The 226,199-nt window shown below is 63.7% G+C and carries 207 protein-coding genes, 7 tRNA genes and 4 pseudogenes (2 of these 218 only partly in view); 102 read left to right on the forward strand and 116 right to left on the reverse strand.

Annotated features, from left to right (window positions below; translation table 11 throughout):
• Window positions 1–181 carry the beginning of a response regulator transcription factor gene (locus tag HU825_RS15900; RefSeq protein WP_054093132.1) on the reverse strand. It extends 425 nt beyond the left edge of the window, so 181 of the gene's 606 nt are visible here — the first part of the coding sequence; it begins with the start codon at window positions 179–181; the stop codon falls past the left edge of the window.
• Between the two features lie 384 nt (window positions 182–565).
• On the reverse strand, window positions 566–1,402 hold the full coding sequence (locus HU825_RS15905) for an aminotransferase class IV family protein (protein ID WP_234302444.1): 837 nt from the start codon (window positions 1,400–1,402) through the stop codon (window positions 566–568).
• A gap of 75 nt (window positions 1,403–1,477) precedes the next feature.
• Here HU825_RS15905 and HU825_RS15910 point away from each other — a divergent pair, with 75 nt between their 5' ends.
• Window positions 1,478–1,825 carry a MerR family transcriptional regulator gene (locus HU825_RS15910; protein WP_054093394.1) on the forward strand — a complete coding sequence of 116 codons (348 nt, stop codon included), beginning with the start codon at window positions 1,478–1,480 and terminating at the stop codon, window positions 1,823–1,825.
• 119 nt (window positions 1,826–1,944) lie between these two features.
• On the opposite strand, the gene HU825_RS15915 is transcribed toward HU825_RS15910, so the two are convergent.
• Together HU825_RS15915 and HU825_RS15920 are read right to left on the reverse strand one after the other, a co-directional pair.
• On the reverse strand, window positions 1,945–2,739 hold the full coding sequence (locus tag HU825_RS15915) for an APH(3')-II family aminoglycoside O-phosphotransferase (protein WP_234302445.1): 795 nt from the start codon (window positions 2,737–2,739) through the stop codon (window positions 1,945–1,947).
• 74 nt (window positions 2,740–2,813) lie between these two features.
• Window positions 2,814–4,388 (reverse strand): MFS transporter, encoded by a 1,575-nt coding sequence (locus HU825_RS15920; RefSeq protein ID WP_234302446.1) that lies wholly within the window; start codon window positions 4,386–4,388, stop codon window positions 2,814–2,816.
• Window positions 4,389–4,484: 96 nt separating this feature from the next.
• Between HU825_RS15920 and HU825_RS15925 the strand changes: the two genes are divergently transcribed.
• Window positions 4,485–5,273 carry a helix-turn-helix transcriptional regulator gene (locus HU825_RS15925; RefSeq protein WP_054093135.1) on the forward strand — a complete coding sequence of 263 codons (789 nt, stop codon included), beginning with the start codon at window positions 4,485–4,487 and terminating at the stop codon, window positions 5,271–5,273.
• A gap of 545 nt (window positions 5,274–5,818) precedes the next feature.
• Here the strand turns inward: HU825_RS15925 and HU825_RS15930 are convergent.
• Window positions 5,819–6,448: a LysE family translocator gene (locus HU825_RS15930; RefSeq protein ID WP_234302447.1), complete on the reverse strand. Its 630-nt coding sequence runs from the start codon at window positions 6,446–6,448 to the stop codon at window positions 5,819–5,821.
• A gap of 63 nt (window positions 6,449–6,511) precedes the next feature.
• Here HU825_RS15930 and HU825_RS15935 point away from each other — a divergent pair, with 63 nt between their 5' ends.
• On the forward strand, window positions 6,512–7,432 hold the full coding sequence (locus HU825_RS15935; protein ID WP_234302448.1) for a LysR family transcriptional regulator: 921 nt from the start codon (window positions 6,512–6,514) through the stop codon (window positions 7,430–7,432).
• A 487-nt stretch (window positions 7,433–7,919) separates the two neighbouring features.
• Here the strand turns inward: HU825_RS15935 and HU825_RS15940 are convergent.
• The 10 genes from HU825_RS15940 to HU825_RS15985 all read right to left on the reverse strand — a co-directional run bounded on the left by HU825_RS15940 (window position 7,920) and on the right by HU825_RS15985 (window position 15,748).
• Window positions 7,920–7,996 (reverse strand) — tRNA-Pro (locus HU825_RS15940).
• Between the two features lie 89 nt (window positions 7,997–8,085).
• A complete protein-coding gene (locus HU825_RS15945; protein ID WP_043296997.1) occupies window positions 8,086–8,442 on the reverse strand; it encodes a MerR family transcriptional regulator in 357 nt (118 codons plus the stop codon).
• Window positions 8,423–8,725: an integration host factor subunit alpha gene (gene ihfA, locus HU825_RS15950; RefSeq protein WP_003282572.1), complete on the reverse strand. Its 303-nt coding sequence runs from the start codon at window positions 8,723–8,725 to the stop codon at window positions 8,423–8,425. Before ihfA ends, HU825_RS15945 begins: the two co-directional genes overlap by 20 nt.
• Window positions 8,726–8,728: 3 nt before the next feature.
• A complete protein-coding gene (gene pheT / locus HU825_RS15955) occupies window positions 8,729–11,107 on the reverse strand; it encodes a phenylalanine--tRNA ligase subunit beta (protein ID WP_156714790.1) in 2,379 nt (792 codons plus the stop codon).
• A 33-nt stretch (window positions 11,108–11,140) separates the two neighbouring features.
• Window positions 11,141–12,157: a phenylalanine--tRNA ligase subunit alpha gene (gene pheS / locus HU825_RS15960; protein ID WP_054093147.1), complete on the reverse strand. Its 1,017-nt coding sequence runs from the start codon at window positions 12,155–12,157 to the stop codon at window positions 11,141–11,143.
• 175 nt (window positions 12,158–12,332) lie between these two features.
• On the reverse strand, window positions 12,333–12,689 hold the full coding sequence (gene rplT / locus HU825_RS15965; RefSeq protein ID WP_003289524.1) for a 50S ribosomal protein L20: 357 nt from the start codon (window positions 12,687–12,689) through the stop codon (window positions 12,333–12,335).
• Window positions 12,690–12,716: 27 nt separating this feature from the next.
• Window positions 12,717–12,911 carry a 50S ribosomal protein L35 gene (gene rpmI / locus HU825_RS15970; protein WP_003298367.1) on the reverse strand — a complete coding sequence of 65 codons (195 nt, stop codon included), beginning with the start codon at window positions 12,909–12,911 and terminating at the stop codon, window positions 12,717–12,719.
• 62 nt (window positions 12,912–12,973) lie between these two features.
• On the reverse strand, window positions 12,974–13,525 hold the full coding sequence (infC, locus tag HU825_RS15975; RefSeq protein ID WP_175415090.1) for a translation initiation factor IF-3: 552 nt from the start codon (window positions 13,523–13,525) through the stop codon (window positions 12,974–12,976).
• Window positions 13,525–15,447: a threonine--tRNA ligase gene (gene thrS / locus HU825_RS15980; protein WP_043297005.1), complete on the reverse strand. Its 1,923-nt coding sequence runs from the start codon at window positions 15,445–15,447 to the stop codon at window positions 13,525–13,527. Before thrS ends, infC begins: the two co-directional genes overlap by 1 nt.
• Window positions 15,448–15,671: 224 nt before the next feature.
• Window positions 15,672–15,748: transfer RNA gene (locus HU825_RS15985), tRNA-Val, on the reverse strand.
• Between the two features lie 171 nt (window positions 15,749–15,919).
• Here HU825_RS15985 and HU825_RS15990 point away from each other — a divergent pair.
• Complete coding sequence (locus HU825_RS15990) at window positions 15,920–17,203, forward strand: NAD(P)/FAD-dependent oxidoreductase (protein WP_234302449.1); 1,284 nt, start codon at window positions 15,920–15,922, stop codon at window positions 17,201–17,203.
• A gap of 5 nt (window positions 17,204–17,208) precedes the next feature.
• Here HU825_RS15990 and HU825_RS15995 read toward each other — a convergent pair whose 3' ends face one another.
• Together HU825_RS15995 and HU825_RS16000 are read right to left on the reverse strand one after the other, a co-directional pair.
• On the reverse strand, window positions 17,209–18,156 hold the full coding sequence (locus tag HU825_RS15995; protein WP_234302450.1) for a PA2778 family cysteine peptidase: 948 nt from the start codon (window positions 18,154–18,156) through the stop codon (window positions 17,209–17,211).
• Window positions 18,153–18,554 carry a PA2779 family protein gene (locus HU825_RS16000; protein WP_043297011.1) on the reverse strand — a complete coding sequence of 134 codons (402 nt, stop codon included), beginning with the start codon at window positions 18,552–18,554 and terminating at the stop codon, window positions 18,153–18,155. The genes HU825_RS15995 and HU825_RS16000 overlap by 4 nt, the downstream gene beginning before the upstream one ends.
• 197 nt (window positions 18,555–18,751) lie before the next feature.
• On the opposite strand from HU825_RS16000, the gene HU825_RS16005 reads away from it, so the two are divergent.
• A complete protein-coding gene (locus HU825_RS16005) occupies window positions 18,752–19,045 on the forward strand; it encodes an I78 family peptidase inhibitor (RefSeq protein WP_234302451.1) in 294 nt (97 codons plus the stop codon).
• Between the two features lie 52 nt (window positions 19,046–19,097).
• Here the strand turns inward: HU825_RS16005 and HU825_RS16010 are convergent, their stop codons facing one another.
• Window positions 19,098–20,129 carry an acyltransferase family protein gene (locus HU825_RS16010; RefSeq protein WP_054093150.1) on the reverse strand — a complete coding sequence of 344 codons (1,032 nt, stop codon included), beginning with the start codon at window positions 20,127–20,129 and terminating at the stop codon, window positions 19,098–19,100.
• Window positions 20,130–20,465: 336 nt separating this feature from the next.
• Between HU825_RS16010 and mobA the strand changes: the two genes are divergently transcribed.
• From mobA to HU825_RS16025, 3 genes are all read left to right on the forward strand, one after another.
• Window positions 20,466–21,047: a molybdenum cofactor guanylyltransferase MobA gene (mobA, locus tag HU825_RS16015; RefSeq protein ID WP_234302452.1), complete on the forward strand. Its 582-nt coding sequence runs from the start codon at window positions 20,466–20,468 to the stop codon at window positions 21,045–21,047.
• A 66-nt stretch (window positions 21,048–21,113) separates the two neighbouring features.
• Window positions 21,114–21,335, forward strand: coding sequence for a YgdI/YgdR family lipoprotein (locus tag HU825_RS16020; RefSeq protein ID WP_043297018.1), 222 nt, complete (start codon window positions 21,114–21,116; stop codon window positions 21,333–21,335).
• Between the two features lie 149 nt (window positions 21,336–21,484).
• A tRNA-Pro gene (locus tag HU825_RS16025) sits at window positions 21,485–21,561 on the forward strand.
• 105 nt (window positions 21,562–21,666) lie between these two features.
• On the opposite strand, the gene HU825_RS16030 is transcribed toward HU825_RS16025, so the two are convergent.
• Window positions 21,667–21,906: a glutaredoxin family protein gene (locus tag HU825_RS16030; protein WP_043297411.1), complete on the reverse strand. Its 240-nt coding sequence runs from the start codon at window positions 21,904–21,906 to the stop codon at window positions 21,667–21,669.
• 413 nt (window positions 21,907–22,319) lie between these two features.
• Between HU825_RS16030 and HU825_RS16035 the strand changes: the two genes are divergently transcribed.
• The 6 genes from HU825_RS16035 to HU825_RS16060 all read left to right on the forward strand — a co-directional run bounded on the left by HU825_RS16035 (window position 22,320) and on the right by HU825_RS16060 (window position 27,525).
• Window positions 22,320–23,645, forward strand: a complete 1,326-nt coding sequence (locus HU825_RS16035) for an OprD family porin (protein ID WP_234302453.1) — start codon at window positions 22,320–22,322, stop codon at window positions 23,643–23,645.
• 197 nt (window positions 23,646–23,842) lie between these two features.
• A complete protein-coding gene (locus HU825_RS16040) occupies window positions 23,843–24,247 on the forward strand; it encodes an ElaB/YgaM/YqjD family protein (protein ID WP_234302454.1) in 405 nt (134 codons plus the stop codon).
• A gap of 13 nt (window positions 24,248–24,260) precedes the next feature.
• Window positions 24,261–24,641: a phage holin family protein gene (locus HU825_RS16045; RefSeq protein WP_234302455.1), complete on the forward strand. Its 381-nt coding sequence runs from the start codon at window positions 24,261–24,263 to the stop codon at window positions 24,639–24,641.
• Window positions 24,638–24,958, forward strand: coding sequence for a hypothetical protein (locus HU825_RS16050; protein ID WP_234302456.1), 321 nt, complete (start codon window positions 24,638–24,640; stop codon window positions 24,956–24,958). The genes HU825_RS16045 and HU825_RS16050 overlap by 4 nt, the downstream gene beginning before the upstream one ends.
• 135 nt (window positions 24,959–25,093) lie before the next feature.
• The gene (locus tag HU825_RS16055) at window positions 25,094–26,425 is read left to right on the forward strand and encodes a deoxyguanosinetriphosphate triphosphohydrolase (RefSeq protein WP_043297027.1); all 1,332 of its coding nucleotides are present in this window, start codon (window positions 25,094–25,096) and stop codon (window positions 26,423–26,425) included.
• 2 nt (window positions 26,426–26,427) lie between these two features.
• Window positions 26,428–27,525, forward strand: coding sequence for an FUSC family protein (locus HU825_RS16060; protein WP_156714800.1), 1,098 nt, complete (start codon window positions 26,428–26,430; stop codon window positions 27,523–27,525).
• Here HU825_RS16060 and HU825_RS16065 read toward each other — a convergent pair.
• Window positions 27,509–27,853: a YggL 50S ribosome-binding family protein gene (locus HU825_RS16065; RefSeq protein WP_054093157.1), complete on the reverse strand. Its 345-nt coding sequence runs from the start codon at window positions 27,851–27,853 to the stop codon at window positions 27,509–27,511. The genes HU825_RS16060 and HU825_RS16065 overlap by 17 nt on opposite strands.
• 271 nt (window positions 27,854–28,124) lie before the next feature.
• On the opposite strand from HU825_RS16065, the gene dacB reads away from it, so the two are divergent.
• Entirely contained in the window at window positions 28,125–29,582 is a 1,458-nt protein-coding gene (dacB, locus tag HU825_RS16070; RefSeq protein WP_234302457.1) for a D-alanyl-D-alanine carboxypeptidase/D-alanyl-D-alanine endopeptidase, read from the forward strand.
• Window positions 29,583–29,650: 68 nt separating this feature from the next.
• Here the strand turns inward: dacB and rlmKL are convergent, their stop codons facing one another.
• Window positions 29,651–31,828 (reverse strand): bifunctional 23S rRNA (guanine(2069)-N(7))-methyltransferase RlmK/23S rRNA (guanine(2445)-N(2))-methyltransferase RlmL, encoded by a 2,178-nt coding sequence (rlmKL, locus tag HU825_RS16075; RefSeq protein ID WP_234302458.1) that lies wholly within the window; start codon window positions 31,826–31,828, stop codon window positions 29,651–29,653.
• Between the two features lie 357 nt (window positions 31,829–32,185).
• Between rlmKL and rmf the strand changes: the two genes are divergently transcribed.
• A complete protein-coding gene (gene rmf / locus HU825_RS16080; protein ID WP_043297034.1) occupies window positions 32,186–32,401 on the forward strand; it encodes a ribosome modulation factor in 216 nt (71 codons plus the stop codon).
• A 119-nt stretch (window positions 32,402–32,520) separates the two neighbouring features.
• On the opposite strand, the gene HU825_RS16085 is transcribed toward rmf, so the two are convergent.
• Window positions 32,521–33,552 carry a quinone-dependent dihydroorotate dehydrogenase gene (locus HU825_RS16085; RefSeq protein WP_043297037.1) on the reverse strand — a complete coding sequence of 344 codons (1,032 nt, stop codon included), beginning with the start codon at window positions 33,550–33,552 and terminating at the stop codon, window positions 32,521–32,523.
• Window positions 33,553–33,642: 90 nt separating this feature from the next.
• A complete protein-coding gene (locus HU825_RS16090) occupies window positions 33,643–33,864 on the reverse strand; it encodes a DUF2835 domain-containing protein (RefSeq protein WP_234302459.1) in 222 nt (73 codons plus the stop codon).
• A gap of 187 nt (window positions 33,865–34,051) precedes the next feature.
• On the opposite strand from HU825_RS16090, the gene HU825_RS16095 reads away from it, so the two are divergent.
• Complete coding sequence (locus HU825_RS16095) at window positions 34,052–34,948, forward strand: DUF6685 family protein (protein WP_234302460.1); 897 nt, start codon at window positions 34,052–34,054, stop codon at window positions 34,946–34,948.
• Between the two features lie 44 nt (window positions 34,949–34,992).
• On the opposite strand, the gene HU825_RS16100 is transcribed toward HU825_RS16095, so the two are convergent.
• The gene (locus tag HU825_RS16100) at window positions 34,993–39,855 is read right to left on the reverse strand and encodes an NAD-glutamate dehydrogenase (RefSeq protein WP_234302461.1); all 4,863 of its coding nucleotides are present in this window, start codon (window positions 39,853–39,855) and stop codon (window positions 34,993–34,995) included.
• A 186-nt stretch (window positions 39,856–40,041) separates the two neighbouring features.
• On the opposite strand from HU825_RS16100, the gene HU825_RS16105 reads away from it, so the two are divergent.
• From HU825_RS16105 to HU825_RS16140, 8 genes are all read left to right on the forward strand, one after another.
• A complete protein-coding gene (locus HU825_RS16105) occupies window positions 40,042–41,001 on the forward strand; it encodes an AAA family ATPase (protein ID WP_003289560.1) in 960 nt (319 codons plus the stop codon).
• A 1-nt stretch (window position 41,002) separates the two neighbouring features.
• Window positions 41,003–41,962 carry a DUF58 domain-containing protein gene (locus tag HU825_RS16110; protein WP_054093164.1) on the forward strand — a complete coding sequence of 320 codons (960 nt, stop codon included), beginning with the start codon at window positions 41,003–41,005 and terminating at the stop codon, window positions 41,960–41,962.
• The gene (locus tag HU825_RS16115) at window positions 41,959–42,459 is read left to right on the forward strand and encodes a DUF4381 domain-containing protein (protein WP_054093165.1); all 501 of its coding nucleotides are present in this window, start codon (window positions 41,959–41,961) and stop codon (window positions 42,457–42,459) included. Before HU825_RS16110 ends, HU825_RS16115 begins: the two co-directional genes overlap by 4 nt.
• Window positions 42,452–43,471 (forward strand): vWA domain-containing protein, encoded by a 1,020-nt coding sequence (locus HU825_RS16120; RefSeq protein ID WP_234302462.1) that lies wholly within the window; start codon window positions 42,452–42,454, stop codon window positions 43,469–43,471. Before HU825_RS16115 ends, HU825_RS16120 begins: the two co-directional genes overlap by 8 nt.
• A complete protein-coding gene (locus HU825_RS16125) occupies window positions 43,468–45,189 on the forward strand; it encodes a VWA domain-containing protein (RefSeq protein WP_234302463.1) in 1,722 nt (573 codons plus the stop codon). The genes HU825_RS16120 and HU825_RS16125 overlap by 4 nt, the downstream gene beginning before the upstream one ends.
• On the forward strand, window positions 45,186–46,808 hold the full coding sequence (locus HU825_RS16130) for a BatD family protein (RefSeq protein ID WP_234302464.1): 1,623 nt from the start codon (window positions 45,186–45,188) through the stop codon (window positions 46,806–46,808). The genes HU825_RS16125 and HU825_RS16130 overlap by 4 nt, the downstream gene beginning before the upstream one ends.
• A 108-nt stretch (window positions 46,809–46,916) precedes the next feature.
• Window positions 46,917–48,137, forward strand: a complete 1,221-nt coding sequence (locus HU825_RS16135; protein ID WP_234302465.1) for a CmpA/NrtA family ABC transporter substrate-binding protein — start codon at window positions 46,917–46,919, stop codon at window positions 48,135–48,137.
• Window positions 48,137–48,727, forward strand: a complete 591-nt coding sequence (locus HU825_RS16140) for an ANTAR domain-containing response regulator (protein WP_054093169.1) — start codon at window positions 48,137–48,139, stop codon at window positions 48,725–48,727. The genes HU825_RS16135 and HU825_RS16140 overlap by 1 nt, the downstream gene beginning before the upstream one ends.
• Before the next feature lie 16 nt (window positions 48,728–48,743).
• Here HU825_RS16140 and HU825_RS16145 read toward each other — a convergent pair whose 3' ends face one another.
• Window positions 48,744–49,688 carry a 1-phosphofructokinase family hexose kinase gene (locus HU825_RS16145; protein ID WP_234302466.1) on the reverse strand — a complete coding sequence of 315 codons (945 nt, stop codon included), beginning with the start codon at window positions 49,686–49,688 and terminating at the stop codon, window positions 48,744–48,746.
• A 360-nt stretch (window positions 49,689–50,048) separates the two neighbouring features.
• On the opposite strand from HU825_RS16145, the gene HU825_RS16150 reads away from it, so the two are divergent.
• Together HU825_RS16150 and HU825_RS16155 are read left to right on the forward strand one after the other, a co-directional pair.
• Window positions 50,049–51,260 carry an MFS transporter gene (locus HU825_RS16150; RefSeq protein WP_054093171.1) on the forward strand — a complete coding sequence of 404 codons (1,212 nt, stop codon included), beginning with the start codon at window positions 50,049–50,051 and terminating at the stop codon, window positions 51,258–51,260.
• Window positions 51,261–51,279: 19 nt separating this feature from the next.
• Window positions 51,280–52,953, forward strand: coding sequence for a bifunctional protein-serine/threonine kinase/phosphatase (locus HU825_RS16155; RefSeq protein ID WP_077683061.1), 1,674 nt, complete (start codon window positions 51,280–51,282; stop codon window positions 52,951–52,953).
• Here the strand turns inward: HU825_RS16155 and HU825_RS16160 are convergent.
• A complete protein-coding gene (locus tag HU825_RS16160; RefSeq protein WP_043297061.1) occupies window positions 52,940–53,248 on the reverse strand; it encodes a class I SAM-dependent methyltransferase in 309 nt (102 codons plus the stop codon). The genes HU825_RS16155 and HU825_RS16160 overlap by 14 nt on opposite strands.
• 482 nt (window positions 53,249–53,730) lie before the next feature.
• Here HU825_RS16160 and nirB point away from each other — a divergent pair, with 482 nt between their 5' ends.
• From nirB to nuoN, 17 genes are all read left to right on the forward strand, one after another.
• Window positions 53,731–56,196, forward strand: coding sequence for a nitrite reductase large subunit NirB (gene nirB, locus HU825_RS16165; RefSeq protein WP_234302467.1), 2,466 nt, complete (start codon window positions 53,731–53,733; stop codon window positions 56,194–56,196).
• Between the two features lie 23 nt (window positions 56,197–56,219).
• Window positions 56,220–56,549 (forward strand): nitrite reductase small subunit NirD, encoded by a 330-nt coding sequence (gene nirD / locus HU825_RS16170; protein ID WP_138300052.1) that lies wholly within the window; start codon window positions 56,220–56,222, stop codon window positions 56,547–56,549.
• 44 nt (window positions 56,550–56,593) lie between these two features.
• Window positions 56,594–59,299, forward strand: a complete 2,706-nt coding sequence (locus tag HU825_RS16175) for a nitrate reductase (RefSeq protein ID WP_234302468.1) — start codon at window positions 56,594–56,596, stop codon at window positions 59,297–59,299.
• 25 nt (window positions 59,300–59,324) lie between these two features.
• Window positions 59,325–60,101, forward strand: a complete 777-nt coding sequence (gene cobA / locus HU825_RS16180; protein WP_234302469.1) for a uroporphyrinogen-III C-methyltransferase — start codon at window positions 59,325–59,327, stop codon at window positions 60,099–60,101.
• A gap of 159 nt (window positions 60,102–60,260) precedes the next feature.
• Complete coding sequence (locus tag HU825_RS16185) at window positions 60,261–60,668, forward strand: NADH-quinone oxidoreductase subunit A (protein ID WP_003289584.1); 408 nt, start codon at window positions 60,261–60,263, stop codon at window positions 60,666–60,668.
• A 10-nt stretch (window positions 60,669–60,678) separates the two neighbouring features.
• Entirely contained in the window at window positions 60,679–61,353 is a 675-nt protein-coding gene (locus HU825_RS16190; RefSeq protein ID WP_043297070.1) for a NuoB/complex I 20 kDa subunit family protein, read from the forward strand.
• Between the two features lie 69 nt (window positions 61,354–61,422).
• Entirely contained in the window at window positions 61,423–63,204 is a 1,782-nt protein-coding gene (gene nuoC, locus HU825_RS16195; RefSeq protein ID WP_054093176.1) for an NADH-quinone oxidoreductase subunit C/D, read from the forward strand.
• Window position 63,205: 1 nt separating this feature from the next.
• Window positions 63,206–63,700, forward strand: coding sequence for an NADH-quinone oxidoreductase subunit NuoE (nuoE, locus tag HU825_RS16200; protein WP_043297073.1), 495 nt, complete (start codon window positions 63,206–63,208; stop codon window positions 63,698–63,700).
• Complete coding sequence (gene nuoF / locus HU825_RS16205) at window positions 63,697–65,049, forward strand: NADH-quinone oxidoreductase subunit NuoF (protein ID WP_043297074.1); 1,353 nt, start codon at window positions 63,697–63,699, stop codon at window positions 65,047–65,049. Before nuoE ends, nuoF begins: the two co-directional genes overlap by 4 nt.
• Window positions 65,050–65,177: 128 nt before the next feature.
• The gene (gene nuoG, locus HU825_RS16210) at window positions 65,178–67,907 is read left to right on the forward strand and encodes an NADH-quinone oxidoreductase subunit NuoG (RefSeq protein ID WP_234302470.1); all 2,730 of its coding nucleotides are present in this window, start codon (window positions 65,178–65,180) and stop codon (window positions 67,905–67,907) included.
• Entirely contained in the window at window positions 67,904–68,896 is a 993-nt protein-coding gene (nuoH, locus tag HU825_RS16215) for an NADH-quinone oxidoreductase subunit NuoH (RefSeq protein ID WP_008570156.1), read from the forward strand. The genes nuoG and nuoH overlap by 4 nt, the downstream gene beginning before the upstream one ends.
• An 11-nt stretch (window positions 68,897–68,907) precedes the next feature.
• A complete protein-coding gene (nuoI, locus tag HU825_RS16220) occupies window positions 68,908–69,456 on the forward strand; it encodes an NADH-quinone oxidoreductase subunit NuoI (protein WP_003289595.1) in 549 nt (182 codons plus the stop codon).
• A 78-nt stretch (window positions 69,457–69,534) separates the two neighbouring features.
• Complete coding sequence (gene nuoJ, locus HU825_RS16225; protein ID WP_043297076.1) at window positions 69,535–70,035, forward strand: NADH-quinone oxidoreductase subunit J; 501 nt, start codon at window positions 69,535–69,537, stop codon at window positions 70,033–70,035.
• Between the two features lie 3 nt (window positions 70,036–70,038).
• A complete protein-coding gene (nuoK, locus tag HU825_RS16230; RefSeq protein ID WP_008570159.1) occupies window positions 70,039–70,347 on the forward strand; it encodes an NADH-quinone oxidoreductase subunit NuoK in 309 nt (102 codons plus the stop codon).
• Window positions 70,344–72,188, forward strand: coding sequence for an NADH-quinone oxidoreductase subunit L (gene nuoL, locus HU825_RS16235; protein ID WP_234302471.1), 1,845 nt, complete (start codon window positions 70,344–70,346; stop codon window positions 72,186–72,188). The genes nuoK and nuoL overlap by 4 nt, the downstream gene beginning before the upstream one ends.
• Before the next feature lie 21 nt (window positions 72,189–72,209).
• Complete coding sequence (gene nuoM, locus HU825_RS16240) at window positions 72,210–73,739, forward strand: NADH-quinone oxidoreductase subunit M (protein WP_043297078.1); 1,530 nt, start codon at window positions 72,210–72,212, stop codon at window positions 73,737–73,739.
• Window positions 73,740–73,746: 7 nt separating this feature from the next.
• Entirely contained in the window at window positions 73,747–75,216 is a 1,470-nt protein-coding gene (gene nuoN, locus HU825_RS16245; protein WP_234302472.1) for an NADH-quinone oxidoreductase subunit NuoN, read from the forward strand.
• Between the two features lie 93 nt (window positions 75,217–75,309).
• On the opposite strand, the gene HU825_RS16250 is transcribed toward nuoN, so the two are convergent.
• Together HU825_RS16250 and HU825_RS16255 are read right to left on the reverse strand one after the other, a co-directional pair.
• Window positions 75,310–76,488, reverse strand: coding sequence for a cytochrome P450 (locus HU825_RS16250; protein WP_234302473.1), 1,179 nt, complete (start codon window positions 76,486–76,488; stop codon window positions 75,310–75,312).
• An 8-nt stretch (window positions 76,489–76,496) separates the two neighbouring features.
• Entirely contained in the window at window positions 76,497–76,940 is a 444-nt protein-coding gene (locus HU825_RS16255) for a MarR family winged helix-turn-helix transcriptional regulator (RefSeq protein ID WP_234302474.1), read from the reverse strand.
• Between the two features lie 114 nt (window positions 76,941–77,054).
• Here HU825_RS16255 and HU825_RS16260 point away from each other — a divergent pair, with 114 nt between their 5' ends.
• Both HU825_RS16260 and HU825_RS16265 read left to right on the forward strand, forming a co-directional pair.
• Window positions 77,055–77,615, forward strand: a complete 561-nt coding sequence (locus HU825_RS16260; protein ID WP_043297082.1) for a YIP1 family protein — start codon at window positions 77,055–77,057, stop codon at window positions 77,613–77,615.
• 205 nt (window positions 77,616–77,820) lie between these two features.
• Window positions 77,821–77,952: pseudogene (locus HU825_RS16265) on the forward strand (AraC family transcriptional regulator); the annotation flags it as partial.
• 153 nt (window positions 77,953–78,105) lie between these two features.
• On the opposite strand, the gene HU825_RS16270 reads toward HU825_RS16265, so the two are convergent.
• From HU825_RS16270 to HU825_RS16280, 3 genes are all read right to left on the reverse strand, one after another.
• Window positions 78,106–78,190, reverse strand: a tRNA-Leu gene (locus HU825_RS16270).
• Between the two features lie 52 nt (window positions 78,191–78,242).
• Window positions 78,243–78,318 (reverse strand) — tRNA-His (locus HU825_RS16275).
• A 33-nt stretch (window positions 78,319–78,351) separates the two neighbouring features.
• Window positions 78,352–78,428: transfer RNA gene (locus HU825_RS16280), tRNA-Arg, on the reverse strand.
• 274 nt (window positions 78,429–78,702) lie between these two features.
• Between HU825_RS16280 and folD the strand changes: the two genes are divergently transcribed.
• Window positions 78,703–79,557, forward strand: coding sequence for a bifunctional methylenetetrahydrofolate dehydrogenase/methenyltetrahydrofolate cyclohydrolase FolD (gene folD / locus HU825_RS16285; protein ID WP_054093184.1), 855 nt, complete (start codon window positions 78,703–78,705; stop codon window positions 79,555–79,557).
• Between the two features lie 57 nt (window positions 79,558–79,614).
• Here folD and cysS read toward each other — a convergent pair whose 3' ends face one another.
• On the reverse strand, window positions 79,615–81,000 hold the full coding sequence (cysS, locus tag HU825_RS16290) for a cysteine--tRNA ligase (protein ID WP_234302475.1): 1,386 nt from the start codon (window positions 80,998–81,000) through the stop codon (window positions 79,615–79,617).
• Window positions 81,000–82,670, reverse strand: a complete 1,671-nt coding sequence (locus HU825_RS16295; protein ID WP_234302476.1) for a glutamine--tRNA ligase/YqeY domain fusion protein — start codon at window positions 82,668–82,670, stop codon at window positions 81,000–81,002. The genes cysS and HU825_RS16295 overlap by 1 nt, the downstream gene beginning before the upstream one ends.
• 187 nt (window positions 82,671–82,857) lie before the next feature.
• Between HU825_RS16295 and HU825_RS16300 the strand changes: the two genes are divergently transcribed.
• Both HU825_RS16300 and lpxH read left to right on the forward strand, forming a co-directional pair.
• Entirely contained in the window at window positions 82,858–83,352 is a 495-nt protein-coding gene (locus tag HU825_RS16300) for a peptidylprolyl isomerase (RefSeq protein WP_043297086.1), read from the forward strand.
• 6 nt (window positions 83,353–83,358) lie between these two features.
• Window positions 83,359–84,081, forward strand: coding sequence for a UDP-2,3-diacylglucosamine diphosphatase (gene lpxH, locus HU825_RS16305; RefSeq protein WP_043297087.1), 723 nt, complete (start codon window positions 83,359–83,361; stop codon window positions 84,079–84,081).
• Between the two features lie 4 nt (window positions 84,082–84,085).
• On the opposite strand, the gene HU825_RS16310 is transcribed toward lpxH, so the two are convergent.
• Window positions 84,086–84,691 (reverse strand): MiaE family protein, encoded by a 606-nt coding sequence (locus tag HU825_RS16310; RefSeq protein WP_043297088.1) that lies wholly within the window; start codon window positions 84,689–84,691, stop codon window positions 84,086–84,088.
• 208 nt (window positions 84,692–84,899) lie between these two features.
• On the opposite strand from HU825_RS16310, the gene HU825_RS16315 reads away from it, so the two are divergent.
• Entirely contained in the window at window positions 84,900–85,760 is an 861-nt protein-coding gene (locus HU825_RS16315; protein ID WP_138300064.1) for a universal stress protein, read from the forward strand.
• Between the two features lie 34 nt (window positions 85,761–85,794).
• On the opposite strand, the gene HU825_RS16320 is transcribed toward HU825_RS16315, so the two are convergent.
• The gene (locus HU825_RS16320; protein WP_234302477.1) at window positions 85,795–86,271 is read right to left on the reverse strand and encodes a DUF1289 domain-containing protein; all 477 of its coding nucleotides are present in this window, start codon (window positions 86,269–86,271) and stop codon (window positions 85,795–85,797) included.
• 402 nt (window positions 86,272–86,673) lie between these two features.
• Between HU825_RS16320 and acnB the strand changes: the two genes are divergently transcribed.
• Window positions 86,674–89,283, forward strand: coding sequence for a bifunctional aconitate hydratase 2/2-methylisocitrate dehydratase (gene acnB, locus HU825_RS16325; protein ID WP_054093190.1), 2,610 nt, complete (start codon window positions 86,674–86,676; stop codon window positions 89,281–89,283).
• A 228-nt stretch (window positions 89,284–89,511) separates the two neighbouring features.
• On the opposite strand, the gene HU825_RS16330 is transcribed toward acnB, so the two are convergent.
• From HU825_RS16330 to ppsA, 7 genes are all read right to left on the reverse strand, one after another.
• A complete protein-coding gene (locus tag HU825_RS16330; RefSeq protein WP_054093191.1) occupies window positions 89,512–90,498 on the reverse strand; it encodes an OmpA family protein in 987 nt (328 codons plus the stop codon).
• Window positions 90,499–90,596: 98 nt separating this feature from the next.
• On the reverse strand, window positions 90,597–91,187 hold the full coding sequence (gene sigX / locus HU825_RS16335) for an RNA polymerase sigma factor SigX (RefSeq protein ID WP_008570187.1): 591 nt from the start codon (window positions 91,185–91,187) through the stop codon (window positions 90,597–90,599).
• Window positions 91,188–91,269: 82 nt separating this feature from the next.
• Entirely contained in the window at window positions 91,270–92,094 is an 825-nt protein-coding gene (locus tag HU825_RS16340; RefSeq protein ID WP_054093192.1) for a mechanosensitive ion channel family protein, read from the reverse strand.
• Window positions 92,095–92,096: 2 nt separating this feature from the next.
• Complete coding sequence (locus HU825_RS16345) at window positions 92,097–92,339, reverse strand: CrfX protein (protein ID WP_077683196.1); 243 nt, start codon at window positions 92,337–92,339, stop codon at window positions 92,097–92,099.
• Between the two features lie 55 nt (window positions 92,340–92,394).
• On the reverse strand, window positions 92,395–93,390 hold the full coding sequence (locus HU825_RS16350) for a zinc transporter ZntB (protein WP_156714839.1): 996 nt from the start codon (window positions 93,388–93,390) through the stop codon (window positions 92,395–92,397).
• A 75-nt stretch (window positions 93,391–93,465) separates the two neighbouring features.
• Entirely contained in the window at window positions 93,466–93,954 is a 489-nt protein-coding gene (rraA, locus tag HU825_RS16355) for a ribonuclease E activity regulator RraA (RefSeq protein WP_043297096.1), read from the reverse strand.
• A 194-nt stretch (window positions 93,955–94,148) separates the two neighbouring features.
• On the reverse strand, window positions 94,149–96,518 hold the full coding sequence (gene ppsA, locus HU825_RS16360) for a phosphoenolpyruvate synthase (protein ID WP_054093196.1): 2,370 nt from the start codon (window positions 96,516–96,518) through the stop codon (window positions 94,149–94,151).
• Between the two features lie 152 nt (window positions 96,519–96,670).
• Between ppsA and ppsR the strand changes: the two genes are divergently transcribed.
• The gene (ppsR, locus tag HU825_RS16365) at window positions 96,671–97,489 is read left to right on the forward strand and encodes a posphoenolpyruvate synthetase regulatory kinase/phosphorylase PpsR (protein ID WP_043297098.1); all 819 of its coding nucleotides are present in this window, start codon (window positions 96,671–96,673) and stop codon (window positions 97,487–97,489) included.
• A gap of 84 nt (window positions 97,490–97,573) precedes the next feature.
• Here ppsR and prpF read toward each other — a convergent pair whose 3' ends face one another.
• From prpF to HU825_RS16390, 5 genes are all read right to left on the reverse strand, one after another.
• Entirely contained in the window at window positions 97,574–98,761 is a 1,188-nt protein-coding gene (gene prpF / locus HU825_RS16370; protein WP_234302478.1) for a 2-methylaconitate cis-trans isomerase PrpF, read from the reverse strand.
• Window positions 98,762–98,868: 107 nt separating this feature from the next.
• Complete coding sequence (acnD, locus tag HU825_RS16375; protein ID WP_234302479.1) at window positions 98,869–101,478, reverse strand: Fe/S-dependent 2-methylisocitrate dehydratase AcnD; 2,610 nt, start codon at window positions 101,476–101,478, stop codon at window positions 98,869–98,871.
• A 75-nt stretch (window positions 101,479–101,553) separates the two neighbouring features.
• Window positions 101,554–102,681, reverse strand: a complete 1,128-nt coding sequence (gene prpC / locus HU825_RS16380; RefSeq protein ID WP_054093198.1) for a bifunctional 2-methylcitrate synthase/citrate synthase — start codon at window positions 102,679–102,681, stop codon at window positions 101,554–101,556.
• A gap of 83 nt (window positions 102,682–102,764) precedes the next feature.
• Window positions 102,765–103,652 carry a methylisocitrate lyase gene (gene prpB / locus HU825_RS16385; protein ID WP_043297102.1) on the reverse strand — a complete coding sequence of 296 codons (888 nt, stop codon included), beginning with the start codon at window positions 103,650–103,652 and terminating at the stop codon, window positions 102,765–102,767.
• Window positions 103,649–104,368, reverse strand: coding sequence for a GntR family transcriptional regulator (locus HU825_RS16390; protein ID WP_043297103.1), 720 nt, complete (start codon window positions 104,366–104,368; stop codon window positions 103,649–103,651). The genes prpB and HU825_RS16390 overlap by 4 nt, the downstream gene beginning before the upstream one ends.
• Before the next feature lie 284 nt (window positions 104,369–104,652).
• Here HU825_RS16390 and HU825_RS16395 point away from each other — a divergent pair, with 284 nt between their 5' ends.
• Genes HU825_RS16395 through pabB form a run of 4 tightly spaced genes read left to right on the forward strand, consistent with a single transcriptional unit; the run spans window position 104,653 to window position 109,112 of the window.
• Complete coding sequence (locus tag HU825_RS16395) at window positions 104,653–105,189, forward strand: retropepsin-like aspartic peptidase RloA (RefSeq protein ID WP_008570199.1); 537 nt, start codon at window positions 104,653–104,655, stop codon at window positions 105,187–105,189.
• A 5-nt stretch (window positions 105,190–105,194) separates the two neighbouring features.
• Window positions 105,195–106,721, forward strand: coding sequence for an osmotic stress tolerance membrane protein RloB (locus tag HU825_RS16400; RefSeq protein ID WP_043297104.1), 1,527 nt, complete (start codon window positions 105,195–105,197; stop codon window positions 106,719–106,721).
• A gap of 4 nt (window positions 106,722–106,725) precedes the next feature.
• A complete protein-coding gene (locus HU825_RS16405) occupies window positions 106,726–107,709 on the forward strand; it encodes an alpha-L-glutamate ligase-like protein (RefSeq protein WP_008570201.1) in 984 nt (327 codons plus the stop codon).
• A gap of 59 nt (window positions 107,710–107,768) precedes the next feature.
• Window positions 107,769–109,112, forward strand: a complete 1,344-nt coding sequence (pabB, locus tag HU825_RS16410) for an aminodeoxychorismate synthase component I (RefSeq protein ID WP_234302480.1) — start codon at window positions 107,769–107,771, stop codon at window positions 109,110–109,112.
• Window positions 109,113–109,163: 51 nt separating this feature from the next.
• Here the strand turns inward: pabB and thrH are convergent, their stop codons facing one another.
• On the reverse strand, window positions 109,164–109,781 hold the full coding sequence (gene thrH / locus HU825_RS16415; RefSeq protein ID WP_043297106.1) for a bifunctional phosphoserine phosphatase/homoserine phosphotransferase ThrH: 618 nt from the start codon (window positions 109,779–109,781) through the stop codon (window positions 109,164–109,166).
• 187 nt (window positions 109,782–109,968) lie between these two features.
• Between thrH and HU825_RS16420 the strand changes: the two genes are divergently transcribed.
• On the forward strand, window positions 109,969–110,703 hold the full coding sequence (locus HU825_RS16420) for a phosphoadenylyl-sulfate reductase (protein WP_043297107.1): 735 nt from the start codon (window positions 109,969–109,971) through the stop codon (window positions 110,701–110,703).
• A gap of 48 nt (window positions 110,704–110,751) precedes the next feature.
• On the opposite strand, the gene cysB is transcribed toward HU825_RS16420, so the two are convergent.
• Together cysB and HU825_RS16430 are read right to left on the reverse strand one after the other, a co-directional pair.
• A complete protein-coding gene (cysB, locus tag HU825_RS16425) occupies window positions 110,752–111,726 on the reverse strand; it encodes an HTH-type transcriptional regulator CysB (RefSeq protein WP_043297108.1) in 975 nt (324 codons plus the stop codon).
• 253 nt (window positions 111,727–111,979) lie between these two features.
• Window positions 111,980–112,939 carry a putative 2-dehydropantoate 2-reductase gene (locus HU825_RS16430; RefSeq protein WP_234302481.1) on the reverse strand — a complete coding sequence of 320 codons (960 nt, stop codon included), beginning with the start codon at window positions 112,937–112,939 and terminating at the stop codon, window positions 111,980–111,982.
• Between the two features lie 246 nt (window positions 112,940–113,185).
• On the opposite strand from HU825_RS16430, the gene HU825_RS16435 reads away from it, so the two are divergent.
• On the forward strand, window positions 113,186–114,262 hold the full coding sequence (locus HU825_RS16435; protein ID WP_054093200.1) for a 3-deoxy-7-phosphoheptulonate synthase: 1,077 nt from the start codon (window positions 113,186–113,188) through the stop codon (window positions 114,260–114,262).
• A gap of 37 nt (window positions 114,263–114,299) precedes the next feature.
• On the opposite strand, the gene HU825_RS16440 is transcribed toward HU825_RS16435, so the two are convergent.
• Window positions 114,300–114,593: a GNAT family N-acetyltransferase gene (locus tag HU825_RS16440; RefSeq protein WP_234302482.1), complete on the reverse strand. Its 294-nt coding sequence runs from the start codon at window positions 114,591–114,593 to the stop codon at window positions 114,300–114,302.
• Between the two features lie 398 nt (window positions 114,594–114,991).
• On the opposite strand from HU825_RS16440, the gene HU825_RS16445 reads away from it, so the two are divergent.
• Entirely contained in the window at window positions 114,992–115,246 is a 255-nt protein-coding gene (locus tag HU825_RS16445; RefSeq protein ID WP_008570211.1) for an Lpp/OprI family alanine-zipper lipoprotein, read from the forward strand.
• 90 nt (window positions 115,247–115,336) lie between these two features.
• Here HU825_RS16445 and HU825_RS16450 read toward each other — a convergent pair whose 3' ends face one another.
• From HU825_RS16450 to HU825_RS16460, 3 genes are all read right to left on the reverse strand, one after another.
• Window positions 115,337–116,302 carry a L,D-transpeptidase family protein gene (locus tag HU825_RS16450; RefSeq protein WP_043297112.1) on the reverse strand — a complete coding sequence of 322 codons (966 nt, stop codon included), beginning with the start codon at window positions 116,300–116,302 and terminating at the stop codon, window positions 115,337–115,339.
• A 66-nt stretch (window positions 116,303–116,368) separates the two neighbouring features.
• Window positions 116,369–116,650 (reverse strand): hypothetical protein, encoded by a 282-nt coding sequence (locus HU825_RS16455; RefSeq protein WP_054093201.1) that lies wholly within the window; start codon window positions 116,648–116,650, stop codon window positions 116,369–116,371.
• Window positions 116,651–116,740: 90 nt separating this feature from the next.
• On the reverse strand, window positions 116,741–117,352 hold the full coding sequence (locus tag HU825_RS16460; protein ID WP_054093202.1) for an arylesterase: 612 nt from the start codon (window positions 117,350–117,352) through the stop codon (window positions 116,741–116,743).
• 10 nt (window positions 117,353–117,362) lie between these two features.
• Here HU825_RS16460 and HU825_RS16465 point away from each other — a divergent pair, with 10 nt between their 5' ends.
• The 5 genes from HU825_RS16465 (at window position 117,363) to HU825_RS16485 (ending at window position 123,389) form a co-directional block, all read left to right on the forward strand.
• A complete protein-coding gene (locus HU825_RS16465; RefSeq protein ID WP_043297115.1) occupies window positions 117,363–118,049 on the forward strand; it encodes an ABC transporter ATP-binding protein in 687 nt (228 codons plus the stop codon).
• Window positions 118,046–120,550: an ABC transporter permease gene (locus tag HU825_RS16470; RefSeq protein WP_234302483.1), complete on the forward strand. Its 2,505-nt coding sequence runs from the start codon at window positions 118,046–118,048 to the stop codon at window positions 120,548–120,550. The genes HU825_RS16465 and HU825_RS16470 overlap by 4 nt, the downstream gene beginning before the upstream one ends.
• Before the next feature lie 63 nt (window positions 120,551–120,613).
• Window positions 120,614–121,111, forward strand: a complete 498-nt coding sequence (greB, locus tag HU825_RS16475; protein ID WP_008570218.1) for a transcription elongation factor GreB — start codon at window positions 120,614–120,616, stop codon at window positions 121,109–121,111.
• A gap of 301 nt (window positions 121,112–121,412) precedes the next feature.
• Complete coding sequence (locus HU825_RS16480; protein ID WP_234302484.1) at window positions 121,413–122,339, forward strand: triacylglycerol lipase; 927 nt, start codon at window positions 121,413–121,415, stop codon at window positions 122,337–122,339.
• A gap of 48 nt (window positions 122,340–122,387) precedes the next feature.
• Window positions 122,388–123,389, forward strand: a complete 1,002-nt coding sequence (locus tag HU825_RS16485; protein WP_234302485.1) for a lipase secretion chaperone — start codon at window positions 122,388–122,390, stop codon at window positions 123,387–123,389.
• A 114-nt stretch (window positions 123,390–123,503) separates the two neighbouring features.
• Here HU825_RS16485 and HU825_RS16490 read toward each other — a convergent pair whose 3' ends face one another.
• Complete coding sequence (locus HU825_RS16490; protein WP_043297119.1) at window positions 123,504–124,913, reverse strand: MltF family protein; 1,410 nt, start codon at window positions 124,911–124,913, stop codon at window positions 123,504–123,506.
• A 158-nt stretch (window positions 124,914–125,071) separates the two neighbouring features.
• On the opposite strand from HU825_RS16490, the gene HU825_RS16495 reads away from it, so the two are divergent.
• Together HU825_RS16495 and HU825_RS18950 are read left to right on the forward strand one after the other, a co-directional pair.
• Window positions 125,072–125,887 (forward strand): TatD family hydrolase, encoded by an 816-nt coding sequence (locus tag HU825_RS16495; protein WP_077683034.1) that lies wholly within the window; start codon window positions 125,072–125,074, stop codon window positions 125,885–125,887.
• A gap of 831 nt (window positions 125,888–126,718) precedes the next feature.
• A complete protein-coding gene (locus HU825_RS18950; protein ID WP_431978476.1) occupies window positions 126,719–127,423 on the forward strand; it encodes a methyl-accepting chemotaxis protein in 705 nt (234 codons plus the stop codon).
• A 39-nt stretch (window positions 127,424–127,462) separates the two neighbouring features.
• Here the strand turns inward: HU825_RS18950 and HU825_RS16505 are convergent, their stop codons facing one another.
• The 4 genes from HU825_RS16505 to HU825_RS16520 form a co-directional block, all read right to left on the reverse strand.
• Entirely contained in the window at window positions 127,463–128,260 is a 798-nt protein-coding gene (locus HU825_RS16505; protein ID WP_234302486.1) for an acyl-CoA thioesterase, read from the reverse strand.
• A gap of 130 nt (window positions 128,261–128,390) precedes the next feature.
• Window positions 128,391–130,379 (reverse strand): transglutaminase TgpA family protein, encoded by a 1,989-nt coding sequence (locus HU825_RS16510; protein ID WP_234302487.1) that lies wholly within the window; start codon window positions 130,377–130,379, stop codon window positions 128,391–128,393.
• Window positions 130,376–131,338, reverse strand: a complete 963-nt coding sequence (locus tag HU825_RS16515) for a DUF58 domain-containing protein (RefSeq protein ID WP_234302488.1) — start codon at window positions 131,336–131,338, stop codon at window positions 130,376–130,378. Before HU825_RS16515 ends, HU825_RS16510 begins: the two co-directional genes overlap by 4 nt.
• A 40-nt stretch (window positions 131,339–131,378) precedes the next feature.
• Complete coding sequence (locus HU825_RS16520) at window positions 131,379–132,296, reverse strand: AAA family ATPase (protein WP_234302489.1); 918 nt, start codon at window positions 132,294–132,296, stop codon at window positions 131,379–131,381.
• Between the two features lie 166 nt (window positions 132,297–132,462).
• On the opposite strand from HU825_RS16520, the gene HU825_RS16525 reads away from it, so the two are divergent.
• Window positions 132,463–135,147 (forward strand): HAD-IC family P-type ATPase, encoded by a 2,685-nt coding sequence (locus HU825_RS16525; protein WP_234302490.1) that lies wholly within the window; start codon window positions 132,463–132,465, stop codon window positions 135,145–135,147.
• A 99-nt stretch (window positions 135,148–135,246) separates the two neighbouring features.
• On the opposite strand, the gene HU825_RS16530 is transcribed toward HU825_RS16525, so the two are convergent.
• The 3 genes from HU825_RS16530 to selD are packed head-to-tail and all read right to left on the reverse strand — an operon-like array spanning window position 135,247 to window position 137,694.
• A complete protein-coding gene (locus tag HU825_RS16530) occupies window positions 135,247–135,525 on the reverse strand; it encodes a hypothetical protein (protein WP_008570229.1) in 279 nt (92 codons plus the stop codon).
• Window positions 135,526–135,550: 25 nt separating this feature from the next.
• The gene (gene mnmH, locus HU825_RS16535) at window positions 135,551–136,660 is read right to left on the reverse strand and encodes a tRNA 2-selenouridine(34) synthase MnmH (protein ID WP_054093211.1); all 1,110 of its coding nucleotides are present in this window, start codon (window positions 136,658–136,660) and stop codon (window positions 135,551–135,553) included.
• Entirely contained in the window at window positions 136,660–137,694 is a 1,035-nt protein-coding gene (gene selD, locus HU825_RS16540; protein ID WP_156714864.1) for a selenide, water dikinase SelD, read from the reverse strand. Before selD ends, mnmH begins: the two co-directional genes overlap by 1 nt.
• Before the next feature lie 159 nt (window positions 137,695–137,853).
• Between selD and HU825_RS16545 the strand changes: the two genes are divergently transcribed.
• On the forward strand, window positions 137,854–138,846 hold the full coding sequence (locus HU825_RS16545; protein ID WP_043297129.1) for a patatin-like phospholipase family protein: 993 nt from the start codon (window positions 137,854–137,856) through the stop codon (window positions 138,844–138,846).
• A gap of 16 nt (window positions 138,847–138,862) precedes the next feature.
• On the opposite strand, the gene HU825_RS16550 is transcribed toward HU825_RS16545, so the two are convergent.
• The 8 genes from HU825_RS16550 to HU825_RS16585 all read right to left on the reverse strand — a co-directional run bounded on the left by HU825_RS16550 (window position 138,863) and on the right by HU825_RS16585 (window position 145,084).
• Window positions 138,863–139,951, reverse strand: coding sequence for an AI-2E family transporter (locus tag HU825_RS16550; protein ID WP_077683027.1), 1,089 nt, complete (start codon window positions 139,949–139,951; stop codon window positions 138,863–138,865).
• Between the two features lie 49 nt (window positions 139,952–140,000).
• Window positions 140,001–140,804, reverse strand: coding sequence for a DUF4892 domain-containing protein (locus tag HU825_RS16555; RefSeq protein ID WP_081002724.1), 804 nt, complete (start codon window positions 140,802–140,804; stop codon window positions 140,001–140,003).
• Window positions 140,805–140,960: 156 nt separating this feature from the next.
• Window positions 140,961–141,815, reverse strand: coding sequence for an alpha/beta hydrolase (locus HU825_RS16560; RefSeq protein ID WP_234302491.1), 855 nt, complete (start codon window positions 141,813–141,815; stop codon window positions 140,961–140,963).
• Complete coding sequence (locus HU825_RS16565) at window positions 141,812–142,621, reverse strand: alpha/beta fold hydrolase (protein ID WP_054093214.1); 810 nt, start codon at window positions 142,619–142,621, stop codon at window positions 141,812–141,814. The genes HU825_RS16560 and HU825_RS16565 overlap by 4 nt, the downstream gene beginning before the upstream one ends.
• Window positions 142,622–142,742: 121 nt before the next feature.
• The gene (locus HU825_RS16570; RefSeq protein WP_234302492.1) at window positions 142,743–143,171 is read right to left on the reverse strand and encodes a hotdog fold thioesterase; all 429 of its coding nucleotides are present in this window, start codon (window positions 143,169–143,171) and stop codon (window positions 142,743–142,745) included.
• A 75-nt stretch (window positions 143,172–143,246) separates the two neighbouring features.
• On the reverse strand, window positions 143,247–143,705 hold the full coding sequence (gene sixA, locus HU825_RS16575) for a phosphohistidine phosphatase SixA (protein ID WP_043297133.1): 459 nt from the start codon (window positions 143,703–143,705) through the stop codon (window positions 143,247–143,249).
• On the reverse strand, window positions 143,702–144,043 hold the full coding sequence (locus HU825_RS16580; RefSeq protein WP_043297134.1) for a DUF4389 domain-containing protein: 342 nt from the start codon (window positions 144,041–144,043) through the stop codon (window positions 143,702–143,704). The genes sixA and HU825_RS16580 overlap by 4 nt, the downstream gene beginning before the upstream one ends.
• Before the next feature lie 18 nt (window positions 144,044–144,061).
• Complete coding sequence (locus HU825_RS16585) at window positions 144,062–145,084, reverse strand: NAD(P)H-dependent glycerol-3-phosphate dehydrogenase (protein WP_077683022.1); 1,023 nt, start codon at window positions 145,082–145,084, stop codon at window positions 144,062–144,064.
• A gap of 386 nt (window positions 145,085–145,470) precedes the next feature.
• On the opposite strand from HU825_RS16585, the gene fabA reads away from it, so the two are divergent.
• Window positions 145,471–145,986: a 3-hydroxyacyl-[acyl-carrier-protein] dehydratase FabA gene (fabA, locus tag HU825_RS16590; RefSeq protein WP_003285418.1), complete on the forward strand. Its 516-nt coding sequence runs from the start codon at window positions 145,471–145,473 to the stop codon at window positions 145,984–145,986.
• 11 nt (window positions 145,987–145,997) lie between these two features.
• Window positions 145,998–147,215: a beta-ketoacyl-ACP synthase I gene (gene fabB, locus HU825_RS16595; RefSeq protein WP_043297136.1), complete on the forward strand. Its 1,218-nt coding sequence runs from the start codon at window positions 145,998–146,000 to the stop codon at window positions 147,213–147,215.
• A 111-nt stretch (window positions 147,216–147,326) separates the two neighbouring features.
• Here the strand turns inward: fabB and sstT are convergent, their stop codons facing one another.
• The 5 genes and pseudogenes from sstT to HU825_RS16615 form a co-directional block, all read right to left on the reverse strand.
• The gene (sstT, locus tag HU825_RS16600; RefSeq protein WP_138300087.1) at window positions 147,327–148,571 is read right to left on the reverse strand and encodes a serine/threonine transporter SstT; all 1,245 of its coding nucleotides are present in this window, start codon (window positions 148,569–148,571) and stop codon (window positions 147,327–147,329) included.
• A gap of 237 nt (window positions 148,572–148,808) precedes the next feature.
• On the reverse strand, window positions 148,809–149,861 hold the full coding sequence (locus HU825_RS16605) for a methyl-accepting chemotaxis protein (protein ID WP_431978477.1): 1,053 nt from the start codon (window positions 149,859–149,861) through the stop codon (window positions 148,809–148,811).
• Window positions 149,862–149,945: 84 nt separating this feature from the next.
• Window positions 149,946–150,446, reverse strand: a pseudogene (locus HU825_RS18955) (MCP four helix bundle domain-containing protein); the annotation flags it as partial.
• Window positions 150,447–150,561: 115 nt separating this feature from the next.
• Window positions 150,562–151,026, reverse strand: a complete 465-nt coding sequence (locus HU825_RS16610) for a DUF3859 domain-containing protein (RefSeq protein ID WP_138300089.1) — start codon at window positions 151,024–151,026, stop codon at window positions 150,562–150,564.
• 50 nt (window positions 151,027–151,076) lie between these two features.
• Window positions 151,077–152,105, reverse strand: a complete 1,029-nt coding sequence (locus HU825_RS16615) for an amidohydrolase family protein (protein WP_234303415.1) — start codon at window positions 152,103–152,105, stop codon at window positions 151,077–151,079.
• Window positions 152,106–152,355: 250 nt separating this feature from the next.
• Between HU825_RS16615 and HU825_RS16620 the strand changes: the two genes are divergently transcribed.
• On the forward strand, window positions 152,356–152,790 hold the full coding sequence (locus tag HU825_RS16620) for an OsmC family protein (protein ID WP_043297140.1): 435 nt from the start codon (window positions 152,356–152,358) through the stop codon (window positions 152,788–152,790).
• Window positions 152,791–152,883: 93 nt separating this feature from the next.
• Complete coding sequence (locus tag HU825_RS16625; RefSeq protein WP_043297141.1) at window positions 152,884–153,258, forward strand: YgaP-like transmembrane domain; 375 nt, start codon at window positions 152,884–152,886, stop codon at window positions 153,256–153,258.
• A 115-nt stretch (window positions 153,259–153,373) separates the two neighbouring features.
• Here HU825_RS16625 and HU825_RS16630 read toward each other — a convergent pair whose 3' ends face one another.
• The 4 genes from HU825_RS16630 to HU825_RS16645 all read right to left on the reverse strand — a co-directional run bounded on the left by HU825_RS16630 (window position 153,374) and on the right by HU825_RS16645 (window position 157,222).
• Window positions 153,374–153,655: a hypothetical protein gene (locus tag HU825_RS16630; RefSeq protein WP_043297142.1), complete on the reverse strand. Its 282-nt coding sequence runs from the start codon at window positions 153,653–153,655 to the stop codon at window positions 153,374–153,376.
• Between the two features lie 135 nt (window positions 153,656–153,790).
• Window positions 153,791–155,011, reverse strand: a complete 1,221-nt coding sequence (locus tag HU825_RS16635) for an aspartate aminotransferase family protein (protein ID WP_043297143.1) — start codon at window positions 155,009–155,011, stop codon at window positions 153,791–153,793.
• A 138-nt stretch (window positions 155,012–155,149) separates the two neighbouring features.
• On the reverse strand, window positions 155,150–155,842 hold the full coding sequence (locus HU825_RS16640) for a crotonase/enoyl-CoA hydratase family protein (protein ID WP_043297144.1): 693 nt from the start codon (window positions 155,840–155,842) through the stop codon (window positions 155,150–155,152).
• A gap of 93 nt (window positions 155,843–155,935) precedes the next feature.
• Entirely contained in the window at window positions 155,936–157,222 is a 1,287-nt protein-coding gene (locus HU825_RS16645; RefSeq protein ID WP_234302494.1) for an HD-GYP domain-containing protein, read from the reverse strand.
• Window positions 157,223–157,436: 214 nt separating this feature from the next.
• Between HU825_RS16645 and HU825_RS16650 the strand changes: the two genes are divergently transcribed.
• Window positions 157,437–157,526: transfer RNA gene (locus HU825_RS16650), tRNA-Ser, on the forward strand.
• A 70-nt stretch (window positions 157,527–157,596) separates the two neighbouring features.
• Here the strand turns inward: HU825_RS16650 and HU825_RS16655 are convergent.
• A complete protein-coding gene (locus HU825_RS16655) occupies window positions 157,597–157,920 on the reverse strand; it encodes an AzlD family protein (protein WP_234302495.1) in 324 nt (107 codons plus the stop codon).
• Window positions 157,910–158,626 carry an AzlC family ABC transporter permease gene (locus HU825_RS16660; RefSeq protein WP_234302496.1) on the reverse strand — a complete coding sequence of 239 codons (717 nt, stop codon included), beginning with the start codon at window positions 158,624–158,626 and terminating at the stop codon, window positions 157,910–157,912. Before HU825_RS16660 ends, HU825_RS16655 begins: the two co-directional genes overlap by 11 nt.
• A gap of 126 nt (window positions 158,627–158,752) precedes the next feature.
• Between HU825_RS16660 and HU825_RS16665 the strand changes: the two genes are divergently transcribed.
• Entirely contained in the window at window positions 158,753–159,619 is an 867-nt protein-coding gene (locus tag HU825_RS16665) for a LysR family transcriptional regulator (RefSeq protein ID WP_043297147.1), read from the forward strand.
• Window positions 159,620–159,635: 16 nt separating this feature from the next.
• Here the strand turns inward: HU825_RS16665 and HU825_RS16670 are convergent, their stop codons facing one another.
• On the reverse strand, window positions 159,636–161,420 hold the full coding sequence (locus tag HU825_RS16670; protein WP_054093225.1) for a bifunctional diguanylate cyclase/phosphodiesterase: 1,785 nt from the start codon (window positions 161,418–161,420) through the stop codon (window positions 159,636–159,638).
• A 128-nt stretch (window positions 161,421–161,548) separates the two neighbouring features.
• A complete protein-coding gene (locus tag HU825_RS16675; RefSeq protein ID WP_234302497.1) occupies window positions 161,549–161,989 on the reverse strand; it encodes a hypothetical protein in 441 nt (146 codons plus the stop codon).
• Window positions 161,990–162,173: 184 nt separating this feature from the next.
• Between HU825_RS16675 and HU825_RS16680 the strand changes: the two genes are divergently transcribed.
• The 3 genes from HU825_RS16680 to HU825_RS16690 all read left to right on the forward strand — a co-directional run bounded on the left by HU825_RS16680 (window position 162,174) and on the right by HU825_RS16690 (window position 164,031).
• Window positions 162,174–162,368, forward strand: coding sequence for a hypothetical protein (locus HU825_RS16680; RefSeq protein WP_234303434.1), 195 nt, complete (start codon window positions 162,174–162,176; stop codon window positions 162,366–162,368).
• A gap of 35 nt (window positions 162,369–162,403) precedes the next feature.
• A complete protein-coding gene (locus tag HU825_RS16685; protein ID WP_234302498.1) occupies window positions 162,404–162,760 on the forward strand; it encodes a rhodanese-like domain-containing protein in 357 nt (118 codons plus the stop codon).
• 137 nt (window positions 162,761–162,897) lie between these two features.
• Window positions 162,898–164,031 (forward strand): mechanosensitive ion channel family protein, encoded by a 1,134-nt coding sequence (locus HU825_RS16690; RefSeq protein WP_138300102.1) that lies wholly within the window; start codon window positions 162,898–162,900, stop codon window positions 164,029–164,031.
• A 10-nt stretch (window positions 164,032–164,041) separates the two neighbouring features.
• On the opposite strand, the gene acs is transcribed toward HU825_RS16690, so the two are convergent.
• The 3 genes from acs to HU825_RS16705 form a co-directional block, all read right to left on the reverse strand.
• Entirely contained in the window at window positions 164,042–165,997 is a 1,956-nt protein-coding gene (acs, locus tag HU825_RS16695; RefSeq protein ID WP_234302499.1) for an acetate--CoA ligase, read from the reverse strand.
• Between the two features lie 499 nt (window positions 165,998–166,496).
• Entirely contained in the window at window positions 166,497–167,495 is a 999-nt protein-coding gene (locus tag HU825_RS16700) for a TRAP transporter substrate-binding protein (protein WP_234302500.1), read from the reverse strand.
• Between the two features lie 145 nt (window positions 167,496–167,640).
• Complete coding sequence (locus tag HU825_RS16705) at window positions 167,641–168,540, reverse strand: LysR family transcriptional regulator (RefSeq protein ID WP_234302501.1); 900 nt, start codon at window positions 168,538–168,540, stop codon at window positions 167,641–167,643.
• Window positions 168,541–168,716: 176 nt separating this feature from the next.
• On the opposite strand from HU825_RS16705, the gene HU825_RS16710 reads away from it, so the two are divergent.
• Complete coding sequence (locus HU825_RS16710; RefSeq protein ID WP_104098189.1) at window positions 168,717–169,919, forward strand: CaiB/BaiF CoA transferase family protein; 1,203 nt, start codon at window positions 168,717–168,719, stop codon at window positions 169,917–169,919.
• A 146-nt stretch (window positions 169,920–170,065) separates the two neighbouring features.
• Window positions 170,066–171,001 (forward strand): hydroxymethylglutaryl-CoA lyase, encoded by a 936-nt coding sequence (locus tag HU825_RS16715; protein ID WP_234302502.1) that lies wholly within the window; start codon window positions 170,066–170,068, stop codon window positions 170,999–171,001.
• A 224-nt stretch (window positions 171,002–171,225) separates the two neighbouring features.
• Here the strand turns inward: HU825_RS16715 and HU825_RS16720 are convergent, their stop codons facing one another.
• The 10 genes from HU825_RS16720 to HU825_RS16765 form a co-directional block, all read right to left on the reverse strand.
• Window positions 171,226–171,726 carry a hypothetical protein gene (locus tag HU825_RS16720; RefSeq protein WP_234302503.1) on the reverse strand — a complete coding sequence of 167 codons (501 nt, stop codon included), beginning with the start codon at window positions 171,724–171,726 and terminating at the stop codon, window positions 171,226–171,228.
• Between the two features lie 106 nt (window positions 171,727–171,832).
• Window positions 171,833–172,213 carry a hypothetical protein gene (locus HU825_RS16725; protein ID WP_224109948.1) on the reverse strand — a complete coding sequence of 127 codons (381 nt, stop codon included), beginning with the start codon at window positions 172,211–172,213 and terminating at the stop codon, window positions 171,833–171,835.
• Between the two features lie 369 nt (window positions 172,214–172,582).
• Window positions 172,583–173,473: an alpha/beta fold hydrolase gene (locus tag HU825_RS16730; RefSeq protein WP_234302504.1), complete on the reverse strand. Its 891-nt coding sequence runs from the start codon at window positions 173,471–173,473 to the stop codon at window positions 172,583–172,585.
• A 115-nt stretch (window positions 173,474–173,588) separates the two neighbouring features.
• Window positions 173,589–174,593, reverse strand: a complete 1,005-nt coding sequence (locus tag HU825_RS16735; RefSeq protein WP_234302505.1) for a TRAP transporter substrate-binding protein — start codon at window positions 174,591–174,593, stop codon at window positions 173,589–173,591.
• 53 nt (window positions 174,594–174,646) lie between these two features.
• Complete coding sequence (locus HU825_RS16740; RefSeq protein ID WP_234302506.1) at window positions 174,647–175,474, reverse strand: HpcH/HpaI aldolase/citrate lyase family protein; 828 nt, start codon at window positions 175,472–175,474, stop codon at window positions 174,647–174,649.
• A 20-nt stretch (window positions 175,475–175,494) separates the two neighbouring features.
• Window positions 175,495–176,700, reverse strand: coding sequence for a CaiB/BaiF CoA transferase family protein (locus HU825_RS16745; protein ID WP_234302507.1), 1,206 nt, complete (start codon window positions 176,698–176,700; stop codon window positions 175,495–175,497).
• 144 nt (window positions 176,701–176,844) lie between these two features.
• Window positions 176,845–178,197: an MmgE/PrpD family protein gene (locus tag HU825_RS16750; protein ID WP_234302508.1), complete on the reverse strand. Its 1,353-nt coding sequence runs from the start codon at window positions 178,195–178,197 to the stop codon at window positions 176,845–176,847.
• Window positions 178,194–178,586 carry a VOC family protein gene (locus HU825_RS16755; RefSeq protein ID WP_234302509.1) on the reverse strand — a complete coding sequence of 131 codons (393 nt, stop codon included), beginning with the start codon at window positions 178,584–178,586 and terminating at the stop codon, window positions 178,194–178,196. The genes HU825_RS16750 and HU825_RS16755 overlap by 4 nt, the downstream gene beginning before the upstream one ends.
• A gap of 111 nt (window positions 178,587–178,697) precedes the next feature.
• On the reverse strand, window positions 178,698–179,861 hold the full coding sequence (locus HU825_RS16760) for an acyl-CoA dehydrogenase family protein (RefSeq protein ID WP_234302510.1): 1,164 nt from the start codon (window positions 179,859–179,861) through the stop codon (window positions 178,698–178,700).
• Window positions 179,862–179,931: 70 nt separating this feature from the next.
• Entirely contained in the window at window positions 179,932–180,753 is an 822-nt protein-coding gene (locus tag HU825_RS16765; protein ID WP_234302511.1) for an HTD2 family dehydratase, read from the reverse strand.
• A 124-nt stretch (window positions 180,754–180,877) separates the two neighbouring features.
• On the opposite strand from HU825_RS16765, the gene HU825_RS16770 reads away from it, so the two are divergent.
• The 3 genes from HU825_RS16770 to HU825_RS16780 all read left to right on the forward strand — a co-directional run bounded on the left by HU825_RS16770 (window position 180,878) and on the right by HU825_RS16780 (window position 184,638).
• Window positions 180,878–181,810 carry a LysR family transcriptional regulator gene (locus HU825_RS16770; RefSeq protein ID WP_008570279.1) on the forward strand — a complete coding sequence of 311 codons (933 nt, stop codon included), beginning with the start codon at window positions 180,878–180,880 and terminating at the stop codon, window positions 181,808–181,810.
• Between the two features lie 33 nt (window positions 181,811–181,843).
• A complete protein-coding gene (locus tag HU825_RS16775) occupies window positions 181,844–183,169 on the forward strand; it encodes a DUF2254 domain-containing protein (protein WP_234302512.1) in 1,326 nt (441 codons plus the stop codon).
• Between the two features lie 164 nt (window positions 183,170–183,333).
• The gene (locus tag HU825_RS16780; RefSeq protein WP_234302513.1) at window positions 183,334–184,638 is read left to right on the forward strand and encodes an MFS transporter; all 1,305 of its coding nucleotides are present in this window, start codon (window positions 183,334–183,336) and stop codon (window positions 184,636–184,638) included.
• A gap of 7 nt (window positions 184,639–184,645) precedes the next feature.
• On the opposite strand, the gene arfB is transcribed toward HU825_RS16780, so the two are convergent.
• The gene (gene arfB / locus HU825_RS16785) at window positions 184,646–185,059 is read right to left on the reverse strand and encodes an alternative ribosome rescue aminoacyl-tRNA hydrolase ArfB (protein ID WP_234302514.1); all 414 of its coding nucleotides are present in this window, start codon (window positions 185,057–185,059) and stop codon (window positions 184,646–184,648) included.
• 135 nt (window positions 185,060–185,194) lie between these two features.
• On the opposite strand from arfB, the gene HU825_RS16790 reads away from it, so the two are divergent.
• The gene (locus tag HU825_RS16790) at window positions 185,195–186,235 is read left to right on the forward strand and encodes a metal-dependent hydrolase (protein ID WP_234302515.1); all 1,041 of its coding nucleotides are present in this window, start codon (window positions 185,195–185,197) and stop codon (window positions 186,233–186,235) included.
• Between the two features lie 63 nt (window positions 186,236–186,298).
• Here HU825_RS16790 and HU825_RS18960 read toward each other — a convergent pair whose 3' ends face one another.
• From HU825_RS18960 to HU825_RS16820, 7 genes and pseudogenes are all read right to left on the reverse strand, one after another.
• Window positions 186,299–187,171, reverse strand: coding sequence for a methyl-accepting chemotaxis protein (locus tag HU825_RS18960; RefSeq protein ID WP_431978478.1), 873 nt, complete (start codon window positions 187,169–187,171; stop codon window positions 186,299–186,301).
• 33 nt (window positions 187,172–187,204) lie between these two features.
• Window positions 187,205–188,251 (reverse strand): annotated as a pseudogene (locus tag HU825_RS18965) (methyl-accepting chemotaxis protein); the annotation flags it as partial.
• Between the two features lie 127 nt (window positions 188,252–188,378).
• Window positions 188,379–190,157, reverse strand: a complete 1,779-nt coding sequence (locus tag HU825_RS16800; RefSeq protein WP_043297172.1) for an ABC transporter ATP-binding protein — start codon at window positions 190,155–190,157, stop codon at window positions 188,379–188,381.
• Window positions 190,150–190,782 (reverse strand): DsbA family protein, encoded by a 633-nt coding sequence (locus HU825_RS16805; RefSeq protein ID WP_054093246.1) that lies wholly within the window; start codon window positions 190,780–190,782, stop codon window positions 190,150–190,152. The genes HU825_RS16800 and HU825_RS16805 overlap by 8 nt, the downstream gene beginning before the upstream one ends.
• An 84-nt stretch (window positions 190,783–190,866) precedes the next feature.
• Window positions 190,867–191,802: an oxygen-dependent tRNA uridine(34) hydroxylase TrhO gene (locus HU825_RS16810; protein ID WP_234302516.1), complete on the reverse strand. Its 936-nt coding sequence runs from the start codon at window positions 191,800–191,802 to the stop codon at window positions 190,867–190,869.
• Window positions 191,803–191,946: 144 nt separating this feature from the next.
• The gene (locus tag HU825_RS16815) at window positions 191,947–192,243 is read right to left on the reverse strand and encodes a BolA family protein (protein WP_043297175.1); all 297 of its coding nucleotides are present in this window, start codon (window positions 192,241–192,243) and stop codon (window positions 191,947–191,949) included.
• A 10-nt stretch (window positions 192,244–192,253) separates the two neighbouring features.
• Entirely contained in the window at window positions 192,254–192,760 is a 507-nt protein-coding gene (locus tag HU825_RS16820) for a DUF2059 domain-containing protein (RefSeq protein WP_054093248.1), read from the reverse strand.
• Between the two features lie 146 nt (window positions 192,761–192,906).
• Between HU825_RS16820 and HU825_RS16825 the strand changes: the two genes are divergently transcribed.
• Window positions 192,907–194,301 carry a class II fumarate hydratase gene (locus tag HU825_RS16825; RefSeq protein ID WP_234302517.1) on the forward strand — a complete coding sequence of 465 codons (1,395 nt, stop codon included), beginning with the start codon at window positions 192,907–192,909 and terminating at the stop codon, window positions 194,299–194,301.
• 137 nt (window positions 194,302–194,438) lie between these two features.
• Here the strand turns inward: HU825_RS16825 and HU825_RS16830 are convergent, their stop codons facing one another.
• On the reverse strand, window positions 194,439–195,623 hold the full coding sequence (locus tag HU825_RS16830; protein WP_234302518.1) for a thiolase family protein: 1,185 nt from the start codon (window positions 195,621–195,623) through the stop codon (window positions 194,439–194,441).
• Window positions 195,624–195,732: 109 nt separating this feature from the next.
• Window positions 195,733–197,226 carry a polyphosphate:AMP phosphotransferase gene (gene pap, locus HU825_RS16835; protein WP_054093250.1) on the reverse strand — a complete coding sequence of 498 codons (1,494 nt, stop codon included), beginning with the start codon at window positions 197,224–197,226 and terminating at the stop codon, window positions 195,733–195,735.
• A gap of 87 nt (window positions 197,227–197,313) precedes the next feature.
• On the opposite strand from pap, the gene HU825_RS16840 reads away from it, so the two are divergent.
• Window positions 197,314–198,027, forward strand: a complete 714-nt coding sequence (locus HU825_RS16840; protein ID WP_189328016.1) for a 4'-phosphopantetheinyl transferase family protein — start codon at window positions 197,314–197,316, stop codon at window positions 198,025–198,027.
• 9 nt (window positions 198,028–198,036) lie between these two features.
• Here the strand turns inward: HU825_RS16840 and HU825_RS16845 are convergent, their stop codons facing one another.
• Together HU825_RS16845 and HU825_RS16850 are read right to left on the reverse strand one after the other, a co-directional pair.
• Window positions 198,037–199,653 (reverse strand): ATP-binding protein, encoded by a 1,617-nt coding sequence (locus tag HU825_RS16845; protein WP_234302519.1) that lies wholly within the window; start codon window positions 199,651–199,653, stop codon window positions 198,037–198,039.
• A gap of 28 nt (window positions 199,654–199,681) precedes the next feature.
• On the reverse strand, window positions 199,682–200,401 hold the full coding sequence (locus tag HU825_RS16850; RefSeq protein ID WP_054093253.1) for a winged helix-turn-helix domain-containing protein: 720 nt from the start codon (window positions 200,399–200,401) through the stop codon (window positions 199,682–199,684).
• A 681-nt stretch (window positions 200,402–201,082) separates the two neighbouring features.
• On the opposite strand from HU825_RS16850, the gene HU825_RS16855 reads away from it, so the two are divergent.
• The 4 genes and pseudogenes from HU825_RS16855 to HU825_RS16870 all read left to right on the forward strand — a co-directional run bounded on the left by HU825_RS16855 (window position 201,083) and on the right by HU825_RS16870 (window position 208,048).
• Complete coding sequence (locus HU825_RS16855) at window positions 201,083–203,944, forward strand: ribonucleoside-diphosphate reductase subunit alpha (RefSeq protein WP_234302520.1); 2,862 nt, start codon at window positions 201,083–201,085, stop codon at window positions 203,942–203,944.
• Window positions 203,945–204,242: 298 nt separating this feature from the next.
• Window positions 204,243–205,490, forward strand: a complete 1,248-nt coding sequence (locus HU825_RS16860; RefSeq protein ID WP_084904129.1) for a ribonucleotide-diphosphate reductase subunit beta — start codon at window positions 204,243–204,245, stop codon at window positions 205,488–205,490.
• 90 nt (window positions 205,491–205,580) lie between these two features.
• Window positions 205,581–207,356 (forward strand): hypothetical protein, encoded by a 1,776-nt coding sequence (locus tag HU825_RS16865; RefSeq protein ID WP_234302521.1) that lies wholly within the window; start codon window positions 205,581–205,583, stop codon window positions 207,354–207,356.
• Window positions 207,357–207,516: 160 nt separating this feature from the next.
• A pseudogene (locus tag HU825_RS16870) lies at window positions 207,517–208,048 on the forward strand (REP-associated tyrosine transposase).
• Window positions 208,049–208,093: 45 nt separating this feature from the next.
• Here the strand turns inward: HU825_RS16870 and gcvA are convergent.
• Complete coding sequence (gene gcvA / locus HU825_RS16875) at window positions 208,094–208,999, reverse strand: transcriptional regulator GcvA (RefSeq protein WP_234302522.1); 906 nt, start codon at window positions 208,997–208,999, stop codon at window positions 208,094–208,096.
• Between the two features lie 117 nt (window positions 209,000–209,116).
• Between gcvA and HU825_RS16880 the strand changes: the two genes are divergently transcribed.
• The 3 genes from HU825_RS16880 to HU825_RS16890 all read left to right on the forward strand — a co-directional run bounded on the left by HU825_RS16880 (window position 209,117) and on the right by HU825_RS16890 (window position 211,060).
• Entirely contained in the window at window positions 209,117–209,842 is a 726-nt protein-coding gene (locus HU825_RS16880; RefSeq protein WP_234302523.1) for an FMN-dependent NADH-azoreductase, read from the forward strand.
• 101 nt (window positions 209,843–209,943) lie between these two features.
• On the forward strand, window positions 209,944–210,270 hold the full coding sequence (locus HU825_RS16885; RefSeq protein ID WP_155550429.1) for a TfoX/Sxy family protein: 327 nt from the start codon (window positions 209,944–209,946) through the stop codon (window positions 210,268–210,270).
• 94 nt (window positions 210,271–210,364) lie between these two features.
• Entirely contained in the window at window positions 210,365–211,060 is a 696-nt protein-coding gene (locus HU825_RS16890) for a GNAT family N-acetyltransferase (protein ID WP_234302524.1), read from the forward strand.
• Between the two features lie 50 nt (window positions 211,061–211,110).
• Here HU825_RS16890 and HU825_RS16895 read toward each other — a convergent pair whose 3' ends face one another.
• From HU825_RS16895 to HU825_RS16905, 3 genes are all read right to left on the reverse strand, one after another.
• Complete coding sequence (locus tag HU825_RS16895; RefSeq protein ID WP_234302525.1) at window positions 211,111–211,854, reverse strand: class I SAM-dependent DNA methyltransferase; 744 nt, start codon at window positions 211,852–211,854, stop codon at window positions 211,111–211,113.
• A gap of 79 nt (window positions 211,855–211,933) precedes the next feature.
• Window positions 211,934–212,182, reverse strand: coding sequence for an FmdB family zinc ribbon protein (locus tag HU825_RS16900; protein WP_234302526.1), 249 nt, complete (start codon window positions 212,180–212,182; stop codon window positions 211,934–211,936).
• A gap of 409 nt (window positions 212,183–212,591) precedes the next feature.
• Complete coding sequence (locus HU825_RS16905) at window positions 212,592–213,428, reverse strand: CAP domain-containing protein (RefSeq protein WP_165594688.1); 837 nt, start codon at window positions 213,426–213,428, stop codon at window positions 212,592–212,594.
• 139 nt (window positions 213,429–213,567) lie between these two features.
• Between HU825_RS16905 and HU825_RS16910 the strand changes: the two genes are divergently transcribed.
• A complete protein-coding gene (locus HU825_RS16910; RefSeq protein ID WP_234302527.1) occupies window positions 213,568–213,969 on the forward strand; it encodes a hypothetical protein in 402 nt (133 codons plus the stop codon).
• 49 nt (window positions 213,970–214,018) lie between these two features.
• Window positions 214,019–214,570 (forward strand): hypothetical protein, encoded by a 552-nt coding sequence (locus HU825_RS16915; RefSeq protein WP_054093263.1) that lies wholly within the window; start codon window positions 214,019–214,021, stop codon window positions 214,568–214,570.
• Window positions 214,571–214,612: 42 nt separating this feature from the next.
• On the opposite strand, the gene HU825_RS16920 is transcribed toward HU825_RS16915, so the two are convergent.
• Window positions 214,613–215,242: a hypothetical protein gene (locus tag HU825_RS16920; RefSeq protein WP_043297194.1), complete on the reverse strand. Its 630-nt coding sequence runs from the start codon at window positions 215,240–215,242 to the stop codon at window positions 214,613–214,615.
• Between the two features lie 229 nt (window positions 215,243–215,471).
• On the opposite strand from HU825_RS16920, the gene HU825_RS16925 reads away from it, so the two are divergent.
• Window positions 215,472–217,472 (forward strand): peptidase U32 family protein, encoded by a 2,001-nt coding sequence (locus tag HU825_RS16925; RefSeq protein ID WP_234302528.1) that lies wholly within the window; start codon window positions 215,472–215,474, stop codon window positions 217,470–217,472.
• Between the two features lie 7 nt (window positions 217,473–217,479).
• On the opposite strand, the gene bla is transcribed toward HU825_RS16925, so the two are convergent.
• On the reverse strand, window positions 217,480–218,376 hold the full coding sequence (bla, locus tag HU825_RS16930; protein ID WP_234302529.1) for a class A beta-lactamase: 897 nt from the start codon (window positions 218,374–218,376) through the stop codon (window positions 217,480–217,482).
• Window positions 218,377–218,565: 189 nt separating this feature from the next.
• Here bla and HU825_RS16935 point away from each other — a divergent pair, with 189 nt between their 5' ends.
• The 6 genes from HU825_RS16935 (at window position 218,566) to glpD (ending at window position 225,522) form a co-directional block, all read left to right on the forward strand.
• The gene (locus tag HU825_RS16935) at window positions 218,566–219,393 is read left to right on the forward strand and encodes an ion transporter (protein ID WP_234302530.1); all 828 of its coding nucleotides are present in this window, start codon (window positions 218,566–218,568) and stop codon (window positions 219,391–219,393) included.
• A gap of 102 nt (window positions 219,394–219,495) precedes the next feature.
• A complete protein-coding gene (locus HU825_RS16940; RefSeq protein ID WP_234302531.1) occupies window positions 219,496–220,260 on the forward strand; it encodes a YoaK family protein in 765 nt (254 codons plus the stop codon).
• 252 nt (window positions 220,261–220,512) lie between these two features.
• Window positions 220,513–221,394, forward strand: a complete 882-nt coding sequence (locus HU825_RS16945) for an MIP/aquaporin family protein (RefSeq protein ID WP_156714926.1) — start codon at window positions 220,513–220,515, stop codon at window positions 221,392–221,394.
• Window positions 221,395–221,406: 12 nt separating this feature from the next.
• Complete coding sequence (glpK, locus tag HU825_RS16950) at window positions 221,407–222,915, forward strand: glycerol kinase GlpK (RefSeq protein WP_008570319.1); 1,509 nt, start codon at window positions 221,407–221,409, stop codon at window positions 222,913–222,915.
• Between the two features lie 131 nt (window positions 222,916–223,046).
• Window positions 223,047–223,805 (forward strand): DeoR family transcriptional regulator, encoded by a 759-nt coding sequence (locus HU825_RS16955; RefSeq protein ID WP_234302532.1) that lies wholly within the window; start codon window positions 223,047–223,049, stop codon window positions 223,803–223,805.
• 166 nt (window positions 223,806–223,971) lie between these two features.
• Window positions 223,972–225,522 carry a glycerol-3-phosphate dehydrogenase gene (gene glpD, locus HU825_RS16960; RefSeq protein ID WP_234302533.1) on the forward strand — a complete coding sequence of 517 codons (1,551 nt, stop codon included), beginning with the start codon at window positions 223,972–223,974 and terminating at the stop codon, window positions 225,520–225,522.
• Here the strand turns inward: glpD and HU825_RS16965 are convergent.
• Both HU825_RS16965 and HU825_RS16970 read right to left on the reverse strand, forming a co-directional pair.
• Window positions 225,503–225,784, reverse strand: a complete 282-nt coding sequence (locus HU825_RS16965; protein WP_234302534.1) for a cell division protein ZapA — start codon at window positions 225,782–225,784, stop codon at window positions 225,503–225,505. The two genes, glpD and HU825_RS16965, sit on opposite strands and share 20 nt — an antisense overlap.
• Complete coding sequence (locus HU825_RS16970) at window positions 225,781–226,008, reverse strand: hypothetical protein (protein WP_008570323.1); 228 nt, start codon at window positions 226,006–226,008, stop codon at window positions 225,781–225,783. Before HU825_RS16970 ends, HU825_RS16965 begins: the two co-directional genes overlap by 4 nt.
• 161 nt (window positions 226,009–226,169) lie before the next feature.
• On the opposite strand from HU825_RS16970, the gene HU825_RS16975 reads away from it, so the two are divergent.
• Window positions 226,170–226,199: the 5' portion of a peptidylprolyl isomerase gene (locus HU825_RS16975; protein ID WP_003289417.1), read on the forward strand. It continues 252 nt past the right edge of the window; only the first 30 of its 282 coding nucleotides appear in the window; the start codon lies at window positions 226,170–226,172; its stop codon lies beyond the right edge, outside the window.

The following is a 226,199-nucleotide window of genomic DNA, read 5'->3' on the forward strand; positions in this document are numbered from 1 at the left end:
TGCGCACATCGGACAGGATACAAGCAACGCCTAAAGAAACGCTTGCATCCAAGAACGCCGCCGGCGACGCGAAGCAGTTGACGTTTAGGCGTATGGATCGAAGCAGCGCAGCATGCAGATCAAGAATGTAGGGATCATCGTCGATTAGAAATACGCTGCCCTGTGCTGCGGCTATGTTCATAAGCTCCCAACAGGTTAGTTCGCCCAGGGCGTCATTTTAGCTCGCCAGCCCGAGGATTTTATTCGCATCCACCTAGGCTAACGGGTAGAACCCGCTGGGCAAAAGCGAGGCAAAACTCGAAGACACTCGAAAATATCAGACATAAAAAATCCAGTTACCGTTAAGTAACTGGATTTTTTAGGGATTTTACAAAGAGTTGGTTTCGATAGGCAGTCCTCTCGCCTGCAGGGGCTCGCGTTTGAATCGCCTGAATCCCGCTGGCCGCCGTTGAGGCCTCCGATATCCGCATTGGCGTCCAGCTTCGGCAGGCCTAGCCGGGGCAGCCGGTGGGCAAATCGTCCCAATTCCTGCATACAGGCAACCACGCAGCATGTGCGGCAACTGTTAGCGCACGTCGCAACTCGCCCCTATCTCCGAAGCGCGCTCGGACTCGAAAGCGGCCTGCAGCACGTCGATGAAGGCTGGCGCTTGCGGAACGCTGACGGACCCGAAAGCCGTGACCGCGACACCCGGCGTCCAGGAATTCATGACCACCGCGCCAGCGAAGTTCGCCACGTCGTCGAGGACGATCTCCTCATGCCGTTGCGCGATACCAAGTCCGCTCAGCTGGCGCTGGATCATCCCCATCATCGTTCCGGCCAGTATCTGCGCTCGCGGCCAGACCACTGAACGGCCATCCCAAAAGGCAAGGTTCCAGATGGTCGCCTCGCTCAGGCGACCGTGCCGGTCTACAAAAGCCGCATCGTCGAAGCCCTGCGCCGCGGCTTGCCGTAGATAGTGGGTTTTTGCACCCTCACCAACGTGCTTGATGGTCGGCAAGTATCGCTCATGCTCGACCACGCTCAACCGAAGCGGCCCCTTGGGACCATCTGACGGCGGTCCAGTACGAACCAGGATGCTCGGCTCGGTGTCGCTGCTCCCCACGGAGAATTCGCCCTCCGGAGAGAACACCGTTACGGTGAGCGATTGGTCCTGAGGTCCATCTTCAATCGCCCGTCGGATGTTGCGCGTCACGCTATCGTTGGATGGCGCCCGACCGAACAGGTCGATCGACGCATTGCGCAAGCGTGCCAGATGCAAATCCAGACCCTTGATCCGACGCGCCCGCACCTGCAAAGCAGTGAAGTGAGCAAACCCTGCAAACGCGAGCGGTGCCAGGTCGCGCCCGCGTGCAGGTCCTTCATTGAGCAGAATCGGGTAGGTTTCCGAATGTGATTTCATAGGAGATGCTCCTCGGTTTGCGATTGGGAGCATCGAATGTAAATTATGACAGCGCTGTCAGAGTCAAGCCTCAACATGAAGATCGGTGAACTATCCAGGCGATGCGCGGTGAGCATTCGCATGCTGCGCTACTACGAAGAGGAAGGACTCCTCAAGCCGCGACGCACTCAAAGCGGCTTCCGGGAGTATGGGCCTCGCGAAGAGCAAACGGTCGAGCGAATCAAACTCCTCGGCTCCGCAGGCATGACGCTCGCGACGATCAAGCATTTTCTGCCGTGCATCCGAGGCGAAGGTCATCTGCTGGAGCCGTGCGACGAGCTCCGCTCCACGCTGGTCGAGCAGATCGCACTGATTGATCAGAAAACCGAAACGCTCATGCAAAGCCGAAAGGTGCTTGAGAGGTTTCTCGCGGAAGTGCAGTGAAGCCGGACTGCTTATGGGGTATTCAGCGAGGAGCATCCCCCTCTCCCGATTGCCTGCGCTACTTCCTTTGGTTTGAGCGGCGGCGCGAGCATGATTGGATGCACACCGCCGAACCATCCTTAGAAGAATTCATCCAGCAGCCGATAGAACCGCGCACGAGCCGAATCGAAGACTTCGATCCCGTAGCGCTCCAGAAACGGCGGAACCCACTCCTCTCCCAGCTCCTCGCCGATATCGCGGCAGGTCAGCGCCAGGTCCTGGTATCGGTCAGCTACACCTAGTCGACCACAGTCGATCAAGCCCGAGAAACGGCCCCCTTCAACCATGATGTTGGGTAGACATGCATCGCCATGGGTGACAACCAGATCCTCGACCGCTGGCCTTTGCTCATGAAGCCTGGCGAGCAATTCGTTTGAAGAAAGGCCACGATGGTCATCATCGAAATCGTCGTCATCCACAAGTCCGGCATCCATTCGCGCCTGCGCGCGATGGATCCGGAGTTCTGCCCGATGATCGAATGGGCATGTGGACGAATCGAGCTCGTGGAGCATGCGAACGGCGTCGGCCATAATCGCCACCTTCTTTTCAGGGTCGAGTGATGACGACAGCAGATCCACTCCTGGTACCTCACCCAGAAGTAGCCAATCTCTTCCGCCCTCGCTAAGTGCATCGATGACGCGCGCACAAGGGATACCAGTGCGTTCCAACCAGCGTAGGCGCGCCGCTTCGCCCAGCAGCTCACAGAGCGGATCACTTGGCTCGGATTTTACAAACAGTGAGGGCTGGCCGGACGCGGTGAGCCGAAACACCGCAGCGCCTGAACACCCCTGCTTCTGCAAAGCCCATTGGTAACCAGCTAACAGGCTCCTCCAGGCAGCCGGCGACCGTTCAATAAGCCTAGCCTTGTCATTCATGGCATCTACCTCAACATTGTCGTATCGATGTTCCCTTGAGTACCGATCGTACTGGCGGCGCAAGCGCCGAACGGCTAACGCTCGACATCTACGCCATTTGAGCGCAGATGCCGCAGCGCAACTGCTGAAATCACCGCCAACACGCCAACGCTCGCGGCACTGAATAAGGCAGCGCCCTGAAGACCGGCCACGAAAGCAGCTTGCGCATGAGCAATCAGGTCAGGCGGCAACTCCGAGGCGCTCGCAGAAGCAGCCCAAAGGCTGTCTGCCACCGCCTCCCGTGCACCTGCCGACAGATCGCCGGCAAGCAAAAGGGTGATGGTGCGTTGATAAATGGCCCCGGCGATACTGCCGAGCAATGCGATGCCGAGCGATATTCCGAGGTCCTGCACCATCTCGGTCATCGCCGAGGCCGACCCAGCTTTCCCTGCTGGTGCGGCACCAACCGCCAGATCGGTGCCCAGCGCCGCGATCGTTCCATTACCCAAGTAAGCCAAGGCAAGCGAAACAACAGCCAATAGAACGCCCGTGCTCGCGTCCGTTACCTGCACGAGCAGCAGATAACCCGCCGCGGACAACGCCAAGGCTCCAGCAACAACAAAGCCTGGGCGTATCACCCTGGCCAATAGCGGAGCGCCGATGCCACCGATGATCATCGCCAGTGCGGCCAGTCCCATCCACAGTCCGGCATCCGACGGCGAGTATCCGGCGACAAGCTGCAGATACTGCGCAACAAGCAGCATGGTGCCGCCAACCGCGACCAGACCGAAGAGCAGCACAGCAAGCGCAACGGAGAACGCCCGATTGGAAAACAGAGACAGATCAAGCAGAGGGTCTGACAGTAGGCGCTGACGTCTCACAAAGAGCCACGCAAACAGTAACCCGACGATGATGGCCGAACCGGCATCCAGAACAAGGCCTTCCTTGGCGATCTGCTTGACGCCATAGACGAACGGCAACGTCGCAGCCAGGGACAGCAGGACGCTCAAAAAATCCAGTCGCTCGGCCTCGGGCGAACGATATTCAGGCAAGACAAACGGCCCGAGCAGCACCAGCAATATCACAGCGGGAACCACCAGCAGAAACGCAGCGCCCCACCAGAACCATTCGAGCATAAGCCCGCCGACTACCGGTCCCAATGCTGACCCAACACCCCACATCGTTGCCCAGATGCCTATGCCAAGCGCCCGTTGACGAGGATCCGAGAACAGATTGCTGATCAGCGCAAGCGTCGAGGGCATCAGCGTTGCCCCTGCTATCCCGAGAGCAGCACGCGCCACTATCAGCATGTTGGCACTGGTTGAAAACGCGGCGACCACGGAAGCCAGGGCGAAGGCTACCGAACCGATCAACAGCATCTTGCGCCGTCCGATACGATCACCCAGCGTTCCCATCGTGATCAGGAAGCCCGCGATGAAGAAGCCGTACGCATCCATGATCCAAAGCGCCTGCACGCTGGTCGGTTTGAGGTCAAGTGCAAGCGCCGGTAGTGCCAGATGCAACAGCGTCAAGTCTAGACCCAGCATGATCGTAGGCAGCGACAGCAATGCCAGCCCGGCCCAGGCCCGAGGCCCAGCTCGTTTGCCGCCCACGGCTGAGGAAACAACGGTTCGAGTTCCAGAAGACCTGGATTCCAAGGAAATACTCATCGTGCCCTCACGTATCAAGTTGCGGAAGCGACATCATCGCGGCACGATTAGCCCATTACAATTTTGCTAGTTATCCTATTGTCAGGAACAACCGCCGTGTCTGATCGAAGCCTTAGGCGCACACGCAAGGAGCTATCAGCGTTTCTCCTGCACCATCGACAGAAGCTGACTCCAGCGGACGTCGGGCTACCGTCCACCGGACGCCGCCGTACGCCAGGACTGCGCCGGGAGGAAGTCGCGGCGCTCGCAGGTGTCGGTTTGTCTTGGTACACGTGGTTTGAACAGGGGCGTGAGATCCAGGTATCGGAGAATTTCCTCTTGGGCATTGCCTATGCCCTAAAACTGGACGACGCCGAATGCAATCATTTGTTTCTTCTTGCACACCGCAGACCACCATCACCCGAAGCTCGCCAGCCCGCATCAGTATCGACGGGGATACAGCAGTTGTTGGACGAACTGCCTAGGCCGGCCTATGTGCAGAACCTTCGATGGGATGTCATTGCGTGGAACGCGGCCGCGGATGATCTTTTTCAGTTCGGTTCTAGAGATTTGCGGGATCGCAACCTGCTGTATCTGGCCTTTGCCGCCCCCGACATGCGTCGACGATTGCCAGACTGGGAAAGCGACGCTCCGGGACTCATGGCCCAGTTCAAATATGACGTAGCCACCGCGCCCGAAGATCCAACGATGCTCGAGCTTATCGAAACGCTTCAATCGCTGGCGCCGAGCTTTCGCCGCGAATGGGCCGAACCCCGCGGGGCGGTCGCGCAGCGTGGCCTTAGTTCCCTTGTGGACGTAGGGGGCACACTGCACAGGTTTCATCACGAAACTCTGATCGTGGATGAGTATCGGCACCTGAGGATGGTTGTGTATCTCCAAGCATAAGCGCCTGTTAGTGCGATGCCACGTGCCAAGGATAAAGAGGCGATCTTGCTGTTTCCCTTCATCTGCAACGGCGTGCTGGCCGTGCTGTTTCGCGGGACCATCGACAGCACATCGGTGAATCGGCGAGGGGTAGTCACGGCAGCCCTGCGACTCATTCGGCAACCGTATTCGCTCACCACCACCCGAGCGAGCATCCGGAGCCGCGCGAAGCGGATAAGGCATTGACCAGAATGCCTGAAGCGGGCGCTAGCGTTGATTGGCGTGCGTACTATGGACCACGTCGTCGTGTTCGGCCGCGCGATGGTCTCGATGATCGAGTACGGACTCGCCTAGCCTAAGGGGGGCTAAGCCCCTTTTCTGCTTTTGCCGTCGCGCTCACTTGCCGGCACCGTGCATTCCCCGGCGTCAGCAACCGTCCGTACCACCGGCATCAGAAGCTGGTAACCGACCGCGGACTATCATTGCTGAGTACGCCCTTGCCAGCACCGGACAGCCCTCGGGCGCTTCCACCTAAAAGCTATATAAGTGAATGAATTCATCCGATGCTATTCGCTCGGATGCGACGGCTCGTTTTCGGCCGCCAGCAGGATGCCGAATACAACCAAAAGCCCGCCAAAACCCCGGTCGATCCAATGACGCACAGCCAGTAATCGAGAGCGCACGGGCCCTGTGGTGAAGCAGAGCGCCACAAGACTGAACCACGCCATATGCGCCGCTGAGATAAAAGCTCCATAGCCAAGCTGCACCGCCATTGGCGTCTCAGGTTGAACCACCTGCATGAACAGGCTGACGATGAACATAGTGGCCTTGGGGTTCAGCGCGTTGGTCAGAAACCCAGCGCGCAGTGCAGCTGCATCAGAAAGCGATGCCACCAGATGATCGGCTGGCATCCGACCGGGCTTGGAACGGAGCATTTTTACGCCCAGGTATATTAGATATACAGCCCCGATCAGCTTGATCGTATTGAAGAGCCAGAGAGATGACTGGATCAAAAGCCCGACACCGACCAGGGTGTAGGCGACATGTATAAGCACACCCGCCCCGATGCCTAATGCCGTCAGCACCCCAGCGCGCCGCGAGAGCATAAGACTATTGCGCGACACGATCGCGAAATCCGGCCCGGGGCTGATTACCGCAAGCAAAGTTATTGTGATGACAGCTATCAGTTCAGTCATTGAATTACAGTCGTAGGCTTAGGTACAACCAATGCTATGGACGTTTGCTGCAGATGAATAACGATGCTTTCTGACATAGGTGGTGAGCAAGAATCACAGTACAAGGATAGGCGCCTGCCTTCGCTACTCGCACTGCGCTGCTTTGAAGTCGCGGCGCGTCTGGAGAACTTCAGCCGTGCTGCCGATGAACTGCATTTAACCCACGGAGCCGTCAGTCGTGCTGTACGCCTGCTCGAGGACGAGCTTGGCATTGCGCTTTTTGAACGGCGTGGTCGGCGAGTGTACTTGACCGATGCTGGACGAACCCTCGCCCAAGCTGTCTCCGGTGGATTGGATCTCATGCGGGAAGCTGTCAGCGAGTTGCGCGTCAGCGCACGCCGCAGAAGACGCTGGGTGCTTTCTTGCGAGCCTACCTTGCTAATGCGGTGGCTCATTCCACGCTGGCCGGATTTCCAATCACGCCATCCCACAATAGACCTCCAACTCGTTGCGGGAGGGGGAGCGTTTTCATTCGGCGACGGCATCGACCTCGCCATACGGCGGGACGACTTTACTTGGCCTGCGAGCTATCACGCCGAACCACTTTTTGCCGAGAAAACTGGCCCGGTCTGCCGCCCCGACAAGGTAGCGGCCTGGTGTATGCAAAAGGGGATGACAGCATTAAGCCCCGACGCACCTCGGTTGCTCACGCGCACGCGCCCGAGCGCATGGCAGGACTGGGCAACGGCGACAGGCCAAACCCTAACCATCGGAACTGAACAAACATTCGAGCACTTCTACTTCAGCTTGCAGGCAAGCGTTGCAGGCCTTGGAATCGCAATCGGCCCTTGGCACCTCGTTCGCGACGATCTTGACAATGGCTTGCTGGCGGCACCATTCGGCTTTGTAGAGGACGGTTCACACTACTGCCTCTTCTCGCCGCATCGTTTGCGTGACGATAGCCCACAGGCCGCATTGCTTGAATGGCTGAGGCGGATGGCGTAGAAGCACTTGCCCTGCGATGCAACGAGGCAGACAACGCGGTCATTCCTTCGGCGTGGTACGGGCCGAAACTTGTCGGAATCGCACCCCAAGTAGCGCACGCCCGCGCATATCGCATCCGCTCGATCAACATGAACCGTTCATGGACGGACTACCGATTGGAGCTCTTCCCTTACAGCGCGGAAAATTCGGTCGAATTCATCATTGAATCGATCAAGGCCCGGTAGAATGCGGCCGAGGCGGGTTCAGCAGCCGCATATCGTCATCAGCCCAGTGGCGATTGTCGTCTGGCGTCTGAATCTGAAAATCCATTTTGAACCGGCGCATCCTCTGATATTCGCTCCTGCCCGCTATTCCTCAATACCGCGGTCGTTCTGATCTTTCGCCAACGAAGTCCGTAGATCAGATCGCAGCAACGGCGCTGCGATATTCATGCCCAAAACGAAAAAGGCCAGTTCATTTCTGAACTGGCCTAGATCGTGGAGTTATTTGGTCGGGACGGAGTGATTCGAACACTCGACCCCTTGCACCCCATGCAAGTGCGCTACCAGGCTGCGCTACGCCCCGAAGTCTTCTGCGAAACCTGAAAACGAACGAGACTATACATTAAGCGACTGAAAATGTGAAGGTTTTTCTTCCGCTGGTTTTGCCTCGCTTTACTTGCGCAGAACTTGTAGTACCTCCTCCAATTCGCAGATCATCTGACGAATCAGTTGCTTGTACTGCGTGGTGTCTTCGCGCGCTTCATCCCCTGACAAGCGCAACCTAGCTCCACCGATAGTGAATCCCTGGTCATAAAGGAGCGCACGAATCTGACGGATCATCAACACATCCTGCCGCTGATAGTACCGCCGATTGCCTCTTCTCTTCACAGGGTTGAGCTGTGGAAACTCTTGCTCCCAATAACGCAGTACATGGGGTTTCACTGCGCAAAGTTCACTGACCTCACCGATAGTGAAATAGCGCTTGCCAGGGATAACGGGCAGCTCGTCGTTATGACTTGGTTCCAGCATAGGCCTCGACTCTGGCTTTGAGTTTTTGCCCTGGACGGAAAGTTACGACGCGGCGCGCCGTGATCGGGATTTCCTCGCCTGTCTTCGGGTTACGACCAGGGCGCTGGCGCTTATCACGCAGGTCGAAATTGCCAAACCCTGACAATTTCACCTGCTCGTTATGCTCCAGCGCCTGGCGAATCTCTTCGAAAAAAAGCTCGACCAACTCCTTGGCTTCACGCTTATTCAAGCCTAGCTCTTCGTATAGACGTTCCGCCATTTCAGCTTTCGTCAGAGCCCCCATACGCTATTTCCTTAACGTGGCGTTGAACCTTTCTTCCAACGAGGTCAGGATGCTCTGCATAGCAGCGTTAACCTCTTCGTCATTAAGAGTGCGTGAAGGGTGTTGCCAGGTCAAGCCGACTGCCACACTTTTGCTAGAGGGATCAATACCTTTGCCCTGATACACATCAAATAGCTTGAGGTGAACCAGGTGTTCCCCTGCCGCCTCACGAATACACTGCGTCACGGCCTCAGCTGCGACGTCGCGGTCTACGAGCAGAGCGATATCCCGCCGCACTTCAGGGAACCTCGATAGTTCGCTGAATTGTGGGAGGCGCCCTTCGGCAATTTCCGAAACAAGCAACTCGAACAGATAAACCGGCTGATCGACTCCCAGATTACCCGCCAGCTCCGGATGCAGTCTGCCGATGTAGCCGACCAGTCGACCGTCCCGCTCGATACGAGCGGTCTGCCCGGGATGCAGAGCCGGATGCTCCGCAACAACGAACCGATACGAGCAACCATCACCGGCATAGCCCAACAACGCCTCGACGTCTGCCTTCGCATCGTAGAAATCGACCGGTTCGCGTTCGTTAGCCCATCCTTCAGGCATACGACTGCCGGACACCACACCAGCCAGCATGCATTCCTGTTTCAGCTCGTCCAGCTGGCCAACGAAGCGCAGACCGGCCTCGAACAAACGCACCCGCGACTGTTGACGATTGAGATTGTGCTGCAACGCCTTGATCAGGCCCGGCCACAGCGATACACGCATCACCGCCATATCCGCGGAGATCGGATTAGCCAATTGCAGTGGTTTTATCCCAGGCGCGAACAGCTCAAACAGCTTCGGATCGATGAAGCTATAGGTAATTGCCTCCTGATAACCACGCGCGACCAGCAGGCGCCGCAGAAGCGGCAACTCTGCACGAGCTTCAGCCTTCGCCTCCGGCGCAAGACGCGCCTGCGGATAGCGCACGGGAAGACGGTCATAGCCATACAGCCGGCCCAGCTCTTCGATCAGATCAACCTCCAGGCTGATATCAAAACGATGGCTGGGTACGCCGACCTGCCAACGGCCGACGCCGTCTTCGGTAACGCTCAAGCCGAGCGAGGTCAACAACCGAACCACCTGAACAGGCTCGAGTTGTAAACCCAACATCTGGCTGATTCGCTCTGCACGCAACGTAATCGGCGCAATATTCGGCAGATAGCCTTCGCTTACTACCTCTGTGATCGTGCCTGCCTCGCCGCCAACAATCTCAAGCAGCAACGCCGTGGCGCGCTCCATGGCAATTCGCGCCAATTGAGGATCGACACCACGCTCATAACGGTGAGACGCGTCGGTATGCAAACCATAGGAGCGAGCCTTACCGGCCAAGGCGATGGTGTCGAAGAACGCGCTCTCGAGGAAAATGTCTCGGGTTTGCGCAGCCACACCGCTATGTTCGCCGCCCATCACGCCGGCGATGGCCAAGGCTCGCTGATGATCGGCGATCACCAACGTATCAGCACGCAGAATCACTTCCTGGCCGTCCAGCAAAACCAGTTTTTCGCCTTCGTCAGCCATCCGCACTCGAATGCCGCCGTTGATCTGCTTCAGATCGAAGGCATGAAGTGGTTGTCCTAGCTCAAGCATCACGTAATTGGTGATATCGACGACCGCGTCAACACTGCGCACATCAGAGCGACGCAGACGCTCCAGCATCCACAGCGGCGTCGGACGCGAGCAATCAATATTGCGAATGACACGCCCCAGATACCGCGGACAGGCCTGTGGTGCGGCCACTTCAATAGAAAGACGCTGTTCGTGGCTTTCCGCAACAGCTGGAACAGACGGGACATTCACTGCGACGTCATATATCGCACCTACTTCGCGCGCCAGGCCAGCCAGCGACAGGCAATCACCCCGATTCGGAGTCAAACCGATTTCGATGGTCGCATCGTCGAGCCCTAGGTAGTCGCGAAAGTCGCGTCCAACCGGCGCGTCCTCGGGCAACTCCATCAAGCCACTGTCATCGTTACCGACCTGCAGTTCGGTTTCCGAGCAAAGCATGCCGTTGGATTCGATTCCGCGCAGCTTGGCTTTCTTGATCTTGAAGTCACCCGGAAGCACCGCACCGATCATCGCGAAGGGTATCTTCAGGCCGGGGCGCACATTCGGCGCACCGCACACCACCTGAAAGGTTTCGACACCGTTGCTGACCTGACAAACACGTAGTTTATCGGCATCGGGATGCAGCTCGGCATTCAACACCTGGCCTACCACTACACCGCTGAACATCCCAGCCACGGGAGTAACGGCATCAACCTCGAGCCCAACCATCGACAGACGAGCTACCAGCTCGTCACGAGAAACCTGCGGATTAACCCAGCTCCGCAGCCACTGTTCACTGAATTTCATTCTGTTCTCCTAAATCCGTTGACAAACACTGCGCTAGCGAAACTGCGCCAAGAACCGCAGGTCGTTGTCGAAGAACAGGCGCAAATCATTGACGCCATAGCGAAGCATGGCCAAGCGCTCGGCGCCCATGCCGAAGGCAAATCCTTGGTACTTCTCCGGATCGATACCCGACATCCGCAATACGTTCGGATGCACCATGCCGCAACCCATGACCTCAAGCCAGCCGGTCTGCTTGCATACCCGGCAGCCTTTACCACTGCACATCACGCACTGCATGTCCACTTCCGCCGAAGGCTCGGTGAACGGAAAGAAGGAAGGTCGAAAGCGTACGCCGAGTGGTTTTTCAAAGAACACCCGCAGAAATTGCTCAATGGTGCCTTTCAGATCGGCAAAGCTGATGCCCTCGTCGATCAGCAAGCCTTCTACCTGATGGAACATCGGCGAATGAGTGATATCCGAGTCGCAACGATAGACCCGCCCGGGACAAACGATCCGTATTGGGGGCTGGCGGGACTCCATAGTTCGCACCTGAACCGGTGATGTATGAGTCCGTAACAGCATATTGGCGTTGAAGTAGAAGGTGTCGTGCATCGCACGCGCCGGGTGATGGCCCGGGATGTTGAGGGCCTCGAAGTTGTGATAGTCATCTTCAACTTCAGGCCCTTCGGCAACGCTGTATCCGATGTGACTGAAGAACTGTTCGATACGCTCTAGCGTGCGGGTCACCGGATGCAGGCCACCCGAGACCTGGCCACGTCCCGGCAGGGAAACATCAATGCGCTCGGCTGCCAACTGAGCACCCAGTGCCGCCCGCTCAAGCTCAGCCTTGCGGGCGTTGAGAACGTCTTGGACCTGGGATTTGGCCGCATTAATCAATGCGCCTGCCTTGGGTCGCTCCTCCGGCGAAAGCTTCCCCAATGTTTGCATCACCAGAGTCAGCTCGCCTTTCTTTCCCAGGTACTGGACCCGGATCTGCTCAAGGGCGTTGACGTCTTCGCTTCGTTGCACAGCCTCGAGCGCTTGCGAGACCAGTGCCTCCAGGTTTTCCATGTACACAACCTCCAGAGGTTCTTGCAGAACCGCACTGGCTGCCGATCGAGGCGCAGATCGGTACCACGCGCACTTTTGCAAAAGCCCCTCGCAGATACAAAATAGGGGAAGAGCATAAGACTCTTCCCCTATCGATGACGTTGCAGCAGGCTAGAAAGCCTGTGATTGCCGGGGCTTAAGCCAGAGAAGCTTTCGCTTTTTCGACAATCGCAGCAAACGCCGTTTTCTCATTCACTGCCAGATCGGCCAGAACCTTACGGTCAATCTCGATGGCCGCCTTTTTCAGGCCAGCGATGAAACGGCTGTAGGACAGACCGTTAACACGCGCACCGGCATTGATACGAGCGATCCACAGAGCGCGGAACTGACGCTTGCGCTGACGGCGGTCGCGGTAGGCGTATTGGCCAGCCTTGATTACCGCCTGCTTGGCGACGCGGAACACGCGCGAACGCGCGCCGTAGTAGCCTTTGGCGAGTTTCAGGATTTTCTTGTGACGGCGACGGGCAACGACGCCACGCTTAACACGAGCCATGAGTTATTCCTCTGAGTCTTGACCGGATTAACGAACGCGCAGCATGCGCTCCACTTTTGCAACGTCGGACGGATGCACTTGCGAGCAACCGCGCAGCTGACGCTTACGCTTGGTGGTCATCTTGGTCAGGATGTGGCTCTTGAAAGCGTGCTTGTGCTTGAAGCCGTTAGCAGTCTTCTTGAAGCGCTTCGCAGCACCACTTTTAGTCTTCATCTTTGGCATGTTCGATCTCCACAGTGTGGGTGATTACAAAATAACCGCAAGGCCTGCCAGTGCCCTGGTGGTTACTTTTTCTTCTTGGGAGCGATGACCATGATCAGCTGGCGTCCTTCCATCTTTGGGTGCTGTTCGACGGAACCGTATTCAGTCAGATCGGTCTCGACCCGCTTCAACAACTCCATCCCCAGCTCCTGATGGGCCATCTCACGGCCACGGAATCTCAACGAAACCTTGGCCCTGTCCCCGTCGCTAAGGAAACGAATCAGGTTGCGTAGCTTGACCTGATAGTCTCCCTCTTCCGTCCCTGGACGAAACTTGATTTCTTTTACCTGGATCTGTTTCTGGTTTTTCTTCGCCGCAGCGACCTGCTTCTTCTTCTCGAAGAGATGCTTGCCGTAATCCATGATCCGGCAAACCGGCGGAACGGCATCGGCGGAAATTTCCACCAGATCCAGTTTTGCTTCTTCTGCTACTCGAAGCGCTTCATCAATCGAGACGATGCCAATCTGCTCGCCGTCAGCACCAATCAAACGGACCTCACGAGCCGAGATATTCTCGTTGATCGGGGCCTTGGGTGCGGTTCGTTTGTCTTGTCTCATTTCACGCTTAATAGCTATTACTCCAAATCTTGGCGACCACGCCGGGAAACCGCCTGCGCCAGCAGCTGCGCGAATTGCTCGAGGGGCATGGAGCCCAAATCGACGCCTTCGCGGGTGCGCACAGCAACGGAGCGAGTCTCAACCTCCCGATCCCCGATAACCAAGAGATAAGGAGTCTTGAGCAAAGTATGCTCGCGGATTTTAAAGCCGATCTTCTCGTTTCTCAAGTCGGACTTGGCACGAAACCCGCTTTGACTCAAGGTTCTTTCGACTTCGAGAGCAAATTCGGCCTGCTTGTCGGTGATATTCATCACCACCGCCTGAGTCGGCGCCAGCCAAGCAGGGAAGGCCCCTTCGTAGTGCTCGATCAGGATACCGATGAAACGCTCGAATGAACCGAGAATAGCGCGATGCAACATCACCGGATGCTGACGATCATTGTTCTCACTGACATATTCCGCGCCGAGGCGAATAGGCAGGTTAAAGTCAAGCTGCAACGTACCGCACTGCCAGACCCGCCCAAGGCAATCCTTCAGCGAGAATTCGATCTTGGGTCCGTAGAACGCCCCTTCGCCCGGTTGCAGATCGTACGCCAGCCCAGCGCTGTCGAGCGCTGCAGCCAAAGCCGCCTCAGCCCGATCCCACAGCTCATCAGAACCCACGCGCTTTTCCGGGCGAGTCGACAGCTTGAGTTGAATATCGTCGAAACCGAAATCGGCATATACCGCCTGAGTCAGCTTGATGAATGCAGCGGATTCGGACTGCATTTGCTCTTCGGTACAGAAGATATGCGCATCATCCTGAGTGAAGCCGCGCACCCGCATGATTCCGTGCAGAGCACCGGACGGCTCGTTACGATGACAGGCGCCGAATTCAGCCAGCCGCAACGGCAGCTCGCGGTAGCTTTTGAGTCCCTGATTGTAGACCTGCACGTGGCACGGGCAGTTCATCGGCTTGATCGCGTAATCGCGACTCTCCGACTCGGTGGTGAACATGTTCTCGGCGTAGTTCGCCCAGTGCCCCGACTTTTCCCAGAGCACCCGATCTACTACCTGGGGCGTCTTGATCTCCAAATAACCATTATCGCGCTGAACGGTGCGCATGTACTGCTCAAGCACTTGGTAGAGCGTCCAGCCGTTCGGATGCCAGAACACCATGCCCGGCGCTTCTTCCTGGGTATGGAATAGATCAAGGCGCTTGCCGATCTTGCGGTGATCGCGCTTCTCCGCTTCCTCGATGCGCTGGATGTAGGCCGCCAGCTGCTTCTTGTCCGCCCAAGCCGTGCCGTAGATTCGTTGCAGCTGCTCGTTCTTGGCATCGCCACGCCAGTAAGCACCCGACAGCTTGGTCAGCTTGAATGCCTTAAGAAAGCGCGTATTGGGAACGTGCGGACCACGACACATATCCACGTATTCCTCGTGGTAGTACAGGCCCATCGCCTGCTCGTCGGGCATATCGTCGATCAAGCGCAGCTTGTATTCCTCACCACGCGAGCTGAACACATCAATCACTTCCTGGCGCGGAGTGACCTTCTTGATGACGTCGTAATCCTTGTCGATGAGCTCACGCATACGCGCTTCGATCGCAGCGACGTCATCCGGCGTAAAGGGGCGCTCGTAGGCGATGTCGTAATAGAAGCCCTCGTCGATCACCGGCCCGATCACCATCCGTGCAGTCGGATATAACTGCTTTACTGCATGCCCGATCAGGTGTGCGCACGAGTGACGGATGATCTCCAGCCCCTCCTCATCTTTTGGAGTGATGATTTGCACACTGGCATCGCGCTCGATCAGATCACAGGCATCAACCAGCCGACCATCTACCTTGCCCGCGAGCGTCGCCTTGGCAAGCCCCGCACCGATGGACTGCGCAACCTCCGCAACGGACACCGCATGATCGAACGAACGCTGACTGCCGTCAGGAAGAGTAATGGTGGGCATGGCGCCTCCTCTCCTAGTGGTGACCCCTACCAAAGGCCACATGGGTTGGGATGAGCCAGGAAAGCGATTCAGCGAATCTCCTGCCGCACAGTGGCAGATGCCGGTAGGCTCGAGTCGCACAAACCGAAGTCACTGGAAGAATCAAACAGACATGCTTTCAGAAAGCCACGCAAGCTGACAAGCAAGCCAAAAAAAAGGGCCGCTTTCGCGACCCTTTTTCGAATTGGTAGGCACAATTGGATTCGAACCAACGACCCCCACCATGTCAAGGTGGTGCTCTAACCAACTGAGCTATGTGCCTTCGATGGGGGCGCATTCTATAGCCACCCTCGCGAGAGTCAAGTTTTTTTTTGAGGTAACCCGCTGATATTTGAAAATTTTACCCGGCGGGCCGGGAATCAAACGGCGGCACTGGCGAAGCGCAAATAGCCACGCTAGCATCGCGTCAAATATATACAACAGGTATGTCAAAATGCCGAACACGCCCTACCCTCAGTCGTTTTATGCTGCTTCAGCGAATCCAGCACCGGAACGCTCACCATTATGTGAAAGCAAGCACGCCGATGTCTGCATCATCGGCGCCGGCTACACCGGCCTTTCCGCGGGGCTGTTTCTCGCCGAACAGGGCTATCAGGTGGTGATCCTAGAGGCGGCCCGGGTAGGCTTCGGCGCTTCCGGACGCAACGGCGGACAGATCGTCAACAGCTACAGCCGGGATCTCGACCACGTGGAGCGCAGTGTTAGTGCCGACGAAGCACGCCTGATAGGCGCAATGGCGTTCGAAGGCGGGAGGATCATTCGTGAACGCATCGCCCGTTACGATATCCGGTGCGACCTCAAGAATGGCGGCGTTTTTGCAGCTTTAACGCACAAACAAATGCACCACCTCGAGCAGCAGAAAGCGCTCTGGGAGCGTTATGGCTACGATCAGCTGGAAGTGCTCGATCGAGATGCCATTCGCCGAATCGTCGCCTGCGATCGTTATATCGGCGGGACCCTGGACAAGCTAGGCGGACATATCCACCCACTCAACCTTGCGCTGGGCGAGGCTGCAGCGCTGGAGTCGCTGGGCGGCGTCATCTATGAGCAAAGCCCGGCAATCCGTATCGATCGCGGTCCTGAGCCAGTGGTGCACACCGAGCAAGGCTCGGTACATGCAAAATTTCTGATAATCGCCGGCAACGCATACCTTGGCGGACTGGTGCCCGAACTCGCCGCCAAATCGATGCCATGCGGAACCCAGGTAGTTGCGACCGAACCGCTGAACGGTGATCTCGCCCACCGCCTACTGCCGCAAGACTACTGTGTCGAAGACTGCAACTACCTACTCGACTATTACCGACTCTCTGCCGACAAGCGCCTCATCTACGGTGGTGGCGTGGCATATGGCGCGCGCGACCCGGCCGATATCGAATCGATCATTCGTCCCAAGATGCTAAAGACCTTTCCACAACTCCATAACGTCAAGATCGAATACAGCTGGACCGGCAATTTCCTGCTTACGCTGTCGCGGTTACCGCAGGTCGGACGCCTGGGGGACAACATCTACTACTCGCAGGGCTGCAGCGGCCACGGCGTCACCTACACCCACCTGGCCGGCAAGATCATTGCAGAAGCCTTGCGCGGCCAGGCAGAACGCTTTGACGCTTTCGCCAGCTTGCCGCACCACCCCTTTCCTGGCGGACATCAGCTACGGGTGCCATTGAGCGCGCTTGGCGCGCTCTACTACAGCCTGCGCGATAGGTTGGGCATTTGATTACATTAGCGGCAGGCAGGAATAGCCTGGCAAGCCTGTCGCACACCATCGACGGGAAGCGGCAGAGGCTCGGCAAAGCGCGTATCCTGCGGCGCAATACTCACCGCGCAAGTGCGCGCCTGCTGCGCTTCGTTGAGGCAACCTTTCTCTGCCAATACATGCGAAAGGTTGAACCATCCGGGAGCGAATCCGGCATCGCGGCTCACGCTGATGCGCAGCGCCTGCTCTGCAGCCTGTCGATCACCCAGGGCGTATTGACTGTTAGCTAGCGCAAACCACGGCATGCCGCCAGGCCAACGCTCGCCGGCCACGCGATAGGCCGCTTGCGCCGAATCCGCCAGCCCAACCTGCTCTAGGTCATTTGCTGCCCGCAGCCAGACCGCCTCCTCGGCCGTCGCCGGCATTCGATCCGGCCTAACAGTCACGACTGCCCAGCGATCACCCTTCGCCCAGCTGCGCTCGAACTGGCGAAAACTGCCGACCCAACGCCGAGTGGTGCCAGAGCGCAGAATGATCTCCTGCTCGCCCAGGTCGTAGCCGATCACCACAGCGAAATGCCACTGCGGCCAACGGTCGAAGGCCAAGTTCTGCAATACCAATACTGGATTTCCCGCCGCCACTTCCTTCAGTAGTGCTTCCAGCCGTGGTCGCAACGGATACACCAGCATCCCGTTCGCACGCGCAGCGGCTACCATCTCTACCTGCAGACTTCCACGGCGCTGCGGGATATAGACCTGATCGACCAACTGTTCAGGAGTGATCCGCCGTCCACCATGCACCAGCATTGTCGCCAGCGCTGCCGGTCCGCACTGATAATCCTCCTGCGCGAAGAATGGCGTATCGACCAGCTCGATCCGCTCCGGCAGCTGCGCACTCCCAATGTTAAGCGGTTGCTGTGCGCAGCCAACGAGCAGAACGACCAGCGACACCAGCCAAGCAAGGCGCCGGGTCAACGGTTGATGCAATTGACGAAATTGAAAATGTTGGTTGCACAGAGCATGTCAGTGATGATGAAGATCACCAGAAACAGCACGATTATCCCAACCACACCGGCGCCGGCCGGAGCCTGATCGAGCTGCTGATTGAACTGCGCCAGCTCTGCGGGGGTCAGGCTGTTAATGCGCTTTTCTACCTGCGTCCGATCGACTCCCATCGACTCGAGCTTCTTCTGCACGTCCTGATCTTCCAACATCGTAAGCAGCTGTTGGCGATCGACCTGCTGTTGCTGCTCGGCAATCACTTCGGGCGTACCAATCATCGCCGCCTGTGCCATCGGAATCTGCGCAACCAGCATGAAGTGCAAAGCCGCTACAACGGCAGCGACACGCTTGAGCAGGGATGAGCTGAACATGGTGCTACTCCTTTTTCGAGATCGGCCTGTGCAACTGCAAAAGGCCATCACCAGTAAGACGAACGACAGCCGCTTCGGTTCCCGCTTGTCAGGTATTTCGTCACGGACTTTGGTTGGCCGGCATTTTACCTTTTGCTTGTCCGTCACTAACGTTGATCGTAGTTGATCGAATTCAATCAGCCTCAATGGGAAAGCACATGTCCAAACCGCGTTGCGTAGTGTTGCTATTCGTCGCGTCATTTCTTGCAGGCTGCCAATGGCATCCTGCAACCACCGAAGCCGCCGGCAATATGTGCGACTCGCAGCACGTGCAGCACCTGCTGGGCCGAATCGCCACCCCACAAATGCTCGAGCAGGCACGCGAACTGGCCGGAGCACAATTCGCACGCCTGTTGCGCCCGGATCAGGCCGTTACTCTGGAGTACGATTCACGGCGGCTGAACATCCACACCGACAAGGATCTGAAGATCCAACGACTAACATGCGGTTAAGAACGCAACCACCGGCAGGTGACCGCGTCCTGAACCTTTGGCTACGCCGCAGTTACTGCGCCATCGCCCTGCGCACGCGGAGATTGGATGCCGAAACGGGCTTGGGCGGTGTGAGAAGAAAACCCAGCCGGTAGCGATTGATCACGACCTGAGCGAGCAGCGGCGCCGCTATACCAACCAGAGTTCCCAGGAGCAGATGCACCGGTATCGAATCAATGTCCAGGAAACTGGCAAGAATTACGCGCACGCCACTGCCTGCCAGGATGTGCATCAGATAGATCGTCATTGACGACGCACCGAGGAAGAGCAACCAGCCCACCCGGAACTGCCCCAGCCACATGGAGAGCGCGACCATAAAGAAGATCGAAATGGTTGCCAGCGCCAGCACAGGCAAGCCACCATCCACGTAGTTCATCCCGAACGTTATGTGGAACAAGTATTGCCCGACCAAGAAAAGCACTCCGAAGAACAGCGTCAGCTGTACGCAGCGCGCCAGAAAGAACTGCTTAACCTCGTTGAACCAGATGCCCAGCGCGAAGAAAACGGTATTGCCGAGGATGAACCTGGTCGCCGTATTGACCGTGAGCGCATCCTTGAATACGAACAGCACGCCAAACAGCACCACCATCGGCAAGAAGTAACGACGGTCAGCTCGCGCGTATAGAAAGGAGCAGAGCACGAACACCAGGAAAAGCGCATACAGGAACCAGAACTGTGCACGCGGCATCCACAACAGGGAGAACACCTCGGCCAGCGTTACCTCACCATTGGTGTAATTGGAAAGCACGACCTCGATCAGTCCTTGCAATAGCGACCAGACGATGAATGGGTAAACGATGGTATCGACCTTATTGATGATCAACCCGCTTTTGCCGCGCTTTTGCAGCGAGTCGAAGAAAAAAAGCCCCGACAGAAAGAAGAACAACGGCATGTGGAAGCTATAGATGATGCTGTCCACCAGTACGTAATTAGCTTCATCCATAGGCAGGCCCGCGTTGAAAACCCCACGCGCGACGTGTCCATAAACGACCAGGATAATCCCTATCGCCTTGGCATAATCGACCCAGACATTTCTCTCCTGCATCATCGTTCTCCTTGTTGTGAAGGCATCGGAAAGCCAGCGCTCAGCCTGCGCGTGAGGGCGGATGCTGCAGATAGACAATGCTTTCGAGGATTTGTTTGCACCTTGCCTGCCAGCCGTATGCAACAACACACGCAGAGCCGCTCACCACAGTGATGATCGGCGCGGAGGCATGTGAAACGTCTAGGACCACCAGGCACAGCGCGTTACCGCTGAGAAGCACATAGGTGAGAGTGAGCGACGCGAAAGAGCCATCAAAACGATCGACTGCGACCTAGGGCGCTCGGTTGTGATGCAAACAGACCGGGTGTATATCACTGTCTTTTCTCGGAGCCTGCCATGAGCGAACGTCTTCTCCCTGCGTGCTCCATCCTGTTGCTTGCCGGCGGTCGAGGCCAGCGCATGGGCGGCAGGGACAAGGGATTGATCGAGTGGCGTGGTCGACCGCTGATCGCCTGGATGCATGAGACAGTGCACGCACTGACCGACGATCTATTGCTGTCATGCAACCGCAATCAGACCGCCTATGCACCTTACGCGGATCGCCTGCTGTCGGATGAAGAACCTGATTACCCTGGCCCACTGGCCGGAATTCGGGCGGGGCTCGCCGCTGCACATCATGACTGGCTGATGGTCTTGCCCTGCGACGCGCCGATGATCGATGCGCTGCTGCTGCGGAGCCTCCACGCAATTGCCACGCAAGATCCTCTGCATCCGTTGATGGTGCGCCGCGCGGTGCAGTGGGAGCCATTGTTCAGCATGATTCCGACACGCCTAACGGGGCGCCTCGAAGCAGCCTGGCAGGCAGGCGCTCGCAGCCCTCGTCAGGTACTGCTGGCGCTAGGAGCACGAGCACTGGACCTAGCCGAGGACGATCCTCGCCTGGCCAACCTCAACACCCCTGAGCTGCTCGAACGCTGAAGGTTTCGGGAACTTAGCCTGGCGAACGCCCGTCCCACTTGCATCACAACGAAGGAGGCAAGGACCATGACCTCACGCATCATCCCGGCATTGCTTGTCACAGTAGGGCTGGGAGCACTGACCGGATGCGCCAACCCGAGCGTTATCACCCTCAACGATGGCCGAGAAATCCAGACGCTCGACCACCCCGAGTACGACGAAGAATCAGGCTTCTACGAGTACGAACAGCTCGACGGCAATCCTGGTAAGGTCAACAAGGATCAGGTTCGGACCGTCCGCGAACTCTGAGTATCGCCCGAGTGCTGGTGGAATCTTCCGCCCACACTCGGATCCTCGCCACGCCCCGCGCCTGATCGGCCACAGCCAAATAGCCGTCAAAAAAATCTTTACTAAACCCTTGTGCAACAAAACTTTTTCTGTAGAATGCGCGCCATCTTCGGAGCGTAGCGCAGCTTGGTAGCGCGTCTCGTTCGGGACGAGAAGGTCGCTGGTTCGAATCCAGTCGCTCCGACCAACTCCCGATCTCTGCACGATCAAGTGCAAGATTAAAAAAGCCGACCTTGAAGTCGGCTTTTTTCGTTTCGCGAGCTGACAACATACAGTCTAGTCGGCACGGCGCTCAGATCTGCAGAAAACCCACTATCTGCTCAGCCTCGAACGGCCAATCCAATTCCGCCCCGGTATCCACCCGACGCAACACCGGAATGCGCAGGCCGTAGTAGTCAACCCACTCCGGCCTTTCAGCGATATCCAGCAACTCCACGAGCAGGCCATGCTCAACCAGAGGCATCAGTATCTCCTCGGCCTGCTCACACAGGTGACAACCAAGGGTTCCGAAAAGCTGACATTCAGGCAGCATAAGCGACTCATTCATATCCCAATTCCAGTTAGAGCGCATTCTAGCAGTCGCTTCGCGATTCGATGCCCTCGGTAGCCGCTTCCCCTCCGCATGATTTTGTGAAGCTCCACGCATCGCTCGGCTTGATTAACCGCAAAATTCGACTCTCGCGCACCGAAACGCTAGGATGCCGCAACCCGAAGCAACGGACAGATTGCAGGGTAATTCACATCCGACAGATGCCGCTTCGACAGTCAGGTGCGATATCACCGGAGCAGTCGATGCGGGGAACATACAGACGGCGCTGTCTAAACACGTTGACTGTGAGTTCCTGAAGACTAAAGTCTAAAGGTTGAAATTGTCCTGTAATGTTTTATTGCAGGACGCCGTAAAGAGCGACTTTCAGAGCATCATCCAACGAGGAGAAATAAGAAATGCTCAAGACCCCCATCGCCCGGGGCGTGGCCCTAGCCACTCTGGGAGCAACACTGGCTATCCCGTCCATGGCTCAAGCTGCCTTTATCGAAGACACCAAGGCCGGCCTTGAACTGCGTAATTTCTATTTCAGCCGTGATTTCCGTGAAGGCACTGGCCAGAGCAAGCAAGAAGAGTGGGCTCAGGGTTTTCTGCTGCGAGTTGAATCTGGTTATACCGAAGGCACTGTAGGTTTCGGTGTCGATGCAATTGGCCTGCTGGGCGTGAAACTGGATTCCGGCGGCGGTCGCTATAGCAATGGCGCCCAGCTTCTTCCGGGCGACGGCGACACCGCAGCGGACGACTTCTCCGAAGTGGGCATGACCGCCAAGGCGAAGATGTCCGAAACCGTTCTGAAAATCGGCACGATGCAATTCAAGAACCCGGCCGTTGCCAACAGCGACAGCCGCCTGCTACCTGCACTGATGCAGGGTGCCAACTTGGTTTCGAAAGAAATCGACGGCTTGACTCTCGATATCGGCTACGCCAATCGTAACAACCTGCGTGCATCGAGCGATAATGAGATTTTGACGCTGAATGGTGCGGTGAGTGCAGCAGATGCTGCTGATCCGACTAAAGGTGCGGGCACGCGTAATATTGTTCGAAAAAGCGGCGCTGCAAATGAATCCGACGATTTCCGTTTCGCCGGTGCAACCTATCAATTCAGCAAGAACCTGACCGGTAGCTACTACTACAGCAAGCTCGAAGATCTCTACAAGCAGAACGCGTTTAACCTGATCCATGTCCTGCCGATTGCCGAAGGCCAGTCGCTGAAGACTGATCTGCGCTATCAGCGCTCGAAGGATGATGGCAGCACCAATGTCGATAACAAGGCGTTTGGCGCGATGGTTACCTATTCCATCAGTGGCCATAGCTTCGGCCTGGGTTATCAAAAGATGTCCGGAGACACCGGCTTCGCTTATCTGGGCGGCAACGTTGACCCCTATCTCGTCAACTTTATTCAGGTAAACGACTTTGCCAACGCCGACGAGAAATCCTGGCAGGCGCGCTACGACTATAACTTCGCAGCGATGGGTATTCCCGGTCTGACCTTCATGACGCGTTATGTTTCCGGCGATAACTTTGAGCGCACCGCTGGAGCAGATGCAGGCACCGAAGGCAAGGAATGGGAACGCAACACCGATATCGCCTACACCTTCCAAACCGGTGCACTGAAAAACCTGAACGTCAAGTGGCGCAATGCCACGGCGCGCAACAACTACAGCCGCGGCACAAACATCGACGAAAACCGTCTGATCGTCAGCTACACCATCCCGCTACTGTAATAGCGCATTTCTGTATACGCTGCAGCAGAAAAGAACCCGCTTCGGCGGGTTCTTTTTATCTCCAATAGAACTGTAGAACCCACAGTTCCACTTATGCCCGCCCGGGTTAAACGAAGCGGGAACCTTACCTGCGGGCTATGCTCGAAACTTGCAGCACCGGAACACATCGTTCCGGCACAATCTCGAGGAGCCGCCCCATGTCTACCGAGTCTACCTTCGGCACTACCGACGAAACCCCGATTCCCGATTCATCTCATGAGCATCACACACCGCTGTTCGACAAGTCGGCTCATCGGCGCAATCTGCACAATGCGCAAAACGCCCTGATCGACGAATTCCATACGCTGATCGGGGATACCGAGCGCCTGCTCAAGCACACTCAGGAAACTGCCGGCGTACAGAGCGAAGAGCTGCGCGGCAAGATCAATGAGAATCTGGCTCGAGCAAAAGCGCTACTCAAAGAACGCGAAGCCTCCATGCGCGAGCAGAGCCAAGCCGCAATTCAATGCACCGAAGACTATGTCCAGAATCACCCCTGGCAATCGGTAGGCATTGCTGCTGGTGTCGGCTTCCTGCTGGGCCTGCTTTCTTCACGTCGCTAAGTCGAGGTAGTCAATGGAGGTCGAACCCGGCGAAGAAGCACCAAAGCCCTCGCTGAAGAAATTGGGCGGGGCGTTTGTCGGCCTGCTGCAAGGGCATCTGGAACTGCTCGGCATCGAATTTCAGGAGGAAAAAGCCAGGACTGTGCGGCTTTTTCTTCTCGCCGGGGTCAGCCTGATCCTGGGGCTCTTGGTGCTGATCGGCCTTTCCGCAGCATTGGTGATCGTCTTCTGGCATAGCCACCGAATCACGGCGATCCTGGTACTTTGCGCCATTTACGCTGTCGGCATGGCGATCTGTATCGGTCGTGCGCTGAAGCTTGCCAGAGCCTGCGCCTCACCCTTTCAAGCCACGATTGAGGAACTCACCCGCGACCGGGAGCGCTTATTGCCATGAGTCAGCAATTGAGTACCGCCAGCGATCTGGATATGCGCAAGGAGCTGGTTCGCCTGCGAATGGAGATGCACCGGCAGCAGTTGCTCTACCATGCGCAGCCGTTTAGCCATCCATTCGAACAGGCGCGAAGCATGCTGGCGAGACGTCATGAAGGCGGAGGCGCTGGTACAGGGAAGAGGCCGCTGATGATGGCTGCGACCGTGGTCCTGGCGCTGTTCGGTCGCCGACTGGGCAGACTCGGTACGCTTGCTCGCGTCGCGATCACCCTTTATCCCCTGATCAAAGGGCAGCAGAAGTTGCGCAGCAAATTGCGCTAGGAGTTGTGCGTCACTCGGGCACACGGCAAAGCACCGCAAACCTGCACCGATGCGACAGGACCTTAGCCGCATCGGTGGACGGCAACGACTGTGCTAGCTTAATCGCGCCCGCTGGAGGCCATATGGAGATAGTCCTTGGACTGGCATACCCTGCTTACCCGTGAACGACTCGGCAAATCCACACACAGCAGCGAGGAGCTGGGCCGGAGTCCGTTTCATAAAGATCATGACCGCATCATCTTCTCCGGCGCGTTTCGCCGCCTGGGCCGCAAAACGCAGGTGCACCCCGTTTCCAGCAACGATCACATCCACACACGCCTGACCCATTCGTTAGAAGTCAGCTGCGTGGGTCGCTCGCTCGGCATGCGGGTCGGCGAGGTGTTACGTGACGAGTTGCCTGAATGGTGCTCTCCGGCCGATCTGGGAATGATCGTGCAGTCCGCTTGCCTCGCCCACGATATCGGCAACCCGCCCTTCGGCCATTCCGGCGAAGACGCGATTCGTCACTGGTTCCAGCAGGCTGCGGATCGCGGCTGGCTGGATGACATGAGCGATTTCCAGCGTTCGGACTTCCTCAACTTCGAAGGCAACGCTCAGGGCTTCCGGGTGCTTACGCAATTGGAGTACCACCAGTTCGACGGCGGCACACGACTTACCTACGCCACACTGGGGACATATCTCAAATATCCATGGACCTCGCGGCATGCCGAGGCACTGGGCTACAAGAAGCACAAGTTCGGCTGCTATCAGAACGAGCGACCGTTGCTCGAACAGATCGCGCTGAAGCTCGGCCTGCCATTGGTGGAGGATCAGCGATGGGGGCGACATCCGCTGGTCTACCTGATGGAAGCGGCCGATGACATCTGCTACGGGCTGATCGACCTTGAAGACGGCCTGGAAATGGAGTTGCTCGACTACCCGGAGGTCGAAGCCCTGCTGCTCGGCCTGGTCGGCGACGATCTACCGGAAACCTATCGTCAGCTCGGCCCGAAGGACTCTCGGCGGCGCAAGCTGGCAATCCTGCGGGGCAAGGCGATCGAGCACCTCACCAACGCCGCTGCTCGGGCTTTCGTCGCGCAGCAGCACAACCTGCTGCGCGGCCAATTGCCGGGCGATCTGGTCGAGCACATGCACGGCCCCGCCAAGCAGTGCGTGCTGCAGGCCAAGGCGCTGGCGCGCGAGAAGATTTTCCAGGACAAGCGCAAGACGCTTCACGAGATCGGCGCCTACACCACGCTCGAAATTCTTCTTAACGCTTTCTGCGGTGCTGCACTGGAACAGCATCGCGGCCGCAGCCTCTCGTTCAAAAATCAGCGCATTCTCGATCTGCTGGGCCGTAACGCGCCTACCCCAAACGCGCCGCTGTATCACTCCTTCCTGCGAGTGATCGATTTCATCGCCGGCATGACTGACAGCTACGCAACGGAAATGGCGAGCGAGATGACTGGCCGCTCCAGCCCGGTGTGACCATGAGGCATCTGCTGACCGAAAGCCTGCGCTGGCATCCCGGGCGCCCCGCCTGGGGCGCGGCCGCGGTTGCCACGCTGGGCTGCGCCCTGCCCTTGCTGCTCGGCCTGTTCAGCGGGCACCCGGGTTTTTTATGGGCGACAGTGGGGGCATTTCAGGCCGCCAAGGCCAACCCGCTGCACCGCTTCGGCATGCTACGCATGCTGCTGCTAATTGCACTCGGCGCCTGCAGCGCCGGACTGGGCTTCTGGTCCGCCACTCATCCGCTGATCAGCCTCGGTCTATTCGCCCTCTACGGCCTACTGCTGGCTTGGCTGCAGCGTTACGGCAACGAGGCCGGAAAACTGGGCATCGGCCTGGCAATCTGCCTGTGCCTGGGTCAGGGCCAGTACGGCATCGCTGATTTCAACAACCCTTATGCGATTGCAATATTATTCGCGCTCGGTGGGCTGTGGGTGACGCTGCTCGCGTTCGGCATGCGCGGCGTGCATGGCTTGCGCATGTGGCCTTACATGCCGCGTCTGATGAGCCTGCTGCGCGTGCTGCGGCGCCATGCGCGGCGCACGCCGATCCGTCAGTGGAGGCACCATGCGTTGACCTATGTGCTGGCCTGCGCGCTCGGCGGCGCAATCGTCGAACTGGCAGACCTACCGCGCGGCTACTGGCTGACGTTGGCGGTGTTCACCACGCTGCAACTGGACATGGAGCGCAGCCTGATGCGGGCGCTACAGGCTTGCCTGGGGGTTCTCGGCGCGGCGGCCATTCTGATCTATATGGGCCACAGCCTGGCGGATCCACCGTTGATGGTGATGATCCTGCTGCCGCTGATCTTTTTCGGACGGGCGTTCCAGGCGCATCATTACGGGCTGTTCGTTCTGCAGGCGACGCTCGGCTTCCTGCTGCTGGCCGAAACACTGGCGCAGGACTGGAACCTGCCACAAATGCGGCTGATCAATGCAACCATCGGCGTCGGGATCGCCCTCGGCGCAACGCTGGCCATGTACCTGCTGCGCCGGCTCATCACCAGACGGTCGTCGAGACGACCGCAGGCGATGGCTCAAGAGGAGCAGGCGCGAGACGCGACTACGCCTCGGTCCTGATCGGGTTTTCCGGGTACCAGACATCCATCAGCGGGCTGACGGTGTACTCGGCCAATTCGGCACGCCCCTTCAGCCAGGCTTCCACTTGCGCACGCTGCTCTTCGCTGACCGAACCGCGACGAGCGAGGCAAACGAAGCCATAATCCTCGCCACCGATATAGCCGAGCCCCTTGGCTTCCATCGCTTCGGTAACGAACGCCTCGAGGAAGTCGTCCACGGCCTTGGCGTCCACGCCTTCGCGATAGGTCAGGTTGATCTCGAAGCCGAGCTCCTGGAATTCGTCGACACAGAGCTTCTTGCGCAGGCGACGCGAACGGTTGGTAGCCATCGGGAGTGATCCTTTTCTAGTTTGATAACGGCGCGCACTGTACCAGCTACGCCGCGCTTAGGCGACGAAACCACCCTGCCCGCAGCACTGGCCGCCAATATTCATCGCACTGCCCTTTTGCAGGATGATGGCCTGCCCGGCTACGCTTATCGGAGTGGGGGCACCGTGCCTCCGGTGCGCAGGCATAATGCCCGCACCTTTTCCCTTGAAGCAGTGGGAATCCGTATGCCGCGACCAGCAATTCGTGCCCGTTTTTCAGAGGCGCCGTCAGATGAATAAATTTCTCCGCTGCATGGCCATCGCCGCACTGGCGGCGCCGCTGGCCTGGCCCGCGCACGCTGCGCCGGTCAACCAGAACCTGCCGCCGCAGGTAGTCAAGGCGCTCAAGGCCAACAAGATCGAGACCAATGCCCTGTCGGTGGTGATGCTGCCGCTCAACGCCAAAGGCGCACCGACCTTCGTCAACGCCGACGTCTCGGTCAACCCCGCATCCACGATGAAACTGGTGACGACCTACGCCGCGCTGGAACTGCTCGGCCCCAGCCACCAGTGGAAGACCGAATTCTATGCCGACGGCCCGCTGGTCGACGGCACGCTCAACGGCAACCTCTATCTCAAGGGTGGCGGCGATCCGAAGCTGAACATGGAGAAGCTCTGGCTGCTGCTGCGTGATCTGCGGGCCAACGGCGTGCGCAAGGTCACCGGTGATCTGGTGCTCGATCGCAGCCATTTCATCCAGCCCGAACTGCCAATTTTCAATGACGATGGCGGCGACCAGAACAAACCCTTTCTGGTCGGCCCCGACTCGCTGCTGGTCAACCTAAAGGCGCTGCGCTTCATCGTGCGCAACGATGCAGGCAAGGTGAGCGTGGCCGTCGAACCGCCGATTGCCAACGTGAAGATCGACAACCGCGTCAAGCCGCTGCCAGCCGCCAAATGCCCAGGCTGGCCGGACGTACTGTTCAACCCGGTCCGCGATGCCGACGGCGTGACAGTGGTGGTCAGCGGCAAACTGGCCGCCGGCTGCCGATCCCAGACCTACCTCTCGCTACTTGACCATCCCAACTACGCCGCAGGCGCAGTGCGCGCAATCTGGCAGGAACTGGGCGGCAGCATTCTCGGCCAGGATCGCGTCGCCCAGGTGCCGGACGATGCGCGCCTGCTGGCGCGGGCGTTCTCGCCGGACCTGGTGGAGATCATCCGCGATATCAACAAGTACAGTAACAACACGATGGCCCGGCAGCTGTTCCTCAGCCTCGGCGCGGAGTTTCGCAACGAAGCGGATGGCGACGACTCCAAGGCCGCGCAGCGCGTGATTCGGCAGTGGCTGGCGAAGAAGGGGTTGATTTCCCCGCATCTGGTCATCGAGAACGGCTCCGGCCTTTCGCGCGCTGAACGCGTCAGCGCACGCGAACTGGCCAGTCTGTTGCAGGCCGCGTGGCGCAGCCCGTATGCAGCGGAGTTCATCTCCTCGATGCCGCTTGCTGCGGTAGATGGCACCATGCGCAAGCGCCTGCGCAACACCGAAGTCGCCGGCAAGGCGCACATCAAGACCGGTACGCTCAACACCGTGCGCGCGATTGCCGGCTACAGCCGCGATGGCGACGGCAATACCTGGGCGGTGGTGGCGATTCTCAACCATCCACGCCCGTGGGGTGCATCATCCATCCTCGATCAGGTGCTGGTTAGCCTGCACAACCAACGTCACGCGGACACAGCCCAGCGCTGATTACCATGAGGGCGGCCTCCGGGCCGCCCTCATGCATTTCTAGCCATGCATTCTAGCGATGCCCGCCGTCAGCGAGCCTGCAGTCGCCAGGCCCGGTGGATCTTCGGGTTGCGCCGGAAATCCTCGTCCAGCGTAGCGGCGCTGATCTCCTCCACCGCGTAGCGCTCGGCGATACTCGGGTCGAGTTCGAACTTGCGGAAGTTGTTGGAAAAATACAGCGTGCCACCAGCCGCGAGCCGCGCCATAGCCAGGTCCAGCAGGACCGCATGGTCACGCTGCACGTCGAACACCCCTTCCATCCGTTTGGAGTTGGAGAAGGTCGGCGGATCAATGAAGATCAGATCGTATTCGCCGCGATCGGCAGCCAGCCACTCCATGACATCGGCCTGCTCCAACCGCTGGCGATCGGAGAAACCGTTGAGCGAAAGATTGCGTCGGGCCCAATCCAGATAGGTCCGCGACAGGTCAACACTGGTGGTACTGCGCGCGCCGCCCTTGGCCGCGTGCACCGTAGCGGTCGCGGTGTAGCAGAACAGGTTGAGAAAGCGCTTGCCCGCCGCTTCGCGCTGGATGCGCAGGCGCAGCGGCCGGTGATCGAGGAACAGCCCGGTATCGAGGTAGTCGGTGAGGTTGACCAGCAGCTTCACGCCGCCTTCGACGACCTCCAGGAATTGTCCCTGTGCCGCCTGCCGCTCGTACTGGCGCGTCCCGCTCTGCCGCTCGCGGCGCTTGACTACGACCTTCTCGCGCGGCACACCGAGCGCCTGCGGAATGGCCGCCAGGGCATCGAGCAGGCGTGCCTGGGCCTTGTCCGGGTCGATCGAGCGCGGCGGCGCGTACTCCTGCACATGCACCCAGTCGCGATACATATCCACCGCCACGGCGTATTCGGGCATGTCGGCGTCGTACAGCCGGTAGCACTCGATGCCCTCGCGGCGCGCCCATTTGCCCAACTGACGCAGGTTCTTCTGCAGGCGATTGGCAAACATCTGCCCGCCTTCGCTCAGCCGCGCAACTTCAACCGGCGCCGGCGCGGCGTTCGACTGCGGTGCCGCGGTACGATTGCCAGTCACGAACTGGTCGAGCTCGACCTTGATCAGCAGCAGCTTGCACGGCAGCGCACCGTTCCAGAAGGCGTACTGCTTGTGGCTGCGAATGCCCATGCGTTTGCCCAGGTCCGGCGCCGCAGTGAAGATCCCCGCCTCCCAGCCGAGACAGGCCTGGCGCAGGCGCTCGCCGAGGTTCTGGTAGAGATACAGCAGACTTGCCTCATCACCCAGACGCTCGCCATAGGGCGGGTTGCAGATGACCAGCCCTTTCTGGTTCTGGTCGGGACGCGGCTCGAACGTCGCCACATCACCCTGATAGATGCGAATCCAGCTCCCCAGCCCGGCACGCTCGATGTTGTTGCGTCCTGGCTGGATCAGGCGCGGATCGGCCTCGTAGCCCCGAATCCACAAGGGCGGACGTGCCAGACCGGCTGCAGCGCGAGCCTCGGCCTCATCATGCAGGCGGTGCCATAACGCCGGCACATGTCCGAGCCAGGCGCTGAAGCCCCAGCGCTCGCGCTTGAGGTTGGGCGCGATGTCGGCGGCGATCATGGCGCCCTCGATGAGGAAAGTACCCACGCCGCACATCGGATCGGTCAGCGCGCCGCCTTCCGCCGCAATGCGTGGCCAGCCGGCGCGGATCAGCACCGCCGCCGCCAGGTTTTCCTTGAGAGGCGCAGCGCCCTGCTGTAGGCGATAGCCGCGCTGGTGCAGGCTGTGCCCGGACAGATCGAGCGACAGCACCGCCTCGCCCTTGTCCAGGCGCAGGTGCACGCGCAAGTCGGGGTTCAGCTTGTCGACCGTGGGTCGCTCGCCGCTGGCGGTGCGCAGACGGTCGACGATGCCATCCTTGACCTTGAGCGCCCCGAAATGAGTGTTGTCGATACCCGACCCGCGCCCGCTGAACTCGACCGCGAGGCTGCCACCGGGCTCCAGATGCTCGGCCCAGTCCACGCTGCGCACGCCTTCGTAGAGGGTTTCGGCGGTCGTGGTCGGAAAGCGGCTGATCACCAGCAGTACGCGATTGGCCAGGCGCGACCAGAGACACAGGCGGTACGCGACTTCCAGGGCGCCGAAACCGCGGATTGCCGCGGTCTGCTCACGCGCGTCCTCCAGTCCCAATTGCCGGGCTTCCTCCAGCAACAAGCCTTCGAGTCCCTTGGGACAGGTGAGAATGAGTTCGTGACGGTCGGTCATGGATGTTTCCAGTGAGTGTTCGAAGCGGAACGATCCGACCCTTCGTCGGAATGGCTCAGCAAAAAAATGCCCTGCGTCACACAGACGCGCAACGGCGCAATCGCGCGGTTGCGGGCGGGCGGCTCTAGGCCCGGCAGTACACACTGCTTATGGGCTGAACCATAGTTTGGTTACCTACTTATGACAAAACGATCATTCCAGCCTCTCGGCCATTGGGTTAGAACTCGTCCCAATCGACCATCGCAATGAGGTCGATGGCGTCCGCCACGCCGGCAGCGGACCCAACGGCAGCCCTGTCTGCCCGGTCTCGCCATGAGGCCACCAGGAACACCAGTCAACCACTGAGGGCAATACCCAATGAGAAGACTCAAGCGTGATCCGATGGAACGAGCATTCCTGCGCGGTTATCAACACGGCATACATGGCAAATCTCGCGACCTGTGTCCTTTCACCCATCCCAATGTGCGCCAAGCCTGGATCAACGGCTGGCGGGAGGGTCGCGGCGACAACTGGGATGGTTTGACCGGCACCGCCGGTCTGCATCGACTGAACGAACTCCACGCGGTCGGCTGATTACCCGACCTGACCGACTCCTCATCGCACGCCCCATCCGGGCGGCGGGCTAGAAGCCCAGGGGCTCCGATCCGGAGCCCCGCATCGGGCCGATTCCGATCTCGATTCCGACCTCTTAGTCACTGCGCCTTCGCGCGCAACTCGGCAATCGCGTCCACCGCCTCGCGAATTAGCGCCGGCCCCTTGTAGATGAATCCCGAATACAACTGAACCAGGCTCGCCCCGGCGGCGATCTTCTCAGCGGCATGGCGCCCCTCGGTGATCCCGCCCACGGCGATGATCGGCAATCGCCCGCTGAGGGTCTGCGCCAGCACGCGCACGGTATGGGTGGATTTCTCGCGCACCGGGGCGCCCGACAATCCGCCTGCTTCGTCGGCATGCGCCAACCCTGCAACGCCCTCACGGCTCAACGTGGTGTTGGTCGCGATGATCGCATCCATTCCCGCTTGCAGAACCGCCTCGGCTACCAGCACGGTTTCGTCGTCGGTCATGTCCGGGGCGATCTTGATCGCCAGCGGCACCCGCTTGCCATGCTCGATCTCCAGATCCTCGCGGCGCAGGCGCAACGCTTCGAGCAGGCGCTTGAGCGAGTCGCCGAACTGCAGGCTGCGCAGCCCCGGCGTATTGGGCGAACTCACGTTGACGGTCACATAGCTGGCATGGTGGTAAACCTTGTCCAGGCACAGCAGGTAATCCTCGTCGGCGCGCTCCACTGGCGTATCGAAGTTCTTGCCGATGTTGATACCCAGCACGCCCTTGAAATGCGCGGCATCCACCCGTGCGAGCAGCGCATCGACGCCGTGATTGTTGAAGCCCATGCGATTAATGATCGCCTCGGCTTCCGGCAGGCGGAAAATGCGCGGCTTCGGATTGCCCGGCTGCGGGCGCGGCGTGACGGTGCCGACTTCGATGAAACCGAAGCCCAGCTGCGACAATCCGCAAATGGCCTCGCCGTTCTTGTCCAGGCCTGCAGCGAGCCCGACCGGGTTCGGGAAATCGATGCCCATGACGCGCACCGGCAGGCTGGCCGGCGACTTGCTCAGCAACCGGTTGATACCCAGACGGCCGCCGGCGCCTATGAGATCGAGCGACAGCTCGTGAGACGTTTCCGGGGACAGCTTGAACAGCATCTGGCGGGCCAGGTTATACATACGCAGCCTAGAATCTCGGGAAGTGATGGCCGCGGAGTATAGCAGGCGACGCGGTGTTTCAGCCGCCTGCAAGGCTGCTCAGAAGGCACCTCAGCGCAAGCGATGCAGGCCGAGCAGCTGGCCTTGCTCGGCAAATTCCAGCTCGAAGGAACCAAATACCCCTTCGCGAGTCACAAAGGGCCGCAGATGATGCACCGGTAGGCTGATTCGTCTGCCGTCGCGGCTGCGTAGCAGGACGCGGTTGGCGTGCCCTTGATAGGCAGCCAGCAGGCGTTCGGCAGGTAGTGCGATATCCAGCACCAGGCTAGGCATGGAGGCTCCTCGTGTTCAATTGCAACAATCCTCGCACATCGGCGTACCGTTCCGGCCGCCATAGCCGATCGACTCGTCGCTACCCGGCCCATCATGCGCGCAAGGCAGGTGCGCTTCGCGGCTCGGTCTGCCACACTCCCAAGCGTACTTTCCGAGCTCAAGCATCGTGACGAGCCTGCCCGAGTCCATGCCTTCACTGTCCACTCACCTCACCCGCCTGGCCCAGCGCCTGGGGCTGCGCGCGCAACCCGGCCATCAGACGCTCGAGCGTGCGAGTCGGCTGAACCTGCCTTTCGCACCGCTTTACGAGCCGGAGCCAAGCATTTTCTGGAACGACGGTCCGTGCCTGCAGCGTCTACTGGAGCTGCCGCGCGGTGCGCTTTCGGGTCCGGTACAGGAAGACAAGGCGCGCGCGCATGCTGCGCTGAGCCGGTTGATTCAAAAAGACAGCCAGTCTCTGACCAGCATGGACCTGCGCCAGATCGACGGCCTCGGCGGCCAGAGCCCAGACGGGATCGCCTATTCGAGCATCGAAGCATTCGCCGCCACCGAGGCTTGCCGGCGCACTCGCATCATCAGCTACAAGGACTTCCTGCGTACCCTCGGCATCGCCCTGCCCGGCCATGCACAGGGTGAGCCCATCGAGCTGCGCCAGGCCGGCTGGCTGGGCGAGCGCTTGTACTGGGCGGGTGAGCACCATGTCGAGGCATTCGCCAGTGCGGTGGCCTACGCGCGCCTGCGTGGCCTGGAGCTGCTCATGCCTGCCGAGCTTGTCGTCTATCGCCTCGACCGGGCCGGACTGCGCGCGCTGGACGAGCAGTACCACGCCATCGCGATGCCCGCCCAGGCCTGGAGCGATGCGGAGTTCATGGCGCTGCTGCTCGACACGCAGGTGCCTTATGCGCGCCTGACCGTGCTGCGCGACGCCAGCAACTCGGAATTGCTGCTGTTGGAGAAACACCACCCCACCGCCAGCGCCATCGGCGAAGGGCTGAAACGTGCCGGCGCGCCGGACATGGTGCGCTATCTGCGCAACCTGCCGCAGATCACCCGCTTCAAGCTCGGCCAGCCGCAAGACGCGTAAGACCGTCCACAATGGCGGCTATCCCTAGCCGCCACACTCCCCCCTTAGTCGCCATGCCCCGCGGGCGCCTGCGCCAGATCCTGCAGCTCGCGGCTGGCTACGGCGTACATCGCGTAGTCGGGCGTGCTGGTGGCGCGCAACTCGGCCAGCATGCCGCGCCAGCGATCGACGTGATAGCCACGCTGCTCCAGCCATGCCATGACGCAGGCGGCCGGCTGCTGTGCGCCACTTTCCATCTGCAGAATCGACACGGTAATAGCGCGCTGCTGGCTGTCGAGATCGTCACGAAAGCCCTCGCGCGCCAGTGCCTGCCAGGTACTCTCCACCGGGAGGCTGGTGAGTTGCTGCAGATACCAGGGCAGCTCCAGCGCGCCGCCAACGGCGAAATAGGTCGATGCGACCTTGATCGGTGGCTGCCCGGTTTCGTCCGCCGCCTCGAGAATCGGCAGCAAGGTATAGAGGTGGCTGGTGCCGGCGACCATTCGCGCGAGCAGTTCCGGAACACCCGCGGCGGTGTAGCGCTGGTAACGCGACTGCCAGAGTTCGCGCGTCGAACCTTCGAGCAGCCCGTCGAGCTTGAGCCCCAACGCGGCGACACGCGGACCGAAATGCGCAACGTCGCGGGCGGCGTCCAGCTCGCTGCGGCGGTTGCGCAGGAACCAGCGGGTTGCCCGTCGGCCGAGCCGGACCAGCTCATCCATCAGCCGCAGCTGCAGTTCGGCCGGCACCTTGTAGTCCAGCGCCTCGATCTGCCGGAACCAGTGCGGCAGATGGAAGATGTCGCGCACGATCACATAGGCACCGGCGACGTTGGCGGCACTCATGCCGGTAGCCTCGCTGAGCCGCTGAACGAAGGTGATACCCATGTGATTGACCAGATCGTTGGCGATCTGCGTGCTGACGATCTCGCGCCGCAGACGATGGCGCAGCATGACGTCGCGGTAGCGCTCGCCGAGCAGCTGCGGAAAAGCACTCTCCATTTCGCGGGCGAGGTAATCGTCATCCGGCACACGTGACTTGAGCAGCGCCTCCTTCAGCTCGATCTTGCTGTAGGAAATCAGTACCGACAGCTCCGGACGGGTCAGCCCCTTGCCCAGCGCAGCCCGTTCGGCAAGCGCGTCGTCGCTGGGCAGGAACTCGAGCTTGCGATCGAGCAGTCCTTCGCTTTCCAGCGCCGCGATCAGCTGCACGTATTCACCGGCGCGCTCGCGCGAGCGGTACTGAGCCTGTGAAAGGGCCTGGGTTTGCTTGTAGTTGTCGTACAGCACCAGTTCGGCGACCGCGTCGGTCATCTCGTGCAACAGGTGGTCGCGCTGCTTACCGGTCATGTCGCCGGCGGCCAGCAGCTCGTTGAGCAGAATCTTGATGTTCACCTCGTGGTCGGAGCAGTCCACGCCACCGGCATTGTCGATGAAATCGGTGTTGCTGCTGCCGCCATGCAGCGCAAACTCCACGCGCCCCAGCTGGGTCATGCCAAGGTTGCCACCCTCGCCCACCACCTTGGCGCGCAGCTCGTTGCCGTCCACACGCACCGCGTCGTTGGCCTTGTCACCGACGTCGGCATGGGTTTCTGTACTGCTCTTGACGTAGGTGCCGATGCCACCGTTCCACAGCAGATCGACCGGCGCCTTGAGCAAGGCATTGATCAGCTCGTTCGGCGTCAGCTCTTCGGCGTCGATGGCGAAACGTTCGCGCATCTGCGCGGTGATGACGATGCGCTTGGCCGATCGTGAGAACACGCCGCCGCCGGGCGAGATCAGCGCGCTGTCGTAATCGGTCCAGGCCGAACGCGGCAATTCGAACAGCCGCCGGCGCTCGGCAAAACTGCCTGCCGGGTCTGGATCGGGGTCGACGAAGATGTGCAAATGGTTGAACGCCGCCACCAGCTGCACCGCGGGCGACATGAGCAGGCCGTTGCCGAACACGTCGCCGGCCATGTCGCCGACGCCGATCACGCTGATGGCATCGCGCTGCACATCGATCCCGCGCTCGCGAAAGTGCCGCTGCACCGAAACCCAGGCGCCGCGCGCCGTGATGCCCATCTTCTTGTGGTCATACCCGGCCGAGCCGCCGGAGGCGAAGGCGTCGCCGAGCCAGAAGTCGTAGTCCGCGGCGATGCCGTTGGCGATATCGGAGAAGCTTGCGGTGCCCTTGTCCGCGGCCACCACCAGGTAGGGATCGTCCGCGTCATAGCGCAGCACACCGGCTGGCGCCACCACCTGGCCGTCCTTGAGATTGTCGGTGAGATCCAGCAAGCCGCTGATGAAGATGCGGTAGCAGGCGATGGCCTCAGCCTGGATCTCGTCACGTGAACCGCCGGCCGGCAGCCGACGCGGGATGAAGCCGCCCTTGGCGCCTCCCGGCACGATCACCGCGTTCTTCACCTGCTGCGCCTTGACCAGGCCGAGCACCTCGGTGCGGTAGTCCTCCTCGCGATCGGACCAGCGCAGGCCGCCGCGCGCCACCTTGCCGGCCCGCAGGTGCACGCCCTCGACGCGCGGCGAATAGACGAATATCTCGAACATCGGGATCGGTCGCGGCATTTCCGGGATCGCGCGCGGATCGAACTTGAAGCTGAAGTACTCCTTGGCCCGGCCGTTCGCGTCCGGCTGGTAGAAGTTTGTTCGCAGGGTCGCCTTGATCAGTGCCAGGTAGCGCCGCAGGATGCGGTCTTCGTTAAGCACAGCGACCTCGTCCAGCGCGGTCAGGATGGCCTGCTCCAGCCGCTGCTGCTTGTCGGCCAGGTCGTCCTCGCCGAGCTTGCGCGCCAGGTAGAAGCGCGTCTTGAACAGGCGCACCAGCTCGCGGGCGATATCGGTGTGGTTGAGCAGCGTGCTGGCGATGTAGCCCAGGTCGAAGCCCATGCGAATCTGCTTGAGGTAACGTGCATAGGCGCGCAGCAGCGCCACCTCGCGCCACGTCAGGCCGGCCGTCAGCACCAGGCGGTTGAAGGCATCGTTTTCCGCCGCGCCGTTGTTGATGTTGACGAAGGCATCCTGCAGCGGCTCGTTGATTTCCAGCAGGTCGATTTCCAGCCCTGCCGCATAGGTAAACGCGAAATCGTGAATCCAGCACTCGCGCCCGCTCTTGTGCTGCAGGCGGAACGGAAATTCACCGAGCACGCGCAGGCCGAGGTTCTCCATGATCGGCAGCACATCCGACAGCGGCAGCGGCGTATCGATGTGGTAGAGCTTGCAGTGCAGGCGGTTCTCCTCGGCGGTGATCGGCTGGTAGAAGCTCATCACCAGCGGGCGCTCGTCACTCAGGCTGAGCACGTGCTGCATGTCCACCACCGCCGACTGCGCCGAGAAGCGCTCGCGGTAGCCCGCCGGAAAGCCCTTGGGATAGTCGCCGAGCAGGTTGATGCCCTGCGCTTCGCCGAAGCGTTCGACCACCAGCCCGGCGTACTCGTCCTGCCAGCTGCGGCAGGCCTGCAGCACCTCCTGTTCCAGCCGTTGCGGATCGACTTCCGGCAACCGGCTGGGGTCCAGGCGCAGGATGAACTGCACGCGAATCAGCACCGACTCGGAAAAGTAGGTGGAGAACTCGCAATCACTGGCCTGCAAGCGATCCAGCAGAACCTGCTGCATGCGCATGCGCGACTCGGTCGAATAGCTGTCGCGCGGCACGTAGACCAGGCAATAGCAGAAGCGCCGGTACGGATCGAAGCGCAGGAACAGGCGCAACCGCGCCCGTTCCTGAATCTGCACGATGGCCACGGCGTTCTCGTACAGCTCCCGCTCGGAAGCCTGGAACAGCTCGTCGCGCGGCAACATCTCCAGCACCTGCACCAGCTCCTTGGCCAGATGCGTCGAACCGCCGAAGTCGGAACGCCGCACCACCGCATCGACCTTGCGCCGGATGTAGGGGATGCGCCGCACGCTCTGCGTGTACACCGACGAGGTGAACAGGCCCATGAAACGGCACTCGCGCACGACCTGGCCGTGGGCATCGAACTCCCGTATCGAGACGAAATCCGGATAAGCCGGACGATGCACGCGACAGGGCGTCGACGACTTGGCGAACGACAACAGAAGCGGCTCGCGCAGATAAGCCAGCGACGACGGCAGCAGCGAGCGTTCCTCAGCGCTCAGATCGACCCGCAGCTTGCGCGACAGTCCGAGCAGAGAGCCCTCGTCGTAGACAATGCAGCCGCCTTCGGGTGAGTCGCTGAGAGTGAATTCCTCGTAGCCGAGGAAGGTGAAATGATCATCGGCCAGCCAATCGAGAAAATCCTCGATTTCCGCCAGCTCGTCGCCATCGATGCGCTGGGCCAGATCGCCCGCCTGCACCAGGGTGCGCACCTCCGCCACCTTGCTCTTCATCGCATGGAAATCACCAACCGCCAGCCGCACATCGGCCAGCACGCCGAGCAGCGCCTGCTCCAGCTCACGCAGATCAGTTGGGCTGGCGCAGCGGTCGATCTCGATGAAGATCAGCGACTCGACCGAGCTGTCGTCAGCGACCACATCCGCCGGCAACAGCTCGAGCAGGCTGCCATCGGCCGCGCGGCGCACCTGCAGCACGCTATTCTGCAGGGTGTGGATGCTGTAGCCGCGGCGCGTCAGTTCCATGCGCACCGAGTCGACCAGAAATGGCATGTCCGGGTGCAGCACTTCGACCACGCTGTGCGTCGACTGCCAGCCGTGCTTCTCGTAGTCCGGGTTGAATACCCGCACCTGCGGATGCTCCGGCTCGAAGCGTTCCAGCAGGCGCCAGGACGCCAGGGTCGAGCCGACCAGGTCGCTCATACGTCGCTCGGTAAGTTCGGCCAGCGCAACAATGCCGAAGAACTGCTCGGCGAACAGCGCCAGCTGGGCAAGCAGCTGTCCGTCTACGTGTTGTGCCAGGGCCGATTGCAACTGCTGCTGGAAATCGGCCTTGCTGGCAGCGGTGAAGAACGCCATGAAATGCTCCATCTGGCTTACAGAAAGGGGGACCGTCGGTAGTGACCGAGGCCACAGGCTCATGGTTCAACGTTAGTCCAGATGCCCGCAAATGCAGTAAAGTGACGCGCTCGTCGGCGCGGCGCGGGGCCGCACGCCAGCAGCCGGGCACGCCGGCGTTTCCTCCCCACCGGAAGCCTTGAAACGATGGATCATCGTGAGTCGATAATCGCGCTGCGACAGTTCCTTTCCACCCAGATCCTCGGGCAGGACCGCCTGATCGAGCGCCTGCTGATCGCCCTGCTCGCCGATGGCCACATGCTGGTCGAGGGCGCCCCCGGCCTGGCCAAGACCCGCGCGATCAAGGAGCTGGCCGAAGGCCTGGAAGCCGAGTTCCACCGTATCCAGTTCACCCCCGACCTGCTCCCGGCGGACATCACCGGCACCGAGATCTACCGCCCGGAAACCGGCAGTTTCGTCTTTCAGCAGGGGCCGATCTTCCACAACCTGGTGCTGGCCGACGAAATCAACCGCGCGCCGGCCAAGGTGCAGTCGGCGCTGCTCGAGGCAATGGCCGAGCGCCAGGTCAGCATCGGCCGCAGCACCTACGACCTGCCGCCGCTGTTTCTGGTCATGGCCACGCAGAATCCCATCGAGCAGGAAGGCACCTACCCGCTGCCCGAGGCGCAGCTCGACCGCTTCCTGCTGCACGTCAAGATCGGCTTTCCCGACGCCTCGGTGGAGCGTCGCATCCTGCAGCAGGCGCGCGGCGAGGCCATCAATGGCGAAACCGCGCCGGAGCATCGCGTCAGCCAGCAGGCGATCTTCGCCGCGCGCAAGGAAATCCTCGGGCTGTACATGGCCGACGCGGTGGAGGAGTACCTGGTGCAGCTGATCATGGCCACGCGCACCCCGGCCAAGTACGACGCCGAGCTGGCCGAATGGATCGCCTATGGCGCCAGCCCGCGCGGCTCGATCTCACTCGACCGGTGTGCGCGGGCGCATGCCTGGCTGGCCGGGCGCGACTTCGTCAGCCCGGAAGACATCCAGGCCATGCTCTTCGATGTGTTGCGTCACCGCCTGATCCTCTCGTTCGAGGCCGAAGCCGCCGGCATCGACCAGGACCGCGTGCTGCAACGCATCCTCGACGTGGTCGCGGTCGCCTGAAATGCACCCGGCCGCGCAGCCCTCCGCGCCGCCGGCCGAAACCGGCGTGCGCACCAGCCTGAAAGCACTTATCGACCTGCGCCATCGCGTGCGCGAGGTGCCGCTGTTTTCCACGCCGCACCGGCGCAGCCCGCTGGTCGGCCTGCATCACTCCAAGCTGCGCGGGCGCGGCGTGGACTTCGATCAGGTGCGCGTCTACCAGGCCGGCGACGACGTGCGCACCATCGACTGGCGCGTCACCGCGCGCACTCAGGAGCCCCATACCAAGCTGTTTCACGAGGAGCGCGAGCGGCCCATCTACTTGCTGGTCGAGCAGAGCCGCCGGCTGTTCTTCGGCAGCGCGCGGGTGTTCAAGTCGGTGCTTGCCGCCGAGGCCGCCAGCCTGATCGGCTGGGCCGCGCTGCTGCACAACGACCGGGTTGGCGGGCTGGTGTTCGGTAATGCCGAGCATCACGAGATCAAACCGCGACGCAACAAGCAGAGCCTGCTGCAACTGCTCGACCGCCTGGCTCGCGCCAACGGCCGGCTCGACAGCGATACGCCCATCGAAACGGATGCCTTCGGTCTGGCCCTGCGCCGCGCGCGGGAGGTGCTGCGTCCGGGCAGTCTGGCGGTGATTCTGTGCGACGAACGCACCCTGACCGACACCGCTGAGCAGCAGCTCAGCCTGCTGGCGCGCCACGTCGATCTGTTGCTGTTGCCGATCTTCGACCCGCTCGACCACGCCCTCCCCGCCGCCGGTTTGCTGCGCTTCGCCGAGCGCGGCGCGCGGCTGGAACTGGACACCCACGACGCCACGCTGCGCCAGACCTACCGCCAGCTGGGCGAGGCCCGCAGCGCTCGCTGGCAGCGCTTGGCCGACCGCCTGCGCGTACCGCTGATGCCGCTCGACACGCAGCGCGACCCGGTCGAACAGCTGCGCGAGCACCTCAGCGTGCAGCATGCCGGAGCCCACGCATGAACCCGCTCGATCAGCTCGCACCGCCGATCCTGCCGCCCGCGGTTTCCTGGTGGCCTCCGGCGCCGGGATGGTGGCTGCTGGCGCTGCTGCTGGTCGGTGCCGTTGCCGGCCTGTGGCACCAGCGCTACCGCCTGCTGCAGCGGGTGCGCCCGCGCCGCGCACCGGTCGAAGCGCCGCTGGACCCGCAGCGCCAGGCCGCACTGCTCGAACTGGCCAAGCTCATCAAGCCCTACGGCGGGCAGCCTGCCAGCCACTGGCTGCAACAGCTCAACGCCCTGCTCAAGCGGCTGTGCCGCACGCGCTACCCGGACAACCACCCGCATACGCTCAGCGGCCGCGCCTGGCTGGCGTTTCTCGACAGCCGCTGCCCGGCCGCCGGCCTGACCCGCTGGATGGTGTTGGTCGAAGGTTCCTACCGCGCCGAATGCCGGCTCGACGACAAGGCCATCGACGGATTGGAGCAGGCCGTCGAAATCTGGATTCGCAAGCATGTTTGAGCTGGCCTGGCCGTGGATGTTGCTGCTGTTGCCGCTGCCCTGGCTGCTGCGCTGGCTGCTGCCCGCCGCCGACAGCGGCGAGGCGGCACTCAAGGTGAGCTTTCTCGCCGAGCTGGAAAACCTGGCCGGCCGCCGCGCGCGCGTTGCGCTGCCGGCATGGCGTCAGCAGCTGCCCTACCTGACCATCTGGCTGCTGCTGCTGTTCGCCGCCGCCCGCCCGCAATGGCTCGGAGAGCCGTTGCCGCTGCCCACCAGCGGGCGCGACCTGCTGCTGGCAGTGGACGTTTCCGGCTCGATGGATTACCCCGACATGCAATGGCAGGACGAGCAGATCAGCCGTCTGGAGCTGGTCAAGCTGCTGCTCGGCGATTTCATTGAGGACCGCCACGGCGATCGCGTCGGGCTGATCCTGTTCGGCAGCAAGGCCTACCTGCAATCGCCGCTGACCTTCGACCGGCGCACCGTGCGCACCTGGCTGGACGACGCGGTGGTCGGCATCGCCGGCAGCAACACCGCCATCGGCGACGCCATCGGCCTGGCCGTCAAGCGCCTGCGCGAGCGCCCCACGCACAGCCGGGTGCTGGTGCTGATCACCGATGGCGCCAACAACGGCGGCGAGGTCGCACCATTGATAGCTGCACAGCTGGCTGCCGACGAGCAGGTGAAGATCCACACCATCGGCATCGGAGCCGACGCCGAGGAAGGCGGGGTGCTCAGTCGCTTCGGTTTCAATCCCGGACTGGAGCTGGACGAGGCGACCCTGCAGGCGATCGCCGAGCGCACCGGGGGTCGCTATTTCCGTGCGCGTTCGAGCGCCGAGCTGCAAGCCATCGGCGATACCCTCGATCGCCTCGAACCGGCCGCGCAGCAGCCGGCCCGCGCCCGCATCGCCCAGCCGCTGTATGCCTGGCCGCTCAGCGCAGCGCTGCTGATCAGCCTGCTGCTGGTCGCCGCCGATCTCTGGCAGGCGCCGCTGCAACGCCTCGCCGCAGCGCTGGAGCGACGTCGATGAGCGCGTTCTGGCCGCATCTGCTGCGGCCCTTCTGGCTGCTGATCGTACCGCTGCTGATCTGGCTGCTGTGGCGGCTCTGGCACCGCCAGCGGCAGATCGGCCGCTGGCAGCGCCTGCTTCCCGAGACGTTCCACGCCGCGCTGCTGACCCGCGGCCGCCTGCGCAACAGCCGCCTGCCGTGGGTCGCCCTGGGGCTGGCCTGGCTGCTGGCCTGCCTCGCCCTGCTCGGGCCGAGCTGGCAGCGCCTGGAGCAGCCCAGCCTGAAACGCGCCGATCCCTTGGTGGTGCTGCTCGAAACGACGCCCGCCATGCTCGCCGCCGACAGCCCGCCGTCGCGCCTGGAACAGGCCAAGCGCAAGTTGCTCGACCTGATCGAGAGCCGTCCGGATGCGCAGACCGCCGTGGTCGTCTATGCCGGCAGCGCGCATACGCTGGTGCCGCTGTCCGACGACCTCGCCACCACCGCCAACCTGCTCAACGTGCTGAGCCCCGCACTGATGCCAGAGCCCGGGCGGCGCGCCGATCTTGCCGTGGCGCAAGGCCTGGCGCTGCTCGAACAGGGGGCCCAGGGCCGCGGCCGGCTGCTGCTGATGACCAGTGCGATCGACGATGCAGCACAGCAGCACATCGCCGAACTGCTGGGCGGGCGCGGGGAACGCCTGGCGATCCTCGGCATCGGCAGCGAACAGGGCGCGCCGATCGCCGGCGAGGACGGCAGCTTCCTCAAGGACGAAAACGGCGCCATTCTCATCCCGCGCCTGGACAACGCCGGCCTGCGCCGTTTCGCCGCCGAACTGGGCGGCCGCTACCAGCAGGCACGCCTGGACGACGCCGACCTGCGCAACCTCGGCCTGCTGGAGGCCAGCGGCGGCGTGCTCAAGCAGGACGAAACCACCCGCCTGGACGCCTGGCTCGACCAGGGCTACTGGTTGCTGCTGCCGCTGCTGCTGCTCGCCGCCTGTGCCGGACGCCGCGGCTGGCTGTTCTGCCTGCCGCTCCTGCTGCTGCAACCGCAGCCGGCCCGCGCGCTGGAGTTCGCCGACCTCTGGCTGCGCCCGGATCAGCAGGGCCAGCGCCTGCTGCAGGCGCAGCGACCGGGCGAGGCCGCCAAACGCTTCGACGACCCGCGCTGGCAGGGCATCGCGCTCTACCGTGCCGGCGACTACGCGGCAGCCGCCGAACGCTTCGCCACCGGCGACAGCGCCAGCGACCACTACAACCGCGGCAACGCGCTGGCACGCAGCGAGCAACTGGAGGCCGCCCTCGAAGCCTACGAGCAGGCGCTGGAGCGGCAACCAGACCTGGCGCCGGCGCAGCGCAACAAGGCGCTGATCGAGGAACTGTTGCGCCAGCGCCAGCAGGAGCCCGCGCCCGAGCAGCCGCAAACCGGCGAGCAACCCGGTACCGAGGCCACATCAGCGCCGCCGCCCAGCGCGCAGACCAGTCCCACCACGCCGGACACCACGCAACCGGCAACGCCGCCGCCCAACGCCGAACCGGGCGCCAGCGAAGCGCCCGCCAACGCGTCGCAGGCCAGCGAACCGCCGCCAGCCGAGGCGGATACCGAAGATGCCGCAACGCCGCTCGAAGACCTGCCGGCCCGTGAGCGCCAGCAGGCGATGGAGCAGTGGATTCGGCAGATTCCGGATGATCCGGGCGAGCTGCTGCGCCGCAAATTCCTTTACGAACAACGCAAGCGCCAGGAACTGAATCGATGATCCGCCTGATGGCCTTTGTACTGCTCGCTCTCCTGGCTGTCCCGAGCCATGCCGCGGACCTGCACGCCAGTGTCGATCGCACCCAGCTGAGCCTCGATGAAACCCTCGAACTGACCCTCGAGGTACGCAACGCCACGGTCTTCGGCAAACCTGACCTGCAGCCCCTGGACGAGCTGTTCGAGGTCTTCGACACCCGCCAGCTCAACAGCCTGTCCAACGTCCAGGGCGAAACCCGTTCCACCACCCGCTGGCTCACCACGCTGCGCCCCCGGCGCAGCGGCCAGCTGGTCATTCCGCCGCTGCAGCTGGGCGAACTGCGCAGCCAGCCGATCACGCTGTTGGTAAAGGATTCGGGCAACACGGATGACGGCGACCAGTTGGCACCGATCTTCATCGACGCCAGTCTCGACCGCGACAGCGTCTACGTGCAGGCGCAGGTGATCCTTACCCTGCGCATCTTCCACTCCGTGTCGCTGTACGACGACAGCAACCTGTCGCCACTGCAGATGCCGAACGCACGAGTGGAGCGCCTCGGCGAGCCGCGCACCTACGAGAAGACCATCAATGGCCTGCGCCACGGGGTGATCGAGATTCGCTATGCGTTGTTCCCGCAGCACAGCGGCGATCTGCTGATTCCCGGCCAGCTGTTCAGCGCCACTACTGTCGCCAGCGGCAGCTCCCTGCTCGGCCCGCGTCCGGGCAAGGCCACCCAGGTCAAATCGCCGAGCATCCCGCTGCACGTCAAGCCCAGGCCCGCCAGCTATCCGGCTGACGCCCCGTGGTTGCCGGCCACCCGTGTGACCCTGGTGGAAGCCTGGAGCCCGGAGCCGGATCAGGCCATGCACGGCGAAGCCCTGACCCGCAGCCTGCTGCTCAAGGCCGAAGGTCTGTCCGGTGCGCAGCTGCCGTCCGTCGGTACCGCGCGTATCGCCGGCCTGCGCCGCTATCCGGACCAGCCCAACCTAGCCGACGAAGTGGACAGCAACGGCCTGATCGGCAGCCGCGAGGAACGCGAGGCGCTGGTGCCGACCGGCAGCGGCGAGCTGCAGCTGCCGGCCATCGAAGTGGTCTGGTGGAATACCCTCGAGGACCGCCTCGAACGCACCGTGCTTGCCGCGCGCACCCTGCAGGTGGCGCCCAACGCCAACCTCGACCAGCCACCGCTGGAACCGCTGCCGGCCGGCTCGCCCACCCGACCGCGCACGCTGCTGTGGCCGTGGCAGCTGAGTACCGCGCTGTTCGCGCTCACCACCGCACTCGGCTTCGCGTTGTGGTGGCGTGCGCGGCGCCAACCGGCCGTGCGCACCCTGCAGCCCGGCCCCACCCCCCGCAGCCTGCTGGATGATCTGCGCCGGGCCTGCCAGGCCAACGACACCCAGGCCACCCGCCAGGCGCTGGACGCCTGGGCGCGCCAGCAACCGGAAACCCTCGCCGACATGGCGGCGCGCTTCGTGCCGCTGTCCGATGCGCTCGACGGACTCAACGGCGCCCTGTACAGCGAAACCGGCCAACGCTGGCAAGGCGACGCGCTCTGGCAGGCGATCCAGACCCTGCCGCCGGCGCAGACACCCGCCGCCGAGCAGGAACCCGGCGTGCTGCCACCCTTGTACCCGCGCTGACCCCACCGCCGTGTGCCCGACCGCAGCGGTCCTGGCATATCGCTTGCTACGGAGCTGATCGAAGCCGGTGCGAACTGCGTGCCGGCCCGCACCAACAAGGTCGCCCGCATGCCCGCAACGCCCCGCTCACCAAGCCATGACGTCCTCGCCTGGGTTGCCGGAAGCGATGCTCCGGAGAAAAGCAGCATCAACCTCGGCTTCATGGCACTGACCGATGCCGCCTCGCTGATCGTCGCCGCCACTCAGGGATTCGCCCAGCCGTTCGGGCTGACGCTCAACCTGCGCCGCCAGCATTCCTGGGCCGGCCTGCGCGACAAACTGCTAGACGGCGAGCTGGATGCCGCCCACGCGCTCTATGGGCTGATCTACGCCGTGCATCTGGGCATCGGCGGCAGCGCGCCGGTGGACATGGCCGTGCTCATGGGGCTGGCGCAAAACGGCCAGAGCATCAGCCTGTCGATGCCGCTCAAGGAAGCCGGCGTGACCGATGCCGAAGCGCTGCACCGCTGCGTGCGCCAAAGCGGTGCACGCCTGACCTTCGCCCAGACCTTTCCCACCGGCACCCACGCGTTGTGGCTGTATTACTGGCTCGCCGCCCACGGCATCCATCCGTTGCGCGACGTGCGCACCCTGGTGGTTCCGCCGGCACAGATGGTGGGCTACCTGCGTCACGGTCGCATCGACGGTTTCTGTGCGGGCGAACCCTGGGGCGCACAGGCCGTGGCGGAACAGACCGGTTTCACCCTCGCAACCAGCCAGTCGATCTGGCCGGATCATCCGGAAAAGGTCCTCGGCTGCACCCGTGCGTTCGTCGAGCAATACCCCAATACCGCCCGTGCGCTGATCATGGCGGTGCTCGCCGCCAGCCGTTTCATCGAGCGCAACGACGAGAACCGCCGCAGCACCGCGCAGCTGATCGCCGCCCGCGACTACGTCGACGTACCGCTGACGGCCATCGCGCCGCGCTTTCTCGGGCATTACTGCGACGGCCTCGGCAACGCCTGGCAGGACGCCCATCCGCTGCGCTTCTTCGCCGACGGCGCGGTGAACATGCCGTTCCACTCCGACGGCATCTGGTTCATGACCCAGCTGCGCCGCTGGGGCCTGATGCGTCATGACCCGGATTACCACGCCGTGGCCCGCGCCGTGCAGCAGACCGCACTCTATCGGGACGCCGCCGGAGCGTTGGGTGTTGCGGTGCCTGTTGCGTCGAATCGCAACAGCCTTCTCCTGGGCGACAGCCATTGGGACGGCAGCGATCCGGCCGCCTATGCCCGCAGCTTCGCCCTGCATGCGCTGGCCGACGATGCCCCGGGAGGTAGCCGCTGATGCAGAGCGACGTACTGCGCATCCTGCTGGTCGACGATACGCCGAAGAAGGTCGGGCGCCTGCGCAGCGCGCTGGTCGCCGCCGGCTTCGAGGTCATCGACGCCTGCAGCTCGATCATCGACCTGCCCGAACGCGTCGAGGCCGTGCGCCCGGACGTGGTGCTGATCGATACCGACTCCCCCGGCCGCGATGTGATGGAACAGGTGGTACTGGTCAGCCGCGACCGCCCGCGGCCGATCGTGCTGTTCACCGACGACGACGACCCAACTACCATGCGCCAGGCGATCGGTGCCGGGGTGAGCGCCTATATCGTCGAAGGCATCCACGCGCGGCGGCTCAAGCCGATTCTCGACGTGGCGATGGCACGCTTCGAGAGCGATCAGGCGCTACGCGCCCAGCTGCTCGCCCGCGACCAGCAGCTTGCCGAGCGCAAGCGCATCGAGCTGGCCAAGGGCATGCTGATGAAGATGCGCGAATGCAACGAGGACGAGGCCTACACGCTGATGCGGCGCCAGGCCATGAGCCGCCAGCAGAAGCTGATCCAGGTGGCCGAACAGATCATCGCCATGAACGAGCTGCTCGGCCACTGAGCGGCAGGCGACGGACTCACGCCCCGGCGGCGGCCATCTGCCCGGCGAACAGCCGCTCGACATCCGTGCGCAGGCAGAGCTGGGTTCCGGGTCGCATCACCGTCGCCGCCCCAGCCGCTGCGCCGAAGCGAACTGCCGCGCTCAGCTCGTAGCCTTGCGCCAAGGCATGCACGATGGCACCCAGCATGCTGTCGCCGGCACCTACGGCGCTGACCACCGGCACCGCCGGTGAAGGCAGGCGTTCGAGCCGGTCACCACAGGCGAACAGCGCGCCCTGCGCTCCTAGCGACAGCACGATGATCTCCGCCGCGCCACGCTGGATCAGTTCGCGCAGCGCCGCCACCTGCGCCGCCTCGCTTTCCATCGAACGCCCCATGAGACCGGCGAGTTCGTTCAGGCTGGGCTTGATCAGGTAGGCGCCGCCGCGCCGCGCCGCGTAGGCCAGCGGCTCGCCGGACAGATCGATCACCAGCCGCGCGCCGATCTGCCGCGCCAGCGCCAGCAGTTCATCGAAGAACGCCGGCTCGATGCCGGGCGTGAAGCTGCCGCTGACCACCAGATAGCCCGGCGCCGGATGCAGCCCGCGCAGCGCGGCCAGGCAACCCAGGCGCTCCTGCTCGCCGAGCACCGGGCCGGGCAGCACGAAACGGTACTGCAGACCGGTTTCCTGCTCGTCGACGGTGAAACTCTCGCGGGTGTCGCCGGCAATCGCCACCGGCAGATGCGCCAGGCCAACGTCGTCCAGCGCGCGGCGCAACAGATCGCCGAACGGGCCGCCGGCCGGATACACCGCCAGCGAGTCGCCACCGAGAATGTGCACCACCCGCGCCACGTTAATGCCGCCGCCACCGGGGTCGTGACGCGGATGCGCGCAGCGCAGCTTCTCCGTGGGCAGCACCCGTGCCGTGCTGACAGCCAGGTCCATCGCGGGGTTGAGGGTCAGCGTGGCGATACGCGTCATCGTTCACTCCTTGCGATTGCAGTCGCCTGACGATAAGCCTACCAGCCGGCTGGCGCCGTGCGTCAGCGCCCCGATTTGCACCCGCCATGCGCCATAAGCGCGCGTCGGCTATGCATCCCGGTCACCAGCAGTGCCCGCGCGCTGCGCCACGGCGCGCTCCAGGGGCTGGCACGCTTTCTGCTGGATGCTCTGCAACGGTAACCAACGGCGGCTACCGATTCCCGACAAAGGCGTCGCATCACCCTGCTCCGGCAGGTGTGCTGCGGCGCCTTTGTCGTTTCCGCCCCGCTGCCGGGGCCACGAAGCAACCGCCTCATGCGCGACGCAACGCCGCCGCGCCATCCGAACTGGAGCCGAACGATGAACACGAGTTTCTGGAAAGCCGGCCACGCGCCGACCCTGTTTGCCGCCTTTCTCTACTTCGACCTGAGCTTCATGGTCTGGTACGTGCTAGGCCCGCTCGGCGTGCAGATCGCCGCAGACCTGGGCCTGACCACCCAGCAACGCGCCTTCATGGTCGCCACGCCGATCCTTTCCGGCGCGGTGCTGCGCCTGCTGCTCGGCATGCTGGCCGACCGCACCTCGCCCAAAAGCGCCGGGTTGCTGGGCCAGGTCGTGGTGATCGGCGCGCTGCTGGTGGCCTGGCTGCATGGCATCCGCAGTTATGAACAGGCGCTGCTGCTCGGCCTGTTCCTCGGCATGGCCGGCGCGTCGTTCGCCGTGGCGCTACCGCTGGCCTCGCAGTGGTATCCGGCCGAGCATCAGGGCAAGGCGATGGGCATCGCCGGCGCGGGCAACTCGGGCACCGTGCTGGCGGCGCTGTTCGCGCCGGTGCTGGCTTCGATGTTCGGCTGGAATAACGTGTTCGGCCTGGCGCTGATCCCGCTGGTACTGACGCTCGGCATCTTCGCCAGCGTGGCGAAGAACGCGCCTAACCGACCCAAGCCGAAATCTGTCGCTGATTACCTGAAAGCGCTGGGTGACCGCGACAGCTGGTGGTTCATGTTCTTCTACAGCGTGACCTTTGGCGGCTTCCTCGGCCTGGCCAGCACCCTGCCCGGCTACTTCTACGACCAGTACGCCTTCGACCCGGTCAAGGCCGGCTACTACACCGCCGCCTGCGTGTTCGCCGGCAGCCTGCTGCGCCCACTCGGTGGCGCGCTGGCCGACCGCATCGGTGGTATCCGCGCGCTGCTGGTGATGTACACGGTGGCATCGATCTGCATTGCCGCGGTGGGTTTCAACCTGCCGAGCGCCTCGGCTGCGCTGGCGCTGTTCGTGGTTGCCATGCTCAGCCTGGGGGCCGGCAACGGTGCGGTGTTCCAGCTGGTGCCGCAGCGTTTTCACAAGGAGATCGGCGTGATGACCGGGCTGGTCGGCATGGCTGGCGGTATCGGTGGCTTCCTGCTAACCGCCGGGCTCGGCGCGATCAAGCAGTCCACCGGCGATTACCAGCTCGGCCTGTGGCTGTTCGCCAGCCTCGGCGTGGTGGCCTGGTTCGGCCTGCAGGGCGTCAAGCGCCGCTGGCGCACCACCTGGGGCTCGGCGGCCGTAACCGCCGCGCGGATCTAGCGCAGTCGGAGGGGTTGCCGTGTCTTTGCAGCTGTCTTTCGGCGAAGCCAGCGCCACCGGCCCGCGTGAGGAGAACCAGGACGCCATCCGCGTGGCTACGCCGGTGCCCTGGCTGGCTGCCAGCAAGGGCTGCCTGTTCGCACTGGCCGACGGCGTCAGCCAGTGCGCCGACGGCGGGCTGGCCGCGCGGGCGACACTGCAGGCGCTGGCACTGGACTACTACGCCACCCCGGAAACCTGGGCCGTGGCCCAGGCGCTGGACCGCGTGCTGGTCGCGCACAACCGCTGGCTGCAGGCCAGTGGCGGCGGCCAGCCGTTGCTGACGACCCTGACCGCGCTGGTCCTGCGCGGCCGGCGTTTTACCCTCGCGCATATCGGCGACTGCCGCGCCTATCGCTGGCAGGGCGGACAGCTGCAGCGGCTGACCGAGGACCATGTGTGGGAGCAGGCCGGCATGCAGCACGTGCTGAAGCGCGCGCTGGGGCTGGATCAGCATCTGCGGATGGACTATCTGGACGGCGAATTGCAGGTCGGCGATTGCTTCATGCTGCTCAGCGATGGCGTCTGGGCGAGCGTCGACGAGCGCACCATCGCGCGGCTGCTGGGCGAACAGCCGGACCTCGGCGAGGCGGCTCGCACGCTGGTTCAACTTGCTCATCGCAACGGCGGTCAGGACAACGCCAGTGCCCTGCTGCTGCGCATCGACGCCCTGCCCGATGCGGTGCTGGCCGACGCGCTGGCGCAGTTGCCGCACTGGCCGTTGCCGCCATCGCTACGCGCCGGCCAGCTGTTCGAAGGCTGGCGGGTGGAAAGCCTGCTGCACGCGTCGCGCCAGTCCCTGCTGTATCGCGTGCGCGACGCACACGCGCAGGCCTGGCTGCTGAAAACCCTGCCGGCCAGTCGCCGGGACGACCCCGAGGCAGCGACGGCCCTGCTGCAGGAGGAATGGTTCATGCGTCGCGCCGCCGCACGCAGCGTCGCCCAGTTGCACCCGCTGCCACGGCGCCAGCAGCTGTACTACGTGCAGCGTGAATACACGGGTCAAACGCTGGCCGAGCGCGTGCGGCAAGCCGGTCCGCTGAACCTGGACGAGTGGCTGCCGCTGGCCACGCAGCTGATCCGCGCGGTGGGCCTGCTGCACCGACGCAACATCCTGCACCGCGACATCAAACCAGAGAACCTGCACATCGATAACGACGGCGAGCTGCGCATCCTCGACTTCGGCCTGGCGTTCTGTCCGGGGCTGTCACGCCAGGCGCCCGGCAGCCTGCCCGGCACACCGAGCTTCCTCGCCCCGGAGGCGTTCGCCGGTGCCGCGCCGAGCGTGGGTCAGGATCTCTATGCCGTGGGCGTCACCCTCTACTACCTGCTCAGCGGGCAGTATCCGTACGGTGAAATCGAACCCTTTCAGCACCGCCGCTTCGGCGTGCCGACTCCGCTCGGCCGCTATCGCCCGGACCTGCCGGCATGGCTGGATATGCTGCTGGCGCAGGCGGTTGCCGTTGATCCGCAACAGCGCTACGAAACCGCCGAGCAATGGCTGCTGCGCCTCGAACAGGGGGAATGTCCGGCTGCGCCGGAGCGTCCGCGCCCCTGGCTGGAGCGCGAACCACTGAAAGTCTGGCGTGGCCTGGCGCTGCTCTCGCTGCTGGCGAATCTGCTGTTGTGGCTAGCGCTGCTCAGCGACGGGTGATCAAGCCCTGCCGTGCCACGCGGGTCAGTTCGCGGATGCATTCGTCGAGGTTTTCCGGCGAAGGCGACTGGATAACCGCGAGGTCGAAACTGTCGTCGGCGAAGCGCGCGAGGGATTCACCGGCACCGGCGAACTGCACCAGCAGCGCGCGCGAGCGGCTGTTGCGCCGTGGCCAGCCATCGAGGTAGCGCAGCAGGGACGGCTGGTGAGCGCCGCCGAGAAGAACCTTGGGATTGGAACGGATCAGGCCGCTGGTGATCGGGGCCAGGCGTAGCTGTGCGTGCGTTGCGTTCATGCTTTGGAGATTCCGCCTCACGAGTTCCGCTGGGCAGCGGTGGGAGGCTTCACCGGAACCAGCGCTTTAGCGGTATTTCGAAACCTCTCGGTTCCCGGCGCCCCGCAAGTAGCTGACTAAATCGGCGCATAGGTACGACTTTATGCAAGCGGTTGCGCGCCTGTCAATCGGTGCTCCGCCGCAACGAGGGCGCACCAGCAGCGCGCACCCAGGCCTCGCCATGGTGCGCGCGGCGGCCGCACAGCGCCCTCTCGCGCCCACCGTCACCGGCGTTTTACCGGTCGCAACGGTATTGGCATGACATCTGCAATGTCCAACACCAACGAACATAGCGCCAGCCCTCAACGACGAGCGCCTGGCTTCCCGACTGAGCGGGACACGGACAAAGGCGTCCTTACCGGAGAACCGGTGGGACGCCTTTTTTGTTGTTGAAAAATTCCAGCAGGCCGGGCGGCAGACGTCATCTGGCACGGAGAACGGGCATGAAGAAACTCAAACTGGTGATGATCGGCAACGGCATGGCCGGCGTGCGAACCCTTGAGGAACTGCTCAAGCTCACCAACGAGCTCTACGACATCACGGTGTTCGGCGCCGAGCCGCATCCCAACTACAACCGCATCCTGCTCTCCCCCGTGCTGGCCGGCGAACAGCAGTTCGAAGAAATCGTGCTCAACGACCTGGACTGGTACGCCGAGAACGACATCCGCCTTATGCTCAAGCGCAAGGTGGTGAAGATCGATCGCGTCAAACGCCGGGTCATCGCCGATGACGGCAGTGAGGCCGAATACGACCGCCTGCTCATCGCCACCGGTTCCAATCCGTTCATCCTGCCGATTCCCGGCAAGGATCTGCAGGGTGTGATCGGCTACCGCGACATCGCCGACACCCAGGTGATGATGGAAACCGCCAAGACCCACAAACACGCGGTGGTCATCGGTGGCGGCCTGCTCGGCCTGGAGGCGGCCAATGGCCTCAAGCTGCGTGGGATGGATGTGACCGTGGTGCACATCGGTGATTGGCTGATGGAGCGCCAGCTGGACAAGACCGCTGGCACCCTGCTGCAGAGCGCCCTGGAGAGCCGCGGCTTGAAGTTTCTTTTGCCCAAGCACACCGCCGAACTGCTCGACAACGGCGAAGGCCGGGTCTGCGCGGTCAAGTTCAAGGACGGCGACGTGATCCCCGCCGACCTGGTGGTGATGGCCGCCGGCATCCGACCCAACAGCGAACTGGCCGAACAGGCCGGCATCCCGTGCAACCGCGGCATCCTGGTCAACGACACCCTGCAGACCTATGACCCGCGCATCTACGCCGTCGGCGAATGCGCCAACCATCGCGGCACGGCCTATGGCCTGGTCGCCCCGCTGTTCGAACAGGCCAAGGTCTGCGCCAACCACCTGGCCATGCTCGGCTTCTCCCGCTATCTCGGCTCGGTGACCTCGACCAAGCTCAAGGTTACCGGCATCGACCTGTTCTCGGCCGGCGATTTCATCGGCGGCGAAGGCACAGAGACCATCACCCTCTCCGACCCCATCGGCGGCATCTACAAGAAACTGGTGATCAAGGACGACGTGCTGGTCGGCGCCTGCCTGTATGGCGACACCGCCGATGGCGGCTGGTACTTCCGCCAGGTGCGCGAGGGCCAGAACGTCGCGCAGATCCGCGACCACCTGATGTTCGGTGCGGCCGGCTTAGGCGAGGGCGCCATCGGCGACGCCGGCCACCAGGGCCAGAGCAAGGCCATGTCGATGCCTGACGACATGGAGGTCTGCGGCTGCAACGGGGTGTGCAAGGGCACCATCGTCAAGGCGATCCAGGAGCACGGGCTGTTCTCGGTGGACGAGGTGAAGAAGCACACCAAGGCCGCCAGTTCCTGCGGCTCCTGTGCCGGCCTGGTCGAGCAGATTCTGATCAATACCGTGGGCGGCGCGGCCGACGTCAAGCCGAAGAGCGAGAAGGCCATCTGCGGCTGCAGCGACCTCAACCATGGCCAGGTGCGCAAGGCCATTCGCGAGCACCACCTGATCAGCATCCCGGCGGCCATGGCCTTCATGGAGTGGCGCACGCCGAACGGCTGCGCCACTTGCCGTCCGGCGCTGAACTACTACCTGATCTCCACCTGGCCGGGCGAGGCCAAGGACGACCCGCAGTCACGTTTCATCAACGAGCGCGCCCACGCCAACATCCAGAAGGACGGCACCTACTCCGTGGTGCCGCGGATGTGGGGTGGCGTCACCAATGCCGCCGAGCTGCGACGCATCGCCGATGTGGCGGACAAGTATCAGGTGCCGATGGTCAAGGTCACCGGCGGCCAGCGCATTGACCTGCTGGGCATCCGCAAGGAAGACCTGCCGGGCGTCTGGAAAGACCTGGACATGCCCTCCGGCCACGCCTACGGCAAATCCATCCGCACCGTGAAGACCTGCGTCGGCAGCGAGTTCTGCCGCTTCGGCACGCAGAACTCGACGCAGATGGGCATCGACCTGGAGCACGCGCTGTTCAACATGTGGTCGCCGCACAAGGTCAAGCTGGCCGTCTCCGGCTGCCCGCGCAATTGCGCCGAATCCGGCATCAAGGACGTCGGCATCATCGGTGTGGACTCCGGCTGGGAGCTGTATATCGGCGGCAACGGCGGCATCAAGACCGAGGCCGGCGAGTTCTTCGTCAAGGTGAAGAGCGCCGAGGAGGTCATGGAATACAGCCTGGCGTTCCTCCAGCTCTACCGCGAGGAAGCCTTCTACCTCGAACGCACCGTGCACTACCTGCAGCGCGTCGGCATGGATCACATCAAACAGGCCGTGCTGAACGATGCCGAGCGGCGCAAGGCGCTGCACCAGCGGCTGCTGTTTTCACTTTCCTTCGAGCAGGACCCGTGGCAGGAGCAGCTTTCCAAGCCGCAGCTGAAGAAGGAATTCGACCGCATCGCCGTCAAGCAGCTGGAAAACGCCTGAGCACCGACCTGGAGGGACACCGCATGAACTGGCTCGATATCTGCGCACTGGATGAGATCAACCCGCTCGGCTCGCGCATCGTCGCCGGCCCCAAGGGTGACATTGCGATATTCCGCACCGCGGACGATCAGGTCTTCGCCCTCGACGATCGCTGCCCGCACAAGGGCGGGCCGCTGTCGCAGGGGATCGTCTACGGCAAACAGGTCGCCTGCCCGCTGCACAACTGGCAGATCGATCTGGCCAGCGGCGAGGCCTTGGCCCCGGACGTCGGCTGCGCCCATCGCCACGAAGCGCGCGTCGAGAACGGGCGCGTGCAGCTTTCGCTGAACCCGCGCAAGGAATGCGCGGCCTGAACACACCGCAGTTGACCAGCACCTTTTCCCCAGGAGACGACGCCATGCGTATGACAACCGCCTCGACCTGCTGCTACTGCGGAGTCGGCTGTGGCGTGCTGATCGAGCACGACGGCGAACGCATCCTCGACGTAGCCGGCGACCCCGGCCATCCGGCCAACCTCGGCAAGCTGTGCAGCAAGGGCTCGACCCTGCACCTGACCGGCGACCTGGGCGCCCGCGCGCTCTACCCTGAGCTGCGTCTGGGCAAGGGCCTGGCCCGCGGTCGCACCGACTGGGACAGCGCGCTGGAGCATGCGGCCAGCGTATTCGCCGAGACCATCCGCGAACACGGGCCGGACAGCGTCGCCTTCTATGTCTCCGGCCAGCTGCTGACCGAGGACTACTACGCCTTCAACAAACTGGCCCGCGCCCTGGTCGGTACCAACAACCTGGATTCCAACTCGCGGCTGTGCATGTCCTCGGCGGTGGTCGGCTACAAGCGCAGCCTGGGCGCCGACGCCCCGCCCTGCTCCTACGAGGACATCGAGCAGGCCGACTGCCTGCTGATCGCCGGCAGCAACATGGCCTACGCGCATCCGGTGCTGTTTCGCCGCCTGGAAGAGGCCAAGGCGAAGCGGCCGGAGATGACCATCATCGTCATCGACCCGCGGCGCACCGACACCAGCGAGCTGGCCGATCTGCACCTGCCGATCCTGCCCGGCACCGATGTCGCGCTGTTCCACGGCCTGCTGCATATCCTAATGTGGGAAGGCTGGATCGACCGCCGCTTCATCGATGCGCATACCGAGGGCTTCGATGCGCTGAAAAGCCTGGTGCGCGACTACACCCCGGCGATGGTCGCCGACCTCTGCGGCATCTCGGTAGATGGTCTGCAAACCTGCGCACGGCTGATCGGAAGCGCGCCAGCCTTTCTCTCCCTGTGGTGCATGGGTCTGAATCAGTCTACCGCCGGCAGCGCAAAGAACAGCGCGCTGATCAACCTGCACCTGGCCACCGGACAGATCGGCAAGCCGGGCGCCGGGCCCTTCTCGCTCACCGGCCAACCGAATGCCATGGGCGGACGCGAAACCGGCAGTCTGTCCAACCTGCTGCCCGGTCACCGCGACGCGGCCAACGCCGAACACCGCGCTGAAGTGGCGGGCTACTGGGGTGTCGAGCAGCTGCCCGAACAGCCTGGGTTGCCCGCCATCGAGCTGTTCGAGGCGGTGCGTGCAGGCAAGATCAAGGCGCTGTGGATAGCCTGTACCAACCCGGCGCAGTCGCTGCCGAACCAGCAGAATGTCCATGAGGCGCTGGCCGCCTGCCCCTTCGTCGTGGTGCAGGAAGCCTTCTTCACCACCGAAACCTGCCGCCACGCCGACCTGCTGCTGCCGGCCGCGAGCTGGGGCGAGAAGGAAGGCACGGTGACCAACTCCGAGCGCCGCATCAGCCATGTACGTCGCGCCGTGCCGGCGCCCGGCGAAGCCCGTGCGGACTGGGCGATCACCTGCGATTTCGCCCGACGGCTGGAACGTCGCCTGCGTCCCGGCAAGCCGAGCCTGTTCGCGTTCGAGAATGCCGAAGCGCTGTTCGAGGAGTACAAGCCGCTCACCGCCGCCCGCGATCTGGACTACAGCGGCCTGAGCTACGCACTGATCGACACCCTCGGTCCGCAGCAATGGCCGTTTCCGCCAGGAAGCGAACTGGGCACCGCGCGGCTGTATGGTGACGGTGTGTTTCCCACTGCCAATGGCCGCGCGCGCTTTATCGCCGAGCACTACCAGGCGCCGAAGGAAAAGCGCGAGGCGCGCTATCCGCTGACGCTCAATACCGGCCGGCTGCGTGATCAGTGGCACGGCATGAGCCGCACCGGCACCGCGGCGCGGCTGTTCGGCCATGTCGAGGAAGCACTGCTCTGCATGAATGCCGAGGACATGCGTCGCCGGCGCCTGCTGGACGGCCAGCTGGTACAGGTGAAGAGCCGGCGCGGCAGCCTGATCCTGCCGGTGCAGAAGGACGACAGCCTGCGCGCCGGCCAGGCGTTCCTGCCGATGCACTGGGGCGATCGCTTTCTCAAGGGGCTGGGTAGCAACGTCCTGACCCTGGCCAGCGTCGACCCTTTGTCGAAGCAGCCTGAACTCAAGCACGCCGGCCTCGAAGTCGAACGAGTCGAACTGCCCTGGCAATTCTTCGCGCTGGTTGAAGGCGATGTGCAGCGACGCTTCGAGGCGCTGCGGCCACTGTTCGAAACGTTCGACTACGCCAGCTTCAGCCTCGGTGGTTGCGAGCGTTCGGCATTACTGATCCGCGCCGCCCGGGACGTGGCGCCAACCGCTGCCGAACTGGATGCCATCGACCGCCTGCTCGGCCTCGACGACGGCCCGGTGCTGGCCTATGACGACCCGCGTCGTGCAGTCGGCAAGCGCGTACGCATCGAGGACGGTCGCATCGGCGCCCTGCGTCTGGCCGGCGAGACCGCCGCCCGGCAGTGGCTGCGCGGCCTCTGGGAAAGCGGCAGTGCCGATGCCGAACTGCGCCGCTGGCTACTGGCGCCGCTCAGTGCGCCACCGGGCAATGCCAAGGTCGGAACCGACCGCACGCTGTGCAACTGCCTGAACGTCAGCCAGAGCGCGATCTGCGCTGGCATCGAGCGCGGTCTCGATCTGGCCGGCCTCAAGCAGGAACTCGGCTGTGGCACCAGCTGCGGCTCCTGCGTGCCCGAACTCAAGCGCCTGCTGGCCCATCAGCCGGAACGCGCACTTCCCTGATACCAACCAAGACGAGGATTACCCCATGAGCGCAAAAGTCTGGCTGGTAGGCGCCGGCCCTGGCGACCCGGAGCTGCTGACCCTCAAGGCCGTACGCGCGCTGGGCGAGGCACAGGTGGTGATGATCGATGATCTGGTCAATCCCGCCGTGCTCGAACACTGTCCGAATGCCCGCATCATCCCCGTGGGCAAGCGCGGCGGCTGCCGCTCGACGCCGCAGGCCTTCATCCACCGGCTGATGCTGCGCTACGCCCGTCAGGGCAAGTGTGTGGTGCGCCTCAAGGGTGGCGATCCGTGCATCTTCGGCCGTGGCGGCGAGGAGGCCGAATGGCTGGCGGCGCGCGGCATCGAGGTCGAGCTGGTCAACGGCATCACCGCCGGCCTGGCCGGCGCCACGCAATGCGGCATCTCGCTGACCCAGCGCGGCGTAGCGCGCGGCGTCACCCTGGTCACCGCGCACACCCAGGATGACAGCAGCCTCGAATGGCAGGCGCTGGCCAAAAGCGGCACCACGCTGGTGGTGTACATGGGCGTGAGCAAGCTGGAACAGGTGCAGGCCGGGCTGCTGGAAGGCGGGATGAATGCCAGCACGCCAGTGGCCATGATCGAGAACGCCTCGCTGCCCCAGCAGCGCGAGTGCCGCTCCAATCTCGCCGGCATGTGTCGCGACGCCCACGCCTTCGAGCTGAAGAGCCCGGCGATTCTGGTGATCGGCGAAGTCGCAGCAAGAAGCGTGGACGAAGCTGACACGCGCCCCGGACAGCCCGCCGCGGATGACGCCAAACTGCGCTGCGCAAATTGATGAAATCAATTAAACCCAGAGAAAACTTCAATAAGTTTCATACAGAAACATGTACTTAATTTTAGCGGACGCATAGAATGCCCGGCCATTAGGAGTTGCGACGCATGGTCGCTGTCGCAAGCTGGACTTATTCAAGCCGTTCCGTTAAAGGGGCCCGGCATGCCTGATGTAGCTCTGTCCCACAACTGGGGCTTCGCGGTATTTCTTCTTGGCGTCATAGCGCTTTGCGCCTTCATGCTCGGCGCCTCCAGCCTGCTGGGCAGCAAAGCCTGGGGCCGTGCCAAGAACGAACCCTTCGAATCTGGCATCGTCCCTACTGGCAGCGCCCGTCTGCGACTCTCCGCAAAATTCTATCTGGTCGCGATGCTCTTCGTGATCTTCGACGTTGAAGCCCTCTATCTCTTTGCCTGGGCCGTTTCGGTGCGCGAAAGCGGCTGGGCGGGCCTCATTGAAGCTACCGTATTCATAGCAATTCTGTTGGCAGGTCTTGTCTACCTTTGGCGGGTCGGGGCGCTCGATTGGGCACCCGCGAGCCGTCGCGAGCGACAGGCGAAGCTAAAACAATGAGGCTCTTCACATGCAATACAAACTTACCCGGATCGATCCGGATGCGGTCAATGACCGCTATCCGATCGGTCAGCAGGAGACTGTTGCCGACCCTCTAGAAGGACAAGTCCATCGCAACATCTACATGGGCAAGCTGGAAGACGTACTGAGCAATGCGGTCAACTGGGGACGCAAGAACTCCCTGTGGCCGTACAACTTCGGTCTGTCCTGCTGCTACGTGGAGATGACGACTGCCTTCACCGCTCCACATGACATCGCCCGGTTCGGCGCCGAAGTGATTCGCGCATCACCGCGCCAGGCCGATTTCATGGTCATTGCCGGCACCTGCTTCATCAAGATGGCGCCGATCATCCAGCGTCTCTACGAACAAATGCTCGAGCCCAAGTGGGTCATCTCGATGGGCTCGTGCGCCAATTCCGGTGGTATGTACGACATCTACTCGGTCGTTCAGGGGGTCGACAAGTTCCTCCCCGTGGACGTCTACATACCCGGCTGCCCGCCCCGTCCTGAGGCATTCCTGCAAGGCTTGCAATTGCTGCAGGAATCCATCGGCAAGGAGCGCCGCCCGCTGTCCTGGGTCGTTGGCGACCAAGGCATCTACCGTGCCGAAATGCCTTCGCAGAAGGAACAGCGACGCGAACAGCGTATCCAGGTAACCAACCTGCGCAGCCCCGACGACGTGTGATCCAGCTTCCGCCTTCCCTCGTGGGAAGGTCTGCTCGCACCCCAACGTTGACCGAAAGCGACCGAGATCATGACTGCAGACAGCGCTCTGTACATCCCGCCCTACAAGGCTGACGACCAGGATATCGTCGTCGAACTGAATGCGCGCTTTGGCGCCGACCTCTTTACCGTGCAGCCCACCCGCACCGGCATGCCGGTCCTCTGGGTGCCACGCGAGCGCCTGATCGAGGTGCTGAGCTTCCTGCGCCAGGTGCGCAAACCCTACGTGATGCTCTACGACCTGCATGGTGTCGACGAGCGCCTGCGCACCCAGCGCCAGGGGCTGCCCGCCGCGGATTTCAGCGTCTTCTATCATCTGATGTCGCTGGAGCGTAACAGCGATGTGATGATCAAGGTCGCATTGTCGGAGAAGGACCTCTGCCTGCCGACGGCTACCGGCGTCTGGCCGAATGCCAACTGGTACGAGCGCGAAGTCTGGGACATGTATGGCATCGACTTCACCGGACATCCTCATCTTGCGCGCATGCTCATGCCGCCGACCTGGGAAGGCCATCCGCTGCGCAAGGACTACCCGGCGCGCGCGACCGAGTTCGATCCCTACAGCCTGACCGCAGCCAAGCAGGATCTGGAACAGGAGGCCCTGCGCTTCAAACCCGAAGACTGGGGCATGAAGCGCAGTGGGCCGCACGAGGACTACATGTTCCTCAACCTCGGCCCGAACCACCCCTCGGCGCACGGCGCGTTCCGCATCATCCTGCAACTCGATGGCGAGGAAATCATCGATTGCGTACCGGAGATCGGTTACCACCATCGCGGCGCCGAGAAGATGGCCGAGCGCCAGAGCTGGCACAGCTTCATTCCCTATACGGACCGTATCGACTACCTCGGCGGGGTGATGAACAACCTGCCCTACGTGCTAGCGGTGGAGAAGCTCGCCGGCATCAAGGTGCCGGACCGCGTGGACTTCATCCGCGTGATGATGGCGGAGTTCTTCCGCATCCAGAACCATCTGCTCTACCTGGGCACCTATATTCAGGACGTCGGCGCCATGACGCCGGTGTTCTTCACCTTCACCGATCGTCAGCGCGCCTACCAGGTGATCGAGGCCATCACCGGTTTCCGTATGCACCCGGCCTGGTATCGCATCGGCGGAGTAGCGCACGATCTGCCGCGCGGTTGGGACAAGCTGGTACGCGAGTTCCTCGACTGGATGCCCAAACGGCTGGCGGAGTACGAAAAGGCCGCGCTGAAGAACAGCATTCTGATCGGCCGCACCAAAGGCGTGGCCGCCTACAACACCAAGGAGGCCCTGGAATGGGGCACCACTGGTGCGGGGCTGCGCGCCACCGGCTGCGACTTCGACATCCGCAAGGCGCGCCCCTATTCCGGCTACCAGCACTTCGAGTTCGAGGTGCCGCTGGCGGTTAACGGCGATGCCTACGACCGCTGCCTGGTGAAGATGGGGGAGATGCGCGAAAGCCTGCGCATCATCGAGCAATGCCTGAAACACATGCCCGAAGGTCCGTACAAAGCCGATCACCCGCTGACTACGCCACCGCCGAAGGAACGCACGCTGCAGCACATCGAAACCATGATCACGCACTTCCTGCAGGTATCGTGGGGGCCAGTGATGCCGGCCAACGAGAGCTTCCAGATGATCGAGGCGACCAAGGGCATCAACAGCTACTACTTGACCAGCGACGGCAGCACCATGAGCTATCGCACGCGCATTCGCACGCCGAGCTTCCCGCACCTGCAGCAGATTCCGGCCGTGATCCGCGGCAGCATGGTCGCGGACCTCATCGCCTATCTGGGCAGTATCGATTTCGTCATGGCCGACGTGGACCGCTGATATGAGCACGCTTATCCAGACTGACCGTTTCGCCCTCAGCGCAGCCGAGCGCTCGGCCATCGAGCATGAGATGCACCACTACGAAGACCCGCGCGCGGCGTCCATCGAAGCCCTGAAGATCGTGCAGAAGGCCCGCGGCTGGGTGCCGGACGGGGCTGCCGATGCCATCGGCGAGTTGCTCGGCATTCCCGCCAGCGATGTCGAGGGCGTAGCCACCTTCTACAGCCAGATCTTTCGTCAGCCGGTGGGTCGCCACATCATCCGTGTCTGCGACAGCATGACCTGCTTCATCGGTGGCCACGAATCGATCCTCGAGGCACTGCAGCGTCAGCTAGGCATCGCACCGGGCCAGACCACCGCCGACGGCCGTTTTACCCTTATCCCGGTATGCTGCCTGGGCAATTGCGACAAGGCGCCGGCACTGATGATCGACGATGACACCTTCGGCGATGTGCGCAGCGAAGGCATCGCCGCCCTGCTGGAGGCCTATCCATGACGCGCAGCACGACGAAAACGCTCGCCTCCCTCGGCCCGGCCAACCGCGTGGCGCGCAACGAGGAAACCCACCCGCTGACCTGGCGCCTGCGCGACGACGGTCAGCCGGTCTGGCTCGACGAGTACCAGCAGAAGAACGGCTACGCTGCCGCGCGCAAGGCGCTGGCCGAAATGGCCCAGGCCGACATCGTGCAAACGGTGAAGGACTCCGGACTCAAGGGGCGCGGCGGCGCCGGCTTCCCAACCGGTGTCAAGTGGGGCCTGATGCCGGCAGACGAAGCGCAGAACATCCGCTACCTGCTGTGCAATGCCGACGAGATGGAACCCAACACCTGGAAGGACCGCCTGCTCATGGAGCAGCTGCCGCACCTTCTGGTCGAGGGCATGCTGATCAGTGCCCGGGCGCTCAAGGCCTACCGCGGCTACATCTTCCTGCGCGGCGAGTACGTCGATGCGGCGCACAACCTCAACCGCGCCATCGAGGAAGCCAAGGCCGCCGGCCTGCTCGGCAAGAACATCCTCGGTTCCGGCTTCGATTTCGAGCTGTTCGTACACACCGGTGCCGGACGCTACATCTGCGGTGAAGAAACCGCATTGATCAACTCCCTCGAAGGCCGCCGCGCCAACCCGCGCGCCAAACCGCCCTTCCCTGCCGCCGTCGGCGTCTGGGGCAAGCCGACCTGCGTGAACAACGTCGAAACGCTGTGCAACGTGCCTGCGATCATCGGCAACGGCGTGGACTGGTACAAAGGCCTGGCGCGGCCGGGCAGCGAAGACATGGGCAGCAAGCTCATGGGCTTCTCGGGCAAGGTCAAGCATCCCGGCATCTGGGAACTGCCCTTCGGCGTCAGCGCCCGCGAGTTGTTCGAGGACTACGCCGGCGGCATGCGCGACGGCTACCGTCTCAAGTGCTGGCAGCCCGGCGGCGCCGGCACCGGCTTCCTGCTGCCCGAGCATCTCGAGGCGCAGATGTATGCCGGCGGCATCGCCAAGGTCGGCACGCGGATGGGCACTGGCCTGGCGCTGGCGGTGGACGACACCGTCAACATGGTCTCGCTGCTGCGCAACATGGAAGAGTTCTTCGCCCGCGAATCCTGCGGCTGGTGCACGCCATGCCGCGACGGCCTGCCGTGGAGCGTGAAGATCCTGCGCGCGCTCGAGCGCGGCCAGGGGAGTCGCCAGGACATCGATACGCTGCTGCAACTGGTCGACTTCCTCGGCCCGGGCCGCACCTTCTGCGCCCACGCGCCAGGCGCGGTGGAGCCGTTGGGCAGCGCGGTGAAGTATTTCCGACATGAGTTCGAAGCAGGCGTCGCGCAAGAGGCGAAGGCGCCTACGCAGCCGGCATAGAGAATTGAACGACGCAGGGCGCGAAAGGCTCGACGCGAGGCGCATTCAGCCCGTCAGCCTCAGCGCTCCGCCTCAGAAGCAGATTTCCTATTAGCCTGACCCGCGCAAGCGGATGAGAAGACCTAGAAATGGCCACGATCCACGTAGACGGCAAAGCCTACGAGGTCGACGGTGCGGACAACCTGTTGCAGGCCTGTCTGTCCCTCGGACTCGACATCCCCTACTTCTGCTGGCACCCGGCGCTGGGCAGCGTCGGTGCTTGCCGCCAATGCGCGGTCAAGCAGTACAGCGACGAAAACGATACCCGCGGCCGCCTGGTCATGTCCTGCATGACCCCGGCCACCGACAAGACCTGGATCTCCATCGACGACGAGGAAGCCAAAGCCTTCCGTGCCAGCGTCGTGGAGTGGCTGATGATCAACCACCCGCACGACTGCCCGGTGTGCGAGGAAGGCGGTCACTGTCATCTGCAGGATATGACGGTGATGACCGGCCATAACAAGCGCCGCTACCGTTTCACAAAGCGTACACACCAGAATCAGGAACTCGGTCCGTTCATAGCTCACGAGATGAACCGTTGCATCGCCTGCTATCGCTGCGTGCGCTACTACAAGGACTATGCCGGCGGCGAAGACCTCGGCGTGTTCGGCGCGCATGACAACGTCTATTTCGGTCGCGTCGAGGACGGCGTGCTCGAGAGCGAGTTCTCCGGCAACCTCGTCGAGGTCTGTCCCACCGGCGTGTTCACCGACAAGACCCACTCCGAGCGCTACAACCGCAAGTGGGACATGCAGTTCGCACCGAGCATCTGCCAGCAGTGCTCGGCCGGTTGTAACATCAGCCCCGGTGAGCGCTACGGCGAGATTCGCCGCATCGAAAACCGCTTCAACGGCGCGGTCAACCATTACTTCCTCTGCGATCGCGGCCGCTTCGGTTACGGCTACGTGAACCGCAAGGACCGTCCGCGCCAGCCGCTGTTGCGCGCCGGCCAGGTCCAGCTGGGCGTGGACGCCGCACTGGACAAGGCCGCTGCGCTGCTTGCCGGTCGTCGGCTGATCGGCATCGGTTCGCCGCGCGCCAGCCTGGAAAGCAACCACGCGTTGCGCGAATTGGTCGGCGCGGCCAACTTCTATTCCGGCATCGCCGCCCAGGAGCTGCACAACCTGCAGCTGATCCGGGAACTGCTGCAGAACGGCCCGCTGCCGACGCCGTCGATGCGCGAGATCGAAGAGCACGACACCATCTTCGTCCTCGGCGAGGACCTGACCCAGACGGCTCCGCGTCTGGCGCTGTCACTGCGCCAGGCCGTCAAGGGCAAGGCCACCGAAATTGCCGCCGCGGCGAAGATTCCGGAGTGGCACCAGTCCGCCGTGCAGAATGTCGCCCAACGCGCGCTGAGCCCGCTGTTCATCGCCTGCGTCAGCGAGACTCGCCTGGACGACGTCGCCGCCGAAAGCGTGCAGGCTGCGCCCGACGATTTGGCCCGACTGGGCTTCGCCGTCGCACATGCCATTGACCCCAGCGCACCGGCGGTTACCGGACTGGAAGCCGATGCCGCACAACTGGCACAGCGCATCGCCGACGCCCTGCTCGCTGGCAAGCGCCCGCTGATCATCTCCGGTGCGTCGCTCGGCTCCGAAGCCGTGCTCAAGGCGGCCGCGAACATCGCCCAGGCGCTGAAGAACCGCGAGAAGAACGCCTCGATCAGCTTGGTGGCTGCCGAGGCCAACAGCCTGGGCATGGCGCTGCTGCTGGCCGACGAGCGCGCCGACAAGTCGGTGGACGCCGCGCTGCAGGCACTGCGCAGTGGCCAGGCCGATGCCGTACTGGTGCTGGAAAACGACCTGTACCGCCGCGCCGCACGCGCTGACGTGGACGCTGCGCTGGATGCCGCGCACGTGCTGATCGTCGCCGACCACCAGCACACCGAGACCGCCGCGCGCGCCGATCTGTTGTTACCGGTCGCCAGTTTCGCCGAGGGCGACGGCACCCTGGTCAGCCAGGAAGGCCGCGCCCAGCGCTTCTTCCAGGTATTCGAGCCGAGCTACTACGACAACAGCATCCTGATCCGCGAAGGCTGGCGCTGGCTGCATGCACTGCAGTCGACCCGCGAGCATCGCCCGGTGGACTGGACCCGCCTCGATCAGGCAACCGAAGCCTGTGCCTCCAGCCATCCGCTGCTGGCCGCGATTCGTGACGCGGCCCCGAAAGCCGAGTTCCGCATCAAAGGTCTGAAGATGGCCCGTGAGCCGCTGCGCTACAGCGGTCGCACGGCGATGCGCGCCGATATCAGCGTGCACGAGCCGCGCCAGCCGCAGGACGTCGACTCGCCTTTCGCCTTCTCCATGGAGGGCTATTCCGGTTCTGCCGAGGCACGTCAGCAGATTGCCTTCGCCTGGTCACCGGGCTGGAACTCGCCGCAGGCCTGGAACAAATTCCAGGACGAGGTCGGCGGCCATCTACGCGCCGGCGATCCGGGCGTACGTCTGCTCGAATCGCGCGGTACCACGCTGACCTGGTTCGCGCCGACCGCTGCCTTCGCCCCGCAACCGGGGCATTGGCAGGCCGTGCCGCTGTATCACCTGTTCGGCAGCGACGAAACCTCGTCACTGGCCGCGCCGATCCAGACGCGTATTCCGCAACCGTATGTGGCGTTGAACGAAGCCGAAGCCGCACGTCTGGGCGTCAACGACGGTGTGCGCTTGGCCCTGCTGGTGAACGGACATGAGCTGCACCTGCCGCTGCGTATCGTTGAAGACCTGGCGGTCGGGCTGGTCGGGCTGCCGGTCGGCCTGCCCGGCGTGCCGGCAGCGTTCGCGGGCGCGATCGTCAGCAATCTGCAGGAGGCTGCGCAATGAGCTGGCTGACTCCCGAAATCATCGACGTGATCATCCAGGTGCTCAAGTCCCTCGTCATCATGCTGGTGGTGGTGGTGGCCGGTGCGCTGCTGAGCTTCGTTGAGCGCCGTCTGCTCGGTCTCTGGCAGGATCGCTACGGTCCGAACCGGGTCGGCCCCTACGGCCTGTTCCAGCTCGCCGCCGACATGCTGAAGATGTTCTTCAAGGAGGACTGGACACCGCCCTTCGTCGACAAGCCGATCTTCACCCTGGCGCCAGTGGTGGCGATGGGCTCGCTGCTGATCGCCTTCGCCATCGTGCCAGTGACACCAACCTGGGGCGTGGCCGACCTGAACATCGGCCTGCTGTTCTTCTTCGCGATGGCGGGCCTCACCGTCTATGCGGTGCTGTTCGCCGGCTGGGCCAGCAACAACAAGTTCGCCCTGCTCGGCGCCCTGCGCGCTTCGGCACAGACGGTGTCCTACGAAGTGTTCTTGGGCCTTTCGCTGATGGGCATCGTCGCCCAGGTCGGCTCGTTCAACATGCGCGACATCGTCGAGTACCAGCAGCAGAACCTCTGGTTCGTCATCCCGCAGATTCTCGGCTTCGCGACCTTCTTCATCGCCGGTGTCGCGGTCACCCACCGTCACCCGTTCGACCAGCCAGAAGCCGAGCAGGAATTGGCCGACGGCTATCACGTCGAATATGCCGGCATGAAATGGGGCATGTTCTTCGTCGGTGAGTACATCGGCATCGTGACCATCTCGGCGCTGCTGACCACGCTGTTCTTCGGCGGCTGGCACGGTCCGTTCCTCGATACCCTGCCGTGGCTGTCGTTCTTCTGGTTCGCGCTCAAGACCGGCTTCTTCATCATGCTCTTCATCCTGCTGCGAGCGTCCCTGCCCCGGCCACGCTACGACCAGGTAATGGCTTTCGGCTGGAAGTTTTGCCTGCCGCTGACGCTGCTCAACCTGCTGGTGACCGGCGCGCTCGTGCTGGCCGCGCAGTAAGGAGAAAATTCATGTTCAAGTACATTGGCGAGGTGCTCCACGGCACCTACACCCAGTTGCGCAGCCTGGTGATGGTGTTCAGCCATGCCTTCCGCAAGCGCGACACACTGCAATACCCCGAAGAGCCGGTCTACCTGCCACCGCGCTATCGCGGCCGCATCGTACTTACCCGCGACCCCGACGGCGAAGAGCGCTGCGTGGCCTGCAACCTCTGTGCGGTGGCCTGCCCGGTAGGCTGCATCTCGCTGCAGAAGGCCGAGACCGAAGATGGTCGCTGGTATCCGGAATTCTTCCGCATCAACTTCTCGCGCTGCATTTTCTGCGGCCTGTGCGAGGAGGCCTGCCCGACCACCGCAATCCAGCTCACTCCGGATTTCGAGATGGGCGAGTACAAGCGCCAGGACCTGGTCTACGAGAAGGAAGACCTGTTGATCTCCGGGCCCGGCAAGAACCCGGACTACAACTTCTATCGCGTTTCCGGCCTGGCCATCGCCGGCAAGCCGAAAGGCGCCGCGCAGTGCGAAGCCGAACCGATCAACGTCAAGGGGTTGCTGCCGTGACCGTATCGCCGCGCCCCCGCTCCTTCCGCCCGCTCGCCTCATGGGCGAGCGACGCCACAGTTTCGAGGACCTGACGTCATGGAATTCGCGTTCTACTTCTCCGCCGGTGTCGCGGTGGTGTCCACCCTGCGGGTGGTCACCGGCACGAATCCGGTTCACGCCCTGCTCTACCTGGTCGTCTCGCTGCTGGCGGTCGCCATGTGCTTCTTCAGTCTCGGCGCGCCGTTTGCCGGTGCGCTGGAAATCATCGTCTACGCCGGCGCGATCATGGTGCTGTTCGTCTTCGTGGTGATGATGCTCAACCTCGGCCCGGCCATTGCCCAGCAGGAGCGAGCCTGGCTGACACCACGGATCTGGATCGGCCCGTCGCTGCTGGCCGGTGTGCTGCTGCTGCAACTGCTTTGGGCGCTGTTCGCCGAACCGAGCAATGCACCGCTGGCGCTCACCAGCGTTGGTCCCAAGGAAGTCGGCGTATCGCTGTTCGGGCCCTACCTGCTGGCGGTCGAACTGGCCTCGCTGCTGCTGCTCGCGGCGCTGATCGCGGCCTACCACCTGGGCCGCCATGAGGCGAAGGAGTAATTCATGCAAAGCATTCCTCTCGAACACGGGCTGGCAGTCGCCGCGATCCTCTTCTGCCTCGGGCTGGTCGGTCTGATGGTTCGGCGCAACATCCTGTTCATGCTGATGAGCCTGGAAATCATGATGAACGCTGCAGGCCTGGCCTTCGTCGTCGCCGGTAGCCGCTGGGCACAGGCGGACGGGCAGATCATGTTCATCCTGGTGATCACCCTGGCGGCGGCTGAAGCCGCCATCGGCCTGGCGATCCTGCTGCAGCTATACCGCCGCTTCAATACCCTCGATGTCGATGCCGCAAGCGAGATGCACGGATGAATCTTCTATTCCTGACCTTCGTTTTTCCGCTGCTCGGCTACTTCCTGCTCGCTTTTTCCCGCGGACGGATTTCCGAGAACCTTGCTGCGACCATCGGCGTCGGCTCGGTGGGGCTCAGCGCGCTGACCAGCGCCTGGATCATCTGGCAGTTCAACACCACGCCGCCGGCCGAGGGGGTCTTCACCCTGCAGCTATGGCAGTGGCTGGACGTCGCCAACCTGCAGGCATCCTTCGGCCTGCATCTGGACGGCCTGTCGCTGACCATGCTCGGCGTAGTCACGGGCGTGGGCTTCCTGATCCACCTGTTCGCCAGCTGGTACATGCGGGGTGAAGAGGGCTACTCGCGCTTCTTCGCCTACACCAACCTGTTCATCTTCAGCATGCTGCTGCTGGTGTTGGGCGACAACCTGCTGCTGCTGTACTTCGGCTGGGAAGGCGTGGGGTTGTGCTCCTACCTGCTGATCGGCTTCTACTTCAAGGAGCGCAAGAACGGCAACGCGGCGCTCAAGGCCTTCATCGTCACCCGCGTGGGCGACGTGCTGATGGCCTTCGGCCTGTTCATCCTGTTCGTCCAGCTCGGCACGCTGAACATCCAGGACCTGCTGACGCTGGCGCCGCAGAAATTCGCCGAGGGCGATCTGTGGATCACCCTGGCCACCCTGGCGCTGCTTGGCGGCGCAGTGGGCAAGTCGGCACAACTGCCGCTGCAGACCTGGCTGGCCGATGCGATGGCGGGCCCGACGCCGGTGTCCGCGCTGATCCACGCTGCCACCATGGTCACCGCTGGTGTCTACCTGATCGCCCGTACCCATGGCCTGTTCCTGCTGGCGCCCGACGTGCACGAGCTGGTCGGCATCGTCGGCGGCGTGACGCTGGTGCTGGCCGGCTTCGCTGCACTGGTGCAGACCGACATCAAGCGCATCCTGGCCTACTCGACCATGAGCCAGATCGGCTACATGTTCCTTGCCCTCGGCGTTGGTGCATGGGACGCAGCGATCTTCCACCTGATGACGCACGCCTTCTTCAAGGCCCTGCTGTTCCTCGCGTCCGGCTCGGTTATCCACGCCTGCCACCACGAGCAGAACATCTTCCGCATGGGTGGCCTGTGGAAGAAACTGCCGCTCGCCTACGCCAGTTTCATCGTCGGCGGTGCCGCGCTGGCCGCGCTGCCGCTGATCACCGCGGGCTTCTACTCCAAGGACGAAATCCTCTGGGAAGCCTTCGCCAGCGGGCACAACGGATTGCTCTATGCCGGTCTGGCGGGCGCCTTCCTGACTTCGCTGTACACCTTCCGGCTGATCTTCATCGCCTTCCACGGCAAGCCACAGACCGAGGCGCATGCCGGAAGTGGCATCGCCCACAACCTGCCGCTGGCAGTGCTGATCGTGCTTTCCACGGTGGTCGGTGCGCTGATCACACCGCCGCTGGCCGGCGTGCTGCCTGAGAGCGTCGGGCATGCCGGTGGCGAAGCCAAACACAGCCTGGAGCTGGTGTCTGGCGCCATTGCAATCGCCGGCATCCTGCTCGCCGCAGTGCTGTTTCTCGGCAAGCGAGGGCTGGTCACGTCCATCTCCCAGAGCGCACCCGGGCGCCTGCTGAGCGCCTGGTGGTTTGCCGCGTGGGGCTTCGACTGGATCTACGACAAGCTTTTCGTGCAGCCCTATCTGTGGCTGTGCCGCTTGCTCGCCCTTGACCCCATCGACGCCACCATCGGTCTGGTGCCGCGCACCGCCCGTGGCAGCCACGCCGCCCTGAGCCGCAGCGAAACCGGCCAGTTGCGCTGGTATGCCCTGTCCATCGTCGGCGGAGCCGTGCTGCTGCTCGGCATCATCCTGCTCTGAATTGCCCAAGGACTCGAAATCGTGATTCTGCCCTGGCTAATCCTGATTCCCTTCATCGGCGGCTTGCTCTGCTGGCTGGTCGAGCGCTTCGACCAGACCCTGCCACGCTGGATCGCCCTGTTCACCATGACGCTGCTGTTCGGCCTGGGCCTCTGGCTCTGGAGCAACGGCGATTACAGTCTGGCGCCGGCACCTGATGCCGGCTCGACCTGGGCGCTGGAGTTCAAGCACGTCTGGATCGAGCGCTTCGGTATCAACCTGCATCTGGCGCTCGATGGTCTGTCGTTGCTGATGGTGCTGCTCACCGGCCTGCTCGGTGTGCTGTCGGTGCTCTGCTCGTGGAAGGAGATCCAGCGCCACGTCGGCTTCTTCCACCTCAACCTGATGTGGATCCTCGGCGGCGTGGTCGGCGTGTTCCTCTCGCTGGACCTGTTCCTGTTCTTCTTCTTCTGGGAAATGATGCTGGTGCCGATGTACTTCCTCATCGCGCTCTGGGGTCACAGCTCCGAAGGCAAGCGTTCGCGGATCAACGCGGCGACCAAATTCTTTATTTATACCCAGGCCAGCGGTCTGATCATGCTGGTGGCGATCCTCGGGCTGGTGCTGGTGAATTACCACAACACGGGTGTGCTGACCTTCGACTATGCCCTGCTGCTCGATGCCGAGCTCGATCCGAAGATCGAGTTCCTGCTAATGCTCGGCTTCTTCGTCGCCTTCGCGGTGAAGTTCCCGATCGTGCCGCTGCACGCCTGGCTGCCGGCTGCCCATGCCCAGGCGCCGACCGCAGGCTCCGTGGACCTGGCTGGCATCCTGTTGAAGACTGCCGCCTACGGCATGATTCGCTTCGCCCTGCCGCTGTTCCCCGAGGCTTCGGCGGACTTTGCGCCGATAGCGATGACACTTGGTCTGATAGGCATCTTCTACGGTGCTCTGCTGTCGTTCGGCCAGACCGATATCAAGCGTCTGGTTGCCTACTCCAGCATTTCGCACATGGGTTTCGTGCTTATCGGCATCTACTCGGGCAGCGAGCTGGCGCTACAGGGCGCGGTGGTGTTGATGATCGCCCACGGTCTGTCGGCTGCCGCGCTGTTCATCCTCTGTGGCCAGCTCTACGAGCGCCTGCACACCCGCGACATGCGCGAGATGGGCGGCCTGTGGTCGCGTCTGCCGTGGCTGCCGGCGCTGAGCCTGTTTTTCGCCGCCGCCTCGCTGGGCCTGCCCGGTACCGGCAACTTCGTCGGCGAGTTCGTGGTGCTGTTCGGCGCCTTCGGCCAGTGGCCGTGGATCGTGGTGATCGCCACCTTCGGTCTGGTGCTCTCCTCGGTGTATTCGCTGGCGATGATCCATCGCGCGCATTTCGGTCCGGTCAAGGCCGAGGGCAGCCTGCGCGGGCTGGACGCGCGCGAGGTTGGCATGATCCTGCTGCTGGCAGCGCTGCTGGTGCTGCTCGGGGTCTATCCGCAGCCGGTATTCGACACCTCGCTGGCCACAATGAGTGGCGTACAGCAGTGGTTCAGTACCGCTTTCTCCCAACTCGCTTCGGTCCGGTAGTCGCGCTATGGAATTCACTCAACAACACTTCATCGCCCTGCTGCCGTTGCTCGTCGTCAGTGCCACCGCCGTGGTGGTGATGCTGGCGATTGCGTGGCGCCGCAACCATGGCCTGACCTACATGCTTACCGCAGCCGGGTTGGTTCTTGCGCTGCTGTCGATTGCGCCAGCGTTGCAGGTAGCGCCGCTGGAGGTTACCCAGCTGCTGCAGCTGGACCGCTTCGCCTACTTCCACATGGCGCTGCTGCTGCTGGCCACGCTGGCCTGCGTCACCCTGGCGCATGCCTATCTGGGCGAGAAGCCCGGCGGCCAGGGCTTCCCGGGCAATCGCGAGGAACTCTATCTGCTGATGGTGCTGTCGGCCCTCGGCGGTCAGGTGCTCGTGTCCAGCCAGCATCTGGCCGGCCTGTTCATCGGCCTGGAGCTGCTTTCGGTGCCGGTCTACGGGTTGGTCGCCTACGCCTTCTTCAACAAGCGTTCGCTGGAAGCCGGCATCAAGTACATGGTGCTGTCGGCCGCCGGCAGCGCGTTCCTGCTGTTCGGCATGGCGCTGCTGTACGCCGAGTCCGGTAGCCTGAGCTTCGCCGGCATCGGCGCCAGCCTGGCGGCGCAGCAGTCGAGCGTTCTGGTGCAGGCCGGCATTGGCATGATGCTGGTCGGGCTGGGCTTCAAGCTTTCGCTGGTGCCCTTCCATCTGTGGACGCCGGATGTCTACGAGGGCGCTCCGGCACCGGTTTCCGCATTCCTCGCCACTGCCAGCAAACTCGCCGTGTTCGCCGTGCTGCTGCGCCTCTACCAGCTGTCGCCGGCGACCAGTGGCGGCTGGCTGAACGATGGCCTGACGCTGATCGCCATCGCGTCGATCCTGATCGGCAACCTGCTGGCGCTGAACCAGAGCAACCTCAAGCGCCTGCTCGGTTATTCATCCATCGCCCACTTCGGCTACCTGCTGGTGGCGCTGATCGCCAGCGAAGGCCTTGCTGTCGAGGCAGTCGGCGTTTACCTGGCGACCTACGTGCTGACCAGCCTCGGTGCCTTCGGTGTGATCACGTTGATGTCCAGCCCATTCCAGGGCCGCGATGCCGATGCCCTGTACGAGTACCGCGGCCTGTTCTGGCGCCGGCCGTACCTGACTGCGGTGCTCACCGTGATGATGCTGTCGCTGGCCGGCATTCCGATGACGGCGGGCTTCATCGGCAAGTTCTACGTGATCGCCGCTGGCGTGCAATCGCAGCAGTGGTGGTTGCTGGGCAGCTTGATCATCGGCAGCGCCATCGGCCTGTACTACTACCTGCGCGTGATGGTGACGCTGTATCTGGTCGAGCCCGGCATACGCCGTCACGACGCACCGCTCAACTGGGGTCAGCAAGCCGGCGGCGTCATGCTGCTGGCCGTCGCCGCCCTCGCCTTCCTCCTCGGTGTCTACCCGCAGCCACTGCTGGAACTGGCTCAGCATGCGATCTTCGCTACGCTCTGAGCAAAGCACCAGATAACGAAACGCCCCGATTACTCGGGGCGTTTCTGTTTTCGGGCTCCAACCTCAGGCACTGCGCGAGGCGCGCCTCGTCGCTCAGCCGTGCGGAGTAGCGTTCTCGGCCTTCTCGATATGCAGGGGTAGCGAAGAAAACCCGCTGGCGGGAAAGAACGCCTTCACCGGTTGCTGATCCGCCAGCAGCATGATTCGGCTGGTACGCTCCAGCAGCTCCTCCATCACGACGCGCAGCTCCAGCCTGGCCAGCGGGGCTCCGGGACAGACATGGATGCCGGCGCCATACAGCAGATTCAGTTGCGGGTCGCGGTCGAGACGAAACGCATCGGGATCTCCGAACACCGCTTCGTCGCGATTGGCAGATGCCCAGATGAGCGCCAGACGCGTACCGGCCGCCAGCGTGCGCTCACCCAGCGTGACCTCTCTGGTGGTGACCCGCCGGTTCATGACGAGCGGCGCGTGGATGCGCAGTATCTCGTCGATGGCGGCAGGCAGCAGCACCGGCTGCTCGCGCAACTGCTGCTGCAACGCGCCATGGCCGGCGAGGTAATGCACGAGGATGCCGATCGACGCGGCAATGGTGCCCAGCTCGCCGACCGTCCAGTTACGCAGGATGCTGACGATTTCATCGTCGGTCAGCGGTCTGCCCAAAGCCTGGTCGCGTAGCAGACGGGTGGTCACGTCGTCTGGCGCCGCGCTACCGGCGTTGCGGCGCGCCGTGAGCAGATCCTTGATGTAGCCGTCGAATTCCAGCGCAACCGCGCTCATCGCCGCTTCGTCCCTGGCCAACGTGGCCGCCTGGTTCTTCAGCGTCCACAGGCGCAGCGGCTCGTGCAGCTCCACCGGCCAGCCCAGCCAGGCGCACTGAATCTGCAAAGCGAAAATCTGCGCAAAGTCCGCCATCAGCTCGACATCCGCCTGCTCCGGCAAGGCCTGCACCAGCCGTACCGCAACCTCCCGGCACACCGGCGCGAAGGCTTCCATCTGCTGCGGCTCGAAGTAGGGCTCGATGACGCGCCGGTACGCCGTATGCTCCGGCGGGTCCATGCCGTTCGGCACGGAGGGGAAACGCGAGACGGCGTTGCTGTAGGTCTCGTGGTCCGTCAATACGTGCATGACATCCGCGTGTCGGAACAGCGAAGTGTAGCCGTAACGACTGGTTGCCACCGGGCAGCGACGGCGCATGTCGTCGTAAGTGGCCATCTGGTCCTTGAGCACTGCCTCGGACCTCGGATCCCAATCGACTGATTTCGTCTCCATAGCAACTCCTATTGCGGACCTCTCGATAATCCGGGCCGCTTCGGTGGTGATGAATTTTCGGCCCTGTCCCAACCTGGCAGGCTGAACTCCGCGCGCAGCAGCTGAACCTCTTCCTGGTGCAGTTCGGCGATGCGCGCCAGCAGCTCCTCGCCGGCAGGCAACAGGTGAATCTCAACCTGACGCCGGTCTTCACGTCCGGCCTTTCGCTCGACCAAGCCCATGTTTTCGCAGCGGTCGATCAGTGCCACGACGCTGTGATGCTTCGATTGCAGCTGTTCGGCGAGCTCGCCAACCGTCGCCCAATCGCGCGCCGAAGCGCCTCGAATCTGGAGCAGAAGCTGGTATTGCAGCGCCGTCGCACCGTTCTCCAGGCACAGCAACTCGCTGTTGCGCAGGAATCGGCGCAGACGATGACGGAAATGCGCCAGCCGCTGGTAATCGGACTTTTCCAAGAGATGATTTCCTCGTTGACCTTCGCGCAGTATTGTGCACGATATATATCACGCCACGATATATATTTCAGCGGAAACGCCCTGTCGATTCTGTCCAGCCCAGAAAGGAACGTCATGAATCTCCTTGTCCTCATGCGCATGCTGTTGTGCAGTGCACTCGCCCCTTCCGAGTGGACGAGTAATCAGCTGCCGCCCCGAATCCGGCTCTGGGCATTCATCGTGCCATTGTCGCTGTTGCCACCGACGATGATCGCCTTGGTGGACGCCCCCTTGAGCGCCTACCTGCCCGTACTTCAGATCCAGCCGTCAACGGGAACGGCCAGCCTGTTTTTCGGTGGCGAAGTATTTTCAGTATTCGTGATGGGTTGGCTGATCAAACACGTCGCCGGCGCCGGCAGTCACGACGTGACTTATGCCGAAGCCTATCTGGTTGCCACTATCGCGTGCGTGCCGCTATGGCTGTCATCTCTCGGTCTGCTGGTGAACAACCCGTTTCTGAACACCGTGCTACCGCTCAGCGCGCTGGCCTCGTGCTGCGTCCTGCTCTACCAGGGCACCTGTTCGCTATGCCGCGTGGACGACCGCCTGGAGGCGGCCGCCATCACCCAGACGGCGTTCGGCGCGGCCGTTATCGTATGGATAATGGTGCTGCCACTCTTCTGGACGGCCGCCTGACCGCGGCGAGCTCGGAGCAGCGCAGTCGTCACAAGGTGCTGGTCGCATGGCATGGCTTGCGCCACGGCAGCATCAGGTGCCGATCACACCGCTATCGTCACGCGTGATCAGCACCGTCGAGGAGCACGGACCGGATTGGCCATCGCTGGCTGGGAAGCTCAGCCCGGGATGCTGCGCGTTGATCCACATGGCGCGGTAATCCGGGCTCCAAGTGTCACGAGGGATCGACGGCCATCGGCTGCTGCGCGGCACTGGACTGTTCTATGCCGATGTCGCCGAGGGCCGCGCCAAGCTCAGCCCGGAGCAGACCGCCACCTTGAACGAAAACGCCCAGCGCCGATCTGCCGGCGCAACGTGCGCAGTTCCGCTCGCCATGCTGTGGCGAAGTACCGGGCCGCAGGAAGCGGTATCCTTCGGGTACAAAAAAGCCCCGATGACGGGGCTTTGAGGGCGTTTCGGAGATCGCTGAGAGTTCTCGAAACTATACAAGTGGTGCGGACGGAGAGACTCGAACTCTCACACCTTGCGGCGCCAGAACCTAAATCTGGTGTGTCTACCAATTTCACCACGTCCGCCAAACGGGCTTTAAACAAAAACGCCAGGCAGTGCCTGGCGTTTTCTGGAATATGGGGTGGACGAAGGGGATCGAACCCTCGACACCAGGAGCCACAATCCTGTGCTCTACCAACTGAGCTACGCCCACCATATTACATTTGCTTGTGCCAGAAGCCCGACATGGCGCACCCGGCAGGACTCGAACCTGCGACCATCCGCTTAGAAGGCGGATGCTCTATCCAGCTGAGCTACGGGCGCTTTTGTCTGCATTCTATTCGGAGCGCAGACTTGAAGCTCCGGCTGTAGAAGAAGTGGTTTCTTCGCAAGCCATCTTACCCAGCAGCAGGCTGTGCTCGACAAGCGGGGCGAATGTTATAGGGGCTCCCGATAGTCGTCAACAGCAAAGCTGAAAAAAATTTCAGCTAGATAAAGGGGTTACACGTGGCTGCAGACGCTCCGCCTTTGCCGCATCGTCTCGGCGTGAGAGAATGCGCGCCCTTTCCAAGTTCTTTCCGGTGGTTAACCAAGCGTCATGACCGCACAACTGATCGACGGTAAAACGATTGCAGCCAACATTCGCCAACAGATCTCCGGTCGTGTTGCCGAACGTCGTGCGCAGGGACTTCGCGCGCCAGGTCTGGCAGTGATTCTGGTGGGCAACGATCCCGCTTCCCAGGTGTATGTGGCGCACAAACGCAAGGATTGCGAGGAAGTGGGCTTCAACTCCATCGCCCATGACCTTCCGGCCGATACTCGTCAGGAGGACTTGCTGGCGCTTATCGATCAGCTCAACGACGACGCGTCCATCGACGGCATACTCGTCCAGCTGCCGCTGCCCAAGCATCTGGATGCCTCGCAACTGCTCGAGCGGATCCGTCCGGACAAGGATGTGGATGGCTTCCATCCCTATAATGTCGGTCGTCTCGCGCAACGCATGCCGCTGCTTCGTCCGTGCACACCGAAAGGCATCATGACGCTGCTGGAAAGCACCGGCATCGACCTGCACGGCCTGGATGCCGTGGTCGTAGGCGCGTCGAACATCGTCGGCCGCCCGATGGCGCTGGAGTTGCTGCTAGCCGGCTGTACCACCACCGTGACCCACCGCTTCACCCACAACCTTGCCGAGCACGTCAGACGCGCGGATTTGGTGGTCGTCGCCACCGGCATTACCGGCCTGGTTAAGGGCGAATGGATCAAGCCAGGGGCGATCGTCATCGATGTCGGCATCAACCGCCAGGCTGATGGCCGCCTTCTCGGTGACGTGGAATTCGAGCCCGCCAGCGAACGTGCCGCCTGGATTACTCCGGTGCCGGGCGGCGTCGGCCCGATGACGCGCGCTTGCCTGCTGGAAAACACCCTGCACGCCGCCGAACATCTGCATCGCTAGGTCACAATCGACCAACAAAAACGGCGCCCTATGGCGCCGTTTTTTATGGCTTTGAAATTACTCGGCCAAACGCCAGGTCGTGCCGCCCTTCCCGTCCTCCAGCAGCACGCCCATGGCTGTGAGCTGATCGCGGATGCGGTCGGACTCGGCCCAGTTCTTCTCGGCACGCGCCTGCAGGCGGGCGGCGATCAGCGCCTCCACCTCAGAGGCATCGACCTTGCCCGCGGCACCGGCCTGCAGGAAGGCGTCGGGCTCGAGCTGCAGCACGCCGAGCACCCCGGCCAGCTCCTTGAGGCGCGCGGCCAGCGCGGCAGCGGCGTTCAGATCGCTCTCGCGCAGGCGGTTGACCTCGCGGATCATCTCGAATAGCACCGCGCAGGCTTCCGGCGAGTTGAAGTCATCGTCCATCGCCGCGCCGAAGCGCGCGACGAACTCCTCGCCACCGGTAGGCGCCGCGGCCGGCAGGCCCTTGAAACCGTTGTAGAAGCGCTCCAGGGCGCCCTTGGCCTCGCGCAGGCTGTCCTCGGAGTAGTTGATCGGGCTGCGGTAGTGGCTGGACACCAGCAGGTAGCGCACCACCTCGGGGTGGTACTTCTCCAGCACCTCGCGGATGGTGAAGAAGTTGCCGAGGCTCTTGGACATCTTCTCGCCGTCGACGCGCACCGCGCCGGCGTGCATCCAGGCGTTGGCGTACAGCTTGCCGGTGGCCGCCTCGCTCTGCGCGATCTCGTTCTCGTGGTGCGGGAACACCAGGTCCGGACCGCCGCCGTGGATGTCGAAAGTCTCGCCCAGACAGCAGGTGGACATCACCGAGCACTCGATGTGCCAGCCCGGACGCCCGGCGCCCCACGGCGACTCCCAGCTCGGCTCGCCCGGCTTGGCGCCTTTCCACAGGACGAAGTCGAGCGGATCTTCCTTGGCCTCGTCGACCTCGATGCGCGCGCCGATCTTCAGGTCCTCGATCTTGCGCCGCGACAGCTTGCCGTAGCCCTCGAACTTGCCGACCCGGTAGTAGACGTCGCCGTTGCCCGGGGCGTAGGCGAAGCCCTTGTCGATCAGGGTCTGGATCATCGCGTGCATGCCGGCGATATGGTCGGTGGCGCGCGGCTCGATATCCGGGCGCAGCACGTTGAGGCGCGCCTCGTCCTCGTGCATCGCGGCGATCATCCGGCCGACCAGATCCTGGAACGACTCGCCGTTCTCGTTGGCGCGCTTGATGATCTTGTCGTCGATGTCGGTGATGTTGCGCACGTAGGTCAGCTCATAGCCGCGATGGCGCAGCCAGCGGGCGACCACGTCGAACGCCACCATCACCCGCGCGTGGCCGATGTGGCAGAAGTCGTAGACGGTCATGCCGCACACGTACATGCGGACCTTGTTGCCTTCCAGCGGCTTGAACTCATCCTTGCTCTTGGACAGGGTGCTGTAGATGGAAAGCGTCATCACTGCCCCCAGGAGTCGCGCAGGGTCACGGTACGGTTGAACACCGGGGCGCCCGGCTTCGAATCCTTCAGGTCGGCGCAGAAGTAGCCCTCGCGTTCGAACTGGAAGCGTTCTTCCGGCGCGGCATTGGCCAGCGACGGCTCGGCGCGGCAGCCCTTGAGCACCACCAGCGACTCCGGGTTGATGTTGTCGAGGAAGCTGCCGCCCTCCTCGTCGGTCTTCTCCGGGTTGGCGGCCTTGAACAGGCGGTCGTACAGGCGCACCTCGCACTCGACGCTCTCGGCGGCCGGCACCCAGTGGATCACGCCCTTGACCTTGCGGCCTTCCGGGTTCTTGCCCAGGGTGTTCTCGTCGTAGGAGCAGCGCAGCTCGACGATATTGCCTTCGGCATCCTTGATCGCCTCGTCGGCGCGGATCACGTAGCTGCCGCGCAGGCGCACTTCGCCGCCGGGGATCAGACGCTTGTAGCCGGCCGGCGGGACTTCCTCGAAGTCGCTGGCGTCGATGTAGATCTCGCGGGAGAACGGCAGCACGCGCACGCCCATGTCCTGCTTGGGATGGCGCGGCAGCTCAAGGTTCTCGACCTGGCCTTCCGGATAGTTGGTGATCACCACCTTGAGCGGCTTGAGCACGCACATGGCGCGCGCGGCGTTGGCGTCCAGGTCCTCGCGGATGGCGAACTCCAGCATGCCGATGTCGACCAGGCCGCCGGCGCGGTTGACGCCGATCATGTCGCAGAAGGCGCGGATCGACGCCGGGGTGTAGCCGCGGCGACGGTAGCCGGACAGGGTCGACATGCGCGGGTCGTCCCAGCCATTCACGTGGCCTTCATCGACCAGCTGCTTGAGCTTGCGCTTGCTGGTGATGGTGTAGTTCAGGTTGAGGCGGGCGAACTCGTACTGGCGCGGCTGGGCCGGCACCGGCAGGTTGGCGAGGAACCATTCGTAGAGCGGGCGGTGATCCTCGAATTCCAGAGTGCAGATCGAATGCGTGATGCCTTCGATGGCGTCCGACTGCCCGTGGGTGAAGTCGTAGCTCGGGTAAATGCACCACTTGTCGCCGGTCTGGTGATGATGGGCGTGACGGATGCGGTAGAGGATCGGGTCGCGCAGGTTGATGTTCGGCGACGCCATGTCGATCTTGGCGCGCAGCGAGCGGGCGCCGTCGGGGAACTCGCCGCCCCTCATGCGGGCGAACAGGTCGAGGTTCTCCTCGACGCTGCGCTCGCGGAACGGGCTGTTCTTGCCCGGTTCGGTCAGGCTGCCGCGGTAGGCGCGCATCTCCTCGGCATTGAGGTCGCAAACGAAGGCCTTGCCGGCCTGGATCAGATGAATCGCCCACTCGTACAACTGATCGAAATAGTCGGAGGCATAGTGCTCCTCACCGGCCCACTTGAAGCCCAGCCACTCGACGTCGGCCTTGATCGCATCGATGTACTCCTGGTCTTCCTTGGCCGGATTGGTGTCGTCAAAGCGCAGGTTGCACTCGCCGCCGAACTCCTCGGCCAGGCCGAAGTTCAGGCAGATCGACTTGGCGTGACCGATATGCAGGTAACCGTTGGGCTCCGGCGGGAAGCGCGTGATGATCTTGGCGTGCTTGCCGGCTTCCAGATCAGACTGAACGATCGGGCGCAGGAAATTGGCGGCTTTTTCGACGATTGGCTTGCTCATGGTGTCCTTAGCGATCAGCGATGCGGCTCAGGGTAGGCCGACCAAAACAAAGCGCTTATGATAGCGAACCCGTCAACCCCCTGACAGAGCAAAGCGCCTCGCGTACGTCTGCCATGCGGGGCGGCGAACCATCCTCGATGTGGCCCGCCGCATCCTCTTTGCCCGCCATCGAAACGGAACTCTGCACATGATCAAACTGCATACCAATTACGGCGTCATCACCGTCAAGCTGTTCGAAGATAAAGCGCCGGAAACCACGGCCAATTTCAAGGAATACGTGAAGAGCGGCCATTACGACGGCACCATCTTCCATCGCGTGATCGGCAATTTCATGATCCAGGGCGGCGGTTTCGAGCCGGGCATGAAGCAGAAAGCCACCCGTGCACCGATCAAGAACGAGGCCAACAACGGCCTGTCGAACAAGACCGGTACCCTGGCGATGGCCCGCACGATGGAGCCGCATTCGGCTTCCGCGCAGTTTTTCATCAACGTCAAGGACAACGATTTCCTCGATCACAGCGCACCGACCGTTCAGGGCTGGGGCTACGCCGTATTCGGCGAAGTGACCGACGGCATGGACGTGGTCGAGAAGATCAAGGGCGTGGCCACCACCATGAAGTCCGGCCATCAGGACGTCCCGGTGGATGACGTGGTGATCGAAAAGGCCGAGATCGTCGAGTAACGTCGAGTGATCCTGCTGATCTCCGATCTGCATCTCGAAGAGGAGCGCCCGGATATCACCCGGGCGTTTCTGCATTTTCTCCAGACGCGCGCGCCGCAGGCCGAAGCGCTGTACATCCTCGGCGATTTCTTCGAGGTGTGGATCGGCGACGATGCCATGACGCCGTTTCAGCAATCGATCACGCAGGCCTTGCGTTCGCTGAGCGAGCGCGGCACCCGCATCTATCTGATGCACGGCAATCGCGATTTCATGCTCGGCAAACATTTTTGCCGGGCGGCCGGCTGCGAACTGCTGGCAGACCCCACGGTTGTGAGCCTGCAAGGCGAGCGCACCCTGCTGATGCACGGCGACAGCCTGTGTACCCGAGATGAGGGTTATATGCGCTTGCGGCGCCTGCTGCGTAACCCACTCAGCCTGTTCATCCTGCGCAACCTGCCACTGGCCACGCGCCGGAAGCTGGCGCGCAAGCTACGCAACGAAAGCCGCACGCAAACCCGCATGAAGGCCAGCGACATCATCGACGTGACACCCGAGGAAGTTGTGCGAGCCATGCGTGAACACCGGGCGCGCCGCCTGATTCATGGCCATACACATCGCCCCGCCATCCACGCGCTGGAACTCGATGGCCAGCCAGCTCAACGCATCGTGCTGGGGGATTGGGATCAGCAAGGCTGGGCACTACAGATCGACGAGCAGGGCTTCAACCAAGCCCCATTCGCTCTGGACTGACGCCTCAGGCCGCGAGCGGCACTCCGCTGTGAAAGCGGAATTCGCTGTCCGGACTCTCGATCAATTCCCGCTCGACCAGGCGCACCCGCTCGATCGTGCGATCGACATCGGCGGCCTCCCCGTACTGGTAGGCGAAGCGCAGGTAGTTCTGGAAGTGCCGCGCCTCGGACTTCAGCAGACCAAAATAGAAGCGGCCCAGCTCCTCATCCAGGTGCGGCACCATCGCTTCGAAGCGCTCGCACGAACGCGCCTCGATAAAAGCCCCGACCACCAACGTATCCGTCAGCTTGTGCGGCTCGTGAGTACGCACGACTGCGCGAAGCCCGGACGCGTAGCGACTGGCCGAGACGGGACGCAGAGCGATCTTGCGACGTTTGAGAAGCCTCAGCACCTGCTCGTGATGCACCAGCTCTTCACGCGCCAGACGGGACATGTAGTTGATCAGATCCAGATGCTGGCCGTAACGAGCAATCAGGCTCAGCGCGGTGGAGGCGGCCTTGAATTCGCAGTTCTTGTGATCGAGCAGCATCACATCCTGCTGATCCAGAGCAGCAGCGACCCATGTGCCAGGAGTTCGACAGCCCAGGAATTCGTGTATTTCAGGCAGCACAGCCGCCCTCCTCGTCTGATGTCTGATGGTGTTTCGGTGTCATGACCAATTTCCGCCCGAAACCGGCAGTCGTATGCGCCCGAGCCGTTTGGCGGCGTGCATTATACGAATGCCCCGCGGCCCGGCCAGCTCCGCTTGATTTACATCAGCGCCAACGCCGCCGGCTTGTCTATAGTTGAGCAACCGCATCCAGGAAACGGAGCCGAACATGTTGGCCATTCGCTGCATTCTCGTGGTAATTGACCCCAACCAGCCAGATTCGCTGGCACTCAAGCGCGCCCACCTGATCTCCAGCGTCAGTCAGTCACGCCTGCATCTGCTGGTCTGCGACAACAAGCACGATCACGGCGCTTATCTCGAATCGTTACGCGAGCGGCTGACAAGCGAAGGCCATCAGGTCAGCGTCCAGCAGGCCTGGCACGAGAATCTTCACCAGACCATCATTACCGTGCAGCAAGCCGAAGGCTGCGGTCTGGTGATCAAGCAACACGTTCCGGACAGCCCGCTCAAACGCGCACTGCTTACCCCCGAAGACTGGAAGCTGCTGCGGTATTGCCCTTGCCCAGTGCTCATGGTGAAAACCGACACGCCCTGGAAGGGCCGCAACATCCTGGCCGCCGTCGACGTCGGCAATGCCGATCTCGAACATCGCACCCTGCATGCGACCATCGTCAGCCATGGTTACGAGATAGCCGGCCTCGCCGACGGACAACTGCACGTCATCAGTGCACACCCGTCAGCCATGCTGTCGGCCGCCGATCCGGCATTCCAATTGAAGGAGACCATCGAGGCGCGTTACCGCGAGGCCTGCAAGCGCTTCCAGACCGACTACGACATCCCCGACGCGCAACTGCACATTGAAGAAGGTCCTGCCGACGCGTTGATTCCGCGTATCTGTCATCAGTTGCAGGCCGCAGTGACCGTCATCGGCACCGTGGCGCGAACCGGCTTTTCCGGTGCACTTATGGGCAACACCGCCGAAGTGGTGCTCGACACGCTGGAAAGCGACGTCCTCGTGCTCAAGCCCGATGAAATCATTGATCATCTGGAAGAGCTGGTCCGCCATTGACCTTCGCGCCGGCCGCCGCCCGTAGCGGCCGGAGCTAGGCAAACCGATCGGTGACCGGGGCGAGAAAGCGCGGGGCCATGTAACGCTCGTAATGCGCCTCGGAAAGCAGGAAGAACTCACGGTCGATGGCATCGCGCAACTGCGGCAACGACCACTGACGAAACTCTGGCAACACCACCACGCCATAGGCCTCGAGTTGCTGAATGACACGCGAACCGCGCGCAATAAGCTGATACGCCCAACAGTAAGGAGATTGCTCGGCCACGAAACGAATCTGGCGGGACTCCAGTTGCCGGCGCAGCAGATCCGCATCGAACACATCCATCTTCGCCGCCATCACTTGTGCCAGCAGGGTTTCCAGTCTCCGCCAGACCGCCCATTTCTCTTCGTCCCGATAGGCATTCCAATTCACCACCTCTTGGTGAAAGCGTTTGCACCCACGACAAACGAGATCGCCATAAACCGTAGAGCAAAGGCCCACGCAAGGAGTCTGGATACGTTGATTGGACATGGCGCCACCCAGCGGCAGATCGGCCGCGCATCTTAGACTTTTGTCCAACCGTGGTCATCCAGGATGATCAACGTCAAGACTGCAAACCCACTCGCCAGCCCACGCGCCGCGCGCTCGGGAGCATCGCGGGCAGCATATGTCCGGACGCCGGAAGCCAAGCGGCGCGCGGCACTCGACTTAACTTTACAGGCCCGTTCCAGTAGAATCGGCCCGCCGTTTTCGGCGCCTACTCCACACGAAGCTGTTTTCAAAGCGTCACGAGCACAGTTGGTCCGGTCACACGCCGGGTGGGCAGACCCTCATTACTGCCGACCCGGCCACCTCAGCCGGCGTAAAACTTTGAAAACAGCTTCCGGACGCGCGTCCCGAAACTCCCAAGGGACCAATGATGAGGGTAAAACTGTGCTTGAAGCCTATCGCAAACACGTAGAAGAGCGTGCCGCCCAGGGCGTCGTGCCCCAGCCGCTGAACGCCGAACAGACCGCAGGCCTGATCGAGCTGCTGAAGAACCCGCCGGCTGGCGAAGAAGAATTCCTGCTTGACCTGATCACCAACCGCGTTCCTGCGGGCGTCGACGAAGCCGCCTACGTCAAGGCCGGCTTCCTGTCCGCCATCGCCAAGGGTGAAGCCACTTCCCCGCTGATCGGCAAGCAGCGCGCAGTCGAGCTGCTGGGCACCATGCAGGGCGGCTACAACATCGCCACCCTGGTCGAGCTGCTGGACAACCCCGAGCTGGCGAACGTCACCGCCGAACAGCTGAAGCACACCCTGCTGATGTTCGACGCCTTCCACGACGTCGCCGAGCGCGCCAAGAAGGGCAATGCCGCCGCTCAAGCCGTGCTGCAGTCCTGGGCCGAAGGCGAGTGGTTCCAGAACCGCCCGGCCCTGGCTGAAAAGATCACCCTGTCCGTGTTCAAGGTCACCGGCGAAACCAACACCGACGACCTGTCCCCGGCTCCGGATGCCTGGTCGCGCCCGGACATCCCGCTGCACGCCCTGGCCATGCTGAAGATGGCCCGCGACGGCATCAACCCGGACGTTCCTGGCTCGGTCGGCCCCATCAAGCAGATGGAAGCATTGAAGGCCAAGGGTTTCCCGGTTGCCTACGTCGGCGACGTGGTCGGCACCGGTTCGTCCCGCAAGTCCGCCACCAACTCCGTGCTGTGGTTCTTCGGTGACGACATCCCGAACGTGCCGAACAAGCGCGCCGGTGGTTTCTGCTTCGGCACCAAGATCGCCCCGATCTTCTACAACACCATGGAAGACGCCGGCGCCCTGCCGATCGAATTCGACTGCACCAACCTGGCCATGGGCGACGTCATCGACGTGTACCCGTACAAGGGTGAAGTGCGTCGTCACGACAGCAACGAGCTGGTCACCACCTTCCAGCTGAAGACCGACGTGCTGCTGGACGAAGTCCGCGCCGGCGGCCGTATCCCGCTGATCATTGGCCGCGGCCTGACCGAGAAGGCCCGCGCCGAGCTGGGTCTGGCTCCGTCCACCCTGTTCAAGAAGCCGGAAGCGCCGGCTGACAGCGGCAAGGGCTTCACCCTTGCCCAAAAGATGGTCGGCCGCGCCTGCGGTCTGCCGGAAGGCCAGGGCGTGCGCCCGGGCACCTACTGCGAACCGAAGATGACCACCGTCGGTTCCCAGGACACCACCGGCCCGATGACCCGCGACGAGCTGAAGGACCTTGCTTGCCTGGGCTTCTCCGCCGACCTGGTGATGCAGTCCTTCTGCCACACCGCCGCCTATCCGAAGCCCATCGACGTCAATACCCACCACACCCTGCCGGACTTCATCATGAACCGTGGCGGTGTGTCCCTGCGTCCGGGCGACGGCATCATCCACAGCTGGCTGAACCGCATGCTGCTGCCGGATACCGTCGGCACCGGTGGCGACTCGCACACCCGTTTTCCGATCGGCATCTCGTTCCCGGCCGGCTCCGGTCTGGTGGCCTTCGCCGCCGCCACCGGCGTCATGCCGCTGGACATGCCGGAGTCCGTGCTGGTGCGCTTCAAGGGCAAGATGCAGCCCGGCATCACCCTGCGTGACCTGGTGCATGCCATCCCCTACTATGCCATTCAGCAGGGCCTGCTGACTGTCGAGAAGAAGGGCAAGAAGAACATCTTCTCCGGCCGCATCCTGGAAATCGAAGGTCTGACCGGCCTGACCGTCGAACAAGCCTTCGAACTGTCCGACGCCTCCGCCGAGCGCTCGGCTGCCGGTTGCACCATCAAGCTGCCGGAAGACTCGATCGCCGAGTACCTGAAGTCCAACATCACCCTGCTGCGCTGGATGATCGGCGAAGGCTACGGCGATGCTCGCACCCTGGAGCGTCGCGCCCAGGCGATGGAAGCCTGGCTGGCCAAGCCGCAACTGCTGGAAGCCGACAAGGACGCCGAATACGCGGCCGTGATCGAGATCGATCTGGCCGAGATCAAGGAGCCGGTCCTGTGTGCCCCGAACGACCCGGACGACGCACGCCTGCTGTCCACCGTTCAAGGCCGCAAGATCGATGAAGTGTTCATCGGTTCCTGCATGACCAACATCGGTCACTTCCGCGCCGCCGGCAAGCTGCTGGACAAGGTCAAGGGTGGCATTCCGACCCGTCTGTGGCTGGCTCCGCCGACCAAGATGGACGCCCACCAGCTCACCGAAGAAGGCTACTACGGCATCTACGGCAAGGCTGGCGCGCGCATGGAAATGCCGGGCTGCTCGCTGTGCATGGGTAACCAGGCCCGCGTGCAGACCGGTTCGACCGTGGTTTCCACCTCGACCCGTAACTTCCCGAACCGTCTGGGCGATGCCACCGACGTATTCCTGGCTTCCGCCGAACTGGCAGCGGTCGCTTCGATTCTCGGCAAGCTGCCGACCGTCGAGGAATACATGGCTTATGCGAAGGACATCGACAGCATGGCTGCCGACGTCTACCGCTACCTGAGCTTCGACCAGATCGCCGAGTTCCGTGAGGCTGCGGAAAAAGCGAAGATCCAAGTCGTCGAAGTCTGACGCCGTGAAATAGAAAAACCCCGCTTCGGCGGGGTTTTTTTTGCTTAGCGAAACTCCCGTTGCGGACGAAAAACTTGGCACGAATCGCCAGGAAGGCCCACCGAGCCTGCCGCTATAGGAATCAAGCACAAAAAAACCGATGCCAGAAGTCTGGCATCGGTTTTTTTTGGAGCTAAAGCCGACAAAGAGAGGGTCTACCCCAGAGCCGGCTTTACCGGGAAACTCAGCTTACTTAACCTGAGCTTCCACTTCGGCCTCAACACGACGGTTGATCTGACGGCCCGCATCGGTAGCGTTGTCTGCAACCGGACGAGACTCACCATAACCCACCGAATTCACACGACCGCCTTCAACGCCGTACTGGTTGACCAGAACGTCACGAACCGCTTCAGCGCGACGCTCGGAGAGGCGCTGGTTGTACTGGTCGGTACCTACGGAGTCGGTGTGCCCCTCAACAGTGGTGCTGGTCTGCGGATACTGTTGCATGAAGTCAGCCAGGTTCTTGATATCGCCATAGCTTTCTTCACGGACGCGCGACTTGTCGAAGTCGAACTTCACATCCAGTTCGACACGCACCACTTCCGGAGCCGGTTCCGGCTCGGTGTCGACGATCGGAGCCGGTGCCGGTTCCGGGGTCGGCTCGACAGCCGCAACCTGACGCGCACCACCGCCGAAGTTCAGACCAACACCCACGCCAGCCATCCACTCGGAGTCGCCGCGATCGATGTTGTGCATGCCGTCCACGCTCGCCTTGGCGAACAGGTTTTCGGTGAAGTAGTACTTCAGGCCAGCACCGATGTTGGCGTAGGTGCTGTGATCACGACCGCTGCGAGCGGCCTGGCCGATGCTCTGGTGAGCCACACCAGCGGATACGTACGGGCGTAGACCAACGCCCGGCGCGCCGAAGTGGTACGCCGCATCCAGCGAGGTCAGGCTGCCCTTGATGTTCTTGTGGCTGCCGTTGACCGGATCGTCGGAGGTAACGTCGTGGTATTCGCCGTAGGACAGGCCCAGCGAGACGTCATCGGTCAGGAAATAGCTGGCGCCGGCGCCGTACAGTTCGCCCTCGTCTTCGAAGCCGCGCGAGCTATCGGAGAAATAGTGCTTACCGAATGCTTCGACCTCGACAGCCCCCTGGCCCTGGGCCAACGCGCCGAACGAAGTAGCGGCTACCATCGAGCCAATGACAACGCCCAAGGTATTCTTAAGTTTCATCCGTAAATCCCCATCTGGTGGTTAGAGTCAGAACAATCTAAGGAGACCGGCTGTCTTGTGCCCAAGCTGTTCGCTACGCATGAGACAACCATTTCCCGTTAAGTTTCGATTGGTTCGGAAAAATTTTCTCTAAGTTTATCCAATGCACGCTTGTAGCGCATCTTCGTTGCACTTAATCCCATGTGCATTATGTCGGCGATTTCCTGAAATTCCAGTTCTGCGACAAATCGCAGCACCAGTATTTCCCGATCGATAGGATTGACATGTACTAGCCATCGATCAAGACCACCCTTCTCCTCGACGCGAGGAGCTTTCTCTTCGGAGGCTTCTTCGAGCGGATCGAGGCTAAGCGCATCGAGCAGGCGACGCTTGCGACGCTCTTTGCGATATTGGGTAATGCACTCATTATAGGTAATGCTATATAGCCAGGTCTTGAACTTCGATTTTCCTTCAAAGTTCTTCAAGCCATACAAAACCTTGAGCATGACCTCCTGACAAACATCGTCGGCATCGCGATCATTGCCCAAGTAACGAGCACAGACATTGAACAGGGTGCGCTGATAACGACGCATCAACTCCTCATATGCCCGAGTTATATGAAACAACTCGACACGGGCATACTGCACCAACTCTTCGTCGCTGAGTTGGCGAGGATCGTAGCGCGGGATGGTCGATTGGGTTTTAGTCAAGACGCTTCGAGCCAGCAATCAGGTCGCGGCCGCCTGTCAGGGAAACCAAAAAAAGGCGCCGCATTCTACCAGAAAAGCGCCGTCAGCGGCTGCCTACCCGCCGCTCCAGCAAAACCCGGTTGGCTACGGAAACGAGCTCGCCATCGCTGCACAACAGTAGCGTTTTGACGGTGCCAATCTCCTCGATCTGTCCTTCGACATCCTCAAGGGAGACATGTTGTCCGACCTCGTAAAGCTCGCGCACGTAGATCCCGGCAAGGATCTGGCTGACGAGCTCACGACTACCGAGCCCGAACGCCAAGGCCACTGCCAGCCCTACCGAGATCAGCACGATGGCGATGACGTAGTTCAACAGTTCCGTTTTGATTTCCAGCTGCCCGATCGACACGGAAATAGCGATGATGATGACCAGTCCCTGCGCAATGCGAGCCAGCCCGTTGGCGTAATCGATACCAACGCTCTCTGCCGCACCTCGGACCACGCCACTGAATAGCTGAGCCAAAAGCACACCGGCAATGAGTATCAGGGCCGCACCAAAGACCTTGGGAACATAGAGCGCCAAGACGTCCAGCGTGGCTGACACCCGCTCCAGCCCAAGGGACTCGGCTGCCGAGACGAGGAAAATCAGCAGGACGAACCAATAGACCACCTTGCCGATCAGCACCGAGACTGGAACCCGAATTCCGGCACGCCCCAGCAACTTCGTCAGACCGGTGCCGGCCATCAGCCGATCCAGCCCCAGCTTCGCGAGCACCTTCGACAACAAGGTATCCAGCAGCTTGGCCACCACGAAGCCGAGCAGTACGACTACGAGCGCGCCAAACAGGCGCGGAATGAATGCCGCTACGGAAGCCCAGAGCGAGCTCATCGCGGACAGCAAACTCTGAGTCCAGGGATCGAATTCCATGATCAGTCGGCCTTATCGAACGAACGGTTGGATGAATGACGACGGGAAACAGGTGCAACGTGGCCCGCCCCACTGTTGACCGCTATCAGCAAGCCCTGCAGCCAATGCCCCATGAGACCGAAGAGGTCCCCAACGCCAACTTGACGGTTCGCGGTCTTGAGCACTCGGTCAAGGCGCTCAGCCTCATCTGGTGCCGATGGCTTGTTGAGCAGATCACGCAGTGATTCTTCAAAGGGATCGTGCATGTGTACCTCGCTGAACATGTCCGCTAGACGGCCTGTGGCTGACTTCGAGTCACATTCAGATCCAGCGCAAGCGGCGAAAAATCCACCACTGAAACAATGCGATGAGGCCGATCAGCAGACAGGCAATAGCGAAACCATACGGGCTTTGTGCCCCCGGAATCCCGCCTACATTGACGCCCAAAAGACCAGTCAGAAACGTCATCGGCAGGAAAAAGCCGGTGATGATACCGAAAATGTACATGGTCCGGTTCATTCGCTCGCTGAGCCGGCGCCGCTCGGACTCAAGCACCATATCGATTCGCTCACGCACCAGGTCCAGCTCTTCGAGGTAGCGGATCAGTCGGTTGCTCAATTCGTTCCAGTAGTCAGCGTCGTCCTCTACGAACCAGCTCAGGCGATTGCGAGTGAGCTGGGCATATATCTCGCGCTGGGGCAGCAGGAACCGTCTCAGACCTGCCGCCCGGCGGCGCAATGAAAGCATGCTGTCGTGCTCTGGACCATAGTGCTCGTCGAGCTCCAGACGCTCCTCTTCCTGATCGACGCGCTCGGTCAACTGCACCACGAGATCATCCACCCGATCGGTCATCGAATCCGCCAGATAGACCAGTATCTCGGACGCCGTCTTCGGCCCTTTGCCCTCCATGAGCAGACGAATGACTGCCTCGGTCGAACGTAAGGGTCGCAAGCGCAGCGAGATGACACGTCGCGCATCGGCAAACACGCGCAGCGAAATCATGTCTTCCGGGGCGGAGTCGGGATTGAGGTTCACGCCTCGTAGGAAAAGCAGAAGCTCCTCGTTCGGCAACGACAGCACGCGTGGCCGGGTATTTTCTTCCAGCAGCACATCACACGCGAAGTCGTTGAGACCGCTCTGACCGCGTAACCAGGCCTGGGCGGCGGGATGGCTACGATCCCAATGCAGCCAGAGGCTTTGCACGTCGCTCAGCTGCAGATCGCGCAGATCCGCGTAGGCGATGGCGCGCGCGCCTCCCTGCCCATCCAGCACGAAAGCATGAACCAGCCCCCACTGCTGCGTGTCGCTCAACTGCATCAACGCCCCCTCATATATGAAAAGCCCGGCATCGCCGGGCTTGGTATCACGGTGCTTCAGTGCGAGTGCGATGGATCACTCCGGCATTTTCAGCGCCTCAGGCGAGACGATGATGCCGTTATTGTCCGCATAGACATACTCGCCAGGGCGGAACGTGACGCCGCAAAAGGTCACCGGCACGTTGAGATCGCCTATGCCGCGCTTGTCTGTTTTCATCGGATGACTGGCCAGCGCCTGAACGCCGAGATCGGTCTGAGCGATCACATCAACATCGCGCACGCAACCATAGACAACGATCCCTTCCCAGCCATTGCGCGACGCTTTCTCAGCCAGCATGTCACCGAGCAGCGCGCGGCGCAGCGAGCCGCCTCCATCGACAACCAGCACCTTGCCATGGCCATCCGTATCGACCTGATCCTTGACCAGAGAGTTGTCCTCAAAGCATTTGACGGTGACGATCTGACCACCGAACGAATCGCGGCCGCCAAAATTGCTGAAAATCGGCTCGACCACCTGTACCAGCTCCGGGTACGCGTCGCACAGATCGGGAGTGACGTATTGCATGGAAAGCTCCTTTGCTTGGAAATTCGTGGGCATCGCCTAGCCATTTCACCCACTCCGCCAATCGGCTGGTATCGATGCGCGCCGCGACATGTTAGCCGCAGGGCGCGATCAACGAAATGCCGAGCCGAAGCCACGGAAGCCAAATACGCGACAGGGCGGAAATTCCGCCCTGTCGTCATGCTTCAAACCGCAATTCAGGCCTGCGCGTCAGCCAGGAAGAACCAGGTGTCGAGTACCGAATCCGGGTTCAGCGATACGCTCTCGATGCCCTGCTCCATCAGCCAGCGCGCCAGGTCCGGATGATCCGAAGGCCCCTGACCACAAATGCCGATGTACTTGCCAGCCTTGTTGCACGCCTGGATGGCATTGGCCAGCAGCTTCTTGACCGCCGGATTACGCTCGTCGAACAGGTGCGCGATGATGCCCGAATCACGGTCCAGGCCGAGCGTCAGCTGGGTCATGTCGTTGGAACCAATCGAGAAGCCATCGAAGTACTCGAGGAACTCGTCGGCCAGCAGCGCGTTGGACGGCAGCTCACACATCATGATCACACGCAGACCATTTTCGCCACGCTTGAGGCCGTACTGGGCCAGCAGATCGATCACCTGCGAGGCCTCGCCAAGCGTACGCACGAAGGGGACCATCAGCTCGACGTTGGTCAGCCCCATAACGTCGCGAACCTTGCGCATGGCGCGGCACTCCAGCTCGAAGCAGTCGCGGAACGAATCGCTGATGTAGCGCGACGCGCCGCGGAAGCCGAGCATCGGGTTCTCTTCTTCCGGCTCGTAGAGCTTGCCGCCGATCAGGTTGGCGTACTCGTTGGACTTGAAGTCCGACAGACGCACGATGACCTTTTTCGGCCAGAACGCTGCGGCCAGCGTGCTGACGCCTTCGACGAGCTTCTCGACGTAGAAGTTGACCGGATCGTCGTAGCCGGCGATGCGCTTCTCGACGCTGCTCTTTACGTCAGCCGGCAGCCCGTCGAAATTCAGCAGTGCCTTGGGATGCACGCCGATCATCCGGTTGATAATGAATTCGAGGCGCGCCAAGCCGACGCCCTCGTTGGGCAGGTGGGCGAAATCGAAGGCGCGGTCCGGGTTGCCGACGTTCATCATGATCTTGAACGGCAGTTCCGGCATCGCATCAATGGAGTTCTGGCGGATATCGAAGCCCAGCTCGCCATCGAAGATCAGGCCGGTGTCACCTTCGGCGCAGGACACGGTCACGCGCTGGCCGTCCTGCAACAGCTCGGTGGCGTTGCCGCAGCCGACAACCGCCGGGATGCCCAGTTCGCGGGCAATGATCGCCGCATGGCAGGTACGCCCACCACGGTTGGTGACGATGGCGCTGGCGCGCTTCATCACCGGCTCCCAATCGGGGTCGGTCATGTCGGAAACCAGCACATCGCCCGGCTGGACCTTGTCCATCTCGCTGACGTCGTGGATGACCTTGACCGGGCCGGCGCCGATGCGCTGGCCGATGGCGCGGCCTTCGACCAGCACGGTGCCCTTTTCCTTCAGCAGGTAACGTTCCATGACGTTGGCGCTGCTGCGGCTCTTCACGGTTTCCGGACGGGCCTGGACGATGTACAGCTTGCCGTCGTCACCGTCCTTGGCCCACTCGATGTCCATCGGGCGGCCATAGTGCTTTTCGATGATCAGAGCCTGCTTGGCGAGGTTGGTAACTTCTTCGTCGGTCAGACAGAAGCGCGCGCGATCAGCAGCGTCGACTTCGACGGTCTTGACCGACTTGCCGGCCCTGGCTTCGTCGCCGTAGACCATCTTGATTGCCTTGCTGCCCAGATTGCGACGCAGGATCGCCGGGCGCCCGGCCTCTAGCGTCTGCTTGTGCACGTAGAACTCGTCAGGGTTGACCGCGCCCTGCACGACAGTCTCGCCCAGACCATAGGCGCCGGTGATGAACACCACGTCGCGAAAGCCCGATTCGGTATCGAGGGTGAACATGACGCCGGCGGTGCCGGTTTCCGAACGAACCATGCGCTGTACGCCGGCAGACAGGGCAACCAGCTTGTGGTCAAAGCCCTGGTGCACGCGGTAGGCAATGGCGCGGTCATTGAACAACGAAGCGAAGACTTCCTTGGCCGCGCGGATCACGTTGTCCACACCGCGAATGTTCAGGAAGGTTTCCTGCTGGCCTGCAAAGGATGCATCCGGCAGGTCTTCGGCCGTCGCCGATGAACGCACGGCGACGGCCATGTTGTCGTTACCGCCGGACATCTCGGCGAATGCCCTGCGAATGTCCGCATCCAGCTGCGCTGGGAACTCGGCGTCCATCACCCACTGGCGAATCTGTGCGCCGGCCTTGGCCAGCGCATTGACATCGTCGACATCGAGTGCATCGAGAAGGGCATGGATCTGATCGTTCAGACCGCTCAGCTCGAGAAAATCGCGATAGGCCTGAGCCGTGGTGGCGAAACCGCCCGGTACGGAAACACCGGCGCCGGCGAGGTTGCTGATCATCTCGCCCAGGGAGGCGTTCTTGCCCCCTACACGCTCAACATCGTGGTTGCCGAGCTTATCGAGGGAAACTACGTACTCTACCAAGGTGAACTCTCCGTTAGGTGTTGGAACTCAACCGGAGCCCTGCCGCATGGCTGTGGCCTGACCCTGCAAAATAAGTAACAATGCCCGCCAACCGGGCTCGGCGAAGGGCCCACTATAGCTGGGAACCGTTCTCGACTTAAGGCCGAAGGTACATGAAACGAACCGCTTTCTTCATTTCCGATGGCACCGGGATCACGGCGGAAACCCTGGGCCAAAGCCTCCTGGCGCAATTCGAGAACATCTCTTTCACCAAGCTCACCCGCCCGTACATCGACAGCGCGGAAAAAGCCCGGGCAATGGTACAGCAAATCAACAATGCCGCGGACAGGGACGGCGCCCGCCCGATCATCTTCGACACACTGGTCAACCAGGAAATCCGCGACATCCTCGCCGAATCCAACGGTTTCATGATCGACATCTTTTCCTCGTTCCTGGCTCCACTGGAACACGAACTCATGTCGCGCTCCTCCTACTCCGTCGGCAAATCCCATTCCATCAGCCACAACACCAACTACATGGAGCGGATCGACGCGGTCAACTTTGCACTCGACAACGATGATGGCGCACGCACTCGTCATTACGACAAGGCCGACCTGATTCTCGTCGGCGTTTCACGCTGTGGCAAAACGCCAACCTGTCTGTACATGGCCATGCAGTATGGCATCCGCGCCGCCAACTACCCGCTGACAGAGGACGACATGGAGCGACTGCAACTGCCCTCCTCGCTCAAGCCGTACAAGGACAAGCTGTTCGGCCTGACCATCGACCCCGACCGCCTGGCCGCCATCCGTAACGAACGCAAGCCCAACAGCCGTTATGCCAGCTTCGCTCAGTGCGAATTTGAAGTCCGCGAGGTAGAAAACCTGTTCCGCCGCGAGAACATCAACTACATCAACTCGACGCATTTCTCCGTCGAGGAGATCTCCGCCAAGATCCTGGTGGAAAAAGGCGTGGAGCGTCGGCTCAAATAAGTGCCGCTTCGCTAGACAACAAAAAGTCCGCTTGGTGCGGACTTTTTGCATTTACCGTGCAGAAAACCTCTGCGCACCCGCGACTCAGAACGCGTCGCCCGGTACGCGGACCCAGCCTTCCATCAGGATGCGCGCGCTGCGACTCATGATGGCTTTGGTCACTGTCCAACGACCGTCGACCTGCTTGGCTTCAGCGCCGACTCGTAACGTGCCGGACGGATGGCCGAAGCGTACTGCCTGGCGTTCACCGCCACCGGCGGCGAGGTTCACCAGCGTGCCTGGCACGGCCGCGGCAGTGCCGATGGCGACCGCGCAGGTGCCCATCATGGCGTGGTGCAGCTTACCCATCGACAGCGCCCGCACCAGCAAGTCGACCTCACCCGCGTCGATGGTCTTGCCGCTGGACGCCTTGTAGCCCTTGGGTTTGCTCACGAAGGCGATTTTCGGGGTGTGCTGACGGGTCAACGCTTCTTCCGCCGTCTTGATCAACCCCATGCGCAGCGCGCCAGCGACACGAATGGCCTCGAACCGCGCCAGCGCTTCGGCGTCGCCATTGATGTCCTCCCTCAGCTCGGTGCCCTGGTAGCCGATGTCCTCGGCATTGACGAACACGGTGGGAATGCCGGCGCTGATCATGGTGGCCTTCAGCGTGCCGATGCTGGGGACTTGCAAGTCGTCGATCAGGTTGCCGGTGGGAAACATCGAGCCGCCCTCCTCGCCGTCGTCGGACGGGTCGAGAAACTCCAGCACGATCTCCGCTGCCGGGAACGTCACGCCGTCCAGCTCGAAGTCACCGGTTTCCTGCACCTGCCCGTTGCTGATCGGTACATGGGCGATGATGGTTTTCTGAATATTGGCCTGCCAGATGCGCACTACGCAGGTGCCGTCTTGCGGAATACGTGCCGGATCGACCAGCCCGGCATGGATCGCGAAAGCGCCCGCGCCGGTAGAGAGGTTGCCGCAGTTGCCGCTCCAGTCGAGGAACGGCTTGTCGATGGAAACCTGGCCATAGAGGTAATCGACGTCGTGATCGGGCTGGCTGCTCTTCGAGAGAATCACGCACTTGCTGGTGCTGGAAGTCGCTCCGCCCATGCCATCGATATGCGCGGCATAGGGGTCGGGACTGCCGATCACCCGCATGAACAGCCTGTCGCGGGCCTCGCCAGGCACCTGACAGCGCTCGGGCAGGTCCTGCAGGCGAAAGAACACACCCTTGCTGGTGCCGCCACGCATGTAGGTAGCGGGAATCTTAATCTGAGGTTGATGAGCCATGAGAGCATCCTGGCTGGAGAGTGAATGGATCGTAGGGTGGATCGCGCCTCGCCGAACCATCGAGGGACCGGAACGGTGGATGGAGAAACGCCATCCACCCTACGAAATCAGGCGGCCGAGCCTTTCAGGAAATCCTGGGCGAAGCGCTGCAGCACGCCGCCGGCCTGGTACACGCTGACTTCGGCGGCGGTGTCGAGGCGGCAGGTCACCGGCACCTTGGTCACTTCGCCGCTCCTGCGACGGATGACCAGCGTCAGGTCGCAGCGCGGCGACAGTTCGCCCTCGATGTCGTAGGTCTCGGTACCGTCCAGGCCCAGGGTCAGACGGGTGGTACCCGGCTTGAACTCGACCGGAAGCACGCCCATGCCGACCAGGTTGGTACGGTGGATGCGTTCGAAGCCTTCGGCCACGATCACTTCCACGCCGGCCAGGCGCACGCCCTTGGCCGCCCAGTCGCGCGAAGAGCCCTGGCCGTAGTCGGCGCCGGCGACGATGATCAGGTTCTGCTTGCGGTTCATGTAGGTTTCGATGGCTTCCCACATGCGCATGACTTGGCCTTCCGGCTCGACACGCGCCAGCGACCCCTTCTGCACCTTGCCGTCGACCACGCACATCTCGTTGACCAGCTGCGGGTTGGCGAAGGTGGCGCGCTGGGCGGTCAGGTGATCGCCACGGTGGGTGGCGTAGGAGTTGAAGTCCTCCTCCGGCAGGCCCATCTTGGCCAGGTACTCGCCGGCCGCAGAGCTGGCCAGAATGGCGTTGGAAGGCGACAGGTGGTCGGTGGTGATGTTGTCCGGCAGGATCGCCAGCGGACGCATGCCCTTCAGCGTACGCTCGCCGGCCAGCGCGCCTTCCCAGTACGGCGGCCGGCGGATGTAGGTGGACATCGGACGCCAGTCATACAGCGGGCTCTTGGCCTCCTCGATGCTGCCCAGGTCGAACATCGGGATGTACACCTGCTTGAACTGCTCCGGCTTCACCGAGGCGGCGACGATGGCGTCGATTTCCTCGTCGGACGGCCACAGGTCCTTCAGGGTGATCGGGTTGCCGTTCTTGTCGGTGCCCAGCGCGTCCTGCTCGATGTCGAAGCGCACGGTACCGGCGAGGGCGTAGGCGACCACCAGCGGCGGCGAGGCCAGGAAGGCCTGCTTGGCGTACGGATGGATACGGCCGTCGAAGTTGCGGTTGCCGCTCAATACGGCAGTGGCGTACAGGTCGCGGTCGATGATTTCCTGCTGGATCTTCGGATCCAGCGCACCGGACATGCCGTTGCAGGTGGTGCAGGCGTAGCCGACGATGCCGAAGCCGAGCTTCTCCAGCTCCGGCAGCAGGCCGGCGTCTTCCAGGTACAGCTTGGCGACCTTAGAGCCCGGGGCAAAAGAGGTCTTGACCCACGGTTTGCGCAGCAGGCCCAGTGCGTTGGCCTTCTTCGCCAGCAGACCGGCGGCGACCACGTTGCGCGGGTTGGAGGTGTTGGTGCAGCTGGTAATGGCGGCGATGATTACCGCGCCGTCCGGCAGCAGGCCTTCGGCTTCCTCGGCGCGGGCGGCGGCCAGCTTGGCCTCGTCGGCGATGCCGCGCTCGTGCAGGGCCGAGGTCGGCAGACGGCGATGCGGGTTGCTCGGGCCCGCCATGTTGCGCACCACGCCGGACAGGTCGAACTCGAGCACGCGCTCGTACTCGACGCCGGTCAGCGCGGAGGCCCACAGGCCGGTGGTCTTGGCGTACTGCTCGACCAGCGCGACCTGCTCCGGCTCGCGGCCGGTCAGCTTGAGGTAATCGAGGGTCTGACCGTCGATGTAGAACATCGCCGCGGTGGCGCCGTATTCCGGGCACATGTTGGAGATGGTCGCACGGTCGCCGATAGACAGGCTGTCGGCGCCCTCGCCGAAGAACTCGACGTAGGCACCCACCACGCGCTCCTTGCGCAGGAACTCGGTCAGCGCCAGGACGATGTCGGTGGCGGTGATGCCGGGCTGACGCTTGCCGGTCAGCTTGACGCCGACGATGTCGGGCAGGCGCATCATCGACGGATGGCCGAGCATTACGGTCTCGGCTTCCAGGCCGCCGACGCCGATGGCGATCACGCCCAGGGCGTCGACGTGCGGGGTGTGCGAGTCGGTACCGACGCAGGTATCCGGGAAGGCCACGCCGTCGCGCGCCTGAATGACCGGTGACATCTTCTCCAGGTTGATCTGGTGCATGATGCCGTTGCCGGCCGGGATCACGTCGACGTTCTTGAATGCGGTCTTGGTCCACTCGATGAAGTGGAAACGGTCTTCGTTGCGGCGATCCTCGATGGCGCGGTTCTTGTCGAACGCATCGGGATCGAACCCAGGTGCCTCGACTGCCAGCGAGTGGTCGACGATCAGCTGGGTCGGCACCACCGGGTTGACCTTGGCCGGATCGCCACCCTGCTCGGCGATCGCATCGCGCAGACCGGCCAGATCGACCAGTGCGGTCTGGCCGAGGATGTCATGGCAGACCACGCGGGCCGGGTACCAGGGGAAGTCCAGGTCACGCTTACGCTCGATGATCTGCTTGAGCGAGTCGGTCAGCATGGCCGGATCGCAGCGACGCACCAGCTGTTCGGCCAGTACGCGCGAGGTGTAGGGCAGCGTGTCGTAGGCGCCCGGCTTGATGTCTTCGATCGCCGCGCGGACGTCGAAGTAATCCAGCTGGGTGCCTGGCAGGTGTTTGCGATAGTCGGTGTTCATGCCGTAGGGACTCGATCGGTAAGTTCGGAAACAACTAATAAAGGAGGGACGCCGGCTAGGCGCCCCTCCGCGCTCTCAACGCTGAGCGAGCGGCACCACCTTGCGCTGCTCGACGCCGACGTATTCGGCGCTCGGGCGGATGATGCGGTTGTTGGCGCGCTGCTCGAACACATGGGCCGTCCAGCCGGTCACTCGCGAACAGACAAAGATCGGGGTGAACAGCTTGGTCGGGATGCCCATGAAGTGGTACGCCGACGCGTGATAGAAGTCGGCGTTGGGGAACAGCTTCTTCTGCTCCCACATGGTTTCGTCGACGGCGACGGAAACCGGGTACAGCACGGTGTCGCCCACTTCCTCGGCGAGCTGCTTGGCCCAGACCTTGATGACTTCGTTGCGCGGATCGGAAACGCTGTAGATCGCGTGGCCGAAGCCCATGATCTTGTCCTTGCGCTCCAGCATGCCGAGGATGCCGGCACGAGCTTCTTCCGGCGACTTCCAGCGCTCGATCATGTCCATCGCCGCCTCGTTGGCACCGCCATGCAGCGGACCACGCAGCGAACCGATGGCGCCGGTGACGCACGAGAAGATGTCGGACAACGTGGATGCGCACACCCGAGCAGTGAAGGTCGAGGCGTTGAACTCGTGCTCGGCGTAGAGGATCAGCGAGACGTTCATCACCTTCACGTGCAGCTCGCTCGGCTTCTTGCCGTGCAGCAGCGCGAGGAAATGACCGCCCAGGGTGTCCTCGTCGGTGGTGCAATCGATGCGTACGCCCTCATGACTGAAGCGGTACCAATAGACCATGATCGCCGGGAATGCCGCGAGCAGGCGGTCAGCCTTGTCGCGCTGCTGCTCGAAACTCTCCTCCGGCTCCAGGTTGCCGAGCATGGAGCAGCCAGTGCGCATCACGTCCATCGGGTGCGCATTGGCCGGAATACGCTCGAGCACTTCCTTGAGCGCCTGCGGCAGGTCGCGCTGGCCCTTGAGCTTGGTCACATAAGCCTGCAGCTGCGCCTTGTTCGGCAGCTCGCCGTACAGAAGCAGGTAAGCCACTTCCTCGAATTGCACCTGGTCGGCCAGATCGCGGACATCGTAGCCGCGATAGGTCAGACCGGCGCCTTCCTTGCCGACGGTGGACAGGGATGTCTGGCCGGCGATCTGACCGCGCAGCCCTGCTCCACTCAGTACTTTTGCTTCAGCCATTGCTATCTCCTTCTTGGATTTGTTCTGGATACCGCTCAATCACGTCAGTCGAAGGCTCCGTCGAAGCACGCGGAGCCGCAGACTCAGCTCTTTTTCTGCGCGAACAGCGCGTCGAGGTGCTGCTCGAACGCGTGGTAGTTGATGCGATCGTAAAGCTCCATGCGGGTCTGCATGGTGTCGATCACATTCTTCTGCGTGCCGTCGCGACGCAGCGCGGTGTAGACATTCTCCGCCGCCTTGTTCATCGCACGGAACGCCGACAGCGGGTAGAGCACCAGCGACACGTCGACGCTGGCCAGCTCCTCGGTGGTATACAGCGGGGTGGCACCGAATTCGGTGATGTTGGCCAGAATCGGCGCCTTCACGCGGTCGGCGAAGGTCTTGTACATCGCCAGCTCGGTGATCGCCTCGGGGAAGATCATGTCGGCACCGGCCTCGATGCAGGCAGCCGCGCGATCCAGTGCCGAGTTCAGGCCCTCGACGGCCAGCGCGTCGGTACGCGCCATGATCACGAAGCTATCGTCGGTACGCGCATCGACGGCGGCCTTGATACGGTCGACCATTTCCTGCTGAGACACGATTTCCTTGTTCGGGCGATGGCCGCAGCGCTTGGCGCCGACCTGGTCCTCGATGTGAATCGCCGCGGCGCCGAACTTGATCATCGACTTGACGGTACGCGCAACGTTGAACGCCGAGCTGCCGAAGCCGGTGTCCACGTCCACCAGCAGCGGCAGATCGCAGACATCGGTGATGCGGCGCACATCGGTGAGCACATCGTCCAGACCGGTGATGCCGAGGTCCGGCAGTCCCAGCGAGCCGGCCGCAACGCCACCGCCGGACAGGTAGATGGCCTTGAAGCCCGCGCGCTTGGCCAGCAGCGCATGGTTGGCGTTGATCGCACCGACGACCTGCAGCGGATGCTCACTGGCCACGGCGTCACGGAAACGCTGACCGGCAGTAGTAAGAGTCATGCATTACCCCTTTCATGTGGTTGTTGCGAAGCGCCACGGAAGTGGCGCTCGACATTGCGCTTGGAAGCGGCGATATGGCGGCGCATCAGCAGCTCCGCCAGTTCGCCATCGCGGTCGGCGATGGCATCGAGAATACGGTGATGTTCGGCGAACGCCTGATGCGGCCGGTTCGGCGTGGTGGAGAACTGGATGCGGTACATGCGCACCAGCTGATAAAGCTCGTCGCACAGCAGCTTGGCCAGGGTGCGATTGCCACTGCCCTGGATGATCCGGTAGTGGAAATCGAAATCGCCTTCCTGCTGGTAGTAGCCGACGCCGGCCTGGAACGCCTCGTCGCGCTCATGAGTACCCAGCACCCGACGCAGCTCGTCGATCTCGGCTTCACTCATGCGTTCGGCGGCCAGGCGGCAGGCCATGCCTTCGAGCGATTCGCGAATCTCGTAGAGTTCGATCAGCTCGGCATGGCTGAGCGAAACCACCCGGGCGCCCACATGCGGCACGCGAACCAGCAGCTTCTGCCCTTCCAGCCGATGCATCGCTTCACGCAGCGGGCCACGGCTGATGCCATAGGTACGCGCCAGCTCCGGCTCGGAGATCTTGCTGCCCGGTGCGATCTCCCCTTTCACGATTGCCGCCTGGATATGACGGAAAACATGCTCGGAGAGCGTTCCACTATCGACCTGAGCACCGGCGGGTGCATCTAACGAATCCAGCATATTGTCGACACTTGAAGTTAAGGCTCAGGGAAAATTACGCCAGCAACACGCAGCGGTCAATCCTCGCACCCACGGATTGTCAACAATCGAACTAAAGTCGAATGCCGCCCCGCTCTTGCGAACACGCGTGGCTGACAGGTTATGACCACTTGTCGCGACCCCCAAATCGCCATGCTAGAATGCGAGCCCTTCGCGGCGCGCCGCGGCACCTCGCCTCGCTGCGAGGCGCTGCGCTCAGCCAGTCCTCGTCCTCCCTGTCCTCCTTTTAAACGTACTCGGGATATATGAGAGTCAACGCCTACGCCCTATCACTCTGCCTGCTGCTCGTTCCCGGTATTGGCCACGGCGCCGAGAAAACCATCTATGGTCTGAACGAGCACATCGCGATCCCGGAGTTCAACCTCGAGTTGTCGGCCAAACTGGATACCGGTGCGCAGACCGCCTCGCTGAGTGCGCGCGACATTTCCCGTTTCAAGCGCAACGGCGAAACCTGGGTGCGCTTCTATCTGGCCGTCGACAGCGCACATGCGCACCCGATCGAGCGACCGCTGGCACGCATCAGTAAGATCAAGCGCCGCGCCGGCGATTTCGATCCACAGGAAGACAAGACTTACACGGCCCGCCCGGTCATCGAACTCGATCTGTGCATGGGCAAGACCAAACGCAGCATAGAAGTGAACCTGACCGACCGCAGCGCTTTCCAATACCCGCTTTTGATTGGCTCCGACGCGCTTACCCGCTTCGGTGCCCTGGTCGACCCAAGCCGTACCTACGTCGCCGGCAAGCCCGGCTGCACCAACAAAACCGACGCTGACGAGTAATACCCATGCGCGCACTGACCCTGCATCTGAAAGTCCTGATCTTTGTGCTCGTCGCCCTGGGCATATCCATTACGGCGTACCAGATCTTCGTTCTCGGCATCCCGGTGACCGAGGATGAAACCGACGACCTGTGGAATATCGACGCCAAGGTCGAATTCCTTGCCAGCCCACGCGAGCCGGTGAAACTCCAGATGTTCGTGCCGCCGCTGAACCAGGAGTTCGTCAGCCTTAACGAGAGCTTCATCTCCAACAACTACGGCGTCAGCATCAACCGCGCCGACGGCAACCGCCGTGTCACCTGGTCGGCACGCCGCGCCAGCGGCAAGCAGACGCTCTATTACCGGCTGGTTCTGACCAAGCGCTATAGCGGCGAGCAGCCGAAGGTCACCGGACCGATCTTCCGTGACAGCATTCCGGTCGAAGGCGCCGAGAAGATCGCCGCCGAAGCGTTGCTGTCGCCCATCCGCCAGCACTCGGCCGACGTCGAGACGTTCATCAGCGAAGCGATCAAGCGCGCCAACAACGTCGAGGACGACAACGTCAAACTGCTGCTCGGCGGCGACGCCTCGCCTGCCAACAAGGCGCACGTGATCGAACTGCTACTGTCCATCGCGCACGTACCGATGGAGCGCGTCCACACCGTGCGCCTGCTGGCCGAACAGCAGCAGACGCCGGAACTCTGGCTGCGCAGCTTCAACGGTGACAAATGGCTGTACTTCAATCCGGAAACCGGCGAACAGGGTCTGCCGAAAGACCGCCTGGTCTGGTGGACCGGCGACCAGCCGCTGATCAACCTCGAAGGCGGACGCAACCCGCAGGTCTCGTTCACGCTGAACAACAGTGAGATGAACGCGATTCGCCTGGCCAAGCTGACCGACGAGAACACCGACGCCGACTTCCTCGAATACTCGCTCTACGGCCTGCCGCTGCAGACCCAGCAGACCTATCAGATCATGATCATGATTCCGATCGGAGTGCTGGTGATCCTGATCCTGCGCAACCTCGGTGGTCTGCAGACACTCGGCACCTTCACGCCAGTGCTTATCGCCCTGGCCTTCCGCGAGACGCAGTTGGGCTTCGGCATTGCGCTGTTCACCGTAATCACCGCACTCGGGCTGTCGCTGCGCTCCTATCTGGAACACCTCAAGTTGCAGATGCTGCCGCGCCTGTCGGTGGTGCTGACCTTTGTCGTGGTGCTGATCGCGGTCATCAGCCTGTTCAGCCACAAGCTCGGTCTGGAGCGCGGGCTGTCGGTGGCGCTGTTCCCGATGGTGATTCTGACCATGACCATCGAACGCCTGTCGATCACCTGGGAAGAACGCGGCGGTACCCACGCCTTCAAGGTCGCCATCGGCACCCTGGTGGCCGCGACCCTGGCGCACCTGCTCATGAGCATTCCGCAGCTGACCTACTTCATCTTCACCTTCCCGGCGGTGCTGCTGATCATGGTGGGCTTCATGCTGGCGATGGGGCGCTACCGCGGCTACCGCCTGACCGAACTGTTCCGTTTCAAAGCCTTCCTCAAGGACTAAGACCATGTTCGGCCTGATCAAGACGTGGAAGGCCCTTGAAGCCAAAGGCATCATGGGCATCAACCGGCGCAATGCGGACTACGTGCTCAAGTACAACAAGCGGCACCTGTACCCGATCGTCGACGACAAGATCATCACCAAGCAGCGCGCCATCGAGGCGGGCATCCACGTGCCGGAAATGTACGGGGTGATCGAGACCGAGAAGGACATCGAGAAGCTCAAGGACATCGTCCGCGACCACCACGATTTCGTCGTCAAGCCCGCGCAAGGTGCCGGCGGTGACGGCATCCTGGTGATCGCCGACCGTTTCGAGGGTCGCTACAAAACCGTGTCGGGGAAGATGCTTAGCCACGACGAGATCGAGCATCAGATTTCCAACATCCTCACCGGCCTTTACTCCCTCGGCGGCCACCGCGACCGCGCACTGATCGAATACCGCGTCACACCCGACCCGATCTTCAAGAGCATCAGCTACGAAGGGGTGCCGGACATCCGCATCATCGTGCTGATGGGTTATCCGATCATGGCCATGCTGCGCCTGCCGACTCGCCAGTCCGGCGGCAAGGCGAACCTGCACCAGGGCGCTATCGGTGTAGGGGTCGACCTGGCAACCGGCATCACGCTGCGTGGCACCTGGCTGAACAACAAGATCACCAAGCACCCGGACACCGGCAATGCTGTGGACGGCGTGCAGCTGCCCAACTGGGACGGTTTCATGAAGCTGGCCGCCGGCTGTTACGAGCTGTGCGGGCTGGGCTATATCGGCGTCGACATGGTGCTGGATGTCGACAAGGGCCCGTTGATTCTGGAACTCAACGCACGTCCCGGCCTGAACATCCAGATCGCCAATGACTGCGGCCTGACCCACCGGGCGCACGCCGTGGAAACCCGACTGGCCGAACTCAAGGAGAAGGGCATTCAGGAAACCCCGGAAGAGCGCGTCAAATTCTCCCAGGAGCTGTTCGGCCACGTTCCGGCCCACAGCTGACGCCGCACATCGAGTCGCCCGGCCTTCGTGGCCGGGCCCGACTCGCCAAGACGACCGCCATGCCCATCTGCACGCTCCACCCGCTGCCCTATCACGCCGATCCCGGTCACTGGTTTGAACGCATTCACGACGCCCCCGGCGCGGTACTGCTGGATTCCGGCCGGCCACAGGCGACGCGTGGCCGCTACGACATCATCAGCGCCTGGCCGGAGCAGATTCTCACCCCGGCGGCCGATGAAGGCGGTGTGGCGTTCTTCCAGCGCCTGCGTCTGGCGCTGGCCAGCCTCGGCCCGGCGGACGCTCCCGACGCTTACGAGCTGCCGTTCCTTGGCGGCCTGATCGGCCTGCTTGCTTACGACTTCGGTACCCGCCTGGAAGAACTGCCGCAAACGGCGGTGGACGATCTCGCTCTGCCGGTCGCGCGCTTCGGGCTCTATGCCTGGGCCTTGATCAATGACCACCAGCGGCGCACGGCGCACCTGCTGTTCCACCCCGCCCTCGCGCAGGCTGAGCACGCGCGCTTGCTGAGCCTGTTCCAGCAGCCTGCCGCTGCACCGAGTGCCCAGCCATTCAGCCTGCGGTCGCGATTTGGTGGTGATCTCGACAGAGAGCGCTATCGCTGTGCCTTCGAGCGCATCCAGGACTACATCCGCGCCGGCGACTGTTATCAGGTGAACTTCACGCAACGCTTTCGCGCCGCCTACCAGGGCGACCCCTGGCTTGCCTATCGCGCATTGCGCGCGGCCTGCCCCACCCCGTTCGCCGGGTTTGTCGCACTGGAAGATGGCGCCATCGCCAGCCTGTCCCCGGAGCGGTTTCTGCAGCTGAGCGACGGCACCGTGGAAACCCGTCCGATCAAGGGCACACGTCGCCGTCAGGCGGATCCGGCCGCGGACCTGGCGCTGGCCGAGGAGCTGCTCGCCAGCGAAAAGGACCGTGCCGAGAACCTGATGATCGTCGACCTGCTGCGCAACGACCTGGGTCGCAGCTGCGAGATCGGCAGCGTGCATGTGCCCGAACTGTTCGCGCTGGAAAGTTACCCCAACGTGCATCATTTGGTCAGCGCCGTGCGCGGCACGCTGGCCGCCGGCAAGGATGCCTTCGACCTATTGGCCGGCAGCTTTCCGGGTGGCTCGATCACCGGCGCCCCGAAGATCCGCGCGATGCAAATCATCGACGAGCTGGAGCCAACCCGCCGCTCGATCTACTGCGGCTCGCTGCTGTATGTGGATGTACGCGGAAGGATGGACAGCTCGATCACCATCCGCACCCTGTCGCTGCGCAACGGCCAGGCATGCTGCTGGGGTGGCGGCGGCATCGTCGCCGATTCGCAATGGGAGGCGGAATATCAGGAGTCGATTGACAAGGTGAAGGTGCTGCTGGAAACCCTGGAGGGGCTGTAGCACTAGACTGGAAGCGACCAGCCGGAGCCGGTCGCCGAGTCGGAACGGCTGTCAGAGCGCCAGTTTGCGATTCGAGGCCTTGAGGAACTCTTGTTTCAGATCGGCGTAGCTATGTACCGCCGGGAATTGCGGGAACTCGGCGATCACGTTGTCCGGCGCGTGGAACAGGATGCCCGCATGCGCTTCGCTGAGCATGGTGGTGTCGTTGTAGGAATCGCCGGCTGCGATCACCCGGTAATACAGGCTCTTCAGCGCGATGACCGACTGACGCTTGGGGTCCTTCTGGCGCAGCTGATAATCCACCACGCGGTCGGTGTCATCGGTGATCAGGCGGTGGCACAGCAGCGTCGGGAAGCCCAGTTGACGCATCAGCGGCTGCGAGAACTCGTAGAAGGTGTCCGACAGGATCACCACCTGGAAACGCTCGCGCAGCCAGTCGACGAACTCCACTGCACCTTCGAGCGGCTTGAGTGTGGCGATTACCTGCTGAATGTCCGAGAGCTTGAGGCCGTGCTCGTCGAGAATGCGCAGACGCTGCTTCATCAGCACGTCATAGTCGGGAATGTCCCGCGTGGTCGCCCGCAGCGACTCGATTCCGGTGGCCTCTGCAAAGGCAATCCAGATCTCCGGAACCAGTACGCCCTCCAGGTCGAGACAGGCTATTTCCACGGGCCACTCCTCATTCATGTAGAAAAAGAAAGGCGGCACTCTATCGGCAACGCAGAGGCGGCGCAACGCGGCGCTTATAGCCGAAACGCACTATATATGCGAACAAAGGTTATTTAGTGACATAACTGCTCTTTGCTACCATCCGCCGCCACAGAGCGCCCAGCGCCGATCAAAGGAAAGCCGCCCGATGAGCCCATCTATCGACGTCGCCGAACTGGCCGCCGCCTATGCCACCAAATCGCCCCAGGACATTCTCAAGCTCGCCTTCGACTTGTTCGGCGACGAGCTGTGGATTTCCTTCAGCGGCGCCGAGGACGTGGTGCTGGTTGACATGGCTTGGAAACTCAACAAGAACGTCAAAGTATTCAGTCTGGATACCGGGCGCCTGCATAGCGAAACCTATCGCTTCATCGAGCAGGTCCGCGATCACTACGGGATCGCCATCGAGATCATGACACCGGACCCAGCACTGCTCGAGCCGCTGGTGAAAGAAAAGGGACTGTTCAGCTTCTATCGTGACGGTCACAGCGAGTGCTGTGGCATCCGCAAGATCGAGCCGCTGCGGCGCAAGCTCGCCGGAGTGCGAGCCTGGGCGACCGGCCAGCGGCGCGACCAGAGCCCCGGCACACGCAGCCAGGTCGCCGTGCTGGAAATCGACAGCGCCTTCTCGACCACGGAGCGCACGCTGTACAAGTTCAACCCGTTGGCGCAGATGACCAGTGAGGAAGTCTGGGGCTATATCCGCATGCTGGAAATCCCCTATAACAGCCTGCATGAGCGCGGATTCATCAGCATCGGCTGCGAGCCGTGCACTCGGCCGGTGCTGCCGAATCAGCACGAACGGGAAGGCCGCTGGTGGTGGGAAGAAGCCACCCACAAGGAATGCGGGCTGCACGCCGGCAATCTCATCGCCAAGCAATAACGCGGCAAGGCGGCGCGTGCGCCGCCTGCCTCAGCGCACTCCTACCAACTAGTAGACGGGCAGTTCCACGCCCTCGAACAGCTCATCCAGCTCGACCTTGTTGCGGCACTGAATGGCCTTGTCGAGCATCGTCCGATCGAGATGCGGGGCGAACTGCTCGATGAAGTCGCACATGAATCCACGCAGGAACGTGCCGCGGCGAAAGCCGATCTTGGTCACGCTGGATTCGAACAGCTCGCTGGCGTCGAGCACCACCAGGTCGGCGTCGAGCCTGGCATCGACCGCCATCCGCGCGACGATCCCTACCCCCAGCCCCAGTCGGACGTAGGTCTTGATCACGTCGGCGTCCGCCGCGGTGAACACCACCTTGGGCGACAGGCCATGATGGCTGAAGGCCTCGTCGAGCTTGGAGCGGCCGGTGAAGCCGAATACGTAGGTGACGATCGGGTGCTCGGCCAGCGCTTCGAGGGTGAGTTTCTCCATTTTGGCCAGGGGATGCCCCTGAGGAACGATCACGCAGCGATTCCAGCGGTAGCACGGCATCATGATCAGATCGCCGAACAGCTCCAGACCTTCGGTCGCGATGGCGAAATCGACGGTCCCGTCCGCCGCCATCTCGGCGATTTGCGTGGGCGATCCCTGATGCATGTGCAGCGACACATCCGGGTACTGCTTGATGAACGTGCTGATGACCCGCGGCAGGGCATAGCGAGCCTGGGTGTGCGTGGTGGCGATGCTCAGCGTGCCCCGCTTTTCATTGGAGAACTCCTGCGCGATCTGCTTGATGCTTTCGCATTTGCGCAGAATCTCGCCAGCCGTGGTGATGATGCGCTCGCCAGCGGGCGTGACACGGGTCAGATGCTTGCCGCTGCGGGCGAAAACCTCGACGCCCAACTCGTCTTCGAGCAGGCGAATCTGTTTGCTGATACCAGGTTGTGAAGTGAACAGGCTTTGTGCAGTCGCCGAAACATTGAGGTCATGGTGCGCCACTTCCCAGATGTAACGCAGTTGCTGGAGCTTCATAGATAACCCTCAAAGACAAAGACGCCACGCTGGATGCTGATCCGCCATTCTTATAACCGAATTAGCATTTTTTATTGGATGATATATCTATCCGCGACTTTCTACTGCGCGACCTTCGTCGCGCAAGCCCTTACAGAAAACACGGCTTCACGTTGAGCTTAGCAGCCCGAAGGCGCCGCGGAGCCGCGTCAGCCGGGGGAGAGCGCCTGCCCCTGAATGTTTTTGCACGCGAAGCCTGCGCGACGGAAGGCCGTCAGCGACGATCCGTCGCATAGCGCGCAAGGAACGACAATGCCCGGTACAGCGCCTGCGTGCGCGGCATGGCACAACCGGCCAGCTCGGCTGCGGCCAACGGCGCAGCGTAGAGCGCCGTCAGTTCCAACGGTCGCCGATGCGCATGATCGTGATACATGCTCGGTAGGTAGTCCGGCAGCTGCGTGGTGCCTTCGATCAACTTGTCCGCCAGGCCGGACGGCAGGGTGAAGCCACTGGCCGCCGCCGCAGCTACCACCTCATCCATGATCGAGCGGATCAGCGCACGGCTGTCGGCATCCGCTAGCAGTGCCGCCGTGCCGGCATTGAGCAGCACCGAGAGACCATTAAACGGTACGTTCCAGACCAGCTTGATCCAGCGCGCCTGCTCCAAGCTGGACATGGCGACCGAACCCACACCGGCCGCCTTGAGCATCGCCACACCGCCGGCGACCACAGCCTGGCGGGCCTCGTCGCTTTGAGCCGGCCCTGAGTGATAAGCGAGGTTGATGTTACCCAGCGCCTGATGCTCGACCACACCGGGCGCACTGCGATGGGCATAGATGGCGCACAGCCCGCCGAGCAGATGCACCCCGGCCGGCAGCAGCGGCCGGATCTCGTCCTCAACCGCCAGACCGTTCTGCAATAACACGACCTTCGCCCCGGGCGCCGCGATCTGCGTGATGGCGGGCAGCAAAGCCGCCGTGCCGGTGCTCTTGGTCGCGACGAACAGCCAGTCGCAAGCCGGCATCTGATCGGCGCTGCGATAAGCCTGCACATTGGTCAGATGCTGGCTGCCGAGCACCGCGCTGTTGATCCGCAAGCCGTGCTCACGCACCGCCTCGTACTCGCTGCGCAGCAGAAAATGCACATCGTGCCCGGCCAGCGCCAGCTGCATGCCGTAATAGCCACCGATAGCGCCGGTACCAATGATCGCAATGCGTAGGCGAGATTCAGACATCCAGGAACTCCGATATAAAGAAGGCGATGCGGCACGATAACAGCCGGCGACGGAGCGGCACAGCGCCGCCCTGCTGCCGCCAGCGGCGCCAACCGGCCAGCTCCTGGCGCATCGGCGGCGGCACTGAATGTCGTTGTCGAGCCTGCATGTTTAGCGCTAAGGTTCCGTCTCCCCCGCTGCGCCCCATGCCTGCTCCGCCGCACCGGGATGGCTGGCGGACGGCACCCGAGACCTGACGAGTAACACATGGCCGATTTACCCATCAACGACCTTAACGTCGCCTCTAACGTCACCCTGATCACCCCGGAACAGCTCAAGCAGGAACTTCCCCTGACCGACTCCGCCTTGCGCACCGTCGCCCATGGGCGCCAGGTCGTGCGGGATATCCTCGACGGCAAGGACCATCGCCTGTTTCTCGTGGTCGGCCCCTGCTCGATTCATGACCTGAAGGCCGCGCACGAATACGCCGAACGTCTCAAGGTGCTTGCCGAGAAGGTGTCCGACAGCCTGTTCCTGATCATGCGGGTGTATTTCGAGAAGCCGCGCACCACGGTGGGCTGGAAAGGTCTGATCAACGATCCTTACATGGATGACTCGTTCAAGATCCAGGATGGCTTGCATATCGGCCGCAAGCTGCTGCTCGATCTCGCGGAAATGGGCCTGCCGACGGCCACCGAGGCGCTGGACCCCATCTCTCCGCAGTACCTGCAGGACCTGATCAGCTGGTCGGCCATCGGCGCACGCACCACCGAGTCGCAGACCCACCGTGAAATGGCGTCCGGCCTGTCATCGGCGGTCGGTTTCAAGAACGGCACCGACGGCAGCCTGACCGTCGCGATCAACGCCCTGCAGTCGGTCTCCAGCCCACATCGTTTCCTCGGCATCAACCAGGCCGGTGGCGTATCCATCGTTACCACCAAGGGCAACAACTACGGGCACGTCGTGCTACGTGGCGGCAACGGCAAGCCCAACTACGATTCGGTCAGCGTGACGGTTTGCGAGCAGGAGCTGACCAAAGCCGGCATCCGCCCGAACATCATGATCGACTGCAGCCATGCCAACTCCAACAAGGATCCGGCGCTGCAGCCGCTGGTGATGGACAACGTCGCCAACCAGATTCTGGAAGGCAACGCTTCGATCGTCGGTCTGATGGTGGAAAGCCACCTGGGATGGGGTAATCAGCCGATCCCCAAGGATCTGTCGGAACTGGCCTACGGCGTCTCGGTCACCGATGCCTGCATCGACTGGGATACCACCGAGAAGGCCATACTCGGCATGCATGCCAAGCTGCGCGACATCCTGCCCAGCCGCCGACGCGGCTGACAGGGTTCAACAGAGCGCCGGCCCTTGCCGGCGTTTTTCATTCGTGCTCGTCTTGCTGTCCGCCTGGCGCGTTCTGGCGCTCGATGTAACGCTCCACATAGGAGCAGGATGGAATGACGCTGTAACCCTCCTGCTCGGCGAACTCCAGCGCATGCTGTGCCAGCACCGCCGCGATACCGCGACCACGCAGCGCATCCGGAACGAAGGTTCGATAGATGTCCAGCGTCTGTTTGCCCAGGTCCATGTAAGCCAGATAAGCGCAATGGCCCTCGACGCTAACCTCGAATCGGTGTCCGCTCCGATCATGGTGCACGGTAAGTGTGTCGCTCATTTCGACTCCTCAGCAGGATCAGCCAATCTTGTTATTGTTCGCCCGGTTGCATGCATGGGCACTCGGGCTGCCTGAGAACCAGCGTTCTTTTCTACCCGCTTCTGTCGATTTCGACCAGTGCTGGCGTCAATTCCGGCCGCAAGAGAAAGCGCACGACATTTGCCAAGATTCAGCACAAGCCGATGGCGTTCACTACACTGCCTCAAGTAAACAGACCTGATACTGGATGTTTTTTATCCAACTTGCAGTCGAGGGGCCGAGGGGCTGCCGGAGTTTTCCAAAAAAACGCTCGTGCAGCTCGTCGACTCGGTTTACTTAAACGAAGTTACAGGTAGTATGTGCGCGCAAACTTTCCATAACGGAAGTTGCTTATGGATTTCCACCTTAAGGGGAACACGATGAACAACGTTCTGAAATTCTCTGCTCTGGCTCTGGCCGCAGTTCTGGCTACCGGTTGCAGCAACAGCATGACCAAAGAAAGCGAAGCCCGTCTGACTGCTACCGAAGACGCCGCTGCCCGCGCTCAGGCTCGCGCCGACGAAGCCTACAGCAAGGCTGACGAAGCCCTGGCTGCTGCTCAGAAGGCTCAGCAGACCGCTGACGAAGCGAACGAGCGCGCTCTGCGTATGCTGGATCGCGCCAGCCGCAAGTAAGCTTCAAGGCAACAAAAAAAGCCGACCTACAAGGTCGGCTTTTTTATTTGTCGCAATACGCCCCGCGGACAACGCCACGGGGCTTAATGCTCAAAAAACTTGCTCTTCATGACTGGCTATGGATACCGATTGCTGATCGGCAATCTCGATCGGCAAACCGTCTTCGCCAGCAACGATATCCCGGATCATCTCCCAATCAAGATGCAGAGTGCGCATCTGCTCGTCGCGCTTGAGCAGCGTATTGACGACTACGGCGTGCTTGTCCATCAGCGTCAGTTTCTTCTCTTCGTCTTCCAGCGGCGCATGGGCCTCCAGGTAGACCTTACCGTCGCTCACGCCGAACTTGTACGGCTCGTCGATAATGCGCACCGGCGTTCCCACCTTGACCATGCGCGACAGCTCGAGAACGTTGTTGTTCAGCATGCGGAAACAGCCGTGGCTGACGCGCATGCCGATGCCGAACTTCTTATTCGAGCCATGAATCAGGTAGCCCGGGATGGCCAGACTCATCTTGTACGGGCCCAACGGGTTATCCGGTCCCGGCGGCACCACCGTGGGCAACGGATCGCCATCCGCCGCGTGCTCTTCGCGAATGGACTTGGGCGGATACCATGCCGGGTTGGCGGTCATGGCGGAAATACGCGTACTGCCTACAGGCGAACCCCAGCCTTCGCGCCCGATGCCCAGCGGATAGGTGTGGACGACGCTGCCGCCGGCCGGGTAGTAGTACATGCGGTACTCGGCGATGTTGATCACGATACCCTCGCGCGGCCCTGGCGGCAGGATGAAGCGCGTCGGCAGGATGATGTCGGTCCCCTCGCCCGGCAGCCACGGATCCACGCCCGGATTGGCGGCCACCAGTTCGGAATAGCCCAGATCGTTGGTTTCGGCGATCGCGGCGAAGGTGTCTTCGTATTTCGCCTTGATCACGCGGATCTGGCCGACTACATCTTCGCCCTCAGGCGGCAAAGGCAGCTCCAGCGCGACGCTCTGGCCAGCCGCCAGCAAAGCCGCAAGAGACAAACAGGAGGCGACAGCAGACGCACGCGAAAGCATTACGGAAACCCTTGGCTGATTGATCGAATTGACGGCGATTGTACTCGAAGCCGACGTCGCCGGCGCCTACCAGGCACTTACCGCGGACAGAAGGCCCCTGCTGCGCGCATCCAGCAACTGCAGGCAGGCCGGACACAGACGCCGGTCCTTCAGCGTCTCGCGCTGCAGGTCCTGCCAGCGCGGCTGCGCTGGCAGCAGGCCCCCGCACAGTGTGCGATCCGCATTACCGCTCAGCTCCAGCTGGCGCAGCGCCAGATGCAGACGATTCTCGCGGCAGGCGAACAGATCGAACTGCTCGTCCGGCACGATGAGTCGATAGGCATACAGGGTCTTGGCTGAGCGCGGCATCGAGTGCTCCCGTTCGAGGGGCGCGACAGTAGCTGCGCGCTCGCGCCAGCGCAAGAGGCTCGCAGGGCCTCAGGCAGACGGCGTTCAGCGCTACGGGGCGAGCAATGGCGCAAGCGCCGGCCAGACGTTCTCGAGAAGTTGCGCTTGCGCCGACGCGGTCGGGTGCACGCCGTCGCCCTGCATCATGCCGGGCTCTCCGGCGACCCCTTCGAGCACGAACGGAACCAGCGCCACATCGCGCTCATCCGCCAGCTCGTGGTACACCCGAGCGAAGGCCTCGGTGTAGCGACGCCCGTAATTCGGCGGCAGACGCATGCCCAACAGCAGCACCTTGGCGTCGGTCTGCTGCGACTGCTCAATCATCGCCGCAAGATTCTGTTTCAATTGCGCCGGCGACTGGCCGCGCAAGCCATCGTTGCCGCCCAGCTCGAGAATCACCACCTCCGGCCGATGCTCCGCGAGCAGCGTTGGCAGCCTGGCGAGCCCACCAGCGCTGGTGTCGCCGCTGATCGAGGCGTTCACCACGGAGCGCGGTCGAGCCTGCTCGGCGAGGCGCTGCTGCAGCAGATGCACCCAGCCCTGGCTGGTTTCCAGGCCGAAAGCGGCGCTGATACTATCGCCGACCACCAAGACGGTTCCCGCCAGCGCGCCCTGCCCCCACATCACCAGCAGCAGGACCCCGCCTTTCAGCCAACTTCGCATCGGATTCTCCATGAGCGTCAGCATTCTCATCGCCCGGCACCTTAACAAAGTGGTTCCCAGCGCGGAAGGCGAGCTGCATATCCTCAGCGACCTCTCCCTGGAGCTGGCGAAGGGCGACAGCCTGGCCATCGTCGGTACTTCCGGCTCGGGCAAATCCACCCTGCTCGGCCTGCTCGCCGGGCTCGACCTGCCCAGTGCTGGCGAAGTACAGCTGGCCGGCCACTCGCTCGGCACGCTGGACGAGGATCAGCGCGCGCGGGTTCGGGCCGAGCATGTCGGTTTCGTCTTTCAGTCCTTCCAGCTGCTCGACAGCCTCGACGCGCTGGAGAACGTCATGCTGCCGCTGGAACTCGAAGGTCGCCGCGACGCCGCCCAGCGCGCCCGGCAGTTGCTGGAGCGTGTCGGCCTCGGTACGCGTCTGCATCACTATCCACGCCAGCTGTCCGGTGGCGAGCAGCAGCGCGTGGCGCTGGCGCGCGCCTTCGCCGCGGAGCCGGACGTGCTGTTCGCCGACGAGCCGACCGGCAACCTCGACAGCCATACCGGCGCGCACATCAGCGACCTGCTGTTCGAGCTCAATCGCGAGCGCGGCACCACCCTGGTATTGGTTACGCACGACGAACGCCTGGCCCGCCGCTGTCGCCATCTGCTGCGTCTAGAAGGCGGGCGTCGGGTCGACAACGGGTCCGCCGCATGAGCCATGTGCCGACTCGCCGCCTCGCGGCGCTGGCGTGCCGTCAGCTGCTGCGCGACGCCCGCGCCGGCGAGCTGCGCGTGCTGTTCTTCGCCCTGCTAATCGCCGTCGCGGCGAGCACCGCAATCGGCTATTTCGGTGCTCGCCTGAACGACGCCATGCAACTGCGTGCCAGCGAATTTCTCGGCGCAGACCTAGTGCTGCAAGGCAGCGCCGAAGCCCAGCCTCACCAGATTGCAGCCGGCCGACAATTGGGGCTGACGCATGCGCGGGTGGTCGAGTTCTCCAGCGTGATCGCCACCGACGACAAACTGCAGCTCACTAGCGTCAAGGCTGCCGACAGCGCCTATCCGCTGCGCGGTGAGCTGCGCAGCGCCGCCGCACCCTACGAACAGGAACAACCGGGACCAGGACCGCGACCGGGCGAAGCCTGGGCCGAGGCCCGCCTGCTCACAGCCCTGGAGCTGGAGATCGGTGATCCGATCGAGGTCGGCGACAAGTCGCTGCGCTTGACCCGCGTGCTGACCTACGAGCCGGATCGCGTCGGCGACTTCTACAGCCTGACCCCGCGCGTGCTGATGCACATGGACGACCTGGCCGCCACCGGCGTGGTGCAGCCGGGCAGCCGGGTGCGTTACCGCGAGCTGTGGCGTGGGCCGGCCGAAACGCTCGCCACCTACCGGCAACAGCTCGAACCGGGACTGCTGGCCCATCAGCGCATCGAGACGGCTGGCGACAGCAACCGGCAGATCGGTGGCGCGCTCGGACGCGCCGAGCGCTATCTGAATCTGGCGAGCCTTGCCGCGATCCTGCTGGCCGGCGTCGCCGTGGCGCTGTCGGCCGCGCGCTTCGCCGCGCGCCGCTTCGATGCCAGCGCACTCTTGCGTTGCCTGGGGCTTTCACGACGGGAAACGCTGCTGCTGTACACCCTGCAACTCGGGCTGCTCGGCGCGCTCGCCAGCATCGTTGGCGCCCTGCTCGGCTGGGGGGCGCAATACGGGCTGTTCTATTTGCTGCGCGATGTACTGGCGCAGGAAATTCCGAACGCCACACTGTGGCCGGCGCTGGCCGGCATCGCCACCGGCCTGGTCGCCCTCGCCGGCTTCGCCCTGCCGCCGCTGGCAGCGCTCGGTCGCGTCCCGCCGCTACGGGTACTGCGGCGCGACATGCTGCCGGTGCCACCGAGCAGCTGGCTGGTGTACGGCACGGCGATTCTCGCGCTCGGCCTGATCATGTGGCGGCTGAGCCTGGACCTGAAGATCACCCTCGCCCTGCTTGGCGGCGGGCTGCTGGCCGCGCTGCTGCTGGGCGGCCTGCTGCTGCTCGGCCTGCGCGGCTTGCGCCGGTTGCTGGCAGGCGCGGCGCTTTCCTGGCGGCTGGGCCTGGGCCAGTTGTTGCGACACCCGTTGGCGGCGGCCGGGCAGTCTCTGGCATTCGGCCTGATCCTGCTGGCGATGGCGCTGATCGCCCTGTTGCGCGGTGAGCTGCTCGACACCTGGCAGGACCAGCTACCGCAGGACGCTCCCAATCATTTCGCACTCAACGTGCTGCCCGCGGAGAAGGATGCCTTCGCCGCACGCATCGCCAGCCTGTCGACGGTGGCGGCGCCGCTGTATCCGGTCATTCCCGGGCGGCTGGTGGCGATCAACGACGCACCGGTGCGCCAGCTGGTGAGCAAGGATTCGCAGGGCGACCGCGCTGTGCGCCGTGACCTGAGCCTGACCTGGGCGGCCGAACTGCCGGCCGACAACCGCCTGACCGCCGGAAGCTGGTGGGGGCCACCGGCCGCGCCGCAACTCCCTGGCGTTTCGGTCGAAACCGAACTGGCCGAGAGCCTCGGCGTGCAACTGGGTGATCGCCTGACCTTCATCGTCGGCGGTCTCAGCCGCGATGCCCGGGTAACCAGCCTGCGCGAGGTCAACTGGGACAGCTTCCAGCCCAACTTCTACATGATCTTCGAGCCCGGTACCCTGCAGGACATGCCCGTCACCTACATGACCAGCTTCTATCTGCCACCCGGCAAGGAGCGCGAGCTGGTCGAGATGGCGCGGGCCTTCCCCGCCACCACGCTTCTGCAGGTCGAAGCGCTGCTCGCGCAGTTGCGCAGCATTCTCACCCAGGTGTCGCTCGCGGTGGAGTACGTTCTGTTGTTCGTCCTCGCCGCCGGGCTCGCCGTGCTGTTTGCCGGCCTGCAGGCCACACTGGACGAGCGCATCCGCCAGGGCGCACTGCTGCGCGCGCTGGGTGCCGAGCGCAGCCTGCTGCTTAGAGTGCGTCGGGCAGAATTCGGCATGCTCGGCGCGGCCAGCGGCGTGCTTGCCGCGCTGGGTTGCGAGCTGGTCAGCGCACTGCTCTATCGCTTCGCCTTCGAGCTGCCCTGGCAGCCGCATCCCTGGCTTGTGCTGCTACCGCTTCTTGGCGCGCTGCTGGTCGGTGGCGCCGGGGTTCTCGGCACCCGCCGCGCGCTCGACGCCAGCCCGCTCGGCGTGCTGCGCGAGGGCTGACGACTCGCCCTCGCCGCCCGGTTCGGCCTACACTTTGCGGCCCTTTCGCCACACGGATCGACCATGAGCCGCTATCGCCCGCCGCGCCCCGCCGGAACCCCGCTGATCACCCCGGAAGGCGAAGCGCGCCTGCGCGCCGAGCTGCACGAACTGTGGCATGTCAAACGCCCGCAGGTGACGCAATCGGTGAGCGAGGCGGCCGCCCAGGGCGATCGCTCCGAGAACGCCGAGTACACCTACGGCAAGAAGATGCTGCGCGAGATCGACAGCCGGGTGCGTTTTCTCACCAAGCGCCTGGAAAAACTCAAGGTCGTCAGTGAGCGGCCGAGCGATCCGGACAAGGTGTATTTCGGTGCCTGGGTGACGCTGGAGGATGAGGACGGCAACGAAGCCCGCTACCGCATCGTCGGCCCTGACGAACTGGACCTCAAGCAAGGCCTGATCAGCATCGACTCGCCGCTGGCCCGCGCATTGGTCGGCAAGGCGCTGGATGCCGAAGTACAGGTGCAAACGCCGACAGGACCCAAATTATGGTACGTGGTGGCAATCGAGTATCCGTGACCGACCGGTTTAGCATCGACCAAACAGTCGCAAATTGCCGCGATCACGCGACCAAGTTCTTCTATCCTGCCGAGTAACAACCCACAGCGGAAACAGCCGTTCCTCCCGGTAACAGCGCGCACCTCTCGACTGCAGCGGCCTTTGGCCAGCTCTGCTGGGCCGCAGCCGCTCTAGGCTGTACTTTCATGACAATTAACTGGCGCCTGGCACGATTGCTGCCATCGAAACGGCGCAGTACGCGCCCGGCGCGGTGAACGGCAATGGATTGCCCGCTTGCCCACCCCTTTTTCGAGAGTGCGTCATGAACAACAACAAGACACTGCTTGCCCTCTGTATCAGCGCGCTGGCCTTGGCGAGCCAGGCCCATGCCTCCACCGGCTATACCCAGACCCGCTACCCCATCGTGCTCGGTCACGGCATGCTCGGTTTCGACAGCCTGCTGGGGGTCGACTACTGGTACGGCATTCCCGCAGCGCTGCGCCGCGACGGCGCGCAGGTGTACGTCACCGAAGTGAGCCAGCTCAACACCTCCGAGCTGCGCGGCGAGGAACTCCTGGCACAGGTCGAGGAGATCGTCGCGCTCAGTGGCAAACCCAAGGTCAATCTGATCGGCCATAGCCACGGCGGGCCGACGGTGCGCTACGTGGCCGCCGTGCGACCGGATCTGGTGGCCTCAGTCACCAGCGTCGGTGCGCCGCACAAGGGCTCGGACGTGGCCGATCTGATCCGTAACATTCCCGAAGGCTCCGCCGGCGAGGCCATCGTCGCCGGGCTGGTGAACGCGATAGGCGCGCTGATCAACTTCCTCTCCGGCAGCAGCAGCTCTGCACCGCAGAACTCGCTCGGCTCGCTCGAATCGCTCAACAGCGAGGGCGCGGCGCGCTTCAATGCCAAGTTCCCCCAGGGCATCCCGACCACCGCCTGCGGCGAGGGCGCCTACGTGGTCAACGGCGTGCGCTACTACTCGTGGAGTGGCACCAGCCCGCTGACCAATCCGCTGGATATCAGCGACGCGATGATGGGTGCCGGCGCCCTTGCCTTCGATGAGCCGAACGACGGACTGGTGGGACGCTGCAGCTCGCATCTGGGCATGGTCATCCGCGACGACTACCGGATGAACCACCTTGACGAGGTGAACCAGGTCCTCGGCCTCACCAGCCTGTTCGAGACCGATCCGGTCACCGTGTATCGCCAGCACGCCAACCGGCTGAAGAACGCCGGCCTCTGAGCCAGCGGCGGGACGGCCGCGTCCCGCCGCCTCTTGCAAGGCAGAACCATGAAGACACTTCTCGGCCTTTTCCTCGCCTCGCTGTTATTCAGCCTGGTCGTGCTGCTGGCGCCGCCCGAGAACGAACCACCGCCCGCCTCCAGCCCCGCAACGGCACCGGCGCATGCGGCCCGACCACCGGCGACCGCGCCGATCACCGTCGTCAGCGACTCGGCTGCGCCAAAGCCGATGAGGCTCAGCGAGCTGCCGCGTTCGTTCAACGGCACGCGGATCGACGGCCGCCTCCAGCAGGACGCCGCCGGCAATCTGATCGTCGACGGCGACGTCCGTCGGCTGTTCGACTACTTCCTCAGCGCCGTCGGCGCCGAGCCGCTGACCCACAGCGTGCAGCGCCTGCGCCAGCACATCGACGCGCAGCTGCCAGAACCGGCGCAGGCCCAGGCGCAGAATCTCCTGAACCAGTACCTGGACTACAAGCGCGAGCTGCTGGGGCTGGATTCGGCGGCCCGCCCGCAAAATCTGCCAGCGCTGCGCCAGCGTCTTGCCGCGGTACAGGCGTTGCGCGCGCGCATCTTCAGCCATACGGCGCACCAGGCGTTCTTCGCCAGTGAAGAGGCCTATGACCGTTTCACGCTCGAACGCCTGACCATCCAGCTGGAGCCGGGGCTCGACGCGAATGCCAAGGGTGCCGCGCTCGACCGCTTGCACGCGGCGCTGCCAGCCGAACTGCAGGACGCCCTGGTGCCGCAAATGCAGACCCAGCTGCGCCAGCAGACAGCCGCGCTGCAGGCGCGTGGCGGCGATGCCGTGCAGCTGCGCCAATTGCGCCAGCAGCTGGTCGGCAATGCGGCGACCGAGCGCCTGGAAGCGCTGGACCGTCAGCGACAGGTCTGGCAGCAACGGCTAGCCGACTTCGAACAGGAAAAGAGTCGCATCGAGCATAGCCAGGGCCTCGGTGAGGCCGACAAGCAGGCCGCTATCGAGCGGCTCGCCGAGCAGCGCTTCGACAGCAGCGAACGCCTGCGCCTGCTGGTCCGTCAGGAAAGCTAGCAGGCCGTTGAAATCGTAGGCGAGGCAGCCAGGGCAAGGCGAGAACAGGCGAAAAAAGCGCAGTTTACGCGCTGTAAATGAGCATTTTGGAGCCTGTTCTTAACGCCGCCCTGGCTAGCGCGAGGCGCTACGACGTGCGGGTTCGGCTTCCAGCAGATAACGCTCGCGATGGAAGGCGAGATAGTACTTGTTGACGCTGTTGACGTAGCCCACCACGCCCATGCCCACGGTTTCCAGGGCGATACGCTCGACCTGGAAGAACCACTGGTCCGGATTCAGCCCGCGCCGGCGCGCTTCGGCGCGCATGCTCTGCACCCGCTGCGGCCCCAGGTTATAGGCCGCCAGCACGAAGGCCATGCGCTCGCGCTCGTTGAGCCGTGGGCTGGCGAAGAACTTACGACGGATGCTGGCCAGGTACTTGGCACTGGCCTGCACGTTGTTGTCCAGCTGCTGGATATTGCCCACGCCTACGCTGCGCGCGGTCGCCGGCGTCACCTGCATCAGCCCGGTGGCGCCGCCGGCACCGCGCGCCGCCGGGTTGAGGGTGGATTCCTTGAAAGCCAGCGCGGCGAGGTTGAGCCAATCCAGATCGATCTGCTCGGCGTAGCGCTGCAGCACGGGGCGCACCTTCTCCAGGCGCTGCCGGCCGGTACGGTCGAGCGGGTAATGCACCTTGTACAGGCGCCGGTAGACCCGCTCGAAGGCCGCGTCCTGGTTCTGCGGCGCGCGGTAGTCCTTGAGAAAACCGTCGGCACTGGCGCGCAGCATGCTGGCCTCCTTGCGGACGAACCAGTGCATGTCGGCCTCGTCGGCCAGCGCCACCTGGCGCTCGATGCGCAGCTTGGGCATCACCCGCGCCCAGCGTTCGGCAATGGTCTGCTCGACCGCCGTGACCGGATAGATGCCGGCCTGCACCATTTCCAGCACGTCCTCGACCGCCAGCGTCGGATCGACCCACTCGACCACCACCGGCGCACGCTTGCGCTTCATCAGCTGTTCGTTGAGCCGGGCGACAGCGGCACCGGCGGCGCTGCCCGCCGGCAGCGCCAGGCTGCGCCCGGACAGTCGTTCCAGGCTGGCGTAGCGCGGCCCACCCTGGCGGCCGACCAGCACCAGCGCAACATCGCTGACCACCGGCCGGGTGCGGCTCACGCCGCGCATGCCCTTCAGATCGAGCAACTCACCGGGCGCCACCAGATCGCCCTCGCCGCGCTGCAATGCAGCCAGCAGCTGATCCTTGGCCTTGGGGATGATCTTCAGGCGGATAGCGCGCTCGGACTTTCGGTTCAGGTAACGCTCGAAGGCGCGCAGCCGTGCATACTCCACACCGATGGCTTCGCCCTTCACCTCGCCGGAGCTGTTGCGGCTCTGGTTGACCAGCACCCGCAGCACGCCGCTGCGGCGTATTTCCGCCAGATCGCGCACCGTCGCCGGCGCCTTCCACGCCTCCGGCCCCATCACCCGCGCAGCCGCCGGCCAGGGCGCGAGCGCCAGCAGACAGAGGATCAGCAGCAGGCGAAACATGACTCGTACATACCAGGCTCGAACCGGGCAACGGCGGCGAAAAAAGTAGCGAAGCCTCTCACAGCCGGGCCCGATCTGCCAATTCAGGCATGATCAACGGTTTGCCCTTCACGCATATTGTGTTGATTTTCAAGTGATTAACCTTAGTAGGAGTCTCGATGGAGCTCGTCGATATCGGCGTCAACCTGACCCATCCCAGCCTGGCCAGGCAGGCCAGTGAAGTGCTCGAACGCGCCCACGCAGCCGGCGTCGCGCAATGCGTGCTGACCGGCACCAGCCTCGCCGAAAGCGAAGCCGCGCTGGGCCTGTGCCGCACGCTCGACGACGGTCGCCAGCGGCTGTTCTGCACTGCCGGCGTCCACCCGCACGACGCCAGCCAGTGGAGCGCCGACAGCGCGGCGCAGCTGCGCGATCTGCTGCGCGAGCCGCAGGTGCGCGCGGTGGGCGAATGCGGGCTGGACTTCAACCGGGACTTCTCGCCGCGCCCACAGCAGGAACGCGTGCTGGAGGAACAGCTGGAGCTGGCGGTGGCGCTGCAATTGCCGGTGTTTCTCCACGAGCGCGACGCTGACCAGCGCCTGGTCGAAATCCTGCGGCCGCTGCGCGACCGCCTCGGCGCCGCGGTGGTGCATTGCTTCACTGGCGAGAAGCGCGCGCTGTACGCTTATCTCGACCTCGATCTGCACATCGGCATCACCGGCTGGATCTGCGACGAGCGCCGCGGCACCCATCTGCATCCGCTGGTGCGCGAAATACCGCGCGGCCGGCTGATGCTGGAAAGCGACGCGCCCTACCTGCTACCGCGCACGCTGCGACCCAAGCCGAAATCCGGCCACAACGAACCGGCCTATCTGCTTGAGGTGCTGCGCGAGGTGGCGCGCCATCGCGGTGAAAGCGAAGCCGAACTGGCTGCCCACACCACGCTCTGCGCCCGGCGTTTCTTCGACCTGCCGCTGCCGGACGCAACGCCGTGAAAATGTGCTCAAGCTCACGCCGTAACGGCCGTTAAGCCGACAACAAAACGGAAGAGAGCCGTCATGTTCGTCTGGGTCCGCGATCTGTCACTGAAATACAAGTTCTGGGCGCTCAACATGGTCGCCTTCGTCATCAGCCTGTTGCTGGTGCTCTACGCCGTGCATGTGGAACAGCAGTCGCGCAGCGCCGATGCCCGGCGTAACGCGCAGACCACCGCCGAACTGCTGACCGCCTGGCCCGCCACCGCCGAGCTGCCCGCCAGACCGGAGGTGGTCCGCTTCGTCGCCGGCGAGCGGATGCAGATCCAGGGTCAGACGCTTGCGCAAAACGCTGGCTGGACGGCGCTGGCGCATGATCGCCTGTTCGCCCGCGACCCGCTGATCGGCGCGCAGAGCGTCATCCGCGCCGACGGCCAGACGCTCGCCGTGGTGGCGCGAACCCCCAGTGTGCTCCAGGTTCTGGGCGAGCACTTCTTCAGCTATGCCGGTGCCGTGGCGGTACTCATGCTCGGTCTGCTCGGCGCCTCGCAGCTGCTTATCAGCTTTCTGCTCAGCCACCTCAACACGCTCAAGGACGTCATGCTGCACGTCGAGCGCTCCGGCGATCTCAGCGCGCGCGTGCCGCTCGAAAGCGGTGACGAGGTCGGCCAGATGGCCAGCGCCTTCAATGCGATGCAGAGCGGCTACCAGCGCATCGTCAGTACCGTCGCGCAGGCGGCCGCGCGCCTGGATGACGGCGCCGGGCGCCTCGCTGCCAGCATGAGCGACGTGCGCCAAGGCATGCTCGGCCAGCAGAGCGAGACTGACCAGGCCGCCACCGCGATCAACGAAATGAGTGCCACGGTGTTCCATATCGCCGAGCACGCCAGCGACACCCGCGACCGCTCGCAGCACGCCGACCAGCTGGCCAGCGACGGCCAGCGCGTGGTCGCGCGGGTGGAACAGTCGATCGCCAACCTGTCGGTCGGCGTGCAGCAGACCGCCGAAACCATCGGTCAGCTGGCCGCCGACAGCCAGAAGATCAACGGCGTGGTCAGCGTCATCCACAGCATCGCCGAGCAGACCAACCTGCTCGCGCTCAACGCCGCTATCGAAGCCGCGCGCGCCGGCGAGGCCGGCCGTGGCTTCGCGGTGGTCGCCGATGAAGTGCGCAACCTCGCCAGGCGCGTGCAGGACTCCACCGACGAGATCACCGGCATGATCGGCAACCTGCAGGCCATGACGCGCGATGCAGTCGAGTTCATGCAGGAAAGCTCGTTCAAGGCCGATGATTGCGTGCGCGAAGCGCGCGAGGCGGCGCAGGCGCTGGAGTCGATCACCGCCGCAGTGGCGCAGATGCGCGACAGCAATACGCAGATCGCCGTCGCCGCCGCGCAACAGAGCGAGGTAGCCGAGGAGCTCAACCGTTCGGTGACCGGCATCCGCGACGTTACCGAGCAGACCGTGCAGCAGACGGTCGACTCCGCCAGCACCAGCTCGCAACTGGCCGCGCTGTCGGGCGAGCTGAGCCGGGCCATCGGCCAGCTCAAGCTCTGACGGCCTGCCGGGAAAACGCGGGGCGGCGCCCCGCCCCGGTTAGCCGAACACCGTCACCGTCTGCCGGCTCAGCGCCACCAGCTCGCCGGTCGGCGTCCACAGCGCCGCCGCGCAATGTCCGTAGCCGTCGCGCGCGTGCTCGATCACCGCGCGGTACTGGCACCAGTCATGCGTATCCAGCGCGGGCAACGGCTGCACGAACTCGACGGTCCAGGTCAGCGAACTGCCCGGCGCGAAGCCCTTGAGGTGCGAGAGCACCGCCGGCGGCCACGCGTCGATCAGCGCCAGCAGGTGCGCTTCGTTCATCGGCTCGCGCGCGACCTCGCCGCGTTGGCGCACCCAGCCACCCATTTCGCGGGACGTGTTGCCGGAAAACGGCAGCCCACCGATGCCCCAACGCATCTCCAGATAGCGGGTGAATTCCGGCGTGACACCCGGCACGAAGGGCAGCGTCTGGCAGGCTTCGACCGGCGGCATGGCCGGCGCCGCCTCGGCAGCGACCGCCACCGCGGACTCGCGCGCGGCGCCGAAGCTGCCCTGGACAATGGTCACCACCTGGCCGTCCTGTACCGCCCGCCCCAGCATCTGGCTCACCGCCTTGCCCTCGCGCAGCACCTCCGCCTCGAAGCTGGCCGGCTGGTCCAGCGCCAGCGGCGCGACGAAGGTGATCGCCAGCGAACGCAGCGCGCGCTCCGGCGGCACCTTGGCGCGCATCGCCTCGTACACCAGCGCCGCCACCAGTCCGCCGAAACCGGCCCGGCCCTGCCCCCAGGTGGCGGGGATGGTCAGCTGCTGCGGATGCTCGCGCACGCCGCGCAACAGTTCGGAAAGGGTCATGTGCACCTCTTTTCATTGTTTTGTGGAGGCCGATGGTAAGGCCGGTGCTTGCCGGCGCGCGAGGACGCAAGCGCCGTAGACGCCCCTGGAAATGCCACGCCATCGCAGTCGGCAATCATCAACGGTCGGCTCAGTGCCGGGCACGCCGCCAGGGCAACTGGCGGCGCAGCGCGCGCAGCGCCTGGCGCAGCTCGGTGGGCGCGGCATCTGCGGCCGCGTAGCGCTGTTGCTCGTAACAGCGCAGGAAGGCATGAATCGCGTCGGCCTGGAGCGGCAACTGGCGCGCCGCGCGCACGGCGAAAGTCCGCGCGCCCTCGCCCGGCTCGCGCCGCAGGCCGTGGCGCGCCAGCGTCCGCTCGAAGGCGAGGAACAGCCGCTGCTGCACATCGCGCTCATGCCGCCAGGGCTTGAACAGCCACAGCGCGAGCAGGCCGAGCACCGCGGCGAGCGCCGTCACCAGGCCGATGCCGAGCGCCGTGGCGTCGACCTTGCCGAACCAGCGCTGCAACAGTTGTAACTGGCGCTCGCTCTGGTAATCGAGCACCCAGCGCTGCCAACCGTAGTTGAGTTCGTCCCAGCGCAGGCGCAGCTGGTTCAGCCAGCCGATATCGCGGTAACGCAGCAGCGACATCGGCGAATCCTCGAGAAAGCCTTCCTGGCCGGCCAGCGCCTGCTCCAGCCCCTGCTCGACCCGCTCCGGCGCCACCTGGAAGGTCGGATCGACGCTGACCCAGCCGCGTTCGGCAGTCCAGTATTCCACCCAGGCGTGCGCATCCAGCTGACGCACCGAGAGGTAGTTGCCGGCCGGATTGACCTCGCCGCCCTGGTAGCCGGCCACCACCCGCGCGGGGATGCCGGCGGCGCGCAGCACGAAGGTCATCGCCCCCGCGTAGTGCGCGCAGAAGCCGCTGCGGGTGCTGAAAAGGAAATCGTCGACGATGTCCGGGCCGACTTCCGGCGGCTTCAGCGTGTAGTGGTAGGGCTCGCGGTTGAAGTGGCGCAGCAGCGCCTGCACCACCGCCTCGGGCTCCTGCAGCGTGCGACGCAGTTCGCCGGCCCAGGCGTGGCTGCGCGGATTGCCCTGCGCCGGCAGCTGCAGCGCGCGGCCGAGGCTCGACGGCGCACGCTCGGCCTCACGCCGTGCGTCGGGCCAGGAGGTCACGTGATAAAGCAGCGGCTGGTTCACCGGCTGGCGGCGCTGCAGGTGGAAGTCGGCCATCAGCCGTGTATCGTCGGCCGCCACGCGCGGCACGTCGAGGGCGAACAGCCAGGGCTGGCCGCTGGGCTGCATGACGACGCTGTAGCGCAGCGGCTCGCCGGTCGGCTGCCAGTGTGGCTCCTGCGACACCTGCGCGGCGAAGGACTGCGACCAGCGCCGACCATCGAACTGCTCGAAGGTCACGGCGCGCCAGTACAATTGGTCGCGCGGCGGTATCTCGCCCTCGAAGCTGACGCGAAACGCCAGCGCCGCGGACTGACCGAGCCGGGCAATGTCGCCCGGCGCCATGTGGTCCGCCAGCCCGGTGAGGCTACGCGGCCCCGGCTGTGGCAGCGTCCACAGCGGCGCCAGCCGCGGGAAGAACAGGAACAGCAGGATCATCAGCGGTACCGCCTGCAGCAGCAGGCTGCCGGCCAGCCGCAGCGTCGGCCACGGCTGCGTCATCCGCGTGCCCTGCTGCAGACCGATCAGCGCCGCCAGCAGGGCAGTCACTGGCAACAGGCTGTACAGCCCGGCCAGTAACCCATCCTCGAACAGGTAGCTGGTCACCACCGCGAAGAAGCCAAGGAAGATCAGCACCAGTGCATCGCGCGCGGTGCGCATCTCCACCAGCTTGAGGATGAACGCCGCGATCAGCAGCACCACGCCGGCCTCCAGCCCGACCAGACTGCCGCGCGAGAAGTACACGCCGAAGCCGGCGCCGATCATCAGCGCCGCCTTGGCCCAGCTGTTGGGATAACGCAGGCGCATGCGGAAGATCTGAATTCGCCACACGGCGCAGCCCAGCCAGAGGCCGGTGATCCACAGCGGCAGGTGCGTCAGATGCGGCAGGATCACCAGCACCTGAGCCACCAGCAGCCAGATCAGCGCATTGCGCGGGATACCGGGTTTCGTGCTCATGCACCCTGCTCCGCACCGGTACCGTGCAGCGCCAGCGCACGCAGGCAGGCGTCACGGTGGGCCTGACCGCTATCCGGGCCGAGTGTCACGGCCGGCAGGCGCAAGGCGAACGGCTGGTGCGCGGCGCTCAGTTCCACGACCCAGTGACACAGCCGCGACAGGCGCTCCTCGCTGTCGCCCGTCAGCGCAGCGAAGTCCAGCAGCGGTTCGTTGCCGAGCAGGCTGGCGAACTCCTTCACCAGCAGGCCCTGGCCGCGCGAATAGGCTTTCCAGTGCAGGCGACGGCGCGAATCACCGGGCTGCCAGGCCTTCAACCCCTGATAATCGTCGACTCCTGCCCCCTGCGCACGCGCGCCGCCATCCTCGTCTTGCGCCGCCTCACCCTGCTGCGCCAACTCGCCTGCCAGCGGCTGCGGGTAGATCAATGCCGCCAACTCCAGATCGATCCAGCTCCAGGCCACCAGCAGACCCAACGGAAAGCGGCTCTCCACCCGCACCCGGCCGGGGCGCAGCCAGCCACGGCGCTCAGCCGGCAGGTTCAGCTCGACCTCCACCACTCCGCCGGCCGGCACATCCACCCGCTGCAGACCGCTGGCCGGCCAGCCGACGGTCACGGCCTGGTAGGCGCGCCCCTGGCTTTCCAGGCGCACACGCAACCGCGCCTGCTCGCCGACGAAAGCGGCAGTGGCGCCGCCGCTGTGCAGCACCAGCCCAGCGAGATTGCGCCAGGTGTGCAGGATGGTCACCAGATACAACGCGCCGAGCAGGAAGGTCAGGCCGTAGGCGAGGCTGTTCTGGTAGTTGATCGCAGTCAGCAGCATCAGTCCCAGCGCCGCGAGGAAAGCCAGCCCGACGCGAGTAGGCATGATGAAGATGCGTCGCTGATCGAGCCGCATGCTCGGCGCCGGCGGAATCCGCAGCAGCAGCCAGCGCTCGCGCAGACGTGGCAGCAGCCTCACGCGGCGCGCCCGTCGGGCCGTAGTGTCATCGTCAGCGCCATCAGAGCGCCGGCACTTCGCGCAGCAGCCACTGCACCAGCGCGCCGCCGCCGTGGCCGGAAGCATCGGCACGTTCGCGCAGGCGATGGCCGACCACCGTCGGCAGCACCGCCTGCACATCCTCGGGAATCGCGTAATCGCGGCCGTCGAGAAACGCCCAAGCGCGCGCCGCCGCCAGCAGCGCCAGGCTGCCGCGCGGCGACAGGCCCCAGGCGAACTGCGGCTGGGTACGGCTGGCTTCCACCAGACGCAACACGTAGTCGACCAGCGCATCGCTGACGCGCACGCCGGCCACGGCATCCTGCAGCGCCAACAGCTCGGTGCGTTCGAGCACCGGCGCTAACCGGGCCAGCAGGTCGCGGCGCGACTCGCCCAGCAGCAGCGCCTTCTCCGCGGCGCGGGCCGGATATCCCAGCGAGACGCGCATGAGGAAACGATCGAGCTGGGATTCCGGCAGCGCGAAGGTGCCGCCGGAACTCACCGGGTTCTGCGTGGCGATGACGAAGAACGGTTCCGGCAGCGCACGGGTGGCCCCCTCGATGGTGACCTGGCCCTCTTCCATGGCTTCGAGCAGGGCACTCTGGCTCTTGGGCGTGGCGCGGTTGATCTCGTCGGCGAGGATCAGCTCGGCGAAGATCGGCCCGGGATGAAAGACGAACTGGCTGCTGTCCTTGTCGAACACCGACGTGCCGAGGATGTCGCCCGGCAGCAGATCGGAGGTGAACTGGATGCGCTGGAACTCCAGGCCGAGCACCTTGGCCAGTGCATGGCTGAGCGTGGTCTTGCCCATGCCCGGCATGTCCTCGACCAGCAGGTGACCCCGTGCCAGCAGGCAGGCCAGCGCCAGTCGCACCTGAGCTTCCTTGCCGAGCAGTACTTCATTGACCGCGCGCAGACAGGCGTCCAATCGGGTGCGCATGCGACTCTCCTCTGTAGGTCCGGCCGATGCTACTGATCGACGACAGTCAGGCAAAGCGTTGGACATGCCGGGTAACGAGTTTGTGATCCGATGCTTGATCCAGAACCATGCAGCGGTTCGCCGCCCCGCCTAGGCTTGACCTCTCCCTCGTCGATAGGAGGCTTCGATGGCCGAACCCGACAGCTGGCACGCGCAACCCGCCGCGCAGATTCTGCAGCGACTGGACAGCACCCACAGCGGCCTGAGCGCCGAACAGGCGCAGCAGCGCCTGCAGCAGTTCGGCCCCAACCGGTTGCCGCAGCGCCGCGGCAACGGTGCGTTCAAGCGCCTGTTGCTGCAGTTCCACAATCTGCTGATCTACGTGCTGCTGCTCTCGGCGCTGGTCACCCTGGCGCTCGGCGAATGGCTCGACAGCGTGGTGATCGTCGCCGTGGTGGTGATCAACGCGCTGGTCGGCTTCGTTCAGGAAGGTAAAGCGGAACAGGCGATGCGCGCCATCCAGAAGCTGCTGACGCTCGACAGCCGCGTGCGCCGCGCCGGACGCACCCTCAGCGTACCGGCCGAAGAGCTGGTACCGGGCGACCTCGTACTGCTGGAACCCGGCGACCGGGTCCCGGCCGACCTGCGCCTGCTCGAATGTCGCGACCTGCGCATCGAAGAAGCCGCCCTGACCGGCGAATCGCTGCCCAGCAGCAAGCAGGTGGCGCCCGTCAGTCATGACGCCAGCCTCGGCGATCGCAGCAGCATGGCCTACTCCGGCACGCTGGTCAGCGCCGGCAACGGCTACGGCGTGGTGGTGGCAACCGCCGGGCAGACCGAGCTGGGCCGGATCAGCCACATGCTCGGCGAAGTGGTCAGCCTGCAGACGCCGCTGCTGGGCGACATCGCGCGCTTCGCCAAGGTCCTCACCGTGATTATCCTGGCGCTGGCGCTCGGCACCTACGTGTTTGGCGTCACGCTGCGCGATTACTCCTCCAGCGAGATGCTGCTGGCGGCAGTTGGTCTGGCGGTCGCGGCGATCCCCGAGGGCCTGCCCGCCGTGCTGACCATCGCCCTGGCGCTGGGCGTGCAGCGCATGGCGCGGCGGCGGGCGATCATCCGCCGGCTGCCGGCGGTCGAGAGCCTCGGCGCGGTGACGGTGATCTGCTCGGACAAGACCGGCACCCTGACGCGCAATGAAATGACCGTGCAGCAGGTCTTCACCGCCGAACACAATTATTTCATCCAGGGCGTCGGCTACACGCCGGCGGGCGCGGTCTGCACCGGCGACGGCCAGCCCTGCGAGCCGGAACAGGCCAGCGACCTGCTCGAGCTGGCCCGCGCCGGGCTGCTGTGCAACAGCGCCAGCCTGCTGCGCGAAGGCGATGGCTGGTGCATCACCGGGGACCCGACCGAGGCGGCGCTGCTCACCCTGGCCGGCAAGCTCGGCTTGCAGACCACTCACGAGCACACGCATATGCCGCGGGTCGACGGTATTCCGTTCAGCTCGGAGCGCCGCTGCATGGCCAGCCTGCATCACGACCATGCCGGCCACGGGCTGATCTATCTGGTCGGCGCGCCGGAGCGCCTGCTCGAAGTGTGCAACCGCCAGTTCGCCGCCGGCAGCACCGAGCCGCTGGACCCGGCCCACTGGCACGCCGTACTCGACGATGGCGCCCGTCAGGGCCTGCGCATGCTCGGCCTGGCGATGCGCGCGCTGGGCGCGCCGCAGCACGAGCTGGCCTACGAGGATCTCGAAGGCGACTTCGTGTTGCTCGGGCTGGTCGGCATGCTCGACCCTCCGCGCGAGGAAGCCATCGCTGCCATCGCCGAATGCCAGCGCGCCGGTATCGCCGTGAAGATGATCACCGGCGACCATGCCGCGACCGCCGCCGCCATCGCCCAGCGTCTCGGGCTCGGCGAGCAACCGCCGCTCACCGGCGCGGAGCTGGATCGGCTCAGCGACGCGGAGCTGGACGCGTGCCTGGCGCAGACCGCGGTATTCGCCCGCACCAGTCCGGCGCACAAGCTGCGCCTGGTTCAGCGCCTGCAGGCCGGCGGCGCACGGGTGGCGATGACCGGCGACGGCGTCAACGACGCGCCCGCGCTCAAGCGCGCCGATATCGGCGTGGCGATGGGCATCAAGGGCACCGAGGCGGCCAAGGAGGCGGCACAGATGGTGCTGGCCGACGACAACTTCGCCACCATCGCCCATGCGGTGGAGGAAGGCCGCACGGTCTACGACAACCTGAAGAAATCCATCCTGTTCATCCTGCCCACCAACGTCGGCGAGGCGCTGGTGCTGCTGGTCGCCATCGCGCTGGGGCTGACGCTACCGATCACGCCGCTGCAGATTCTCTGGCTGAACATGATCACCGCGGTGACGCTGGCGCTGGCGCTCGCCTTCGAGCCCGGCGAGGCCGATCTGATGCGCCGCCCGCCGCGCGATCCGAGCGCGCCGCTGCTGGGCGCGCAGCTGCTCTGGCGCGTGGTGCTGGTCTCGCTGCTGATGACGGCGGCCTGCATCGCGGTGTTCCTCTTTGCCCAGCGGCAGGGCTGGAGCCTGGAGGTCAGTCGCACGCTGGGGGTCAACACGCTGGTGTTCTGCGAGATCGCCTACCTGTTCGCCAGCCGCCAGATCAATGCACCGGCGCACTTCGGCCTGCGCGGCAATCCGATGGTCTGGAACATGGTCGCGCTGCTATTGGTGTTGCAGGTGGCGTTCACCCATTGGCCGCCGCTGCAGCGGTTGTTCCAGACCGCCGCGCTCAGCCCCCAGGCGTGGGCCATCTGCGCACTGGCCGGCGGCACGCTGCTGGCGGTGGTGGAGCTGGACAAGTGGTTGCGCCGGCGCATTGGCCGGCGCCTGTGAGCGGACCGGCGCCGGGATCACCGCGTTCAGGGTGGGGACCAGCTTTGCCGGCGGCCGACCGGCACCCGCCCTGCAGAGCTACGCTGCGCAGGCTGCCGTTCAGCGACCGGCGCGCGACTCTCTCAGGTAGAAGCGCGCCTTCTGCGCCTTTTCCACACAGCCATGAAACGCCTCGAACTGCTGCTGGGTCTTAGCGCCAGTAAGCAGGGCCATGGCTTTGGAATAGCTCACGGTGCCGGCGAACCCTTCGGCTTCTGCCAAGCTCTGCTCCTTCCACGCGGCGTCCAGCTCGGCGGCGCAGCTGTCACGGTAGGCGGTCTTGCCGGCGCAGCCGACCAGCAGCAGCGCTAGCAGGGGTACGGATAGCCAGACTTTCATCGTTCATCCCTCCGTTGCTTTCGAATCAATGCGACACAGCCGTGCGGGCGCGTTGCTGCAGGTATTCGACAACCGCCTGCTGCTCGCCGGCGAACTCGATACGCTCGGCCTTGCTCTCGCGCTGGTAGGCATACATCGGATCGTAGTACTCGCCGAGCAATCCTTCGATCCAGCCACGGTGCAGATCCACCGCGCCACTACGCGCCTGCTCGGCCAGCGCCTGGTCCATCAGCAACGCCAGACGCTGATAGCGCTCGCCGCCCAGGCGCTTCTGGATATTGACCAGGCTTTGCTGCAAACGCTCGGCGAACGCGGCGAAACCGGAGGCGCCCTGCTCGGCGATGAACTCGGCGCAGAGGTCGATCACGTAGTCCTTGAGAATCCGTTCGATGCGGCCCTCGAGGCTGTCTTCCAGCCACACCAGCGGAAACTGCTGCATGCCTTGAAACAGCGGCAGCGGAATCGAGCAGCGCCCCACCAGCCGCGCCTCGTCTTCCAGCGCGAAACGTTCAACGCCCGCCGCGCGCAGCTTCAGCAGGCGGATCGCCAGCATGTTTTCGAAATCGATCTGCCCGGGCTGCGGCGTCGCACGCTTGCCGAAGCTGGAGCCGCGATGATTGGCCAGCGCCTCCAGGTCCAGGCTGTTGTCCAGCCGCGCCAGCACTTCGGTCTTGCCAGTGCCGGTCATGCCGCCGACCAGCACGAAGTCGCACTGCTGGATCGCTTGCTCAAGGGTTTCGAGCAGGAAATGGCGCATCGCCTTGTAGCCACCGACCACCCGCGGATAGTCGATGCCCGCCTCGTCGCGCAGCCACTGCTGGACGATCTGCGAGCGCAGCCCGCCGCGGAAGCAGTACAGGTAGCCATCGGGGTGCGCGCGGGCGAAATCGGCCCAAGCCTGCATCCGCTCGGCCTTGACCTTGCCCGAGACGAGCTGGTGGCCCAGATCGAGCGCGGCCTTCTGCCCATGCTGCTTGTAGCAGGTGCCGACCTTCTGCCGCTCGCTGTCGTTCATCAGCGGCAGATTGACCGCGCCGGGAAACGCGCCTTTGGAAAATTCCACCGGCGCGCGGGCATCCATCATCGGAACGTCGTTAAGAAACAGCGCCCGGTAGTCAGCGGTATCGCCACGCATCAGCGCACCTCGACTGCATGGCGGCGCGCGTCGACCAGCAGGCCGATCGGCTCGAGCGCCAGGCCCAGCTCGCCGGCAACGGCCAGGAACTCTGCCTCGCCTTCCGGCGCCACGGCCACCAGCAGCCCGCCGCTGGTCTGCGGATCGCACAGCAGCTGCTTGTGCACCTCATCGAGCGCGGCGATGCGCTCACCGTAACTGTCGAAATTGCGCTGGGTGCCACCGGGCACGCAGCCCTGTTCGAGGTAGTACTCCACGCCCGGCAGACGCGGCACGCGCGCGTACTCGATCTCGGCCGTCACGCCGCTGCCGTCGGCCATTTCCACCAAGTGACCGAGCAGGCCGAAGCCGGTGACATCGGTCATCGCCTGCACGCCTTCGAGCTTGCCGAAGCGGCTGCCGGCGGTGTTGAGCGTGCACATCCAGTCGCGCGCCAGGCCCACGTCTTCGGCACGCAGCTTGGCCTTCTTCTCGGCGGTAGTGAGGATGCCGATGCCCAGCGGCTTGGTCAGGTAGAGCTTGCAGCCGGCAGTGGCCGTGTCGTTGCGCTTCATGTGGCGCTTACTGACCAGGCCGGTCACGGCCAGACCAAAGATCGGCTCGGGCGCATCGATCGAATGTCCACCGGCCAGCGGAATGCCGGCAGCGTCGCACACCGCACGGCCGCCAGCGATGACCTCGCGCGCCACTTCCGGCGGCAGCACATTGACCGGCCAGCCGAGGATGGCGATGGCCATCAGCGGGTCGCCGCCCATCGCGTAGATGTCGCTGATCGCGTTGGTCGCGGCGATACGACCGAAATCGAAGGGGTCGTCGACGATCGGCATGAAGAAGTCGGTGGTCGAGACGACGCCACGCTCTTCGTCGATGCCGTAGACCGCCGCATCGTCGCGCGAGGCATTGCCGACCCACAGCCGCGGATCAAGGTTCTGCGCGCCGCTGCCGGCAAGAATCACGTCCAGCACCCTGGGCGAGATCTTGCAGCCGCAACCGGCGCCATGGCTGTACTGGGTGAGGCGGATCGGTTCGCTCATCGGACTCTCTCGTGCTGCATGCAAAACGGGCCGCGATTGTAGCAAAGCCTTCGACGAGCGGCGGCAAACGGGGCGGCGACGACCTGCTTTGGTATAGCGCCCCTTGCGGCGTACCCGTGCGCGGCGAGAAGCTAACGACACAGAATGGGGGGAAGCCGCATGAGCAAGAAAGTAGCGCTGGTATTAGGCTCGGGAGGCGCGCGTGGGTATGCGCACATCGGCGTCATCGATGAGATCCTGGCACGTGGCTACACCATCGGCTGCATCGCCGGCTGCTCGATGGGCGCCGTGGTCGGTGGCATCTATGCTGCCGGCAAGCTGCGCGAGTACCGCGCCTGGATCGAGGGGCTGGATTATCTCGACCTGCTGCGCCTGGTCGATCCGAGCTTCAGCCTGGGTGCGATTCGCGGCGAGAAGGTCTTCGGCCGGGTACGCGAAATGCTCGGCGAGGTGAACATCGAGGATCTGCCGATCCCCTTCACGGCGGTGGCCACCGATCTCACCAACCAGCAGGAGATCTGGTTCCAGGAAGGCAGTCTGGAGCTGGCGATGCGCGCGTCCGCGGCGATTCCCAGCCTGTTCACGCCGGTGGTGCAGGACAACCGCGTGCTGGTCGACGGCGGCCTGCTCAACCCGCTACCGATCGTGCCGGTGGTGTCGAGCCACTGCGATCTGATCGTCGCGGTCAACCTCAACGCCAACAACCACAAGCAATATTCGCTGCCGGAAATCGAACGCCCGGGGCGCTTCGATTCGATGCTGACTTCGATCAGCTCGCACATCCCGTTCTGGCGCAAGGACGGTGGCGGTCTTTCGCCGCAACACATCGCCGATATCCGCGCCAGCGAGCTGCTGCGCGGCGACCAGCCGCCGGCGGCGCCGTCCAGCGAGACGGCACCGAAGTCGGCCGCAGGCTCGACCGTCGTGGATGTCGGCGGCCCCGCTTCGTTGCTGGAACTGATCAACCAGAGCTTCGACGTTATGCAGTCGTCCCTGGCGCAGTACAAGATCGCCGGCTATCCGCCGAACGTGCTGGTGAACATTCCCAAGCGCGCCTGTCGTTTTTACGAGTTTGACAAGGCGCCGGAGCTGATCGAGCTGGGGCGCATCGTGGCCCATGACGCCTTGGCGCGCTACGAGCTGGAGCTGTAGCGCCGCCCGCCGGCCGCTAGCACTGCGGCTTGTCGATCGGCTCCCCGGTGCTGTCCTTCTCGGCGGTTTGCGGGACTTCCTTGATCAGCCAGTCGCCCAGCAGGCTGAAGGCCACGGCCAGCAGTGTCGGCCCGAGGAAAAGCCCCATGAAACCGAACGCCAGTACCCCGCCGAACACGCCGAGCAGCACCACCACCAGCGGCAGGTTGCCGCCGCGGCTGATCAGATAGGGTTTGAGGATGTTGTCCACCCCGCTGATGATGAACATGCCCCAGACACCGAGAAACACTGCCATGCCGTAGTCGCCCTGCCATACCAGCCAGGCGACCGCCGGCCCCCAGACCAGTGGCGGCACCATCACGAAACTGAACGCGAAGGTGAGCAGGCCGAGCACCAGCGCAGCCGGCACCCCGGCGATGCTGAAGCCCACGTAGGCCAGCACCGCCTGCGCCGCTGCGGTACCGATGACACCGTTGACCACGCGCTGCACCGTGCCGGCCACCAGTTCCAGATAGTGGTCGGCACGCTCGCCACCGATCAGCCGGTCCAGCAGGCTGTGGACGAACGCCGCCAGGCGCGGCCCGTCGCGATAGAAGAAGAACACCAGCACCAGGCTCAACGCCAGCTCGAGCATGCCGCCACCGATGCGCGCGCTGCGCACCAGCAGCCAGTTGCCGACCTGGCCGATGTACGGGCGAGCGCTGGCCAGCAGCGCCGTGCCCTGTTCATGGACGGTGCTCCACAGCGTGACCAGGCTGTCGCCGATCAGTGGCAGTTCGCCGAGCCATGTCGGCGGCGCTGGCAGACCGTCGACCTGCAGGTCGTGCAGCAGGGCGTTGGCTTCGCGAATCTGGTCGGCGATGTTGAAGCCGAGCCAGACCAGCGGCACGGCCACCAGCACCATCCAGCAAAAGGTCAGCAACCCCGCCGCCAGGCTTGCGTTGCCGTTCAGCTGACGGGTCAGCAGGCGCATCAGCGGCCAGCTGGCAAACGCCAACACGGCGGCCCAGAACAGCGCCGAAGCGAACGGCGCCAGCACCCAGAGGCAGGCACCGAGCAGGACCAGAAGCAGGATCTGCACCAGCAGGCGGTCGTTGTTGGGCATGCGCGGTTACTCTCTGGAAAGGACGGCTATTGCAGCCCGACGAAGCGTCTCAGCGCAATAGCCTGATGAGCAGCCCGGCTTCGGCCGAGTCGTCGAGCTCGAGCCGTCGGGCGCCGATCCGCTCGGCGATCAGGGCTTCGCGCCAGGCGGCGCCGGTACGCCCGGCCAAGCTGATGCGAAGGGTACTATCCAGCCGCATGAGGTCGGCAAGCAGCGCGCTCCACTCGGTCGACGGTTCATCCGGCAGGCGCGGCAGGCGCAGCTCGCCACTGTCGCGCAGCTGGCGCAGCAGGGTTGCCGCATTCGGCAACAGCTCCCCGAGCGGCGCGCTCGGCTCCAGCTGCTCGACATGAAGATAGGAGCGGCCGTTGCCGCGTGTGACGCCATAGAGCGCGAGCAGGCTGTCACCGGCCTGCGGCAGGCGCGCCAGCAGGTAGGCCTGCTGACCTTCCGGCCCGTAGAGCCTGGCCTTGCCGAACACCGCATTGGCCCACAGGCTGCTCGAACCGCACTCACGGCCCTCGCACCAGAACAACAGCTCTGCGCCGCCATCGAGCACCGCGTGCCGGGACTGGGTGAAGGCTTCGATGCCACTGTGGGTATCGGGAAGCTGATAGGTAACGACGGTCAACTGGCCAGCTGCGCTGACCTGGCTGGCCATGCGCAACTTGCCGCTGATACGGCGAATCGAGTCCAGCGGATAGATCCGCTCGCTCACCGGCGCCTGCCGATAATCGACGATCTCTGCCTGCGGGTAGCGCGCCAGAACCGCGAGATCGGCGCTACCGGCAACGTCCGCCGCCAGCAACGGCGTGCCCGTCAGCAACAATCCCAGCAGGCCTGTCCATCGCATCGCTCTTTTCAACGCATCACCCTTGCTTGCACGAGTTTCATCCGGCATCTGGCCGCCGCCGATGGAGGCGGCCAGATGCCGACTGGCGGTCAGCCTCGCCAGTTGCCAAAAGCAAGTCAAGCAGGCGATTGCCACAGCATCTTGCGTGACGGCGCGCTAGCGAAAGAAGGGTTCGAAGCACGCGGCGACCGCAGCGGCGCCGGCCTCGTCGTCCAGATGCAGGTGATGGCCGCCGGACAGGTAATGCTTGTCGAACGGCAGTTGCGCGGTCAGTTCACGCAGTTTCGGTTCGGTCATCAGCCCCTGCTCGGCCAGCACAAGGGTGGTTGGGCAGGTGACCTGCGAGACAAATGCCAGCGCGTGCGCGCGCGTCAGCCGCAACGGCGACGGCAGCATCAGCCGTGCATCGGTACGCCAGGTATAGCCGCCCGGCACGGGCATCAGGCCGCGCTCGGCCAGACGCTCGGCGGCTTCGCGACTGACCGCACCGACACCTTTCATGCGCGCCGCGACGGCCCGCTCGAAGGTCGCATAGACCGGCTTGCGCCTGTCGTCGACCACCAGCAGTGCATCGAGCGCGGCACCCAGCCGCTGCGGTGCCTCGTCCGCCTCACCGGTGTAGGGAATCACCCCGTCGATCAGCGCCAGCCGCTCGACCCGCTGCGGCAGCGCACCGGCCAGCAGCACCGCGACGATCGCGCCCATCGAGTGACCCAGCAGGGAAAAACGCTGCCAGCCGAACTGTTCGGCCACCTGCAACACATCGAGCGCGTAGTCCCAGAGGTTGTAGCCCGCGCCCAGCGGACGATGCGCCGAATGGCCATGCCCCGGTAGATCCAGCGCGACGATGCGCAGACCCGGCAAGCGCGGCGCCAGCCGGCTGAAACTCGCCGCGTTGTCCAGCCAGCCATGCAGCGCGATCACCGGGCGGCCGTCCTGCGGTCCGTACAGGTGCGCAGCCACTTCGATATGCGGCAAGCTCAGCCGGACCTCCTCGAATGCCACACTCATGCGGCACCCCGGTTCGCGACAGCCGGGTTCCAGCGAGCCAGCAGACGACGCAGCAGATCGGCGGTTTCCGTCGGACGCTCCAGTGGGAACATATGTCCGCCGGGCAGGCGATGCGCCTCGCCGCGCGCCATTAAGCGCAGCAGATAGGCGTGATGTGGCAGCACCACGCGGCTGTCGCGGCCGCGCACCATCGCCAGCGGAATCTTCAATGCCGGCGGCCAGCCAGGCGTCACATGCGGCACGCTGCGGTAGATGTCGATCTCTGTCCGCGGATCGAAACGCAGGCGCATCCCCTGCCCCGCCGGCTCGAGGCCATGCTCGATATAGGCAGCCAGGCAGTCGGGATCGAAGCTGCGAAAAAGCGTCTTGCCGGCGAAATAGGCATGTGCTTCCTCGGCGCTGTCGAACTGCTCGCGCCGGCCCAGGGTGCGCCCGGCCGGCGTCAGCCGATCGATGAAACCGAGCCGCTTGGCGGCCCAGATCAGCGTCTGGTCGAACCACGTCGGCAGCGGCGAATCGAGCATCACCACGCCGTGATACAGCTCGGGGCGCAGCAGCGCCGCACGGTAATGCAGCATGCCACCGAAGGAATGGCCAACGCCCCAGACCGGCTCGCCCAGCCGCTCCAGCTGCTCGAACAGCTCCTGCAGCAGGTTGTGCCAGTTGTCGTCCACCGGAAAGCGCGGATCGTGGCCATGCCGGTCCATGTGCTCCACACGGTATTCAGGCGCCAGCGCGGCGAACAACTTGCGGTAGGTCGCCGACGGGAAGCCGTTGGCATGGGCGAAGAAGATGCGTTGCGACATGGACACGGCTGACGAGAAAGGTCAGGCCATTGTAGGCGGCCACCCCTGCCGGACAATCGCCCCGACGCGCCCGCGTGAGCGGCATTCATGCCAAACAACGGACCGTGGCGGGTCGACGGTGTTATTCGGACAGCGGCACTATCGCCACCGTCAGCCGCGAGATGCAGCTGGGCTTGCCATCTTCGCCATGCAGGCGAATATCCCAGACATGCGTCGAGCGCCCCAGATGCACCGGGCGGCACACGCCGGTCACGCGCCCGCTGCGCAGCGCGCGCAGGTGGTTGGCGTTGACTTCGAGCCCGACGCAATAGAAGCGGCTGGTGTCGATGCAGTGATAGCTGGCCATCGACCCGAGGGTCTCGGCCAACACCACCGACGCCCCGCCGTGCAGCAGGCCGTACGGCTGATGGGTACGCGCATCGACCGGCATGCTCGCGGTGATGGACTGGTCGTCGAAGGACTCGAAGCGAATATCCAGCAGTTCGCTGATGGTGTTCTTGCGGTTGCTGTGCAGGCTGTCCAGATCGGGCTGACGTTTCCAGATACTCAAAGTCACGCACTCCATTTCCATATTGTTGTTATCGAACGGCACGTTTGCCGGCAGCGGGCCGACTTTGGCTGGCGCTCAGCGAGCGTGGCGCAGCGAGACCAGGCGCATCAGCCCGGCAGCCAGCGCTTCGCCTTCCAGTTCGGCGAGGCTGGAGGTCGCCATCGGCAACGACTCGTCGCGCTGGCCATGCACCAGCCAGCCACCGAGCGTACCGACGAATGGCTGGTGCGTCACCAGCAGCAAATGCTGTTCAGGGCGCCGGTCCAGATACAGCATGGCTTCGCGCAGATCGGAATCGGGCGTCGCCCAGGGCACGGTCTCGAACGAACCGCTGAAGCCCAGCTCCTGACGAACGATCTCCGCCGTCTGCTGGGCGCGCTGATAAGGGCTTACCAGAATCGTCTGCAGCGGCCGGTTGCGCAGATGCGCGGCAATCGCACGCACGTCGAGCCGCCCCTGTTCGGTCAGATTGCGTTCGGCGTCCGTGCGCGCTCGCGGCTCGGCCTCGCCGTGACGTAATAGCCAGAGTTTCATGGCGTTGGCTCTTGTGGCGAGGAGGGGGTCGGCGGTGCGGTCGGCGCACTCGGCAAGTCGGCGGCACGCGGTGCCGGCCAGTCCGATAGCGGCCAGGGCTTGTGTTCGGTGTTGAAGGTGCCGAAACGGCCGATCTGCGCGATGTACTGGCTCAGGCTGTCGCCAAATCCCTGCAGGCTCGGGTCCGGCTGGCCTTTGAGTACACGCAGGAACAGCTGCAGCAACACGACAACCAGCAGCACCAGCTCGGCCAGCTGCCAGACGAGAAAGAACAGCAGCATCCAAACGATCCGCAGAATCAGCGACTCACGCTCGGCGCCGTGATTGGATTGGTTCATGGTTTTCTCTTGTCCTGTTCAGAAACCGTCGGTGGAAATGAAGTCGATATCGGTCTTCGGCTCGCCACGCATCAGCGCGCCGATCACCTGATCGAGCGTACGCCCCTCGAAAAGCACCGCATGCAGCCCCGCGACCAGCGGCATGTAGACCTGCATCTCCTCGGCCTTGGTCTTGAGCACCTTGATGGTGTTAACGCCCTCGGCGACTTCGCCCAGGCGCGACACCGCTTCCTCGAGACTCAGACCTTCTCCCAGCGCATGGCCGACCTGGAAGTTGCGGCTCTTGGGCGAGGTACAGGTCACGATCAGGTCGCCGACCCCGGCCAGGCCGAGGAAAGTCATCGGATTAGCCCCGAGCTTGACCGCGAAGCGCGTCATCTCGGCGAGTGCGCGGGTGATCAGCATGCTGCGGGTGTTCTCGCCCATGCCCAGCGCCGCCGCCATGCCCGCCATGATCGCGTAGACATTCTTCAGCGCACCACCCAGCTCGACGCCGAAGCGGTCGGCGCTGGCATAGACGCGAAAGGTCCGGCCATGCAGGACTGCCTGCACGTTGCGACATAGTGCCTCATCGTCGCTGGCCACCACGGTGGCGGTGAGCGCATGCTCGGCGACCTCGCGCGCGAGATTCGGCCCGGACAGCACCCCGATGCGTGCCTGGGGTGCGATTTCTTCGAGGATCTGACTCATCAGCTTGAAGCCGTGCGCCTCGATACCTTTGGTGGTGCTGACCAGCTGTTTGCCCGCCAACTGCGCGGAAAACGGCTGCAGCGCCTGGCGCAACGCGCTGGACGGCAGCGCGACGAAGATCAATTCGCACGCATCCAGGGTCTGCGCCAGATCGGTGGTCGGCTGCACCTGCGGCAGGATGGTCACGCCCTTGAGATAGCGCGGGTTCTGGCGCTGACTGCGAATGCTTTCAGCCTGCTCGGCGTCACGCATCCAGAGTCGGACGTCGTGCCCGTTCTCCGCCAGCAGATTGGCGATCGCCGTACCGAAACTGCCGCCGCCGAGCACGGCGATGGGTTGCTTAGCTGTCATGTGGTTACCGTAATGAGCCATTCGCGATGGCAATAGCTGGACATTATACGTTGCACATCGCACGCAGCCACCGCCCAGCCGGGCCAAGCAGGGCACTTCGCGGCGCGTTGGCGAAGCCACGGCATTCCTGCGTTGAACATTGGTCTATGACACGGAGCCGCTGCAAAATCTTCGTGATGCGGCAAGGAGTGTTAAAGTAGCCCGCCATCTCCGTCCTCACTTTGCTGCAGCGGCGGGCTGGAGAAGCGATGACCGACTGTCCACGCTGTGACTTTAGCCACAACGCGACAGTCTATGACTAGTCTTTATAGCCAGGCCCCGTGCGCACGGAGCCGGTCGGTAAGCAGCACAAAGCCCTGCATAGAAGGGACCATTGAGGAATACGCATGACCAAACAACACGCCTTTACTCGGGAAGACCTGCTTCGTTGCAGCCGCGGCGAGCTCTTCGGTCCCGGTAATGCGCAACTGCCCGCACCGAACATGCTGATGGTCGACCGTATCGTTCACATCAGCGAAGTCGGCGGCAAGTATGGCAAGGGCGAGCTGGTCGCCGAACTGGATATCAACCCTGATCTCTGGTTCTTTGCCTGCCATTTCGAAGGTGATCCGGTCATGCCCGGTTGCCTGGGCCTGGATGCCATGTGGCAGCTGGTTGGCTTCTACCTCGGCTGGCAGGGCAACCCCGGCCGCGGCCGCGCCCTCGGCTCGGGCGAAGTGAAATTCTTCGGCCAGGTCCTGCCGACCGCCAAGAAGGTCACCTATAACATCCATATCAAGCGCACCATCAACCGCTCGCTGATCCTCGGCATCGCCGACGGCACTGTCAGCGTCGATGGCCGCGAGATCTACAGTGCCGAAGGTTTGCGCGTCGGCCTGTTCACTTCTACAGACAGCTTCTGAAGGACATCCGCATGCGTCGCGTCGTGATCACTGGCCTGGGTATTGTTTCCTGCCTGGGCAATGACAAAGAGACCGTCTCCGGCAACCTGCGCGCCGGTCGCCCCGGCATCCGCTTCAATCAGTCCTATGCAGATATGGGGCTGCGCAGCCAAGTTTCCGGCTCCGTCAATCTGAACCTCGAAGAGCTGATCGACCGCAAGGTCCTGCGCTTCATGGGCGACGCTGCCGCCTATGCCTACCTGGCCATGGAGCAGGCGGTGAAGGACGCCGGCTTCAGCCTCGATGACATTTCCAACCCGCGCATCGGCTTGGTCGCCGGTTCGGGTGGTGCTTCGACCATCAACCAGATGGAAGCCATCGATATCCTGCGCGACAAGGGTGTGAAGCGCATCGGCCCATACCGCGTGCCGCGCACGATGAGCAGCACCGTGTCGGCCTGCCTGGCCACGCCGTTCCGCATCAAGGGCATCAACTACTCCATCGCTTCGGCCTGCGCCACCAGCGCGCACTGCATCGGCCACGCGATGGAGCAGATCCAGATGGGCAAGCAGGATGTGGTTTTCGCCGGCGGTGGTGAAGAAGAGCATTGGAGTCAGAGCTGCCTGTTCGACGCCATGGGTGCGCTGTCCAGCCAGTACAACGAGACCCCGGAAAAGGCTTCCCGCGCCTACGACGCCAAGCGTGACGGCTTCGTTATCGCCGGCGGCGGCGGCATGGTGGTGGTCGAGGAGCTGGAGCACGCGCTCAAGCGCGGCGCGCGCATCTATGCCGAGATCGTCGGCTACGGCGCGACCTCCGACGGTTACGACATGGTGGCTCCGAGCGGCGAAGGCGCCCTGCGCTGCATGCAGCAGGCGATGTCCACCGTCGACGGCCCGATCGACTATCTCAACACCCACGGCACCTCCACCCCGGTGGGCGATGTGGCCGAGATCCGCGCCGTACGCAACATGTTCGGTGACAAGGTCCCCGTCATCAGCTCGACCAAGAGCCTGTCCGGCCACTCGCTGGGCGCCGCCGGCGTTCACGAAGCGATCTACTCGATGCTGATGATGGAAGGCAACTTCATCGCCGGCTCGGCCAACATCGACGAGCTGGACCCGGAAGTCGCCGACATGCCGATCCTGCGTGAAACGCGCGAGAACGCACAGATCGACACCGTGATGAGCAACAGCTTCGGCTTCGGCGGTACCAACGCCACGCTGGTGCTCAAGCGCTGGAAAGGCTGATTCGACCAACGTCTGCAACACATGAAAACGCCCCGATCTTCGGGGCGTTTTCGTTTGCACGGCTATACGCCTTGCGTCGACGGAACGCTCCACCGACGCCGCGCCGGCCGATCAGCTCAGCGGCTGCTCATCCACTTCGATGCTGTCGCCATGGGCGATGCAGGAGGCCGCGGTGAACAGCACATCGGTTGAGGAATTCAACGCGGTCTCGGCGGAATCCTGCACCACGCCGATGATGAATCCGACTGCAACTACCTGCATCGCCAGGTCGTTGGAAATGCCGAACAGACCGCACGCCAGCGGAATCAGCAGCAGCGACCCTCCTGCCACACCCGACGCACCGCAGGCACAGACCGCGGCTAGCAGACTCAGCAGCACCGCCGTTGGCAGGTCGACCGGGATACCTAGCGTATGCACCGCAGCCAGTGTCAGCACGCTGATGGTGATCGCCGCGCCGCCCATGTTGATCGTCGCGCCCAGCGGAATCGAAACCGAGTAGGTGTCCTTGTGCAGGCCAAGGCGCTGGCAGAGCTGCAGGTTCACCGGGATGTTCGCCGCCGAGCTGCGCGTGAAGAAGGCCGTGATACCACTCTCGCGCAGGCAGGTGAGCACCAGCGGATACGGGTTGCGGCGAATCTGCCAGAACACGATCAGCGGATTGACCACCAGCGCGGTGAACAGCATGCCACCAACCAACACCAGCAACAGCTGCATATAACTCAGCAGCGTCTCGAAACCGGAAGCAGCCAGCGTGTTGGCAACCAACCCGAACACCCCCAGCGGAGCCGTCCGGATCACCACCTTGACGATCAGCGAGACCGCACTCGACAGATCGTTGACCAGTTGCCGGGTACTCTCACCCGCATGGCGAAAGGCGAAGCCAAGACCGATAGCCCAAGCCAGGATGCCGATGTAGTTGCCTTCGATCAGCGCATTCACCGGATTGTCCACGACATTGAACAGCAGCGTGCGCAGCACAGCGCTCACTCCGGCTGGCGGCACCACGTCGGCGGCCTGGCGCACCAGCACCAGCTCGGTGGGAAACAGGAAGCTCGCGGTCACTCCGACCAAGGCCGCCGCCAGCGTACCGATCGCGTAGAGCATGATGATCGGACGAATATGCGTCGGCTGGCCATGCTGGTGACTCGCAAGCGACGCGGTGACCAGGACAAACACCAGCACCGGCGCGACCGCCTTCAGCGCGGCCACGAACAGGTCGCCCAGCAGCCCCACCGACTGCGCCGCCGATGGCCACAATACGGCCAGCAGGCAGCCCAGCACGAGACCGACGACGATCTGAGCGACCAGACTGGTACGGTTGATGAATCGGAAGAAACGGGTTGGCAGGTCAGACATGATACTGCTCTCGAAATTGACGGGGCCGGACAGCCTGCACCGGCCCACCCCGCTAGCTGCGACTTGCGGGCCGAGAGCCGTTTGCCGCCCGGAAAGCGCCGGATACTACGCCGCTCGCGCGTGCAAGCCCAGCCTTGCCCTCGCGTACCGACCCGGTGAAGCGTAGCAGTCTCCGGCCGGGTGTTCGTGGGAACACCCGGCCGGCACGGCACGAACGCCGCTCACAACACGGGATCTTCAGACACGGAAGCGCGTCACCAGCCCATTCAGATCGACCGCCAGGCGTGCCAGTTCCTGACTGGCGGCACTGGTCTGATTGGCGCCCGCGGACGTCTGCAGGGACAGGTCTCGAATATTGACCAGATTGCGATCCACCTCGCGTGCCACCTGCGCCTGCTCTTCCGAGGCGCTGGCGATCACCAGGTTGCGCTCGCTGATCTGACCGATCGCCTGGGCGATGGCGTCCAGTGCGGCGCCGGCGGTCTGTGCCACTTCCAGCGTAGTGCGGGCGCGCTGATTGCTCGCCTGCATCGCCTGTACGGCCTGGTCTGTACCCTGGGAAACATCGCCGATCATCTGCTCGATTTCCTGGGTCGACTGCTGCGTGCGATGCGCCAGCGCGCGCACCTCGTCGGCAACCACGGCGAATCCGCGTCCTGCATCACCTGCCCGCGCCGCCTCGATGGCGGCGTTGAGCGCCAGCAGATTGGTCTGCTCGGCAATCGCACGGATCACATCCAATACCTTGCTGATCTCGCGCACACGCCCGGCCAGTTGCTCGACCACCGTGGCGGTATGGGTGACGTCGTTCGCCAGCAGGCCGATGGAGTCGACGGTTCGGATTACCTGCTGGCGCCCCTGCTGCGCCGTCTCGTCGGATTCGCGCGAGGCTTCGGACGTAGCCACGGCATTGCGCGCCACCTCGTCGACCGCGGTGGTCATCTCGTTGACAGCGGTGGCAGCCTGCTCGATCTCGGTGTTCTGCTGGTGCAGGCCACGGGTGGAGTCCTCGGTCACCACATTCAGCTCCTCAGCCGCCGAGGCAAGCTGGTTGGACGAATCGGAAATCCGCTGGATCGTCTCGCGCAGGCTGCCCTGCATCGCCTTCAGCGCTATCAGCAGCCGCGCCGGCTCGTCGCTGCCGGCGATCTCGATTGGCTGGGACAGATCGCCACCGGCAACGATTTCCGCAACCTTCACCGCCTCCCCGAGCGGTTGCACGATGCTGCGGGTGAAGAGCCAGGCCAGCAACCAGGTCAGCAGCCCCGCAACCACCAGCATCGCGACCATCCAGGCACGCGCCTGGGTGAAATAGTCTTGCGCATTTCTGGCAGAAAGCTGGGCCTGGGTGTCATTGAACCTCACCAACTCGCGCACCGCCTCGCTCATCGCCGAGGCTGTCTCGTTGAGCTGGGAGCCGACCACCTCTATCGCAGCTTCAAGCTGACCGCTGCTTTCCAGCCTCTGCACCTCGTCGAGTACGCCCTCGAAACGCTGGCGCGCTTTCACGTAGCGGTCGAAGAGCGCCTTCTCCTCGGACATGAAAATGGTTTTCGCATAGGCATCTTCCAGCGGCTGCAGCTCGCTGCGGAATTTGCTGACGACCGCCCGATTGGCCTCGACGCGCGCGCGGTCGATCAGCAGGCGCAGCGTGTGGATGCGCATACGCATCGTGTGCTGGTTCAGCTCACCCAATGCGGTGATGCTCGGCAGCCGTTGGCTGCTGACCTTCGCCGCCTCATCGCGAATCATGGTCATCTGCCGCAAGGCGAAGACGCCCAGCAGCAGCACGATAAGCCCGATCAGGCCGAACCCCAGCGCCGAGCGCCTGGAGATATTCATATTGCGGATAAACATGGGACGTCCTCGCTCCATGACGAATGTTTCTGGCAGGCAGACTGCCAACTCGGTCACATTATCGGAGCGGTCGTTATGAACCTTGAATAATTGACGTCAAGAAACCAACATTTTGCGACCAAAGGTCGAGTGGTCAGCGTACGTCGAAACGCTGCTCCACGAGCTTGCGATCGCCCTGGAACACCATGAAATGCCACTCGCCGCGCACCAGCTCGTGGTGCTCGGTGAATTCGAACGCCATGACGTCATCCGCAGCCCCCGGAACCAGCGCCTGCACCACTTCCAGCTTGTCGTGGCGTTCGCCATCCGGCGTAACCATACCTGGGGTGAAGTAGAGCAGCGTCAGCGGCGTATCGCCCTCGCGTTTGCCGGCCAGGCTGTAGCGCAAGCCGAACTTGGTGCCCAGCTTTGCCGGCACAACGGTGGTGCGTTCGATCGGTTGCTTGCCGGTGCGCAGAATGCGCTGCCCGGCTTCCAGCTCGCTCTGCGGGCTTTCGAACACGCCGTATTCGACGTCGCCGTCCAGGCGCACCCCAGCCACGGCACTGCCGCCAAACAGCAAAGCGGCACTCAGGCAGATCACAGATTGCAGTCGCATAGCCAGCCTCTGATTCGTATGGAAAGGCTGGAGAATATGACGCGATCATTTCAGCGACGTGACACGCCCTCGTCGCCCGCGCCGGTGCGCGGCAGCAGCGCGAGGAAATTGTCCCGCGCCACCCGGCGCGCGGTCTTCTCCTTCAACGCATCGAGAAATGGCGCGAACGCCGCCATCTCCGTACCCAGGTTGTCGAAGTGTCCGACCACATCCGAGCCCAGTACGAAGCGCGTCGGATGCCGTTCGACCAGCGCCACCCATTCTGCGTCAGGCTTGCCGTCGCCATCGAGCAGATAGGGTTCGAGCATCGTCCAGGACAGATCGATGTAGAGATTGGGGTAGTCGTCGAGCAGCCGCTTCACCGTCGGCAAGAGGAACTCCAGTTTCTCCTGATGTCGATGCAGCTCCATGCTGGTACCGGCATGTGCCCAGATGAAGCGCGTATGCGGATGGTTGCGCAGCGGCTCTTCCAGCTCCTGCAAATAGAGCGGATTGCGCTCGCGCTTGGAGGTGATGTTGGAATGCAGCAGCACCGGCAGATCGAACTCGGCAGCCAGGTGATAGACCCGCGCCAGCGCCTCGTTGTTGGCGCGCGGCGTGTCGCCCTCGGTCAGCGCGGTGACGTCATCGTGACGGGTGAATATTTCGCCGATGCCCTGCCAGACCCCCGGATGCAGCTCGAGCATGCGGCGGATATGCGCATCGGCATTCTTGTCGTTGGGGTTGAACCCCGAGAGGAATGGATGAAAACGCTTGCGCTGCTCGGCGTCCAGCTCCTCCAGCGCCGCAGCGACCAGCACGTCGGTCGCGCTGTACCAGTACACCGGCGCGTCGTCACCGGCGTAATAGCGCGGACGCTTCGGTTCGTTCTCGTGCCACTTCTTCGCCACCGGAATGCCGCTGATCATCACGTGATCGATGCCTCCCGCGTCCATCGCCGCGAGCAGCTTGGGCATGCCATCGCTCTCCTGGAAGAAGTCGACGTAGTGCAAGTGGGCATCACTGTAGCGATAGTCACGCGCCTGGGCGGTACAGGCCAGGCCGAACAGGCAGCAGGTGATGAAGCAAAAACGTACGATCGACAACTCAGGTCCTCCAGGCAACCAGCAGCCTGGTAGACCATGACGCCTGCCGACCGTTCGGCTTGGCGCATGGTTCGCACGGCACCATGAAGGCGACCGCGCGCAAGAATGCAGCTTGATCATATACCCCCATGGGTATTTGATCAGCATCAAACGCACCCCCATTGGCGCCCGCTAGGATCAACGAATCGCTGCGCGGCAATGGTGCCGTCGGCATTCGCAACCTCGCTCCAAAAGGAATCCAAGCATGGCCATGAAAACCATCAGTGCACGCGGACAGATGCAGGCTGGCATGAGCATCGAAGTGGAATGCGGACATCATCGTCTGGTGATGGACCAACCCAAGCATGCCGCCGGACAAGACCTCGGGCCGACGCCGCTGGAAGCCATCCTCGCTGCCGTTGCCGGTTGCTTCGGCACCATTGGCCGCTTCGTCGCCCATCAGCAGAAGATCGACCTGCGCGGCATGCGTTTCGAACTCGAGGCCGATTACGATCCGGCCGGGCTGCTCGGCCGTGACCCCGATGTACGTCCGGGCTTCCAGGAGCTACGCGTGAAGGTCGACATCGACGCCGACCTGAGTCGGGCAGAAAAGCAGGCGCTGCTCGAACTGATCGAACGGCGCTGCCCAGTGGCCGACAACCTGGCGCACGGTACCCGACTGGTCAGCCAGTTGCTCTAGGCGAACATCATTTGTGAGTCCGTCGGTCCAGTGCGGCGAACGGAGTGCATCGGTACGAGTCAGTCATTGGGAACGTCGTCGGAGCTTCTCACCATGAACTCAACCTCCTCGAACCGATCCAGCCACAACGTGCATGGCTGGGAGCGCGCCGCCTCGCTCGCCGGCGGCCTTTACCTAGTCGGCAAGGGCCTGCGCCGCGGCGGGCTGGGTGGCCTGTTGCAGCTGGCCATGGGCGGCATGGCGCTGACACGCGGCATAACGGGGCACTGCGAAGCCAAGCGCATCTTCAACGAGATCGATGAGCAGGCCGGTATGGCCGAAGGAACATCCCGCCACCTGCCGCTGGAGCCGAGCGAATCCGATCGCCAGCGCCTGCGCAGCAATGCCCGAGCGGCGACTGCGACCGCGACGGTAACCGGCAATACGGGACTGGAAACGCCGGCAGGCGGTTCGACGGGCCTCGGCTAGACAGCAGGACGACGCACGCGCACCCCCCGGTGCTGTCGACGCACCGGGTGTGCTGCCGCGTCAGCTACTTCCTCGCGAGGCGGCTGTTCTTGCGCGGCGCACGCAGGCATGCAGCTCAGTGATTGCAGTCGGGACCGTGGACGTGGCCTTCGTCACCCTCCTCGATCGGCTCCATCTCCAGCTCCAGACTGACCAGATTGGTCGCTAGCGGACGCAGCAGCAGGTTGGCGTACTCGGTATCGCCCTCCTCCACGTCCACCCCGATCATCAGCTGGTTGTTGCCGACCTGTTGAATCCACACCTCACGGCCTTGCCAGATCACCGCAAAGCGGGTGCAGGATGTTTCCAGCTGGGTTCCGTCGACATCTTCCAGAACCAGTCGCAGGCTATCGCTCATTTGCAAATACTCTCGTTCGTTAAAAAAATCGCCGGCATCGCTGCCGGCGTTCAGCTGATGACGGCAGGCCCCGATCCAGCGGACCGGCCATGAAAAGCGCCAGTCCCTTTCACTCTGCCTGCATCCAGAAATCGTTCAGGCCTGGACCAGCGCGGCGATCGCCCGCTCGAACCGCTCCAGCCCTTCGTCGATGTCGGCATCCTCGATCACCAGGCTAGGCGCCAGGCGCACCACGTCCGGGCCGGCCTGCAGCACCATCAGGGCCTGCTTTTCCGCCGCCGCACAGAAGGCTCCCGCCTTGCCCTTCCACGCCTCGCTCAATACGCAGCCGATCAGCAGACCGCGGCCGCGCACCTGGCTGAACACACCGTAGCGCTCGCCGAGCTGCAGCAGCCGGGCCTTGAAGCGCTCGTGCCGCGCCTTGACCCCGTCGAGCACTTCCGGCGTGTTGACGATGTCCACCACCGTCTCCGCCACCGCGCAGGCCAGCGGATTGCCGCCGTAGGTGGTGCCGTGGGTGCCGACGCTCAAGTGCGCCGCCGCCTCGTTGGTGGTCAGCATGACGCCGATCGGGAAGCCGCCGCCCAGACTCTTGGCATTGGTCAGCACGTCCGGCGTGACGCCGTAGTGCATGTAGTCGAACAGTTTGCCGGTGCGGCCCATGCCGGTCTGCACTTCGTCGAAGATCAGCAGCGCGTTGTGCTGGTCGCACAGCTGGCGCGCACCCTCCAGATAGGCCTGCTCCGCCGGCAGAATGCCACTCTCGCCCTGGATCGGCTCCAGCACCACCGCACAGGTCTTGTCGGAGATCGCGGCCTTCAGCGCGGCGAGATCGTTGTAGGGCACATGGGTGATGCCCTCGATCTTCGGCCCGAAGCCATCGGAATATTTCGCCTGGCCGCCCACGGTGACGGTGAACAGCGTACGTCCGTGGAAACTGTTGACCGCCGAGATGATCTCGAACTTCTGCGGACCGTAAACATCATGAGCGTAGCGGCGTGCCAGCTTGAACGCGGCCTCGTTCGCCTCGGCGCCGGAATTGCAGAAGAACGCGCGGTCGGCGAAGGTCGCGGCAACCAGCTTCTTCGCCAGGCGCAACGCCGGTTCGTTGGTATAGATGTTAGAGACGTGCCAGAGCTTGCCCGCTTGCTCGGTCAGCGCCGCCACCAGGGCCGGATGCGCATGGCCCAGGGCATTGACCGCGATACCGCCGGCGAAGTCCACCAGTTCTCGACCGTTCTGATCCCATACTCGCGAACCCAGGCCGCGGACCGGCACGAAGGCCGCGGGGGCGAAGGTGGGAACAATGACCTGGTCGAAATCGGCGCGTTCTACCGGGGTATGCGGGGCGGACATCGGGGCTCTCCTGCGAGGCGACACGGATAGGAAATGAAAACGCCCCGCCAGCGGCGGGGCGTTACAGGCGCAGTGTAAACGCAGGATCACCGTGATTGCGCGGTCGCGAGAAAATTTCTCGCACCGCAACGCAGCCGCTTACAAGGCGAAATGCTGCTGGTCCAGCTCGATTGCCTGATCGAGCGCTTCGAGCAGCGCCTTGCGGACCTTCAGCTTGGTATTGCGGTGCGCAACCATGTTGATCTTCTTCAGTTGCAGCGCAGCGGCCTTGGCCACCGCCATGACTTCACCCACCGGCACCACACGGTCGAGGAAGCCGGCCTGCAAGGCGCCCAGCGGGTCGAACAGCTCACCGTTGATCACCGAGCGCTGGAATGCCGCCTTGTCCAGCCGATCGCGCGCCAGTTCGATACCGGCATGGTGCATCGTCATACCGATCTGCACTTCGTTGAGCCCGATATTGAAGGCCCCCTCGGCGCCGATACGGTAATCGGCCGCCAGCAGCAGAAACGCCCCTTTGGCGATGGCGTGCCCCGGACAGGCAACGATGATCGGGAACGGGTGAGCCAACATCCGGCGGGTGAAGCGCGATCCGGTCGCGACCAGGGCCATCGCGTTCTGCGGCCCGGAAGTCATCACCTTGAGGTCGTAGCCGCCGGACAGGATGCCCGGCTGCCCGGTCAGAATCACCACGGCGCGATCCTGCTCGGCGCGGTCCAGTGCAGCATTCAGCTCATCGAACATGGCGGGCGACAGCGCGTTGACCTTGCCGTTAGCGAGGGTCAGCGTCGCGATGCCGTCTTCGATCTGGTACGAAATCAGCTCACTCATGGCGAATTCCTTGTTCTTGAAGTGCGCAGACGTTACCCACCGCCACCGCCCCGGTAAAGCGCCAAGGCTGACCGAACGGTCACCGACGTGCCGCTATCCGAGCTCGAGTTCAGCCAGCGATTCGGGATGCAGGATGGCCTGTACCTGCGCATCGGCGATGAACACGCCGTACGCGCCGTCAGCCAGGCCATTGCCGATCCGGTAAGGCGTACCCTCGGCATCCACGGTGATACGCGCCAGGTCCAGGTAGCGGGGCACGCAGGGATTCTTCTGCGCATCACGCAGCACCACGACCTTCGGCCGCAGCTGCAGTTGCAGATGTCGCTCCAGCACCAGCGCGACCTCGCCGGTGTGCAGCTCCACCAGCGAACCAACCGGGAAAACCCCCAGCCAGCGAATGAATTCATCCACCAGACGGTCATCGAAATGCCGGTCGCTGCCACCGCGCAGGACATCGTAGGCAGCCTGGATCGGCCGGGCGTGGTCATAGACCCGGTGGCTGGTGATCGCATCGAAGGTGTCGACGATGGTCACCACGCGCGTGATGAAAGGGATCTGATTGCGATCGAGCCCCTGCGGGTAGCCACCGCCATCCAGCCGCTCGTGGTGACCGTAGGCCGCCTGCAACGCCGCCCCCGGAATGTCCGATTGCACGCACAGAGCCTGATAGCCGAACGACGGGTGCTGCTTGATGTGCTCGAACTCCTCGGCGGTGAGCTTTCCCGGCTTGTTCAGCACCTGCGGATCGATCTTCATCTTGCCGACATCGTGTAGCAGCCCGGCCATGCCGAGCAGCTCGATCCTGGCATCCGGCAGCCCGAGGTGCTTGCCGAATCCCATTGCCAGGATCGAGACCGACAGGCAATGCAGGCTGGTGTACAGATCCTGCGTCTTCAAGCGGGTCAGCCAGAGCATCGCACTCTCGTTGCGCAGCATGCTTTCCAGGTTGCGCCGGACCACCACATGGCACGCCTTGGTGTCGATCGGTCGCCCCAGCTGCACGCTGGCCAGTACCTGATCGATCAGTTGCGCACCCGCATGGAAGGCCTCGTGAGCGCGCTCGACCTCCTGCGAAAGCGGCGTGCTCGCTGCGCTGCGCTGCACTCGGCCGGGCGCAGCGGATAGCCCGCCTGGACCACCGTCATCCAGTGGCACGTAGCGGGTATCGTCGACATAGACATGCTCGCAGCGCTCACGCAACAGGCGAAGCTGTTCCGCCTCACGCAGGGCAAAGCCTTGGAACAGGAAATCCGTCTCGCGCCACGGGCGGTCAAGTTCGCAGACATACATGCCTAACTCCAGCTGACCGACCGGAAGCCGCCGCCGGGTGGGCACATGGACGAAATCGCGATGCCTGCGCTTGTTCTCGAAAAACTTCACCTGACCGCTCCTGGCTCCCCTGCATCCCACCCCTGACATAGCTGAAACGCAGCGAGGGCGACAGTAAACCAGACGGCCGGTACCGCTCCATCGCAACTTTCCCGACACCGAAGCTGCTGCTTAAACGCATGAAAAAACTGAAAAAAGTTTTTGCCATCTGAATACTGTTCGGCTAAATTAGCGCGCCTCGACGGACAGCATGCCGTCGAGATCCGGTGAGGTGTCCGAGCGGTTGAAGGAGCACGCCTGGAAAGTGTGTATACGAGAAATCGTATCGAGGGTTCGAATCCCTCCCTCACCGCCAGACCATAAAGCTAAAGCCCTGAAAAATAAGTTTTTCGGGGCTTTTTGCTTTTTATCCTCCGCTGTAGGCGCTAAACCGCGCCATTTCCCAACTGCCTGACCAGCGCCGCGACCAGAATGCCAACGGCGATCGCCGGCAGCGGTTTTTTCACCATCAGCATGACCGCGGCGGTCGCCAGCAAGGCCAGCCGTGCGCCGAGATCCCCTTCCAGCGCCAGCGGCGCCAGCAGCGCCACCAGTACCGAGCCGGACATGGCACTGATGAAGCGCCGAACCCGCGCACCCAGCGGCACGAACGACATCACGTACACGCCGCCCCAGCGGGTCGCCAGGGTTACGCCGGCCATGACCAGCACCAGAATCAGCGCGCCAAGGCCGGCGGTTTCAACGCTCATTGGTTTTCTCCGCCCAGAACAGCCCGGCACCGCCACCCGCCAGCGCGCCCACGACGACGTGCGTGTTCTCCGGCAGGTACCGATAGGCCAGCAACGATGCGCAAGCGGCGACGCTCCAGATCGCCAGCGTGCGCAGATTCTTCTCGCCACCCACCACCATCGCCAGCAGGAAGCAGCCCATCACCATGTCCAGCCCCAGCTGTCTGGGCTCCTGGATGGCGCCACCGAACTGCACGCCCAACCAGGTACCCACGACCCAGAATGACCACAGCGCGATGCCGCCGCCCAGCAGCAAGCCGATACCGGGCTTGCCCCGGTTGAATGCCTGCAGCGACATCGCCCAGTTGGCATCGGACGCCACCAGCATCACCGCGTAGCGCTTGCCCGGTGGCAGCTGGCGCAGCCACGGATAAAGCGTCGCGCCCATCAGCAGATGGCGAGCATTGATCGCGAACACCGTGATCACCAGCGTCAACAGCGGCACCTGCGGGCCCCACAGTTCCAGCGTGGCGAACTGCGAAGCGCCGGCGAACACCAGCGTGCTCATGGCGATGATGGTCGAATCCTCCAGCCCCGCCTGTACCGCAGCGAGTCCGAAGGCAGCCCCGAACAAGGTGACGAAAAACGCCAGCGGCACGAGCTGGCGGAAACCGGTCCAGACCATTCGCCGGTCGAACTCATGCAGATTGGTATCGGCTTCGAACATCACGCAATCTCCGGTTGCTCTGCGCTGGCGCTCAGAGGTACCGATCACTATGCATTCGGAGATTTGGCAAGAGAACCGCATACTTCAGCTACAAGCCATTCGCTTTTCAAATAGATAGGCGTACCGATGAATCATCAGGACCTGCAGATCGACTGGCTGAAATGCTTCGTGGCCGTGGTGGATGCCGGCTCGCTATCGGCCGCCGCGCCGCAGGTGCACCGTTCCCAGTCGGCAATCAGCATGCAGCTCAAGAAACTGGAAGCAGCCCTGGGCTGCCAACTGTTGCTGCGCGGGCCGCGGCAGCACCAGCTCACGCCGCAGGGGCAACTGCTGCTGGGCTACGCGCGCCGCATGCTCGACGTGCACGGCCAGGCGCAGGCGGCCTTTCATGGTGAGGAGCTGACCGGGCGCATCCGCCTCGGCGTGCCGGATGACTATGCCGCGCGCTACCTGACGCCCGTGCTCAGACGCTTTGCGCCGCATCACGGCGCGGTGGAAATCGAGCTGATCTGCGAGCAGTCGACCGCACTGATTCCGCGCGTCGAGCGCGGCGACCTCGATCTGGCGCTGGTCTCGCGGGATCACCCGCGGCACGGCACGCTGCTGTTTCATGAACCGATGGTGTGGGTCGGCGCCGACTCGTTCCAGCTCTGGCGACGCGATCCGCTGCCCATCGCCGTCTACGAAGACGCCAGCCTGGCCAGGCGCAGCGCCATCCACTCCCTGGCGTTGCAGGGCCGCCGCTACAAGGTCGTGTACAACAGCTCCAGCCTGGCCGGGCAGATCGCCGCCGTCGAGAGCGGACTGGCCGTCGCGGTACTGACCCAGTGCAGCGCGCCGGCACACCTGCGGATACTTGGCCGCGACGAGGGTCTGGGGCCGCTGGAGCCGATGGAAGTCGCGGTTTACCGCAGCCGGGCCTCGCACGGCGCCAAAGCCGTGGACAGCCTGCATGATCTGCTGATCAAGACGCTGCGGCTCTCACCGGTCTGAGCGCCTCGCCCGCCACCTACGAAACCATCGCCGCCGCGCCAGCGGCCCGCACGGCCTGCGGGGTAAGGCGATGCAGGCTGTAGCCGGCCTGCTTCTTCGCCGCGCGCTTGGCGTCCGAGGCAAGCGCGGCAAGACTGCCGGCGTCCAGCCCGTGCGGTTGCTCACCGTCCAGCAGCACCACGCCGATCGAGAGCGACAGCAGTGGGTAGCGCTCCGGTTGACCGGCCCGATCCTCAGCGACGAAGCAGCCTTCGGCCAGATGATCGGCACGGTAGAACTGACGTACCCGCTGCTCGAAATGAGCGAACAGGCACTCAAGCCGCGCATGCCAGTCGTCGCAGCGCAGCACCAGCATGAAATCGTCACCGCCGATATGCCCGATGAACTCGCTGGCCGGGTCGATCGCATCGTTGAGGCACTGCGCCAGGCACAAGAGCACCTCGTCGCCCTTGGCATACCCGTAGAGGTCGTTGAAGGGCTTGAAGTTGTCGACATCCACGTAGCAGATCGCTGCCGCACAGTGCTGCTGCAACAGCCGCGACAGGCTCTGCTGGATCGGCACGTTGCCCGGCAGCAGCGTCAGTGGGTTGGCATGCCGCGCCTGCTGAATCTTCATTTCGGTGATCAGCTTGAGCAGGTCCATCACGCGCCCGAGCCCCTGGTAGCGGCCGTCGAGGGTAATGATGAAATCCTCGTCGACGCGCTGGCGTGCGCGGCTGGTCAACAGGCGGCTGACCTGCTGCAGCGACTGGCTGATTTCCACCGACAGGTAATCGGTGCTCATCAGGCGGCTGACCGGCTTGCGCGCCAGCAGCTCGGTGGCGAACGGCTTGAGCAGCGCATCGGAAATCAGATGCCGATGCACGATGCCGACCGGGCGCTGTGCATCGTCCAGCACGGCGAGAGAGCCGAGGCTCGGCTGCAGGCGGAAGATCTCCAGCAGCTCGGCGATCTGCCGTTCGGCGCCGATCGCCTGCTGCTCGATCAACAGCGGTGCCAGCGGCGAAGCGTTCTCCTGCGACTCGGCGGCCGCGGCAATCGCCGAGGGCAACACCTCCTCGGCATCGAGCAACGGCCGCTCCTGCGGACGTCCCAGCAGATAGCCCTGCACCAGATCGACGCCCATCTCCGTCAGCACGGCGAGTTCTTCGGGCAGCTCGATGCCTTCGGCGATCACCTCCGCCTTCGAAGCACGCGCGATGCGCAGGATCGACTCGACGAATTCGCGCTTGAGCCGGTCCTGATGGATGCCATCGATGAAGTAACGATCGATCTTCACGTAGTCGGGGCGCAGCTCAGACCACAAACGCAGACTCGAATAACCCGCGCCGAGATCGTCCAGCGCGATCAGAAAGCCCATCGCCCGATAGTGGTGCAGGGCGGCATGCAGGACGTCGAAATCCTCGGTGGGCGTCTGCTCGGTGAGCTCGATCACCACCTGGCTGGCGGGAATTCCGTAGGTCTGCAGCAGTGCCAGCGTGCGTCCGGCGCGATGCTCATCGTCGAGCAGCGAATCCGGAGAGGCATTGAGGAACAACTTGCCCGGCAGCGCGCCCTCGCGGAAACGCCGGCAGGCGCTCTGCCGAAAACTCACCTCCAGCGCATCCAGACGCCCGGCGTGACGGGCCGCCGCCAGCAGGTTGATCGGCGAGTGCAGGGCGCTGTTGGACGGCCCGCGGCTCAGCGCCTCGTAGCCCAGCACGCGGCGTTCGGACAGCGACACGATGGGCTGAAACAGCGTGGTGATGTCGCCGTGGGCAAGAATGCGGTCGAGTGTGCCCAACTGCTCGGTGACGGTCATGGAGGTTCTCTATGGCTTGGAAGACGCCGCGCATGACGGCGCAGCGTATTCCAAGCCCTCGACGTTGCAATCTGATGACAAGCTGGCAAATTGCAATCACACAGTTCTCGCCAGCCAGCCATGGCAGGTTACGGTCGCGCCGCACCACCGCCGGTCGGCCCGCCTTGGGTCGCGCCGTTACCGCCACCTGTTCCCATTCCACCCGTGGCACCGTTGGAGGGCGGAATCGGGGTCGGCGTGGTGGCGGGCCGGTCTGGCGCGACCGGCCGTTCGTCGCGTGGATCGCCGCTGGCCGGGTCGTCGAGTCGCGGTACGCGCGGCGCGCGGCGCACATCGCTGGCGGGACGATCCGGCGCGGTGGCATCGCCGGCCGGCGCGCCGGAGGAGTCGATGTCCTGGTCGAGCTGCTGGCGCTGGCGCTGCATCTCCACCCCACTGCGCTGGCGCTCTTCGCGCATTTCCATGCCGCTGCGCTGACGTTGTTCCTCAAGGGGCGGGACGTTTTGTGCCTGCGCCGGCGGTATTGCCACGACGCTCAGCAGGAACAGCGAAAGCGGATGAATCTTCATGGTGATGCCTCCACGGGTGGCTGTGCTGTTGCCGTTGGACAACAGGCAAACGGCGCGCGCTGCACCGTTCGCCAGCTGCACGCGGTACGGAACTTGCTGCGAACCCGCCAACCGGAGTCGATGTTGCGAACCGTGACGTTCGCACCATGCTGAGCGCGCATCGCATAGAGAAAATGACGCCACGATGATTGCCGCTAAAGACCTGCCAGCCACCTGCGCTTCGCACCGGCTGGCGCATGTCGAGCGCGACGCGGCGCATTCAGAACAAGAAGAAGGCCACACGATGTTCAAGCAGAAAAAGTTCCGGCAGGCCACACTGATCCTCGTCGCCACTGCGGTGATATTGATCCTGCCCAACCTCACCCGGCTGTTCGGCTGAGGTACGCGGCGGGAAGTCAGCACGAGGACTCCGCCATGCGCCTGTTACCCCTCCTTCTCACCCTTTCGCTGAGCCTTCCGGCCGTGGCCGGCGAAATCGACCGCCCGGCCGCAGTCCAGGCCTTGCAGATGCCGGACACGCTGTTGATCGACGTGCGCAGCAGCGAGGAATTTGCCGAAGGCTCGATCCCGGGCGCCATCAACATCGAGGAATCCGCGCTGGCCGCCAGCATCGCCGAGGTTGCGCCCGACAAGGACACCACCGTGGTGCTCTACTGCCGCAGCGGACGCCGCTCATCGGTGGCGCAGGACGAACTGCAGGCGCTGGGCTATCGCAACGTCATCAATGGCGGCGGCTACGAAGATTTGCTGCCGCTGCTGCCGCTCGACTGATTCGCCACGCAGCGCCCGCTCGCCGCACCCGCCTCCCGCGCCAAGGGGAACTTCTCGGCGACAGGGGCTACTGAAAACCGTAGCCCTTTGCCCGCGCGCCATCCGGTGCGCGCCGTCGCCGTGGAGGATTCGAATCAATGAAGTGGGACGTTCTGCTGGACGAAACCCTGTGGGTCAACATCGCCATCGTCGCTGCCATCACCGTGGTCAGCTACGTACTGCTGCGCGCCATCCTGAAACTGGTCACCAACCGCCTGAAGCGCATGCTCAACGGTTCGCGCAGCGGCTTTGCCGGGATCGCCGCGCAGATGCTGGAGAACACCAGCAGTCTGCTGATTCTCGCCTTCTCGCTGCTGATCGGCCTGAAGGTGGTGGAGCTGCCCGAGCGTTGGGAATCGGCGATGTCCCACGGCTGGTTCGTCGCCCTGGCGTTCCAGATCGCCCTGTGGCTGGACACCGCGGTGCGCCTGTGGATGGAGAGCCTGACCCGTGACGGCAAGGCGCGCAATCCGGTGACCACCACCATCATCGGCATCATGCTGCGCCTGGTGGTGTGGACCATGATGCTGCTGTCGATCCTCGCCAACCTGGGCGTGAACATCACGGCGATGGTCGCCAGCCTCGGCGTCGGCGGCATCGCCATCGCGCTGGCCGTACAAACGCTGCTCAGCGACATCTTCGCCTCGCTGTCGATCGGCATCGACAAGCCGTTCGAGATCGGCGACTTCGTGGTGTTCGGCGAGGTGGCCGGCACCATCGAGCACATCGGCCTGAAGACCACGCGCATCCGCAGCCTGAGCGGCGAGCAGGTGGTGTGCGCCAACGCCGACCTGCTCAAGCAGATCCTGCACAACTACAAGCGCATGAACACCCGCCGCATCGTCTTCAAGTTCGGCATCTCCTACAGGACACCGTCGGCCAAGGTTCGCGAGGTGAGCGCGCTGGTGCGGCGCATCATCGAGGGGCTGGAGAACGTCAAGTTCGACCGCGCGCACTTCCTCTCCTTCGACGAAAGCCAGCTGACGTTCGAGGTCGTCTACATCATGCAGACGTCCGACTACAACAAGTACATGGACGTGCAGCAGGAGATCAATCTCGCGCTCCTCGACGGTCTGAAGGAGCTGGAAGTGGACTTCGCCCACCCGACCCGCCGGATCGAATTCATCGGCGGCAGCTTCCCGGAACTGAGCGTTGCCGGGCTCGCAGCCGGGCACGCGGACGCAAGCCCGACGCGCGAGCAGGCCGGGCCGCGGCTGGCGCCCGGCCGCTGAGGCCGGCGGCTCAGCCGCGGTGCATCGCCCGGTTCGCATCCACCAGCTGCTGCACCACTGCCGGATCGGCCAGCGTCGAGGTATCGCCCAGGCTGTCGTAGTCCTGCGTGGCGATCTTGCGCAGCAGGCGGCGCATGATCTTGCCCGAGCGCGTCTTCGGCAACCCGGGCGCCCACTGGATCGTGTCCGGCACCGCAATCGGGCCGATCTGCCGGCGCACCCACTGCTGCAGCTCCTGACGCAACCGGTCGCTCGGCTCGACGCCTGCCACCAAGGTCACAAAGACGTAGATGCCCTGCCCCTTGAGCGCATGCGGCACCCCCACCACCGCTGCCTCGGCGACGTTCGGGTGAGCGACCAGGGCGCTCTCGATTTCCGCCGTACCCATGCGATGGCCGGAGACGTTGAGCACGTCATCCACCCGCCCGGTGATCCAGTAGTAGCCATCCTCGTCGCGTCGCGCCCCGTCGCCGGTGAAGTACATGCCGCGGAAAGTCTTGAAGTAGGTGTCGACGAAACGGTCGTGATCCTTGTAGATGGTGCGCATCTGGCCCGGCCAGGAATCGAGGATCACCAGATTGCCCTCCGCCGGCCCCTCCAGCAGGTTGCCGAGATTGTCCACCAGCCCCGCCACCACGCCGAAGAACGGCCGCGTCGCCGAGCCGGGTTTGAGCGCGGTGGCGCCCGGCAACGGGCTGATGAGGATGCCGCCGGTCTCGGTCTGCCACCAGGTATCGACAATCGGGCAGCGCGACTGGCCGACCGTCTCGTAGTACCAGTGCCAGGCCTCGGGGTTGATCGGCTCGCCGACGCTGCCGAGCAGGCGCAGGCTGGAACCGTCGGCGCCCCGCACCGCCGCGTCGCCCTCGGCCATCATCGCGCGGATCGCCGTTGGCGCCGTGTAGAGGATGTTGACCTTGTGCTTGTCGATGATCTGCGCGATGCGGGTGACGTCTGGGTGATTCGGCACGCCCTCATACATCAGCGTGGTCGCGCCGTTGGCCAGCGGGCCGTAGATCAGGTAGCTGTGCCCGGTGATCCAGCCGATATCGGCGGTGCACCAGTAGATTTCGCCGGGCCGATAGTCGAACACCCGCTCGTGAGTCAGCGCGGCGTACAGCAGGTAGCCGCCGCAGGTGTGCAGCACGCCCTTGGGTTTGCCGGTGGAACCGGAGGTATAGAGGATGAACAGCGGCTCCTCGGCGCCCATCTCCTTCGGCGCGCAGACTTCGCCGGCCACCCGCATGAGGTCGTCGTAGCTGATGTCGCGATGCTTGTGCCAGCGGATATCGGCGCCGGTCCGGCGTACCACGATGATCTTCTGCACGCAGCCGGTCTGCGGGTTGGTCAGCGCCTCGTCGACGTTCTCCTTCAGCGGCACGGCCTTGCCGCCGCGCAAACCTTCGTCGGCGGTGATCACCACTTTCGACTGGCCGTCGATGATGCGCCCCGCCAGCGCCTCCGGCGAAAAGCCACCGAACACCACCGAGTGGATCGCGCCGATGCGCGCGCAGGCCAGCATCGCCACGGCCGCCTCGGGAATCATCGGCATGTAGAGGGTCACCACGTCGCCCCGATGCACATCCTGGCCACGCAGGGCGTTGGCGAACTTGCTGACTTCGCGGTGCAGCTCACGGTAGGTGATCTCGCGGTGTTCGGAAGGGTCATCGCCCTCCCAGATGATCGCCACCTGATCGCCGCGCTCGTCCAGATGGCGATCCAGGCAGTTGGCCGCGACGTTGAGGGTGCCGTCGGCGAACCATTTGATATCAACATGGTGATCGTCGAAGGAGGTGCGTTTGACCTCGGTGAACGGCTTGATCCAGTCCAGCCGCGCGCCCTGCTCGCGCCAGAAGCCGTCGGGATTGATGACCGATTGCTGGTACAGCGCCTTGTAGGTGGCTTCGTCGGTCAGCGTGTGGGCGGCCGCCTCGGGCCGTACGGGATAGAGTGACGCAGCATTCATGGGGAATTACCTCATGTCGGTCCGGTAACGCTTCATCAAGTTGTGCAAACCCTGTCCTACAGGCGAACCCTACGAACCCGAGTGACTGGCGGGAGTGCGCGTACGCAATCCTGGCAAGCCGACAACCAAACGCCTGACGACATGTTCGCCGCACACCGACCGCACACGGTGGCGGATGACTAGAGGATAGACAGTGGATCGGCCGCGCATTTCCCTGCGCTCGACGGGAGAACGCCGCCGACAGGCGCAATCACCCCACCGTACGCGGCGGCGTGGCGTGCGCGGGCGGTCGCGGCGTCTGTCGGAACTGCCGGCGACGAGACGACTTTTGCGAGGCAAAAAAAAAGGGCGACCCCATTCAGGACCGCCCGTCCAACCAGTTAACCGGTTAGCACACACTTAATATCGGATCACGCAGATTCGATGCCGGCCATTGTGCGGCGCCGCTGGAGCGACGGACACTGCACGTTGGTCTAACAGACCATCGTCACCCTCTGCCTCAGCTCTCGCGGTTCGCCGCGCGAGCCGCTTCGATCAGATCCTTGCCGATCTCGTCCTCATACTTCTTCCAGGCCGGTTGTACAGCCTCGCGCCAGCGGGCGCGCTGCTCGTCGGTCAGCACCAGAATCTCGCTCTTGCCCGAGTCGATAACGCCCTGCTTGGCCTTCTCGTTCAGCGCCTCGGCCTGGCGATTCACCTCGACGGTGACCTCGTCGATGATGGTTTCCAGCTCGCCACGCACCTCCGCGGGCAGGCTGTTCCAGAACTGGGTGTTGGTGATCAGCAGGTAATTGCCGATGCCGTGGCCGGACTCGGTGATGTACTTCTGCACCTCGTGGTACTTCTGGCTGTAGATGTTCGACCAGGGATTGTCCTGGGCATTGACCACGCCGGTCTGCAGGCCCTGGTAGATCTCGGCGAAGGCCATCTTGCGCGGCACCGCCCGCAGGGCGGTGTACTGGGCGGCCTGCAGGTCCGAAGGCTGTACGCGGAATTTCAGCCCGCGGGCGTCGGCCGGCTCGCGCAGCGGCTTGTTGGCAGTGAAGTGGCGCATGCCGTTGAGCCAGTAGGCCAGGCCGGTGATGCCCTTGTCCTCCATGGATTTGAGCATGGCGCGCCCCTTGTCCGACTGCTGGAAGCGCTGCGCCGCGGCCATGTCGTCGAACAGGAACATCAGGTCGAACAGCTGCAGCTGCTTGGTGTACTGCTCGAGCTTCGACGGTGCCGGCGCCAGCAGCTGCACCTCGTTCATCAGCAGTGCCTCCATCTCCTTGCCGTCGCCGTACAGCGAGGAGTTGGCGAATACCTGCACTTCCACCTGGCCGGGCAGGCGCTCTTCCACGAGCTTCTTGAACATCAGCGCGCCCTGACCCTTCGGCGTGCTGTCGGCGGTGATATGGGAGAACTTGATCAGGATCGGATCGGCCTGGGCGCCGAGGACGCTAAACAGCGCCGAAGCGGCGAGCAGACGGGTGATGCCACGGGTGAGTCGTGCCATGGAGAGCTCCGTTTTGTAGTTGTGTGAGCCATGCAGCTGGTCCGACTCTACCCCGCAGCCCCCTCGGGCTGAATTGCTAATTGGCCAAGCGCGACTTCGCGTTTGGCGAAGGCCGTGACGCGATCGCGCCGCCGAACGGCTTCGTTCAGGGCTGGCCTTCGCGAAGCGTGAGGTGCTCGAGCATCTGCCGGGCAGTCACCGACAGGCTTTCCAGATTGCGCACGCCGAGCTTCAGTTCACGCCGCGCCCAGACATCGGTCAGCGGCACCATCGCCACGTCCAGCGCCGGCAGGTAGTTGCGCACCACCTGCTCGGGCAGCACGCCGATGCCCATGCCGGTGTGGATCATCCGGCAGATCGCCTCAAAGCTGCGTACCTGAATGCGCAGGCGCAGCGGCGTGCCCATCTGCTGTGCGGACTGCTGCAGCAGGGCATGCAGTGAGGCGTCCTGCTGCAGGCCAATGAAGTCGAAGCCTGCCGCCTCGCGCAGTGCAATGCATTCGCGGCCGGCCAGCGGATGCTCGCGTGGCGTGACTAGCACCAGCCGATCCTCGCGGTAGGGAAACACCTGCAGGTCCTCGGCCGGCATGTGCCCGGCGAAGATGCCGATATCGGTCAGCCCCTCGCGCAGGGCGCGCAGGGTGTCACTGCTGACGCGCTCCTCCAGGTCGATCTTCACTTCCGGGTGCTGGCGGGCAAAGGCGCTCAGGTCTTCGGGCAGGAACTCGATCACCGCCGAGGTGTTGGCGTGGATGCGCACATGGCCCTTCACGCCCTGGCTGAACTCGCTGAGGTCAGCGTCCAGCTGCTGCAGGTTGTCCAGCAGGTTGCGCGCGTGGTGCAGCAGCGCGTGGCCGGCCGGCGTCAGCTCGACGCCCTTGGGCTGGCGATAGAGCAGGCTGACGCCGAGCTGCCCTTCCAGATCGCTGACGCGCTTGCTCACCGCTGCCAGCGCCAGATGCTCGCGCTCGGCGGCGCGGGTCAGGCTACGGGTCTCGGCGATGGCGACGAACAGCCGAAGGGTGACGAAATCGATGCGGCGCATGGGCAAGCTTCCGTATTCGCGGGTGACGAAGCATGCACCTATTCCCGCCGCTATTCCACGGCCCCACGTCTCCCGGCTTCGTGGAGCGCGAAGCCATGCTTGGCCAACGACCAATTGTCCGCTGCCGATGGGTCGGTCATGCTCGGCACCATGAATCAACCGGCACAGGTGTCGTGATGAGCGAACAGACAGACAAGAACCTGCCGCTGCAGGGCCTCAAGGTGATCGAGATGGGCCAACTGATCGCCGGCCCTTTCGCCAGCAAGCTGCTCGGCGAATTCGGCGCCGATGTGATCAAGATCGAGCCGCCCAAGGTCGGCGACCCGTTGCGCAAGTGGCGCAAGCTCAAGGACGGCACCTCGCTCTGGTGGCATGTGCAGTCGCGCAACAAGCGCTCGGTGACGCTCGATCTCAAAGCCGCGGAAGGCCAGGAAATCGTCCGCCAGCTGGTGGCCGAAGCCGACATCCTGGTGGAGAACTTCCGCCCCGGCACGCTGGAAGAATGGGGTCTGGGCTGGGATGAGCTGTCGAAGCTGAACCCTCGGCTGATCATGCTGCGCATCTCCGGATACGGCCAGACCGGCCCCTATCGCGACCTGCCGGGCTTCGGCGTGATCGGCGAAGCCATGGGCGGCCTGCGTCACCTGTCCGGCTATCCCGGCCAGCCGCCGGTGCGGGTCGGCGTCAGCATCGGCGATTCGCTGTCCTCGCTGTATGGCGTGATCGGTGTATTGCTCGCCCTGCAGGAGCGCAACCGAAGCGGCCAGGGCCAGGAGATCGACGTGGCGCTGTACGAGTCGGTGTTCGCCATGATGGAAAGCCTTGTGCCCGAATACGACGCCTTCGGCTATGTACGCGAGCCGGCTGGCAGTGCCCTGCCCGGCATCACGCCGTCCAATTCCTATTTGTGCAACGACGGCGCCTACGTGCTGATCGCCGGCAATGGCGACAGCATCTACAAGCGCCTGATGACCCTGATGGGCCGCCAGGACCTTGCCGATGATCCGCGCTTCGCCCACAACGACGGCCGCGCCCAGCACGCCGAGCTGATCGATGCCGCCATTGGCGAATGGACCATCCAGCACAGCCGCGACGAGGTGATCGAAGCACTCAAGGGCGCCCGCGTGCCGGCCGGTTATCCCTACACCGCTGCAGATATCGTCAAGGACCCGCACTACCTGGCGCGGCAGATGATCGAGCAGGTGCAGACCTTCGCCGGCCCGCTCAAGGTGCCGGGCGTGCTGCCCAAGCTGTCGCGCACGCCGGGACGCATCGGCGAAGGCGGCCCGCAACTGGGCGAGCACACCGACGATGTGCTGGCCGGCCTCGGCCTCACCGATGAACAACGCCAGGGCCTGCGCGAACGCGGGATCATCTGAAAGAAGCAGCGCCAAGCTGCAAGCCACAAGCTTCAAGCCAACAGCGTAGGGTGGATGACGCTTTTTTCATCCACCATGCCCCCCAAACGGTGGATGGGTGGAGCGTCATCCACCCTACGACCGGGCATAACCGACAGGACTCATCCATGAGCAAACGCCTGTATATCCAGGAAGTCGCCACCCGCGACGGCTTCCAGATCGAAGCGAACTTCGTGCCGACCGAAGCCAAGATCGCTCTGATCGACCGCCTCTCGCAGACCGGGCTGGCGAAGATCGAGGTCACCTCCTTCACCTCGCCCAAGGCCATCCCCAACCTGCGCGACGCCGAGGACGTGATGCGTGGCATCCGCCGTGCGGAGGGCGTCGAGTACACCGTGCTGGTGCCCAACGTGAAGGGCTGCGAGCGCGCGCTGGCCTGCGAGGTGGACGAGATCAACCTGGTGATGTCGGCCAGCGATACCCACGGCCTGGCCAACCTGCGCATGACGCCCGAACAGTCGCTGGTGCAGTTCCGCGAAATCATCGAAGTCACTCGCGGCAGTGGCGTATTCATCAACGCCTCGCTATCGACCACCTTCGGCTGCCCCTTCGAGGGCGATGTGCCCGAGCGGCGCATCTATGAGCTGGTGCAACGCCTGCTGGAGATCGGCGTGCAGGGCATCACCCTCTGCGACACCACCGGCATGGCCGACCCGGCGCAGGTCGAGCGCATCTGCCGCGAAGTGCTGAACAGCTGGCCGCAGGCAGTATTCACCGCACACTTCCACAACACCCGCGGCATGGGCCTGGCCAACGCACTGGCAGCGCTGAACGCCGGCATCGACCGCTTCGACGCCTCGCTCGGCGGCCTCGGCGGCTGCCCTTACGCGCCCGGCGCCAGCGGCAATATCTGCACCGAAGATCTGGTGCATATGTTCCAGCGCATGGGCCTAGACACCGCCGTCGATCTCGACCGCCTGCTGCAATGCGCCGCCGACCTGCCCCAACTGGTCGGCCACGACGTGCCGGGCGCGGTACTCAAGGCCGGCAAGGCCGATCGCCGTTATCCGAGACCGAAGTGGATGCAGGACGCCGGCCTTTGAATCCGTGCGAAGCGCCCGGCGGTGTGGCGTCATGAGCGCAAGTCCAGTAGCGACTGGCACAGCACAAAGCCTGCTGAAGGCGGGATCGAGCAATGAGGTGTGATTCTAGTGCTTGTGGTGAGAAGCGAGACTGTCGGCGCAGGCGGATCCCGCTGCAGAACGTTTGGTTAAGGGGCGGGCTTTAGCCATCCCGAGTGAGCGAAGCGAACGGCTTGAACCACTTGTTAGGAGCTTGCCACAAACAATTGGATGTATAGCTCATTTATTGTTTGAAATTTCATGAAGCTACCTTTTTTTATAGTTCTAATATTTGGTCTTTCAGTTTTTAGGCCGGAAGCATTACCTTTTGTATGCTTGGCGATTTTTAGATTTTCTAGGCTCGGTAGTGGTTGACCTGGAGCCGCGCCGAAAAAATAATACGGCCCGAGTTCTAGCGTTTCATTGTTGAAGTGAACCAAAACTACACAGCCAGATGGTTTTTTTGCCAGCGATACATGGATTTTTTGTGTTGCGGTTGCCGAGCCAATGAATGTGGCTTTGAGTTGAATATGTCTAATGACACCGTTTGCTTCGGCAATAATATCGTAGCCAGAGTTGTCGACCTCAGGTTTAGAGATTTCGAGACTAAAGTCTTTTATTTTCCAAGAGAGTTTGAGTAACTCGCCAATGAGCAAGTGTTCAATCAGCTTTTCACGATATGAGGAGTGGAGCGAATGCTCTGTCATTTCTTTGATTCCTGCTCCGAGTGAAAATCGGATAGTTCCTAACGTTTGGTTAAAGGGCGGGCTTTAGCCCGTCCCAGTGAGCGACGCGAACGATTTGAACCACTTGTTAGCCGGCCCCAATAGGTGCATTGCATACGGGGCAATGACGAAATCGAGTATCTACTCGGGTGGTGGAGGATTTTCGACGTTTTGAGTCCCAGCATGCTGGGCAGTACAGACCACTGTCGGCCTCGAAGATATAGCAGCCCCACTTTCTTCCAGTAGGTTTTTCATCAACGGGCTGTGATGTCTGTTTAAGCAGATTATTTTCTTCTTGGAGCTGAGCGATGCGCTCTTTAAGAGAGGTAGCTTCCAACTTTAGGTCAGCAAGTTCGCTCGAAAGATCAGCTAGCAGATTTTTAAATTCGGCATCTTCAATATTTTTGGAGATTTCACGGAGCCGCTTCGTCAGGCTAAGTGACGTACTTATTGTCGAGATAATATCCATTAACTCTTCCTTGATAGACCAACTATAATTAGACGCCATGTGGTATATAAGGCGCCGAACGGGCTTGGTGTATAACATTCCACTCGCTGTTGTCTCCGACCTTCTAGCTCGGGCCTCTCAGTGACGCCGGGTGTTTATACACCAGCCCAACGAGGCATGAAATTGCTGCCGCCCAACATTGCCCCGCCTGTGACCTTCGGCGCACTCTCTACCATTGCCGCGTCGATGAGTTGTCGAGATCACCGAACGTCTACCAGGCAAACGAAAGCTGGCAAGCACAAGCGGCAGGCCTAGCAGAGCCCTAAAAAAACCAACCACTGCAGGCCGGAAAACAGTTAGGTCTCGCCGCCCGCAGCATGTAGCAACGGCTCAATCCCCCTGACAGAATCGCAGAATCGCTTCCTCCACCGCCTGTGGCGCTTCGCGCTGGGGGAAATGGCCGACGCCTGGCAATAGCTGTCGGTGGTATGGGCCGCTGAACAAGGCCTCGCGGCCCGCCGAGGTTTCCGGTGCGTTGCAGGTATCCGCCTCGCCGTGCAGCACCAGCGTCGGCACGGCGAGCACCGGGGCAGGCTGCAGCAGCGCCTCGTCCGATGCGTAGGCCGGATCGCCGTCGACGAAGCCCCAACGGTGGCGATAGGAATGCAGTACCACGGCAGCCCAGTCCGGGTTGTCGAACGCCTTCAGCGCCTGGATGAAATCCGCCTCGGCGTACCAGCCGGCCGGAGACCAGGTATCCCACAGCAGCCGCGTAAAGGCCGCGCGATCCTCGACTACCGTGCGCTCGCCGCGCGATGTCGCCATGTACCAGTGGTACCAGTAGTTGCGCGCCTGGCTGAGCGAGATGTGCTGGTTCGGGTCATTGGTGCCATAGCCCACCGCGAGCATTACCAGCCGCGCGGCGGCGTGATGGCGCAGCCCGCAGGCATTGGCCACCGCCCGCGCGCCCCAGTCATGGCCGACCAGCACTGGCTGATCGAGGCGCAGCGCATCGATGAAATCCAGCAGATCGCGGCCCAGTGCCGCCAGCTGACCGCTGCGTGGGGTCAGCGGATCGATGAAACGCGTCTGGCCGAAACCGCGCAGTGTCGGGCACAGCACGCGGTAGCCGGCCGCGGCCAGGCGCTCGGCCACGGGCGTCCAGCCTTCCGGGCAATCCGGCCAGCCATGCACCAGCACCGCGACCTGCTGGCCACGAGGATTCCATTCGAGATAAGCGATATCCAGCACCGGTGTGCTGACCCTGGCGTAACGACTCATGCCGGCGTCTCCTTGCGCGTTTGCCGGCCAGCATAAGCCAGCCAGACATGAAAAACGGGCCGGTCGAATTCGACAGGCCCGTTTGTTTTTCCGGCGCTATGGCGCCACCCATGGCTCAGGAGCGGTTGGCTGACTGCGCCGCTTCGATCAGCTCGGCACCGATATCACCCTCGAACTTCTTCCACACCGGCTTCATCGCCTCGCGCCATTTGGCGCGCTGCTCGGGGGACAGTTCGATGATCTCGGTCTTGCCGGAGGCGACGATGGCCTGGCGCGCCTGCTGGTTGAGGTCGTCGGCCTGGCGGTTCACCTCGGCGGTGACCTCTTCCATGATCGTTTCCAGCTCGCCGCGCACGTCTTCCGGCAGACCGTTCCAGAACTGGGTGTTGGTGATCACCATGTAGTCGATCAGGCCGTGGTCGGAGGCGGTCATGTAGGGCTGTACCTCGTGCACTTTCTGGCTCTCGTAGTTCGACCAGGTGTTCTCGGTGCCGTTGACCACGCCGGTCTGCAGGCCCTGATAGACCTCGGCGAAGCTCATCTTGCGCGGGTTGGCGCGCACGGCCTTGAACTGCTCGTCGAGCACCGCGGAAGCCTGTACGCGGAATTTCAGCCCGCGGGCATCCTTCGGCTCGCGCAGCGGCTTGTTCGCCGAAAGCTGCTTCATGCCGTTGTGCCAGTAGGCCAGGCCGGTGATGTTCTTATCCTCCATCGCGCGCAGCAGCGCCTTGCCCTGCGGGCCGCTCTGGAAACGATCGGCTGCCGCCAGGTCGTCGAACAGGAACGGCAGGTCATAGATCTGGATGGCCTTGGCGTAATGCTCGAACTTGGCCAGGGACGGCGCCAGCATGTGCACGTCGCCGAGCAGCAGGGCCTCCATTTCCTTGCCGTCGCCGAACAGCGAGGAGTTCGGGTAGACCTCGACCTTCACCTTGCCCGGCAGGCGTTCCTCGGCGAGTTTCTTGAACAGCAGGGCGCCCTGCCCCTTCGGTGTGTTGTCCGCCACTACGTGGGCGAATTTGATGGTCACGGGAGCGGACGCTGTCTCGGCAGCCTGCACGAGGCCGGCAGCGCTCAGGGACAAAGCGCACGCAAGCGCCTTGAGTGTGGTTTTCAGCATGGTGGTACCCCTTTTGTTTTTGTCGGTTGGTACGTTTGCCTTGATGGGCGCGGTCAGGGCACCGCTTGCCCGGCACGTTGCAGCAGGCGACGGGCACGGCCGATGACGGGGGCATCGACCATCTGTCCGTCTACTACGAAGACCCCGTCGCCACTGGCGCCGGCGGCGAGGATGCGGTGTGCCCAGTCGAGTTCGGCGGCGCTGGGCATCAGCGTTTCATGCACCACGGCGATTTGGCCGGGATGGATGCACAGCAGCCCGCCGAAGCCCATGTCGCGGGCATCGGCTACTGCCTGGGCGAGGCCGTGCAGGTTCTTGATGTCGGGGAAGACACTGTCCAGCGGTGCGGCCAGCCCGGCCAGACGCGACTGCAGCAGCAGCGCGTAACGTGCCTGATCGAGAATCCGCTCGGCCGCTGCGCTGCCGCTGGCCAGGCCGAGGTCCAGCCCCAGGTCCAGTGAGCCGAACGACAGCCGCTCGACGCCGTGGGCGTGGGCGATTTCCGCCAGATGCGCCAGCCCGCGCGCGCTCTCGATGATCGGCCACACCGGCTTGCCGCAGCCGGTCGCCAACGCCACCTGCACCGCGCTTTCCACTTTCGGCAGCAGCACGCCAGCGACGCCGGGATAGTGTGCGCAGAGCGCCAGGTCGGCGGCCTGCTCGGGATGCGTCGGCGCATTGATGCGCACCAGCACGCGTGCGTCCGGAGTGGCGGCGAGAAAGGCTTCGAGGTTGCCACGTGCCTCGGCCTTGAGGCTTTCTGCCACGGCGTCTTCAAGGTCGACGATGACCGCGTCGGCGCCGCTCGCCAGCGCCTTGGAAATGCGCTCCGGGCGGGTCGCCGGGACGAACAGCGCGCTACGGATGATCGATGAGTTCATGGGCTGGCTCCTGGGCACGCTCATACCGCGCCCTGCTCGTGCAGGCGCTGGATATCGCCCGGCGCGTAGCCGAGTTCGCTCAGCAGCGCGTCGGTGTGCTGGCCCAGCGCGGGGATCGGGTCCATGCGCGGGGTGAAGGCTTCGTTGCGCCCCGGCGGCAGCAGCGCTGGCAGCTTGCCGGACGGGCTGTCCACCTCGCTCCAGCGCTGACGCGCCTGAAGCTGCGGGTGGGCCCAGACGCCGGCCATGTCGTTGACGTGAGCGTTGGCGATGGGTGCGGCATCCAGCCGGGCAATCACCTCGTCGGCGCTCAGCCGGCTGAACGCCTCGACGATGAGGGCGCGCAGCTCGGCACGGTGTTCCGAGCGCAGCGAGTTGCTGGAGAAGCGCGCGTCGCTGGCCAGTGCCGGTTGTAGCAGGACTTTTTCGCAGAACAGCAGCCACTCGCGCTCGTTCTGCAGGCCGAGCATCACCGTGCCGCCATCGCCGGTGGGGAACGGACCGTAGGGGTAGATGGTGGCGTGCGCGGCACCGGCGCGCGGCGGCGGCGTGGCGCCCTTGTAGGCGTAATACAGCGGGTAGCCCATCCACTCGACCAGGCTTTCCAGCATGGACACGTCGATGCGGCTGCCGACGCCGGTCTTGTCGCGCAGCATCAGCGCCGACAGCACGCCGGTGTAGGCGTACATGCCGGCGGCAATATCGGCGATGGAACAGCCGGCCTTGGCCATCTCGGTTTCGCCCGGCCCGCCGGTGACGGAGAGGAAGCCGCCCTCGCTCTGGATCAGCAGGTCATAGGCCTTCTTCTGTTCGTACGGGCCGCCTTCACCGTAGCCGGAGATGTCGCAGACGATCAGCCGCGGGAAGCGTTCGTGCAGCGCTTCGAACGACAGTCCCATGCGCGCCGCGGCACCGGGCGCGAGGTTCTGCACCAGCACGTCGGCCTTGGCCAAGAGCTGGTCGAGCACCTGCGTGGCGGCGTCCTGTTTCACGTCGAGGGTCAGGCTTTCCTTGGAGCGGTTGGTCCAGACGAAATGCGAAGCCAAGCCGTCGACGCGCTCGTCATAGCCGCGGGCGAAATCGCCGGCACCGGGGCGCTCGACCTTGATTACCCGCGCACCGAGGTCCGCCAGCTGGCGCGTGCAGAACGGCGCGGCAATGGCGTGCTCGAGGCTGACCACGGTGATGCCATCGAGAGGGCGGGGTTTGACTTGGGTGTCGTTCATGTTCGGTTCCTGCAAATTCGGCGTAGGGTGGAAATCGGCGAAGCCATTTCCACGCGTTTGTTCAGGTCCATCCGGCTCCAAGCGATGCGACGGGGTGCCGTACAAACCGGTGGAAAAGACCTGCGGTCGCTTTCCACCCTACGTTCAGGCCAGCGCGTCCAGCCGCTCCAGCTCGCGCAAACGCCAGACCCTGTCGATCAATTCGCCCGCCTCGTCATCGCTGCGCGCCGCGGAGAACTGCACCAGGCGGCGGAACTTGTCCTCCAGCTCGGCGCGGCTCAGCGTGTTGCTCGGGTCGCCCTTCGGCTCGTCGATGGCGCCGTGCAGCGTGCGGCCATCGGCGGTGATCACTTCGACGCGACCGAGCCAGCGTGCCGGGTAGGCGCCGTCCACCTCGGGATCGAGCGTCATCGAGACCTTCTCGCGGAACTCGCCGACGCGCGGGTCGCTGAGCGCATGGCTGTGGAATTCGGTCAGGCCGGCCTTGCCGTACAGGGCGATCAGCCCCAGCACGGTGCCCATGGAGAACTTGGCCTGATGCACCGTCTGCGGCACCGTCACGCGGCCGAGCACGTCGATCGCGCCCTGGTGCACGCGGGTGGTGACCGAGGCAATGTCATCGGCCCCGAGCCCCTCGCGCTGCATCAGCGCCAGCAGCGCATCGGCCGCCGGATGGGTATGCCGGCAGGAGGCGTGGAACTTGAACGAGGTTTCCGCCAGCGCCCAGCGCGTGCCGAGCCGGTCGGACAGCTTGCTCGGCTCGGCATCGCGGGACATGCCCGCCGCCATGCCCTGCTCGCCTTCGAGAATGTCTTGCGCGCCGGTCAGGCCATCGGCGGTCAGGTAGGCGGCGAGCAGGCCATCGGCAGCCGCCTTGGCGGTGTGTAGCTGCTTGGAGTCCGCCGCGTCACGGAGAAACTCCCACAGCCCCGCCGCTTGCGTACCGGCGCTGCCGAGCAGATGGGTGAACTGCTGCTGGTCGAAATCCATCAGCTTGCCAACGGCCACCGCCGCGGCCAGGGTGCCGACCGTCGCGGTGGTGTGGAAGATGCGGTAATGCGAGCGGCCGAGGAACTCGCCGATGCGGATGCCCGCCTCGTAGCCGGCCACCGAGGCCACCAACAGCTCGCGGCCGGACTTGCCGAGATCCTGCGCCGCCGCCAGCGCAGCGGGAAACACCACGGTGGCCGGGTGCAACACGGAGCTGTTGTGCAGGTCGTCCTGCTCCACCAGGTGCGAGCTGGCGGCATTCACCAGCGCGGCGAAATAGGCCGAGCTGCTCTGGCCGTTGACCAGAATGCGCGCCGGTCCTTCGGCCGGACCCATCTTCTGCGCGTAACGCTCGAACAGCGGAATCGGATGCGCGCCGGCGCTGGCCAGCGCGGAGCCGAGCCAGTCGAGAAACAGGTCTTCGGTGCGGGCGAGCACCGCGTCGGGAATCTGCTCGTAAGCGAGTCCGGCGAGAAATTCGGTCAGGGCGCGGGTGTGCTGGCTCATGCGCTCGGCTCCAGGGGGTTGGATAGTTCGATCAGATTGAAATCGGGGTCGCGAACGTAGACCGAGCGGATCGGCCCGGTGGCGCCGGTGCGTTGCACCGGACCTTCGAGAATGGCGACCTGCTGCGCCTTAAGGTGCGCGATTACCTGCTCCAGCGGCGTGGCGACGATGAAGCACAGGTCCGCCGAACCGGGAATGGGACGCTCGGCCTTGGGCTCGAATTCGCGCCCGGCCTGGTGCAGGTTGATCTTCTGGTTGCCGAAGGCCAGCGCCTTGCGCCCTTCGCCGAAGGTCACCGCCTGCATGCCGAGCACGCGGGTGTAGAAGTCCACCGAGGTCTCGATATCGGCAACGGTGAGGACCAAGTGGTCGAGATGGCTGATGTTCATGACGCACGTCCCTCTTTCGCAGGGTGGAAATCGCGCAGCATTTCCACCTGTGTCGCCTGTTTGGTACGCGTGGAAAAGGCTTCGCCGTTTTCCACCCTACGTTCGGCTCCGTTAGAACGAGCGCGGCAGCTCGAGCAGGTGCTCGGCCACGTACGACAGGATCAGGTTGGTGGAGATCGGCGCCACCTGGTACAGCCGCGTCTCGCGGAATTTGCGCTCGACGTCGTATTCGTTGGCGAAGCCGAAGCCGCCGTGGGTCTGCAGGCAGGCGTTGGCGGCCTCCCAGCTGGCCTTCGCTGCGAGGTACTTGGCCATGTTGGCGGCCGCCCCGGCATTGCGACCGGCGTCGTATTCCTCGCAGGCGCGCCAGCGCATCAGGTCGGCGGCCTCGATCTCGATATGCGCTTCGGCGATGGGAAACTGCACGCCCTGGTTCTGCCCGATGGGCCGGCCGAATACCACACGGTCGCGGGCGTACTGCGCGGACTTCTCGACGAACCAGCGGCCATCGCCGATGCACTCGGCGGCGATCAGCGTGCGCTCGGCATTCAGACCGTCGAGGATGTAGCGAAAGCCCTTGCCCTCCTCGCCGATCAGGCTGCTGGCGGGGATTTCCAGGTTGTCGAAGAACAGCTCGTTGGTCTCGTGGTTGACCATGTTGGCGATCGGCTGCACGGTCAGGCCGTTGCCGATGGCCTCGCGCAGGTCGACGAGGAAGATCGACATGCCCTCGGACTTGCGCTGCACCTCGGCCAGCGGCGTGGTGCGTGCCAGCAGGATCATCAGGTCGGAATGCTGGATGCGCGAGATCCATACCTTCTGCCCGTTGATGACGTACTTGTCGCCCTTCTTCACCGCCGTGGTCTTGATCTTGGTGGTGTCGGTGCCGGTGGTCGGCTCGGTGACGCCCATGGACTGCAGGCGCAGCTCGCCGCTCGCCAGCTTCGGCAGGTAGTAGCGTTTCTGCTCCTCGCTGCCGTTTCTGAGCAGGGTGAACATGTTGTACATCTGCCCGTGGATGGTCCCGGAGTTGCCGCCGCAACGGTTGACCTCTTCGAGAATCACCGAAGCCTCGGCCAGGCCCAGGCCCGAGCCGCCGTATTCTTCCGGAATCATCGCCGAGAGCCAGCCGGCCTCGGTCATGGCGGTGACGAAGGCTTCCGGGAAGCCCTTTTCCTCGTCGATCCTGCGCCAGTATTCGGCGGGAAATTCGGCACAGAGGGCGCGCACGCCTTCGCGGATGAAGCTCAGTTCTTCGGTCTTGTTCGGGGTCATCTCGGTTTCTCGCTTGTGCGGCACGCGGCCTCAACGGTGGATAAGGCTGCGCCGTTATCCACCCTACGATTCAGTCGAATTCCACTTCGGCTTTCTGCGCCAGGCCGTTGTGGTCGCCGGCCCAGAGTTCGGCCTTGCCCGGCGCGACGATGCGGCCGCCGACCTCGAACGGCTGCGGCGCGATCAGCGGGCGCAGGCCGCGGTAAGCGAAGCGCCGCAGGCGCGCGTCGGGATTGGCGCGGCAGAAGGCGCGCAGGTTCAAGGTTGCGATCAGCGGGCCGTGAACGACCAGGCCGGCATAGCCTTCGGTCTCGGTGACGTAGGGCCAGTCGTAATGGATGCGGTGGCCGTTGAAGGTGACCGCCGAATAGCGGAATAGCAGCGTCGGCGTCGGCGTCACCGCCTCGCGCCAGTCACCGGCGACCATCGGCTCGCCGCTGCTGGCCTTGGGCGGAGTGGGTTCACGGTAGACGATGTCCTGCTCCTCGCGGATCGCCAGGCGGCCGTCTTGCAGGTAGTCGTGCTGCACGGTGACGAACAGCAACGCGCCGCTGCGGCCGTGCTTTTCCTCGATGTGCTTGATGGTGGAAACCCGCCTTGCCTCGCCGCCGGCCTCCAGCGGACGGAGGAACTCGACCCGGCCGCCGGCCCACATGCGGTTGCGGTCGGCGGCCGGTGGCAGGAAGCCGCCGCGCGCCGGATGGCCGTCTTCGCCGAGACCGCTCTCGAACACCGGCTCCTGGAAGAAACACCATTGCCACAGCGGCGGCAGCGCCTCGCCGTGCGCCGGCGTCTTCTCGCCGAGCGTGGCGGCAATGCGCATCAGCAGGTTGCGGCTGAGCTGGTCGTGAACTTCTTCGGTGCGGCCTATCCAGGCGGAAATATCGGTCATTGCGGTTACCGGTTGTTGTCTTGTTTGAATCGAGGATGCAATGGAGCCGGCGTTCCGGGAATTTGTATTTTTCGACACCCGCGTTCGGCTAAGCTGAACGCCAATCACCGTACGAGGCTCGTCCATGCATTTCGATCTGGCCGATCTGCGCCTGTTTATCCATATCGCCGAATCGCCCAGCCTGACTCAGGGCGCCCGCCGCGCGCACCTCTCCCCGGCTGCCGCCAGCGCGCGGATCAAGGCGTTGGAAAGCCAGCTCGACAGCCGCCTGCTGTATCGCGACAGCCGTGGTGTGGAGCTGACGCCCGCCGGGCAGAAGCTGCTGCAGCACGCGCGGCTGATCATGCGCCAGGTGGATTACCTGAAAAGCGAGTTCACCGAATACGGCACCGATTCGGCCGGCCACATCCGTATCTTCGCCAACACCACGGCGGTGACCGAATTCCTCCCCGAGGTGCTGGCGGGTTTCCTCGCGCAACGTCCGGGGGTGACGGTCGATCTGCAGGAGCGCCTGAGCCGCGACATCGTCCGCGGCGTGCTCGATGGCAGCACCGACATGGGCATCATCGCCGGCCCGGTACGCGCCGAAGGCTTGCAGGTGCTGCATTTCAGCACCGACCGCCTGCTGCTGGCGGTGCCGGTCGGCCACCCGCTGGCCGGCGAGTCGAACCTGACTCTGCGCCAGACCCTGGCCTACCAGCACATCGGCCTGCACGAAGGCAGCACGCTGCTGACCTTCCTGCGCGATCAGGTGGAAAAGCTCGGCGGTCAGCTGTCGTTGCGCATCCAGGTGTCGAGCTTCGAGGCGGTGTGTCGGATGATCGAGGCCGGTGTCGGCATCGGCATCATTCCCGAATCCGCCGCGCGCCGGCACAGCCGCACCATGCAGCTGGCGCTGGTGCAGCTCGACGAGCCTTGGGCGGTGCGCGAACGCAGCATCCTGGTGCGCGAGCTGGACGCCCTGCCCGGTTCGGTGCGGGCCCTGATCGCTACCCTGGCGCCCAATGTAGCCGCCGAAACGAACGTTGCCCGGCCTTTGCTGCCGAACGGCGGTTAGGCACGCATCGCCGAACCTCTGCAGGGAGCTGACATGTCCGCACTGACCAACAGGCTGTTTCGCCTGTATCACCGAGTCATCGGCAGCATCGCCTTCTACCCGACGCTTATCGCCCTGGGCCTGGCCTGCCTGTGCCTGATCACCATCGTGCTGGAGCTGACCTGGCTGCAGCCCTACAAGGAACAGCTCGAACTTGGCGTGGTGAAAAACGCCGAGAACGCCCGGCTGATACTCGGCACCCTGGTCGGCGGGATCATCTCGCTGATGGTGTTCAGCTTCTCCATGGTCATGGTGGTGCTCAATTCGGCCGCCTCCTCACTGTCGCCGCGGGTCATTCCCGGGCTGATCAGCAGCCGCAGTCATCAGCTGGTGCTCGGCGTCTATCTCGGCACGATCATCGGTTCGCTGATGCTCATTTCCACCATTCAGGAAGGCGACGACATCAACGTGCCGAGTCTGGGCGTCTTTCTGGCGCTCTTTCTGGGCGTGATCTGCCTGTGCCTGTTCATCTACTTCATCCGCTCGATTTCGCTGTCAATCCAGGTCGACTACATCCTCAACCGGGTCTACAAGCAGACCCTCGGCCAGCTCCACGCCAGACGCCGCCAGCTTGACGACCGCGACGTGATTCCCTGGCCCGACGACAGCCACTGGACGACGATCCGCGCGCGACGTTCGGGCTACTTCAAGGCGCTGAACGTCTCTGCGGCGCAGGCGCTGCTGGAAGAGCAGAACGCGCACATGACGATCCAGGTGCATTACGGCTTTTTCGTCATGCCGGGCCACCCGCTGATCCGCCTGGACCGCGAGCTGGACGAAGACTGCGTGAGCCGGCTGCTGGACTGCTTCGACTTCTATGTCGAAGAGTACGCCCACCGACACTTCTTCTTCGGCTTCAAGCAGATCGTCGAAATCGCCATCCGCGCCTTGAGCCCGGGCATCAACGACCCGGGCACGGCGATCAAGGCGATCGACATGCTTGGCGTGCTCTTGGCCGAGCGCATGCACCTGCCCGACCACGAAGTCGCCCCGATCGAGGGCCAGCCGCGCCTGTTCATCCGCGAGCTGGAGCTGGACGCCATGCTGCAGCTGGCGTTCGGCCCCCTGCGCCGCTACGGCAGCAACGACCTGCAGGTACTGATGACGCTGCTGCAGGCCTGCAAGAATCTGCTGTACGCCGCCGGCAACAGCGCCACCGAGCGTGTCCTGCTGCGCCACGCCGAAGCGGTCGTCGAACAGGCATCGATCACCCTGTCCGGCGCGCTGGATCGCCAGGCGATGGCCGAGGCGGTGCAGTCACTGAACCAGGCGGTACGTCATGCCGAGCCGCTGTCGCGCGCGCTGCTGCGGGAATCCTGAGCGTTTGCTGCTGCCCAACAGCAACACAGGGAGCGGTGTGTTGCGATGAGCCACCCCACCCAATCGATTTTCTACTTTCCAATCAGCAGGTTACGAGGTTTCGCAGGCCCAGGGTCGGCGTACCGAAACTTGCCTTCGACTGTTTCGCTGCCTAGGGTGTGCCCATGAAGTCTTTAATCGCCCCCATCAGTTCACTGCTCGCCGGCGTCGCGCTGCTGCTGCTCGGTCACGGCCTGCTCAACACCCTGCTGACCCTGCGCGGCATCGCCGAGGGCTATTCGACCGGCATGGTCGGCCTGCTGATGTCCGGCTATTTCGGCGGCTTCCTGATCGGCACCTGGCTCGCGCCCTCGCTGATCCGGCGTATCGGCCACATCCGCACGTTTTCCTTCTACGCCGCGCTGGCGGCGACCGCCGTGCTGCTGCACGTGCTGATCGTCAATCCCTGGGTGTGGCTGGTGCTGCGGGTGATGTACGGGGTCGCGCTGGTGACGCTGTACATGGTCATCGAGAGCTGGCTGAACGCGCAGGTCAGCGGCGAGAAGCGCGGCCAGGTGTTCGCGGTGTACATGGCGGTCAACCTCGGTTCGCTGGCGGCGGCGCAGCAGTTGCTGGGGCTCGACAGCCCGATGGAATTCACCCTGTTCGCCGTGGCGACCATCCTCATCGGCGCGGCGATGATGCCGATCACCCTCACCCGCCAGCCGCAACCGGCACTGCCGGACGTGCCGCCGACCGACCTGCTGCAACTGGCGCGCATCGCCCCGCTGCCGTTGATGGCGGCCGGCATCTCGGGCTTCTGTCTGGGCGGGTTCTGGGGGCTGGCTCCGGTCTATGCGGGGCAGGTCGGCTTCGATGACGCCGGCATCGGCCTGATGATGAGCGTGACCATTCTCGGCGGCGCGCTGCTGCAATGGCCGATCGGGCTGCTCTCTGATCGCTTCGAGCGGCGCAGCGTGCTGCTCTGGGTAGTCACGCTGGCCGCGGCGCTGCCGCTCGGCCTGGCGCTGCTCGAAGCCGGCCCGGTGTTGCTGGGCGTAATGTTCGTCTGGGGCGGGCTGGCGTTCTCGATCTATTCCATCGCCGTCGCGCAGATGGTCGACCACCTCAACCCGGACGAGATTCTCTCCGGTTCCAGCGGCCTGCTGCTGGTCAACGGCTTCGGCGCGGCGCTCGGCCCGGTGATCGCCGGCGGCCTGATGCACCTGGCCGGCCCGGTGGCGCTGCCGCTGTTCTACACGGTGTCGCTGGGTGTGCTGGCGTTCTACGCCTTCTATCGTCCGCGCAAGGTCATCGATCTGGTCACCGAGCCGCACGGCCACTTTACGCCGATGCTGCGCACCAGCCCCACGGTGATGGAGCTGATGCCCGATGCGCCGGAAAGCGTGCCTGCCGAACCGCTCAGCGAGGAGCCTCTGGACGATCTGCCACCCGAAGAGCCGCCGGCGGAGCAACGCACCGGCACCTGATGGTGCCTCAGTAATCGACCTTGCCGCGTCCGGCCTTGATCGCACCGCGTTTGCTCTTGCCCTCCAGCCGGCGCGTCTTCGAGCCCAGCGTGGGCCGCGTCGGCCGGCGCGCCTTCTCGACCTTGGCGACGCTGCGAATCAGCTCGGCGAGCCGTTCGAGCGCATCGGCACGGTTCAGCTCCTGCGTGCGATAGCGCTGGGCCTTGATGACGATCACGCCATCGGCGGTGATGCGGCTGTCGCGCAGCGCCAGCAGGCGTTCCTGGTAGAACGCCGGCAGCGACGACGCCTTGATGTCGAAGCGCAGGTGCAGCGCACTGGACACCTTGTTGACGTTCTGCCCACCAGCGCCCTGGGCGCGAATGGCGGTGAACTCGATCTCGGCATCCGGCAGCTGCACGGCGTCGGAAATTTCCAGCATGGGACCTTCGCGCACTCGGGATTCGCGGCGATTGTCCTACGCGCACGCCGTCACGGACAGGTTTGAACACAATTGGCCGGCAAAACGCGCCGGGCTTTCGGCTAACGTAATCCACCTCGCGTACAGGGACTTTCCATGGATTCGATCACCCAGGCGGTACTCGGCGCCAGCGTGCAGGCCGCCCTGCTCGGTCGCTGGCAGGGCCGCAAGGCGCTGCTGTACGGCGCCGCGCTCGGCACGCTGCCGGATTTCGACGTGGTCATCGACTACGGCGATGCGGTGGCGAACATGACTTACCACCGCGGCTTCAGCCATTCGCTGTTCGTGGTCAGTGCCGTCGCCCTGCTGCTGACGGCACTGATCCGCCGCTGGCGACCGGATGCCGGCTATTCCGGCACGCGCCTGCTACTCACGCTGTGGCTGGTACTGCTCACCCATGTGCTGCTCGATGCGTTCACCAGCTACGGCACGCAATTGCTGTGGCCGTTGCCGACACCGCCGATCGCCTGGTCGAGCGTGTTCATCATCGATCCGCTGTACAGCGTTCCGCTGCTGCTGGCGGTGCTGGTCGGCGGTCTGTTCGGCCTGCGCGGGCGTGCCGCGCGCTGGCCGGCGGCGGCGCTGCTGTTGTCTTCGCTGTATCTGGGCTTCACCGTCGCCGGCAAGCAGATGGCCGAGCAACGGGTCGAGAGGGCGATGGCCAGCGCGGGTATCCAGGCCGAACGGCTGTTCAGCACGCCCACGCCGTTCAACAGCCTGCTCTGGCGGGTGATCCTGATTGACGGTGCGCAGTACCACGAGGCGCTGGTCAGCTGGTTCGATGACGCGCCGCCGCAGTTCGTGAGCCTGCCGCGCGGCGAGCCCCTGGCGCAGGTGCTGGCCGATTCGCCACAGCACGCGCGCCTGCAATGGTTCAGCGGCGGTTTTCTACGCTACGACGAGGAGGACGGACGCTTGCTGGTCACCGACTTGCGCCTGGGCATGACCGGCTATCACCCCTTCCGCTTCCCCCTGGCCGAACGCAACGGCAGCGGCTGGACGCTGCTGCATGAGGCCGAGCGGCTCCCCGCCGAGCGTGGCGACCTGGCGCGGCTGGAAGTGCTCTGGCGACGTATCTGGCAGCAGCATCCCGAAGTACCGCTACAGGCCTGGGCGGCCGACCTCGGCCAGCGCTGAGCATCCGCCACGAACAAAAACCCCGGCGCGCGGCCGGGGTCGGTTTGGCTGAGCGGCCAGGTGTCAGATACGGAACTGCCGGACCAGCGCCTGCAACTCGCCCCCCAGACGCGCCAGTTCGGCGCTGGCGGCGGCGGTCTGTTCGCTGGCGCTGGCGCTCTGCTCGCCGATGTCGCGCACACGGGTGACACTCTCGGAAATGTTCTCCGCGACCGCACTTTGCTCCTCGGCGGCGGCGGCGATCTGCTGATTCATCTGCTCGATGGTCGATACCGACTCGGTAATCCGGCCCAGCGCCGCGCCCGCTTCGTTGGCCAGCTCGACGGTGCTCTGGGTCAGGCCACGGCTGGTTTCCATCTGCTCGACAGCCTGGCGCGCGACGCGCTGCAGATTGCCGATCAGCCCCTCGATCTCCTCGGTGGAGTCATGCGTGCGTCGCGCCAGCGCGCGCACCTCGTCGGCGACCACGGCAAAGCCGCGCCCCTGCTCGCCGGCACGCGCGGCCTCAATGGCGGCGTTGAGCGCCAGCAGGTTGGTTTGCTCGGCTACCGCGCGGATCACCTCGAGCACGCTGCCGATGCGCCCGCTCTCACTGTTCAACTCCTCGATGGCACGCGCCGACTGCTCGACCTCCGTAGACAGGTTGCCGATGCCGTCGATGGCGCTGCGCACCACCTGGTCGCCCTGGCGTGACTGCTGGTCGGCCTGCCGCGCGGCGAACGAGGCCTGCTCGGCGTTCTGCGCCACTTCCTGCACGGTGGCGGCCATTTCGTTCATGGCGGTGGCGACCTGATCGGTTTCCTCGCGCTGGCGCTCCACACCGGCGCTGGTCTGCGCGGTGACGGCCGACAGCTGTTCGGCCGCTGCGGCGATCTGGCTGACGCCGCCGCCGATGCGGCCGATCAGCGTGCGCAGGCTGTCGGTCATGTCGTGCATGGCGTTCTGCAGCTGGCCCAGCTCGTCGCCGCGTTGGCTGGCCTGCGACTGGGTGAGATCGCCAGAAGCCACCCGCTGCGCCTGCTGCACGGTGTGGCGCAGCGGCACAACGATCATCCGCGAGATGCCCGCCGCGGCGAGCAGGCCGATGAGAATCGCCAGTGCACCGATCACCGCCAACAGCAGGTAGGTGCTCGCGCGCTGCGCGTGCATCTGCTCGGTGGCGGCCGCCAGCGTCTGCTCGGCGGCCGCGATCACCACGCGCGACTGCTCGGCCATCTGCTGCTCCACGTCGAGGCGCTTGCCGCGGTTCGCACGGAACTCGTCGAACGCTTGGCGATAGGCCTCCAGCTCGGCGAGCGCGGTGTCCATCGAGGTTTTCTGCTCGTCGTTCAGCCAGATCTTCAGGTTGCTGCCGATGGTGACGACATCGGTGTGCAGCGATTGCCAGTTGCGGGCGTTCTCCTCGGCGCTGGTGGCGACGTAGGCGTTCTCCTGGGTACGCAGGTCGAGGATGTTCTTGGTCAGCCCCGAGGTGGCCTCGGCGACAGTCAGCGGATCGCTGCCTTTCAGGCGATCCCCCTCCAGACGCAGCGCCCGCACGGCGTCGTACATGTCCAGCTCGATGAACTCGAACTCTTCGCGGCTGGTCTGCGCCGCCGTGCCCATACGCACGCGCAGCTCGGCGCCACGGATAATCAGCTGGCGATACTGGTCGAACAGCCGGCCGTATTCCTGCGCGGCCTGGCGAATCTGCTGCAGGTTGGCCTGCTCGGCCGTGCCGGCGTCCGCCGCCAGGGCATCCAGCTCGCGATTCAGTTTTCCCAGCACCTCGCCAAGCGCGGTGGCTGACTGCTCCTGGCGGGTCAGCGCGTAATCGCGCTCCAGCCCACGGGCGTCGAGGATATCGGCGTTGATCTGCGCCACCTGGCTGATCTGCTGCGAACGCGCCACGGTGGCGTCTACCGCAACAAAGCCGGTGGCCGCCACGGCGAGGGTCAGCAGCAGCACCATGCCGAAACCGAGAGCCAGCTTCTTACCGACGGACAGATGAGTGAAGAGTTGGGTAAGCGATCGCATCAGAGAACTTCCGTTTGGTCAGGCACGGAGTGCAAGTCGGCCGAGCTTACTAATAGTTGAGTAAATAATTAGATTTTTTTGGCGCCAGGCGACTGGCGGCCAGACAGCCGGGCTGCGGGCGTCCCCGTCAATGCTGCAGATCGCCGTAGAGCCTGGCGTAGAGCCCGCCCTCGGCGATCAGCTGGCGATGCTCGCCCTGTTCGGCGATGCGCCCGCCATCGAACACCAGCACGCGGTCGGCCTGCTTAACCGCCGACAGGCGGTGGGCGATGATCAGCGTGGTGCGGCCCTCGAGGAAACGCGCCAGCTGCTGATGCAGCGCATATTCGGTGGCCGCATCCAGCGCCGAGGTGGCTTCGTCGAGGATCACCACCTTGGGCTCGGCCAGCACCATCCGCGCCACCGCCAGGCGCTGGCGCTGCCCACCGGACAGGCGTACGCCGGAGCGGCCGACGATGCTGTCCAGCCCCTGCGGCAGCTGGCGCACGGTCTCGGCCAGCTGGGCGATCTCCAGCGCGCGCCAGCAACTGGCGTCGTCGCGTTCGCGGCCCATGCAGAGGTTGGCACGCACCGTGTCGTTGAACAGCGCCGGGTGCTGCAGCACCACCGCGACGTTGTCGCGCACGGTGTTCAGGCCGATGTCCGGCAGCGGCACGCCACCGAAGCGGATTTCCCCCGCCTGCGGCTGATACAGCCCCAGCAACAACTGCACCAGCGTGCTCTTGCCGCCGCCGCTGGCGCCGACGATGGCCACCTTCTCGCCGGCGGCGATGGTCAGGTCCAAGCCCTCCAGTACCGGCTCGTCCTGATAGGAAAACTGCAGCCCGCGCACCTCTATGGCCACGGTGTCGTGCCCGGCGAACGGGTCCTGGCTGCCGGCGTACTGCGGTTCGTCGGCGCGTGCCAGCAGCTGGTTGATGCGCGTCAGCGCTCCTCCGGCGGCGTAGTAGGCGTACTGCAGGCTGAGCAGCTGCTCCACCGGGCCGATCATGAACCACAGGTAACTGAACACCGCGAGCATCTGGCCGATGGACAGGTCGGAGAACAGCACGGTGAGCATCGCCGCGGCGCGAAACACGTCGATGCCGAACTGGAACAGCAGGCCGCTGGCGCGGTTGGAGGCATCGGTCTTCCATTGCGAGGCTACGGCGTAATCGCGAACCTCGCGCGCCTTCAGCCCCAGCCGGCCGAGGAAGAAGCCCTGGCGATTACCGGCGCGCACCTCCTGGATCGCGTCGAGGGTTTCGGTCAGCGCCTGGGTGAAGCCGGCGGTGCTGTCGTTTTCCAGCTTCTTCAGGTGTTTGACACGCTTGCCCAGCTGCACCGTGGCGTAGATCACCAGCGGGTTGAACAGCAGGATCAGCAGCGCCAGCTGCCAGTGCATCCACACCAGGATCGCCGCGGTGCCGACGATCGACAGCAGCGCCACCAGCAGGCGACTGAGGGTCTCGCCGATGAATTTGTCGATGGTTTCCAGATCAGTGACCAGGTGCGCCGCCACCGTGCCGCCGCCAAGACTTTCGTACTCGGCCAGGGCGATGCGCTTGAGCCGTTCGATCAGTCGCACGCGGATGCGGTAGACGATGTCCTTGGACAGCCGCGCGAACAGCCGGGCCTGCAGGACGTTGAACACCAACGCCGAGGCGCGCAACAGCAGCGTCACGGCGAGCATCAGGCCGATGTAGCCAGCAGCCGTCTGCCAGCCCGCCGGCAGCAGCCGGTCCATGACCCGCAGCGCGCTATCGCCCTGCCCCAGCAGCACTTCGTCGACCAGCAGCGGCAGCAGTAACGGAATCGGCACACTGCACAGCGTCGCCAGCACGGCGACCAGGTTGGCGAGGATCAGCGCCTTGCGATGATGCAGGGCGAGGCGGCGAATCTCCGCCCAGCTGAGCCGGTCAGGCATGGACGTTGCGCTCCAGCCAGCGCGCCAGCAGCGGCGCGAGCTGCTCCAGCGGTTGATAGCCGTTGGTCAGCAACGCCAGCTGGCCGTGACGCTCGGCGAGCAGGGTCGGAAAGCCGGCGATGCCGAGGTTCTGTGCCCAGGTGAAGTCGCCTTCGGTGACGGCACGGCTGTCCGCCGAGTCGAAGCGCTCGGCGAATTCGATACGCGGGATACCGGCGGCCTCGGCCAGCTCGACCAGCTGCGCCGGCAGGGTCACATCGCGCCCCTCGGCGTAGAACGCCTGCTGGATCAGTTGCGCCAGCGGCCAGACGCGCTCCGGCGCCAGGCTGCGCGCCGCCACCAGCGCCCGGCAGGCCGGCTCGGTGTCGTAGACCAGTCCTTCGGGCAGGCCGGCGTCGAAGTTGAACGGCTGACCGGTGGCATCGTGGACCGCCTGCCAGTACGACAAGGTGCGTGTCCGGCCGGTCTGATCCATCGCCGCGCGCTCGCGACGCAGGCCGCCGACCACCAGCGTCAGCGGCACATCGCACGCCTGCGCCTGCTCGGCCAGCGCCTGCAGCACCGGCGCGAAGCCCCAGCACCAGGAACACATCGGGTCCATCACGTAGATCAGTCGAGCGCTCATGGTTTCTCCGGGACGGTGGTCAATGTCGGTGGGCCGGTCGGATCTCGGCGCGGCGCGCAGACTAGGCCGCCAGCGCCTCGGTGTTCATGCGTCCGGTTGCCGCGGATCGCGGCCGATGGGCGACGGCTGGTTGCGCTGGCGCGCCAGTTCGATCTGTTTCTGCCGTTCGCGAGCGCTGGCACGGGTCTTCTCGCTGAGGCTGTCCCAGCAGTGCGGGCAGCTGATACCGGCAGCGTAGTGCGGGGACTGCCGGTCTTCCACGGAGATCGGCTGACGGCAGGCATGGCAGAGGTCGAAATCGCCGGCCGACAGGTCGTGCCGCACGGTCACGCGGTTGTCGAACACGAAGCAGTCGCCACGCCAGCGGCTCTCGGCCTCCGGCACCTCTTCCAGGTATTTGAGGATGCCGCCCTTGAGGTGATAGACCTCCTCGAAGCCCTCGCCGAGCATGTAGCTCGACGCCTTCTCGCAGCGGATGCCGCCGGTGCAGAACATCGCCACCTTCTTGTGCCGGGCCGGGTCGTAATGCGCCTTGATGTACTCGGGAAACTCGCGGAAGGAGGCGGTCTTGGGATCGACCGCGCCCTCGAAGGTGCCGATGGCGACCTCGTAGTCGTTGCGCGTATCGATCAGCAGCACCTCGGGATCGTCGACCAACGCGTTCCAGTCCTTCGGTTCGACGTAGGTGCCGACGCGCTGGTTGGGGTCGACGCCGGACACACCGAGGGTGACGATTTCCTTCTTCAGCTTGACCTTGGTGCGGTAGAACGGCTGCTCGTCGCAGTACGACTCCTTGTGGTCGATATCGGCCAGCCGTGGGTCGCGGGCGAACCAGGCGAGCAGCGCATCGATCGCCGCGCGGCTGCCGGAAACGGTGCCATTGATGCCCTCCTCGGCCAGCAGCAGCGTACCGCGAATGCCGTGGGCGGTGAGCGTGTCGAGCAGCGGTTGGCGCAGCGCGACGTAATCCGGCAGGGCGACGAACTTGTACAGCGCCGCGACGACGATCTTCGCAGTCATGCCGATTTTCCTCCGGTGGTCGCCCTCGCAAAGGGCGGACGGGACAGCGAAACGAAAGCGCCGGCGTGAGCCGGCGCGGGGTGCGAATTCTAGCAAACAAGTCGCTGCTGGCGCGCTCGCAGGCGCCGAACGACCTCGGCGAGGTTACTTGTGCCCGCCGGCGCACACCGGCGAGGCCGGCACGGCGCTCTGCTGCGCCCACTCTTCGGGGGTGTAGGTGTGCAGCGCCAGCGCGTGCACCTGCGGCATCAGTTCGCCCATTGCAGCGTAGGCCTTCTGATGACGCTTGACCGAGTTCAGCCCGGCGAACTGCTGGCTGACGATCACCGCCTTGTAGTGCGTTTCGCGACCGCGGCTGTGCATGTGGCTCTCGTCGAACACCTCGAGGTGCTGCGGTTCGAGCGCCTGCAGGGCGTTCTGAATCAGTTCGAGCTTGGACATTCTGGCTCCATCAGGGCTTCTGGGTATCGAGTTCGGCCGTCATCTCGGCCAACAGCTTGTTCACTTCCGGCACGGCGGCTTCGAGCTTCTTCTGCGTCAGCTGGGCCGAACGCGCGTTGAGTTCCGGCAGCTTGTCGAGCATCTTCTTGCCCAGCGGCGATTCGTAGAACTCGATCAGCTCGGCCAGCTCCCGCTCGGTGAACTGCGAGGTGTATATGCTGACCAGCTCGGGCTCGAGCTTCTTCCAGCCGATGGCCTGATCCAGCGCCGTATTGGCCTTGGCCTGATAGCGCTCGAGCAGCGCCTTCTTGTTCTCCGGCGCCTGGGTTTCGGCGAAACGCTGGGCGAACATCTGCTGCACCTGGGCATACACCGGCACGGCGAGCCGGTCGGCGTTGGCCAGCTGCAGGAAGCGCTCGGCATTGCGCGCATGGCTGGCCTGGTCGGCATTAGCCGCGACGCTGGCAAGGGAGAGAATGAGGGCGGTGCAGACACTGAAAACACGCAACATGGACATTGGATTTTTCCTGAATGGGCGATAGGTAGCCCTCAATGGACACATTCTGCGCCCGGAGTTCCAATGCCTCAAGAACCGGTCCCGCCGCACGGAACCCGTAGTGCCGCCCGGCAGCCTAACCTTCGATCACTCATCAGGAGCACGGCATGACACGCACTGAAACCGACAGTCTGGGCCCGATCGAGGTACCCCAGCAGGCCTACTGGGGGGCGCAGACGCAGCGCTCGCTGGTCAATTTCGCCATTGGCGACCAGCGCATGCCGCTGGCCGTGCTGCACGCGCTGACGCTGATCAAGAAGGCCGCGGCGCGGGTCAACGACCGTATCGGCGACCTGCCACCCGACGTGGCCCGGCTGATCGAACAGGCCGCCGACGAGGTGCTGCACGGCCAGCATGACGACCAGTTTCCGCTGGTGGTCTGGCAAACCGGCAGCGGCACGCAGAGCAACATGAACGTCAACGAGGTGATCGCCGGGCGCGCCAACGAGCTGGCCGGCGGCACTCGCGGCGGCAAGAGCCCGGTGCACCCCAACGATCACGTCAACCGCGCGCAGAGTTCCAACGACTGCTTCCCCACGGCGATGCACATCGCCACCGCGAAGGCGATCCATGACCAGTTGCTGCCAGCCATCGCCGAGCTGTCCGGCGGCCTCGCCGAGCAGGCGGCACGCTATGGCAAGCTGGTCAAGACCGGGCGCACGCACATGATGGATGCCACGCCAATCACCTTCGGCCAGGAACTGTCGGCCTTCGTCGCCCAGCTGGATATCGCCGAGCAAGCGATTCGCCATACCCTGCCAGCGGTCTACGAGCTGGCCCAGGGCGGCACGGCGGTGGGCACCGGGCTGAACGCGCCGCACGGCTTCGCGGAGGCCATTGCGGCGGAACTGGCGGCGCTGTCGGGATTGCCCTTCGTCTCGGCGCCGAACAAGTTCGCCGCGCTGTCGGGTCACGAACCGCTGGTGGCGCTGTCCGGCGCGCTGAAGACGCTCGCCGTGGCGCTGATGAAGATCGCCAACGACCTGCGCCTGCTCGGCTCCGGTCCGCGTGGCGGTTTCGCCGAAGTGCGGCTGCCGGCCAACGAGCCCGGCAGTTCGATCATGCCCGGCAAGGTCAACCCGACCCAGTGCGAGGCGCTGTCGATGCTCGCCTGCCAGGTGATGGGCAATGACGTGACCATCGGTTTCGCTGCCAGCCAGGGTCACCTGCAGCTCAACGTGTTCAAACCGGTGATCATCCACAACCTGCTGCAATCGATCCGTCTGCTGGCCGATGGCTGCCGCAATTTCAACACGCACTGCGTGGTGGGACTGGAGCCGGACCCGACGCGCATGGCCGAGCACCTGGAGCGAGGGCTGATGCTGGTCACCGCCTTGAACCCGCACATCGGCTACGACAAGGCAGCGGAGATCGCCAAGAAGGCCTACGCCGAGAACAAGACGCTGCGCGAGGCCGCGCTGGAGCTGCGCTACCTGACCGATGAGGAGTTCGACCAGTGGGTGCGCCCGGAAAGCATGCTCGAATCCGGCAAGCAGGGTTGAGCAGGCTTGCCTGATGCGGCGGGCGACTCCGCCGGTGGATAACGCTGCGCGGTTATCCACCCTACGGAATCCGGTCGGAGCGTAGGGTGGATGGCCGAAGCCATCCACCGGTTTGCCAGAACGCCCCGCCCTCGCCCTCAGCGCACCGCTTCGAACAGCCCCGAAGCGCCCATGCCGCCACCGACGCACATGGTCACCACGCCGTAGCGCAGGTTACGCCGCTGCAGCTCGCGGATCAGGTGGCCGGCGGTGCGCGAGCCGGTCATGCCGAACGGGTGGCCGATGGAAATCGAACCGCCGTTGGCGTTGAACTTCTCGTTATCGATTTCCAGCTTGTCCCGGCAGTACAGGCACTGCGAGGCGAAGGCTTCGTTGAGCTCCCAAAGGTCGATGTCGTCGATCTTCAGCCCCTTGGCCTTGAGCAGGCGCGGCACCGAATACACCGGACCGATGCCCATCTCCTCCGGCTCGCACCCGGCGACGGTGAAGCCGCGAAAGAACGCGCGCGGCTTCAGGCCCAGCTCGATGGCCTTCTGCAGGCTCATCACCAGGGTCATCGAAGCCCCATCGGAGAGCTGCGAGGCGTTGCCGGCGGTCACCGAGCCGTCCTCGGCGAATGCCGGCTTGAGCCCGGCCAGGCTTTCGTAGCTGGTATCCGGGCGGTTGCAGTCATCGCGATCGACCACGCCGTCGTGCTCGGTCCGCTCGCCGGTGGCCTTGTCCTCGGTGAAATAGCGCACCTGCATCGGCACGATCTCGTCGACGAACAGACCCTCGGCCTGCGCCCGCGCGGTGCGCTGCTGGCTCTGCAGCGCGTAGCGGTCCTGCTGCTCGCGGGTGACGTTGTAGCGGCGGGCGACCAGCTCGGCGGTCTGGCCCATGCTGTGGTAAATGCCGGGCACCCGCTCCTGGATGATCGGATTGTAGAGGTGGTCGGTGTTGCGGCTCTTGGCCGTGAGGGTGATCGATTCCACCCCGCCGGCGACGATCACGTCGCTGCAGCCGGAGGCGATCTGGTTGGCGGCGATGGCGATGGCCTGCAGGCCCGACGAGCAATAACGGTTGAGCGTCATGCCCGGGCAGTCGATGCCCAGCCCCGACAGCACCGCGACGTTGCGCCCGATGTTGTAGCCCTGCGCGCCCTCGTTGGAACCGGCGCCGACGATGCAGTCCTCGACCACCCGCGGATCGAGGCCGTTGCGCGTCAGCAGCGCATCGACGCAATGCGCCGCCATGTCGTCGGGACGGGTCATGTTGAACTTGCCGCGAAAGGACTTGGCCAGGCCGGTCCGCACGCTGTCGACGATTACCACTTCACGCATGGCTCACCTCGGTGATCTTGTTGTTGGCGTTGCGCCGAGCATAGAGGTGCCCGCGCGGCGCTGACGATGACCATTCAGCCCGCCTATGCATGACCATCGTGCGCTGCCGTTACCGGGCGATGGCCGCCTCCAGCGCCTCGTTGAGCGTGCGCAGCACCTTGACCCGGGCGAAGCGCTTGTCGTTGGCCTCGACCAGCGTCCAGGGGGCAATCTCGGTACTGGTACGGTCGACCATGTCGGCCACGGCACCGGCATAGGCGTCCCACTTCTCGCGGTTGCGCCAGTCCTCCTCGGTGATCTTGAAGCGCTTGAAGGGCGTCTCCTCGCGCTCCTTGAAACGCTGGAGCTGGGTGTCCTGATCGATCGACAGCCAGAACTTCACCAGCACCACGCCGGCGTCTACCAGCTGCTCCTCGAAGTCGTTGATCTCGCTATAGGCACGCAACCACTCGTCCGGCGTACAGAAGCCCTCGACGCGTTCGACCAGCACGCGGCCGTACCAGGAGCGGTCGAAGATAGTGAACTTGCCGCGCTCCGGCACGTTGCGCCAGAAGCGCCACAGCCAGGGCTGGGCGCGTTCGTCCTCGCTCGGTGCGGCGATCTGCACGGTGCGGTACAGACGCGGATCGAGCGCCCCGGTGACCCGGCGGATGGCGCTTCCCTTGCCGGCCGCATCGTGCCCCTCGAACAACGCCAGCACGCCACGCTTGCGGATGCGCCGATCACGCAACAGCCGCGACAGGCGCGCCTGCTCCTCGGCGAGCTGCAGCTGATAGCTGTCCTTGTCGAGCTTCTGGCTGAGGTCGAGGCTGCCGAGCAGCGTCAGGCGGTCCAGATCGAGCGCGAGCGGCGCCGAATGTGGATGCGAAATTCCATTCACCGGTTGTTCCGCCGCTGCCAGCGCGGCCTGCAGTCCCTCGAGCAGCAGCCGGCCAACCGCCAGGCTGCGGTAACGCTCGTCGACGCCCTCGATCACGTACCAGGGCGCGAAGTCGCGGCTGCTGCGGCGCAACACCTGCTCGCCATAGCGCACGAACTTGTCGTAGGTCTTCGATTGCTGCCAGTCCAGCGGGCTGATGCGCCAGCTATGCAGCGGGTCGTCCTTGAGCGAATCCAGGCGCGCCTTCATCTGCGCCTTGGACAGGTGGAACCAGAACTTGAAGATCAGCGTGCCCTCGTCGCAGAGCATGCGCTCCAGCCGCTGCGCGCGGGCGATGGCCAGCTCCAGTTCGGCCTTGTCGATGCGCCCGTGCACGCGGTCCTCGAGCATTTTGCTGTACCAGTCGCCGAAGAAGATGCCGGTATGCCCCTTGGGCGGCATACGCCGCCAGTAACGCCAGGCTGGCGGACGCGACAGCTCCTCGTCGCTCGGCACCTCGAAGCTCTCGACGGTGATCAGCCGCGGGTCCATCCATTCATTGAGGAGCTTGACCGTCTCGCCCTTGCCGGCGCCTTCGATGCCGTTGATTAGGATCAGCATCGGAAAGCGCGCCTGTTCGCGCAGTCGGTACTGCGCCTGCAGCAGCGCTTCGCGCAGCACCGGCACTTCGGCGTCGTAGGTGGCCTTGTCGACCGCGTGGCCAATCTCGGCGGATTCGAACATCGCTTTCTCCCTGTCTGGCAATGCCGTTCACCCTAGCAGGCCGGTGGCGGCGCGCGCGAGCGGCGTGCTTGAGGCACAATGCGCGGCATGAACGCGCACCCACCCCTGCCCCGCTGCTGCACCGCCCTGGATGACCGCTGGCCGCTGCCGCGCGCGTTGGCCGGCGTGCATCTGCTGAGCACGCGCTTCGATCCGGCGTTGCTCGATCCGGAAGATTTTCCGCGTTGGGGCATCCCGACACCGCGAGGCGTGAGCAAGCGCCAGGCGGAGTTCCTCGCCGGCCGGCTGTGCGCCCGTCAGGCACTGCTGCGGTTGACCGGTGCGCCAGCGGTGCCGACGGTTGCGGCCGATCGCTCGCCATGCTGGCCCGCCGGTGTGGTCGGCTCGATCACCCACGGTGCCGGCTGGGCCGGCGTGGTGGTCGCGCACCAGCAGGCCTGGCGTGGCCTGGGGCTGGATATCGAGCAGCAACTGGAGCCCGAGCGGGCCGACCGGCTGGCGAGCGAGATCCTCACCGCAGACGAGTTGCAAGGCTACGCCGCGCTGCCCGCCGTGCAGCGCGCGCAGCGGGTGACGCTGACGTTCTCGCTCAAGGAAAGCCTGTTCAAGGCGCTCTATCCGCTGGTCAAGCGGCGCTTCTATTTCCAAGACGCCGAACTGGTGGCCTGCGACGCCAGCGGCTTCGTGCGCCTGCGCCTGCTCACCGAACTGTCGACGCAATGGCGCCGCGGCACGGAGCTGGAAGGCCAGTTCAATGCGTTCGACGACTATCTGCTGACGCTGGTGAGCATTCCCGCGTGACCGACGCGCTCAGGCCTTGCCGGCCCGCGGCGTGTGGCGACTGGGCCAGCGCAGGCTGAAGCAGGCGCCACCCAGTTCGCTGCGACCGATCAGCGCGCGACCGCCGTGCCAGTAGATGATCCGCCGCACGATGGAAAGCCCCAGTCCATGCCCGCCGGAAGCCCGCGTACGGCTGTCGTCCAGGCGCAGGAAGGGAGTGAACACGCGCTCCCAGTCCGCCTCCGGCACGCCGGGGCCGTCGTCCTCGACGCGCAGCCAGACCTGCCCGGCATCGAAGGCGTAGCTCACCCGCACCTGCGTTTCGGCATGGCGGGCCGCGTTGCTGATCAGGTTGCTCAGCGCACGGCGCAGGTATTGCAGCTCGGCGTCAGCGCGGCTGCTGCCGTCCGCCGCCGGCACGCAGTGACCGCGCTCGATACGGATCGCCGGACGCAGCGGCGCCAGCTCGCCGATGACCTGATCGACCAGCGCCTCCAGGTCCACCGGCGCGAACTTCAGCGTCGGCAGTCCCTGTTCCAGGCGGGTGTACACCAGCATCTCGTCCACCAGCCGGTCGAGATCGTCGATATCGGCATCCATACCCGCCAGATGCTTGCGCCGCGCCTCGTCGCTCTGCGCGTCGGCGCTCATCTCCAGGCCGAAGCGCAGGCGCGCCACCGGCGTGCGCAGTTCATGCGCCACTGCGCTGACCATCTCGCGCTGCACCGCCAGCAGGCGCTGCAGCTGCTTGGCCATGAGGTTGAACGCTGCCGCCAGACGCCCCACCGAATCGCTGCCGGCATCGGGCACATGCGCGCTCAGGTTGCCGCTGGCGATACGCGTGGCCGCCGCCTCCAGCACGCTGAGGCGCTGCTCGAGCTGGCGTACCAGCAGGTAGACGGTCAGCCCGATCAGCGACAGACCGAGCAGGCCGATCAGCAGCAGCAGATGCGGCGGATAGGCATCCAGCGGATACAGCGGGCCGAGCTGCATGATCCACGAGGTACCGGCGACGGCGGCGAACACGCGGATGGCGCCGCCGCCCTGGTCCAGCGCCATCACCGTGTCGCCCTCGTCGAGGCGCCGACGCTGGTCGTCGTCGAGGTTGGCGCTGTCGCGTGTCAGCAGCTGCAGCGGATAGCCGAAACCGCGCGCTTCCTTGAGTTCGGCCAGATGCCGCGGCTGCTCGTTCTCGGGATAGCGGATCAGCTCGTCGATCAGCAGGTAGATGGTCGCCCGCGCCAGCTGCTCGCTGACCTGCTCGACCTCGCCAGTGAGCACCAGCCCGTCGCGGGCGCTGACCAGGCTGAACACCGTGGTGCTGCGCGGGCGCAGCTGTTCGACCAGCACCTGACCGCGCAGCAGACGCGTCTCCAGACGGTCGTCGAGATCGACGTCGTCCAGCGTGCGCACCCGCAGCGGAATGCCGAGCAGGCGCCCCCAGAGGTTGGCCGCCTGGCGCCGCTCCACCGGGGTCATGCTGCTCATGTTGTGCGCCATCAGACGAAAAGTGCCGCCGGCCAGACGCTCGCGGTGCGCATCGGCACGCACCTCGTTGAGCAGCTGCAGGCCGCCGGCACCCAGCAGCGCCACCAGCACCAGCACCGCCAGCACGCCGCCATAGATGCGCAGGAAGATCGAATTCATTCAGACAGCGCTCTGCGGGCGCGGCACGTCAGGCCAGCGCCTCGGCGGCTTCGGAGACGAACAGGTAGCCCTTGCCGCGCACGGTCTTGATCAGGCGCGGATGCTCCGGGTCGTCGCCGATCTTCGGCCGGATGCGCGAGATGCGCACGTCGATGGAGCGGTCCTGGCCGTCGTATTCAATGCCGCGCAACTGGGCGAAGATCTCCTCGCGCGAGAGGATGCGGCCGGCGTTGGAGGTCAGCAGCCAGAGCAGGTCGAACTCGGCCCCGGTCAGCTCGATCTGCTTTTCACGCAGCCAGGCCTCGCGCAACGCGCTGTCGACCACCAGCGGGCCGAACTGCAGGCGCTTGGCGCTGCCCGCTGCTTCCGGCGTGTCGCGCCGCCGCAGCAACGCACGGATGCGCGCCAGCAAGAGGCGCGGGCGCACCGGCTTGCACACATAGTCGTCGGCGCCGGTTTCCAGGCCCAGCACCTGATCCAGGTCATCGGCACGCGCGGTGAGCATCAGGATCGGCCCGTCATACTGTTCACGCGCGCGCCGGCAGATGGACATGCCATCCTCGCCGGGCAGCATCAGGTCGAGCACCACCAGATCGGGACGCTCGCTGACGATGCGCTCGACCGCGCGCGCGCCGTCGGCCTCGATGGACACCTCGAATGCGCCATCGCCCTGCAGGTATTCCTGAGTCAACTCCGCCAGCCGCCGATCATCCTCGACGATGAGGATTCGCCACGTTTCCTGCTCCATTGATGCCTCCGCCGACACTGCCAGACCGATCCGAACGCCGGCGCATTGTACCCAACCGCGCCCGGGAAGGAGCCTGCAGAACCTGCCTGTCACAAACACAACATATAGTGATGGCCGCTTTTCGCGTCGACGCGACGAGTGGCGCGGACAGTCCTCTTTTTTCCGGCCTTGGGGCTGGCTCCGATGGTGCGCGGGTTTGCCTGACGCAGCACTTTTTAACCCACAAAGCACCCACATCTTATCCACAGCTTGTTCAGCGAACGCCGGTTGCAAAGGCACGCCAGCGGCATTAAGGTGTCGCCCCCTCGCAGCCTGAACCCCATATATTGGGGTTTAGCTCAACCAGAGACACAAATGGCTTAGCGATGCCACTTGTCACCTTCCGTCGGCCTGCAACTCGCCAACAGCCGCGCGAGCAGAGCCGCATGCGACGCTCAAATGCCGGGTCCTGCGCGACAGCCTGCCAACCCCAACCGCTCGCACCGATAGTACGGACCGAATCCACAGGCACTAGATATTGTGTTGACAGTGTTTTTCACGAAGCTATTCTTCCCGACATTCTTGCGCCCTTGACCGACGTCATTGGCGCTAACCGAACAGCAACGCTCGACCTGAACCAACCTTGCGGGCACAAGCCCATCCAGAACCATTACCGCGACCAAGAGAGAATCCGGAGCCCCCATGCAGAACCCATCCACTCGCGAGAACCCGCTGTCAGCCGATGCACCGGATCTGGCGGCTACCGCCCCGGGCCAGCTGCGCGTGATCAAGCGCAACGGTACTGTCGTCCCCTACACCGACGACAAAATCACCGTCGCCATCACCAAGGCCTTTCTCGCAGTGGAAGGCGGTAACGCTGCCGCTTCCTCGCGCATCCACGACACCGTCGCGCGTCTGACCGAGCAGGTCACCGCCACCTTCCGCCGTCGCATGCCTTCGGGCGGCACCATCCACATCGAGGAAATCCAGGACCAGGTCGAACTGGCCCTGATGCGTGCCGGCGAGCAGAAGGTCGCCCGTGACTACGTGATCTACCGCGAAGCCCAGGCCGTCAAGCGCAAGAGCGCCAGCGGCAGCAGCGACATCGCCCAGCCGCACCCGAGCATTCGCGTCACCCGCGCCGATGGCAGCCAGCAGCCGCTGGACATGGGCCGCCTGCAGACCATCATCTCCGAGGCCTGCGAAGGCCTGGCCGAAGTCGATGGCGCGCTGATCGAGCGCGAGACCCTGAAGAACCTCTACGACGGCGTGGCCGAGAAGGACGTCAACACCGCGCTGGTGATGACCGCCCGCACCCTGGTCGAGCGCGAGCCGAACTACAGCCAGGTCACCGCGCGCCTGCTGATGGACACCCTGCGTGCCGAAGCCCTGGGCTTCCTCGGCGTTGCCGAAAGCGCCACCCATCACGAGATGGCCGACCTCTACGCCAAGGCCCTGCCGGCCTACATCGAGAAAGGCGTCGAGTTCGAACTGCTCGATTCCAAGCTCAAGAGCTACGACCTGGCCAAGCTGGGCGCGGCACTGAACCACGAGCGTGACCAGCAGTTCACCTACCTCGGCCTGCAGACCCTGTACGACCGCTACTTCATCCACAAGGACAACGTCCGCTTCGAGCTGCCGCAGATCTTCTTCATGCGCGTCGCCATGGGCCTGGCCATCGAGGAAGAGCAGAAGGAAGCGCGCGCCATCGAGTTCTACAACCTGCTGTCGTCCTTCGACTACATGGCCTCGACGCCGACCCTGTTCAACGCCGGCACCCTGCGTCCGCAGCTGTCCTCGTGCTACCTGACCACCGTGCCGGACGACCTGGGCGGCATCTACGACGCCATCCGCGATAACGCCCTGCTCTCCAAATTCGCCGGCGGCCTGGGCAACGACTGGACCCCGGTGCGCGCACTGGGCGCCTACATCAAGGGCACCAACGGCAAATCCCAGGGCGTCGTGCCCTTCCTGAAAGTGGTCAATGACACCGCCGTTGCGGTCAACCAGGGCGGCAAGCGCAAGGGCGCGGTCTGCGCCTATCTGGAAACCTGGCACCTGGACATCGAGGAATTCCTCGAGCTGCGCAAGAACACCGGTGACGACCGTCGCCGCACCCACGACATGAACACCGCGAACTGGATTCCGGACCTGTTCATGAAGCGCGTGTTCGATGACGGCCCCTGGACCCTGTTCTCCCCGTCCGACGTACCCGACCTGCACGACCTCACCGGCCGCGCCTTCGAGGAGCGTTACGAGTACTACGAGGAGCTGACCAAGTACGGCAAGATCAAGCTGTTCAAGACCCTGCCGGCCAAGGACCTGTGGCGCAAGATGCTCTCGATGCTGTTCGAGACCGGCCACCCGTGGCTGACCTTCAAGGACCCGTGCAACCTACGTAGCCCGCAGCAGCACGTCGGCGTGGTGCACAGCTCCAACCTGTGCACCGAGATCACCCTGAACACCAACAAGGACGAGATCGCCGTCTGCAACCTGGGCTCGATCAACCTGGTCAACCACATCGTCGACGGCAAGCTGGACGCGGCCAAGCTGGAGCGCACCGTGCGCACCGCTGTGCGCATGCTCGATAACGTCATCGACATCAACTACTACAGCGTGCCGCAGGCGCAGAACGCCAACTTCAAGCACCGCCCGGTGGGCCTGGGCATCATGGGCTTCCAGGACGCGCTGTACCTGCAGCACATCGCCTACGGCTCCGATGCCGCCATCGACTTCGCCGACAAGTCCATGGAAGCCATCAGCTACTACGCCATCCAGGCCTCCTGTGACCTAGCCGACGAGCGCGGCGCCTACTCCAGCTTCCAAGGCTCGCTGTGGTCCCAGGGCATCCTGCCGCTGGATTCGCAGCAGATCCTCATCGAGGCCCGTGGCCAGAAGTACATCGACGTCGACCTGTCCGAATCGCTGGACTGGGCGCCGGTGCGCGAGCGCGTGAAGAAAGGCATCCGCAACTCCAACATCATGGCCATCGCCCCGACCGCGACCATCTCCAACATCGTTGGCGTGTCGCAGTCCATCGAGCCGACGTACCAGAACCTGTACGTCAAATCGAACCTGTCCGGCGAGTTCACCGTGATCAACCCGTACCTGGTACACGACCTCAAGGCCCGCGGCCTGTGGGACCCGGTCATGGTCAACGACCTCAAGTACTACGACGGCTCGGTGCAGCAGATCGAACGCATCCCACAGGACCTGAAGGACCTGTACGCCACCGCCTTCGAAGTGGAAACCAAGTGGATCGTCGAGGCGGCCAGCCGCCGCCAGAAGTGGATCGACCAGGCCCAGTCGCTCAACCTGTACATCGCCGGCGCCTCGGGCAAGAAGCTCGACGTGACCTACCGCATGGCCTGGTACCGTGGCCTGAAGACCACCTACTACCTCCGTGCCCTGGCCGCGACCAGCACCGAGAAGTCCACCATCAACACCGGCAAGCTGAATGCCGTGAGTTCGGTGATCGACGAAAGCCTGAGTGCCGAACCGAAGCCGGCTCCGGTGCCGCAGGCGTGTTCTATCGATAACCCCGACTGCGAAGCCTGCCAGTAATAAAAGTCGCGCGTAGCTGAGCGGCGTCTGCGGCGTTGCCCGGCGAGTCGGCCCCCATCGCGTACATCAGTACGCTCAGGGGCTCCTCCTCGCCGGGCGCCTTGCAGCCACTCGCTCAGCTCCACGCTCGCACCGAGTGGCCTGATTCGTAGGGTGGATGTCGCTTTCCACATCCACCGTTGCCCCACTCGATGGCCCGCAACACCAAACCAGATTCCGCGCTTTTGCGTGCAAACCAAAAGCCACCCAAATACATCCGACCGGCCAAGCCCCGGTCCCCGATCAGGAGCAATCGCAAATGCTGAGCTGGGACGAATTCGACGAAGAAGAAACCACCACCGCCGCGCCGGCCACTGCTGCCGCGCAGCCTGCGAGCCAGACCGCCGCCAAGCTGGACAACGAAGCCGCCGGTTCCGTGGAAGAAGCCCGCGCCGTTGCCGCTGACGACTCCGACGCCATCGCCCGCGCCAAGCGCGCGCTGGACGAGCTGGACATCCGCGAAGGCCTCAACGAACTGGAAGGCGAAGCCGCCCGCGTGCGCGTCGACGAGAAGCGCATGATCAACGCCCGTGCCGACCTCAACCAGCTCGTCCCCTTCAAGTACGACTGGGCCTGGCAGAAGTATCTGGATGGTTGCGCCAACCACTGGATGCCGCAGGAAGTGAACATGAACGCCGACATTGCCCTGTGGAAGAGCAAGGACGGCCTCAGCGAAGACGAGCGCCGCATCGTCAAGCGCAACCTCGGCTTCTTCTCCACCGCCGACAGCCTGGTCGCCAACAACCTCGTGCTGGCCACTTACCGCCTGATCACCAACCCCGAATGCCGCCAGTACATCCTGCGCCAGGCCTTCGAAGAGGCTATCCACACCCACGCCTACCAGTACTGCATCGAATCGCTGGGCATGGATGAAGGCGAGATCTTCAACATGTACCACGAGATCCCGAGCGTCGCGAAAAAGGCCAGCTGGGGCCTCAAGTACACCCGCTCCATCTCCGACCCGACCTTCCAGACCGGCACCCCGGAGACCGACAAGCAGTTCCTGAAGAACCTCATCGCCTACTACTGCGTACTGGAAGGCATCTTCTTCTACTGCGGCTTCACCCAGATCCTCTCCATGGGCCGCCGCAACAAGATGACCGGCACCGCCGAGCAGTTCCAGTACATCCTGCGTGACGAGTCCATGCACCTGAACTTTGGCATCGACATGATCAACCAGATCAAGATCGAGAACCCGCACCTGTGGGACGCCGAGATGAAGGACGAAGCGACCCAGATGATCCTCCAGGGCACCCAACTGGAAATCGAGTACGCCCGCGACACCATGCCCCGTGGCGTGCTCGGCATGAACGCCGCAATGATGGAGGACTACCTCAAGTTCATCGCCAACCGCCGTCTGACGCAGATCGGGCTGAAGGAAGAGTATCCGGGCACCACCAACCCGTTCCCGTGGATGAGCGAGATCATGGATCTGAAGAAGGAGAAAAACTTCTTTGAGACGCGGGTTATTGAGTATCAGACGGGTGGGGCGTTGAGCTGGGATTGATGCCGGAAATCCTTATCTATTGGCGCTATTAGCTACGCCAGCTCAATTTTGACTAACCCCGCCATGGCGGGGTTTTTAATGGGGGCTCACATGCGTTTCAGAAAATTAACAAAATGGGAACAACCCGAAAACTGCCAACCTTTAATCTTCTTCGCACAAATACTCGAAGAGCTACTTTTCGATTACTCTTTATCGACCTATAAACCTTCCGCGATGAACACCAGTCTTCTCTGCGGAGAAGCAAGGGAAACCATTATAGAAATCGAGAAAGGGGTCATAACCAAGCCAAATCTTGACCATATTCTTCGTGAACTACTTGAGAATCTCAGCAAAGACCAAGTCGCAAAAAAACTAATAGACTTCGATGTAGCCACAATAAAGTCGATACTTTTAGATCCGAAAAATTCAGCCAGCAGCAAAAAAACAACAATCGAGCTTTTGTGCCGACAAATAGACCTTAGAGCCTATAAAAAAAAGAACGAAGAGCTGCTTATTAATTCAATTTGCGTGTCTGCATGCCTGAAAGACATACGAGAGCTCTCCCGAAGCTACATTACCACCTTATTGAATATCGGCTATACGTCTGAGCACATAAACTCTATTGCATCCAAATTCTTCTACCACGACAAAAACGAGATCATTACCGGGAACGAAGCGATAACTGACTTTATCGGACTCTTCCAAGAGGAGCCAAATGAATTTCTTGTAATATACCGAGCCTCCAAAGCTTTCAAAACCATTTCCAACGCCTGCTCTTCTTTCAACGTAGAGATATCGGAAGACCTAGCCCACCTGGAATACAATCTATCCAACTACAAGTTTCCTCTACGAGATGATGAATGCTTTTTTATTACAAAAGACATAAAGGCACGCGATCCGAACTCTGCGAAAGCCAGATCAGATCAAAAAATCGAAACAATAGCGACTCTTTTCAATCTCTTTCATCACAAAGAAAGTCCTACATTTTCTCATGACTGCCTAATAATCAACCAAACTAAAAAACTAGTGCACCGCTCAAAAAAAGAGATCAACGCAATGCACAAATGCATAGATCTCACCGCAGAAAAAGCGGCACCAAAAATGAATAAGCTCATAGCAGAGTTTTCTCTCGAAAGATTTTCATTCCAAAAATTTAACCGTTCAGCAGAGCTACACGCATTAGCACTACGGACGGATTCGAAAGAAAATCAGATGATAAACCTGTGGATAGCACTTGAGTCATTTGTTCCTGCAAAGGATGAATCTCTAGAAATATCAAATATAGAACATATTTCTAAAATGGTAATCCCATTTATAAACGTATATTATTTCCCAAAGATTCTTTCCCGCCTAACTAGTGACTTACTCAACTGGAACCGGCGTGCCTTCATCGCAGCAGTTAAAGGAATTGAGGGCATCGGGCTTGTCGAAAAAACTGCGAAACTCCTTGCTCTTCCAGAATTGGAGGAAAGGAGAAAAGCATTAAAATCAGAGTTTAGGCAATTTTACTTGCTTGCAGATCGATTCACCTATTTAGAAAGCGTATTCTCGTCGACCGGGAACATAAAAAAAGCTCTGGAAAGCCATACCATTAGGATTGAATGGCAAATTCGTCGAATATACAGAGCTAGAAATTTGATAGTTCACAGCGGTAAGACGCCCAGTTACACAAGCATACTCATCGAAAACACGCATGAATATCTGGACTGCATCTTTACTTTATTCATTCAACTCACCACAAAACCCAAAAAAATAAATGATATTTCTCAAGGATTTGCATATATTGGTGTTTTCTACAATGAAATATTTAAAACCATTTCGCAAAATTCAAGACCTTTCGATGAAGATCTAATAAAGCGGATTTTCCAACTAAACACGTTCGCCTAACGAGGTAGTCTGGCGCGTGGAAAAGGCTTCGCCGTTTTCCACCCTACGCAACATCGATGCGTCGGCGGTGTGGGCGGGTGTGATGGCGTAGGGTGGATAACGCTTTGCTTATCCACCGATACGGACCTCCCGCCAACACAACGCTCAAGGATGAGCCGCCATGTCCCGCTACCGCCGCGCCCAAGTGCCGGGCGCCACGTATTTCTTCACCGTCAATCTGCTCAACCGGCGCAGCGACTTGCTGGTCCGCCATGTTGACCTGCTCCGCGAGACGGTGCGAGCCACACGCTTACGCCATCCCTTTCACACCGACGCGTGGGTCGTTCTGCCCGACCACATGCATTTGCGTCTGGACGCTACCGGCTGGCGACGCTGACTTCGCCCTGCGCTGGAAGGTCATCAAGTTCGCTTTCGCCCGTCGCCTGCCAAAGACCGAGATAACGACGGCAACTCAGCGCTCCCGCGGCGAGCGCGGGATCTGGCAACGGCGCTATTGGGAGCATTTGATTCAGGATGAACGGGATTACCGGCATCACGTGGACTACGTGCATCGAAACCCGTTGAAGCACGGCTTGGTGGAGCGTGTCGTCGACTGGCCCTATTCGAGTTTTCATCGGGCGGTCGGAGCTGGGGTCTACCCGGTTGATTGGTGCGGTGATGAGGCGGAGGGATTCGCAGGTGATGCGGACTGACGCGTGGAAAAGGCTTCGCCGTTTTCCACCCTACGCTTCGGCGAATCAGCCAGTCAGCTCATACAACCCACCCGGCACAGCTATCACCCACTCCCTCACCGCCCGAACGGTCGGGTCATCCCGGCGGCTCTCCGGGTACACGAGATGAAACGGCTTGCCCTCCATTTCCGGCCCGAACGGTTGCACCAGCCGCCCTTCCCTCAGTTCGTCCTCGATCAACTGCCGGCTCATCAGCGCCACACCCTGCGCGCCGATGGCGGCGGAGATGGCGTGGGTCTCGTCGGAGAAGACCAGCCCGGCGCTGACGTCCAGACCCGGCACGTTGGCGAGCTTCTGCCACGCCGCCCAATCGCGCGGAGACGAAACGGCGGCTTGCGCGCGGAAGTGGATCAACGAGTGCTTGGGCAGGTCCGCCGCAGAATGCAAACCAAGGTGCGGGCTGCAGACCGGGACGAAGGTGTTGTCGAACAGCTTCTCCGCCACCAGCCCCGGCCAGCGGCCGTCGCCGTAGCGGATGGCGATATCCGCCGTGACGCCATCCAGCGCCACTGGCTCATGGGAGGTGTGGAAACGCAGATCGATATCCGGATGGGAATCGCGTAGCAGGCAGACCCAGGGCACCAGCCAGCGCACCGCGATGGCCGGTGTGGTGCTGAGGGTGACCGCCTGGCGGCAGGGCTTCGCGCTGAGGCGTTCGACCGTGGCACTGATACTGTCGAACGCGGTTTCCAGCGTCTGTTGCAGCTCGCGGCCTTGGGCGGTCAGCTCCAGCTTGCGCGGTTTACGCAGAAACAGCGCCACGCCGAGGGATTCCTCCAGCGAACGAATCTGGTGGCTGATCGCCGTGGCGGTGACGGACAGCTCCTCGGCGGCCTGCTTGGCGCTCTCGTGGCGGGCAGCCGCTTCGAAGGCGCGCAAGGCGGAAAGCGAGGGTAACCAACGGTGCGCCATGGCTGAGTTTTCCTCATCTGTATCCGAAAGAAATCGTCGTTTGTCGCCTGTAGAGCCTAACCCTAGGCTGACTCTGCCACGAATGACAGATGAATTCTTTTACAGAGGAGATTCGCCATGACGCACCTTCTGCACCTCGATGCCAGCGCCCGCCCCGGCCTCGCCGGCAAGGACGAGCACGGCTCCCATAGCCGCAACCTCAGCCAGCGCTTCGTCAGCCAATGGCTGGCCCGTCGCCCGCAGGATGACGTGACCTACCGGGACATCGGCCAGACCCCGCCTTCCTTCGTCAGCCATGACTGGATCGCCTCGGCCTTCACGCCAGAGGAGCGCCGGGAGCCGTGGATGAATGACGTGCTGGCCGAAAGCGACAGGCTGGTGGACGAACTGCTGGCCGCCGATGTGCTGGTCATCGGCACGCCGCTCTACAACTTCGGCATGCCGGCGGCGCTCAAGGCCTGGATCGATCAGGTGGTGCGCCTGAACCGCACGGTCGGCATGGACGAGAGCAATCCGCTCGATCCCTACGTGCCCATGCTGGCGGATCGGGAGCGGCACGCGGTCATCCTTACCGCCCGTGGCGGCATCGGTTTCAACCCGGGCGAGGCGCTGGCGCACATGAACCATCTGGAGCCGAACCTGGCGACGGCGCTCGGTTTTATTGGGATCACCCGCCTCCATCAGATCGCCATCGAAGGCCAGGAAATCGGTGGCGAGCTGCTGGCCAGTTCGGTGGCCGAAGCGCTGCGTCGGGTCGATGCGCTGGTGACGCGGCTGCAGGCAACTGTGACAGCACCCGCTCCCCGCGCGCAGCAGAGGCAGGCCGAGCCCGATCCGGTGTAATGCAGGCCTGGCGTGGAAAACGCCCGGTTTTCCACGCTACCCTCCATGGCCTGATACCCGGGCGAGACAGCGGAGCGCGCATGGCGACCGATAGAGATTTCATGCTGTACGTGGCCGAACAGATCGACCTGGGCAGCAGGCTGACGTACCGGAAGATGTTCGGCGAGTACGCGCTTTATCTGGATGAAAAGGTCGTCGCCTTCGTCTGCGACAACAGCCTGTTCATCAAGCCTTCGCCGGCGGCTGCAACGCTCGCCCCGGATCTGCCGCAAGCCCCGCCCTATCCCGGCGCCAAGGACTATCCGGTGGCCGACGAACTGCTGGACGATGCCGACGAGCTGCGCCGTCTCGTGATTGAAACGGCGCGGCTCATGCCGGTGCCAGCGCCACGCAAACCGAGGAAGAAGAAGCCAGACGCAGCGACATGAGCTTTCAACCGGGTTGGCTCTTCATCTCCCGGTCCTCGCCCGCAGCCCCCGCCCGGTACAATGCCGCACTTTCTGCGTCGCCCGGAGCCCCGCCATGTTCACCCTCACCCACCTCGACACCCCGCCGCCGGAAGCGCTGAAAAGCCAGGTGCTGCAGCTGGTGGTGGACTACCTCGGCGACATCAGCCCCGTCTCGCTCACGCCGAGCAACCCGCTGTATCAGCTGTACCAGTACGTGGTGGGCTTCGAGGTGCATCGCTACCTGGACAGCATGGACGGCGCCCAGGCGGGCAAGCCCGAGCTGATCATGGCGCTGGATGCCGACGACCCGGCAATCCTGCTCGGTTTCGCGCTGTACCTGCCGTACGTGGACGACCCCGAGGCATGTGCGCTGGCCTATCTGGCGGTTGATGCCGGCCATCGTCGTCAGGGCATCGGCCGGGCCATGGTCGCGGCGATGGTGGCGCGCTATCCGCACGCCGAAGTAGCGTGCGTGGCGGGCAAGGCGCCGTACTTCGAGGCGCTGGGCTTCATGCCTTTGGCGGCGCGTGGCCCGCAGGTGGTGCTGAACACCCGCAGCCAGGCATCCCCCGGCGTGGTGGCCGTGCAGGATCTGGCACCGATCTTCCAATCGAAGGAGGTACGGCAGATTCACAGCTACCTGATGAAACAGCACGGCGAAAAAGCCATGAGCAATGCGGAAAAGCAGCGGGATCGGCTGCTGGATCAGCTGACCAAGCAGGCCGACCACCTGATCGAAACGTTCACCGCAGCCCGGCGTCTGCACTGATCGTCATCGCCGCTTCCGCAACAGCGCATGGACGGCGGCGCACGCTGGGTTCAGATCTTCACGCAGGCAAAAATCGCGTTGCCTGAAGCCTCGTTCCAGAGCAAGAGCTTCTCGTAGTCATGCTCGAGCACATGCACCTCGAAATACGGCTGCAGCAGTTCGATCAACTCGGCGAAGCTCAGCGCCACCATCGCGTGCTCGTCATGCCAGACCTGACTTTTTCCTTCGACGGTTCTCTCGATGCGCAGCTTCAACGCCTGCCGCTCGCCGTCGCCGGGGTAATGCCAGCCGGAGCTGAAGCTGAACAGGCCTTCCGCATGCCGCGTGCTGTGGGAGACGAACGAAGCGTTGTCGATCTGACGCTTGTCCACGGCGTTGAAGCAGAACAATCCACCGACCGCGAGGGCGTCATGCACGCTGGCAATACAGCGCTTGAGCCGTTCGAGCGTGCCACTGTAATGGATGGAATAGAGGAAGCAGGTGATCAGGTCGGTTGGCTGGTCCAACGAAAAGCCACACATGTCCTGCAACGAGAAGCGGGCTTCGGGACAACGAATAGCCGCCCGGTCCAGCATCGGCTGGTTGATGTCCAGACCGCTGCTCTGGTAGCCGGCATCGATGAAATGGCGCACGTGTGGCCCGGTTCCGCAAGCGAGATCCAGATGCCTGTTGCCGGCATTGCCGAACAGCTGCTGCAGACGCTGAACACAGTGGCTTTGCGCGCCGTAGTCGATATCCGCGCACATGAGATCGTAGTAACCCGACAAGTCGGTATAGAGGGCATCGCCGGGCATGGTGACCTGTTAGCGGGAGCGTAGGGGGCGCGCATCATATCCCGCGGCCGGCGAAACCGCCCGGCGATCTGCGCCGACCTCAACGGCAGTTGCCGGCGCAGCCTCCGCGTGCGCAGGCCGGTGCTTCGGGGTTCTTCAACACCCGGCTATTCACCACCCCGGCGGCACTCATCAGCTTGGTCACCGGCGCATCGTCCGCAATCGTCACGTCTTCGGCCAGCGCACAGGCCTCTCGCAATTCACCCCAGGTCTTGGGGCGCAGCGCCATCGCATGGCGGACCTCGTAAACCTGGCCATTGGCTTCGCAGCGATAGTCATAAGTCGGCATGGTTATTCCTCCCTGGGTTGAGCTAGGCCGGGGCCGCCAACCGTCCGCCTGTTGAACGTACAGCCAAAGGACGACGCAGAATCGCTGGCTACGCGCGATCAAGCCTGCTTGATCGCTACCAGCACGAAGCCCACCACGATGCCGGCCAGGGCGATCAGCCAGCCAATCCGGTGTGCACGGTTCTTTTCGGCTTGCCGCACGGGGTCCACGGGTTTTTTCTTTCTCACGGTTCACCTGACTCTGAATAAAGACGGCTGACGCCAAACGCCGCCGCGCGCCCTTTTAAGCCGCTCGGGGCGAATTGTCCAGTGAGCGGCGCGAGGGTTGTACCAGCGCCATTCCGCCGAGGCTTTTCCGGCACCGCCGGAGTTCCGAGCGCGCGCCACACCCGTGCTGGATTACGCGCCGCTTACGGCGCGCCGAACAGCGCCGTCCAGTAGATCGCCGCGTCGCTCTGTGGATCGACCGCATAGGCCGCGCCGAATTCGCTGTACTGCGGGTTCATCAGATTCGCGCAGTGACCGGGGCTGGCCAGCCAGCCGTCGAGCACCCGGCGCGGAGTCGGCAGTGCGGCAGCGATGTTTTCGCCCACCACGCCGCCGGTATAGCCGGCCAGTTCGGCGCGGTCGCCGGGCGTGCGACCGTCCTCGCTCAGATGACTGAAGAAATTACGGTTGGCCATTGCTCGACTGTGGGCTTCGGCCGTGCCGCCGAGCGTCGCGTTCCAGCCAAGTGGGGCCGCCGCGGCAAAGGATTGCGAGCCGCACTGACGCGGCTGCGCACGCGCGGTATTGATCAGTTCCAGCAGTTTCTGGCCTTCGGCCTGCCAGTCGCCCAGACGCCCGTCGAGCAGCGGCCGCGCCAGCACGATGCGCCAGTCGCGGCCCTCGCGGCTGACGCCGATATCGACGAACTGCGGATCGAGCAGCACCTGGCAAAAGCTCTCGTGCAGCGCCTGCATCGCCGCCGGCGCATCTCGCGGCCCGGACAGGCTGATGGCTTGCACCGTCATCATCGGATAGGCCGCACGCGCCAGTTCCTGCTGCAGATCGCCCGCACCGATGGCCGGCAGATTCAGGCGTGTGTCAGCCGTGAGTGGCGGCAGTTCCTCGCTGGCCTTGCTGCCGCAGCGCTGCACCTCGCTGCGATAGGCATTGATCGCCTCGACCAGCTGCGCTTCTTCGGCAGCCGCCCAGCCGGTGAACAGCAGCGTGGCGAACAGCAGGACGGATGAAAGAACACGCATGGCAGCTCTCCGGCAAAACACTGACGAAACGGTACGCCCACGGCGCAAGCGAACGTCATGGTGCGCGACGTCGCCGCGCTTGTCATCCCGCAGCGCGCCGGCTGTGCGGGTGATGCCGGCTTGGCTATGATCGAAAGCCATGAACAGCCTGCCACCACTCCGCCGGTCCTGCCCGCCCGGCACTTGTACCTGCCAGCGCGACGCGTTGCTGCAAACACCGGGCGCCGATACGCGCATTCTGCGGTTGACCCTGCATGAGGAGCGTCGCCTGCTCGAACGTCTGGAGAAGGTGCAGAGCCTGGACGACCTTGAGCATCTGCAGCAACGCATGTTCGAGCAGCTGGGTATCCGCATGGATATCGCCCCCGGGCACAACGAGGTGCGCAGCATGCGCGGCATCGCCATCGACTTCGCCGACCAACCCGGCCTGTGCCGCAAGACCCGCCCGGCCATCGCCGCCGCCATTCGCCGCGCCCTGCAACAGCGCCCGGAAATTGCCTGGCGCCTGCTCGATGCCCATGACCTGCTGGGTGGCGCATAGCCATCACCGTGCTAGCATCCGGCCTCTTTAAACAGACGGAAGGATTCCAATGTTCAAACGATCGCTGTGCCTGCTTGCCATGACTGCCGCGCTGCACGGCTGCGGCATGACCATGCCGCGCTACGAGCCAAGCTTCGCCAACGTCAATCTGCTCAAGACGCAGGCACCCATGACCGGAATTACCCGCCCGAGCGTTACGGCCGATCCTGGAGCGGATTCGATCATGGTGCGGCTCAACCCGATCCGCAGCCCGGAGGGATCGCTCAGCCAGCATGTGCAGAAGGCGTTGGAAGCAGAGCTGCGCCTGGCTGGTCTGCTGGAACCGGAGGCCCATCGCCGGCTCGATGTGCGGTTGCGCAACAATGAAATGTCCTCGCCGGCTGGCACCGGCTTCGGCAGCATCACCGCAGATTTCGAACTGCGCGCAAACGGGCGACCCCTGTACAGCGCCAGCAAGACAGTGACGGACAGCTGGGACAGCAGCTTCATCGGAGCCATCGCGATTCCGTCGGCCGCCAACGCCTACAACCCGCTGGTGCGCAAGCTGCTTGCGGAGCTTTATCAGGATCCGGCGTTCATCAGCGCGATGAAACAGCCCTAAACCAAGCGTGTGGCCGGGCCTGATGCCCGGCCACCTTGCCACTCAGCCGCGCAGCAGCAACTGGCCTTGCGCGTATTTCAGCGCATCGCGCTCCACCATCTGCTTGAGCAGTGCATTGAGTTGCCGGCGGAAGCTGTCGCTTACTGCGTCGGCCGGCGTGTAGGCCATCATCGGAATGAACACCAGACCCATCCAGGTTCGGATCGAATCGTGATTCTGGGCCATGGATACCGGCTTGTCGTCGCTATCGAGCACCTGCAACGTCATGCTGTATTCATCCTTGGCAGTCGCAGGAATGATCATCAGCGTCAGGCCCGAGATCATCCCACTGACCATCGCCGCCCCCTCCGAGCCACCGTTGTATACGGCGAGCTTGAGCGTGTAGTCACCCGGCTGTTTCTGAAACGGGTCCAGCGTGTAGCGGCTGAACAGGCCCGAATCGCGCAGCACCGATTCCAGTTGCGGCTTCAACATATCGCGAGCCTGAGGCATTTCCACCGCTTGCCCATCGCCAGCATCGCCGCGATAGAAGTTGAAATCGACATACACACTGGGGCGCTGCTCATAACGAGCCATAGATGGAATCGAGGTTTCGGCAACCTCGTTACCGGGAAAGCTGGCGCATCCCGTCAGCGCCAGCATCAGTACGCAACCCATGAGTTTCAGTTTCATTGTGGTCATCCTTGTATTGGCAGGTTTTCGCACACGGCGGCGCGAGCGGCGAACTCTAGCCAGAGCAGTCCGGCATGCCAATTAGCCATTACGCATTTTTGCGAAGCCATGAGGGCTGGCAATGCCCGAGATGCCTCGGATTTGCCTATTCCGCAGGTCGCAATAGCACCCCAAGGGGCTGCCCGAGCGGCTAGAATGGCCGGCCGTTCCCGATTGATTGCCCGCGTCCATGTCATTGCCCAAACACCACCTCGAACTGCTCGCCCCCGCGCGCGACGTCACCATCGCCCGCGAGGCCATCCTGCATGGCGCCGATGCCGTCTATATCGGCGGCCCGAGCTTCGGTGCGCGGCACAACGCCGAGAACAGCGTGGCGGACATTGCCGAACTGGTGAAATTCGCCCATCTGTTTCATGCGCGGGTGTTCGTCACGCTGAACACCATCCTGCACGACGACGAGCTGGAAGCCGCGCGCGCGCTGATCCAGCAGCTGTACGAGATCGGCGTCGACGCGCTGATCGTGCAAGACATGGGCATCATGGAGCTGGATATCCCGCCCATCGAGATCCATGCCAGCACCCAGACCGATATTCGCACCCTGGAACGGGCCAAGTTCCTCGACAAGGCTGGCTTCTCGCAGCTAGTTCTCGCCCGTGAGCTGAACCTGCAGGAAATCCGCGCGATCTACGACGAAGTGGATTCGACCCTGGAGTTCTTCATCCACGGCGCGCTGTGCGTGGCGTTTTCCGGGCAGTGCAATATCAGCCACGCGCAGACCGGGCGCAGCGCCAACCGCGGCGACTGCTCCCAGGCCTGTCGCCTGCCCTACACGCTGAAGGACGATCAGGGCCGCGTGGTGGCCTTCGAGAAGCACCTGCTGTCGATGAAGGACAACAACCAGAGCGCCAACCTGAGCGCGCTGGTGGATGCTGGCGTGCGTTCGTTCAAGATCGAGGGGCGCTACAAGGATGTGAGCTACGTGAAGAACATCACCGCTTACTACCGCCAGCGCCTGGATGGCATTCTTGCCGAGCGCCCGGACCTGGCCCGCGCCTCCAGTGGCCGCACCGATCACTTTTTCGTCCCGGACCCGGACAAGACGTTCCACCGCGGCAGCACCGACTACTTCGTCACCGATCGCAAGATCGACATCGGCGCCTTCGACTCGCCGACCTTCACCGGCCTCGCCGTGGGTGAAGTGCTCAAGGTCGGCAAGCATGACCTGACCGTGCAGACCCGCGAGCCGCTGTCCAACGGCGACGGCCTTAATGTGCTGATCAAACGCGAGGTGGTGGGCTTCCGCGCCAGCGTGGTCGAGCCGCTGAAGCAGTTCGAGGAGGACGGTCAGTCGCGCTACGAGTACCGCGTCGAACCCAACGAAATGCCCGCCGCGCTGCGCCAGGTGCGCCCGAACCATCCGCTCAACCGCAACCTGGACCACAACTGGCAAAATGCGCTGCTCAAGACCTCCGCCGAGCGCCGCGTCGGCGTACGCTGGCTGGCAAAATTGCGCGCCGATGCGCTGGAGCTGCACGTCACCAGCGAGGAAGGCGCCTATGCCACGGCCACCCTGCCCGGCCCCTTCGGCGAAGCGAAGAAGCCCGAGCAGGTCCCCGGCCAGATCGCCGATCTGCTGAGCCAGCTCGGCACCACCATCTACCACGTGGAAGCAGTCGGGGTGGATGCGCCGCAGGCGTTCTTCATCCCCAACTCGCAACTCAAGGCGCTGCGCCGCGAAGCCATCGAGGCACTGACCGCAGCGCGCGAAACCATCCGCCCGCGCGGCGGGCGCAAGCCGGTCAGCGTGCCGCCGCCGGTCTATCCCGAGTCGCACCTATCGTTTCTCTACAACGTCTACAACGAGAAGGCCCGCGCCTTCTATCACCGCTACGGCGTGCAGCTGATCGACGCGGCCTACGAGGCCCACGAGGAGACCGGCGAGGTGCCGGTGATGATCACCAAGCACTGCCTGCGCTTCTCCTTCAACCTTTGCCCGAAGCAGGCCAAGGGCGTCACCGGGGTGCGCACCAAGGTCGCGCCGATGCAACTGGTGCACGGCGACGAGGTGCTGACGCTGAAGTTCGACTGCAAGCCCTGCGAGATGCACGTGATCGGCAAGATGAAGGGCCACATCCTCGACCTGCCGTTGCCGGGCAGCGCGGCGAGCATCGTCGGGCAGATCAGCCCCGAAGACCTGCTCAAGACCATCAAGGCCAAGCCGCAGGCCTGACGCGCACTCAGGCCACGAGCGTCTCGGCCAGCGCCCGACCGATCGCCGCCAGCGCGGCGTTGCGCTCCTCGGCGCTGGCCCGCGTCTGCGTGAGGTAGACGCAGGCAATCACCGGCTGGCGCTGCGGCGGCCAGATCACCGCGATCTCGTTGGTCGTGCCGCGCTCGCCCGAGCCGGTCTTGTCGCCGAGGCGCCAGGTTGGCGGCAGGCCGGCGCGCAGCTTGGCCGCACCGGTCTGGCTGGCGAGCATCCAGGCGATGAGCTGGTCGCGCGAGGCCGCCGACAGGCTGTCACCCAGCACCAGCCGTTGCAGATTCGCGGCCATCGCCGCCGGCGTGGTGGTGTCGCGCGGATCGCCAGGGCGTGCCTCGTTCAGCTCGGTTTCCCAACGATCCAGACGGGTGAAGCGGTCGCCGAGCGTACGAGCGAAATCGCCGATCGCGCCCGGCCCGCCGAGGTGACGCAGCAGCAGGTTGCCCGCCGTATTGTCGCTCAGGGTGATGGCGGCCTCGCAGAGCGCGGCGAGCGTCATGCCATCGTCGACATGCTGCTCGGTGACTGGCGAGTAGGTCACCAGATCGTCCGCGGTGTAGCGGATGCGCGTCTGCAGCGAATCCGCGCCGGCATCGACTCGCCGCAGCACCGCCGCGCCCGCCAGCAGCTTGAAGGTGCTGCACAACGGGAAGCGTTCATCGGCACGGTGCAGCCATTGCCGGCCGGACTGGCTGTCGATGATCGCCACGCCCAGGCGCGCCTGCAGCTGCTTTTCCAGCGCGGCGAATCGGTGCGTCAGGTCTTCGCCGCGACGCTCGATGGCCCACGCCCGGTCGCCACGATCCAGCGCGCCGCCGAGCAGCAGCGCACCCCCCAGCAAGGAAAACTGTCGCCGTGTCAGTACCTTCACCTTGTTCCTCCATTCGACCAACACACCGCTCAAGCGCGGACGCTGAGCGTAGGCTATCCAACGCCAATGTTCTGCCGGATCAGGCTCAGTGCGATGAGCGGATTGGCGAACGCCTGTGCCGTCGCATGCTTTAAACTCGTGCCCTTCTTCCGCACTACCCGGCGAATCCCCTCGCTGCCCGGACTGCCCATGAAGCAACGCGCCGTAACGCCCTTCCAGATCTTCATCCTCGTGCTGTCGTTCTACGTGCTGGGTGCGCTGGTAGCCGACCTGTTCTTCAAGCTGCCGCCCGATATCTCGACACTGCTGGGCTATCTGGACACCATCGTCTGCTTCTTTTTCTTCCTCGACTTCTGCATGCGCTTTCAGCAGGCCGAGAACAAGTGGCGCTTCATGCGCTGGGGCTGGATCGATCTGCTCGCCAGCGTGCCGGCCAGCGGCTTGCAGGCGGCCAAGCTGGTGCGTGCGTTCCAGATTCTGCGCATCCTGCGCGCGCTGAAGTCGCTGCAGCTGATCTGGCGCGTGCTGTTTCGCAACCGCGCCGAGGGCATCGTCGTCTCGGCGGCAACGGCGACCCTCCTGCTGGTGGCCTTCGGCGCGATCACCATGCTGCTGGTGGAGGCACCGAATCCGCAGAGCTCGATCAACACCCCGGAGGAGGCGCTGTGGTGGGCCTTCGTCACGGTAACGACGGTCGGTTATGGCGATTTCTATCCGGTAACCACTGCCGGACGCATCGTCGCGGTATTGCTGATGGTTTCCGGCGTAGGCCTGTTCGGCAGTTTCGCCGCCTACATCGGCTCGCTGTTCGTCGCCGACCAGAACGAGGAAGAAGAAAAGCGCGACGCCGACGACCGCGAGCTGATGCATCGGCTGCTGGCACAGGTGGACAGCCTCAATCAGGAGGTGAAGAGTCTGCGCGCCGAACTGCAACGTGGACGGCTCGCCGAGCGTACGGGCGAAGCTGGCGCCGATACGCCGATGGCCACCACGCCGGAGCCGACGCGCAGGGCGTGACGGCAAACTGTCGTCACGATTGTGTGGTGATCGCCTGCGGGCGGCCCGCCGCGCCCTATAATCGCCCCTGTCACACGTCCCGCACGGGAGCTTGCCGGCGTCATGCCTTTCGAATATGCACGCAATCTGACCGGTCGCCGGCGTACCCGCCATGGCAATCGCCAACTGGGCCTGTGGCTGGCATTCAATGCCGGGGCGGCGAATGCCGGCGGCTTCCTCGCGGTGCAGCAATACACCTCGCACATGACCGGCATCGTCTCCTCGATGGCCGACAACCTGGTGCTGGGCGCCACCGACCTCGCCCTCGGCGGGCTCGGCGCGCTGCTGTCGTTCCTCTTCGGGGCGATGTGCTCGACCATCATGATCAACATCTCGCGGCGCCGGCACATGCACAGCCAGTACGCGCTGCCGCTGGCGCTTGAGGCCGTGCTGTTGCTGTGCTTCGGCGTGCTGGGCGCGCAGATGATGGCGGTGCCCGGGCTATTCGTGCCGCTCACGGTGATGCTGCTGTGCTTCATCATGGGACTGCAGAACGCCATGGTGACCAAGCTCTCGAACTCCGAGGTGCGCACCACGCACGTCACCGGAACGGTGACCGATATCGGCATCGAGCTGGGCAAGCTGATCTACGTCAACCGCCTGCAACGGCCGGGGGAGAAACCGGTGCGCGCCAATCGCGAGCGCCTGCTGATCAACAGCCTGCTGGTCTGCTGCTTCTTCATCGGGGGCGTGAGTGGTGCCTTCGGCTTCAAGTATTTCGGCTTTCTCGCCACCGTACCGCTGGCCGGCGCGCTGCTGTTCTTCGCACTGGTGCCGATGTGGGACGACCTGCGCCTGAGCTGGACGCTCTGGCGGCGCAAACGCTGAGCGCGATCCGCCACACCATGCCTATCCTTCGCGCGCCCTCACGCGCCCTTCACCTTCGCCCTCGCCTTTACGGTTCGTACGCCGCTGCCGCATGACCATTCGGCGCTAAAAACGTTCGCTTACCCTTCGTCAGAATGTTCAATTATTTACTTTGACAGAGCGGGTTTTTGCCCATAGCTTTTCGATTCCGAACATTTACGAACCATTCCGCAGTCGGCTCGAACAATAACAATCCGCATGAGGCTCCCGCGCATGAGTACTCCAACCGTCCCGACCCTCAAGGGACAATGCATCGCCGAGTTTCTCGGCACCGCCCTTCTGATCTTCTTCGGCACCGGCTGCGTCGCCGCGCTCAAGCTGGGCGGCGCCAATCTCGGGTTATGGGAAATCAGCATCATCTGGGGCATCGGCGTGTCGATGGCGGTGTATCTGGCCGCCGGCGTATCCGGTGCGCACCTGAACCCGGCCGTCACCATCGCGCTGTGGCTGTTCGGCACCTTCGAGCGACAACGCGTACCGGCGTACATCCTTGCCCAGGTCGCCGGCGCCTTCTGTGCCGCCGCGCTGGTGTACGGGCTGTACAGCAGCCTGTTCATCGATTTCGAGCAGGCGAACCACATGGTTCGCGGCAGCCTCGAAAGCCTGCAGCTGGCCTCGGTGTTCTCCACCTATCCGCACGCGTCGCTGTCGTTCGGCCAGGCGTTCCTGGTGGAGGTGGTGATCACCGCGATCCTGCTGGCGATGATCATGGCCATCACCGATGACGGCAACGGCCTGCCCAGCGGCCCGCTGGCGCCGTTGCTGATCGGACTACTGATCGCCGTGATCGGCGGTGCGATGGGACCGCTGACCGGCTTCGCGATGAACCCGGCACGCGACTTCGGACCCAAACTGATGACCTTCTTCGCCGGCTGGGGCGATGTGGCCTTCACCGGCGGGCGGGACATTCCGTATTTCCTGGTGCCTATCTTCGCGCCGATCCTCGGCGCCTGCCTGGGCGCCGCGGGTTACAAGGCACTGATCTGCCGGCACTTGCCGGGGGTAGGCTCGGCCGCCTGCGATGCACCGAAACCCAAGGAAAAGGCCACTGCCGAAATGGGCTCCGCGCAGCCCGATATCAGCAAAGTTCGCTAAGGAAACGTCGACATGAGCAATCAGAACAAGCAATTCATCGTCGCCCTCGACCAGGGCACCACCAGCTCGCGCGCCATCGTGCTGGACCGCAACGCCAACGTGGTGACCATCGCCCAGCGCGAGTTCGCGCAGATCTACCCGCAGCCGAGCTGGGTCGAGCACGACCCCATGGAAATCTGGGCGACCCAGAGCGGCGTGTTCGTCGAAGCCCTGGCCCAGGCCGGCATCACCAACGAGCAGGTGGCGGCGATCGGCATCACCAACCAGCGTGAAACGGCCATCGTCTGGGACAAGGTCACCGGCCGGCCGATCTACAACGCCATCGTCTGGCAGAGCCGCCAGAGCACGCCGATCTGCGACCAACTCAAGCGCGACGGCATGAACGATCACATCCGCAAGACCACCGGTCTGGTGATCGACCCCTATTTCTCCGGCACCAAGATCAAGTGGATTCTCGATCACGTCGAAGGCAGCCGCGAGCGCGCCCGCCGTGGCGAGCTGCTGTTCGGCACCGTCGACTGCTGGCTGATCTGGAAGATGACCCAGGGCAAGGCCCACGTCACCGACTACACCAACGCCTCGCGCACCATGCTCTACGACATTCACAAGCTGGACTGGGACCCGGTGATGCTCGAGGCGCTGGATATCCCACGCGAGATGCTGCCGGAAGTGCGCTCCTCGTCGGAGGTGTACGGCCACGCCTATATCGGTTCCGGCCAGAGCACCGGCATTCCCATCGCGGGCATCGCCGGCGACCAGCAGGCGGCGCTGTTTGGCCAGATGTGCGTCGAGCCGGGGCAGGCGAAGAACACCTACGGCACCGGCTGCTTCCTGCTGATGAATACCGGGACCAAGGCAGTGCAATCCGAGCATGGTCTGCTGACCACCATCGCCTGCGGCCCGCGCGGCGAAGTGAATTACGCGCTGGAAGGCGCCATCTTCAACGGCGGCTCGACCGTGCAGTGGCTGCGTGACGAGCTGAAGGTGCTCAACGAATCACTGGACTCGGAGTACTTCGCCACCAAGGTGCCGGACAGCAACGGCATCTATCTGGTGCCGGCCTTCACCGGTCTCGGCGCGCCCTACTGGGACCCGCGCGCCCGTGGCGCGCTGTTCGGCCTGACCCGCGGGGTCAAGGTCGATCATCTGATCCGCGCCGCGCTGGAGTCCATCGCCTACCAGACCCGCGACGTGCTCGACGCCATGCAGCAGGACGCCGGCGAGCGTCTGCGCGCCCTGCGCGTGGACGGCGGCGCGGTGGCCAACAACTTCCTCATGCAGTTCCAGGCCGACTTGCTCGGCACGCAGGTGGAACGCCCGCAGATGAAGGAAACCACCGCCCTCGGCGCGGCCTACCTGGCCGGGCTGGCGACCGGTTTCTGGAGCGACCTCGACGAGCTGCGCAGCAAGAGCAGCATCGAGCGGGTGTTCGAACCGGCGTGCGGAAGCGAACAGCGCGAAGCGCTCTATCGGGGCTGGCAGAAGGCGGTCGACCGCACGCGCAACTGGGCCGAGGACTGATCGGACGCCGCCGCGCCTGCCCAGCGAGCGTTCGTAAGCAGGCGCGGCATGTGCGAATCCGAACGCTCGGCGCTTTAATCACGCGCCAGACTGCGGCATGCTTCGGGGCAAACAGCCCATAAGGAAGCCCCATGAGCCTGGCGCCCCGACAGCAGAACATCCTGGATCTCGTGCGTGAGCGCGGCTACGTCAGCATCGACGAGCTGGCCCGGCATTTTGCCGTCACGCCGCAGACCATCCGCCGGGACATCAACCACCTGGGCGAAGCCGGGCTGCTGCGCCGCTATCACGGCGGCGCTGCCTATGATTCCAGCGTGCAGAACACCGCCTACAGCCAGCGCGCACGGCAAATGCGCGACGAGAAGCTGCGCATCGCCGCCGCCGTGGCCGCGCGGATTCCCGATCAGGCCTCGCTGTTCATCAACATCGGCACCACCACCGAAGCCATCGCGCAGGCGCTGCTGAACCACCGCGACCTGAAGATCATCACCAACGACCTGCACGTGGCGAGCATTCTCAGCACCAAGGAGGATTTCGACGTGCTGATCGCCGGCGGCAGCGTGCGTAGCGACGGTGGCATCGTCGGTCAGGCTACGGCGGATTTCATCAGCCAGTTCAAGGTGGACTTCGCGCTGATCGGCATCAGCGGCGTCGACGAGGACGGCACCCTGCTCGACTTCGACTATCAGGAAGTCCGCGTCTCGCAGGCGATCATCCATAACGCCCGCAAGGTTTTCCTGGCAGCGGATTCGAGCAAGTTCGGCCGCAGCGCCATGACGCGCCTGGGCTCGCTGGAGCAGATCGACTGCCTGTTCACCGATGCGCCGCCGTCCGAAGTCTTCGCCGAACTGCTTGCACGCCACAAGGTGCAGGTGGAAATCGCCGGATAGCGAGCTTTCGCGCCCGTCCCGCTCAGTGCGGAAGGCCTTTCAGCAAACGCCATTTTCGGAAATGTTCCCTTTTATCTGATTTCGAACATTTTTGCTTTCACATGGATTCTCTCACGAATACCATGTTCAAAACCGAACATGATCTTTCGTTTTCGAGGAGAAGCCCGTGCCCCATTCCGTCCAGCCCGTCTCCGAGCTCTATGACGTTGCCGTGATCGGCGGCGGTATCAACGGCGTCGGCATCGCGGCCGATGCCGCCGGTCGCGGCCTGTCGGTGTTCCTTTGCGAACGCGACGACCTCGCCAGCCACACCTCGTCGGCCAGCAGCAAGCTGATCCATGGCGGGCTGCGCTATCTGGAACACTACGAATTCCGCCTGGTTCGCGAGGCGCTGGCCGAGCGCGAAGTGCTGCTCGCGAAGGCTCCGCACATCGTCAAACCGATGCGCTTCGTGCTGCCTCATCGCCCGCATCTGCGTCCGGCGTGGATGATCCGCGCCGGGCTGTTCCTCTACGACCACCTCGGCAAGCGCGAGAAGCTGCCGGGTTCGCGCGGCTTGCGCTTTTCGGCCGAAAGTCCGCTCAAACCGCATATCCGCCGTGGCTTCGAGTACTCCGATTGCTGGGTGGACGACGCGCGGCTGGTGGTGCTCAACGCCATTGCGGCACGCGAGAAAGGCGCGCATATCCACACCCGCACCCAATGCCTGAGCGCCAAGCGCGCCGGCAGCATCTGGCATGTCGAGCTACAGCGCCAGGACGGCAGCCGCTTTTCCTTGCGCGCCAAGGCGCTGGTCAATGCCGCCGGGCCATGGGTGGCGCAGTTCATCGGCGAGGGCCTGCAGCAACGTTCGCCCTACGGCATCCGCCTGATCCAGGGCAGCCACATCATCGTGCCCAGGCTGTATGACGGCGAGCAGGCATTCATCCTGCAGAACGAGGACCGCCGCATCGTGTTCGCCATTCCCTACCTCGGGCGCTACACGATGATAGGCACCACCGACCGCGAGTATCAGGGCGACCCGGCGCAGGTGCGCATCAGCGAGGAGGAGATCGGCTACCTGCTGGGCGTGGCCAATGCGCACTTCCGCCAGCAGCTGGCGCCAACCGACATCCTGCACAGCTTCGCCGGCGTGCGACCGCTGTGCGATGACGAATCGGACAACCCCGCTGCCGTCACCCGCGATTACACCCTCGCGCTGGCGGCGGACCCACAACAGGCGCCGCTGCTCTCGGTCTTCGGCGGCAAGCTGACCACCTACCGCAAACTCGCCGAGTCGGCGATGACGCTGCTGGCGCCGTTCTTTCCCGCACTGGGACCGAGCTGGACGGCCAGCGCCGCGCTCCCCGGCAGCGAGGAGATGGATTCGCCGCAGCAGCTGGCCCGGGACATCGAGGCGCGCATCAGCGGCATCGAACCGGCGCTGGCGCAACGCTGGGCCAGCACCTACGGCAGCCGTGTGTGGCAGATGCTCGGCGATGCCCACACGCTGCAGCAGCTTGGCCAGCCACTCGCTGCGCAGCTCTACAGCCGTGAGGTGGACTATCTGCGCGACCACGAATGGGCATGCGAGGCGGACGACATTCTCTGGCGTCGCACCAAGCTCGGATTGAGCTTCACCGCGCAGGACAAGGCGCGCCTGCAGCGCTATCTGGACAGCGACACGAAACTCGACGAGGCCGCCGTGCCACCACTGGCTAGCCGCGCAACTGGCTAGTGATGCGCTCCAGGCTGGAAGTGAGGCGCTGCTCGGCCGCGCGCAGCTCCTCGCCCTGCTGCAGCAACGGCGCGCAGAGGTTGAGCGCGGTCAGTACCAGCAGCTTGTCGGCACTGGCATCGGGGAACTGGCGGCGGCTTGCTGCCAGATGCTCCTGCAGCAGCGCTGCCGCGTCGGACAACAGCGCCGCCTGCCCTTCGCCGGCGCGAATCGAATACTCGCGCCCGAGAATGTTCAGCACCTGAATGCCGGCGGCGCTCATGCGGCACTGCCGGCAGCGGCCCGCTCGATCAGCGCTTGCAACCGGGCCAGCGTCGCGCCCTGCTTTTCCTCCTGCTCCAGCGCGGCCAGCTGCAGGTTGTCGTTCTCCTCGCGGGCCTGCTGCAGCTGCTGTTCGAGCAGCGCGGCGGTTTCGCGCAGGGACTGATTCTGCTGCAGCAGGTCGGCGATGACGCGTTCGAGCTGGACGAGAGCGGTTTCAAGCATGAGAGGTATCCGGGGCCGGTGAAAAGGCGCGCGAGGATAGCAAAAGCACTGCTGGCGGGGGGCCTGCATTCGCGAGCGCATTGCAGCGACTGGCGGTCGCCAAAGCAAAGACGATTGCGGTAGCCTCGGCAGCCCATCCAAATGCATCACAGGAGTCACCCATGGCCCGCGCCACCGCCCGCCACATCCTG

Origin of the sequence: Pseudomonas phenolilytica (assembly GCF_021432765.1) — a bacterium.
In the GTDB taxonomy this organism is placed as follows: domain Bacteria; phylum Pseudomonadota; class Gammaproteobacteria; order Pseudomonadales; family Pseudomonadaceae; genus Stutzerimonas; species Stutzerimonas phenolilytica.

What these genes read in the sequence shown, in the direction of transcription:
- HU825_RS15905 (WP_234302444.1), bottom strand. Translation starts at nt 1,402, where the DNA reads ATGAAATCACATTCGGAAACCTACCCGATTCTGCTCAATGAAGGACCT.
- HU825_RS15910 (WP_054093394.1), top strand. Translation starts at nt 1,478, where the DNA reads ATGAAGATCGGTGAACTATCCAGGCGATGCGCGGTGAGCATTCGCATG.
- HU825_RS15915 (WP_234302445.1), bottom strand. Translation starts at nt 2,739, where the DNA reads ATGAATGACAAGGCTAGGCTTATTGAACGGTCGCCGGCTGCCTGGAGG.
- HU825_RS15920 (WP_234302446.1), bottom strand. Translation starts at nt 4,388, where the DNA reads ATGAGTATTTCCTTGGAATCCAGGTCTTCTGGAACTCGAACCGTTGTT.
- HU825_RS15930 (WP_234302447.1), bottom strand. Translation starts at nt 6,448, where the DNA reads ATGACTGAACTGATAGCTGTCATCACAATAACTTTGCTTGCGGTAATC.
- HU825_RS15935 (WP_234302448.1), top strand. Translation starts at nt 6,512, where the DNA reads ATGCTTTCTGACATAGGTGGTGAGCAAGAATCACAGTACAAGGATAGG.
- HU825_RS15945 (WP_043296997.1), bottom strand. Translation starts at nt 8,442, where the DNA reads ATGCTGGAACCAAGTCATAACGACGAGCTGCCCGTTATCCCTGGCAAG.
- ihfA (WP_003282572.1), bottom strand. Translation starts at nt 8,725, where the DNA reads ATGGGGGCTCTGACGAAAGCTGAAATGGCGGAACGTCTATACGAAGAG.
- pheT (WP_156714790.1), bottom strand. Translation starts at nt 11,107, where the DNA reads ATGAAATTCAGTGAACAGTGGCTGCGGAGCTGGGTTAATCCGCAGGTT.
- pheS (WP_054093147.1), bottom strand. Translation starts at nt 12,157, where the DNA reads ATGGAAAACCTGGAGGCACTGGTCTCGCAAGCGCTCGAGGCTGTGCAA.
- rplT (WP_003289524.1), bottom strand. Translation starts at nt 12,689, where the DNA reads ATGGCTCGTGTTAAGCGTGGCGTCGTTGCCCGTCGCCGTCACAAGAAA.
- rpmI (WP_003298367.1), bottom strand. Translation starts at nt 12,911, where the DNA reads ATGCCAAAGATGAAGACTAAAAGTGGTGCTGCGAAGCGCTTCAAGAAG.
- thrS (WP_043297005.1), bottom strand. Translation starts at nt 15,447, where the DNA reads ATGCCCACCATTACTCTTCCTGACGGCAGTCAGCGTTCGTTCGATCAT.
- HU825_RS15990 (WP_234302449.1), top strand. Translation starts at nt 15,920, where the DNA reads ATGCCGAACACGCCCTACCCTCAGTCGTTTTATGCTGCTTCAGCGAAT.
- HU825_RS16000 (WP_043297011.1), bottom strand. Translation starts at nt 18,554, where the DNA reads ATGTTCAGCTCATCCCTGCTCAAGCGTGTCGCTGCCGTTGTAGCGGCT.
- HU825_RS16005 (WP_234302451.1), top strand. Translation starts at nt 18,752, where the DNA reads ATGTCCAAACCGCGTTGCGTAGTGTTGCTATTCGTCGCGTCATTTCTT.
- HU825_RS16010 (WP_054093150.1), bottom strand. Translation starts at nt 20,129, where the DNA reads ATGCAGGAGAGAAATGTCTGGGTCGATTATGCCAAGGCGATAGGGATT.
- mobA (WP_234302452.1), top strand. Translation starts at nt 20,466, where the DNA reads ATGAGCGAACGTCTTCTCCCTGCGTGCTCCATCCTGTTGCTTGCCGGC.
- HU825_RS16020 (WP_043297018.1), top strand. Translation starts at nt 21,114, where the DNA reads ATGACCTCACGCATCATCCCGGCATTGCTTGTCACAGTAGGGCTGGGA.
- HU825_RS16030 (WP_043297411.1), bottom strand. Translation starts at nt 21,906, where the DNA reads ATGCTGCCTGAATGTCAGCTTTTCGGAACCCTTGGTTGTCACCTGTGT.
- HU825_RS16035 (WP_234302453.1), top strand. Translation starts at nt 22,320, where the DNA reads ATGCTCAAGACCCCCATCGCCCGGGGCGTGGCCCTAGCCACTCTGGGA.
- HU825_RS16040 (WP_234302454.1), top strand. Translation starts at nt 23,843, where the DNA reads ATGTCTACCGAGTCTACCTTCGGCACTACCGACGAAACCCCGATTCCC.
- HU825_RS16045 (WP_234302455.1), top strand. Translation starts at nt 24,261, where the DNA reads ATGGAGGTCGAACCCGGCGAAGAAGCACCAAAGCCCTCGCTGAAGAAA.
- HU825_RS16050 (WP_234302456.1), top strand. Translation starts at nt 24,638, where the DNA reads ATGAGTCAGCAATTGAGTACCGCCAGCGATCTGGATATGCGCAAGGAG.
- HU825_RS16060 (WP_156714800.1), top strand. Translation starts at nt 26,428, where the DNA reads ATGAGGCATCTGCTGACCGAAAGCCTGCGCTGGCATCCCGGGCGCCCC.
- HU825_RS16065 (WP_054093157.1), bottom strand. Translation starts at nt 27,853, where the DNA reads ATGGCTACCAACCGTTCGCGTCGCCTGCGCAAGAAGCTCTGTGTCGAC.
- dacB (WP_234302457.1), top strand. Translation starts at nt 28,125, where the DNA reads ATGAATAAATTTCTCCGCTGCATGGCCATCGCCGCACTGGCGGCGCCG.
- rlmKL (WP_234302458.1), bottom strand. Translation starts at nt 31,828, where the DNA reads ATGACCGACCGTCACGAACTCATTCTCACCTGTCCCAAGGGACTCGAA.
- rmf (WP_043297034.1), top strand. Translation starts at nt 32,186, where the DNA reads ATGAGAAGACTCAAGCGTGATCCGATGGAACGAGCATTCCTGCGCGGT.
- HU825_RS16085 (WP_043297037.1), bottom strand. Translation starts at nt 33,552, where the DNA reads ATGTATAACCTGGCCCGCCAGATGCTGTTCAAGCTGTCCCCGGAAACG.
- HU825_RS16090 (WP_234302459.1), bottom strand. Translation starts at nt 33,864, where the DNA reads ATGCCTAGCCTGGTGCTGGATATCGCACTACCTGCCGAACGCCTGCTG.
- HU825_RS16095 (WP_234302460.1), top strand. Translation starts at nt 34,052, where the DNA reads ATGCCTTCACTGTCCACTCACCTCACCCGCCTGGCCCAGCGCCTGGGG.
- HU825_RS16100 (WP_234302461.1), bottom strand. Translation starts at nt 39,855, where the DNA reads ATGGCGTTCTTCACCGCTGCCAGCAAGGCCGATTTCCAGCAGCAGTTG.
- HU825_RS16105 (WP_003289560.1), top strand. Translation starts at nt 40,042, where the DNA reads ATGGATCATCGTGAGTCGATAATCGCGCTGCGACAGTTCCTTTCCACC.
- HU825_RS16110 (WP_054093164.1), top strand. Translation starts at nt 41,003, where the DNA reads ATGCACCCGGCCGCGCAGCCCTCCGCGCCGCCGGCCGAAACCGGCGTG.
- HU825_RS16115 (WP_054093165.1), top strand. Translation starts at nt 41,959, where the DNA reads ATGAACCCGCTCGATCAGCTCGCACCGCCGATCCTGCCGCCCGCGGTT.
- HU825_RS16120 (WP_234302462.1), top strand. Translation starts at nt 42,452, where the DNA reads ATGTTTGAGCTGGCCTGGCCGTGGATGTTGCTGCTGTTGCCGCTGCCC.
- HU825_RS16125 (WP_234302463.1), top strand. Translation starts at nt 43,468, where the DNA reads ATGAGCGCGTTCTGGCCGCATCTGCTGCGGCCCTTCTGGCTGCTGATC.
- HU825_RS16130 (WP_234302464.1), top strand. Translation starts at nt 45,186, where the DNA reads ATGATCCGCCTGATGGCCTTTGTACTGCTCGCTCTCCTGGCTGTCCCG.
- HU825_RS16135 (WP_234302465.1), top strand. Translation starts at nt 46,917, where the DNA reads ATGCCCGCAACGCCCCGCTCACCAAGCCATGACGTCCTCGCCTGGGTT.
- HU825_RS16140 (WP_054093169.1), top strand. Translation starts at nt 48,137, where the DNA reads ATGCAGAGCGACGTACTGCGCATCCTGCTGGTCGACGATACGCCGAAG.
- HU825_RS16145 (WP_234302466.1), bottom strand. Translation starts at nt 49,688, where the DNA reads ATGACGCGTATCGCCACGCTGACCCTCAACCCCGCGATGGACCTGGCT.
- HU825_RS16150 (WP_054093171.1), top strand. Translation starts at nt 50,049, where the DNA reads ATGAACACGAGTTTCTGGAAAGCCGGCCACGCGCCGACCCTGTTTGCC.
- HU825_RS16160 (WP_043297061.1), bottom strand. Translation starts at nt 53,248, where the DNA reads ATGAACGCAACGCACGCACAGCTACGCCTGGCCCCGATCACCAGCGGC.
- nirB (WP_234302467.1), top strand. Translation starts at nt 53,731, where the DNA reads ATGAAGAAACTCAAACTGGTGATGATCGGCAACGGCATGGCCGGCGTG.
- nirD (WP_138300052.1), top strand. Translation starts at nt 56,220, where the DNA reads ATGAACTGGCTCGATATCTGCGCACTGGATGAGATCAACCCGCTCGGC.
- HU825_RS16175 (WP_234302468.1), top strand. Translation starts at nt 56,594, where the DNA reads ATGCGTATGACAACCGCCTCGACCTGCTGCTACTGCGGAGTCGGCTGT.
- cobA (WP_234302469.1), top strand. Translation starts at nt 59,325, where the DNA reads ATGAGCGCAAAAGTCTGGCTGGTAGGCGCCGGCCCTGGCGACCCGGAG.
- HU825_RS16185 (WP_003289584.1), top strand. Translation starts at nt 60,261, where the DNA reads ATGCCTGATGTAGCTCTGTCCCACAACTGGGGCTTCGCGGTATTTCTT.
- HU825_RS16190 (WP_043297070.1), top strand. Translation starts at nt 60,679, where the DNA reads ATGCAATACAAACTTACCCGGATCGATCCGGATGCGGTCAATGACCGC.
- nuoC (WP_054093176.1), top strand. Translation starts at nt 61,423, where the DNA reads ATGACTGCAGACAGCGCTCTGTACATCCCGCCCTACAAGGCTGACGAC.
- nuoE (WP_043297073.1), top strand. Translation starts at nt 63,206, where the DNA reads ATGAGCACGCTTATCCAGACTGACCGTTTCGCCCTCAGCGCAGCCGAG.
- nuoF (WP_043297074.1), top strand. Translation starts at nt 63,697, where the DNA reads ATGACGCGCAGCACGACGAAAACGCTCGCCTCCCTCGGCCCGGCCAAC.
- nuoG (WP_234302470.1), top strand. Translation starts at nt 65,178, where the DNA reads ATGGCCACGATCCACGTAGACGGCAAAGCCTACGAGGTCGACGGTGCG.
- nuoH (WP_008570156.1), top strand. Translation starts at nt 67,904, where the DNA reads ATGAGCTGGCTGACTCCCGAAATCATCGACGTGATCATCCAGGTGCTC.
- nuoI (WP_003289595.1), top strand. Translation starts at nt 68,908, where the DNA reads ATGTTCAAGTACATTGGCGAGGTGCTCCACGGCACCTACACCCAGTTG.
- nuoJ (WP_043297076.1), top strand. Translation starts at nt 69,535, where the DNA reads ATGGAATTCGCGTTCTACTTCTCCGCCGGTGTCGCGGTGGTGTCCACC.
- nuoK (WP_008570159.1), top strand. Translation starts at nt 70,039, where the DNA reads ATGCAAAGCATTCCTCTCGAACACGGGCTGGCAGTCGCCGCGATCCTC.
- nuoL (WP_234302471.1), top strand. Translation starts at nt 70,344, where the DNA reads ATGAATCTTCTATTCCTGACCTTCGTTTTTCCGCTGCTCGGCTACTTC.
- nuoN (WP_234302472.1), top strand. Translation starts at nt 73,747, where the DNA reads ATGGAATTCACTCAACAACACTTCATCGCCCTGCTGCCGTTGCTCGTC.
- HU825_RS16250 (WP_234302473.1), bottom strand. Translation starts at nt 76,488, where the DNA reads ATGGAGACGAAATCAGTCGATTGGGATCCGAGGTCCGAGGCAGTGCTC.
- HU825_RS16260 (WP_043297082.1), top strand. Translation starts at nt 77,055, where the DNA reads ATGAATCTCCTTGTCCTCATGCGCATGCTGTTGTGCAGTGCACTCGCC.
- folD (WP_054093184.1), top strand. Translation starts at nt 78,703, where the DNA reads ATGACCGCACAACTGATCGACGGTAAAACGATTGCAGCCAACATTCGC.
- cysS (WP_234302475.1), bottom strand. Translation starts at nt 81,000, where the DNA reads ATGACGCTTTCCATCTACAGCACCCTGTCCAAGAGCAAGGATGAGTTC.
- HU825_RS16295 (WP_234302476.1), bottom strand. Translation starts at nt 82,670, where the DNA reads ATGAGCAAGCCAATCGTCGAAAAAGCCGCCAATTTCCTGCGCCCGATC.
- HU825_RS16300 (WP_043297086.1), top strand. Translation starts at nt 82,858, where the DNA reads ATGATCAAACTGCATACCAATTACGGCGTCATCACCGTCAAGCTGTTC.
- HU825_RS16315 (WP_138300064.1), top strand. Translation starts at nt 84,900, where the DNA reads ATGTTGGCCATTCGCTGCATTCTCGTGGTAATTGACCCCAACCAGCCA.
- HU825_RS16320 (WP_234302477.1), bottom strand. Translation starts at nt 86,271, where the DNA reads ATGTCCAATCAACGTATCCAGACTCCTTGCGTGGGCCTTTGCTCTACG.
- HU825_RS16330 (WP_054093191.1), bottom strand. Translation starts at nt 90,498, where the DNA reads ATGAAACTTAAGAATACCTTGGGCGTTGTCATTGGCTCGATGGTAGCC.
- HU825_RS16340 (WP_054093192.1), bottom strand. Translation starts at nt 92,094, where the DNA reads ATGGAATTCGATCCCTGGACTCAGAGTTTGCTGTCCGCGATGAGCTCG.
- HU825_RS16345 (WP_077683196.1), bottom strand. Translation starts at nt 92,339, where the DNA reads ATGCACGATCCCTTTGAAGAATCACTGCGTGATCTGCTCAACAAGCCA.
- HU825_RS16350 (WP_156714839.1), bottom strand. Translation starts at nt 93,390, where the DNA reads ATGCAGTTGAGCGACACGCAGCAGTGGGGGCTGGTTCATGCTTTCGTG.
- rraA (WP_043297096.1), bottom strand. Translation starts at nt 93,954, where the DNA reads ATGCAATACGTCACTCCCGATCTGTGCGACGCGTACCCGGAGCTGGTA.
- ppsR (WP_043297098.1), top strand. Translation starts at nt 96,671, where the DNA reads ATGAAACGAACCGCTTTCTTCATTTCCGATGGCACCGGGATCACGGCG.
- prpF (WP_234302478.1), bottom strand. Translation starts at nt 98,761, where the DNA reads ATGGCTCATCAACCTCAGATTAAGATTCCCGCTACCTACATGCGTGGC.
- acnD (WP_234302479.1), bottom strand. Translation starts at nt 101,478, where the DNA reads ATGAACACCGACTATCGCAAACACCTGCCAGGCACCCAGCTGGATTAC.
- prpC (WP_054093198.1), bottom strand. Translation starts at nt 102,681, where the DNA reads ATGGCTGAAGCAAAAGTACTGAGTGGAGCAGGGCTGCGCGGTCAGATC.
- prpB (WP_043297102.1), bottom strand. Translation starts at nt 103,652, where the DNA reads ATGACTCTTACTACTGCCGGTCAGCGTTTCCGTGACGCCGTGGCCAGT.
- HU825_RS16390 (WP_043297103.1), bottom strand. Translation starts at nt 104,368, where the DNA reads ATGCTGGATTCGTTAGATGCACCCGCCGGTGCTCAGGTCGATAGTGGA.
- HU825_RS16395 (WP_008570199.1), top strand. Translation starts at nt 104,653, where the DNA reads ATGAGAGTCAACGCCTACGCCCTATCACTCTGCCTGCTGCTCGTTCCC.
- HU825_RS16400 (WP_043297104.1), top strand. Translation starts at nt 105,195, where the DNA reads ATGCGCGCACTGACCCTGCATCTGAAAGTCCTGATCTTTGTGCTCGTC.
- HU825_RS16405 (WP_008570201.1), top strand. Translation starts at nt 106,726, where the DNA reads ATGTTCGGCCTGATCAAGACGTGGAAGGCCCTTGAAGCCAAAGGCATC.
- pabB (WP_234302480.1), top strand. Translation starts at nt 107,769, where the DNA reads ATGCCCATCTGCACGCTCCACCCGCTGCCCTATCACGCCGATCCCGGT.
- HU825_RS16420 (WP_043297107.1), top strand. Translation starts at nt 109,969, where the DNA reads ATGAGCCCATCTATCGACGTCGCCGAACTGGCCGCCGCCTATGCCACC.
- cysB (WP_043297108.1), bottom strand. Translation starts at nt 111,726, where the DNA reads ATGAAGCTCCAGCAACTGCGTTACATCTGGGAAGTGGCGCACCATGAC.
- HU825_RS16430 (WP_234302481.1), bottom strand. Translation starts at nt 112,939, where the DNA reads ATGTCTGAATCTCGCCTACGCATTGCGATCATTGGTACCGGCGCTATC.
- HU825_RS16435 (WP_054093200.1), top strand. Translation starts at nt 113,186, where the DNA reads ATGGCCGATTTACCCATCAACGACCTTAACGTCGCCTCTAACGTCACC.
- HU825_RS16440 (WP_234302482.1), bottom strand. Translation starts at nt 114,593, where the DNA reads ATGAGCGACACACTTACCGTGCACCATGATCGGAGCGGACACCGATTC.
- HU825_RS16445 (WP_008570211.1), top strand. Translation starts at nt 114,992, where the DNA reads ATGAACAACGTTCTGAAATTCTCTGCTCTGGCTCTGGCCGCAGTTCTG.
- HU825_RS16450 (WP_043297112.1), bottom strand. Translation starts at nt 116,302, where the DNA reads ATGCTTTCGCGTGCGTCTGCTGTCGCCTCCTGTTTGTCTCTTGCGGCT.
- HU825_RS16455 (WP_054093201.1), bottom strand. Translation starts at nt 116,650, where the DNA reads ATGCCGCGCTCAGCCAAGACCCTGTATGCCTATCGACTCATCGTGCCG.
- HU825_RS16460 (WP_054093202.1), bottom strand. Translation starts at nt 117,352, where the DNA reads ATGCGAAGTTGGCTGAAAGGCGGGGTCCTGCTGCTGGTGATGTGGGGG.
- HU825_RS16465 (WP_043297115.1), top strand. Translation starts at nt 117,363, where the DNA reads ATGAGCGTCAGCATTCTCATCGCCCGGCACCTTAACAAAGTGGTTCCC.
- HU825_RS16470 (WP_234302483.1), top strand. Translation starts at nt 118,046, where the DNA reads ATGAGCCATGTGCCGACTCGCCGCCTCGCGGCGCTGGCGTGCCGTCAG.
- greB (WP_008570218.1), top strand. Translation starts at nt 120,614, where the DNA reads ATGAGCCGCTATCGCCCGCCGCGCCCCGCCGGAACCCCGCTGATCACC.
- HU825_RS16480 (WP_234302484.1), top strand. Translation starts at nt 121,413, where the DNA reads ATGAACAACAACAAGACACTGCTTGCCCTCTGTATCAGCGCGCTGGCC.
- HU825_RS16485 (WP_234302485.1), top strand. Translation starts at nt 122,388, where the DNA reads ATGAAGACACTTCTCGGCCTTTTCCTCGCCTCGCTGTTATTCAGCCTG.
- HU825_RS16490 (WP_043297119.1), bottom strand. Translation starts at nt 124,913, where the DNA reads ATGTTTCGCCTGCTGCTGATCCTCTGTCTGCTGGCGCTCGCGCCCTGG.
- HU825_RS16495 (WP_077683034.1), top strand. Translation starts at nt 125,072, where the DNA reads ATGGAGCTCGTCGATATCGGCGTCAACCTGACCCATCCCAGCCTGGCC.
- HU825_RS18950 (WP_431978476.1), top strand. Translation starts at nt 126,719, where the DNA reads ATGAGTGCCACGGTGTTCCATATCGCCGAGCACGCCAGCGACACCCGC.
- HU825_RS16505 (WP_234302486.1), bottom strand. Translation starts at nt 128,260, where the DNA reads ATGACCCTTTCCGAACTGTTGCGCGGCGTGCGCGAGCATCCGCAGCAG.
- HU825_RS16510 (WP_234302487.1), bottom strand. Translation starts at nt 130,379, where the DNA reads ATGAGCACGAAACCCGGTATCCCGCGCAATGCGCTGATCTGGCTGCTG.
- HU825_RS16520 (WP_234302489.1), bottom strand. Translation starts at nt 132,296, where the DNA reads ATGCGCACCCGATTGGACGCCTGTCTGCGCGCGGTCAATGAAGTACTG.
- HU825_RS16525 (WP_234302490.1), top strand. Translation starts at nt 132,463, where the DNA reads ATGGCCGAACCCGACAGCTGGCACGCGCAACCCGCCGCGCAGATTCTG.
- HU825_RS16530 (WP_008570229.1), bottom strand. Translation starts at nt 135,525, where the DNA reads ATGAAAGTCTGGCTATCCGTACCCCTGCTAGCGCTGCTGCTGGTCGGC.
- mnmH (WP_054093211.1), bottom strand. Translation starts at nt 136,660, where the DNA reads ATGCGTGGCGATACCGCTGACTACCGGGCGCTGTTTCTTAACGACGTT.
- selD (WP_156714864.1), bottom strand. Translation starts at nt 137,694, where the DNA reads ATGAGCGAACCGATCCGCCTCACCCAGTACAGCCATGGCGCCGGTTGC.
- HU825_RS16545 (WP_043297129.1), top strand. Translation starts at nt 137,854, where the DNA reads ATGAGCAAGAAAGTAGCGCTGGTATTAGGCTCGGGAGGCGCGCGTGGG.
- HU825_RS16550 (WP_077683027.1), bottom strand. Translation starts at nt 139,951, where the DNA reads ATGCCCAACAACGACCGCCTGCTGGTGCAGATCCTGCTTCTGGTCCTG.
- HU825_RS16555 (WP_081002724.1), bottom strand. Translation starts at nt 140,804, where the DNA reads ATGCGATGGACAGGCCTGCTGGGATTGTTGCTGACGGGCACGCCGTTG.
- HU825_RS16560 (WP_234302491.1), bottom strand. Translation starts at nt 141,815, where the DNA reads ATGAGTGTGGCATTCGAGGAGGTCCGGCTGAGCTTGCCGCATATCGAA.
- HU825_RS16565 (WP_054093214.1), bottom strand. Translation starts at nt 142,621, where the DNA reads ATGTCGCAACGCATCTTCTTCGCCCATGCCAACGGCTTCCCGTCGGCG.
- sixA (WP_043297133.1), bottom strand. Translation starts at nt 143,705, where the DNA reads ATGAAACTCTGGCTATTACGTCACGGCGAGGCCGAGCCGCGAGCGCGC.
- HU825_RS16580 (WP_043297134.1), bottom strand. Translation starts at nt 144,043, where the DNA reads ATGAACCAATCCAATCACGGCGCCGAGCGTGAGTCGCTGATTCTGCGG.
- HU825_RS16585 (WP_077683022.1), bottom strand. Translation starts at nt 145,084, where the DNA reads ATGACAGCTAAGCAACCCATCGCCGTGCTCGGCGGCGGCAGTTTCGGT.
- fabA (WP_003285418.1), top strand. Translation starts at nt 145,471, where the DNA reads ATGACCAAACAACACGCCTTTACTCGGGAAGACCTGCTTCGTTGCAGC.
- fabB (WP_043297136.1), top strand. Translation starts at nt 145,998, where the DNA reads ATGCGTCGCGTCGTGATCACTGGCCTGGGTATTGTTTCCTGCCTGGGC.
- sstT (WP_138300087.1), bottom strand. Translation starts at nt 148,571, where the DNA reads ATGTCTGACCTGCCAACCCGTTTCTTCCGATTCATCAACCGTACCAGT.
- HU825_RS16605 (WP_431978477.1), bottom strand. Translation starts at nt 149,861, where the DNA reads ATGGTCGCGATGCTGGTGGTTGCGGGGCTGCTGACCTGGTTGCTGGCC.
- HU825_RS16610 (WP_138300089.1), bottom strand. Translation starts at nt 151,026, where the DNA reads ATGCGACTGCAATCTGTGATCTGCCTGAGTGCCGCTTTGCTGTTTGGC.
- HU825_RS16620 (WP_043297140.1), top strand. Translation starts at nt 152,356, where the DNA reads ATGGCCATGAAAACCATCAGTGCACGCGGACAGATGCAGGCTGGCATG.
- HU825_RS16625 (WP_043297141.1), top strand. Translation starts at nt 152,884, where the DNA reads ATGAACTCAACCTCCTCGAACCGATCCAGCCACAACGTGCATGGCTGG.
- HU825_RS16630 (WP_043297142.1), bottom strand. Translation starts at nt 153,655, where the DNA reads ATGAGCGATAGCCTGCGACTGGTTCTGGAAGATGTCGACGGAACCCAG.
- HU825_RS16635 (WP_043297143.1), bottom strand. Translation starts at nt 155,011, where the DNA reads ATGTCCGCCCCGCATACCCCGGTAGAACGCGCCGATTTCGACCAGGTC.
- HU825_RS16640 (WP_043297144.1), bottom strand. Translation starts at nt 155,842, where the DNA reads ATGAGTGAGCTGATTTCGTACCAGATCGAAGACGGCATCGCGACGCTG.
- HU825_RS16655 (WP_234302495.1), bottom strand. Translation starts at nt 157,920, where the DNA reads ATGAGCGTTGAAACCGCCGGCCTTGGCGCGCTGATTCTGGTGCTGGTC.
- HU825_RS16660 (WP_234302496.1), bottom strand. Translation starts at nt 158,626, where the DNA reads ATGTTCGAAGCCGATACCAATCTGCATGAGTTCGACCGGCGAATGGTC.
- HU825_RS16665 (WP_043297147.1), top strand. Translation starts at nt 158,753, where the DNA reads ATGAATCATCAGGACCTGCAGATCGACTGGCTGAAATGCTTCGTGGCC.
- HU825_RS16670 (WP_054093225.1), bottom strand. Translation starts at nt 161,420, where the DNA reads ATGACCGTCACCGAGCAGTTGGGCACACTCGACCGCATTCTTGCCCAC.
- HU825_RS16675 (WP_234302497.1), bottom strand. Translation starts at nt 161,989, where the DNA reads ATGAAGATTCATCCGCTTTCGCTGTTCCTGCTGAGCGTCGTGGCAATA.
- HU825_RS16680 (WP_234303434.1), top strand. Translation starts at nt 162,174, where the DNA reads ATGATTGCCGCTAAAGACCTGCCAGCCACCTGCGCTTCGCACCGGCTG.
- HU825_RS16685 (WP_234302498.1), top strand. Translation starts at nt 162,404, where the DNA reads ATGCGCCTGTTACCCCTCCTTCTCACCCTTTCGCTGAGCCTTCCGGCC.
- HU825_RS16690 (WP_138300102.1), top strand. Translation starts at nt 162,898, where the DNA reads ATGAAGTGGGACGTTCTGCTGGACGAAACCCTGTGGGTCAACATCGCC.
- acs (WP_234302499.1), bottom strand. Translation starts at nt 165,997, where the DNA reads ATGAATGCTGCGTCACTCTATCCCGTACGGCCCGAGGCGGCCGCCCAC.
- HU825_RS16700 (WP_234302500.1), bottom strand. Translation starts at nt 167,495, where the DNA reads ATGGCACGACTCACCCGTGGCATCACCCGTCTGCTCGCCGCTTCGGCG.
- HU825_RS16705 (WP_234302501.1), bottom strand. Translation starts at nt 168,540, where the DNA reads ATGCGCCGCATCGATTTCGTCACCCTTCGGCTGTTCGTCGCCATCGCC.
- HU825_RS16710 (WP_104098189.1), top strand. Translation starts at nt 168,717, where the DNA reads ATGAGCGAACAGACAGACAAGAACCTGCCGCTGCAGGGCCTCAAGGTG.
- HU825_RS16715 (WP_234302502.1), top strand. Translation starts at nt 170,066, where the DNA reads ATGAGCAAACGCCTGTATATCCAGGAAGTCGCCACCCGCGACGGCTTC.
- HU825_RS16720 (WP_234302503.1), bottom strand. Translation starts at nt 171,726, where the DNA reads ATGACAGAGCATTCGCTCCACTCCTCATATCGTGAAAAGCTGATTGAA.
- HU825_RS16725 (WP_224109948.1), bottom strand. Translation starts at nt 172,213, where the DNA reads ATGGATATTATCTCGACAATAAGTACGTCACTTAGCCTGACGAAGCGG.
- HU825_RS16730 (WP_234302504.1), bottom strand. Translation starts at nt 173,473, where the DNA reads ATGAGTCGTTACGCCAGGGTCAGCACACCGGTGCTGGATATCGCTTAT.
- HU825_RS16735 (WP_234302505.1), bottom strand. Translation starts at nt 174,593, where the DNA reads ATGCTGAAAACCACACTCAAGGCGCTTGCGTGCGCTTTGTCCCTGAGC.
- HU825_RS16740 (WP_234302506.1), bottom strand. Translation starts at nt 175,474, where the DNA reads ATGAACTCATCGATCATCCGTAGCGCGCTGTTCGTCCCGGCGACCCGC.
- HU825_RS16745 (WP_234302507.1), bottom strand. Translation starts at nt 176,700, where the DNA reads ATGAACGACACCCAAGTCAAACCCCGCCCTCTCGATGGCATCACCGTG.
- HU825_RS16750 (WP_234302508.1), bottom strand. Translation starts at nt 178,197, where the DNA reads ATGAGCCAGCACACCCGCGCCCTGACCGAATTTCTCGCCGGACTCGCT.
- HU825_RS16755 (WP_234302509.1), bottom strand. Translation starts at nt 178,586, where the DNA reads ATGAACATCAGCCATCTCGACCACTTGGTCCTCACCGTTGCCGATATC.
- HU825_RS16760 (WP_234302510.1), bottom strand. Translation starts at nt 179,861, where the DNA reads ATGACCCCGAACAAGACCGAAGAACTGAGCTTCATCCGCGAAGGCGTG.
- HU825_RS16765 (WP_234302511.1), bottom strand. Translation starts at nt 180,753, where the DNA reads ATGACCGATATTTCCGCCTGGATAGGCCGCACCGAAGAAGTTCACGAC.
- HU825_RS16770 (WP_008570279.1), top strand. Translation starts at nt 180,878, where the DNA reads ATGCATTTCGATCTGGCCGATCTGCGCCTGTTTATCCATATCGCCGAA.
- HU825_RS16775 (WP_234302512.1), top strand. Translation starts at nt 181,844, where the DNA reads ATGTCCGCACTGACCAACAGGCTGTTTCGCCTGTATCACCGAGTCATC.
- HU825_RS16780 (WP_234302513.1), top strand. Translation starts at nt 183,334, where the DNA reads ATGAAGTCTTTAATCGCCCCCATCAGTTCACTGCTCGCCGGCGTCGCG.
- arfB (WP_234302514.1), bottom strand. Translation starts at nt 185,059, where the DNA reads ATGCTGGAAATTTCCGACGCCGTGCAGCTGCCGGATGCCGAGATCGAG.
- HU825_RS16790 (WP_234302515.1), top strand. Translation starts at nt 185,195, where the DNA reads ATGGATTCGATCACCCAGGCGGTACTCGGCGCCAGCGTGCAGGCCGCC.
- HU825_RS18960 (WP_431978478.1), bottom strand. Translation starts at nt 187,171, where the DNA reads ATGCACGACATGACCGACAGCCTGCGCACGCTGATCGGCCGCATCGGC.
- HU825_RS16800 (WP_043297172.1), bottom strand. Translation starts at nt 190,157, where the DNA reads ATGCCTGACCGGCTCAGCTGGGCGGAGATTCGCCGCCTCGCCCTGCAT.
- HU825_RS16805 (WP_054093246.1), bottom strand. Translation starts at nt 190,782, where the DNA reads ATGAGCGCTCGACTGATCTACGTGATGGACCCGATGTGTTCCTGGTGC.
- HU825_RS16810 (WP_234302516.1), bottom strand. Translation starts at nt 191,802, where the DNA reads ATGACTGCGAAGATCGTCGTCGCGGCGCTGTACAAGTTCGTCGCCCTG.
- HU825_RS16815 (WP_043297175.1), bottom strand. Translation starts at nt 192,243, where the DNA reads ATGTCCAAGCTCGAACTGATTCAGAACGCCCTGCAGGCGCTCGAACCG.
- HU825_RS16820 (WP_054093248.1), bottom strand. Translation starts at nt 192,760, where the DNA reads ATGTCCATGTTGCGTGTTTTCAGTGTCTGCACCGCCCTCATTCTCTCC.
- HU825_RS16825 (WP_234302517.1), top strand. Translation starts at nt 192,907, where the DNA reads ATGACACGCACTGAAACCGACAGTCTGGGCCCGATCGAGGTACCCCAG.
- HU825_RS16830 (WP_234302518.1), bottom strand. Translation starts at nt 195,623, where the DNA reads ATGCGTGAAGTGGTAATCGTCGACAGCGTGCGGACCGGCCTGGCCAAG.
- pap (WP_054093250.1), bottom strand. Translation starts at nt 197,226, where the DNA reads ATGTTCGAATCCGCCGAGATTGGCCACGCGGTCGACAAGGCCACCTAC.
- HU825_RS16840 (WP_189328016.1), top strand. Translation starts at nt 197,314, where the DNA reads ATGAACGCGCACCCACCCCTGCCCCGCTGCTGCACCGCCCTGGATGAC.
- HU825_RS16845 (WP_234302519.1), bottom strand. Translation starts at nt 199,653, where the DNA reads ATGAATTCGATCTTCCTGCGCATCTATGGCGGCGTGCTGGCGGTGCTG.
- HU825_RS16850 (WP_054093253.1), bottom strand. Translation starts at nt 200,401, where the DNA reads ATGGAGCAGGAAACGTGGCGAATCCTCATCGTCGAGGATGATCGGCGG.
- HU825_RS16855 (WP_234302520.1), top strand. Translation starts at nt 201,083, where the DNA reads ATGCAGAACCCATCCACTCGCGAGAACCCGCTGTCAGCCGATGCACCG.
- HU825_RS16860 (WP_084904129.1), top strand. Translation starts at nt 204,243, where the DNA reads ATGCTGAGCTGGGACGAATTCGACGAAGAAGAAACCACCACCGCCGCG.
- HU825_RS16865 (WP_234302521.1), top strand. Translation starts at nt 205,581, where the DNA reads ATGCGTTTCAGAAAATTAACAAAATGGGAACAACCCGAAAACTGCCAA.
- gcvA (WP_234302522.1), bottom strand. Translation starts at nt 208,999, where the DNA reads ATGGCGCACCGTTGGTTACCCTCGCTTTCCGCCTTGCGCGCCTTCGAA.
- HU825_RS16880 (WP_234302523.1), top strand. Translation starts at nt 209,117, where the DNA reads ATGACGCACCTTCTGCACCTCGATGCCAGCGCCCGCCCCGGCCTCGCC.
- HU825_RS16885 (WP_155550429.1), top strand. Translation starts at nt 209,944, where the DNA reads ATGCTGTACGTGGCCGAACAGATCGACCTGGGCAGCAGGCTGACGTAC.
- HU825_RS16890 (WP_234302524.1), top strand. Translation starts at nt 210,365, where the DNA reads ATGTTCACCCTCACCCACCTCGACACCCCGCCGCCGGAAGCGCTGAAA.
- HU825_RS16895 (WP_234302525.1), bottom strand. Translation starts at nt 211,854, where the DNA reads ATGCCCGGCGATGCCCTCTATACCGACTTGTCGGGTTACTACGATCTC.
- HU825_RS16900 (WP_234302526.1), bottom strand. Translation starts at nt 212,182, where the DNA reads ATGCCGACTTATGACTATCGCTGCGAAGCCAATGGCCAGGTTTACGAG.
- HU825_RS16905 (WP_165594688.1), bottom strand. Translation starts at nt 213,428, where the DNA reads ATGCGTGTTCTTTCATCCGTCCTGCTGTTCGCCACGCTGCTGTTCACC.
- HU825_RS16910 (WP_234302527.1), top strand. Translation starts at nt 213,568, where the DNA reads ATGAACAGCCTGCCACCACTCCGCCGGTCCTGCCCGCCCGGCACTTGT.
- HU825_RS16915 (WP_054093263.1), top strand. Translation starts at nt 214,019, where the DNA reads ATGTTCAAACGATCGCTGTGCCTGCTTGCCATGACTGCCGCGCTGCAC.
- HU825_RS16920 (WP_043297194.1), bottom strand. Translation starts at nt 215,242, where the DNA reads ATGAAACTGAAACTCATGGGTTGCGTACTGATGCTGGCGCTGACGGGA.
- HU825_RS16925 (WP_234302528.1), top strand. Translation starts at nt 215,472, where the DNA reads ATGTCATTGCCCAAACACCACCTCGAACTGCTCGCCCCCGCGCGCGAC.
- HU825_RS16935 (WP_234302530.1), top strand. Translation starts at nt 218,566, where the DNA reads ATGAAGCAACGCGCCGTAACGCCCTTCCAGATCTTCATCCTCGTGCTG.
- HU825_RS16940 (WP_234302531.1), top strand. Translation starts at nt 219,496, where the DNA reads ATGCCTTTCGAATATGCACGCAATCTGACCGGTCGCCGGCGTACCCGC.
- HU825_RS16945 (WP_156714926.1), top strand. Translation starts at nt 220,513, where the DNA reads ATGAGTACTCCAACCGTCCCGACCCTCAAGGGACAATGCATCGCCGAG.
- glpK (WP_008570319.1), top strand. Translation starts at nt 221,407, where the DNA reads ATGAGCAATCAGAACAAGCAATTCATCGTCGCCCTCGACCAGGGCACC.
- HU825_RS16955 (WP_234302532.1), top strand. Translation starts at nt 223,047, where the DNA reads ATGAGCCTGGCGCCCCGACAGCAGAACATCCTGGATCTCGTGCGTGAG.
- HU825_RS16965 (WP_234302534.1), bottom strand. Translation starts at nt 225,784, where the DNA reads ATGAGCGCCGCCGGCATTCAGGTGCTGAACATTCTCGGGCGCGAGTAT.
- HU825_RS16970 (WP_008570323.1), bottom strand. Translation starts at nt 226,008, where the DNA reads ATGCTTGAAACCGCTCTCGTCCAGCTCGAACGCGTCATCGCCGACCTG.